Annotated in this window: 148 protein-coding genes, 1 tRNA gene, 1 pseudogene, 1 CRISPR repeat array and 1 riboswitch; of the genes and pseudogenes, 72 read left to right on the top strand and 78 right to left on the bottom strand. The window is 41.3% G+C overall.

Annotated features, from left to right (window positions below; all coding sequences use genetic code 11):
• Positions 1 to 106 precede the first annotated feature (106 nt).
• The 19 genes from FN809_RS13500 (at position 107) to FN809_RS13590 (ending at position 22,442) form a co-directional block, all read left to right on the top strand.
• Positions 107 to 2,188 (top strand): tetratricopeptide repeat protein, encoded by a 2,082-nt coding sequence (locus FN809_RS13500; RefSeq protein ID WP_142534062.1) that lies wholly within the window; start codon positions 107 to 109, stop codon positions 2,186 to 2,188.
• A gap of 53 nt (positions 2,189 to 2,241) precedes the next feature.
• The gene (locus FN809_RS13505; RefSeq protein WP_142534063.1) at positions 2,242 to 3,621 is read left to right on the top strand and encodes a sigma-54-dependent transcriptional regulator; all 1,380 of its coding nucleotides are present in this window, start codon (positions 2,242 to 2,244) and stop codon (positions 3,619 to 3,621) included.
• Between the two features lie 197 nt (positions 3,622 to 3,818).
• On the top strand, positions 3,819 to 4,499 hold the full coding sequence (locus FN809_RS18020) for an energy transducer TonB (RefSeq protein ID WP_142534064.1): 681 nt from the start codon (positions 3,819 to 3,821) through the stop codon (positions 4,497 to 4,499).
• A 51-nt stretch (positions 4,500 to 4,550) separates the two neighbouring features.
• The gene (locus FN809_RS13515) at positions 4,551 to 5,555 is read left to right on the top strand and encodes a DUF4837 family protein (protein WP_142534065.1); all 1,005 of its coding nucleotides are present in this window, start codon (positions 4,551 to 4,553) and stop codon (positions 5,553 to 5,555) included.
• A 104-nt stretch (positions 5,556 to 5,659) separates the two neighbouring features.
• The gene (locus tag FN809_RS13520) at positions 5,660 to 6,694 is read left to right on the top strand and encodes a tetratricopeptide repeat protein (protein ID WP_142534066.1); all 1,035 of its coding nucleotides are present in this window, start codon (positions 5,660 to 5,662) and stop codon (positions 6,692 to 6,694) included.
• A 233-nt stretch (positions 6,695 to 6,927) separates the two neighbouring features.
• The gene (locus FN809_RS13525; RefSeq protein ID WP_142534067.1) at positions 6,928 to 7,122 is read left to right on the top strand and encodes a sporulation protein Cse60; all 195 of its coding nucleotides are present in this window, start codon (positions 6,928 to 6,930) and stop codon (positions 7,120 to 7,122) included.
• 620 nt (positions 7,123 to 7,742) lie between these two features.
• Complete coding sequence (locus FN809_RS13530) at positions 7,743 to 8,891, top strand: COG1470 family protein (protein ID WP_185957557.1); 1,149 nt, start codon at positions 7,743 to 7,745, stop codon at positions 8,889 to 8,891.
• Positions 8,892 to 8,894: 3 nt separating this feature from the next.
• Positions 8,895 to 9,878 (top strand): ABC transporter ATP-binding protein, encoded by a 984-nt coding sequence (locus tag FN809_RS13535; protein ID WP_142534068.1) that lies wholly within the window; start codon positions 8,895 to 8,897, stop codon positions 9,876 to 9,878.
• Between the two features lie 110 nt (positions 9,879 to 9,988).
• On the top strand, positions 9,989 to 10,957 hold the full coding sequence (locus FN809_RS13540) for an ABC transporter permease (protein WP_142534069.1): 969 nt from the start codon (positions 9,989 to 9,991) through the stop codon (positions 10,955 to 10,957).
• Positions 10,958 to 10,980: 23 nt separating this feature from the next.
• Positions 10,981 to 11,931, top strand: coding sequence for an ATP-binding cassette domain-containing protein (locus FN809_RS13545; protein ID WP_142534070.1), 951 nt, complete (start codon positions 10,981 to 10,983; stop codon positions 11,929 to 11,931).
• 6 nt (positions 11,932 to 11,937) lie between these two features.
• A complete protein-coding gene (locus tag FN809_RS13550; RefSeq protein ID WP_142534071.1) occupies positions 11,938 to 12,663 on the top strand; it encodes an ABC transporter permease subunit in 726 nt (241 codons plus the stop codon).
• Positions 12,664 to 12,674: 11 nt separating this feature from the next.
• On the top strand, positions 12,675 to 14,174 hold the full coding sequence (locus tag FN809_RS13555) for a GldG family protein (RefSeq protein ID WP_142534072.1): 1,500 nt from the start codon (positions 12,675 to 12,677) through the stop codon (positions 14,172 to 14,174).
• Entirely contained in the window at positions 14,167 to 15,132 is a 966-nt protein-coding gene (locus FN809_RS13560) for a DUF4340 domain-containing protein (protein ID WP_142534073.1), read from the top strand. Before FN809_RS13555 ends, FN809_RS13560 begins: the two co-directional genes overlap by 8 nt.
• Before the next feature lie 283 nt (positions 15,133 to 15,415).
• On the top strand, positions 15,416 to 17,047 hold the full coding sequence (locus FN809_RS13565; RefSeq protein WP_142534074.1) for a BCCT family transporter: 1,632 nt from the start codon (positions 15,416 to 15,418) through the stop codon (positions 17,045 to 17,047).
• 53 nt (positions 17,048 to 17,100) lie between these two features.
• Positions 17,101 to 18,021, top strand: a complete 921-nt coding sequence (locus FN809_RS13570; RefSeq protein WP_142534075.1) for a universal stress protein — start codon at positions 17,101 to 17,103, stop codon at positions 18,019 to 18,021.
• 24 nt (positions 18,022 to 18,045) lie between these two features.
• Positions 18,046 to 18,933 (top strand): glycine betaine ABC transporter substrate-binding protein, encoded by an 888-nt coding sequence (locus FN809_RS13575; RefSeq protein WP_142534076.1) that lies wholly within the window; start codon positions 18,046 to 18,048, stop codon positions 18,931 to 18,933.
• A 48-nt stretch (positions 18,934 to 18,981) separates the two neighbouring features.
• A riboswitch (cobalamin riboswitch) is annotated at positions 18,982 to 19,184 on the top strand.
• Positions 19,185 to 19,208: 24 nt separating this feature from the next.
• The gene (locus FN809_RS13580) at positions 19,209 to 20,354 is read left to right on the top strand and encodes an ABC transporter substrate-binding protein (RefSeq protein WP_142534077.1); all 1,146 of its coding nucleotides are present in this window, start codon (positions 19,209 to 19,211) and stop codon (positions 20,352 to 20,354) included.
• A 49-nt stretch (positions 20,355 to 20,403) separates the two neighbouring features.
• Positions 20,404 to 21,408: an iron ABC transporter permease gene (locus FN809_RS13585; protein WP_246095605.1), complete on the top strand. Its 1,005-nt coding sequence runs from the start codon at positions 20,404 to 20,406 to the stop codon at positions 21,406 to 21,408.
• Between the two features lie 11 nt (positions 21,409 to 21,419).
• The gene (locus tag FN809_RS13590) at positions 21,420 to 22,442 is read left to right on the top strand and encodes an ABC transporter ATP-binding protein (RefSeq protein ID WP_142534079.1); all 1,023 of its coding nucleotides are present in this window, start codon (positions 21,420 to 21,422) and stop codon (positions 22,440 to 22,442) included.
• Between the two features lie 467 nt (positions 22,443 to 22,909).
• Here the strand turns inward: FN809_RS13590 and FN809_RS13595 are convergent, their stop codons facing one another.
• The 5 genes from FN809_RS13595 to FN809_RS13615 form a co-directional block, all read right to left on the bottom strand.
• Entirely contained in the window at positions 22,910 to 23,956 is a 1,047-nt protein-coding gene (locus FN809_RS13595) for an endonuclease/exonuclease/phosphatase family protein (protein WP_221929428.1), read from the bottom strand.
• A gap of 55 nt (positions 23,957 to 24,011) precedes the next feature.
• Entirely contained in the window at positions 24,012 to 24,707 is a 696-nt protein-coding gene (locus FN809_RS13600) for an FkbM family methyltransferase (protein ID WP_185957558.1), read from the bottom strand.
• Positions 24,708 to 24,902: 195 nt separating this feature from the next.
• Positions 24,903 to 25,274, bottom strand: a complete 372-nt coding sequence (locus tag FN809_RS13605) for a hypothetical protein (protein WP_142534081.1) — start codon at positions 25,272 to 25,274, stop codon at positions 24,903 to 24,905.
• Positions 25,275 to 25,322: 48 nt separating this feature from the next.
• Entirely contained in the window at positions 25,323 to 26,168 is an 846-nt protein-coding gene (gene nadC, locus FN809_RS13610) for a carboxylating nicotinate-nucleotide diphosphorylase (protein WP_142534082.1), read from the bottom strand.
• Positions 26,161 to 26,568 carry a DUF4783 domain-containing protein gene (locus tag FN809_RS13615; protein WP_142534083.1) on the bottom strand — a complete coding sequence of 136 codons (408 nt, stop codon included), beginning with the start codon at positions 26,566 to 26,568 and terminating at the stop codon, positions 26,161 to 26,163. Before FN809_RS13615 ends, nadC begins: the two co-directional genes overlap by 8 nt.
• 140 nt (positions 26,569 to 26,708) lie before the next feature.
• On the opposite strand from FN809_RS13615, the gene rlmH reads away from it, so the two are divergent.
• Both rlmH and FN809_RS13625 read left to right on the top strand, forming a co-directional pair.
• Entirely contained in the window at positions 26,709 to 27,182 is a 474-nt protein-coding gene (rlmH, locus tag FN809_RS13620; RefSeq protein ID WP_142534084.1) for a 23S rRNA (pseudouridine(1915)-N(3))-methyltransferase RlmH, read from the top strand.
• A gap of 202 nt (positions 27,183 to 27,384) precedes the next feature.
• Positions 27,385 to 31,074, top strand: a complete 3,690-nt coding sequence (locus FN809_RS13625) for an ATP-binding protein (protein WP_142534085.1) — start codon at positions 27,385 to 27,387, stop codon at positions 31,072 to 31,074.
• A gap of 422 nt (positions 31,075 to 31,496) precedes the next feature.
• Here the strand turns inward: FN809_RS13625 and FN809_RS13630 are convergent, their stop codons facing one another.
• Positions 31,497 to 33,197, bottom strand: coding sequence for a catalase (locus FN809_RS13630; protein WP_317131257.1), 1,701 nt, complete (start codon positions 33,195 to 33,197; stop codon positions 31,497 to 31,499).
• A gap of 406 nt (positions 33,198 to 33,603) precedes the next feature.
• Between FN809_RS13630 and FN809_RS13635 the strand changes: the two genes are divergently transcribed.
• From FN809_RS13635 to FN809_RS13700, 15 genes are all read left to right on the top strand, one after another.
• A complete protein-coding gene (locus FN809_RS13635; RefSeq protein ID WP_142534086.1) occupies positions 33,604 to 35,571 on the top strand; it encodes a tetratricopeptide repeat-containing sensor histidine kinase in 1,968 nt (655 codons plus the stop codon).
• Between the two features lie 22 nt (positions 35,572 to 35,593).
• Entirely contained in the window at positions 35,594 to 37,507 is a 1,914-nt protein-coding gene (locus tag FN809_RS13640) for a tetratricopeptide repeat-containing sensor histidine kinase (RefSeq protein ID WP_142534087.1), read from the top strand.
• Complete coding sequence (locus FN809_RS13645; RefSeq protein ID WP_142534088.1) at positions 37,500 to 38,249, top strand: LytR/AlgR family response regulator transcription factor; 750 nt, start codon at positions 37,500 to 37,502, stop codon at positions 38,247 to 38,249. Before FN809_RS13640 ends, FN809_RS13645 begins: the two co-directional genes overlap by 8 nt.
• A 295-nt stretch (positions 38,250 to 38,544) precedes the next feature.
• Positions 38,545 to 40,617, top strand: coding sequence for a fibronectin type III domain-containing protein (locus FN809_RS13650; protein WP_142534089.1), 2,073 nt, complete (start codon positions 38,545 to 38,547; stop codon positions 40,615 to 40,617).
• 249 nt (positions 40,618 to 40,866) lie between these two features.
• Positions 40,867 to 41,220, top strand: a complete 354-nt coding sequence (locus tag FN809_RS13655; RefSeq protein WP_142534090.1) for a LytR/AlgR family response regulator transcription factor — start codon at positions 40,867 to 40,869, stop codon at positions 41,218 to 41,220.
• Between the two features lie 79 nt (positions 41,221 to 41,299).
• Positions 41,300 to 42,571, top strand: a complete 1,272-nt coding sequence (locus FN809_RS13660; RefSeq protein WP_142534091.1) for an OmpA family protein — start codon at positions 41,300 to 41,302, stop codon at positions 42,569 to 42,571.
• A gap of 267 nt (positions 42,572 to 42,838) precedes the next feature.
• Positions 42,839 to 43,306 (top strand): hypothetical protein, encoded by a 468-nt coding sequence (locus tag FN809_RS13665; RefSeq protein ID WP_142534092.1) that lies wholly within the window; start codon positions 42,839 to 42,841, stop codon positions 43,304 to 43,306.
• A gap of 44 nt (positions 43,307 to 43,350) precedes the next feature.
• A complete protein-coding gene (locus tag FN809_RS13670; RefSeq protein ID WP_142534093.1) occupies positions 43,351 to 43,914 on the top strand; it encodes a hypothetical protein in 564 nt (187 codons plus the stop codon).
• A gap of 104 nt (positions 43,915 to 44,018) precedes the next feature.
• Positions 44,019 to 44,813 carry a hypothetical protein gene (locus tag FN809_RS13675; protein ID WP_142534094.1) on the top strand — a complete coding sequence of 265 codons (795 nt, stop codon included), beginning with the start codon at positions 44,019 to 44,021 and terminating at the stop codon, positions 44,811 to 44,813.
• Positions 44,814 to 44,818: 5 nt separating this feature from the next.
• On the top strand, positions 44,819 to 45,382 hold the full coding sequence (locus tag FN809_RS13680) for a LemA family protein (RefSeq protein WP_142534095.1): 564 nt from the start codon (positions 44,819 to 44,821) through the stop codon (positions 45,380 to 45,382).
• A 246-nt stretch (positions 45,383 to 45,628) separates the two neighbouring features.
• The gene (locus FN809_RS13685; protein WP_142534096.1) at positions 45,629 to 46,588 is read left to right on the top strand and encodes a DUF3137 domain-containing protein; all 960 of its coding nucleotides are present in this window, start codon (positions 45,629 to 45,631) and stop codon (positions 46,586 to 46,588) included.
• Positions 46,589 to 46,788: 200 nt separating this feature from the next.
• On the top strand, positions 46,789 to 47,046 hold the full coding sequence (locus tag FN809_RS17775; RefSeq protein ID WP_185957559.1) for a hypothetical protein: 258 nt from the start codon (positions 46,789 to 46,791) through the stop codon (positions 47,044 to 47,046).
• Positions 47,043 to 48,101 carry a hypothetical protein gene (locus FN809_RS13690; RefSeq protein WP_142534097.1) on the top strand — a complete coding sequence of 353 codons (1,059 nt, stop codon included), beginning with the start codon at positions 47,043 to 47,045 and terminating at the stop codon, positions 48,099 to 48,101. The genes FN809_RS17775 and FN809_RS13690 overlap by 4 nt, the downstream gene beginning before the upstream one ends.
• Before the next feature lie 171 nt (positions 48,102 to 48,272).
• On the top strand, positions 48,273 to 48,761 hold the full coding sequence (locus FN809_RS13695) for a DUF3592 domain-containing protein (RefSeq protein ID WP_142534098.1): 489 nt from the start codon (positions 48,273 to 48,275) through the stop codon (positions 48,759 to 48,761).
• 166 nt (positions 48,762 to 48,927) lie between these two features.
• Positions 48,928 to 49,695, top strand: coding sequence for a TIGR00266 family protein (locus FN809_RS13700; protein ID WP_142534099.1), 768 nt, complete (start codon positions 48,928 to 48,930; stop codon positions 49,693 to 49,695).
• 437 nt (positions 49,696 to 50,132) lie between these two features.
• On the opposite strand, the gene rprY is transcribed toward FN809_RS13700, so the two are convergent.
• The 5 genes from rprY to FN809_RS13730 all read right to left on the bottom strand — a co-directional run bounded on the left by rprY (position 50,133) and on the right by FN809_RS13730 (position 54,822).
• Positions 50,133 to 50,816, bottom strand: coding sequence for a response regulator transcription factor RprY (rprY, locus tag FN809_RS13710; protein WP_142534101.1), 684 nt, complete (start codon positions 50,814 to 50,816; stop codon positions 50,133 to 50,135).
• A complete protein-coding gene (locus FN809_RS13715; RefSeq protein ID WP_142534102.1) occupies positions 50,789 to 52,402 on the bottom strand; it encodes a sensor histidine kinase in 1,614 nt (537 codons plus the stop codon). The genes rprY and FN809_RS13715 overlap by 28 nt, the downstream gene beginning before the upstream one ends.
• Positions 52,403 to 52,546: 144 nt before the next feature.
• Entirely contained in the window at positions 52,547 to 53,296 is a 750-nt protein-coding gene (gene rnc, locus FN809_RS13720) for a ribonuclease III (protein ID WP_185957560.1), read from the bottom strand.
• Between the two features lie 6 nt (positions 53,297 to 53,302).
• On the bottom strand, positions 53,303 to 54,550 hold the full coding sequence (fabF, locus tag FN809_RS13725) for a beta-ketoacyl-ACP synthase II (protein WP_142534104.1): 1,248 nt from the start codon (positions 54,548 to 54,550) through the stop codon (positions 53,303 to 53,305).
• 35 nt (positions 54,551 to 54,585) lie between these two features.
• Entirely contained in the window at positions 54,586 to 54,822 is a 237-nt protein-coding gene (locus FN809_RS13730) for an acyl carrier protein (RefSeq protein ID WP_027470525.1), read from the bottom strand.
• Positions 54,823 to 54,994: 172 nt separating this feature from the next.
• On the opposite strand from FN809_RS13730, the gene purN reads away from it, so the two are divergent.
• Positions 54,995 to 55,564 carry a phosphoribosylglycinamide formyltransferase gene (gene purN, locus FN809_RS13735; RefSeq protein ID WP_142534105.1) on the top strand — a complete coding sequence of 190 codons (570 nt, stop codon included), beginning with the start codon at positions 54,995 to 54,997 and terminating at the stop codon, positions 55,562 to 55,564.
• A 192-nt stretch (positions 55,565 to 55,756) separates the two neighbouring features.
• Entirely contained in the window at positions 55,757 to 56,608 is an 852-nt protein-coding gene (locus FN809_RS13740; protein ID WP_185957561.1) for a DUF4412 domain-containing protein, read from the top strand.
• Positions 56,609 to 56,646: 38 nt separating this feature from the next.
• Here the strand turns inward: FN809_RS13740 and FN809_RS13745 are convergent, their stop codons facing one another.
• The 11 genes from FN809_RS13745 to msrA form a co-directional block, all read right to left on the bottom strand.
• Complete coding sequence (locus FN809_RS13745; protein ID WP_142534107.1) at positions 56,647 to 57,147, bottom strand: GreA/GreB family elongation factor; 501 nt, start codon at positions 57,145 to 57,147, stop codon at positions 56,647 to 56,649.
• A 260-nt stretch (positions 57,148 to 57,407) separates the two neighbouring features.
• Positions 57,408 to 60,843: direct repeats of the CRISPR family, unit length 30 nt; unit sequence ATTTCAATTCCAGTATGGTGCGGTTGAAGG.
• 227 nt (positions 60,844 to 61,070) lie between these two features.
• Complete coding sequence (cas2, locus tag FN809_RS13750; protein WP_142534108.1) at positions 61,071 to 61,334, bottom strand: CRISPR-associated endonuclease Cas2; 264 nt, start codon at positions 61,332 to 61,334, stop codon at positions 61,071 to 61,073.
• Positions 61,335 to 61,345: 11 nt separating this feature from the next.
• On the bottom strand, positions 61,346 to 62,350 hold the full coding sequence (cas1b, locus tag FN809_RS13755; protein WP_142534109.1) for a type I-B CRISPR-associated endonuclease Cas1b: 1,005 nt from the start codon (positions 62,348 to 62,350) through the stop codon (positions 61,346 to 61,348).
• A gap of 26 nt (positions 62,351 to 62,376) precedes the next feature.
• Positions 62,377 to 62,883 carry a CRISPR-associated protein Cas4 gene (gene cas4, locus FN809_RS13760; protein ID WP_142534197.1) on the bottom strand — a complete coding sequence of 169 codons (507 nt, stop codon included), beginning with the start codon at positions 62,881 to 62,883 and terminating at the stop codon, positions 62,377 to 62,379.
• A gap of 37 nt (positions 62,884 to 62,920) precedes the next feature.
• The gene (gene cas3, locus FN809_RS13765) at positions 62,921 to 65,203 is read right to left on the bottom strand and encodes a CRISPR-associated helicase Cas3' (protein ID WP_142534110.1); all 2,283 of its coding nucleotides are present in this window, start codon (positions 65,201 to 65,203) and stop codon (positions 62,921 to 62,923) included.
• Positions 65,200 to 65,859, bottom strand: a complete 660-nt coding sequence (cas5b, locus tag FN809_RS13770) for a type I-B CRISPR-associated protein Cas5b (RefSeq protein ID WP_142534111.1) — start codon at positions 65,857 to 65,859, stop codon at positions 65,200 to 65,202. Before cas5b ends, cas3 begins: the two co-directional genes overlap by 4 nt.
• Positions 65,859 to 66,956, bottom strand: a complete 1,098-nt coding sequence (gene cas7i / locus FN809_RS13775) for a type I-B CRISPR-associated protein Cas7/Cst2/DevR (protein ID WP_185957562.1) — start codon at positions 66,954 to 66,956, stop codon at positions 65,859 to 65,861. The genes cas5b and cas7i overlap by 1 nt, the downstream gene beginning before the upstream one ends.
• 12 nt (positions 66,957 to 66,968) lie before the next feature.
• On the bottom strand, positions 66,969 to 68,393 hold the full coding sequence (locus FN809_RS13780; protein WP_142534113.1) for a type I-B CRISPR-associated protein Cas8b1/Cst1: 1,425 nt from the start codon (positions 68,391 to 68,393) through the stop codon (positions 66,969 to 66,971).
• Positions 68,394 to 68,446: 53 nt separating this feature from the next.
• Complete coding sequence (locus tag FN809_RS13785) at positions 68,447 to 69,079, bottom strand: hypothetical protein (RefSeq protein ID WP_142534114.1); 633 nt, start codon at positions 69,077 to 69,079, stop codon at positions 68,447 to 68,449.
• 22 nt (positions 69,080 to 69,101) lie between these two features.
• Positions 69,102 to 69,890, bottom strand: a complete 789-nt coding sequence (cas6, locus tag FN809_RS13790; RefSeq protein ID WP_142534115.1) for a CRISPR-associated endoribonuclease Cas6 — start codon at positions 69,888 to 69,890, stop codon at positions 69,102 to 69,104.
• Between the two features lie 644 nt (positions 69,891 to 70,534).
• On the bottom strand, positions 70,535 to 71,128 hold the full coding sequence (msrA, locus tag FN809_RS13795; RefSeq protein WP_221929429.1) for a peptide-methionine (S)-S-oxide reductase MsrA: 594 nt from the start codon (positions 71,126 to 71,128) through the stop codon (positions 70,535 to 70,537).
• A 249-nt stretch (positions 71,129 to 71,377) separates the two neighbouring features.
• Between msrA and FN809_RS13800 the strand changes: the two genes are divergently transcribed.
• Entirely contained in the window at positions 71,378 to 72,652 is a 1,275-nt protein-coding gene (locus FN809_RS13800) for a replication-associated recombination protein A (protein ID WP_142534116.1), read from the top strand.
• Here FN809_RS13800 and FN809_RS13805 read toward each other — a convergent pair.
• Positions 72,623 to 75,325, bottom strand: a complete 2,703-nt coding sequence (locus FN809_RS13805; protein ID WP_142534117.1) for a serine hydrolase domain-containing protein — start codon at positions 75,323 to 75,325, stop codon at positions 72,623 to 72,625. The genes FN809_RS13800 and FN809_RS13805 overlap by 30 nt on opposite strands.
• A 218-nt stretch (positions 75,326 to 75,543) precedes the next feature.
• On the opposite strand from FN809_RS13805, the gene FN809_RS13810 reads away from it, so the two are divergent.
• From FN809_RS13810 to FN809_RS13820, 3 genes are all read left to right on the top strand, one after another.
• Positions 75,544 to 75,945: a response regulator gene (locus FN809_RS13810; RefSeq protein ID WP_246095606.1), complete on the top strand. Its 402-nt coding sequence runs from the start codon at positions 75,544 to 75,546 to the stop codon at positions 75,943 to 75,945.
• A 160-nt stretch (positions 75,946 to 76,105) separates the two neighbouring features.
• A complete protein-coding gene (locus FN809_RS13815; RefSeq protein WP_221929430.1) occupies positions 76,106 to 77,395 on the top strand; it encodes a Gfo/Idh/MocA family oxidoreductase in 1,290 nt (429 codons plus the stop codon).
• 248 nt (positions 77,396 to 77,643) lie between these two features.
• On the top strand, positions 77,644 to 81,015 hold the full coding sequence (locus tag FN809_RS13820) for a family 16 glycoside hydrolase (protein WP_142534119.1): 3,372 nt from the start codon (positions 77,644 to 77,646) through the stop codon (positions 81,013 to 81,015).
• A gap of 92 nt (positions 81,016 to 81,107) precedes the next feature.
• Here the strand turns inward: FN809_RS13820 and FN809_RS13825 are convergent, their stop codons facing one another.
• The 4 genes from FN809_RS13825 to FN809_RS13840 all read right to left on the bottom strand — a co-directional run bounded on the left by FN809_RS13825 (position 81,108) and on the right by FN809_RS13840 (position 85,876).
• Positions 81,108 to 83,318, bottom strand: coding sequence for a beta-N-acetylglucosaminidase (locus FN809_RS13825; protein WP_142534120.1), 2,211 nt, complete (start codon positions 83,316 to 83,318; stop codon positions 81,108 to 81,110).
• Between the two features lie 94 nt (positions 83,319 to 83,412).
• Positions 83,413 to 84,159 (bottom strand): 3-oxoacyl-[acyl-carrier-protein] reductase, encoded by a 747-nt coding sequence (gene fabG, locus FN809_RS13830; protein WP_142534121.1) that lies wholly within the window; start codon positions 84,157 to 84,159, stop codon positions 83,413 to 83,415.
• A gap of 161 nt (positions 84,160 to 84,320) precedes the next feature.
• Entirely contained in the window at positions 84,321 to 85,052 is a 732-nt protein-coding gene (locus tag FN809_RS13835) for an SIR2 family NAD-dependent protein deacylase (protein ID WP_142534122.1), read from the bottom strand.
• A gap of 17 nt (positions 85,053 to 85,069) precedes the next feature.
• Positions 85,070 to 85,876, bottom strand: coding sequence for a sirohydrochlorin cobaltochelatase (locus FN809_RS13840; protein ID WP_142534123.1), 807 nt, complete (start codon positions 85,874 to 85,876; stop codon positions 85,070 to 85,072).
• A 214-nt stretch (positions 85,877 to 86,090) separates the two neighbouring features.
• Between FN809_RS13840 and arfB the strand changes: the two genes are divergently transcribed.
• Positions 86,091 to 86,483 (top strand): alternative ribosome rescue aminoacyl-tRNA hydrolase ArfB, encoded by a 393-nt coding sequence (arfB, locus tag FN809_RS13845; RefSeq protein WP_142534124.1) that lies wholly within the window; start codon positions 86,091 to 86,093, stop codon positions 86,481 to 86,483.
• Positions 86,484 to 86,978: 495 nt separating this feature from the next.
• Here the strand turns inward: arfB and FN809_RS13850 are convergent, their stop codons facing one another.
• Positions 86,979 to 88,799 carry an ABC transporter ATP-binding protein gene (locus FN809_RS13850; protein WP_142534125.1) on the bottom strand — a complete coding sequence of 607 codons (1,821 nt, stop codon included), beginning with the start codon at positions 88,797 to 88,799 and terminating at the stop codon, positions 86,979 to 86,981.
• Positions 88,800 to 88,886: 87 nt separating this feature from the next.
• Entirely contained in the window at positions 88,887 to 90,233 is a 1,347-nt protein-coding gene (gene purB / locus FN809_RS13855) for an adenylosuccinate lyase (RefSeq protein ID WP_142534126.1), read from the bottom strand.
• A gap of 310 nt (positions 90,234 to 90,543) precedes the next feature.
• On the opposite strand from purB, the gene FN809_RS13860 reads away from it, so the two are divergent.
• On the top strand, positions 90,544 to 92,976 hold the full coding sequence (locus tag FN809_RS13860; protein ID WP_142534127.1) for a TonB-dependent receptor: 2,433 nt from the start codon (positions 90,544 to 90,546) through the stop codon (positions 92,974 to 92,976).
• A 113-nt stretch (positions 92,977 to 93,089) separates the two neighbouring features.
• Here the strand turns inward: FN809_RS13860 and xseB are convergent, their stop codons facing one another.
• The 3 genes from xseB to FN809_RS13875 form a co-directional block, all read right to left on the bottom strand.
• On the bottom strand, positions 93,090 to 93,290 hold the full coding sequence (xseB, locus tag FN809_RS13865) for an exodeoxyribonuclease VII small subunit (RefSeq protein WP_142534128.1): 201 nt from the start codon (positions 93,288 to 93,290) through the stop codon (positions 93,090 to 93,092).
• Positions 93,291 to 93,296: 6 nt separating this feature from the next.
• On the bottom strand, positions 93,297 to 94,943 hold the full coding sequence (locus FN809_RS13870; RefSeq protein WP_142534129.1) for a tetratricopeptide repeat-containing sensor histidine kinase: 1,647 nt from the start codon (positions 94,941 to 94,943) through the stop codon (positions 93,297 to 93,299).
• A 107-nt stretch (positions 94,944 to 95,050) separates the two neighbouring features.
• On the bottom strand, positions 95,051 to 95,659 hold the full coding sequence (locus FN809_RS13875) for a tRNA (guanine-N1)-methyltransferase (protein ID WP_142534130.1): 609 nt from the start codon (positions 95,657 to 95,659) through the stop codon (positions 95,051 to 95,053).
• Positions 95,660 to 95,809: 150 nt separating this feature from the next.
• Here FN809_RS13875 and FN809_RS13880 point away from each other — a divergent pair, with 150 nt between their 5' ends.
• The 8 genes from FN809_RS13880 to FN809_RS13915 all read left to right on the top strand — a co-directional run bounded on the left by FN809_RS13880 (position 95,810) and on the right by FN809_RS13915 (position 105,636).
• Positions 95,810 to 96,385, top strand: a complete 576-nt coding sequence (locus FN809_RS13880) for a TetR/AcrR family transcriptional regulator (protein WP_142534131.1) — start codon at positions 95,810 to 95,812, stop codon at positions 96,383 to 96,385.
• A gap of 374 nt (positions 96,386 to 96,759) precedes the next feature.
• Positions 96,760 to 97,524, top strand: coding sequence for an outer membrane lipoprotein-sorting protein (locus FN809_RS13885; protein WP_185957563.1), 765 nt, complete (start codon positions 96,760 to 96,762; stop codon positions 97,522 to 97,524).
• Positions 97,525 to 97,697: 173 nt separating this feature from the next.
• Positions 97,698 to 98,921 carry an ABC transporter permease gene (locus tag FN809_RS13890; RefSeq protein ID WP_142534132.1) on the top strand — a complete coding sequence of 408 codons (1,224 nt, stop codon included), beginning with the start codon at positions 97,698 to 97,700 and terminating at the stop codon, positions 98,919 to 98,921.
• A gap of 24 nt (positions 98,922 to 98,945) precedes the next feature.
• Positions 98,946 to 100,166 carry an ABC transporter permease gene (locus FN809_RS13895; protein WP_142534133.1) on the top strand — a complete coding sequence of 407 codons (1,221 nt, stop codon included), beginning with the start codon at positions 98,946 to 98,948 and terminating at the stop codon, positions 100,164 to 100,166.
• A gap of 12 nt (positions 100,167 to 100,178) precedes the next feature.
• Positions 100,179 to 100,865, top strand: coding sequence for an ABC transporter ATP-binding protein (locus FN809_RS13900; protein WP_142534134.1), 687 nt, complete (start codon positions 100,179 to 100,181; stop codon positions 100,863 to 100,865).
• Positions 100,849 to 102,117, top strand: a complete 1,269-nt coding sequence (locus FN809_RS13905) for a hypothetical protein (RefSeq protein WP_142534135.1) — start codon at positions 100,849 to 100,851, stop codon at positions 102,115 to 102,117. The genes FN809_RS13900 and FN809_RS13905 overlap by 17 nt, the downstream gene beginning before the upstream one ends.
• A 785-nt stretch (positions 102,118 to 102,902) precedes the next feature.
• The gene (locus FN809_RS13910; protein ID WP_142534136.1) at positions 102,903 to 104,138 is read left to right on the top strand and encodes an efflux RND transporter periplasmic adaptor subunit; all 1,236 of its coding nucleotides are present in this window, start codon (positions 102,903 to 102,905) and stop codon (positions 104,136 to 104,138) included.
• 16 nt (positions 104,139 to 104,154) lie between these two features.
• Positions 104,155 to 105,636, top strand: coding sequence for a TolC family protein (locus FN809_RS13915; RefSeq protein WP_185957564.1), 1,482 nt, complete (start codon positions 104,155 to 104,157; stop codon positions 105,634 to 105,636).
• A gap of 120 nt (positions 105,637 to 105,756) precedes the next feature.
• Here the strand turns inward: FN809_RS13915 and mdh are convergent, their stop codons facing one another.
• The 30 genes from mdh to FN809_RS14065 form a co-directional block, all read right to left on the bottom strand.
• On the bottom strand, positions 105,757 to 106,680 hold the full coding sequence (gene mdh, locus FN809_RS13920; RefSeq protein WP_142534138.1) for a malate dehydrogenase: 924 nt from the start codon (positions 106,678 to 106,680) through the stop codon (positions 105,757 to 105,759).
• 327 nt (positions 106,681 to 107,007) lie between these two features.
• Entirely contained in the window at positions 107,008 to 108,258 is a 1,251-nt protein-coding gene (locus FN809_RS13925) for an efflux RND transporter periplasmic adaptor subunit (protein WP_142534139.1), read from the bottom strand.
• 18 nt (positions 108,259 to 108,276) lie between these two features.
• Complete coding sequence (locus tag FN809_RS13930) at positions 108,277 to 109,776, bottom strand: TolC family protein (RefSeq protein WP_142534140.1); 1,500 nt, start codon at positions 109,774 to 109,776, stop codon at positions 108,277 to 108,279.
• 46 nt (positions 109,777 to 109,822) lie between these two features.
• The gene (locus FN809_RS13935; RefSeq protein ID WP_142534141.1) at positions 109,823 to 111,187 is read right to left on the bottom strand and encodes an ABC transporter permease; all 1,365 of its coding nucleotides are present in this window, start codon (positions 111,185 to 111,187) and stop codon (positions 109,823 to 109,825) included.
• Between the two features lie 3 nt (positions 111,188 to 111,190).
• Positions 111,191 to 112,510: an efflux RND transporter periplasmic adaptor subunit gene (locus tag FN809_RS13940; RefSeq protein WP_246095607.1), complete on the bottom strand. Its 1,320-nt coding sequence runs from the start codon at positions 112,508 to 112,510 to the stop codon at positions 111,191 to 111,193.
• 596 nt (positions 112,511 to 113,106) lie between these two features.
• Positions 113,107 to 113,574 carry a hypothetical protein gene (locus tag FN809_RS13945; RefSeq protein ID WP_142534142.1) on the bottom strand — a complete coding sequence of 156 codons (468 nt, stop codon included), beginning with the start codon at positions 113,572 to 113,574 and terminating at the stop codon, positions 113,107 to 113,109.
• Between the two features lie 87 nt (positions 113,575 to 113,661).
• On the bottom strand, positions 113,662 to 114,363 hold the full coding sequence (locus FN809_RS13950) for a hypothetical protein (RefSeq protein ID WP_142534143.1): 702 nt from the start codon (positions 114,361 to 114,363) through the stop codon (positions 113,662 to 113,664).
• Positions 114,364 to 114,366: 3 nt separating this feature from the next.
• Positions 114,367 to 114,708, bottom strand: a complete 342-nt coding sequence (locus FN809_RS13955; RefSeq protein ID WP_142534144.1) for a hypothetical protein — start codon at positions 114,706 to 114,708, stop codon at positions 114,367 to 114,369.
• Between the two features lie 11 nt (positions 114,709 to 114,719).
• On the bottom strand, positions 114,720 to 116,327 hold the full coding sequence (locus FN809_RS13960) for a hypothetical protein (RefSeq protein ID WP_142534145.1): 1,608 nt from the start codon (positions 116,325 to 116,327) through the stop codon (positions 114,720 to 114,722).
• A gap of 76 nt (positions 116,328 to 116,403) precedes the next feature.
• A complete protein-coding gene (locus FN809_RS13965; protein ID WP_142534146.1) occupies positions 116,404 to 116,799 on the bottom strand; it encodes a hypothetical protein in 396 nt (131 codons plus the stop codon).
• 17 nt (positions 116,800 to 116,816) lie between these two features.
• Complete coding sequence (locus tag FN809_RS13970; RefSeq protein WP_142534147.1) at positions 116,817 to 117,476, bottom strand: C40 family peptidase; 660 nt, start codon at positions 117,474 to 117,476, stop codon at positions 116,817 to 116,819.
• Between the two features lie 514 nt (positions 117,477 to 117,990).
• A complete protein-coding gene (gene hutI, locus FN809_RS13975) occupies positions 117,991 to 119,238 on the bottom strand; it encodes an imidazolonepropionase (protein ID WP_246095608.1) in 1,248 nt (415 codons plus the stop codon).
• A gap of 408 nt (positions 119,239 to 119,646) precedes the next feature.
• Positions 119,647 to 120,231, bottom strand: a complete 585-nt coding sequence (locus tag FN809_RS13980; RefSeq protein ID WP_142534148.1) for a hypothetical protein — start codon at positions 120,229 to 120,231, stop codon at positions 119,647 to 119,649.
• Positions 120,232 to 120,287: 56 nt separating this feature from the next.
• On the bottom strand, positions 120,288 to 121,079 hold the full coding sequence (locus tag FN809_RS13985) for an arylamine N-acetyltransferase family protein (RefSeq protein WP_221929431.1): 792 nt from the start codon (positions 121,077 to 121,079) through the stop codon (positions 120,288 to 120,290).
• 293 nt (positions 121,080 to 121,372) lie between these two features.
• Positions 121,373 to 123,664, bottom strand: a complete 2,292-nt coding sequence (locus FN809_RS13990) for a family 20 glycosylhydrolase (protein WP_185957565.1) — start codon at positions 123,662 to 123,664, stop codon at positions 121,373 to 121,375.
• Between the two features lie 164 nt (positions 123,665 to 123,828).
• The gene (locus FN809_RS13995; protein ID WP_185957566.1) at positions 123,829 to 126,117 is read right to left on the bottom strand and encodes a GH92 family glycosyl hydrolase; all 2,289 of its coding nucleotides are present in this window, start codon (positions 126,115 to 126,117) and stop codon (positions 123,829 to 123,831) included.
• A 514-nt stretch (positions 126,118 to 126,631) separates the two neighbouring features.
• Positions 126,632 to 127,273, bottom strand: a complete 642-nt coding sequence (locus FN809_RS14000; RefSeq protein ID WP_221929432.1) for a copper homeostasis protein CutC — start codon at positions 127,271 to 127,273, stop codon at positions 126,632 to 126,634.
• 24 nt (positions 127,274 to 127,297) lie between these two features.
• Entirely contained in the window at positions 127,298 to 128,302 is a 1,005-nt protein-coding gene (locus FN809_RS14005) for an isoaspartyl peptidase/L-asparaginase family protein (protein ID WP_142534151.1), read from the bottom strand.
• A gap of 146 nt (positions 128,303 to 128,448) precedes the next feature.
• Complete coding sequence (locus FN809_RS14010) at positions 128,449 to 131,031, bottom strand: glycoside hydrolase family 2 protein (protein ID WP_142534152.1); 2,583 nt, start codon at positions 131,029 to 131,031, stop codon at positions 128,449 to 128,451.
• A 91-nt stretch (positions 131,032 to 131,122) separates the two neighbouring features.
• The gene (locus tag FN809_RS14015) at positions 131,123 to 132,625 is read right to left on the bottom strand and encodes a sulfatase family protein (protein WP_142534153.1); all 1,503 of its coding nucleotides are present in this window, start codon (positions 132,623 to 132,625) and stop codon (positions 131,123 to 131,125) included.
• A 126-nt stretch (positions 132,626 to 132,751) separates the two neighbouring features.
• Positions 132,752 to 133,204 carry a hypothetical protein gene (locus FN809_RS14020; protein ID WP_142534154.1) on the bottom strand — a complete coding sequence of 151 codons (453 nt, stop codon included), beginning with the start codon at positions 133,202 to 133,204 and terminating at the stop codon, positions 132,752 to 132,754.
• A gap of 410 nt (positions 133,205 to 133,614) precedes the next feature.
• Complete coding sequence (locus tag FN809_RS14025) at positions 133,615 to 135,267, bottom strand: peptide-N-glycosidase F-related protein (RefSeq protein ID WP_142534155.1); 1,653 nt, start codon at positions 135,265 to 135,267, stop codon at positions 133,615 to 133,617.
• A gap of 142 nt (positions 135,268 to 135,409) precedes the next feature.
• A complete protein-coding gene (locus FN809_RS14030; RefSeq protein ID WP_142534156.1) occupies positions 135,410 to 136,756 on the bottom strand; it encodes an alpha-L-fucosidase in 1,347 nt (448 codons plus the stop codon).
• A 457-nt stretch (positions 136,757 to 137,213) separates the two neighbouring features.
• On the bottom strand, positions 137,214 to 137,660 hold the full coding sequence (gene tnpA / locus FN809_RS14035; protein ID WP_142534157.1) for an IS200/IS605 family transposase: 447 nt from the start codon (positions 137,658 to 137,660) through the stop codon (positions 137,214 to 137,216).
• A 1,168-nt stretch (positions 137,661 to 138,828) separates the two neighbouring features.
• Positions 138,829 to 140,799 carry a glycoside hydrolase family 20 protein gene (locus FN809_RS14040; protein ID WP_142534158.1) on the bottom strand — a complete coding sequence of 657 codons (1,971 nt, stop codon included), beginning with the start codon at positions 140,797 to 140,799 and terminating at the stop codon, positions 138,829 to 138,831.
• A 56-nt stretch (positions 140,800 to 140,855) separates the two neighbouring features.
• On the bottom strand, positions 140,856 to 140,999 hold the full coding sequence (locus FN809_RS18090) for a DUF559 domain-containing protein (RefSeq protein WP_142534159.1): 144 nt from the start codon (positions 140,997 to 140,999) through the stop codon (positions 140,856 to 140,858).
• A gap of 384 nt (positions 141,000 to 141,383) precedes the next feature.
• Positions 141,384 to 143,594 carry a beta-N-acetylhexosaminidase gene (locus FN809_RS14050; protein ID WP_142534160.1) on the bottom strand — a complete coding sequence of 737 codons (2,211 nt, stop codon included), beginning with the start codon at positions 143,592 to 143,594 and terminating at the stop codon, positions 141,384 to 141,386.
• A 161-nt stretch (positions 143,595 to 143,755) separates the two neighbouring features.
• Positions 143,756 to 146,137: a family 20 glycosylhydrolase gene (locus tag FN809_RS14055; protein WP_142534161.1), complete on the bottom strand. Its 2,382-nt coding sequence runs from the start codon at positions 146,135 to 146,137 to the stop codon at positions 143,756 to 143,758.
• Between the two features lie 576 nt (positions 146,138 to 146,713).
• Entirely contained in the window at positions 146,714 to 148,183 is a 1,470-nt protein-coding gene (locus FN809_RS14060) for an MDR family MFS transporter (protein WP_142534162.1), read from the bottom strand.
• A gap of 434 nt (positions 148,184 to 148,617) precedes the next feature.
• Positions 148,618 to 151,086 carry an AMP-binding protein gene (locus tag FN809_RS14065; RefSeq protein WP_142534163.1) on the bottom strand — a complete coding sequence of 823 codons (2,469 nt, stop codon included), beginning with the start codon at positions 151,084 to 151,086 and terminating at the stop codon, positions 148,618 to 148,620.
• A gap of 201 nt (positions 151,087 to 151,287) precedes the next feature.
• Here FN809_RS14065 and FN809_RS14070 point away from each other — a divergent pair, with 201 nt between their 5' ends.
• Positions 151,288 to 151,836: a DJ-1 family glyoxalase III gene (locus tag FN809_RS14070; RefSeq protein WP_142534164.1), complete on the top strand. Its 549-nt coding sequence runs from the start codon at positions 151,288 to 151,290 to the stop codon at positions 151,834 to 151,836.
• Between the two features lie 89 nt (positions 151,837 to 151,925).
• Here the strand turns inward: FN809_RS14070 and FN809_RS14075 are convergent, their stop codons facing one another.
• Positions 151,926 to 152,450 (bottom strand): DUF4251 domain-containing protein, encoded by a 525-nt coding sequence (locus FN809_RS14075; protein WP_142534165.1) that lies wholly within the window; start codon positions 152,448 to 152,450, stop codon positions 151,926 to 151,928.
• A gap of 64 nt (positions 152,451 to 152,514) precedes the next feature.
• Here FN809_RS14075 and FN809_RS14080 point away from each other — a divergent pair, with 64 nt between their 5' ends.
• From FN809_RS14080 to FN809_RS14105, 6 genes are all read left to right on the top strand, one after another.
• Positions 152,515 to 152,712 carry a hypothetical protein gene (locus FN809_RS14080; protein WP_142534166.1) on the top strand — a complete coding sequence of 66 codons (198 nt, stop codon included), beginning with the start codon at positions 152,515 to 152,517 and terminating at the stop codon, positions 152,710 to 152,712.
• A 90-nt stretch (positions 152,713 to 152,802) separates the two neighbouring features.
• Complete coding sequence (locus FN809_RS14085; RefSeq protein WP_142534167.1) at positions 152,803 to 154,668, top strand: ABC-F family ATP-binding cassette domain-containing protein; 1,866 nt, start codon at positions 152,803 to 152,805, stop codon at positions 154,666 to 154,668.
• 609 nt (positions 154,669 to 155,277) lie between these two features.
• Positions 155,278 to 156,183 carry a prephenate dehydratase gene (locus tag FN809_RS14090; RefSeq protein ID WP_142534168.1) on the top strand — a complete coding sequence of 302 codons (906 nt, stop codon included), beginning with the start codon at positions 155,278 to 155,280 and terminating at the stop codon, positions 156,181 to 156,183.
• Positions 156,184 to 156,185: 2 nt separating this feature from the next.
• A complete protein-coding gene (locus tag FN809_RS14095) occupies positions 156,186 to 157,343 on the top strand; it encodes a pyridoxal phosphate-dependent aminotransferase (RefSeq protein ID WP_142534169.1) in 1,158 nt (385 codons plus the stop codon).
• 69 nt (positions 157,344 to 157,412) lie between these two features.
• Positions 157,413 to 158,510: a bifunctional 3-deoxy-7-phosphoheptulonate synthase/chorismate mutase type II gene (locus FN809_RS14100; RefSeq protein WP_246095609.1), complete on the top strand. Its 1,098-nt coding sequence runs from the start codon at positions 157,413 to 157,415 to the stop codon at positions 158,508 to 158,510.
• Positions 158,511 to 158,645: 135 nt separating this feature from the next.
• Positions 158,646 to 159,422 (top strand): prephenate dehydrogenase/arogenate dehydrogenase family protein, encoded by a 777-nt coding sequence (locus FN809_RS14105; RefSeq protein WP_142534170.1) that lies wholly within the window; start codon positions 158,646 to 158,648, stop codon positions 159,420 to 159,422.
• Positions 159,423 to 159,743: 321 nt separating this feature from the next.
• On the opposite strand, the gene FN809_RS14110 is transcribed toward FN809_RS14105, so the two are convergent.
• Positions 159,744 to 161,021 carry a KamA family radical SAM protein gene (locus tag FN809_RS14110; protein ID WP_142534171.1) on the bottom strand — a complete coding sequence of 426 codons (1,278 nt, stop codon included), beginning with the start codon at positions 161,019 to 161,021 and terminating at the stop codon, positions 159,744 to 159,746.
• 216 nt (positions 161,022 to 161,237) lie between these two features.
• Between FN809_RS14110 and FN809_RS18095 the strand changes: the two genes are divergently transcribed.
• A complete protein-coding gene (locus FN809_RS18095) occupies positions 161,238 to 161,369 on the top strand; it encodes a hypothetical protein (RefSeq protein WP_262709429.1) in 132 nt (43 codons plus the stop codon).
• A gap of 342 nt (positions 161,370 to 161,711) precedes the next feature.
• Here FN809_RS18095 and FN809_RS14115 read toward each other — a convergent pair whose 3' ends face one another.
• Entirely contained in the window at positions 161,712 to 163,769 is a 2,058-nt protein-coding gene (locus FN809_RS14115) for a helix-turn-helix domain-containing protein (protein WP_142534172.1), read from the bottom strand.
• Between the two features lie 237 nt (positions 163,770 to 164,006).
• Here FN809_RS14115 and FN809_RS14120 point away from each other — a divergent pair, with 237 nt between their 5' ends.
• The 6 genes from FN809_RS14120 to FN809_RS14145 all read left to right on the top strand — a co-directional run bounded on the left by FN809_RS14120 (position 164,007) and on the right by FN809_RS14145 (position 170,124).
• On the top strand, positions 164,007 to 164,600 hold the full coding sequence (locus FN809_RS14120) for an ankyrin repeat domain-containing protein (protein WP_142534173.1): 594 nt from the start codon (positions 164,007 to 164,009) through the stop codon (positions 164,598 to 164,600).
• 202 nt (positions 164,601 to 164,802) lie between these two features.
• Positions 164,803 to 165,897 carry an acyltransferase family protein gene (locus tag FN809_RS14125; RefSeq protein ID WP_142534174.1) on the top strand — a complete coding sequence of 365 codons (1,095 nt, stop codon included), beginning with the start codon at positions 164,803 to 164,805 and terminating at the stop codon, positions 165,895 to 165,897.
• 8 nt (positions 165,898 to 165,905) lie between these two features.
• Positions 165,906 to 166,631 carry an NAD(P)-dependent oxidoreductase gene (locus tag FN809_RS14130; protein WP_142534175.1) on the top strand — a complete coding sequence of 242 codons (726 nt, stop codon included), beginning with the start codon at positions 165,906 to 165,908 and terminating at the stop codon, positions 166,629 to 166,631.
• Between the two features lie 14 nt (positions 166,632 to 166,645).
• On the top strand, positions 166,646 to 167,701 hold the full coding sequence (locus FN809_RS14135) for a serine hydrolase domain-containing protein (RefSeq protein WP_142534176.1): 1,056 nt from the start codon (positions 166,646 to 166,648) through the stop codon (positions 167,699 to 167,701).
• Between the two features lie 79 nt (positions 167,702 to 167,780).
• Positions 167,781 to 168,608, top strand: a complete 828-nt coding sequence (gene ppk2, locus FN809_RS14140) for a polyphosphate kinase 2 (protein WP_221929433.1) — start codon at positions 167,781 to 167,783, stop codon at positions 168,606 to 168,608.
• A complete protein-coding gene (locus FN809_RS14145) occupies positions 168,538 to 170,124 on the top strand; it encodes a beta-N-acetylhexosaminidase (protein ID WP_142534177.1) in 1,587 nt (528 codons plus the stop codon). Before ppk2 ends, FN809_RS14145 begins: the two co-directional genes overlap by 71 nt.
• A 259-nt stretch (positions 170,125 to 170,383) precedes the next feature.
• Here FN809_RS14145 and FN809_RS14150 read toward each other — a convergent pair whose 3' ends face one another.
• Together FN809_RS14150 and FN809_RS14155 are read right to left on the bottom strand one after the other, a co-directional pair.
• Positions 170,384 to 171,106: a LytR/AlgR family response regulator transcription factor gene (locus FN809_RS14150; RefSeq protein WP_142534178.1), complete on the bottom strand. Its 723-nt coding sequence runs from the start codon at positions 171,104 to 171,106 to the stop codon at positions 170,384 to 170,386.
• Positions 171,099 to 172,169: a sensor histidine kinase gene (locus tag FN809_RS14155; RefSeq protein WP_142534179.1), complete on the bottom strand. Its 1,071-nt coding sequence runs from the start codon at positions 172,167 to 172,169 to the stop codon at positions 171,099 to 171,101. Before FN809_RS14155 ends, FN809_RS14150 begins: the two co-directional genes overlap by 8 nt.
• 400 nt (positions 172,170 to 172,569) lie before the next feature.
• On the opposite strand from FN809_RS14155, the gene FN809_RS17780 reads away from it, so the two are divergent.
• From FN809_RS17780 to FN809_RS14165, 3 genes are all read left to right on the top strand, one after another.
• A complete protein-coding gene (locus FN809_RS17780; protein ID WP_185957567.1) occupies positions 172,570 to 172,707 on the top strand; it encodes a hypothetical protein in 138 nt (45 codons plus the stop codon).
• Between the two features lie 20 nt (positions 172,708 to 172,727).
• The gene (locus tag FN809_RS14160) at positions 172,728 to 174,494 is read left to right on the top strand and encodes a serine hydrolase domain-containing protein (RefSeq protein WP_142534180.1); all 1,767 of its coding nucleotides are present in this window, start codon (positions 172,728 to 172,730) and stop codon (positions 174,492 to 174,494) included.
• A 504-nt stretch (positions 174,495 to 174,998) separates the two neighbouring features.
• Entirely contained in the window at positions 174,999 to 175,451 is a 453-nt protein-coding gene (locus tag FN809_RS14165; RefSeq protein WP_142534181.1) for an OsmC family protein, read from the top strand.
• A 157-nt stretch (positions 175,452 to 175,608) separates the two neighbouring features.
• Here the strand turns inward: FN809_RS14165 and FN809_RS14170 are convergent.
• A tRNA-Val gene (locus tag FN809_RS14170) sits at positions 175,609 to 175,683 on the bottom strand.
• A gap of 266 nt (positions 175,684 to 175,949) precedes the next feature.
• Positions 175,950 to 176,858, bottom strand: coding sequence for a sugar phosphate isomerase/epimerase family protein (locus FN809_RS14175; RefSeq protein ID WP_185957568.1), 909 nt, complete (start codon positions 176,856 to 176,858; stop codon positions 175,950 to 175,952).
• Between the two features lie 254 nt (positions 176,859 to 177,112).
• Here FN809_RS14175 and FN809_RS14180 point away from each other — a divergent pair.
• The 3 genes and pseudogenes from FN809_RS14180 to FN809_RS14190 all read left to right on the top strand — a co-directional run.
• Positions 177,113 to 177,277: pseudogene (locus FN809_RS14180) on the top strand (RagB/SusD family nutrient uptake outer membrane protein); the annotation flags it as partial.
• Between the two features lie 159 nt (positions 177,278 to 177,436).
• Positions 177,437 to 179,014 (top strand): M81 family metallopeptidase, encoded by a 1,578-nt coding sequence (locus FN809_RS14185; protein WP_142534184.1) that lies wholly within the window; start codon positions 177,437 to 177,439, stop codon positions 179,012 to 179,014.
• Between the two features lie 254 nt (positions 179,015 to 179,268).
• On the top strand, positions 179,269 to 181,098 hold the full coding sequence (locus FN809_RS14190) for an alpha-L-fucosidase (RefSeq protein ID WP_142534185.1): 1,830 nt from the start codon (positions 179,269 to 179,271) through the stop codon (positions 181,096 to 181,098).
• 394 nt (positions 181,099 to 181,492) lie between these two features.
• Here the strand turns inward: FN809_RS14190 and FN809_RS14195 are convergent, their stop codons facing one another.
• The 9 genes from FN809_RS14195 to FN809_RS14235 all read right to left on the bottom strand — a co-directional run bounded on the left by FN809_RS14195 (position 181,493) and on the right by FN809_RS14235 (position 191,942).
• Positions 181,493 to 181,675, bottom strand: coding sequence for a hypothetical protein (locus FN809_RS14195; RefSeq protein ID WP_142534186.1), 183 nt, complete (start codon positions 181,673 to 181,675; stop codon positions 181,493 to 181,495).
• A gap of 164 nt (positions 181,676 to 181,839) precedes the next feature.
• Entirely contained in the window at positions 181,840 to 182,817 is a 978-nt protein-coding gene (locus FN809_RS14200) for an alpha/beta hydrolase (protein ID WP_221929434.1), read from the bottom strand.
• Between the two features lie 9 nt (positions 182,818 to 182,826).
• A complete protein-coding gene (locus tag FN809_RS14205; protein WP_142534187.1) occupies positions 182,827 to 183,768 on the bottom strand; it encodes a hypothetical protein in 942 nt (313 codons plus the stop codon).
• Complete coding sequence (locus FN809_RS14210) at positions 183,765 to 186,248, bottom strand: TIR domain-containing protein (RefSeq protein WP_142534188.1); 2,484 nt, start codon at positions 186,246 to 186,248, stop codon at positions 183,765 to 183,767. The genes FN809_RS14205 and FN809_RS14210 overlap by 4 nt, the downstream gene beginning before the upstream one ends.
• 33 nt (positions 186,249 to 186,281) lie before the next feature.
• A complete protein-coding gene (locus FN809_RS14215) occupies positions 186,282 to 187,085 on the bottom strand; it encodes a toll/interleukin-1 receptor domain-containing protein (RefSeq protein ID WP_142534189.1) in 804 nt (267 codons plus the stop codon).
• 41 nt (positions 187,086 to 187,126) lie between these two features.
• On the bottom strand, positions 187,127 to 187,966 hold the full coding sequence (locus tag FN809_RS14220; protein WP_142534190.1) for a DUF4231 domain-containing protein: 840 nt from the start codon (positions 187,964 to 187,966) through the stop codon (positions 187,127 to 187,129).
• Between the two features lie 41 nt (positions 187,967 to 188,007).
• Positions 188,008 to 189,078 carry a pentapeptide repeat-containing protein gene (locus tag FN809_RS14225; protein WP_142534191.1) on the bottom strand — a complete coding sequence of 357 codons (1,071 nt, stop codon included), beginning with the start codon at positions 189,076 to 189,078 and terminating at the stop codon, positions 188,008 to 188,010.
• 66 nt (positions 189,079 to 189,144) lie between these two features.
• Positions 189,145 to 190,176, bottom strand: a complete 1,032-nt coding sequence (locus FN809_RS14230; RefSeq protein ID WP_142534192.1) for a M15 family metallopeptidase domain-containing protein — start codon at positions 190,174 to 190,176, stop codon at positions 189,145 to 189,147.
• 5 nt (positions 190,177 to 190,181) lie between these two features.
• Entirely contained in the window at positions 190,182 to 191,942 is a 1,761-nt protein-coding gene (locus FN809_RS14235) for a DUF4398 domain-containing protein (RefSeq protein WP_142534193.1), read from the bottom strand.
• Positions 191,943 to 192,085: the final 143 nt, after the last annotated feature.

Genomic DNA, 192,085 nt, shown 5'->3' on the forward strand with positions numbered 1-192,085 from the left:
ATACCCCCGGGTGGAGAGTGCAACGGTAGAAGTAAAATTAGAAAAGCGAGTTCAATTTACGGGAGAATTATCCTTTGTTTTATCGGGTTCGAACAGGTAACCTGCCATGAAACACATAAGCTTGCCCCTATTGTTAATCTTGCTGTTTGTAGTCCCTAACCTTAGGGGACAGCATACCCCTATCACCGATATTAATGTCCGGCTAAAAAATGCTTCGCCGTCGGAAAAAGTACAATTATACAATCAGCTCTCGTCCTATTATGTTTCATCAGATGCCGAAAAGGCTATTCACTATGCCCATTTAGCCCTTAAACTAGCGCAATCGGTAAACGATCGTGCAGGAAAAGCGAAAGCCTATGGTAACTTAGGTATGGGCTATTATTTTTTTTCGGATTACGACAGTCTGCTCACCTATTATCAAAAATCGCTTAAGGCTTATGACTCCATTGGCGATTATAATAGTGTGACGGGCTTGGCTGCCAGATTTTACCGTTTAGACAAATTTCAAAAAGCACTCGACAACTACAAACGTTCCCTAAAGATATACTTAAGTCAAAACGACTCATTAAGTATAATTAGCACCTACCTAAATATGGGCAATGTTTATAAAGGAATGAATGACTATCAGAACTCGCTCGAGAATTACAATAAGGCATTGGCTTACATTCCCGCAAGAAACAAACACTACCAACAAGAAAAAACAGCACTCTGGGAAAACATAGCCGATGTTTGGTTTACCGAAGGACAATATGATAAGGCATTGATCTTTTACGAATTACTCTACAAACAATATGCGCAACAAAGAGACAGCCTAAGCATAGCATCGGTTTTAAATAATTTGGGCGGTGTGTACTATCAAAAAAACCAATTAGCTGAGTCGCTGCGCAACTACCGTATGGCTTTAGATTTGCAAATTAAACAAAACGACCACTATGGCGCCTCCGTTTCCTTTTTAAATTTAGCTCGCATTTATGGAAAATTAGGTGACTTTACAAACGCTATTGCCCAACATCAAAACAGCATCTTGTTAAGCAAGGTAATAGAAAACAGAAGTATATTGCAGGATAACTACCGTATGCTGGCCTTGATTTACAAACAAAAAAACAACTTTAAAAAGGCCTATGAATATCAAGTGCTGTATTCTAACATATCGGATGTATTGACCAGCGAGAAAAGTGCAGAACAATTTGTGGGCACCCTGATGATGAACGATATTGAAACAAAAAATAAGGAAAACGAAATATTGGAGGCCAAAAACGAAAACTATCGCTTGCGATTACAGAAAGAAAATTTGTCTACCTGGAGGCTCTCGTTCGGCTTTACCCTGTTGTTTGTGCTTATTTTGGTTTTCATCATCTATTATCGTTACTATTTAAAACGTAAAGAAAACGAGAATCTGGAATCCAAGGTGAACAAGGCTTTGCAAAAACAAGAAGAACAACAACAAATCATTTTTCACCAGGCCAGCTTGTCATCACTAGGCGAACTTGCAGCCGGCATAGCCCACGAGATTAACCAGCCCATTCAAAACATATCCCTATCGGCCGAAGAGATTAAATATGAATTAATGGAGCCCAATCCAGCTACTTTATCACTACAAATATCTATTGCCGAAATATTTGAAGATATCGCCCGCGTTCGTGAAATAGTTGACCACATTCGGATATTCTCAAGTGGCCAAAAAGAGGATGTCCACGAGCCGTTCTCCCTATCAGAATGTGTCAACTCAGCCATCTCCATGCTTAGTCGCCAGTATCAGAATCATCATATTCATGTGCAACTTAATTTAGATACCGATATACCTCAAGTGATGGGCAATCCGCACAAAATGGAACAAATAATACATAACCTATTATCCAATTCCCGCGACGCCGTGAATCAGTTGCAAGAAAAAAAACCTGCGTTAAAAAAGGAAATTGTTATTGAAACGGGAAGCGAAACAGGAAATGTATTTGTAAAAGTGAGCGATAACGGAGTGGGAATACCTTATAGTAAACGAACTGATATTTTTTTACCCTTTGTTACTTCTAAACCCTTGGGTAAAGGAACCGGCTTAGGCCTCTCTATTGCCTATCGTCTTGCGCAGGAAATGAAGGGCAGAATAGAAGTACAAAGTCGTGTTATGGATGGAACTATTATGAAGGTAATCTTCCCCATTACAGCAAGTAATGACCACCTTAAACAATAGCTAATTCATGCTTAATTCTCATTTGGATCTTTTAAATTTTAATTCAACACCCCATGGAGAACCTGAAAATACTAATACTGGACGATGAGAAGAGGATAACCGAAAAACTTAAATACCATCTCCAAAAAAGAGAGTTTATCGTATTTACAGCTAACACACCCAACGAAGGTTTTGCTGTATTAAAAACAGAAAAACCAAGTATTTTAATTTTAGACATCATGCTGCCGGGTATAAACGGATTGGATGTGCTGACAAAGGTGAAAGAAGATTTTGCATCTACCGAAGTTATCATGATAAGTGGCTACGGCGATATGGACATGGTGATAGAAGCTATGCGTAAAGGCGCCTCCGATTTTATACGCAAACCCTTTCAGCTGATGGACATCCAGGTAGCTGTAGAACGCACCGGTAAGTTTTTGGCCCTGCAAAAAAAACTCGAAAATGCCGAAAATATAGGTTCCCTGGTGTCGAAGGAGTTGGAAGGGATGATAGAAAAAGATTTTATTGGTGAGAGTACAGCTATAAAAAAAGTGATAAAAATAGCCCTGAAAGCAGCGCAGGACAACGACGTAAACGTACTCGTTACAGGCGAAAACGGAACAGGAAAAGAAATTATATCGCGTATTATACATTACGGCAGCCCACGTATGCAACAGGTATTTGCCCCGGTAAATAGTTCCGCCATACCCGCCACCCTGTTGGAGAGCGAATTTTTTGGCCACGTAAAAGGTGCTTTTACTGATGCGCGTGAAGATAAAAAGGGCTATTTTGAACTGGCCAATAAAGGAACTTTATTTTTAGACGAGATTGCCGACATGCCTTTCTCGCTACAAGCCAAGCTATTGCGCGTAATAGAAGAGAATAAAGTGAAAAAAGTAGGGAGTAACAAAGAATTTTCGGTTGATGTGAGAATCATCTCTGCCACCAATAAAAACATAGAACAGCTCATCCGCGACAACAAATTTCGTATCGACCTTTACCATCGTATCAACACCATTGAAATACACATTCCTCCTTTGCGCGAAAGACCCGAAGACATCCCTCTCCTGTTGCTACATTTTGTGAAATCCTTAGCCCGCAAAAAAAACATTCACCCACCAACTATCAACACGCAATTGCTAAAAAAACTGCAATCCTATCATTTTCCGGGCAACGTACGCGAATTACGAAACATGGTAGAACGAGCCCTTATTTTGCTGGAAGGTGACGAACTAATGCCGGAAGACTTCCCTTTAAAAGCGGATCACAAACAAGAAAAATATTTTTTCGACAGTCTGGATCTCGAAAAAAACGAACGCCAATTAATTGTTGAAGCGCTCAAACGCTGCAACATGAACCAAACACAAGCAGCCGACACCTTAGGCATTTCGCGTGATGCCCTAAAGCGAAAAATAAAGAAATTCGGGATAGAAATAGGTAAAAACATCGTATGATCAATAGGGCTATTTCGCTCATCTGGGCGTTAATGCCCTTTAGCCAGAAAAACAGCACAAGACGCTAAGAGCGGACAAGATGCTACTATTCAGCAGTATACAAAAATTTTACTTTGCTGTTTTATTTTTGGTATGCCAATTGGCTTTAAAGAGTTGTAAGCAAATATTTTGCTTACCTAACTTTTAAAAGCTGTATCATGGAACTTAAAAAAACAAACAAAGCCAATTTAGAGCAAAAACGAAGCATATTTTTGCAAATAGGATTTGTAATAGCCTTGGGTGCTGCCTTAGTGGCCTTTGAATGGAAAACTATTCGTACAAATCCGGGCATGCTAGCCGACAATGCCCTCCACCTAATCGATGAAGAACTGCCCCCGGTTATCCGCATTAAAGAACCGGAACCGGAAAAACCAAAACCAAAACTTATTGTTTTGGAAGAGCTTATTATTGTTGAAGACGAAACAGAGTTGCCCGGCGATGAGCTGGAAATAAATTCGGAATCCTTAGAAGATCTATCCGTAGCTTTACAACAAGTAGAACCGGGAGAAGAAGATGGCGACCCCATTCCATTTATCATGCTCGAAGACAAGCCTGAATTTCCCGGAGGCGAACGAGCCCTTCTTAAGTATTTATCCTCCTCGGTAAAATATCCAATTATAGCCGTTGAAAACGGCATTGAAGGCACTGTTTACCTGAGTTTTATTATTAGTAAAACCGGCAAGGTGGAGCAGGTGCAAGTAATTAGAGGGGTAAACACACTACTGGATCGCGAGGCACTGCGGGTTGTTTCGTCCATGCCCAACTGGAAGCCCGGCAGACAGGGCACCCGCAAGGTAGCTGTTTCGTATCAGGTGCCTATTAAGTTTAAACTGCAATAAATACGCAAACCTTGATTTCCCTACACTTCATCTTCTAAAAATCCAATCGTTATGAAATACAATACGATACTTTCTCATCATCTTACCCATTCGCTCGTCCTCCTCTGTTTTTTATATCTCTCGGCTTGTGTAAATTTAGGCACAGATATAAAGAACCGCGCCATAGGCACACCCGGTGAAGTATTAGTGGTAATGGACAATAACATCCAACAGTCGCAAGTGCAAAAGATAATCCAGGCTTTTGCCAATGCGGAATTCCCTAATCTACCACAATCCGAACCTACATTTAAACTCACTACGGTTATCCCCAAAAATTTTGAAGGCCATTTTAGGGCATATAGAAATATAATAATTATACAGCAATCAATATTGTCCAAAACCGATGTCAGCTTTCAAAGGAATGTTTGGGCTTTACAGCAGCAGGTGGTCGATATAACCCTATCCGATACCAATGATTTTGCAGATTTATTTAAGGCCCACGAAAAGGAGATTTTTGATTTTATTTACCAGGGAGATATCAGCAACATACAAAATGCAAACCTAAAAGTTGCTGACGCGGCAGCACAACGTTTTATTAAACAAAAGCACAACCTTTATTTGGTAATACCACCAGGGTTTCGTTTGGTAAAAGACACGGCCAACTTTTGCTGGTTTCGCTTAGACAGATTAGAAACGGACATGCATTTGGTCATTCAATCCTTTGACATGGATAGTTTACCCGCCATCCATAACAGAGCACTGTTAGCCCTTCTTGATCGTGTGGGTAAAGAATATATACCTGGCCCTTACGCACTTACTTTTAAGCAAACCGAAAAAAACCTCCCCATACTATTTAGTAAGATAAGCATTAACGAGCAGAATGTTACTGAACTTCGTGGCTTATGGAGGGTAGAAGGCTATTTTATGGGAGGACCTTTTGTTACTATTTTTATTAAAGATGATTCTCGAAATAAATTACTCATGCTTGATGGCTTTGTGCATGCAGCTCAAAATCAAAATAAAGCCTATTACGTGCGACAGATAGAAGCCATACTGCATTCTGTTAAAATTTTATAAATAAATGGGCCTTGGTAAAATAGTTTGTGTCGTTTTGCTTTATTGTTTCTATTTTCGATTCGTGCTACTTGCGATATAGGAATTAGCATCTATAACTTTAACACATGAAGATTAACAAGCTATTAACATGCCTCCTTTTCATCAGTTCGTTTGGTCAGCTCTTTTCTCAATCCTCCGACTTTGAAACCATCCTTACACGAGGTATTTCCGATTACGAAACCGGCCGATACGAAAACGCACTTTCATGGTTTACACAGGCATTTAAACTGAAACGCGAATCGAATAAGGCATGCTATTATTTGTCTTTGGCACATCTGGCTCTTGAAAACAATGAAGAGGCTGCCACCTACAGTGCTAAAGTAATAAAGCGTGGGGGCAAATACAGCGAGGATGCCTATTTAGTTAACGCCACGGTCTGGGCTAACCTGGGACGTAATAAAAAAGCCCGGAGAATTTATAACCAAGCCTTAAAGAAATACCCCACAAACTACCTTATTTATTATAATTTGGCGTTTTCGTTGCACAACGATAAAAATTTCGAGAAAGCTCAAGAGTACGCAACAATGTCCATTGAATTACACCCTGCACACGCCAGCAGTCATTTATTACTTGCCTACATTATGTATGCGCAAGGCGAAAGAGTGCAAAGTATGTTACCCTTATACTATTTTCTACTGCTGGAACCCGAAAGCGATAGAAGCAAAGCTGCCTACGAACTGCTGACCAATTTATGGAATCAGGGCATACGACAAAAAGGGCAGCGCGACATTCAGCTTGTGGCAGCAGGTTTCCACTACGACGATTTTGCCCAAACCGAGCTCTCTATAAGCCTGATAAAAGCTGCTAAAAACATCCAAAACGAAAGAAACGAAGCACCCACAAGCCGCAACAATCTTCTGGTAGAATTTGCACAAAACAACAATGCGTTTTTTACAATTTTAGAAGAGGCCTCGGACAATAAGGATGGTTTCTGGTGGGACTTTTATGTAAACTTTTTCAGTAAACTGAAAAAAAATAACCTAAACGAGCCGTTTAGCTACTATATAAGTGCAAGTCGTTATAACGATGATGTGCTGTTATGGATGTCGGCTAACATGGCGCAATTCAAACGATTTACATCCTGGATGGAAAATCAGTAAGCTGCAGCAGATACATACAAGCTTTTATAGAAATCAGTGCACACAAGCTACTCGCTTATTTATCCCCATAATTTGCTTATCTAACTATTTTTGAACATAAAAAACAAGCGTTTATCCCTTCTATCAAGGCACTTGCATAAAGCATCTTTTTTTGTGCCTTATTTTTGAACCCAAACAGCAATTACAACGTATCCTCATTAGGTAAATAAGTATTCATCTAAAATTTTAAAATTATGAGCCAGTTTAAAACAAAGCATTTTCAATATACCGGAGTTGATGATTTTGACACGGCCATTGATTTACAAATCAATGAATTTATCAACGAAAACAATATCGAAGCAGATCACATTGTCGATATTAAATATGCCGCACACTCCAGCCAGGGCGTAAACACCTACTCTGCTTTAATACTGTATAAGGAGGTGTAGATAAAATAAAACCTAAAGTAAAAGGTCATTGCTCATTGCAGTGGCCTTTTTTTTATCCTGACATTTGCATTTAGACTATTACTTTAACTTTTTTTTAACGGAGTTTAACCGCACCTTAACTAATACCTATTTTACCCAGTAATATATTTGCAATACTCAAATCATTTAATAACCTCAAAAAGAATATATAAAATGAAACGGTTTGGATTATTGATACGAACTGCATTTACCTATGTGCACTATCTATTGATACATTCGAGGAGACAATTATTACATTCAACCCAATACTTCAGCACCAATTTGAGGTTTCGCTGAACAGCACCCATCACAAAACTTTCTGGCATACTGTTTTTTACAGCCCTCTATTAGGCCATGTTACTAAACTGTGTATTTCAATAACTAAAGATCGTTCAACGGAAGCTATAGCAGTTTGCACACCCTGAGGTGATAGAAGATGTAATAGATGTAAAGCACTCTTTCTTCCTTTAAAAATATCACTACCGGCACCTGCCACGCTATGCTGTAAATAATTTCACATTAGATCTTTAGAGGTTTTTATGTTTGAATATCAATTATTATGTAGTTTTTTTATATAAAAATCTGTTTTAAAGAGAAATTTTATGAGAAAGATTAATCTTTACATGACGCTTTTATTTATTGCACTAATCAGCATTCAATTTCAGCAGCGTGCGCTGGCATCATCTGCCCAGCTTGAAATTTACACGCCTTATACCAAAGTCTCCGTATCGCCCGGTAGCACGGTTAATTATTCCATTGATATTATCAATAATGGAGACGAAACGCAAAACCAGGATATTTTAATAACAAACCTGCCCCGATCATGGAGCTACACCTTAACAGCCAATGGTTTAAATATAAATAAAGTGGCCGTTTTACCCAAGGAGAAAAAAACATTAAGTTTAAAGGTGGAAGTTCCTTATCAGGTAAAAAAAGGATACTATACCTTTTATGCTAAAACGGGTAATGGCGCCAGCCTTCCCATGACAGTAAATGTAAGTACGGCAGGATCTAATGAAACAGAACTAAGCTGCGACCAAAGGAACATGCAGGGCACTTCAAAATCAAACTTTACATTTAACGCAGTCCTTAAGAATAAAACCCCCAACAAACAACAATATGCCCTCATGGCTTCCCCTCCCAAAGGGTGGATAGTGGCCATTAAACCCAACCACAAACAAGCCACATCAACCGAGGTGGATGCCAATGGAACTAAAAACATCAGCTACGATATAAAAGCACCATCCAATGTAAATGCAGGTAGCTATAAAATACCGGTTAAAGCAGTATCGGGTTCCACATCGGCCGAAATGGAATTGGAGGTAGTAATTACCGGTACCTACAAAATGGTTTTGACCACACCCACCGGACTGCTTAGTGCCCGTATTACCGCCGGTGATGAAAAAAAAGTAGAACTCGCCATTAAAAATACAGGATCCGTTAAGCTAGAAAACATTGAATTATCGGCCTCCAAACCCAAGAATTGGGAAGTGAGTTTTGACAACAAAGAGATTGCAAGCTTGGAGCCCGGAAAAACCACAACCGTGCTTGCAAGCATAAAAGCTGATAAAAAAGCCATCCCGGGCGATTATGTAACAAAAATTACGGCCCGAACACCGGAAACCAACGAACAAATTTCTTTTAGAATTATGGTTAAAACGCCAATGCTAATGGGTTGGTTAGGTGTATTGGTAATATTAGCTGCCATTGGCGGTTTATGGCTTTTAATCAGGAAATTCGGAAGGAGGTAAGCTATGGAGAATCCGGTTATTCAACTCAACGGAGTTTCGAAAAGGTACGATGACTTTATGGCTGTTAACGACCTGAATTTATCCATTAACAAAGGAGAGATATTTGGATTGTTGGGACCCAACGGGGCAGGTAAATCAACCACCATTTTAATGCTGATGGGGCTTACCGAACCAAGTTCGGGTAAAGTGGAAGTCTGCGGCATTAACGCTACCGTAAAACCCATAGAGGTAAAACGAAAGGTGGGTTACCTGCCCGAAGATGTAGGGTTTTACGACGATCGTACGGGCTTAGAAAATCTGATATATACTGCGCAATTAAATGGGATAAGATACCAGGAGGCAAAGCAAAAAGCCGAAGAGCTACTAGCGCGCGTAGGGCTGGCCAATGATAAAAATAAAAAAACAGGTAAATACTCTAAGGGGATGCGCCAACGTTTGGGCTTAGCCGATGTGCTAATAAAAAATCCGGAGGTAATCATATTGGATGAACCTACTTCGGGCATCGACCCTACCGGCGTTCAGGAGTTATTATCCTTAATCGTTGAGCTGAGAAACGAGCGCGATATCACCGTGTTGTTCTCATCACACAACCTGCACCAGGTGCAACAAGTGTGCGACAGGGTTGGCATTTTTGTAAAGGGAAAACTGCTATGCGAAGGTAACATCGAATCATTATCCGAAAAACTATTTACGCATGGAAAGTATTTAATTGAGCTTGGCATCGAAGCGAAGTCTCAGGCTAATAAAGATGCAATTGCTGTTGAAGCCCTTCAAAAGGTATTATCCTCAGTTGAGGATATTCAATCCATACGAAAAGAAAAAGATTATTTCCAAATCGAATGTTCAACCGATAATTCATCCGCCATTGCCAAAGCGGTAATTGATGCCAATTATAATCTTCACTTTTTAAATAAAAAAGAATACGGATTAGACGCTATCTATAATCGCTATTTCGAGGGAGGGGCAAATGATGAAACGAGCCCCTAAATGGTCGGGGCAGGCAATGGGAGTATTCCCTCACATGCTGAGCCATCTAACGAAAGGGAAATTATTATAATCGCGAGTTACATATGGCAAATAAAATCAATTATAAACATATGAATAAATCTACCATAAAACCATTGAATCCGTTTTGGGTTATTGTAGGCAAAGAAATTTCGAGTACTGTTAGAAGCTGGAAATTTTTAATTATGCTGGCACTCGTATTACTAACCTGTATCGGCTCTTTATATGCTGCTTTGGATGATTTTTCTTCGGCTATAAAGGGCGGCAGGGCCGATGACGATTTTTTCTTTTTAAAGTTGTTTTCGCATTCCGATGGCACCTTACCGTCATACATTATTTTCATCAGTTTTTTGGGTCCCCTGCTTGGAATTAGTATGGGATTTGATGCCATCAATTCAGAGCAACACCGTGGCACGCTAAGCCGGGTGCTGGCTCAACCCATATATCGAGACTATATACTCAATGCCAAATTTACCGCTTCGCTTATCCTACTTAGCTCCTTATTTGTTGCGCTGAGTTTTTTGGTGCTTGGCTTTGGGCTCATTTTTATTGGAATCCCTCCAACTGCCGATGAGTTTATGCGCATCATATTACTTTCTGTTGTCACCATTGTATATGTGGCTTTTTGGCTCAATCTGTCCATACTGTTTTCGGTTAAGTTCCGGCAAACGGCAACCTCGGCTCTGGCAGGGATTTCGGTTTGGCTGTTCTTTACTATTTTTTATGGCATGATCGTTAATCTTATTGCGAAAGCGGTGGCTCCGGTACGATTCTTCAGCGAAACTCAGGTGATTAATTTTCAGCGATTTATCCAGAATCTGATGCGTTTCAATCCGGGGCAATTGTTTAACGATGCCACTACAACTTTATTGATGCCATCGGTGCGCAGTTTGGGCCCATTGTCAACAGAGCAAACTATTGGGGCTATTCCCAGTCCATTGCCACTGGGGCAAAGTTTAATGTTGGTATGGCCACAAGTAACGGCTCTCATTGGCGGAACATTGTTGTTTTTTGCCATTGCCTATACCATGTTTATGAGAAGAGAAATCCGATCGCGTTAAAAACTAATTTATAATACAATAAAATGGACATTTGCGTTAATAATATTACCAAAATGTACGGTTCGCAAAAGGCTTTGGACGATTTATCGTTTAAAGTTAAAACCGGAGAGATATTAGGTTTTTTGGGACCCAACGGTGCAGGAAAAACAACTACCATGAAGGCGATTACCTGCTACATTACTCCAAACAAAGGGGACATATTACTTGGCGGAGAATCTGTGAATAAATCTCCGGATAAAGTAAAAAGCAACATTGGCTATTTACCCGAAAATAACCCATTGTACCTGGATATGCCCATCATGGACTATCTGACTTTTATTGGCGAGTTGCAAGGTGTAAGTAAGGCCCATATTCCATCTCAAGTAAAAAAAATGGTTCAAATATGTGGCCTCGATGCCGAGAAACACAAAAAAATAGGCGAACTGTCCAAAGGTTATCGCCAAAGGGTAGGATTGGCTCAAGCACTTATCCACGATCCTGAGGTTTTAATACTGGATGAACCCACAACAGGTCTGGATCCCAACCAAATTATTGAAATCAGAGCGTTGATTAAGGAAATTGGGAAAGAAAAGACCGTTATTTTAAGCTCGCACATTCTGGCTGAAGTAGAAGCCACTTGCGACCGGGTACTAATTATTAACAAGGGTAAGATAGTTGCCGATGGTACGCCTGAGTCTTTACGAAAGAAAGCACAAGGGAAAGAGATATTGCGTGTAGGGGTTAATATCAAAGATCGCAATAAGATTTACAAAGCATTAAGCGAAATAAAAGAAGTGGAAGTGGTTTCTTTTGTAGAGGACAATGATGAGCTGTACGAAGTTGAAAGCCACATCGGAAAATCATCGGCCGAAGCCATTTTTAAAATGTGTGCCAATAAAGGTTGGTACTTAACGCAGCTTACGCCGGTTGAAAAGAACCTCGAAGATGTTTTCCGGGAGCTGACACAAGAAAATAAATCAATATCTGCTAATTAGATTATAATGAAACAAATTTGGATTATTACAAAAAGTGAGTTGAAAGGATACTTCGATTCCTTGATGGCCTATATACTTATAGTGGTTTTTTTAGGCTTAAGTGGTTTTTTTACCTGGCTCTACGGAAACAATGATGTGTTTTACATAAACCAGGCTACGTTGCAACCTTTTTTTGGAGTAGCCTATTGGACCCTCTTTATTTTTATTCCGGCACTTACCATGAAACAAATAGCCGAGGAATACAAAACAGGAACAATAGAGTTGTTATTAACAAAACCTATATCGGATTGGCAAGTGGTTACGGCTAAGTTTTTGGCTACATTTTTACTTATTGCTATTTCATTGGCCTTAACCCTACCCTATTATCTATCTATTGCCTCCATAGGCCCCATCGACCATGGTTCGGTACTGACGGGTTACCTGGGTTTATTGCTCATGAGTGCAGCCTACATTAGTATTGGTATTTTTGCCAGCAGCATTACTTCCAATCAAATTGTAGCCTTTTTGCTGGCCTTAATTATTGGGGTGTTTTTTCAAATATTATTTGGTATTACTTCCACTGCTTTTTCAGGTACTATTGGCGATGTATTGGCTTATATGGATATGCAATACCATTACCGCAGCATCATTCGGGGTGTCATTGACAGTAAAAATATCATTTATTTTGCATCCATCGTATTAGTTGGATTAATGGCGTCTGAACTGTCACTTGTGAAACGTAACATTAACTAATCAGAAAAATCATGATCAATAAACGTCAATTTTATTATTATATCATCTTAGCATCAGGCATCATTGTTTTAATAAATATATTGGCCAATCGATTTTTCTTCCGTATTGATTTTACCGAAGACCAACGATACACGCTAAGCGAAACCACTAAGGATATCCTTAAAGGCATCAATGAACCCATTACTGTTACGGCCTATTTTTCGGAAGGATTACAACCGCAATTTGACCAATTGCGCAAGGATTTTAAGGACTTACTGGCCGAGTACGCAAGCCGCACGAAGCAGCAGTTGGTGTATGAGTTTATCAACCCCAACGAAGATGTGCAAGAGGAACAAAAAGCAGTACAAGCGGGTATTCAAACGCTTATGATTGAAGCCCGGGAGAAAGATCAATCTACTACAAAAAAGGCCTTTATGGGAGCCGTGATACAAATTGGGGAGGAATCGGAAACCATTCCGTTTATACAGCCCGGCGCCCAAATGGAGTACGCGCTAAGCACAGCCATTAAAAAAATGACGATACCCGACAAGGCGGCCATTGGCTTTATTGGCGGGCATGGTGAACCTTCGCTAAACGAATTGCTGCAGGTTGTTCAGGGCTTAGAGGTTTTATATGTCCCCGAAGAAGTGATCTTATCCGACAGTGTAAACTTAAGCAAGTATAAAACCCTGGCCTGGATCAACCCTCAGGATACGATTCCCCCGGCGCATTTTAGCCATGTGGAGGATTACCTGAATCAGGGTGGAAATTTGTTTGTTTCATTTAACAAGGTAGATGCGCAACTCAATCAGGGAATGGGTTTTGCCAAACACACCGGCATGGCGGATTGGTTAAAAAAGAAGGGCATAACGGTTAACGAAGATTTTGTGGTAGATGCCAACTGTGGTTCCATAACCGTGCAGCAACGTCAGGGAATGTTTACGGTTAACCGCCCCATTAACTTCCCTTACTTGCCCATTTTGTCCAATTTTGCCGATCACCCGGTTACCCAGGGCCTAAGCGCCATGGTGATGCAATTTGGCAGTTCCTTGACGTACAGTAACGATTCGCTGAGCACTTTTACGCCTCTGGTTTTTACTTCCGATAAATCGGCCAAACAAGCTGCTCCGGTTTATTTTAACATAGAAAAACAGTGGACAGAAAGTGATTTCACCTCTCCAAAGCTTACTGTTGCCGGTTTGCTCAAAAAAGATATGCAAAAGATTATTGTGATAGCTGATGGAGATTTAGCAGTGAATGGAGCAGGTGAAAATATGCGTCAGGTTCAGCCAGACAATGCCAACTTTGTTGTAAATGCCATTGATTACATGAGTGACGATACGGGCTTAATTCAACTACGAAGCAAACAGGTGAAGGTGCGCATCCTGGATCAATTGGATGATGCGGACAAAAACTTCATTAAAATTGTCAACTTTTCGTTACCTATCATTATCATATTGGCCATAGGTATCTATCGTTATCAAAAAAGGAAACTAATTCGCTTAAAAAGGAAAGGGGAAAGCTATGTTTAGAAAGCTAAATATAAAAACACTCGGGCTCGTATTTATAGGTTTGTTATCATTAACCATTCTAATAAAAGTAATTGATAATACCAAGGGAGTTAATACGCTTAAAGCGGTGCTTTTTGATGTTGATGAGCAGCGCATCACTTCGGTAATTGTTAAGCCCCGGATGTTTCAGGGCCAACATATTGAATCAAAGAAACAGGATGATGGATGGAAAATATTGGCCAATGGAAAATCGTATAATGGCGATGCCAACTTTATTGAGGGCTTAATAGCTCAGGTAAATGGCTTAAAACCCCTGCGCTTGGCAGCGCAGGGTAAAGATAGCTGGGAAAAGTTTGAACTCACAGATTCTTTATCAACCGTTGTCAAATTAATGGGTTCAACAGGAGAATTGGCTCAATTGTACATAGGAAAATTCTCCTACCAACAAGCCAGGCAGAACCCCATGATGCAGCAAAACCCGTATATGCAACAACGGGGTACAATGACTACTTACGTGCGCAGCGGTGATGATGAAGAAGTATATGCCGTGGAGGGCTTCCTGGCCAGTTCTGCTAACCGGGATGTAAACGCATTCAGGGATAAAACCATATTAACAACCAGCAAAACGGGTATCCATAAAATTGCCTTTGCGTATCCTGCCGACAGCTCCTTTACCATGATAAAAAATGAAGGTGTTTGGATGGTTGATGGCATGGCCCTGGATTCTGCCGCTGTAGATGCTTATTTATCTGACATCACCACTTTAAGTGGATCTACTTTTAGCGAGGATGCACCAACATCGCACAGCCATCAGGTTAAAATTCACTTGGAGCATGGGGCAAGCATTGAAGTAAAAGCGAAGCTTGAGGATGAACAAACCTATATTTCATCATCGCAGAATTTAGGTTCGGTTTTCATGGAGAATCTCGATGAAAACTTTGAAAAGCTTTTTATATCAAAAAATAAGTTAATCAAATAAAATTAATGCAGTGGCACTAAAAAGCTCGCAACTAAACGTTTAGTTGCGAGCTTTTTTACAAGCACTTAATATGCAGATGCTATCAAACTATCCGTTTAATAATTTGATTCACATAAAACTTATCTTTACCACATATTGAATATACAACAACGAATAATCTTTGTTTACCTGCCTTTCTAGTTGCCGGATGGCAATAATAATTACAAAAAACTTATTGGATAATTAAATCATTTGCTTAAAATTGTGTATTGTCACTACAAACAATTCATGAAAAAGAGAGCAAATGGCGAGTAATGAACGATTATCCGAAAGTAATTCTGAAGAAAAGAAGAAAAAAATAAAAAAGTATTTTGACGTTGACACCCCTGTATTTTGGCCTTCGGCTATTGTAATAATTCTATTCATTGCAGTAACGCTCATTGTGGGCCAGCCGATGGAAAATATATTTAATGTAATGCAAACCAACATATCAGACTTTGGCGGTTGGTTTTTTATTCTGTCAATTAATCTCTTCCTGTTATTTGTACTTTATATTGCCTTTAGTAAGTACGGAAAAATACGATTGGGAGGTGCTAAGGCAAAGCCTGAATTTTCAAAAGGCGCATGGTTTGCCATGCTTTTTAGTGCCGGAATGGGAATTGGAATTCTTTTTTGGAGTGTTGGTGAACCAATCAGTCACTTTTTTAACTCTCCAACAGTAGAATCCGGTACCGTTGAAGCGGCCGGCGTAGCCATGGAATATACATTTATGCATTGGGGGCTTCATGCCTGGGGGGTGTACGCCCTGGTAGGTATGTCACTCGCATTTTTCACTTTTAACCGTGGACTGCCACTTACCATCAGTTCCGTTTTTTACCCCTTGATAGGGCGCAGGATTCACGGGCCAATCGGAAAAGCGATTAATGTGCTGGCCGTGGTAGCTACCCTGTTCGGAATAGCCACTTCTCTTGGGATGGGTGTTAAACAGGTAAGTGCAGGACTCACCCATCTGTTCGGCGTACCCGATACGGACAATGTGCAGGTAATAATTATTGTAATAATTACATTGGCCGCTACAGCATCCGTTGTTGCCGGATTATCTGCCGGGGTTAAGCGCCTTAGCGAAATAAACATAGTTATTGCCGCCATTTTTCTTGTTTTTATCATTGTAGTAGGACCAACCGTATTTATTGTCGATTCATTTGTGCAAAACACCGGAGCTTATGTTCAAAACTTTTTTCAAATGAGTTTTTGGACAGAAACCTACCGTCAATCGGACTGGCAAAGTAGCTGGACCGTTTTTTATTGGGCCTGGTGGGTTAGCTGGTCGCCCTTTGTGGGGATGTTTATTGCCCGTATATCGCGCGGGCGTACCCTCAAAGAGTTTGTACTGGGCGTATTAATTGTACCTTCGCTAATTACCTTCCTATGGCTTTCGGCTTTTGGTGGCAGCGCAATTTACCTGGAGATAAATGGTATTGCCGATATTGCCTCTGCCGTAAAAGAAAATGTGGCCACCTCGTTGTATGCATTACTCGAAGAGTTCCCGTTTTCGATGGTAACATCTATGGTGGGATTGATATTGGTGGCCAGCTTCTTTGTTACAAGCTCCGACTCCGGCTCCCTGGTGGTGGATAGCTTAACCGCCGGAGGAAAATTGGACGCACCGGTAGCCCAACGCATATTCTGGGCTTTAACCGAAGGTGCCGTTGCTGCAGTATTGCTCCTGGGGGGCGGACTGCAGGCACTGCAAACTGCTTCCATAACAACCGGCTTGCCTTTTGCCATTATTTTACTTATCATGATTTGGAGTTTATTGAAAGGGCTCCGCTCGGAACATGCAGGTATGATGGAACGCACAAAAAAGAGCGAACGGGATGATTACAACAGAATTATTAGCGACATTCTGAAAAGGAAAGAAAAATCAAACAAATAAACAGATACATTTTTGTAAACCCTAATTGATAAGATACTTAAAACCACAATGCCATGGATAAATTTGATAACTTGTTGGTTTGTTTGGATTTGACCGAAATGAATCATTTTCTTATAAAATATGCCAATTTTTTAGTGAGTAAGATATCACCCAAAAAAATATATTTCCTGCATTTGTTGCAGACCTATGATTTACCCGATGATATCCTCGATGATATGCCTGAAATGGAAAAATCACTGGCCGAAATAATTCGCGAAGATTTAGAGGGGAAAATTGAACGTGAATTTGAACCGGTGAACGGTTTGGAAGTTTTTGTTCATGTCGAAGAAGGAATAAAATCCGATACCCTGCTGCAGTTCACGCGCGACAAAAAAATAAACCTGACCATTTTTGGCAAAAAAGTAGGCTACTCCGGAGCCGGTTCGCTGCCGCGCAGAGTGGCCCCCTTAACGCCCTCATCGGTTTTACTGGTTAATACCGCATCGGAACCCAAGCTCGATAATCTTTTGGTTCGGAACGACTTCTCCAAAATGTCAGAAATTGCAATGGAAACAGCCACTATGCTGGCAGCCCAGACTGGTGCTAATGTTTCTTCATTCCACGCTTATAAAATCCCCATCAGTCATTTCCCACAATACTCTGCCGAGGATGAAAAACGCCTGAAAGAAAAAATGACCAAACATGGCATCAAGGAATATGGGAGATTTATGAAGAAGCTAAAACTCAGCACAGACGATATTCCATGTACCTATGTCTATGATAGAAAATATAACGAAGCACATTTGTTGTATCACCACGGCCTGGTCAATAACATTGACTTGATTTTAATCGGGTCGAAAATAAAATCCGAATTAGCCAACATTATTCTTGATCGCACATCCGAAGATCTTGCCGATTCCGAAAAAAACATCAATGTACTCATCGTAAAAGACAGGAAACAGACACTGGGTTTTATGGAAGCATTATTTAAGTAAAAGCGAATAATAAAACTACATGATATGAAGCAAATTAGGAATTACATATTGTTAATGTGCATAAGCGTTGGAGCATTGGGTGCTTGTGACTTTACAAACACTAAAGAGGATGAGGGAAATGCAGTCAAGATGGTTTATACCGAATGGTCAGAATCGGTTGCAATAACCCATTTAGCCAAAGTTTTGCTTCAGGAAAAGCTTGAATACGATGTGACCATAAAACTTGCCAATGTGCATGATGTGTACGAAGACCTGGCCAATGGCCAAGCACATGTGTTTGCCGATGGGTGGCTCCCTGAAACGCATCGCACATATATTGAAAAATACCCATCGGGAGCTTTCGATCAAATTGGCATTATTTATCCCGGTGCCCGTACAGGACTAATCGTACCCGCTTATAGTAAGTATCAGTCAATCGGGGATTTAGCAACAGCATCAAGCTCCGAAATAATAGGAATTGAAGCGGAGGCCGGGGTGATGATGCACGCCAAATCAAGCATTGAAACCTATGGTCTTAAGAATACTAAACTACTTGAAATGGCCGAAGGTAAAATGCTTGTTAAATTTACGGATGCTTATAGTCGACGCAACGAAATTGTAATAACCGGTTGGGAACCACATTGGTTATTCGCACGTTTCGATGTTAGGTTTCTGGATGATCCAAACAATGTTTTTGGAGAAAAAGAAAATATAGTGGCGATGGGTACCAAGGCCTTTGCGGAACTCAGACCCCGGGCATACCGATTTTTTGAACGAATGCAACTATCTGAACAACAATTCAATAGCTTAATGTACTTTGTAAAGCAGTACGAAGATCCCGAAATCGGGGTTCGCGAGTGGATTAAAAAAAACGAGTATGTGGTTAACCAATGGATTAAAGGATTAAAGCCCGAACGTGAAAAAATAATGTAGATAAAGAACAAAAACCCACACCCTCCATTAATATCAAATAATTAATGTAATTTTGCGCAAATTGTTGGTGTTGCATATTGCAACGTAAAAGGGAATCCTGTAATCGGCAAAAACGAGAATCAGGAACTGTACCCGCAGCCGTATTCTACCCCATAAAAAGGGTGAGCAAAAAAATCACTGTCAGTTGAAGAACCGATGGGAAGATGCTCGGGAAAGAAAGTCGGAAAACCTGCCACAAGGATAATTATTCATTTAACTTTCGGGAGAATAAAGTAATGGGATTAACAAACAAAAGTATACTGGCATTTGCCCTACTCGTGATGTTGGCTTTAACGGCCTGCCAACCTAATCAGAACAATTCAAAAACAACGCAAGTTTACGACAAACCATCTTCGTTGTACACACCGGCTTATGCCAATCGATTCAGGATAAAGTATTACTCCGATCACAAACGCATAGAAGTTATCCACCCCTGGGACTCGGCTGCCCCCCCACTGGTTACCTTACTTTCAGGTGATGCCACATTCCTCAAAAACAATCCATCGGCCATAAAAATACCTGTAAAAAGATGGGTATCGGTCGCCTCCACACAAATCAGCTACGCGCATCAATTAAACGTGTTGGACCAATTGGTAGGCATGGCCGAGCCACAATATGTTTCTAACAAAAAGGTTCAAGCGGGCTTGGCCACAGGTAAAGTCAGAGACGTAGGCACCGCCTTTGCCCCCGACATAGAAATTCTGTTGGCCCTCAATCCTGATATGATGATGATATCTCCCTTTAAAGAGGATTTCTACGCTCCCCTGCGCAGTGCAGGCATTAAAATGACCACCAATAGCAGCTATCTCGAAAACACGCCTTTGGGCAGGATGGAATGGCTGGTTTTTGTAGCCGCCTTCTTTAACAAGGAAGGTGAAGCCATTGCCACGGTAAATGAGGTTGCCAATCGATACAATAAGGTAAAACAATTGGCGGCTCATGCCAACAACAAACCATGTGTAATGAGTGGTCAAATATATCAAGGTGTGTGGTACACACCCGCCGCACAAAGTTTCAATGCCAACTTTTTAAAAGATGCCGGCGTGCGCTATATTTTTAACGACAGACCCGGAACCGGATCTTTGAGCTACGATTTTGAAACAGTATATCAGGCAGCCGCCCATTGCGAGTACTGGATGATGATGGTAAACCGGGCCGAGGCATATAGTTATTCGGCCTTAAACGATGAAGACCCCCGATATGCCGATTTTGATGCCTTTAAAAATCGCAAAGTTGTATATTCCAATACACACCACTCCATGCTGTTTGAGAAAGGATTGCTGGAACCTGATGTTGTACTGTCGGATTTGGTACAACTTTTTCATCCTGAAATTAAAACAGGCTCCGCTCCTGTTTACTATCAAAAATTAAGCAAAGAGTAAAATAATTATGCAGGGAGAATTAGCGAAAGGCAGAAAAAACTATGCTTACATGGCTTTACTTGCATTGTTGGTATCGTTGTTTGTGCTCAATATTTCGTTGGGATCGGTTAACATACCGTTTACGGTAGTGCTAAAATGGATGGTGAGTAGGCAAATTGATAACGAGATATATCAGAACATACTCCTCAAATCCCGTCTTCCTCAATCTATCACAGCTGTACTGGCCGGTGCAGGTCTGGCAGCCGGCGGTTTGCAAATGCAAACCTTATTTCGGAATCCACTGGCGGGCCCCTCCATACTGGGCATCAGTTCGGGTGCCGGATTGGGCGTGGCCATTGTGGTGCTGCTGTTGGGTGCCTTACAGGGCATATCCCTGTCTGGCCTCGGTTGGTACGGATCGCTCACCATTACCGCAGCTGCTTTTATTGGGGCGTTTTGGGTTCTACTGGTGATTCTTTTTTTGGCACAAAAACTTAAAAATAATGCGATGCTCCTAATCGTGGGTATTATGGTAGGCTACGCATCCAGTGCCATTGTTGGTCTGTTACAGTTTATCAGCTCAAAGGAAGATGTGCAGTCCTTTGTCCTTTGGGGCTTAGGATCGTTCAATAACCTTTCGTGGGATAAACATGCTATTTTTATCCCCTTGGTGTTAACCGGTTTGCTCGGTTCCTTTTTTTTAATAAAACCCTTGAACATACTTTTGCTCGGCGAAAATTACGCGGCCAACTTAGGCTTAAATATCAAACGATCCAGGTTCAGCATATTGTTGGTAACGGGCTTACTTACAGCTAGTATTACGGCATTTTGCGGACCTATCGCCTTCCTGGGGCTTGCCGTTCCGCATCTTTCAAAAGGAATATTTAAAACTGCCGATCATTCTGTATTAATACCGGCCGTTATATTGTTTGGAGGAGCGCTGGCCTTGCTTTGCCATTTAATTGCACGTCTGCCTGGTTTTGATGGCACCCTGCCTATCAATGCGGTAACTTCGTTAATTGGCGCGCCTATAGTAATATACGTAATATTAAAAAGGCGCAGTTTAACGCAATAACAAACGGAAAGATGCAGCAGACAAAAAAATTATTTTTAAGAACCGACCAACTCACCATAGGGTACGACAAGCAGGCCCTGCCGCTGCACGAAAACATAAATGTAAGCGTTAAGCCCGGGCAGTTTACTTGTTTGTTGGGGCCAAACGGTGCCGGCAAGTCCACCCTCATAAAAACGCTTTGCGGATTTATTAAACCAATGAGCGGTCAAGTATGGTACGGCAACGAAAAAATTGAGCGCATCCCGGAAGCACAACGGGCCAAAAAGATAAGCGTGGTACTCACCGACAGATTAGATGTGCAAAACCTCAGCGTATTTGAATTGGTTGCATTGGGTCGCACACCGTATACCGGTTTTTTTGGAAAGTTATTGCCCCGCGACATCCAATTGGTTTACCATGCCATTGAAGAGGTAGGATTGAAAGGATACACTCAAAAATCTATCGACAAAATGAGCGATGGTGAACGCCAAAAAGCCATGATAGCCAAAGCGCTGGTTCAGGAAACACCCTTTATTATCCTGGATGAGCCTGCTGCCTTTTTGGATCTTCCCGCAAAAATTGAAATCATGCAACTGCTCCGTCGTTTGTCTAAAGAAAAAAACAGGGGAATACTCTTATCTACGCACGATTTGGAGATGGCCTTGCAAACAGCAGATAAAATATGGCTGATGGCTCAGGGAAAGACTTTGCAAGAAGGTATTCCGGAAGATTTAGTACTCAACAACCAATTTAAACACTTCTTCGAGAGGGAGGGTATCCAATTCGATAACTATACCGGTACTTTTAAATACCACAAACAAATACAGCATAAAATAAACCTCAAAGGCGAAGGGAATGCTTGTAATTGGGTGGCTCGGGCATTGCATCGCATCGGTTTTGCAACAGTTGATGAAGGCAGCAAATATACCGTACAAATTTACCACAATGTCCCTTCACAATTTGCCCTATATCATAGCAATAAATTAGTATTGCGTTGTAATACCATAGAAGAATTGATGGAAGGTGTAGTGCGTGCTGTAGCTGCGAAACCCTAAAAAAACCGCATGATAGGCATACAGTACTATGCTTAGTAAGCAAATAGTATCCCGCTTTAAATTATCTTTTTAATTTTATTAGAAACTGCATAGCTCTCAACTTAAAACAATATTACAGGATACGGCGCTTCTACTCTTTTTTCCTGAGAAAAAACGGAAGTGATGGATATTGACAAAGCGAATTATGAACTTTCATCAGCACAAAACGTTCACGGCCACTTCATAGACAATTTCGCACTTCACGCTATCGCTGAATCATTGTCCGACACTTGAAGCCCATACAATGGACTTATAGGGTGCCGCCATTGCATCCACCCCGCCTTTTCCAAGATGGCGAATCCGCAGCGGGATACAGCCTACAAACCATATTTTCTTTCGCTGTATATTGCTTTTTTTGTATAAAATTACAATCCCAAAAAACTCAACTAAAATGCTCCTACGATAGTCTTTTAAACAATAACACCCCCTTAATTTGCCGACACGACCATATATACCGGCAAATGGTCGCTGTAACCGTTTAAGTAATCCTTACCTCCGTAGGTGCGCAATAAGTAACCTTTGTAATTACCCTCTTGCTGAATCAGATAGGGCTTTTTGTAGATATAAGCCGAATCGTAGCCAAATCCTTTTTTACCCCTTAACCACCCTTGCGATATTACTATTTGGTCAAACAAATTCCATTTACCTCTGTAAAACAAAGTTCCTTTTCCCTTACTAAAATTGACTGCCAAAGGGTTGTACAGATCACCTTTTTTAAGTTGATCCCGTTTTGCATGTGCCCTTAAATACCCGGCAATTGACTCATCCGTTGGATCATCGTTCAAATCGCCCATGGTAATTATTTTTGCGTGCTTATTTTCACTTAAAAGCGAATCGATAATATGGCGATTTAACAGGGCTGCTTCCTTACGGAAAGGTATACTGGACTTCCTTCCCCCGTATCTGCTGGGCCAATGATTAACAATTATATGAATTTTATCGCCTTGAAGCCGTCCAGAAACCAGCAATTGATCTCTGGTAAAAATTCGATTCCCTGTTTCCTCATTATAAATTTTCAGTGGATAGGTGTGGGTACTTTTTACTTCAAAAACATCGGGATTATACAGGAGCGCCACATCAATCCCCCGTTTGTCGGGAGAATCCATATGCACCACATTGTAATTCTTATGTGCAAGCCCTTTAGTTTTAATTAAATCCTCCAGTACGTTACGGTTTTCCATTTCACATAAACCTATAATGCTGGGGCCTTCAAAACCCTGATCGGAACCAATATCTGCCATCACTTTGGCCATATTAATTAGCTTACTGTCGTACCGCTCGCTACTCCACTCTTTAGAGCCCGCAGGCGTAAACTCACCATCGCGGATGCCCGGATCGTTAATGGTATCGAATAAATTCTCGAGATTATAAAAAGCTATTACATGAGAACCCTGAAATTGCCCCTGCCTGGCCGATGAACATTTGCATCCAATAAAACAAAGGCTAACAACTACAACTATAAGTACCTGCTTCATATTTTTATCATTGAAATTTAAAAACAGGGAGCAATTTACCTTATTTTTAATAATTTTAAATGGCGTTTTTCCTGATAAACGATATTTCTTCAAATGAATCAGAAACTGCAAATATTGCATAACCATGACTATTTAGTTTCTGAATGGCTTGTTTGGTTCTTAATGCTCCATTTTCAAAAAATCTATCATGAAATTCAATTAAAATCTGCGTAATTGAAACCTTTGATCTTAAAATATTATCAATCACATCATACTCCGCGCCTTCAATATCCATCTTCAACACGTCAATGTGTTTATGATTTAATTCATTCATAATATCTTCTAATGATTTCATTACAACACGGACTTTCCTGTTTGTATCTACATTTGTTGTGTCAAGTAAACTACCTGAAACATATTCAGGATTTTTTGGTAGAAAAAAATCAACAAATCCACTTTTATCACTAATCCCAAACTTATAAAAATGAAATTTTTTATTGGTTTTTTGGCTATATATCCAATCTATTGATTTTGGAGTTGGATCAAAACCAAAAACATGACAAGCATGTTTTTTAATAACTGTATTATCAAAGGACACATCTTCACCTATCCCAAAAGAATAAACAATCGATTTTTCGTCCAATAAATCCGGACAAACATAAAAACCCGCATATTTACCGCCGTACCATAGATGCTTACACCTTTTAGTTATTTTAAAATGTTTTACTTTTCCTGTTGCTTTAAGAAATAATTTTTTGAGTTTTACTTTCACGCCATGCATCATTATGGTATTTGTTTTTTAATTGGATGCTTGCAAAAACATACATAAAATTCGCGGTAAGCAGCCATTACGGGCACACGGATTGCATACTGAAAAAAATGTCGGTGGTAAAAAATTTGATTTATTTGGGAGCAACCCCATTTTGCAGGTAAAAAAAGCCAGCTACACTTTTACACAAAGCATCACCTATACGCCAATTGCTGTTACAATATCACTAATCCGATCTAAATGTAATTGCAGCATTTTTTCATTTTTGCTGCGCAGTTCCAAATGCTCCAGGAAAAAATCGTGTACTTCGGTAATAGGAAAATCCTTGTTATAAAATTTCAGTTCTTGCTCCTTGGTTTTGATGCGGCCCTTAAGTTTCTCGAGTGCCTCCTTATGTACTTCCAGCGCCAGCAATTCAACTGCATTCAGGGATTTATGTTTTTTATCTTCCGGCAAGTGCGTATTTCGGGAAACGATAAGCTCCACCTCACTCGAAAAAAGATCCAAGCGTTTTTTCCATATTTTATACTCAAACTCTAAATCAATTAGTTGAATTACTCCATTTTTCATAGCCTTTTAGTTTTAGTCAGCACCTTAGTTATCACATTTTTATTAATCTCACATCGCTTTCAAACTTAAATCCAGACTTTTAATTTGATGTGTTAAAGCCCCTACCGAAATATAATCCACACCACATTCGGCATAGTCTCTAAGCGTATCCAAAGTGATGCCTCCGGACGATTCCGTTTCAAAACGGCCCTGGATAAGTTCTACAGCTTTGCGTGTGTCGGCAGGGCTAAAGTTGTCGAGCATTATTCTGTTTATCCCTCCCACTTTTAATACTTCTTCCAATTCCATAAAATTACGTACCTCAATTTCAATTTTTAGCTTTTTATTTTTTTCTTTCAGATATTGATGCACCAGCGTCACCGCTTTACCAATACCACCTGCAAAATCAATGTGGTTATCCTTTAGCATAACCATATCATAAAGGCCCATCCTATGATTAACGCCACCCCCCATTTTTACGGCCAGCTTTTCAATTTCCCTTAGGCCGGGTGTAGTTTTACGCGTATCTAAAACACGAGTAGGCAGCCCCTCTAATTTTTTAACATAGGCATTGGTTTGAGTAGCTATTCCACTCATACGCTGCATAATATTTAAAACCAAACGTTCTGCCTTTAACAGGTCCTGTACCTTACCCTCCACAACAAAAGCCACTTCCCCGGGCGAAACTTTGGTTCCATCGGTAATAAACACTTCCATTTGTATTTGTGGATCAAACTTTTCAAAAATTTTTTTCGCAATTTCCACGCCCGCTATTATTCCTGCTTCTTTTACCAGTAACTGTACTTTGCCCACCGCATCATGCGGAATACAGGCCTGCGACGAATGGTCGCCATCGCCTACGTCTTCGGTAATGGCATTATCAATAACACGGTTAAGTACTTGTTCGTTAATCATTTTGTTCTTCTATTCTTAATTGATGGATATAGGTTTTATTATCGGTTTTTTTGGTTAAAAAGTAAAAACGATAGGCCATGGATGATGTTTGATACTTTCCGATGGCAAAAGAGGAATTTTCGCGTACCCCCTGATGGATGATACTAAAATTAACAACCGGATTGTTTTTAAAAAATTCGTTAAGCACCAATTTGGCCTGCGCATCGCTAAACACACCGGATTTTTGAGGGAGTACCAATTCAATTTTATTATTGAAATACTCGGATAAGGCTTCGGCATTTGCATTTTTTGTTGCCTTAACAATGGCCTCCGGAAACTGTGCACTTGCACTTGCCAAAAGGGTAAAAAGTAAGGTAACTACCAGTATCCCCTTAATTGTTGTACATCTTTTTATTTCCATTTGTTTAACTTTTGGTTCAACAAAAATAAAGTATTACAAATACTAAACCAGCTAATGCGCTTGTTTTTGTTTTTTTATTTTTACAACTCACATCATAAGCAATGTATGAATTGTTCGGACTAAAACATATCTTTATACGCATGAAAATAATATTAGTTGTAATAGGCAAAACAGACGAGGCCTACCTAAATACAGGAATTGTTAAATATTACAATCGCATCAAGCATTATATATCGTTTAAAATGACGGTGATACCCGATATTAAGAACACAAAAAACTTATCTGAAGATCAGCAAAAAAATAAAGAAGGTGAACTTATTTTGGCGCAAATTCAGCCCAACGACGAACTTGTTTTATTAGATGAGGGAGGAAAAGTTTTTTCGTCACGAGGATTTGCCGGTTTTATGGAGCAAAAATTGTTACACGGAACAAAACGTTTGGTATTTGTGGTTGGTGGCCCTTATGGTTTCTCCAAGGATGTTTACCAAAGGGCAAGGGTAAAGATATCTTTGTCAAAGATGACCTTTTCGCATCAAATGGTACGCTTAATATTTGCCGAGCAATTATACAGAGCCATGACCATTTTAAAGAATCAGCCCTATCACCACGACTAAATAGCTGGGGACGTAGTTCTTCAGGCAAAAGCACGTGCAGTGCGGAACGCAGAGTGTAGCGTATAAAGAGGAGAGTAAACAGCAGACCGGAAGGTAAAGAGTATACAGCACGGAGCTTAAAGCGTGGAAGGAAAAGCATGAAGTAACTAATGTCTAATATCTAAAAGTTAACGGTTTATTGTTAAGTACAACCTGAGCTACCATGATGCAAAAAATAAAAAATAAGTACTTATTCAGTTGGCAACACCTGCTTTTTTTTGTTTCGGTTTTGTTAAGCTTCTTATTTTCCTGGACCTATTACAACTACAACCACCACTCTTTTAATGCCTTAAGGTTTCAGAATGCACTACAGCAGAAAAGTGAAGAGGCCGACATTTTCGCTCATACATTCATCCAAAAACTGCGCCCTAATCAGGAGTGGTTTGCTGTTGACTCTACCGAAACCATCAAGCCACGAGGTGTTGAACTGTTGGTTTATAAAAATGATTCGCTGTGCGCCTGGACAGGTGAGGTGCTGCCCTTTAAAAACGAAAGCATTTCGCTATTGAGCCGGCGTGTGGCCAAGTTGCTTAACACCTGGTACATCATCAAAAGAATTCCACACGCTCATTGGGATATTTTTACTTTAGTGAGCATAAAAACAAATTATCCTTATAATAATGATTTTTTGAGCGACACCTACGAAACATCGCTTCCCTTTATGGTTTGCCAAAAGGTAAACACCGATAAAAATGCCGATGGTGTCAGAATAAAAGATGTAGAGGGCAACTATTTGTTTACAGCGCAGGAATGTGACACACCGCATACACTGTATGCCAGCTGGTCTGCTTTTTTTATGTTTATGGCTTTGATCCTATACATTCAGCTCATTGTTCACCTCATCAAGCAGCAGCACAGCGTTTTAAAAAACAACCTGGTATTTATACTAAGTGCCTTGGTATCGGCCATTTTTTATTTTGTGCATGTAAATTACTTCTTTCCGAATATATTATTTGCCACTAAATTATTTTCGCCGTTATATTTTGGTGCATCAGATTTATTCCCGAATATGGGCAGCATGCTTGTTTTTGCCATACTGGTATTTGGTCAGGCTTTTATATTTTTTAAGTACGTAAACCCTCCACACTTTATTAAACAACTCCCATCGTCATCTATAAAAAAAATAACTGTAGTTACCTTTTCCATCATAACTGCATTTATATTTTGGCATGTGCAAAACAATATTGTTACGCTATTGGTATCGCACTCGGCTTCGGCACCTATTCTTTTTAAAATCACTGATATTGAAACCTCCGATGTGGTTCGTTTATTTATCATTAGCTTGCTGTGGCTAGCAGCCGTTTTGGTGTTAGAAAAAACCGTTGAAATATTTTTACCCCAACTAAGCAAAAAACAACTTTCGTGGATGGTGGTAGTTTGTATGTTTTCAATGGCTTTGTTTAGTTTTGACGCCATGTACCTTTTATCGGTTTTAGCTTTCCTCATCATTTTTATCATGCTTATATGGGTGGCACGCCGTAAACAACATCATGCCTACAATACTTTTATTTGGTTTGTTTTTGTATTTGCGCTTTATGCCGTGTATAATTTCTACTATCACAATGTACACAATGAGCGATTAGAACGTGAGTTGCTCATAGAAAACCTATCGTTTAAATTATTCCAGGAAGAAGATCCTTTAACAGAGCTCTTACTGAAAGAAGTTGAAGATTTAATCAGTAGCGATTCAATAGTGCTGCACGAACTTGAAAAGGAAAATTGTAATGTAACCAAGCTGGAAAAATATATAGCAAAAAAATATCTGCTAAGGTATTTAAACAGATACGAACTACAGGTGATACCCTGTTGGCCGGGGAGCAATTTAAAACTAAGTGGCGAAGACAAGGTTTATAACTGTTATGATTATTTTAATCGTTTGCTGGAAGAAAACGGCACCCAGGTTATGGGAAGTAAACATTTTTACTTTTTAGAGAATCAACCAACGCAAGTAACCTATTTTGGTGTTTTTACGATACATGAAGGTGTTCCGCAAAAGGAAAGTCGCATGTATTTAGAGTTAGTTTCGAAACCCTTTTTTGAAGGGCCAGGCTACCCGGAGCTGCTGCTTTCGGAACGCGAATCGAAACTGCGCGAGCCACTGGTCAACTACTCGTACGGCAAATATGTTGATGGTCAGCTAATACGTCAGTCGGGTGAATTTTCATACCCTATCCATTTAGAGCGCATAAGCAACGTACATTACGATTTTCAGAATTACGTATCGGAGGGTTTTTCTCACATGACTTTTCATCCTTCAGAAAATGTATGCCTGGTATTATCGTTGCCCGTAGTAGGGCCTTCGATGATACTGGTTGCCTTTTCCATATTTTTTATTTCCTTTTTTATATTTGGTGCCCTGCTAATTATATCTACCCGGGCTCGCAGAGAGCGCTTCAAGTCCGTTTTTTCTATTCAGGAACGCATACAGCTTGCTTTTATAGGATTGATGCTGGCACTACTGGTAATTATTGCCGGTGGTTCAGTATGGCAAACCATTCGTAGTTTCGAAATAAAAAACAACCAAATACTATCGGAAAAAACCAGATCGGTGCTACTGGAACTGGAGCATAAAATAGGCACCGAAGATGCCATTACCCCTGACATGGATGAGTATCTGACCAGCTTATTAAAAAAGTTCTCGAGCGTTTTTTACACCGATATTAACTTGTACGATTTGCAAGGCCGACTGATGGCCACCTCGCGCCCCGAACTTTTTGACAGAGGACTATCAGGCCATTTAATGAATTCGCGTGGCTTTATCGAGTTAAGCGAAAAAGGAGAGCTGGAATTTATACATCACGAATCTATTGGGCAGTTAAAGTATCTATCGGCCTATATGCCGTTTTATAATGTAAACAACGAATTACTGGCCTACTTAAACATGCCCTACTTTGTGGGTACCAGCGAACTCCGCGAAGAAGTTTCGTCTCTGGTAATGGCTATCCTTAATTTTTATCTGATATTTCTGATCGTGGTTATCGGTTTAACTGTAGTAGTATCGCGTCGTATAACTCATCCGCTGTTGGCGCTGCAAAATAAATTGAGCGAGCTTAAATTGGGTGGCCGCAACGAGAAAATCGCCTATAAGGGTAAAGATGAAATAGGGCAATTGGTAGAACAATACAATCGCATGGTAGATGAGATGGCAGCCAGTGCGGAAAAATTGGCCAAATCGGAACGTGAATCGGCTTGGCGCGAGATGGCCCGACAGATAGCCCACGAAATAAAAAACCCGCTTACCCCCATGAAATTGAGCATACAATACCTGGAAATGTCGAGGAAAAATAAGGATGTCGATTTCGATCAGAAGCTTAAAAAGGTGTCTTCTACCTTAATAGACCAAATTGACAAGCTCTCTACCATTGCATCAGAGTTTTCTAATTTTGCTACCATGCCCAGAGCCAAACGAAGAAAAATAAACGTAATAGAAGCACTTAAACAATGCGTTACGCTATACAAGCGCTCTGAAGAAGCCGATGTGGTGATAGGCGACAATGGTGTTACAGAATTTTTTATTTATGCCGATAATGAACAGATGATTAGTGTATTCAACAATCTGCTGCAAAATGCTATTCAGTCTATACCCTCAACAAGGAAAGGATTAATAAAGGTAGCTATTGAAAAAAGCGACCATTCAATTATTATCAAGATAAAAGACAACGGCACAGGCATTTCGCCCGAAGCACAGGAAAAGCTTTATGTACCTAATTTCACTACTAAATCCTCGGGCATGGGATTGGGACTGGCCATTGTTAAAAACATTGTTAAAAATACCAAGGGGAAAATCTGGTTTGAAACGAAAGAGAATGTAGGAACAACTTTTTTTGTGGAGTTTCCCGCTTATGAGGGCTAAGAATGGGGAGTGAGGAACGGAAAGGGTAGCGAGTAAATTAAAGATCGAAGAGGAACAATTCCCTGATTGTGACAGACAAGTATTGCCTAAAGTTTAAATTCCAACCTGGAATCTCGGGGGGAGCGTATTTCTGTAGCTAACCTGCTCCATTCATAATATATACCTATGGGCACCAGAGGCCGGTTTCACAAAGGCAAAACAGAGGCTTACCCCGTTTCAATTTTTCGTGAAGTTTTTTCTGATAAGCATAAGCTACCAGACGCTGTAGTTGTTCTATTTACCAGTTGACAATAAAATACTGTCCGAAAACATCCATTGTTTCGGAGCTGAAGACAGCCCTGAATATTAGAATAGTTTTCAGCTTCAATCAAGATAACGCTTGTGCCTATCTTGATTGAAGCTTTTTTAATTCACTTATGTTTTTACAATAACCATGGATCATTTTCCGGTTCTATATAATCCTTTGTATTGGTATCTATTTCTACTCCGGAATCTACCGGCTCAGTAGGCGTGTTTAATTCCGGGTGTTTATTATTGGCTTTGATTTGATTTTCGTGCGAATCTCTCTTTGGCAAATCCAAATCCACATCATCTATTGAAATATTCATTGCCTTGGCTACGCCCTTTCCGTAATTCGGATCGGCTTGGTAGCAATGGTAAATATGCCGGTGTTTTATTTGTAGGGTTGAATCGCCCATATTTCGGGCAGTGTTGTCGAATAGCACCTGTTGTTGATCTGCTGTCATGGCTCTAAATAAAAGTCCCGGCTGTGTATAATAGTCCGAATCATCTTCCCTAAAGTCATATCTATACACATCTCCTCCTTTTTCCGGTGGCAGGTTGTCTTTTGGGCTATCGGTCCAGTTTCCATAGCTGTTGGGCTCATAATGTAACTCGCTTCCTAAATTTCCATCTACACGCATTTGTCCATCACGGTGAAAACTATGCGGACATTTTACGCCTTTGGGACTATTTACCGGTATTTGATGATGATTTACACCTAAGCGATATCTTTGTGCGTCGCCATAGGAAAACAAACGTCCTTGTAGCATACGATCGGGAGAGAAACTAATTCCCGGAACTGCATTAGCAGGATTAAACGCCGCCTGTTCTATATCGGCAAAATAATTATCCGGATTCCTGTTCAACTCAAATTCACCCACCGGCATAAGCGGAAAATCTTTTTTTAACCACATTTTTGTTAAGTCAAACGGATTGGTTTCCATCGCATCGGCCTGTTCTTCTGTCATAATTTGCACATAAACCTTCCATTTTGGATACATGCCTTTTTCAATAGCTTCGTACAGGTCACGCTGATGAGATTCTCTATCCATCCCAACTACCTTTGCCGCCTCCTGATCCGTTAGGTTTCTTATTCCTTGTTGTGATCTAAAGTGAAACTTAACCCACACCCGTTTATTTTCATCATTAATTAAGCTATAGGCGTGCGAACTAAATCCATGCATATGCCTATACGAAGAAGGCAGTCCCCTATCCCCCATAAGTATTGTTAATTGCAATAGCGCTTCGGGCAGCGACGACCAAAAATCCCAATTGGTATTTGGACTTCTCATATTGGTACGTGGGTCCCTTTTAACAGCATGGTTTAAGTCAATAAACTTCATGGGGTCTCTAAAGAAAAATACGGGCGTATTATTTCCTACTAAATCCCAATTACCTTCTTCGGTATAAAATTTTAAAGCAAAACCACGTATATCTCTTTCTGCATCTGCAGCACCTCTTTCGCCAGCAACAGTGGAAAAACGGGCAACCATTTGGGTCTCTTTTCCTACTTCAGAGAATATAGCTGCTTTTGTATATTTTGTAATATCATGCGTCACTTTAAACGTTCCAAATGCACCGGAACCTTTGGCATGCATTCTACGCTCAGGTATAACTTCCCGATCAAAATGTGCCATTTTTTCTAAAAACCATGTATCTTGTAAGGATACAGGCCCTCTTTTACCGGAGGTCATCGTATCTTGGTTATCTGTTACCGGAGCTCCTGCCGCTGTTCTTATTTCCGGTTGCTTTCCTTTATTTTGATTTCTACTAGGAATTGGATCCCCTAAATTATTTTTATCCATAGGGTTCATACCCATTTTACCTTTTTTCTTATCCATATTATAATCCTTTAAAAATTAATTTTTAAACCGTATGTGTAAAACCTTTTTATTAAAAAGTCCTATGCCGGAATCATACAACCTAAGCCATCACTTTTTTATCCGTATCGACTAAGATAACGAAATTTTCTAATGCAGCTACCATTGATTTAAATATCTACGTAAATTAAACTGGCTTTTTTTAACACAAGATGTACTTGACTTTAGGAGACGCCTTTCATCGTTATTCTTTTCGGTTAACCTGGCCTATTCATAAGTTTTATGAATAGGTCACCGAAAGCCGATTCAGCCTTAGCTGAATTATCCGGCCCATAATATAATTTGTTTCTACGCCAATAAATTTAAATCGTAGAATATTTATATATTGCAGGCAATTGTTTCAAAAAACATTCAACCAAAACAGTCAATGCGTACAGTAGCGATTAAAACTTTATTTATCACCTACTTATGCTTATGCACCCTCCCATCTCTTGTTCTGAGCGGAAATAACCCAGCATCCAATATTGCCAACGAGATACCTGATTCCGCTCAAACAGTGCTTAACCAAAGAATATCGGATGCAAAAAATGACAGCATCAAACGGATGGAAGCTTATTATGATTTTGGCGAATATTTAGAGGAAGTGGGAGAATATGAAAAATCGATCGAACAATTTACTGCTGCACTGCGAATTGCACAAAGCATTCATCGGGATGATAAAGTGGCTACCATGGCCAATTATTTGGCCAATATATATGCCGGCACAGGTGATTTTAAAGCATCTAACGATACCTATTTAGTAGCTTTAAAAAGTGCAGAAAAAATTAAAGACAGTGGCGAAATTGCCAAAATAAGCATGAACCTGGCTAGCAACTACAACTACACAGGTGATTACAATAAAGCCGTTAAATACGGACTTTACGCCCTTAAAACTAAAGAAACCACCAATAACCTCACCCGTATTTGCTACCATTATATTGCTATGGGCAATATTTTCAGGGAAAACAACAACACCGTTAAATGGGAAGAATATGTTGAAAAAGCATATAAAATGAAGGATAGGGAGGGTTGTGCATCGTTTGGTGATTTGGCGAAAATATATAACAGCCTGGGCGGAATTGCTGTTGCTAAAAATGAATTGGAAAAAGGCTTGCTTTACTACGACACACTTTTAACATTGAGCAAAGAAGCCGGGTACTATTTAGGCATTTCGAGCGCATTAAGCAACAGCGCAGGCGTTTACAAACAACTGGGCAACTATGAAAAGGCACTTACCATGGCTACTGAAGCGGAAAACTATTTTAGCGGTAACCCCTATGAAATCCTGTTCAGCAATAATTTTAAAGCCGAACTGTATCAAATAAAAGGACAATTTGCCAAAGGATTGGAACTGGCCAAAGCCAACATCCATATCGAAGACATCAACAATTACTCCACCGAGAAGCTGAAAAGCCTGCAATTATTGTACGAACTCAATTTTAACTTAAAAAACTACGACGCAGCATTTTTTTGGAACGATTCGTTGCGCACGGCCGAGAGCCGTTTGCGCGACGAAGATATCCGCCAATCCTTTGAGGATTTGGAAGCCAAATACGAAACTGAAAAAAAGGAGCAAAAAATAGAACTCCTCTCTGCCGAAAACAAACTAAAAAACCAGCGAATAAATGCAGGATTGGGTGTAGTTGGGGCGCTAATAATTGTAATCTTACTGATTATCTACATTTCCCATATCCACAAAAAACAGGCAGAACTAAAGCAAAACATACTACAGCAGCAAGTCCTCCGCGCACAGATGAACCCTCACTTTATTTTTAACGTGCTGGGGTCTATACAAAATTTCATGCTGCAAAACGACACACGAAAAGCATCCAACTTCCTATCGTTATTTTCTTCGTTGACGCGGGCTACATTAAATAATTCGGCTGCCGAAACCATTTCGCTGTCGAATGAAATAAGTATGCTGAAAAATTACATTGAGCTGGAGCAAATGCGTAAGGGAAATAAATTTGATTATGAAATCAATTTCGACCAGAATTTAGAAACAGATTTCATTCAAATACCACCAATGCTTATTCAGCCTTTCATTGAGAACTCGATTAAACATGGCTTGGAAACCATTGAATATAGAGGGATGCTGCAAGTCCATTTCTATGATGAAAGGAGAAAAATCCGCATCGAAATTACTGATAATGGCATCGGTATAAAAAAAGCTGCCTTACTAAAAAAAGGAGGTCACAACAGCAAGGCTATGCAAATATTTGAAGAACGCAGGAGATTATTTGCCAAAAAAACAAAACAACACATTGACTTTACAATTAACGACCGTTCGGACCAAAACCCCAATGAACAGGGAACCCAAGTAGAGATACAAATACCGATAGACATTAATTATTAATCGGCACAAAAAACCAAATAGAATGAGGGCTATTTTTTTTGTTATACTCAGCTGTTTTCTTGTTATAGCACCCAAGAGTTACAGTAATTCGCTTGATAACTTAAGCGACAGCTTGCATCATGTTATTCAAACACAAACAAGCCATCACCAAATGGATGCTTTGCTCTCTTCCGTACGAAAACATAAAAATAAACTCGGGAAAGATTATATACCACTGTTAATGCAATATGCCCAAAGAGCCCGGCAAATAAAATACAGTAAGGGCGAAATGAAAAGCTATGATTTTATAGGACTCGAATACCGTTACCGCGAAAACTTTGATACGGCTTACCTGTACCATAATAAATCGTTAGAAATGGCCATTAAGCAAAAGGACAGCACCCAATTGTTTTACAACTACAACAATTTAGGGCAGGTGTTTCGCAAGCAAGATATTACTGCGGTAGCCATTGACTATTTTCATAAAGCCCTTGAAATATCAAATGCAGTAGGAAACTTAAGATCATCATCGTACACTATGAATACCCTGGGAACTACGCATATTATGCAAAAGGATTATGATCGCGCCATGAACTACTTTCGGCAATCATCTGAAATTGCCAAACAACGAAACGACATGCGGACACTGGCTTATAATTACGGCTCCATGGGCGAAGTATTTTTGATAGAAGAAGAGGTTGATTCGGCAATGTATTATTTCAAAACCTCGCGCGATTTGTTGATTGAAACTGGCTCTGACAAAGGAATGGGCGTTGCCGAGCATTTGATAGGAAAAGCTTATCTGGTAAAAGAAGATTATAAAAATGCCAAACAACAATTTGAACTGGCTTTGACTTACCACCAACAAGGTGAAGATATCCGCTACCAGGCTTATTGCAATGGTTATTTAGGAAAAATTGCTATTGCCGAAAAAAAATATGAAGCTGCTCATGTATATCTCAATTTAGCCATAACACAAGCTATAAAAGTAAATTCGTTAAGCAATATAATGAAAGCTTATACCTGGTACGCCGAATTGTATAAACGATTAAACAAGTGGGAGGATGCCTACAAAGCCTTGGAAAAAAGCCACATTTATGCCGACAGGATATTAAACGAAAAAAGTAACAAAACAATACAAGCCCTCGAAATTGGATTTGAAACGAAACAAAAGGAACAAAAAATTGAGTTACTGGCAGCCGAAAACCAAATAAAAAATCAGCGTTTGCGAGTGGGATTTATTTTGCTGGCCGTATTGTTGATTTTAATAGTATTGATAACATACATCTCTAACATACTCCGCAAACAAGCCATCTTAAAACAGAACAACCTGCGACAGCAAGTGCTGCGCGTACAAATGAATCCGCACTTTATTTTTAACGTACTGGGCTCCATACAAAATTACATGCTGGGTAATGAGCCACAAAAAGCATCGCACTATTTGTCGCAATTTGCCTCACTTACCAGGGCTACACTCGAATATTCAACCGAGGACACCATCACACTAAGCGACGAAATTAACATGCTCAAAAATTATATGGAACTGGAGCAAATGCGTACTCCCGCCAAATTTAAGTTTGAAATTATTTATGACCAGGACCTGGAAACCGATTTTATACAAGTACCCCCCATGCTGGTGCAACCTTTTATCGAAAATGCCATTAAACATGGTTTTAAGAATATAGATTACACCGGAAAATTAAGTATCACCATTAGCGATAAAGAGGAATTTGTGGAGTTTGTTATAGAAGATAACGGGACCGGTATAAAGGAAAAATCAAACAACAAAAAGAATCATCGCTCCATGGCCATGGAAATTTTTAAAAAGAGAAGAAAATTAATTCAACAAAAACACAAAAAAGATTTTAAATTTGAAGTTTTGAATTTAAACGATATAAATACTACGCTATCGGGCGTAAAAATTTGCATCCATATCCCCATTTTGAACGATGATTAAAGCCGTGATTATTGACGATGAACCTGCCATGCAGGAGGTAAACTCTTGCTTGCTGGCCGAGTATTTTCCCGATATCGCCTTGCTTGGAACCGCCAATTCAATTGAAACCGGACTTGATTTAATTACTTTGGCAAAACCCGATTTGGTTTTGTTAGATATTGAGTTAAGCGATGGGACCGGCTTTCAACTTCTGCAAAAACTGCACCCCTACCAATTTAAGGTAGTTTTTATTACCGGTTACGATTCGTTTGCAATTAAGGCGATAAAGTTCAGCGCACTCGATTACATCATGAAACCCGTAAACGAAACGGAATTTCAACAGGCTATACGGCAGGCAGTGGAGCTGATTGAAAAAAATGAAAATACCGAGTCACAAAACGAAGTATTGATGGACTCCTTCCACAAGGATTTAAAAGCCAAAAAACTAGTTTTGCGCACCTCTGCCTCCATACACATCGTCGATATTGCGGACATCTATTTCTGCATGAGCGACAACAGCTACACCACATTCTACTTCGAGGGCGATGAATCCATATTGGTTTCAAAAAGCTTAAAAGATTATGAAACCCTGCTGGGTGAACATTTTTTTTACCGGGTCCACCAGCGCTTTTTGGTTAACCTGAACCACATAAAAAAAGTGGACAAAACCGACGGCGGTTTTATAATTATGAAAAATAAAAAAGAAATACCCGTTTCGTTGCGACAAATGAAAAAATTAATTTCATTGCTAAACGAGCTCTAACAAATTTTGCAACGCTAAATCTCTTATGAACTGCTTAATATGTTTTGTAGTGGTTTGATTATTATAGTTACCCACAATATTCCATATAGCACCTCATTCTTTGTGTCCTTTGCGCATCCCTTGTGTCCTTTGTGGTTATTTTTTATCACCTGCTCGCTGATTAAGCCTTGGTTCTTATATTCCTTTCAAATCACTTCAATTTCAAACCCAATCACTACGCTTTCAAGTTCTATCCATTCTGTAATTATTTATTGTGCGTAATTGCGTGTAATTAAACTTTTAAAAACACACAATTATGAAAACTTTTACATTAAAAAGAATTACATTGCTATTGGTTTTAACCGCCATGTTAGCAATAACAAATTTTGAGGCAAGCGCAAAACTTGTAACGGAACATTCCAATTTAGCATTGGCAAACGTAAGCAAAAATATTTTGGCTGCCAAGCTTGCAGAGGCAGCCATAACAGCGGTTACCGCCCCCGTTGCCAGCTCTGCCACAAGCATAAGCTCCTCCTCATTTCAGGCCAACTGGAATGTGGTAAATGGAGTAGATGGTTATTTGTTATATGTTTATACAAAGTTTGGCCGACTTGGCCAAAAAATATATCTCACCAACTACAATCCCAAACCAGTACCAGGTGTTAAAACCAATAGTGTTTTGGTAAGCGGTTTGAGTATGAACACAACTTACTATTATGTTGTAAAAGCTGTAATCGGTATGGATGCTTCTCCATTATCCAACGAAATATCAATAAAAACTTTGTTATCCGCCCCTGAGCCACCCGTAGCAACAGCTGCAACCGATGTTACAACCAACTCGTTTAAAATAAATTGGGAAGCTTCGCCGGGTGCTACAGGATATTTCGTAACCCTAGTAAATAATGACGAACAAGGCTATGTGCAAATTGACGGTAATATAGATGGTGGCGATGTGACTAGCTTAAATGTATCAGGACTGACTTCCGAAACATCCTATAACTACAGAGTACAGGCTATTAATTCAGCAGGAACCTCAGGGTTCTCAAATATGGTTAGTGTCAATACTTTTGGCATACCAGCCGCGCCGGTTGCTACGGAAGCAACCAATATTACAACTACCTCGTTTCAGGCAAACTGGGAGTTTGTACCGGGAGCTACCGGGTATGTAGTGACCCTTGCTGACGACGATGGGCGGGTTAATGTTCAAATTGACGGAAGTGTTGACGGTGGTAATGTAACCAGCTTAAATATAACAGAATTAAATTCAGACAACAGGTATAGTTACTTCGTAAAGGCAATTAACCCGGAAGGCACTTCGGCACTTTCAAACAGAATAGAAGTACAAACCTTTGGCATACCTGCCGCTCCGGTAGCTACAGAAGCCACCAATATTACAACCACCTCGTTTCAGGCAAATTGGGAGTTTGTACCGGGAGCTACGGGATATACGGTAACGCTTTTGGACGATGATGAACAGGACTATGTTCAAATTAACGGAGATGTAGATGGTGGTAATGTAACCAGCTTAAATTTAACAGGACTAATTTCTGAAACAAATTATAGCTACTATGTAAAGGCATTCAATGATCAAGGAAGCTCAGAAAATTCAAATAGGGCCAGTGCTCAAACCTTTGGCATACCTGCCGCTCCGGTAGCTACGGAAGCCACCAATATTGCAACTACCTCGTTTCAGGCAAATTGGGAAGTTGTGCCAGAAGCTACGGGGTATCTATTAACCGTAGGGGATGATTTTGAGCATAATTACATTATAGTTGACGAAGCGGTAGCAGGTGCTGATGTGACTAGTTTCGAGGTAACCGGTTTGCAGCCTGATACGCCCTATAGCTACCATATAAAAGCCGTTAATGGGGCAGGAACATCGGATAACTCAAACAGGATTTCCCTGAGAACACTTGCTTATAAATCGCTTATTTTATCTGCGAATATCGCAGAAGGGGGTATTGTTACCGGTGATGGAACATTTGACAAGGGCACGGCTGTAATTGCAACTGCCACGGTAAACAGAGGTTATGAATTTATAAACTGGACCGAAAATGGCGCAGAGGTATCAACAGAGGCGAGTTATTCTTTCGACTTAAATACGGACAGAACACTGGTGGCCAATTTTCAATTAGCTACGGGTGTTGATGATGATTTTAAAAGCCACATCAAGGTTTGGCCAATTCCAATATCTACTTTAGTTCACCTATCCGGGATACCCGCAGGCTCAAGCATCCAAATAACATCAGTGTTAGGCCAGCTCCAATTTCAGAAAACAGATTGCAACGCAATGGAAACATTGAACTTAGCATCATTGAAAGATGGTGTTTATATACTGTTGATTAATACCGAACAGGGCAGATATACGCAGAAAATAATTAAACGATAATTGTCGGGAATATTAAATACCCTGTTTGTGGCCGATAACTTGTTTGCCACAGGCAGGGTATTGTTTGGTTTCAATCATGTATCCGGATGGAGTCCTAAAAGCACTCCAAGGATTTACCTTTTCCTCTATTCCTCTTTTCGTTCAAAATCCTGCGCTTTCAAACCCAAGCAAGGCGCATTCAAATCTCTGCCAATTACAACTCAATAAATCGCTTACTTGATAATAATTTCTATTCCAAAACCGTAAGAAATGAAAAAATCAACAGGAAAACTGGTACTGTCCACCCGCGACCATTATCACTTAATAGAAATCGAGAATATCGTGTATTGCCAAAGTGAAAACACCTATACAACCTTTTATTTGAACGACGGGCAAAAGATAAAGGTTTCGGTGCCTATTAAAACAGTGGAGAACCAATTGCCCACCAAAAGCTTTGTACGGCCTCACCAATCTTACCTTGTTAATGTTCAGCATATTAAGAGCATACATAAATGTGCAGGGGGCAACCTGTTAATGGATAACGGGCAAACCATAAGTATCAGTTCGCGAAAGAAAAGCCAGTTGCTGCACTTTCTGCAAAATATTGCACGGATTCAAGTTTAGGACAGGCAAATTCATGTTTGCCATAAAAAGGCAAATCCATATAGCGTAAATTTGAATTAAACAAATAAACCTCCTCATTATGCAAACACGGACAATAATCAACCTCATCATCATTGCAATGCTCTGCGCCACAAATTCGTTTGGCCAGGTTAAAGTGGATGCGAAGAAAAAAATTAACCACGAAGCCAACCAACGGGCCAACCAGCGGACCGAACAGGCCGTTGACAAAGGCTTTGACAAATTGGAAGAAGGCATAGGCAGCCTTTTTAAAAAGAAGAAAAAGAAAAAAAGGAACGAAGCTCCGGAGGAACAATTTGGGCAAAATAATAATGCTTCCCAACCCACAAATGCAGATACTGAGAAGCAAGTTACCCCAGCTCAACCGAAAGTGGAATGGGCAAAATTTGATTTCGTCCCAGGTGACGAGGTTATTTTTGAAGACGGTCCGAGCTCCGATGAAGAAAATGGAGAGTTCCCCAGCCGCTGGGATTTGGCAGATGGAAATATTGAAATTGCATCGGTTAATAACGAAAATGTTATCTACTATCTCACTGGTGGGGGTATCGTACCATATATGAAAAATTCGAAAGAGGACTATCTACCGGAAATTTTTACCCTTGAGTGCGACATGTATTTCACTCCCGGAGAATCCGCGCGATACTGGATAAAATTGCGTGATGCAAAGAACCAAAGACATATTGGTGATGATATTAAAGTATATGTGAACGGTATTGAATGCGGCAATTCTGAAATGAGATATCCCGGTACAGAAGACAACAATTGGGCATATAATGAAATAGGCGGCTGGAAACATATATCTGTAGCATTTACCAAAGGCAAACTAAAAGCCTATATGGACGATACCCGTTTAATTAACATCCCCCGCTACGAAGGCAACCCTACTGGGATTACAATATCGGCTGAAAGATTTTCAAACTCCAAATACCAACCTTTTTTAAAAAACGTACGCATTGCCAAGGGCGGTGTAAAATACTACGACCGCGTACTATCCGACGGAAAAATTATCGTAAACGGTATCCGTTTCGATGTGAACAAAGCCACCATAAAGCCTGAGAGCAACGGGGCCATAAATAAGATATTTGAGTTGATGCAAAAACAGAGCGACCTGAATTTTAGTGTTGAAGGCCACACCGATAGCGACGGCGACGATGCCTTAAATCAAACACTCTCGGAAAAACGTGCCAAAGCGGTGATGGACAGGTTAATTAGTATGGGTATTTCTTCCAACAGATTAAAATCAGCAGGTTGGGGCGAGAGCAAACCCATTGGCGAAAACGGCACCGCCGAAGGAAAAGCCAATAACCGCAGAGTGGAGTTCGTAAAATTTTAAGGTAGCACAACATTTTTTATTGCCAGAGTTAGCATCACTAACAATGCAGCTTTTATTTACTGACATTATGACAAAATTAACCACAAAGGACACAAAGAATGCACAAAGAATCCTAGTGTGCTTAGTGCCTTCTTTGTGAACATTGCGGTTGAAAATCAAATACAATAAAGGACAAATTATTCATTTCTCGATAGAACGTGAACTGAACATTAAAACAACAAAAACCCGGCGAAAAAGCCACAAACAAATCATTTAAATTTAAACAACATGAAAAAATCTATTTTCAAATTCACAATTCTATTAAGTGCCATCGCAATTATGACCGCATCTTGCGGTAAAGATGACGACAAAAAGCCGGCACAATTAGATGGTAAGTACAAAATAGCCATGAACGGAAAAACAGTGGTCGAAGGAAAAACAGAAGAAGTAGGCATGATGGGAAATGCAATTTCACTTTCATTGGGCGAAGAATTTGGCCTATTAATTTCTGGAGTGCCCGAATCGGTAGGTGGGGAAGCCCAAATTGGAGGAAATAATTCAGAAACCACAGTGGTCATTTCAGGTAAAAATTTATTGAAGACTGGTTCGGACGAAATGTATTTCTCTATTAAAGGAATGGTAAAGAGAAGCTCGGCCAACAAAATTACTTTTGAAGGGACTTGCAGCGAAATGGGTAGCTCAACCGTTCACACTTTTAGTGGAACAGCTGAGTCTGCCGCTTTTAAAACAATATAAAATAACTTTATAATTCTTATATAAATATTTAAAACCCAAACATCATGAAAAGTTTATTTAAAACATTTATTGCCATTGTTCTATTTTGTACAATAACCGAGGCCAGCGCACAAATAAGTGTAGGGCCGGGAATTGTTTACGGAACCGACATTAACAACATTGGTTTAAGTGTAAACGGAAAATACGAACTTAACTCACAGTGGGCAGCGGCACCATCGTTTACCTATTTCTTTAAAAAGGATTACGTAACCTGGTCGTCGTTAGACCTTAACGCCAACTACCAAATTACCGAAATCGATAACCTCGGCGGCCTTTACGGTGTTGGCGGCATAGGCTTTACCTTTTGGGGGTTTGACGGCGAAGGTTTTGGTGAAGATCTTGGCGGGAGCGAGTGGGGAGGAGACTACGGAGAGTATGATGACTATGTGGGACCTCAAATGTCAATGGCGGGCAGCTTGGATACCAATACCACAGAAATTGGCGTAAATCTGGGCCTTGGTGTAAATATTGCAACTAGCGAAAAAATGGCCATTGCACCCGAAATAATGTACACTTTTGGTGGGGTTAACTACCTGCGCATTGGCGTTAAGGTTATGTTCGGTTTGTAAAAGACCTTATTTATAATTTTAGCGAAGAGGCGAACCTGTCTATCCAGGTCGGGTTCGCTTCCTTTTTTCAGCACTATCCTTAGTACAAAAAAATCGACTATAAAATGAAAAAAACAATTTACATCCTACTTCTTGCTACTATACTAATAGCTTGTGGTTCAAACAAAAGCAAAGTAGAAGAGATTCAAGTTGAAATTCCAGCAGCTCTAAATGATAATACAGTTGCCAAAGAGCTTATCGAAGATATGACTGATGCGGTGAATTCGTGTCGCCAGAATATGGCGACAGGTGCAAAATTTGCCATAGAACAAGAAAAAAGCGGTTCAGATAGTCTTACCGTTAGGCAAGGATTTAAAGCTGCAAAGTTTGCTGCTAAAATGATGATTGCTGCCAAAAAAATTGAAAAAGTAAAAGACGAAGCGCTGCAGCTTAAAGAGCAGTTAAACGCCACGGAATGGGCAGCCCTGGAAACCAAACTGGATGAGTTGGAAACACGTGTTGGCGATTTGAATCCGGAAGATTTGGGACTGAGCGAAGAGGAGATAGCCAGATTTAAAGCCGAAGGTGAACTGCACATTGGAAAAGAGGCGATGGCTAAAACAGATGAGCCGGTGACAGAGAAGGAACTTGCAGCAAACCAGGAGGATTTGGAAAATGGGGCAGCACTTCGCGAGTTGGAAGAGTCGGTAGTACAAACCGCCAATGAAAATGACAAAATGCAGCAAGCCGAAAATGACAGTGCCGGCGGTTCTGGCTGGTTTGTTATTCTATTTATCATACTGGTTTTTGTACTGATAATATTTGGTGTAACGCGAAGGGTTAAGTCATACAAGCAAAAATTCAGAAATACCTCTAATACCTTTTCTCAGATACGCAATCAATTTAACAATAAAAATTAGATGCCATGTCAACATTACTAATTATAATTTTAGCAGCAGCAGTAATTCTTGTTTTTGCGGTAGTATCTATGTACAATGGTTTAATTCGCAGGCGCAACGAGGTTGACAATGCCTTTGGGGGAATGGACGTGCAATTGAAAAAACGCTACGATTTAATTCCGAATCTGGTTTCAACCGTAAAACAATACGCTACTCACGAAAAAGACTTGCTTACCAAAGTTACCGAAATGCGCGCACAGGCCACATCGGGCAAATTGAGTAACGATGAAAAAGTGGCACTCGACAACCAGATTTCTGCCGGGATGAAAGGCATAATGGTGGCTGTTGAAAATTATCCAGATTTAAAAGCCAACGAAAATTTCATAAATCTTCAACGTACGCTTAACGAAGTTGAATCGCAAATTTCGGCAGCCCGCCGTACTTTTAATGCTGTAATTACTTTGTATAACAATGGCATTCAAACCTTTCCGCAAAATATAATTGCCGCAAGGATGAACATGCTGCGTAAAGAAGTATTTGTTATTCCCGAAACCGAACGACAAAATGTGGATGTGAAGAGTATGTTTTAAAAAAGCCGGAAGCTAAAAGGCAGAAGTGCGAAGGGCATCGTTGCGACCGGCAGTAAATATTTCCAATTCAGCAATTTATCTATGAGCCTACTCAGTAAAGTAAGAGTTCATTGATTTTCACCATTCTTACCCCTGCCCCCTAAAGGGGAACTTGCTGAAAATCAATACACTTTTACAAGTCCCCTTTAGGGGATTTAGGGGTATTCTACTATCCGGAGCAGATTCATCTATTTCAATCTAAAACAAATGATATCACAAGAAAAAATTAAAAGCCTTTACGAAACTGAACTAAAACCGCAATTAGCCGACATGGAAAAGATGCGGAAGTTTGTAAAAAGGTGGAGAAGATTAGCCATTGGAAGCGGAATTGTGGCCATTCTTTTTTTGTCGAACTGTTCTTCGGCGGTAGAAATTATTGGTGGAATTGTTTTTATCGCCGGAGCAATTTACGGCGGTATTAAAGCATACGGGACTTATACCAAATACAAGAAACAGTTTAAAAACGAGGTGGTTCGCAAAGTAATTTATCTGATAAATCCTGCTTACGAATACAGCCCGGATAAACATATTAACAGTAGCGATTATAATAAAGCCGGCATTTTTAAGCAAAAAGCCGAACGTTATAGTGGCGACGACCTTATTATTGGAAAAATAGACAAAACCCCGTTTAAGTTTTCCGAATTTAAAACGGAATACAAAACCACTAGTACCGATAGTGATGGAAATCGTGAAACAAAGTGGCACACCATTTTTCGAGGACTTTTCTTTTTGGCTGATTTCAATAAAAATATTGAAGGACAAACCTTTGTTTTTCCGGAGAAAGACCGAAAACTAACAAACCTTTTTGGGAAAGAGAAAGCTGAAAGCAAACATTACGGCGAGTTGGTTAAACTCGAAAATCCGGAATTTGAAGAAATCTTTTCGGTGTACGGAAGCAGCCAACAAGAAGCCCGCTACATTTTAACACCGGTACTGATGGAAGCGATGGTAAACATTTATAAAACCTATGGTTTAACCATGTATTTCTCGTTTAAAGGCGCTAACGTGTTTTGTGCCATTCCGTTTAACCGCAACCTGTTTGAGCCGAACATTAAAAAGTCGGGTGTAAATTACAGCGATGTAGAAGAAATGTATGTGTTGTTCAGCCTGATTGAAACCATTGTAAATGAATTGAATTTAAATACCCGGATTTGGACGAAAGATTAAAGTAAAACCATACAATGTAACTAAACCATGAAAAAGCTTTTTATTATAGTAATCGTTTCAAGTACTGCTTTTTGCAGTTTTGCTCAAACCTGTAACAGCAAAGCAAAACTTTTCTAGTCGATAATGAATTTGAAGGCTGGGAATTTTCCGAAAATTTAGAATTAGACAAACAACACTTTAGCGGCTACAGAAGTACCGTTGTGGTTGCCGGTGTTGAAAAGGACTTTAAAGTATACTTGATAGATAATCAGCTTTTCGCTATATCGTGTGTCTTTTCTAAAGAAGGTCTTTCGCACGAAAATGAAATGAACGAATCAGCCGACTTTTGGTATTTCGAGAAAGTAAAAGGAAATCTGCGATTGGTAAAGAAGTTTACTATGGAAGCCTCAAAAGCAACTCAGTTCCTTTTCTCACAAAAACAACAGACAATTATCACTATTAAAAACTTACTAAAATGAAAAACTTATTCATTATTGCCTTAACCATCATTGGATTGAACGTTCAGGCGCAGGAGGCAAAAACCTACCTGATAAAATCAGGATACATTAAGTATCAATTAAGCGGTAGCACAAAAGGAACAAAAGAACTGTGGTGGGACGACTACGGCAGAAAAACCTGCGAAACGGAGAAATCGACAACCACCACAAAAATGTTTGGCATTAAAAATACCGAGGAAAAACACGCCACAACGGTAATTGTTAAAGATAAATTTTGGGTGGCTGATTATATCGACAACATGGGCTCAAAAGGTAGAGTTCCCATGTATCAAGAAGGCCAGGACATAGTGGGCGATATGACGGAAAAAGAACAGCAAGAATTTGCCGATGAAGTGCTTGCCAGCATGGGAGGTAAAAAAATGGGCACCGAAAGTTTAAATGGTTACACCTGCGATATCATAAAATTAATGGGAGTTAAAACGTGGATCCACAAAGGATTGGCACTAAAAACCGAAGGTAAAATATTGGGCATTGAAACCAACGAAATGTTTGTTGAATTTAAACCAAAAATGAGTGTGTCCTCCTCAAAATTCAATCCGCCATCAGGTGTACAATTCGAAGGCTTAGCAGCACAAGCAGACGCCCAGGGTTTTGGTAGCTTATTTGGCGGTATGGAAGATTTGCAAGAGGAAGAAAATGAGGATGAGGAATTTACACCTGTTGATTATCCATTCGATAAGTTTAGCAAAATTGTAAAAGACTGCAATATTGAAGGTTATCGCTGTGTAAATGTGCGAACCATGGACGGAATGCATGTAGCCAGTTTTATGAAAGGACTGAACTCGATTATGGTAATGGCACAATCGGACGAAAATATGGGCGATGATGAGGAAGTTGACTCCTTTGAAACATTTGAGCACAACGGTCGCACTTGTCATTACGGTGACCTGGAAGAAGATAATGGCTCAGCAATAATCGTTGAATATCCATCAGACGATATGATTGTTACATTTATGGCAATACCTAAGAAAAGTAAAAACGACCTTATTAAAATTGTAAATAGGATGCAGTTTTAAGATGATTGTAAAACGGATATATCTCTTGATTAAGCTTGGGGCAGGTTTCGAATAATAAATTTCAATACTTGAGCAATCATAAAACGAGCATGTTCGTTGAACCCAAACACGGATGAAAAGTTCCCTGCCTGCCCAGGCGAGGTATCCGACTCTAAAAAATAAATTATTACCATGAAAAAACGACCATCAATACTTGGAACACTCATTTTTGCAGCCGTATTTTTTATAGCAGGCTTAATGACTTACAAACACATTACAAAACCAATTGCCGAAGAGGCCGAAGCCTCAAAAGATTGGCCAACGGTTCAAGGAACTGTTACACATGCTGAATTAACAAAGTCGCGAGACAACGACGGGAATGATATGTACTCGGCCAACATACGATACAATTATGTGGTTGACGGTAATTCATTCAACAGCTCCAACATAAAAACAGTAGATGGTTCTACCAGTATGAAAAGCAGCGTAAAAAAAACCTTGAAAAAATATGCCAAAGGAACCAAGGTGGCGGTACATTACGATCCTGAATTTCCGAATACCGCCGTACTCGAAACCGGAACCAGTTTTTTATTTGGATTGCTTTTGAAATTGCCACTTTTGTTTTGCGCAGTTTCGGTGCTAATGGTATTTAGCCTGTTTAAACGCTTGCTGTTTGGTTGATAAAAAGCACTTCGCTAAGTGCTTTTAAAACGATTCGTCAGTTGACAAATTTGGGCTACCCGAAATTTTATGATTGAAATTAGTAGGCAACCAACTATCTACCCCTAAAAAACAATTATATTGACAAACTAAATTATATAACGCATTATAATTAAAAACTAAAAAAATGAAATCACACGAAGTAGATTACAGAATCGGAGGCCACGACATCCAGTATGTAGAAATTGAACTCGACCCACAAGAAACCGTTATTGCTGAGGCGGGGGCTATGTTTTACATAAAGGAGGGCATTGAGTTTGTCGCAAAAATGGGCGATGGCTCCGAGCCGGAGAAAGGCCTGTTCGGAAAGTTGATGTCGGCAGCGTCGCGCAAAATTACCGGCGAATCCATTTTTATTACCCACTTTACCCATCATGGTGTGGGCAAAAGCCACGTCGCCTTTGCCGCCCCCTACCCCGGAACCATAGTCCCGGTTGATTTGGCGGCCATGGGGGGCTCTGTAATCGTTCAGCGCGATGCTTTTTTATGCGCTGCCCTGGGCACCAAAATAAGCATGCACTTTAACCAAAGAATAGGCAGCGGTTTTTTTGGCGGCGAGGGTTTTATCCTGCAAAAACTGCAAGGCGACGGCAAAGCCTTTATTCATGCTGGCGGAACACTTGTAGAACATGAACTGAACGGGCAAACGCTACGCGTAGACACAGGTTGTGTAGTGGGATTTCAGGAAGGAGTAAGTTTTGATATTCAGCGTGCCGGTAACCTTAAATCGATGATATTTGGTGGCGAAGGCCTGTTTTTGGCTACCCTCAGTGGAACCGGAAAAGTATGGTTGCAGTCCATGCCTATCAGTAAATTAATCAGCCAGCTCTCCACAGGCAGCCCCAACAAAAACAAAGAGGACAGTGGCGGTTTGTTAAATAATTTGTTTGAGTGATAACATCTTTTTATAAGCTTCGATCGCCAAGCATGCACCCAAGATATGCTGGCGATCGAATGAACAGGAAATATTTAAAACAGTTATCCCATTCTGCCTGTTTACCTATGCCCATCAATGCAATCCCATGAGAAAAATTACTTATTTCATTATTTACTCCTAAGTGCACCCAAGGCCTTTTTAAAAATGAATTATAAGGTAATTTAGATGAAAGTACCGGATAGCGGTATCAATCGTTACCCAACATTCAGGATTAGGTTCCAATCCGATACCCCCCTGATTAAATGCAGTTTCGCTCAAGCACAACTTCATCTGCCCAGCCGAACAGACTTGCTGCACAACCGGACAGGGAACGCAGGTATGCCACTTGATAAATTGGCTTTTACCAATGTAATATTCTGTGTTATCTTGTGGTAATAATAAAAAGCTATACCAACTTACATTACCAACTTATATCCTTTGCCATGTACATTTATAATCTCTACAGCCGGCTCCTCCTTAAGGTGCTTACGCAACTTGGTAATATACACATCCATACTCCTGGCATTAAAGTAGTTGTCGTCAACCCAAATTGTTTTAAGTGCAAAATTACGTTCCAATACTTTGTTGGCATTATTACAAAGCAATTTAAGTAACTCCGATTCCTTGGTTGTCAATTTAACCACCGTTTCGCCATCTATGAGCTGCTGCTTTTGCGTATCGAACTTATATTTACCCAACTGATACACATCTTGCATTGCACTCATCCCTTTGGTTCTGCGAATAATCGCTTCCAGGCGAAACAGCAGCTCTTCCATGCTAAAGGGTTTGGTAATGTAATCATCGGCCCCAATTTTAAAGCCTTTAAAAACATCTTCCTTCATCGATTTTGCCGTAAGGAAAATAATGGGGATGTCTGCATTAAGTAAGCGTATTTCCTTAGCCAGGGTAAATCCGTCTTTTTTGGGCATCATCACATCCAACACACATAAATCGTAGGTATTAGCTGTAAATGCATTATACGCCTCCTCCCCATCCGGGCAAAGATCTGTTTCATATCCTTTAGCTTCAAGGTATTCGCGCAATAGCATACCCAAATTTTCGTCATCTTCTGCTAAAAGAAGTTTGTATTCTTTTTCCATTCTTTTGTACTTTTTATAGGTAAGAATATTTCAAATTTTGTTCCTACATTCAATTCGCTTTCAACACTTATTGTACCTCCATGATCCTCAACAATTTTCTTTACATAGGCCAGCCCTAACCCAAAACCTTTTACATCATGAACATTACCGGTAGGTACACGGTAAAACTTTTCGAAGATGCGATTCTGGTTTTCCTTGGAGATACCCAGCCCATTGTCTTTAACAGATATTATCACACCATTGTTCTTATTCCATGTATTTACATTAAGTATGGGTCGTCCTTTTCTGTATTTATAAGCGTTATCGAATAAGTTAAAAATAACATTGGTAAAGTGCACCTCATCCACGTAAACCGTACTACTTTTTGCTTCGAGGCTTTCAATTATCTTACCCTTTTTGTTTTCTATTTTGAGCTTAAAGTTAGTAGAAACATTGTGAATTAATTGGTTTACATCAATTTTTTTTATTTTGAGGCCGGCCTTACCTTTTTCAAAGATAGCCATTTGCAGCACTTTTTCAACCTGGTAACTAAGTCTTTTGCTTTCATCCTGAATAACACCCGAAATGTGCTGCAAGGTTTTTGGAGTTTTGGCAACCGTACCATCTTTTAACATTTGTGATGCCAACGATATTGTAGAGATGGGTGTTTTAAACTCATGAGTCATATTATTAATAAAATCATTTTTGATTTCATCCAGACGCTTTTGTTTAAATATAATCATGATGGTAATGATAGAGGTAAAAATCATAATTAAAGTAAACACAGCAGAAGGAATAAAAGAGGCCACTGACTCCAACATAAAATTAGGCCTTTCGGTAAAATATAAATTGATATGGTGGGCTTCCGGGTGCGGGTCGTTGGGAAATAGATATTTTTGATAATTTGTTTTTGAAGCGTTAGGCTGATATCCGGTGGTGGCCATAGCCATTTTCCCCTTACCATCGAATACGGCAAACTGGAATTGAAGCGTAATACCCCGATCCTCAAACTGTTTCATCAACAACACATCCACCTTCTCGCGATCTACTCGTTCGGATATGGCCTGTTTAGGAAAAAAAGTATTCAGCACTATTTCAGCTTTATCCTCCACTTTGGACTTTAGCTCATCCTGTATACTCAACAAAGCGTTGGTTAATGGGCCAAATTTGCTGCTACGTGTAGATATGGGTGTACGATTGTCGAGACTAAATATCAATGAATCTTCGCTGTATGTTTGCAAAGTAGTGCTGATGTATTTGTCTTGCAACTGAAACCTGAATGAGATATCCAATATTTCTTCATCGCTTAACATGCCATTGTTCTTAACATTATCGAAGTATTTGGGCGGTCGCTGCAAGTTTTTAGGCAAATGGGCTGATGCCTTTTTATTTCTGAAAAACGTTTGTTTAATCCGCGAAGCTTGCTCTGTAACCTCGTCACGCTCCAACTTGCTAACCACATCACTCATGGCCTGTTTAACCAGTTTATCAAATTCCTCCTCTTTGCGCTGGCTGTCATTTTGCATCCAAACAGTTTGAATATACACTATACCAGCCAAACTGGCGGCAATAATAAAAGACAAAAGATATATGTATTTTTTGCTCATTGTTGCTTTTTAAATCACGGCATAACCGGCACAAGAAAACCTGGTGCAAAATAAAATTTTAATCGTAATTATTTTAATGAAAACCGATTCGCAATATAGCTATTTGCAACCAGATTTGGTAAATATAAAAGGTAAATCGTTATCTTAAAAGGATGGCTGGTCGCTACTATCGGAAGATACCTTATCGAGCGCTTGCATGGCCGCATTTTGTTGCGATTCTTTTTTTGAGCTGCCCTGTCCCCTGCCCAGCACCAAATCTTCCATCTGCACCACCGATACAAAAATCGGGTCGTGTCCGCCGGTCTCGCCTAACTCATCCGTTATAAAGTGTATGTTGCGCTTATATTTTTGTCCCCACTCAATAAGTGCCGACTTATAGTTGTTGTCGTTATGGGTTATTTCGTACAAATCGACATAGGGATTTAATATTTTCTTCAAAATAAATTTGCGGCATCTATTGTAACCTCCATCAATAAATATTGCACCTATAAGTGCTTCTAAGGCATCGCCGGGTATATTGGTTTTTTTTAGCGACATGTAGGATTGCGAGCTGATGAGATTTGAAAGCCCCAATTTATTTGCCGTTTTATTTAAAAACGAGCGGTTAACAATTTTAGATCGGGTTTTGGTAAGGAACCCTTCATTGTGATTAGGGTATTTGTTATATAATTCGTGGGCTACAATTGCGCCCAACATGGCATCGCCCAAATACTCCAATCGCTCGTTGTTGATACTTTCGCCATTTTCCAACACTTTTAAGGCCGACTTATGAATTAGCGACGCTTCGTATAACTTAAGATTTCGGGGATAAAATCCTATTAATTCGCGTAATAACAAATAAAGCTTTCTCCGTTCGGGAGAAAGCTTTATTCTATTCAATACTATTTTAATCACAATGTATTAAATTGCTTTAAATATTACAGACGCATTATGTCCACCAAAACCAAATGTATTAGATAAAGCAACATTTACCTCGCGCTCCTGCGCTTTATGAAAAGTCAAATTAAGCTTTGGATCTATTTCAGGATCGTCCTCAAAATGATTGATCGTAGGAGGTACCAAATTGTTATTGATTGCCAAAATACTTATTATAGCTTCAATAGCTCCTGCCGCACCCAAAAGGTGACCTGTCATTGATTTTGTTGAACTAATGTTCAAGTTATAAGCATGTTCACCAAAAACCTCTTTTATGGCCAATGTTTCGGCAATATCGCCACGTGGCGTTGCCGTGCCATGTACATTGATGTAGTCCACCTGTTCGGGTTTTATGCCATAGTCTTTTAATGCCGCCAACATCACGTTCCTGGCGCCCAGTCCATCCGGATGGGGTGCTGTAAGATGATGGGCATCAGCTGTCATACCCGAGCCAACCACTTCGCAGTATATTTTTGCACCGCGTGCTTTGGCATGCTCGTATTCTTCAAGAATAAGGGAAGCCCCCCCTTCTCCCATCACAAAACCGTCACGATCCTTATCAAAAGGTCGAGACGCTGTAGCCGGATCATCATTTCTTGTTGACAATGCCTGCATAGAGTTGAAACCTCCAATACCTGCTTCGCATATAGCCGCTTCCGACCCACCGGTAACAAACACGTTGGCCTTTCCTAAACGGATAAGGTTAAAAGCATCGCCAATGGCATTTGTGGACGAGGCACATGCAGAAACAACATTAAAGTTGGGTCCCCTAAAACCATACTTCATCGAAATATGACCTGCGGCAATATCCGCGATCATTTTTGGAATAAAGAACGGGTTAAAACGAGGGGTACCGTCGCCGGTAACGTAATTCGTAATCTCTTCTGAAAATGTTTGAATGCCACCAATTCCGGCGCCCCAAATCACACCCACCTCATCATGGTCGATACTTTCTGTGTCAATGCCGGAATCTTGAACAGCCTGCTCAGCTGCAATCATTGCAAACTGAGCAAACATATCAAGCTTTCTAGCCTCTTTTCGATCAAAATAATCGGTAGGGCTGTAGTTTTTTACTTCACAAGCAAATCTTGTCTTGAAATTGGTGGCGTCAAAACGAGTAATGGGCTCGCAGCCGCTCACTCCGTTAGCCAGGTTTTTCCAAAACTCTTCAACCGAGTTACCTAGCGGAGTAATGGCCCCCAGCCCCGTAACTACAACTCTTTTTAACTCCATAACTTCTAATAAAGTGTACTACTTTGTTAATTTACTTACTTAGCGTTTTCCTCTATATAAGAGACGGCATCACCAACTGTGCCAATGTTTTCTGCTTGATCATCGGGAATAGCGATGTTAAATTCCTTTTCAAACTCCATGATCAACTCAACAGTGTCAAGAGAATCAGCTCCTAAATCATTAGTGAAGCTTGCTTCAGTTGTAACTTCAGTTTCGTCAACGCCTAGTTTGTCTACGATGATTGCTTTAACTCTTGATGCAATGTCAGACATAGCTTTTAAATTTAAGTTAATAATTAAAATTTATTGATTAAATATAACAGTGCAAAGGAAAAAAATTAGCCATAATCAGCCAAATATAATTCAAATAAAATCAATAAAGAAAGTTTTTTTCCTATTTTTGACTGTTTAAATTAGATAAGTTTTAATCCTTAAACAGCAGTAAATGAGCAAAGTTGCGATATTCGCCTCAGGTTCCGGAAGTAATGCAGAAAACATCGTAAATCATCTAAAAGGAAGGCTGAAATCGAGCGATTTTCACTTTTTTACCAATAAGCCGGATGCTTATGTAAATGAAAGAGCGCGTAAATTGAACATTCAACTCACTTTATTTTCAAAAAATGAGTTTTACAACAGCGATAAAATTCTGAAAATTTTAATAAACGGAAATTTCGACCTTATTGTTCTGGCGGGCTTTTTATGGCTTATGCCACTAAATATTGTACAAGCCTTTAATGGGCGCATTATAAATATTCACCCTGCCCTTTTACCTAAATATGGCGGTAAAGGAATGTACGGAAAACGCGTTCACGAAGCTGTGGTTGCCAACAATGAAATAGAAAGTGGCATAACCATCCATTTTGTAGACGAAAACTACGACGAAGGAAAAGTCATTAAACAGGAACATTGTGCTGTTTTACCTAGCGATACCGCTGAAGATGTAGAGCGTAAAATACACGATTTAGAATTTAAACACTTCCCCAAGGTGGTGGAGGAGCTACTTTGGCCTCGCTGATTAATGTGGATAATGAACTGCCTATAACTATCTACCGACCGACTTTTTAGTAACTAACCGCTTTGTTAGGTGGTGGGTGCATTTAAGTTGACCAACATTTCGTTTTACTGCGCATATTTACGTAAATTGGTACTTCATTCGCCATATAGCAATATGGCTTATCAATTGATGTATCATCCAAACAACATAGCAATGAAAACATTTATCAACAAAGCCATAATTTATACTTTTCTCACCTTTGGATTTTTGCTTGCTTTTTCTTTAGAAAATAAGGCTCAAATATTAAAAAAATTAAAACAAAAGGCAGAATCGAGGATGGAGAAGTCCACTACGGATAAGAAAACCGATAATGCTGACAAGGAAAACAGCAAAGCTATGCACAAGATGCTGGATCCGGAGATGATGAAGAAGAGCTCTATGGCAATGGGGTTTGAAAGTGGAAACTTAGCTGATGTGCCCGACAGCTACCAATTTGATTGGGTATACGTGATGAGTGTGACCACAGCACGTGCGGAGGATAAGCTACTGATGGAATATTTATTGCGTAGCGATGCAACCTATTGGGGCTTTAAAATGAACCAAGACATGGAGATGACAATTGTATACGATCTGAGCAATAAGCTTACGGTTGTCTTTATGAACAACGAAGGCAAATCACATGTAAGCGTAACAAAAATACATGAAAATATGCTTGATGGCATTGATGAAGAGGATTCTGAATTTGATTATACGATAAATGAAATTTCCGGAAAAGAAATTCTCGGCTATTCATGCAAAGGGTACCTTATTGAAGATGATGAATATAAGCTAACCATGTATGTTGCTCCAGATGCCGAAGTACGCTTGGGTAACATTTATAACAACAACCAACAATTCTCGAACGCAATGCCCACCGATTGGCTTGGAAAGGATATAACGGATGGATTAATGATGGAAATGCATATGGTAGATAAAAAGAAACCCAAAAACAACACGACTATGGAATGCGTTAAGCTGAAGAAACAATATAACGAAGTAAATAAATCAGATTATCAGGGGATGTAATACACCTGGCTCATGTGCACCATGAGTAGTTGGTGAAGTTAATATGCTATTTTTACTATCTCAAAAACCCTTTCGCCGTTAGCCAACTTTAAAATGGCTTTGTCGCCTACCTTTTTATTGAGCAGCACCTTAGCTACGGGCGACACAAAGGATATTTTCTTTTTACTGATATTCGCCTCATCCACCCCCACTATCTGATAACTTTGCAATTCAGCTTTGTTGTCAATACGCAAAGTTACCCATGCCCCAAAGCGTACCTCATCTTTAGGCTGCCGGCTCTGATCAACTATTTTGGCCTCAGCAATCCTGCTGTTAAGCAACCTTAATTTGGCGTTGATATGGTTGAATGAGATACGATATTCTTTTTCGTTGGATTTATCCAAACGGCTTAATTCTGCAATAAGTGCATCTTTTTCGTCTAACAAAGCTTCCATGCCTGCTTGGGTAACATAGTTAATTACACCCCGGGGTAAATCAGCTCGTTCCGGTACAATAGGAGTTTCTTCCTGATCATCCTCTTTTACAAATCCTCTGCTCATCACTTTTTATATTTTATAAAGATGTAACAAACAGAAATACGTTTTGTTATGGGTTTATTTATAAGACCCATTTGCTAAAAATTGATAAAACATAGCTAACAACAAATGTATTCCTAAAAACACGATATATCTGGTAAGATAAAAAAGAATAGAACAATTACAATCCAATTTATTTTTTTAACGATGTAAAAGATCTGAAAACATGCGTAGGTTGTAGCTATCCAAACTCAGCACGAATACGCCCTCTAAAGTGTATTCTACTTTCAATTCCTGCATGCTGCGGTTGAAGGTTTCAGTAAACAGTAAACAGTAAACACACATTTCAATTCCAGTATGGTGCGGTTGAAGGTGCAAACGAATGAAAAGGTAATTGCCGATATGAAATTTCAATTCCAGTATGGTGCGGTTGAAGGTTTAGGCCGGCAGGTGAAAAAGTGTTAATGAATGGAATATTTCAATTCCAGTATGGTGTGGTTGAAGGTGAGAGGATAGGCGCACGTTACTTCGTTTTGCTTAAATTTCAATTCCAGTATGGTGCGGTTGAAGGTTTGAGGATTGGTGGAGTGATTACATGTTTGAACTTATTTCAATTCCAGTATGGTGCGGTTGAAGGTGTCAGAAACTTGCGGTGCATTTACCACCGATTTCGTATTTCAATTCCAGTATGGTGCGGTTGAAGGTGGATCGCAAACCGTCTGCGTTTCGTTATATTCCTATTTCAATTCCAGTATGGTGCGGTTGAAGGTGAATTTTAATGAATTTACCCAATATACGGGTGACAAATTTCAATTCCAGTATGGTGCGGTTGAAGGAATAGGGGAAAAATTAATAATTACATACGATGTAATATTTCAATTCCAGTATGGTGCGGTTGAAGGCACAACCACCCAAGCGGAAACCGAACCCCAAGCACATATTTCAATTCCAGTATGGTGCGGTTGAAGGAACCGCATTATACACAAGTATTTACATTTTTATCAATTTCAATTCCAGTATGGTGCGGTTGAAGGTAATATTTCATTTAGCGCGGTATGAGGGTTTAACGGATTTCAATTCCAGTATGGTGCGGTTGAAGGAAGGGCACAGTTATGAATTGCTGTTTATAAACGAAATTTCAATTCCAGTATGGTGCGGTTGAAGGTTAAGGTTGAGGAAAGTTCAAGTTATGGCCTAATATGATTTCAATTCCAGTATGGTGCGGTTGAAGGTCGTAGGCGGGGCGGGTATTGGTAAATCACCATCCATATTTCAATTCCAGTATGGTGCGGTTGAAGGTCGTTGATGTTTACGCCCGTTTTTTTGATGTATGATTTCAATTCCAGTATGGTGCGGTTGAAGGAATTGCCATTTGCATCCTGTGCGTACATCCTTTGGTTATTTCAATTCCAGTATGGTGCGGTTGAAGGTCGGATGTTAAGCGCACGGGATATGGTTTAGATAGTATTTCAATTCCAGTATGGTGCGGTTGAAGGCTCTCTTAACTCTCGCTTAATCGTGTCTGTATTTATTTCAATTCCAGTATGGTGCGGTTGAAGGCGTTGTAAGGAGTATAGGCGGCTCTGAAACTGCATTTATTTCAATTCCAGTATGGTGCGGTTGAAGGAACCTTTTACGTAATATTTACCGTCAATTTTCAACATTTCAATTCCAGTATGGTGCGGTTGAAGGCGGAAATAAAAACCGAATTGCGAAAATGTAAAAACAATTTCAATTCCAGTATGGTGCGGTTGAAGGGGGATGCGCTCTGTTGTGGATAGGTTCGCTATGCGTATTTCAATTCCAGTATGGTGCGGTTGAAGGCGTTATCAAATACCTGAAAATGTGTTAAATGATGCAATTTCAATTCCAGTATGGTGCGGTTGAAGGCGTGAGCGGTATTTTTGCCGATTATGCCGTCCTCAAATTTCAATTCCAGTATGGTGCGGTTGAAGGATAATAGTATCAGGGTGTCGGTCTTAAACTCTACCATTTCAATTCCAGTATGGTGCGGTTGAAGGGAAAGTAAGATAAATAGGTATGTCTATTTGGGACATTTCAATTCCAGTATGGTGCGGTTGAAGGCTGGCTATTGAAGATGTGGCAACGGTGCGTATAACAAATTTCAATTCCAGTATGGTGCGGTTGAAGGGCGATTATTTGAAGAATTGCAGAACGACGATAAGGCTATTTCAATTCCAGTATGGTGCGGTTGAAGGGGCTTTGATTTTAGAACCTGATACGATTGCTAACATATTTCAATTCCAGTATGGTGCGGTTGAAGGTTATCAGCAGTAATACAATTACGAACAATCTTTCTATTTCAATTCCAGTATGGTGCGGTTGAAGGGTGGGATGGGCCACGTGGTTTAAATGCCCATACGATTATTTCAATTCCAGTATGGTGCGGTTGAAGGTAAATTGCCCAGCTTGGTGATGGCCTCCCTGGGATATTTCAATTCCAGTATGGTGCGGTTGAAGGGTAGAAACAATATTGGTATGGCCGTCGATATTAAAATTTCAATTCCAGTATGGTGCGGTTGAAGGTACCGACGAAGGAAGCAATCCAGTTCAATTTATACATTTCAATTCCAGTATGGTGCGGTTGAAGGAGCCAACCAGGATTTATACAAGGATGTCAAACCCTATTTCAATTCCAGTATGGTGCGGTTGAAGGGACACCATGGAATAAGGGAATGAAAGGGCTATCAATATTTCAATTCCAGTATGGTGCGGTTGAAGGGATAATTATCTGGCCAGTGTGCGGCAGTTTTTTCGAATTTCAATTCCAGTATGGTGCGGTTGAAGGTAGATGAAGCTCCTACGGGCACTGTTCAACTTATATTTCAATTCCAGTATGGTGCGGTTGAAGGCAACAATAGGATTAAACAACCTCGCACATTAATGAATTTCAATTCCAGTATGGTGCGGTTGAAGGTAATTATCTGGCCAGTGTGCGGCAGTTTTTTCGAATTTCAATTCCAGTATGGTGCGGTTGAAGGCAATGGCTATCGTACGGCACTGTACGCAACAGGTATTTCAATTCCAGTATGGTGCGGTTGAAGGAGTATAGCAAGCGCAAGTTCCTGAGCCGCGATATGTATTTCAATTCCAGTATGGTGCGGTTGAAGGATATATCATTATTAATAAATCTTGTGGTATCATGATTTCAATTCCAGTATGGTGCGGTTGAAGGAGCGGTTGGGTGGTGACGGTGGGGGCGGTGACTGTATTTCAATTCCAGTATGGTGCGGTTGAAGGTTTTTTTAGTTATCAGTTCCAGCGTGGTCATGGCCTATTTCAATTCCAGTATGGTGCGGTTGAAGGGGCGGCCTGCTGCTGCCTGCGCTGTATCAACTGTGATTTCAATTCCAGTATGGTGCGGTTGAAGGCATCATTTACCGCTACACCTACCACCATATTGGAGATTTCAATTCCAGTATGGTGCGGTTGAAGGTATAGATCTTGAAACGGCTAAGGCCATTGGCAACATATTTCAATTCCAGTATGGTGCGGTTGAAGGCACAACAATAGGATTAAACAACCTCGCACATTAATGAATTTCAATTCCAGTATGGTGCGGTTGAAGGGGGGCCACAAGGTCCTCAAGGAGTAGCCGGACAGGAATTTCAATTCCAGTATGGTGCGGTTGAAGGTTGCAATTTTGCCCAACCCTACGCACGTTCATACATTTCAATTCCAGTATGGTGCGGTTGAAGGCCGTTGATTTAGCTAAAAAAAACTCCCTAAAAATAGGGGTTTTCAAATCAATTTCGGCCATGATTTCTATATAAAAGTTGTCGAACTATGATTGTACGATTTTACCCGTGGTTCGACAATGTGTTTTAAAAGCTTTATTTACAACATGTCAAAGAACGTTTGTTGTTTACGGCAAAGCAAATGAATCGGTAATTCATGAATTTTTTATGCCATCGACAACTTTTGCATTATAAAAAGTTGTCGATGGAACTCAGTTCCTTTCCTACAATTTCTTTGTCTAACCACTTCTCGTTTCGGCTCTTAAATATAATTAGGCTGTCGTGGTTTTTATCCATAAAACAGGAAGCCTTACTCTTTAGTTCCTCTAACTTCACTTCCGTAATTTCTCCCTCAAAAACAGAATTCTGTATCCAATTTAAGTATTTACGGCATAACTTCAACATTTTACCTACCCTTTTTTCGCCAACGTCGTACATCAATATTACATACATAAACAATAATTTTACCACCACATTTTAAATGGCTTATAAGTTTCTATTTGCATTATATGCTTTACCAATTTATAGCATTCCAATTTTATCAGGTGCTTGTAACTCACCGACCGGTTTAGGGTACGATGCTGGATGGTTTCCGTCAGTCGGTTTTCAAATGCCTGGACAAAGATTTTTTTGGCCCCCTGCTTTAGCACCACTTTATTAATGCTCGTTTCAAAGTCCTTGTCGCCCAGCATTTTTTTGTTCAGCACTTTAAATATCACCCTGTCCACCAATATTGGCTTAAAAATCTCGGCCAGGTCCAGCGACAAGGAAAAGCGCCGTTCGCCGGGTGAATGCAAAAAGGAGATGGTAGGGTTTAGTTGCGTTTGATGTATGGCTCGCAAACATTGGCTGTAGCACATCATGTTACCAAACGAAATAAGGGCGTTGACTTGGTTCAGCGGTGGCCGCATACTCCTGCCGCTCATGCTAAAATCGTTTACAATCAGTTCAAAGCCCTCGTAATATGTTTTTCTGATATTCCCTTCCAAGCCCATCAGCTCGTCAATGGCTTTTGCGTCTTTAAAGCTTGCCCTATAACTTTCCATGGATTCAACGATCGGCAAAAGATCCTTTCCCCGTTTGTCGTAATACATCAAATTTTTAATCATATTATGCACGGCGCCTTCCAAAATAAGGCGGGCCAGCTCAATCCTTTTTTTCGTATCGTCGTGCAATCTGGCTTGGGCCATCAGTACCTTGCCGCTCAAAAGCGATTCGCGCGGCATATACGAACCCGTGTAATTTTCGTAATAATCGAAAAAATGGACGGGCACCTGTTGTTGGCCCAAAAAGTTGTACAAGCTCGAGTTGGCGTCGAGGGCGCCAAAAGCGTATAACTCATCAACATTTTCAACGGGCAGGTACCGTGGTTTTTGCTCCTGCCCCTCCTCGTCCAAAGCAACGAACTTTAAGGTATTGTCTTTTCGCGAAAGCCTGCCCGGGTTAAATAGGTAATATGTTTTCTTCATTGTTAAAGCCAATATTAATGGGTGGTTCAGTCCTCGGTACTGTAACAGAAATCGTAATAGGCACACTTTTTACACTTGGGTGCATCGATGGTTGCAGGGCACAAGTCGGAATCTATAATTTGTTTGATTTCTTCTTTCATTTCAACTATCCTGACCCTATCTGGATCCGAAAGCAGAATTTCTTCTTTTTTTCGCTCCTTGGGATATTCCAGTAAACCCGTGGCATTTTCGACCCCAGCATTTTGAAGCACAAACAAATAATACTTCAACTGCCAAACGTGCGAGGCCTGTTCCTTTCGCGATTTTTTTATTTCGTGTACCACATTGTTGTGATGGTCGAAAAAGTCGATTTTTATGCCATCCAATTCCACTTCCTTGAACTTTTCGGCACGCTGATTATAGGAGGTTTCATGAATGAGCTTACCGGCATAAACCAAATCGCTGCTGTGTTCCATGTTTATACCCTTGGCAAAAAGCCAAAGCTTGCGTTTACAAACAAGGAAATAATTAAAATGAGTTCCGGTTATCTGCATGGGTTGAATGGATGAAATAATGTAATTTCTACTTTTTCTACAGTATATTTTCAAATTCTGCTTTTACTTGAATGTCAAGTTGAAGACCCAATTCATCGTCGTATTTACGATTGATGATATAATAAGCTTGTTCTTTAATTCCTTCCTTTCTAAGGAGTTGAAATGCAGAAACGTCACGATGAATTCCGTCTTGAGAGATCAAAGATGCAAAACGCCGTTTTGAAACGGAAACTTTCAACGATTCGGCCTTGATGAATTGATTTGCTTCCAATAAATCTTGGTATTCTTTATTTAAAATTGCGGGAAGTACTTTCACTCCATCAAACTGTTTTTCAAACTCTTCTTCGCGATGAGGGGAATAGATAAATGGGGCTAGATTTTCCCTGACATCGGCCCTCAAATGCTTATAAACAAGATCAAATTCTTCTTTTTCTTTTTCAGACCAATTGGGATAAACTTGGTCGATATAGAATTGAAGTTCATTCTCGGCAACAAGGCCTGAATTTTCCGATTGAATATTTTTAAGTGCATTCAATGTTCGTGTAATAACATCCTCATTTTTATAGATGAATTTATCCACGTCATTCCGTCCGGAGAAGATGATACAATCGCAAGGCGGGCGATATTGACCATTTACACGGTGCCGGTTTACACGACCAAAACGCTGCAACAAGGCATCGAGTGGTGCCGATTCGGTAAAAATTACATCGTAATCAATGTCTAAACTTACCTCAATGGCTTGCGTACCAACTAATAATTTCACTTCGCCCGACATCAATTTGGCTTCTTTCTTGTTTCGGTCTATACCATTAAAGGCACTGTGTAGCAAAACTTTTTTTGACGCATCTAATCTATTGTAAATCTCTTGGGCTTGTTTCACGGTATTACTCACCACCAAAACTTTTTCTCCTAAATCTAACCTCTGTTGAATTTCATTGATGTGCTCCGAGAGTAATCCATCGGCGACTTTGATGCGGTGGCGTATAAGCGATTGGTACAGCTCGGCGTCGGCACGGATTTCGGAGTGCTCACCAATGGCATTAGTAAACTCCTTTTTCAAAAAAGTTGGCAAAGTTGCTGTCATTAAGCATACTTTCACATTCAGAAATTGGCAAGCAAACTCAATCAACACTTTTATTTGAGCCGTTACCTCAGGATCATAAGCGTGGATTTCGTCGAAGATAAAGTAAGCTCCACTCATTTCGAAGATGCCTTTTTCAAAACCTTTCAATCCAAACATAGACTTCAATAGTTGGAAAGGCGTTGTTACTTTTAGCGGCGGAACCAATGCCCGGAAGTTATCTTTTAATTCATGTTTCAGTTTTTCATTTTGCCAACTGTAATTTTCGTCACCAAACCTGCTTTCGATGTATTCCGAAAGTTTACCATGAATAACGCCCACAATTTCATTATTGCCCTGCATTTTTTCATCAAGCCTTTCGAACATGGCATTGATGGAAGCTGTAAACGGCAAAATGTAGAATGTCCGTCCCTGTCCGTTCCCTTTCATTTGTTTGTGCAACCACATCAATGATGCTTCGGTTTTGCCCGACCCCGTGGGAGCGGTAAGCACAATGTTTCCATTGGTTTCAGCAGCCTTTTTTTGGTGGAAATAAGGAGCCCATTTTTTTTCGTACAAGAAATTGAAATGCCTATCTTCTAACACATTTACTTTGAAAATGCCGGCTGATGCTGAATGGTCGCATTGTTTCAATGCTCCCGCAGCTAAAAGCAGTTCTCTGAAATTGATGCTGGTGGTGTTGACTGGTTTGTGCATATATTCTTTTACCAGTTGCATGGGCAAAGCCAGGGGGCTTGGCTTTAAAGAAATATGGTACTCTTTGAGGAACGATTGGACAAACCCATCATCAATTTTCCGTGTTTCTTCCTCCCAATCGAGTTTCCCATCCTCTGTTAGCGAAAAAATATCTTCGCCCGATTTATATCCATGTTGAATATGCTCAAACAGGAAACTGAAATCTTTGTGATGCCCGGCAACAATCAGTTTCAAAAGCAACCTATCCTCTTCCGGCAAATCCAGCCGATCGATAAAGGGTGTTGAAAACAGTTCATGCCGTTGCTGATACCAGTTTGCCCGCTTTCCTTCAAGCATCCTCTGAAACTCGGAATGCGATTTCCCCAAATCGTGAAAGACGATGCCCAAACGAACAAGCTCCCAGAAATTGTTTAAATCGCTTACAGGCAAACGTTCAAATGCTTTTCTGAGAGATTCGTATACACGGAGGCATTCGCCAACGTGTTGTTTTAGTGAAACAGGAGGTTCTGATTTAGCCAGAACCTCCTTGGTATTGTTTGTCATACTTCAAACGTGTGAAAGTAAATATCGCTATCGAATTCTTCCAGTTCAGACCTGAATCCGGTTAATGGTGAGTTGACCGGATTGTCGTAAGAGATTACAGAGTACGGTTCAGTCCCCACGTTTTTGCGAGGAATGGTATTGCTGAAGTATTTGGGCAACGCCTGAATCTGTCCCGGCAAATAGTTCCCGTTGAAAGGGATAACTTGCCCCGCAAATTGGGCATTGCTTACTTCTTGCAATTCTACTTCCTTGATGCTTTCGATTCCAGCCAAATCGCCGCTTCGTCCCAATAGAAGTTGGTAAGCAGGTTGATAAAAGCTGGAAACCAATTCCTCATCGGTTAAATAAAGGAACAACTGGCAATCATAAAGGAACTCGCGTTGGATTATGTTCGATTTCACCGTGTTGTCTGGGTAATTCTTAGCGTTGGCTTTGATCTGATATATTGTTTCCAAGTCAACAGTCTTTATTTTAAAATCGAAATAGTAGCCCAACTCAATTTGCCAGTTCTTCAAATACTTACCCGATGCAGCATTGATTAAGCCCATAACCGTACTCACTGGAGGTGCTTCAAGCGTAGGTTGAAAACCCGAAATCAGGTTTGGATATCGAAAGCTTGAAGTCCAAGAGTTAATTTTTATACGGAATGCTTTCATTATTCAATTTGTAATTTCATTTGTTTGCAATACTGGTCGATAGCCTCATTTACGGGTAGCACTTTCACCGAAGGAATGTCTGTCATGCCTTCCAACGTTTTCAAATCATCTGCTATCTCATCCATAAAACCGCTTCGATGTCCAATAAAAATGGATCCAGTGAAAGTTTCTTTGTAATCTTTCAACACTTCAAGTAGTCCTTTAAAATTGAATACCACTTCTTCATCGCGTTGACCTTTGTTTCCAACTACATGACTAAACGGATGGTTTCCGCTAGTAGTGGTTGCCAAAATTACAAACTTGGGCGTAACATCCCCCATGTTATTAGTTTGCATGGCACCCCCCGAAATGGTTTTAAGTGCCTGAATTGTATCAACGGCTCTTTTTTGACGGGTGTTCTTGTCAAGGCGTATTAATTGTTTTGGTTTACCTTTAGCGTCAAGTACAAATGGGTCGTCAATTTCGGATGCTCCATTTTCTAGTGCTTCCTCCTGTAACACTCCTGAAAGATTTTTATATCCTGTACGATCATAATTCGAAAAAGTACCAATCATCGATAAATCAAGACTGAACATTCCCTTCATAATCGCGCTGTATTCCTGCTTTTCGTATGGTACAGCATCTCCTTCCTGACGCGCCATACTCGACCAGTTTTCTTCGGGGCGAACACTTGCTGCTGAGATTATGGCGGAATTTTTTAATGGAGATACGCGGGTAACGGTAACATTGGTCATTTTAATGTTTCCTCTTTTATCTTTCTTGGGTTCTCCATTTTCATCAAGTTCAGCATCTTTTGCTGCACGCATATAACCAAAAACATCGTCATCTGCATAACTTATAGGATTTGCATTTGTAAAGGCGATTTTACCATCTCGTGTAATTGGCGATAATGACCAGCCAAGATTCTTCTGCAATGCTTCGCGCCACCAGTAACGCCAAGCCTGCCCCGATACATACACATAACTGCGTCCGTTTTTACGAATTGATTTGGTTGCAATTGCATTGTCGTTATTACTTTGGGTATTTTTTCCGGCATTGTTTAATGCTACAACATCTACGTCAATCAATACGAATCCCTGTGTTTTAATATTTTTCATGATTTATTTGGTTTAATCGTTAATTACTTCTTCTTCAATCTCTGGTTTTAATTCCGCTTTCAACTCCTCTGAGATTAAATCTCGTTCGTGTAGTTCCTGATAAATAGCGATGAGAAGGAGATCTCTGATTTCAGCCCAATAGGCTCCATCGGGAAACAGGTAATTTACATAATCATCGACCGAAACGATCGCTTTTTTGCTCCCTTCCGCGTAATTGGCAACAACCACATCTTTCAGTATAAAACGACGAAGGTGGGATGCATTTTTTGCACCGTCGAGTGCCTTTATTCTTTTCTTGATTCTATCAGCATCTTCTTCCCGCACAAGGAAAGCAGCCAACTCTTTGATTTTGATAATGGTTTCTTTTTTCATGCCTATAATGTTTTGTTGATATATTGATACAATTTCAAAATTGAATGGATGTTTGCGTGACCAACGAAGCATTTCCATCCTTATATTTTCGTTAATCAAAAGCTTATTGTAAATACGGTTAAACCATTGTCTGTATTCTTCCTGTTCAATAACCTCTGTATTTTTTGATTTGATGATTTCAAACTTTTCTGTTTCAATATTGTATCTTGCTCCTTTGTGTTTACCATCGAAATAGTGACATCGAACAAACTTTTGCCAATCATCTTTAAATCGAGGCTGCAAGCAAGTCCGATAAAACAGAAAAACTTTCGCTGGAAGTTGATATAATTGTATTTCAGGGCTTGCCCCAAAATTTGTAAAGTGATACAGAGTAAGAGAAGGCAGAATGTTACTTTCTCTGAATTCAATTAATTTCGATAGTGCAAAGTCCACGAAATCAAAAATTGCATTGGCGGGCTTGTTATAGTTTGATCTTGCAACACCTTCTGAAAGCCCAACTCCAATTTCATGAAGATTTTTTTCAACGGTCAACCTTACGAATAATCTACTTAAAACCTCATTGCTGCTTTGCATCAAGCCTATTTTTCCTTGTAGCTGTTGACAAGCAAATGGCACAAAGTGAATTCTTATCAGAGCTTCCTTTGAAAGTGAAATCCCTTTTTGGAAAAAGTGGTGATAATTGATCAACGTACCTGATCCTGTCATAATTGAATTATCCCTGCCTCCATTAAATATTTTTGTTCTTCTTCCAGTTATTCGACAGTAGCCTTCTTGCGAAGTCTCTTCTTCTTTGACAAGAGCACAAAAATACTTTACAGTTTCTTCAATTTTTCGAGCTCCCTTAAATGCAGGCTGGGTAATTTTCGAATTAAGAAAAAAAGCGTTCAATTTCCCTCCCCATTTTTCAACGTAAATCTTGGTGATGTAGTCAATCAGCTCCAGTATATCCATATTCGGAAATTTTTCCGAAAGATATTCAATGGCAAATCCGCCGGCATCTGCAAAGGGATCGCCTGTTGGCCGAGTCAGCCATTCATAATCAATTGTTTTGTAATTTTGTTTCATGTCGTTTCTCGGTTACTCCTGACATATTTAGAATCCTTTCAGGATTGTTGTTTTTATATTTCAAACCATTTCTCCAATTCTATCACTTCCACTTTTTCATTATGCATTGTTTTAAAGTTCGCCATACCATCAAACCACCCAATAACCGCTTCGCGACGCAGCTTAGTTGGTTTAATGGAAATGCAGCTTAGGTAGCTACTCCAGGGATATTCAATTGGGTGTTGACAAAACCCGTGGTGGACGGGATTATTGTGGATGTATAAAACCAAGTTTTTAAAATAGTTTGCCTGATCAACTCTTTTTCGTTTAAATGGTTTCTCAAACAGACTACCGTGCCGCTTATTCCTTTTATTAAAAGCTTGCGCATAGCTATTGAACAAGTTCGAGAATTGCTGCGTTACATATTTTGTTATTTTTTCTGCATCACAAACCCCGAAAGGGTTTTGAACCCTTTCGGGGTTAATATTTTCAACAATGTCTTCAACATCTTTTATGCGAATTAGTGCATGAAAATGATTTGGCATTAATACCCAGGCAAAAGTGTCGGCAACTTTATAAATGTACTTTTCATACAAACCCATAAAATATTCATAATTATCGCTTCCATTAAACAGATTAGTACCGTTTATGCCACAATTATAAATATGATAGTAATAGCCGGGTTCTATAGTCTGTATTACACGCATCAAACAAGCTTATTATTTTTGTTTAATTATCCATTTGCTTATTGTTCACTTCACACCACCCAAAACCACTGCTGCTCTTCTCGCTAACCCCTGCATTCCAGAGCATTTTTTGTAGTTCGATGGGAGCCTGAAGCTCAAAGTCAAAAATATTTCCAACTACCCTTGTTTCTTTGTTGGTGCCGGACTTAACCAAGAAACCACTTCTTTTAGATGGCCCACAAAGCTTTAACACTATTGGAGTTTCAATGGTACCATCCTTTCGCGTATTTAAAAACTTCTCTTTCAAATGCTTTACCGACAACGTATTAAACATGGGTTCGTTAGGTTTAAGGTATTGAGCGTATTTTCTTCCCTCCGGTTTATAACTTACCACCCATGGGGTTTGCAGACGGTAGTGCATGGTTTCCGAAAATTCAGGTTCGGCCAGGGCTTCTACACTTGTTACTTTAAAATCGATGCCATTAAAACGATCGCCAAGGTAAAACTCCTGACTCATAAACAGCCCCTTAATAAAATGGGTGGCTGCCTCGCTTACATCAAAACTAATTTGCAGGGTGATTTCCTGTTCCTTTATCTCAAACAATTTACGCTCCTTCCACATCTTTGGTTTTCCAAAATCTAATCGCGAAAAACAAAACAGCTTGTAGAGCTTGGTGTCACTCAAACCATAGCCCTTCTCGTGCAGGAAGCTTGCAAAGTCTTTGTCGGCCTGCTTTAACACTTTATATATCCAGGCGCTGATTAAATACTGGTAATCCATGGGCAGCATGCGTTGCCTACTGGTGCGGTTTAATGTTATTTTCAATCTCATTCTTATTCATTATTTTTTAATCCATTGGTTATTAAATGGCCAATAGCTGAATATTTAAGTATATGGTATGTAATTATTGTGTGATTTATAAGGCTTAATCACTTGGGAGTTAAAAGGAGGTGATGATTCATTTGCTTAGGTATTAAGATTTGTTAACTGTAAATCTAATAATTATTTTATTGCGGTCAATGGTGAGAATTTAATATTTCTGTCTTTATTATTTTATTTGACGAACAATTTGCTTAAGCATCATAACAAACCACCTGCGATAGAGGCAATAAGGTGTAAGCTAATAATCCGAAAAAAAAATTCTACACTCCTGCTTCGCTGGGAGTATTTATTTTGGAACACTCCCTTACTCAAAAAATAAATCATTAATATGTTAGACGCAATGTTTAACGCGGGGTAATAGTGAAGAATGCAGTAAACCATATCACGAAAAGGCTGAAGAAAACAGTGCAGCTTACGGCTTTGCTACTTTGACAGGTAAAAATACAGTGGATACAATTGGGATATGAACAGGCAGATCTCTTGTTTAGCGGGTAGCAGAATTTAGGATGCCTTAAATGGATGCCGAAAAGGAAGATAAATGCCGGCAGGAGCTACATACCCTTTAGGGTTACCGAAGACCTGCCACGCGAGCTCTACTTTTTCAACTGATCATTAAACAACTTTCGAAACTTCTCCACTTTAGGCCCCACCACCATGCGACAATAGGGCTGGTTAGGGTTATTGGCAAAGTACTCCTGATGGTAGGCCTCGGCCGGATAGAACTTGGTGAGCGGTGCTACTTCCGTCACGATGGGATCGGTGTAGAGTTTTTGCTCGCCGATTAATTTTATTTGCTCCTGTGCTATGCGTTTTTGCTCCTCGCTATGATAAAAAATGACGGAGCGGTACTGTGTGCCTACATCGGCTCCCTGACGGTTTAAGGTAGTCGGGTCGTGCACCGACCAAAACACGGCCAATATCTCGCCAAAAGATATTTGGTCGGCATCGTAGGTTATTTGGCACACCTCTGCATGACCCGTATTGCCGGAACAAACCTCGTTGTAGGTGGGGGTTTCGTCGTGCCCACCTGCATATCCCGACACAACGGACAATACACCTTGTAATTCATCGTAAACAGCCTCTACGCACCAAAAACATCCGGCACCGAGTGTTGCTTTCTTTTTATTTTTTGCTTCTGAACCCATAAATAAAAATACTGCTGTGGTTATTATAAACAATCGTTTCATCTGTCGCTTTTTCATTCGCTTAACAACAAACCGCTGACAAGAATTACAAATGTAAGCTGTTGCTTGGTATTTTAAAACAACATATGTCCGATTGAGTTCAAAAAATGGGCAGTTTTTAGTTTTGTTTGGATGAGTCACAGTGTTATTTACATTACTTATTTTGGTAGTTTCAATTTTTCAAGAAGACAGGAAATAGAATAGCTAATTCAGCTTGGATTGTTAATTTTGTGCAGCAAACAAAAAACAGATATGAATGCTTATCCCCCACTGGCCGAAAGACAGCGCCCCACCACTTTAGATCAATACATCGGTCAGCACCACTTGGTGGGCAAAGATGCTGTGCTGCGCAAGATGATAGACTCGGGCGTTATCTCGTCCATTATTTTATGGGGGCCTCCGGGGGTAGGTAAAACCACGCTGGCAAAGATTATATCGCAACAACTGGATCGCCCCTTCTACAATCTTTCAGCCATTAATTCGGGTGTAAAGGATGTGAGGGAAGTGATAGAGAAGGCTCGCAAGAGCAAGTTTTTCAGCAGCCCCAACCCTATCCTTTTCATTGATGAGATACACCGGTTCAGCAAATCGCAGCAGGACTCGCTACTGGGTGCCGTGGAACAGGGTGTGTTAACCCTGATAGGAGCCACCACCGAAAACCCCTCGTTCGAAGTGATATCACCCCTGCTTTCGCGCTGTCAGGTGTATGTGCTAAAATCATTGGAAGTGGACGATTTGCGGAAGCTCACAAAAAAGGCCCTAACCACAGACGAAGTACTAAAAAAGAAAGATATCAACATTCAGGAAGAGGAGGCCTTGTTCCGCTTTTCAGGTGGCGATGCACGCAAATTGCTTAACATACTAGAACTGGTGGTCAATGCCCACGACGGCGATACAATTGATGTAACCAACGATAAGGTAACGCAATGTCTTCAATCGGATCCGGCAGCCTACGACAAAAACGGTGAGATGCACTACGACATCATCTCGGCTTTCATTAAGAGCATTAGGGGCAGCGATCCGGATGCAGCGGTTTACTGGCTGGCGCGCATGGTAGAGGGTGGCGAAGATCCAAAGTTCATCGCCCGTCGCCTGGTTATTTCGGCGGCCGAAGATGTGGGCATGGCCAACCCCAACGCATTACTACTGGCCAACCAGTGTTTCGAGGCCATAAAAATGGTTGGATGGCCCGAAGGCAGAATTATCCTGTCGCAGACTACCATATATTTAGCTACCAGCCCCAAAAGCAACTCGGCCTACATGGCCATAAACGAAGCGCAGGCTTTGGTACGCCAAACGGGTAATCTACCCGTACCACTGCACTTGCGCAACGCTCCTACCAAACTAATGAAAGAACTAGGCTATGGTAAGGAATATAAGTACTCGCACGATTACCCGAAAAATTTTGTGGCTCAGGATTTTATGCCCGAGGAGATAAAAAACAACAAACTGTACCGCCCCCAAAACAATCCACAGGAATCAAAAATTTTGGAAAGATTAAAACGCCTCTGGAAAGGCAGGTTCTGAGCTTTTCTTTTCCCAATACTCAGGCAAGGCACGGTAAACTACCGATTGAATTTTTGTGCGTACATTATCAGTAATCAGCTTTTTATTGTACTGGTTGGGGTGTACCCGGTTCGACAAAAAAACATAAATCAAGTCGTATTCAGGATCTACCCAAACCAGTGTTCCGGTAAAACCTGAGTGCCCATAGGATAATGGAGAAGCTTCCGGACAAGCCGGACCCGACAGTTCCGGATCGAGCACTGGTTTGTCAAAGCCCAGCCCTCGCCTGTTGCCTTCTTTTTGAACGGCACTAAAAAGGCTGATGGTAGTAGAATCTATATACCTTTCGCCACCATATGATCCTTTATTAAGGTACATTTGCAACACTTTGGCTAAATCACCAGCCGAGGCAAACACCCCAGCATGACCGCCCACCCCGCCCATCATAGCTGCTCCGGGGTCGTGCACATAACCATGTATAAGCTCCTTACGGAATGCCCTGTCATTCTCGGTAGGTACAATTTCTTTTTTACTAAACCGCCTTAAAGGATTATACAACACACGCGCTGCACCCAAGGGTTTGTAAAACGCATTTTCTGTAAACATATCCAGGGGCATACTGTACGCCTGCTCCACTATTTCTTTAATATAGTAATATCCCAAATCGCTATATAAATATTTTGGCCTGGCCTTTACCTCAGAGGTGTCTATCCCCATTCGCATTGAATCGATAAAAGCATGGTTCATCATCAGGCCTCCACTCACCTCAATATTAAAGTCATCTGCTTTACTACTCCGAAATATATCCGATCTGTAACGGACTGACTTATTGAGATATAATCGGGTATCCAACTTAAGATTATACTGATTAGAATATCGGTATCCGTATACCTCGCCATTTAGTTTGTCGCGATCTATGGCACGGATATAAAAAGGAATCCACGACTTTAATCCCGCTTGATGCAGCATCACATCGTCAATACGAAGGCCGCCTTTATTTGTCCCTTTTAACCTCGGCAACAGATAGGATAAGCTGTCGTCCAGTTTTAACTTTCCTTCATCGTACATCCTCATCAATGCCGGTACAGCAGACACTATTTTGGTAACTGAGGCCACATCATACAAATCGGAGGTAGCTACATGATTTTTTTTGTTGTAGGTATGATAACCAAAAGCCTTGTTATAAATAACATCGCCATCCTTCACCACCAATACGCAACATCCCGGTGTAGCCCTTTCGCGAATGGTTTTATAGGCCAGTTGATCAATTAACCTTAGGGTATCTGTATTGGCCTTTTCGTAGGTGGGCGCATAACCCAATCGGGTTTTCTGAGTAAAAACGCCGGTACCGAAAGTAAATTTATCGTTAATTCTTTTCGCCAGTATGCCCTGTGCGGCCACGCCCCCAAAAATAATTTGGGCTGCAATATCTTGTGCCATATTATTACTATCAAACGATAACAAAACAGCTTTAAAAGGATGGGCATCGGGCAATGCCGCCAGCCTATTACCCGAACCAAAATGCACTAGTATTAAATCGGCCGTAGAAGATATTTGATGCAAAAAAGAGTAAAGTTTGATGTTTACATTTTGCTCGTACCAATCGCCATTCACACCTACAATAATAGTGTTGTAATTTTCCATTTCTTTACGCAGCCTGTTTAATCTTTCCATGTTGGGAATTTGCTCTACCGTAAAATGCTTTATAGCACTATATTCCGACAATGTTTTTTGAAACACAGACTCCTCCTCTACCCCAATATGAATAGATGCGATGTTGCGCTGTACTAGTTTATTCACCGGTATTACCCCTTCATTTTCAAGAAGCACCGCTCCTTTTTTGTACAAGTTGCGGATTACATTCTTTACTTCCTGCTTTAAAGTAAAATATTCCTTGGTGTCCGGCTTATGATTCAATAGTTCATTGATGCGTAATCTTTTCTTACAACTCTTCTCCAATATTTCAACAGGTAAAATGTTATTGCGGAATAATCTTAATAAGGTATTGTAATCATTTTCAACATCATCGCTATAGATGAGCCCGCCGTGCTTCAATAGCATTTCGAGGGTAGGATTTTCATACTCCTTCAACATTTTCTGCATGTTTTTCCAATCCGTACCTTTTAAGTAATTGGAAGTAGCCATTTGCTGCGGCGAAATACCCGACCGACTATCATGCTCAGATAATACCTTTTCCGGTAACTTATAAAGTTTGGTTTTAAAAAATTGCTTTAGTGTATCTTCATCTATAAAAGGCACAACCAACTTTCCTGCGGGTTCCAGAAAAAAATCAACCGGCTTGTTGTCATTATCCTGAAAGAGCAGGGAGTAGGGTGATTGCATAGGAAAATAAACACCATCGGCTTTTTTCCGTAAAAGCACATTAGTCAATTGATTTTGCAACTCATGGTTTTTGCCATTCATAAATGCCGATCGCATTAACATATCCGACACCATAGGCTTATATCCTTCTTCCAGTTTAAAAAGCCTATCCATACTAAGCCAAACAGCTGCCGAATCATTCCTTTTTGAATAATGACGAATGGTGGGCACAATTAAAATCGATTTAACCTTTTGCTCTATACTTAAGTTTAAATAAGCAGCATCTATTTTTGATTCATCCCAAAACCCCTGACTGCGAAGACTCACCTGCCAGGATATAATTATAGCAAATAGAAAAATATACTTTGTCACCCCGATACATGTTTATACGATACGTTTACTAAACGTGATTAAATACTCAAAATTACATGGAATAAAAAGATTTATTAAATAAAAAATTACAATGCTTTGTATTTAATTATTTCAAAATATATCCAACACAATTATTTTTGATTTATTTGGTAAATACCACAACAAAGATTATTTTAGCCGGTATAAAGGCAATAATTATTATCCATTTCTGAGGCATTATGAGCGAAAACATAAGCAGTTCCTTAAACCAAAATTGGGGAGATAAAGTCATCCTGGTTGTTGAGGATGTAGATACCAACAAGATTTTTTTTGATGCAGCACTCAGAAAAACGAATGCTACCATTCTTTGGGCCAAGGACGGTCTGGAAGCAGTTGAAATGTACAAAGAAAATCGCATCGATTTGGTTTTGATGGATTTGCAACTTCCGATAATGGATGGCTATACCGCAACCCGCGAAATAAAAAAAATTGATAGCACCGTACCCATTATTGCACAAACAGCACATGTTATGTCGGGCGAAAGAGAAAAATGCTTAGAAGCCGGATGCAACGATTACCTGGCAAAACCAATCCGACTTCAAACTTTAATGGAAACCTTATCGAAATACCTTAACAACTAAGTAAATAATATAATTATATCAAACAAAGGCTGCGCTTTAAATAGTGCAGCCTTTGTTTGTTGGTAGCAATGCGTACTGAACTTAAAAGGAAAAATGTGGGATACATGAAAATAAATAAAGTCTTGAATTATTAATTTTTTACATAACTTCGGGGTGATAAATGAAAAAATTAAAAAACAAATTGTTTTTGCTCATGAAAACCAACAGACGCAAATTTTTAAAAACGGCAGGGGCGCTTTCCCTGTTCACGGTGGTTCCCCGTCATGTGTTGGGGAGAGGCTTCATCCCACCCAGCGATCAGCTCACCAAAGGCATCATCGGTGTAGGCGGAATGGGACGCAACCACTTTAACTACGATGGTACACGCCTGGTTGCCATCTGCGATGTGGACAGCAAGCACCTGGCCATAGCCGCTAAAAAAGCCAAGGACAAAGTGTCGCAATATGCCGATTTCCGTGAATTGATCATGGACAAGAACGTAGATATCGTACACATTGCCACCCCACCCCATTGGCACGGCATTATGGCTGTGGAGGCCGCCAAGGCCGGAAAAGACATCTTTTGCGAAAAACCCATGACCCGCACCATCGGCGAAGGGGAGAGGGTTAAGGAAGCCATCCGACAACATGGCAATATCTTCCGGCTGAACACCTGGTTCCGTTTTAGGGATAACTTTTATGGCTTGGGCACTCCCGTTAAACCGCTTAAAAAATTGGTGAACAGCGGCATGCTGGGTTGGCCCCTCAAGGTAACCATCAGCAAGCACACCGGTTTCGACTGGAAATTTTATTGGGTGGGCAAAAACCATCTCGAGCCTCAGCCTGTACCCCGCGAGCTCGATTACAACGCCTGGTTAGGGCCGGCACCGCACAAACCGTACAACAGCCATAGAGTTCACAGCACCTTCCGTGGCTATTGGGACTACGATGCGGGCGGACTGGGCGATATGGGCCAACATTATATCGACCCCGTACAATACCTTTTGGGCAAGGACAGCACCAGCCCAGTTAAGGTTGAGGTGGATGCCCCGCAGCAGCACCCCGATGCAGTGGGCACCTGGCGCTCCATCACATACACCTACGACGACGGCTGCCAGATAGTACTTTGGGGCGGCGAGTATGGTACCCCCGATACCCCTTATATTGCAGGGCCAAAAGGAAATGTATATAAAAATTTTGTGTGCGACATACCCAATTGGAAAAAAAAGCTGGCCGACTACCCGGAGCCCGAAACACAGAACACCGATTTTGTAGAATGCATTAAATCACGCCAGAAGTATGCCCTGAACGAGATCAACGGACATGCTTCGGCCACGGTGGTAAATATGGGTGCCATAGCCCTTCGGCTAAACCGGACGCTCCATTTCGATCCCGCAAAACAAACATTCATCGGCGACGATGAAGCCAATCGCTTGGCCAATCCGCCCATGCGTTCACCCTGGCACATCTAATTTTTGCAAGCTTACATCAAATGACTCACGCACTTTTACATGAGTTTTTAGCTAAAAATAATGAAACACTCATATTATTGGGTTAATACACACAATAAACTATGCCGTCCCGTTTAACGGGAATTAAAAGGAAAGCAACTGCGTCTCGGTGTATCTTCCGCATAGGCGGAATATGCTGTTTTAGTAGTCTTTTCCCAGCAAAAATAAATAAAAAGTAACGGAATAGTCTCTTATCTAATATCTATCAGATGAAACAAACATTTATATTAATTCTACTCAGTCTTTTTGTCCTAACGGGGACACAGGCACAGCATGCCAAAAACCGCAGCGTTTCAACGGTGATTGCCGATGCCTTAGCACAGCTACCTGCCGACAAGCAGGATAAATACAAACACACCATTCAGGATCTGATGGCCACCGGCGAAGAGGGTATTCTGAACCTGGTGAGCAGGATGCAGCCTCCGGGAGCGGAGAGCAATGAAGCCATAGAGTTTGCCCTAAGTGGCTGGACCCATAATGCTTCTATGGACGAATCCCAACGATCGCTTACCGAAAAAGCTTATCTCAAAGCCCTGGAAACCACGGATGTACCCGAAACCCTAGCCTTTATTATTCGTCAGCTCGAACGGATAGGACAAGAGGAGAGCATTACTCCTCTCACCGCCTATCTCCAAAACGAAAGCTTGTCCAACCCCGCAGCGCAGGCGCTTGCCGCCATGAGCAATCCCAAAGCCGATGCGGCATTGTTATCCTCTTTACAGAGGACCAAAACTGAAGCCATCCGCATAACCCTGGTCAATACCATCGGCCAAAGAGGGTATAAAAAAGCTGAACCCGTTCTGTTATCTATGCTTAAAGCTGCCCCGTCAATGCAATTAGAAGGCGCGCTATTGATGGCCCTTGGGCAAACCGGTTCAAAAGCCTCGCTTAAAACACTCCGTAAAAACGCCGAGAAGGCTGGCTTCGGTTATGACAAAACGGGCGCTACCAACGCTTATGTGGCCCTGTTGAACAGATTGGCCGGGCAGGGAGAATCAAAAACCGCCGCAAAAGAAGCCGGCAGATTACTTACCAAAGCCACGGCATTGAACAAACAGGAGCTGCGCATCGCCGCGCTGAACATTTTAATGGCCTCGCCCCAATCCAATACAGATGTTCTGCTATCAAAGGCTCTTAACGACGCGCATCTGGATTATGTTACCAAAGCATTGAGCTTTTACATTAACAACGGTGGCCATAACAATCAGCTGATTCTCGACCGGCTCCCTTCCGCCAATCCCATTGCAAAAACCGCCATCCTCTATTGGCTGGGCAACCAACGGTTGGAAGCAGGTATTCCCGCTGTTGTCAATGCGCTCAACAACAATGATAAGAACATCCAAAAAGCAGCCATCAGCTCCGCCGAAAAACTAGGCGGACCCCAAATTCTCGAAGGCCTCACCCAATTACTGCAAAGTAACGATAGGGAAGTTATTTCGCTGGCCAAAGAAGCACTTTCTACCTACAAAGGCAACATGGCTCCATCGTTGGGGAAAGCTTTCCCGCAAGTTGGCCAGGCAGGTAAAGTAGCCATACTCCAGCTGTTGGCCAGTCGCCGCTCGGCCGACCAATACAATCTGGTGCGCAGTCAACTGACGGCAGATGATACTGCACTTAGGTTAGCCGCTTTTGAGGCTTTGCCCTACGTAGTTTCAGCGCAAAATCTGGACGAGCTCTTTGGTATGCTTGAATCATCCGATACCCCAAACAGGGCAGCCATCCAAAAAGCCATCAACATAGCGCTTTCGTCACAAAGCCCGGAAGAGCAGCTTAAAAAGATTCAGGCACAGATGGAAAATAACAGCGAAAAAAAGCACCTCTATTATGCAATGTTGGCTCATACCGGTGCAAAAGGGGCACTGGACTTGTTGATGAACGATTACTCAAGTGCTTCGGGCGAATCCAAGGCCGCGGTTTTTGAGGCTTTTACCCAATGGCCTGACTTTGAGGCAATCCACCCACTGCTCTCCATTGCCCGAAACAGCGATGAATCCACCGAGGTAATAAAAGCAGTAGATGCCATCGTAAACCTGATTTCCCGTTCGCAGCAAACCGGCGAAGTGCGTACTATCTTTTTACGCGAAGCCCTGCAATTGGCCAAAACCGATAGGCAGAAGAAGGAAATTTTAAAGCTATTGGGTAACACAGGTACTTTTCAGGCACTTCTTTCCCTTGAACAATATTTAGACAACACTGATTTAATGGAGACTGCTGCACAAGCTGTTATGAACATTGCTTTAAACAACAAGGCCTACGCCGGAAGTGTAGCTACCCGAATGCTCAACAAAGTTAGCACAGTTTTAAACAACCCCGATGCCGGATACCAGCGCCAAGCCATTAAAAAGTACCTGGACGAAAACCCCAACCAGGGCGGTTACGTTTCCATGTTTAACGGCAAGAACCTGGACGGCTGGCAGGGCTTGGTGGGCAACCCTCTTACACGCGCAAAAATGAGCAAAAAGGAATTGGCGGTCAAGCAAATTATAGCCAACAAAGCAATGACCAAAAACTGGAGCGTTAAAGATGGTACCATCGTATTCGACGGCAAGGGGGCCAACCTGTGTTCGGTAAAAAAATATGGCGACTTTGAGATGCTCGTGGATTGGAGAATTACCAAAGGTGGCGACAGCGGTATTTACCTGCGTGGTTCGCCCCAGGTTCAGATTTGGGACACGGCCCTGGTAGAAGTTGGCGCTCAGGTAGGTTCCGGCGGACTTTACAATAACCAGAAACACCCCAGCATACCGCTGAAGGTAGCCGACAACCGTGTAGGCGAATGGAACAGCTTTTATATTAAAATGATAGGCGAAAAGGTAACTGTAATTCTTAATGGCGAACTGGTGGTGGATAACGTAACGATGGAAAATTACTGGGACCGCAAACAGCCTATCTTCCCCATTGAAGCCATTGAGCTACAGGCACACGGCAACGAATTAGCTTTCCGGGATATTTATGTGCGCGAAATAAACACAGTAACCTACGCCATGACTGAAGAGGAGGAGCAGGAAGGGTTCACGGCTCTCTTCGACGGATCCAATTTAAACCATTGGACCGGGAATACCACTGATTATATTATCGAAGAAGGCAACATCGTTATTCGCCCCAGCAAGGGATCCGGTGGTAATCTTTACACTAAAAAAGAGTACGACGACTTTGTTTTCCGTTTCGAGTTTCAGCTCACACCCGGAGCCAACAACGGCCTGGGCATTCGAACACCCATGGAAGGCGATGCCGCATACGTGGGTATGGAACTTCAGATACTGGACAATACGGCACCCATATATGCCGAGCTGGACGATTTCCAATACCATGCCTCGGTATATGGCATCATCCCGGCCAAACGCGGGTATCTGAAACCAGTTGGCGAATGGAATACTCAGGAGGTGATTGCCAATGGCGACCACATAAAAATCACGCTCAACGGTACAGTTATCTTGAACGGCAACCTTCGCGAAGCCACCAAAAACGGCACTGCCGATGGTAAAGAACATCCCGGCCTTTTCAACAAAAAAGGGCACATCGGATTTTTAGGCCACGGTTCGGTGGTGAAATTCAGGAATATCAGAATAAAGGAGCTATAGAGGTTAAGACAAAATCAAAAAAACCGTTTCTACTAGTAGAAACGGTTTTTTTACTTATTTTTTTTGGCGTGGCCACCTTACAATTATTGACCCTATTTTATTTTTACTTCAAATCGCTTCAGGTAACATTCTTGCTCATTGGCTGAGGTGTTTACCATTCGCACAAAGCGATACAAACCTTCCAGCTTTCCGCCTACCCATTCCTTTCGGCCATTGTATTTACCCTGGTAATCAGTCCAGTTATCACCATCTGCCGAAACCTGAATTTTTGCCCATTCGGGAAATTCATCTAAGCCCATGTTTATTTTGCTGTGTAATACGGTTTGCTCCGGAACTAATTCTATTCCCACATAACCATTTGCCGGAACCTTTAGTACCTCGAGCAATGGTGAGATAGAAATAGTTTTGTGTAAGTAACGAATGGGCAAGTTTTCAACCTGATTTAAATTAGTATAAATAAGGTGCGGTATGTAATTGGCAATGGACGGCAACTCCTCGTTATACCTTTGGGCGTATTGCTTACTCAACTCTGCCAGTGCATTATTAATAAGCGGCTCAATAACCAGGCTACCTGTTTTAACGCCAGGTTGATAAGGGTTTTGGTTCAAAGAATTACTATTTTTAAACATCTCCTCTTTAAGCAGTTTGATATAACTGTACAATTTCTTAAAGTAGGCTTTGTCGTTCTTTTCGAGCGCTACTTGCAAATGGGTAAGCGCCAGTCCGCTCTCGCCCAACAGACGGAACTGCAGCAACCATGGCTCGATTTCATCAATCAATGCTGGATTATCTGTGCTTTGCAGCAGGGTTTTTGCCGACATCATCATCTGAATAAATTCTTGTTGAACATCAGCTATGGTTTCCACCTTCCACTTTCCGGATTTAACCTCGTTCAGATATTTTTCTGCTATCTCTTTAAACTCCCACGATTCGTCCCTGCGATAGCCATGCCCGTTAGGTCCTAGGTCGGCATTGTGGATGGCGAAAACCCGGAACATCTCGCAGTTGTTAGGCATCACGGCTTTCAGGGCTCTCTCCCATGCCTCCATCGATTGGTAAGCTTTTATGTTCCAGGCATAATCGGCCACGCTATAGATGGCCACTTTGGATGCTTCGGCAAACTCCATTGGGTTGCTCATAAATCCCGACATCAAATCGCTGGCACCCGTGTCTAATCCATAAGCCGGCCCCATTAACAGATGATCACGCACATAATCCGACACCGGAAAGTTCCACCAGATATAAGCTTTTCGCTTAATGTGTTGATTAATCCATTCCAAGCCCTGGCGATCGATATCTGATATCACACGGTCACCGGTCCACATCACATGAATTGAAGGATTCAGTTTTTCTCCCAGCGTAGGCAGATACCCTTTCTCGATCTTTGACCAGCTTTTGTTATATTCCGTGGGGCATAAGATTAGGGGCAGCACATTTTTCTTCACCTTCACAAAATTATCATCTAAATAATTAAGAAAATCGGCCTGCTTAGCCGCGTTACTATCCTCCCATGAAATATCGTCGAAGAACACGGCAAAGGCCCTTACACCCAAATCATACATCGCTTCAAATTTGCTAATGGCTGCATCACGATCGGCTGTGTTCCATTTAATATCCATGCCCGGATGGATGGCCCATACAAAATCAACATGATTATGGTTGGCCACCTGAACTAATTCCTTAATGGCTTTTGCTTCTTTGGCAGGATAAGGCTCACGCCAGTTGGGGGATCGGTGATAGGGGTCGTCCTTGGGGCCATAGATGTACGTGTTCAACTTATTGGCACCATAAAATTTAAGCTGACTCACCCTATCCTCGTAGTTCCAGGGTGTTCCGTAAAAACCTTCTACTACTCCACGGGCGGTAATGTCGGGGTAATCCTTAATGTTTAAAAGTGGCAACTTGCCATCGACCAACAGCTGCTTTAAAGTCTGCATTCCATAGTAAGTGCCGCGTTCATCGTTACCTGCAACCACAATTTTGTTCTTCTCTATTGAAAGATAATAACCCTCTGCTTTATTAGGGATTTGAGACTTATATTTACGGATCGCTTTATCCGACTTTTCGCCCAAATAAATAGGAAAGCCTTTTTTACTTTCACTTATTGAAAAAAGTGATTTCAATAATTTTACCGCCTCTTTATCGGCACTATTTGCTCCGATAATCCGCACCTCTTCGGGCTTTAAAATATGGCCGGATGGCTGACTAACTATTTGCGGTGTTGGCTGAATTTGAACCTTTTGCGAAAATAAGGTCTGAAAACCCATAATCGCTATCGATAAAAAGAAAATTCTTAATTGCATGACTTTATATTTTAGATAATTAACAATTAAACATTCTAAAAAAATAAAAAAGGCCATCCACATGGATAGCCTTTAAATATAATAATTAAATAAATTACATATTCATACCACCACAAACATGAATAGTTTGTCCGTTCACGTAGGAAGAAAGATCTGAACCTAGATAAACACAAGTGTTGGCCACATCTTCCGGAGTACCACCCCTTTTCAGAGGTATCTGGCTTTCCCAGGCTTTTTTCACGTCTTCGGGCAACACACCGGTCATTTCGGTAATAATAAAACCCGGTGCAATAGCATTGTGTCTGATTCCTCTGGCACCCATTTCCTTGGCTGCCGATTTGGTAAAACCAATAATGCCTGCCTTTGAAGCAGAATAGTTACACTGGTTGGCATTACCTGAAACACCTACCACAGAGCTCATGTTTATCACACTACCCGCTGCTTGTTTCCACATGATGGGTTGAACTGCTTGTGTAAAGTTAAACACTGATTTAAGGTTAACATTAATAACCAAATCCCATGCCTCTTCGGTCATTCGTTTTAAGGCACCGTCTTTAGTGATACCGGCGTTATTCACCAAAATATCTACACGGCCAAAGTCGGCTACTATTTCACCAACCACTCGTTTTGTATCCTCGTAATTACTAGCATCTGAAGCATAAGCCTTGGCTTTAACACCCATAGCGTTCAATTCTTTCTCGGTTTCCTGAGCGGCCTCATTAATGGCCAAATCGGTAAAAGCAACGTTACAACCATTTTTTGCATAAACAATAGCAATGGCTTTCCCTATTCCGCGCGCAGCACCTGTAATTATAGCAGTTTTGCCTTCTAATAATTTCATTTTCAAAGGTTTTATATTTAAAAATATAGTTTGCGTAAATAAATATACGACAAATGTAATAATTTATATTCAAAGGAGCTATCTCCCATTGGCAGGTAATATACGCTGCTTCGATAGCGGAAAAATAAGACTACTAAGGCTTTGTATTACGGTGTATATCCCTATTGAGCAAATTGCTCTCCTATTAACTCCATTGCCTTGCCTGCACCCATTTTTAAATGAATATCAGTAATTTGGTGCGTAAAATTTGATTCGCCGGGATTAATCTCCACAACGGTAGCCCCCTTTCTTTTTGCTTCGTAGGGTACCTGACATGCAGGCATCACCTCCCCGGTTGAACCTATCACCAGCACAAGGTCGGTATTACGGGCTGCCTCAAAGCTTTTTTGATAAGCCAAAGGTGGGATACCTTCGCCAAAAAATATGAAATCCGGTTTTAAAAGTCCGCCACATTTTACGCAAGCAGGTGGAAGCAGGTTTAAATCTGCCTCGTGCGCATTTACTGTCCACCCACACTTTAAGCACTTGAGTTTTTGCGAATTACCATGAAACTCGTACACCTCTTTGCTGCCCGCTTTAAAATGCAAATCATCAATATTTTGGGTTACTACGGCCTTAAGAATTCCCAACTCTTCGAGCTTTGCCAAAACAACATGGGCCGAATTGGGTTTGGCATCAGTAAAAAAATCATAAAAAATTTCGCGTATGGCTTTCCACGAAGGTTCAGGATTGGCTAAAAAATAGTCCAACTCCAATAGTTGTGGATTATACCTGTTCCAAATACCCTGATCGCCCCTAAACGGAGGCACACCACTCTCCACCGAGATACCTGCGCCAGTAAAAGCAATGGTATATTTTGATTTTTTTAATAACTCAACAACTTTATCAATCATATTTTAATTGTAAAAAATTAACGTAATTTACTGTATGCCACCTTCAAATGCTCCAACCAAATATTTACCACCTCCTGATATTCTGCCAATCCTTTCTGAATAATATCCACTACAAACCCTTCCTTTAATAGTATGGATTTCCACGAATGCTCACCCTTCCCTGCCATATCATTTTTGGCATGGTCGCCGGCAACGGATAAAAACGGAGCAAGCGTTACCTTCTTAATGCCTTTTTTCTTTAAATCCGGCACTATATGTCTCAGTTCCGGATAACCATCAATGGTAGCCATAAAGTAACTATCTGATTTTTTACTAAGGTAGTATTGAAAACCAGGATAAAAAACATTAGAAGCGTGAGAAGTTCCGTGCCCCATCAGTATCAAAACGCTACTGTTATCGGTATATTTGCCAAAGGTTTGGTGGACAATGGCAGCCATTTTTTGAATATCTGTGTGCAAAAATAAAAGTGGCGTGCCCAACTCTACAGCTGCTAAGGCTTTGGGTATTTTTTTAAAGGCTTGAACAGTTAATTTCAGATTATCATATTCCTCACCGGGTACAATGTGTAACGATTGCACCGCAACATGCGTAAATCCCTCGTCCCCCATTTTTGCTAAGGCCTGAGAAGGTGAATTTATGTGTCGCCCTCGGGCACTCAGAATTTTTCGGATTATTTTTGAGGTATAGGCCCAATGCACCTCCGCGTCGGGAAATTCAATCTTCACCCTGTTTTCGATATGCTCAAAAACTATAGCTGCTTCGGAATGGCTGGTTCCGAATGCAACCAACAATATCCCACGTTTTTGTTCTGTTTTTTTTGTCATTGTATTTATTCAATTGCATTACTTGAAAAAGCAATAATAGCTTATATAATGGCAATCCGTTTTATTTTAACTATGCAATAAATAAACATTTTTTTGTACAAGTCCAAATTACTTGGGAATTATGCAAACGGACAACTAAAACCTTAATCTGCCTGCGCCCTTCTATCTTCCATTTCTTTTTTATTATATTGAGGCCAAACAAAGCAAAGACCTGATGAACCTCGAACCTGAAATATCTTTTTCTGCATCGCGTAGTTCCGGCCCGGGCGGGCAAAACGTAAACAAGGTGAACACCCGTATTATTGCACGTTTAGACGTGATGGCTTCGCAAATACTAAGCGAAAAGCAAAAAAGTACCCTAGTGCACAAACTAAAAAATCGTATAAACAAAGAGGGGGAGTTAATTATTGCCTGTGAAGAGACGCGATCGCAGCTCCGAAACAAGGAAATGGCCATTGAGCTGCTCCATCAACTGATTGCCCAGGCATTAAAACCGGCCACAAAACGAAAACCCACCCAACCCACACGCAGCTCAAAGCTTAAACGCTTACAAAACAAAAAAATACGTAGCCAACGAAAAGAAAACCGCCGGAGACCCGATGTATAGTAATCCGTATTCCGTGAACAGCAATCTGTATCCAATAATTTATAAACAGTATTCAATTTATGCGGATATGCAAATAAATTAGTAAGAAAGTACATTCCACCTTATCAAATTAATTTAAATTAAATTTTTAAATTGCAAAATCCGTAATTTTACTGTTAGGTATTTCTTTTATCTTCCGCTTTAACGCTCGCAACCAATACTTTATAAATTTATAGATATACTGCAGTAAACTGTGGGCGCTTTAAAAATTAACCACAAAGGACACAAAGGATGCACACTATACACAAAGAAACCTGGTGTACATCGCGCCTACCTTATGAATATAATTATTAGAAAGGTTGTAATTTGGCGGTTTTGGTTCTGGCTGTCCGGTTTCACTTACTTAGAGCGCAACATGTACAGCTCGCTTATTGTGGTACCCCAAGGCTTAAAATACCGCCCTTCTTCTTCCCTACGTTATTGTTCCTCTCCCCATCGGGGGAGTTAGCGGGGGTTTTATCTCACCTGCAACTCATGCAACTTACTGTATGCTCCTCCTTTTTTCACCAGCTCGTCATGCGTTCCTTGCTCCACTATCTCACCTTCGCTAAACACACAAATCAAATCGGCGTTACGTATGGTTGACAATCTATGGGCAATTACAATAGACGTTCGCGAACTCATCAGGTTTTCAAGCGCTTCCTGCACCATCTGTTCCGATTCGGTATCGAGTGCAGAGGTGGCCTCATCGAGGATAAGTATATCGGGATTTTTAAGCACCGCACGAGCAATGCTTATGCGTTGCCGCTGACCACCGGAGAGTTTTCCTCCCCTATCGCCCACATACGACTGATATCCCTCTTCGGTAGCCATAATAAAATCGTGCGCATTAGCCACTATGGCCGCCTGTTCTACTTCCTGCTGGCTTGCCTTCCCGGCTCCAAAGGCAATGTTGTTAAAGAAGGTATCGTTAAAAAGTATGGCTTCCTGATTCACATTGCCCATCAATCCGCGCAAGTCGTGAACCTTTAAGTCGCGGATGTCGATGCCATCGATACTAATACTACCTTCCTGGATATCGTGGAAACGGGGCAGCAAGTCCACAAAGGTTGTTTTACCCGAACCCGACTGACCTACCAAGGCTACCATTTTTCCTTTCGGGATGGTAAGCGAAATATTTTTTAATACCTGATACTCGTTGTAACCAAAGCTCACATTTTTATATTCAATAGCATTTTGGAAAGAATCGATATGCCGGGCACCGTCTTGTTCCAGGATTTTATTGTCGGCCAAAAGTATTTTATCAATACGTTCCATGGCAGCTAATCCCTTTTGTATATTAAAAAAAGCAGTGGTAAAGCTTTTTGCCGGATTGATTATCTGATAAAAAATACCGATGTAGGCAATAAATGCAGAACCCTTTAACTCCGCACCAGTACCAGTGATCAGGTACACACCAAACCACACCAACACCACCATTACTACCGTACCCAAAAATTCGCTCAAGGGATGAGCCAACACGTAGCGTCGCTGCAACCTATTCATATGCTGTCGATAAGCCTCTATCTCTTTACTAAACCTGTTTTTCATGGTGCCCTCGGCATTAAAAGCCTTGATGATGCGTAATCCACCTAAGGATTCTTCAATAATACCCAGCAGATCGCCCATTTTGCTTTGCGTGAGGCGTGATTTTTGTTTTAAGGTTTTGCCTGTCCTGCCGATAATCCAACCGGCAATAGGCAACATCACAAAAACAAACAGGGTTAGCGGAACACTTATCACCATCATAAAACCAACATAAATAATGATTTGTATGGGATTCTTAAACATCATATCTATCGACGACATTATGGACACCTCCACTTCCACCACATCACCAGTGGCACGCGACATGACATCCCCTTTGCGTTCATCGGAATAAAAAGCCAGCGGTAAAGCCATCAGCTTGTCGAATATTTGTTTCCGGATATCGCGCACAACTCCATTTCGTATGCCAATCATCTGATGAGAGGCTAAATAGGCAAAACCCACCTTAAAAAAAGTGGTTATCAACATAAGCATCCCCACAAAAGGCATAACTACAGCCACACCATATTGCTGCTTAATCAGGGTAACATAGTAATACAAGTTGTTTTGCAAGGCATCCTTTGATAAGTCCCACGCCACCATAGAATGCACTTCCTTGGTTGTTTGAAACAGCACATCCAAAATAGGTATCATAAAAAGCATGGCTATGCCTCCAAAAATGGAATGTAGAATATTAAAACCAATACTGGCTCCCAGATGACGCTTGTAAGGTGGAATAAAACGACCTAAAACTTTAAGAAACTCCTTCATATATGCCTTAAAATAGAATCATAAAAAAAAATCAGCCGCAAAGTAACTTTAAGCCGGCTGATTTCAAAAAATATCATCCCGAAACGTCTATATTCCGGTATAAGATTGCGGCGTTATGCAACGAAGCTCCTCTTTTACCTCCTCCGAAACGTCTAATCCATTAATGAACTCGGCAATAGTTATACCGTTAATTCCTTCGTTGGTACGGGTAAGCGCCTTTAAGGCTTCGTAGGGGTTGGGATAGCCTTCGCGCCTTAAAATAGTTTGAATACCTTCTGCTACCACGGCCCAGTTGTTCTCCAGATCCTCATCAATGGCTTCCCTGTTGAGCAGGAGTTTACCCAGCCCTTTTTGTAAGGACTGAATGGCAATTACGGTATGGGCAATGGGTACCCCAATATTTCGTAATACCGTTGAGTCGGTCAGGTCGCGCTGTAATCTGGAAACCGGCAACTTGGCCGACAGATGTTCAAACAAACTGTTGGCAACACCCAGGTTGCCCTCGGCGTTTTCAAAGTCGATAGGATTCACCTTGTGGGGCATAGCGCTGGAACCTACTTCCCCTTTTTTAATACGCTGTTTAAAATATTCCATCATAATATAAATCCAAAAATCTCTGGAAAGATCCAACATGATGGTGTTCAGGCGTTTTAAATTATCAAAGATGGCGGCCAGATTATCGTAATTTGAAATCTGCGTGGTATATTGTTCACGATCCAGTTTAAGTATGTCGTTTACAAAGTGGTTACCAAAATCTACCCAGTTAATATGCGGATAAGCCACTTTATGTGCATTAAAATTACCTGTAGCTCCCCCAAATTTAGCCGAACAAGGCACTCCTTTCAACAATGACATCTGTGTTTTTAAACGTTCCACAAACACCATCATCTCTTTTCCTAAACGGGTTGGCGATGCAGGTTGCCCATGGGTTTTGGCCAGCATCGAAACATCTTTCCAATCTTCGGCCAGGCCAGCCAATTTGGCTATCAATTCCTCTAATAAAGGGTAGTACATTTCATTAACCGCATCTTTTAGCGACAAAGGAATGGCCGTATTGTTAATATCTTGCGAAGTAAGCCCAAAATGGATAAACTCCTTATATTCCTCCAATTTCAGAGTATCAAATTTTTCCTTGATGAAATACTCAACAGCCTTTACATCGTGGTTAGTTATACTTTCAATTTCTTTGATGCGTTCGGCATCCTCTAACTGAAAATCGGTATAAATATTTCGCAAGGCTTTGTACAAGCTTTTATCAAAGTTGGCTAACTGAGGTAAAGGTTGCTCGCACAGGCTTATAAAATATTCTATCTCAACCAAAACACGGTATTTAATCAGTCCGTATTCCGAAAAATAAAGTGCCAATCCATCCACTTTGTTTCTATAGCGTCCATCAACCGGTGAAATTGCCGTTAATAATTGTATATCCATCATCTATTCATAATTTTTAAAAATACAAAAATAGTAATTTTTGAATAAGGCATGGCCAAAGGAGGTATTTAATCAAACGCATCATTTAATGATATATTAGTGAATAAAAAAAGTGCTGCTGAAGCTAAAGTTAAAACAACACTTGCCTATAAGTTAAAAAGGTCTTAATTTTGTCGTCATTATCTACAATGGGGTGCCCGCATCAAAGCAGGCTGAGATTATACCCTTGGAACCTGGGCAGGTAATGCTGCCAAGGGAAAGAGCTATCTCCAATTTTCCTCATTGCAGTATTTATTAATTTAAAACTGTAATAATGAAAAAATTATTCCTTTCAATTTTAGTATGTATTGCCTCCCTTCAATTGGCCTGGGCACAATACAGTGTTAGCGGTAAAGTAACCGATACACAAAACAATCCATTAATCGGAGCAGCCGTGCTGTTAAACTCCCAAGGCATGGGAACAGTTACCGATGTCAACGGTAACTTTATTATTAACAACCTTAAAGCCGATAATTACGAGCTGCATGTATCCTATCTAGGGTACAAACAAAAAAAACGTCAGCTGGTGGTTGAGCGCGATGTAAAACTGCAAATTGTGCTTATAGAAAAATCTGTACTCACGGGCGAGGTGGTTGTTACCTCCATCAAGGCCGGCAACAAAACGCCGGTGGCTAAAACCAACGTTTCACGGGAGGAGCTGAAAGCCCTCAACGCAGCCGATGATATACCGCTGCTACTGAGTATGACACCCTCGGTAGTTTCCTCAACGGAATCGGGTATCGGCGTAGGCAACAGCAGTTTTAGGATAAGAGGTACCGATGCTACCAGGATAAATATCACGGTCAACGGTATTCCGCTCAACGATTCCGAAAGCCAGGGCGTTTACTGGGTTAACATGCCCGACTTTTCCTCCTCGGTAGGTGAGGTGCAGGTGCAACGTGGCGTGGGAACTTCCACCAACGGGGGCGCAGCCTTTGGTGCCAGCATCAACTTTAACACCACCGGTTACCATGCCGAGCCTTTTACCGAAATAAGCTCTACCGCAGGATCTTTTAACACCTTCAAAAACTCCATCAACGCCAGCACAGGCTTATTAATGGATAAATACTCCTTCGATGTGAGATATAGCGATCTCCAGTCCGATGGCTATGTGGATTATGCTTTTTCCGATCATCAATCGCTATACATGAGCGCCACCATGCACTTGGAAAACAGCTTTATAAAAGCCAACATTATCCATGGCGACCAACGCACCGGCATCAGTTGGTGGGGCATTGACAAGGATATGCTAAAAACGGACAGGACGTACAACCCCGCAGGCCAGTACACCGACGAGTATGGCAACGAACGCTATTACGAGGATCAAACCGACAACTATATACAAACGCACTATCAATTATTTTACAGCCAAAACATTGGCAGTAAATGGCTGGCAAATACCGCCTTACACTACACGGATGGGGAAGGTTTTTATGAGCAATACAAAGAAGATGAAGAATTTGAAGCTTATGGTTGGCAACCTGAAATCCGCCAATCGGGCGATACGATAACATCTAGCGATATGATCCGCCAGAAATGGCTGGCCAGCGATTTTTATGGCTTCACCGCATCTTTGAATTACCACGATGAGAACCTGCAAATGAATTTTGGCGGCGGCTGGAACAAACACGACGGCGACCACTATGGAAAAGTAATCTGGGCACGTTATGGCGGCACCTCGGAAAAAGAGGACGAGTGGTATCGCAACAAGGGCGTAAAAAGGGATTATAACGTATATGCCAAAGTAAATTACCAGATAAGTCCAAAGCTCAATGTTTTTGGCGATTTGCAATACCGTGGGATAGAATATACGATGAGCGGCCTCGACGATGATTTAACCGATCGCAACTTAGCACGGTTAGACCAACACCATCAATACGATTTTTTCAACCCCAAGGCCGGTGTTTTTTATAGCCTAAACCGAAACCATCAGATGTATGCCTCCTATGCGGTAGCCAACCGCGAAGCTGCCCGTGCCGATTTTAAAGAAGCAAGGGGCGATGCCAAGGCTACTCCACAACCCGAAAGGCTGAACGACGTGGAGGTGGGCTATCATTACAAATCGGCCAAGCTGGCAGCCAACATCAATTTTTATTACATGTTTTATAAGGATCAGTTGATACCCACAGGCGAAAAAAGCAGCGTGGGTTATACCATCATGACCAATGTAGAAGATAGCTACCGCACCGGGGTGGAGCTGAATTTGGGTGTACAAATTCTACCCAGGCTTAGATGGGACGGAAACGCTACCTTTAGCAAAAATATTGTAAAGGACTTTGTACATACCTTCGATCCGGATGGGAATCACGAAACCAATAACAATGTGCTTACTTATTATGGCGACACCCAAATAGCCTACTCGCCCGGCGTGATAGCCAATAGCACCTTCAATTTTGACGCCCTTAGCAATACCAATATTAAATTGATAACTAAACATGTGGGCGAACAATATTATGACAATACCGAGACAGCATCGCGCAAGCTAAGCGATTATACCGTTTTTAACGCCATAGCTACACAAGCATTTTATCCAGGCTGGATGAAGAAAGTAGAGCTGCAATTGAGTGTTAACAATCTTTTTAACACCCAATATGTGAGCAATGCTTACGGTGGAAGCTATGCGTATAACGGTGAAGAAATATTCTGGGCGGCTTATTTTCCCCAAGCCGGAACGCACGCCTTTTTAAGAGTCAGGTTGCTGTTTTAAGCATAAAAAAACCGCCTAATGATTACTTGCCTTAGGGCACCTGGTCATTAGGCGGTTTATAAAAAGTTAGCTAATACAATATATCATTTCTTAATAAAACCAACATACCGTCACTACTCTTCAATTTCCTTAAGTATATTCTCAACTTCTATTTCGGTGTTGTGAAGCTTTTCCTTGCAAATTTTCAGCAGAACCGAAACTCTTTTTACTTGCTCGGCCAGCTCATCCACATCCAAACTGTTATCTTCAATTTTTTCCAGTATATTTTCAATTTCCGCTATGGCATCCACATAGCTCACTTTTTTTTTGGTCATTCTACCCTAATTTAAACTATAATTAGCACTAAGTGGTACGGTAAACTTAAAAACACTTCCTTTTTCGAGCTTACTCTCTGCACTAATAACACCTTTATTTATCTCTACAAATTCTTTACACAAGGCCAGTCCCAAACCAGTTCCTTTTTCATTTAAGGTACCTGATGTACTAATAGTGGCATCTACCCTAAAAATTTTGCCCAAGTTGTCGCGGCTAATACCAATGCCACTATCACTAACGGATATTTCTATCTGGTCCTTTTTTCTTTGCGCCGTTACCCTAACTACACTACCCACACGGGAAAATTTTATGGCGTTGCTTACCAAATTACGCAGTACTGCACTAAACAAATCCCTATCGGCCCAGGCAATTAAATTATTTTCAATATCCACAGAAATGAGGATATCTTTTTCTTCTGCATTAATCTTTAATACGGATATAACATTAATCGTAAGCAATTTTACATCTAACTTTTCGGGTTTGTATTCCGTTGTTCCCAACTGAGTACGCGACCATTGCAACAATGTTTCTACTAAGGAATATAATTTACGTGTTGAATTATGGATTGATTTACTGTATGCCATAATTTCCTTAGGGCTTTTACTCTCCACTTGCAAGGTAAGTACTTCTGAAAAACCCATCAATGAATTAAACGGACTTTTTAAATCGTGCGCTATAATAGAAAAAAACTTATCCTTTGTAGCATTCAAATCTTGCAATTCCCTATACTCACGTTTCAGTTTTCTATTTACCCTGACTTTATAGCTAAAAAGGATAAAAACTACTGTTAATAATAACATTAAAATTACAACAAGTACCGAATAGTAGGAAATTCCATACTTATTAAAAAAAACCTCCATACGCGATGTACGAACAGGTGAGGATACTACGCCCAAGGTACCCTTACCTGGTTCCATGGGCTGGGTAGCCCTTGCATACAAAAGTTTTTGCGAATTGTTTCGTACAATTGTATCGTGCAGAGCATCGCTTTTATTTTTATAGTATAAAGCAGCCTGGTAATCTTCCATTTTTTCGTACAGTTCCGAAAAAAACAGAAAGCAGTCTTTTTTGAGTATATCTGCATTTACAGAAACAGCCGCCTCCAATGCTTTACGTCCATAAAAGGTTGCTTTTGAAATCTCACTTAAACCAAGATTAACCCTGGCCATTATAAGAAAAGATTCTGCGTTGAGTTGAGTAGGTGTTTTTTGCGGCAATTGATTCAAAAAACGTAACATTAAGGTATGGGCTGCAGAGTAATTTCCGCTATGAAGGTAGAGTTTTGCAATAGCAACATTCGATTCCAATATACGCGATGAGTCGTCTTTATCTTCATAATATTGCTTACTTTTTGTGAGATAGGAAAGCGCACGTTCAAATTGATTATCCTTTAGCAAAACCTTGCCTATCTCTTGATTCAATATTGCCTGGCAGTCCAGCCCCCGGCAATTATCGAGTTCATTTTGCAGGATTTCAATAGCTTTTTGGTTCAGATTAACGTTAACATAGGAGCTTGCTCTTTGCAGCGCTTTCGAGTCTACAAACCGTGCAATCCTATTATGTTGCTCATCTGAATTTTGATTTGTACCGCATACCCGTATCGGTAGCAAAACCAGGCACACAGCTAATAATCCTTTTAGTAGATAATACATTTGTAAATTAAATCTAGGCGGCAAACGCCAGTAAAGATATAAAAATGATTCAAATACAAAAATATTGCCACCTGATTTTACAAAAACAGCAATCTTACATAAGCCTTTTAATCGAGGCCTTTATATTTTTGCTTTAGCTTATTTAAATCCCGTGCTAATGTCTGCTCACGCTCTAATGCCCACTTTCTATGTGCATCAAACTCCTCTTGCTTATCATGCAGTGATTCCTTTGTTTTAATGGTTATCGCATTACTTCGCTTAAAAAGAAATATGGCCACCAACAATGCTAAAATAAGCACAAATATTATCGTCCAAACCATTGTACTGTATGTACCTTTGGTTAATCGCATACCAATAAAAGCAAAGCTGTCTTTTTCGTTGGTGGCTACTTCTAACTCTTGGTTGGTTTCTTGCAAACTTGATTTGAGTACATTTATTTCTTTTTGTTGTTCCTGAACATTATTTTCCAAACTAATAATGCTATCACTCAGTGCCTTTACCGAATCCAACGTATTGGATTTTATTTTGTATAACCAAGTGCGTCTTACCACCTGAAAGGCTTCATACGAGTTGGACTTTTTAATGATATAATCAAATTGGCTGTCCAATGTCCCTTGATCAAGACCGGATTGCTCATTTTGTTGTGCTTTTGCTTGTGTCGTATGGCCTAAAAAACAGATCAATACCAACAATGCTGATGTAAATAACTTTTTCACTGGAATATTTTTTTGTTGTGTTGAAAATATAACTTACAAATATAACGCAAAAGAAATTAAAAAATTAGACTTATTTTTTTTTCGAGAAAATATTTGCCCATTTTTATAAAATAATTACCTTTGACTGAACGTTCAGTCACTATATAAAACATGTCACCACGCAACGATATACAAAACATAAAGGTTCGGGAGGAAAGAAAACGCCAGATTATGAATGTGGCACTCGAAATTATTGCAGAAAATGGCTTTGCCAATGCTTCCGTAGCCCGCATCGCCCAAAGGGCAAAGATATCCAAAGGTTTGATGTACAATTATTTCGAAAGCAAGGAAGACTTAATCATCAACATTATGCTCGACGGGTTTAATCAATTGACCTTATCCTTTGACACCAACAAGGATGGCGTATTGACCGAGGAGGAACTGCATTACTTTATCGACAGCTCTTTTGAAACGCTGAAGAACAATATTCATTTCTGGCGTATGTATTTCATGGTGCTGCTCCAGCCCCAGGTTTATGAAATCATCACGCCCTATTTGGAAAAAACGCTCCAGCCGTTTTACGAAACTGCCATCAACTATTTTATCGACAAGGGTTACGAGGACCCCATCGCGGAAATGCGTTTTTTTGCGGCCATGATGGATGGTGTGGGCTTGCACTTTATTCTGGATCCCGACAACTTCCCGCTGGATGGCGTGAAAAAGAAAATGCACCGGATGTTCAAATAGGTGATTAGGTCGATAGATTGCTAGGCAGATAGGTGAATTGGCTGATAAGTTAATTGTGTTTGCATTGCCGTTGGGCAACTGATATGGGTCGAAATTCGAGTTCCGGGGTAATTTCGACCCAAACGGGACAATACACAAATCCGGTATATGGTTTCTACCCACATTGAACCCCCTAACGGGATATGGAACCGTAGCACTGTTGATGAACTTTGATTATTAGCCACTGTAAATCATACAGAACCAACGAATATCTGTTTGATTTTTAATTAAAGGATATGAACTACACGATAAATTGCGCGGTGATTACACCGTACATCGAACGGCATATCAGAAGAGTAAAACACTAAAAAACAAAGCAATTAAACCATACTGTCATGACACGAATTGCAAAGCTATTGAAAACAATAATACCGGGAGTATTCATCTTCATGGTCACCGCTGCCGTGGCACAAGATGCCAAAGAAATAGTAAGGAAGGCCGACGAAAAGATGCAGGGCGAAGAATCCAGTATTGCGGTGATGACGATGACCATCAAACGCCCCACCTACCAACGAAACCTGGCCTTTAAAAACTGGACCAAAGGCAGCTCTTATGCCATGACACTGGTAACGGCCCCGGCCCGCGAAAAAGGGCAAACCTTTTTAAAGCGCGACCGCGAAATGTGGAACTGGAACCCGCGTATATCGCGCATGATAAAACTGCCCCCCTCAATGATGTCGCAAGGCTGGATGGGTTCGGATTTTACCAATGACGATGCCTTAAAGAAATCATCCATTGTAGAGGATTACGTGCACACTTTACTCGGCGAGGAAAAAGTGGACAGGCAGTATTGTTATCTTATACGACTCATACCCACCGAAGAAGCCGCCGTGGTATGGGGCAAGGTAATGATGTGGATAACCAAGGACGAATACCTGCAAATGAAAGTGGAATACTATGATGAGGACGGTTATCTGGCAAAAACAGAACTGGCGCATAATATAAGCACCATCGGTGGCCGGGTATTACCTTCGCAATTCGAGATTATACCTGCCGACAAACCCGATCAACGCACCATCGTCAACATTGAAAGCATTGAATTTAACGTGCCCATCGACGATAGCTTTTTTTCGCAGCAGCAGATGAAACGTATTCGCTAACAGGTGGCTGCACGAGAATAGCTATTTTTCCAGTCTTTGATAAGAAGAGGTCAAAGACAAGGCTTTCGAAGTTTTAAAAACAAGGAGTTTACCTTTGTAAATGACTGTTTTTTAAACGAGAGTAACGCAGTAATTGGCCTATTCTTGCAAAGACTAACTTAAAAACCAACATCATGGCAAGCAGCGATCTAAAAATGGCCTGGCGAAACACCTGGCGGAACAAGCGCCGGACATTAATAACCGTGGCATCCATCTTTTTTGGGGTGCTATTGAGCACGCTCATGACTTCCATGCAGAACGGCACCTACGCTAAGATGATAGATAACGTGGTGAGTTTTTATTCCGGCTACCTGCAAATCCATCATCCCGATTATTGGGAGACCAAGTCCATCGATGACTTGCTTGTCCCGAGCGATTCGTTGCTAAACGCTGTTGCCCAAAATAGAAACGTAGAGCGGATTGTTCCACGGATGGAATCTTTTTCACTGATGTCGTTCCAATCCAACACCAAGGGAGGCATGCTTATCGGCATCGAACCCGAAGCGGAAAACGAGCTTACAAAACTAAAGCAGTGGGTAGGCTCCGGGCGTTATCTCGAAAAAGGGGACGACGGCATACTGATGGCCATCAACCTGGCCAAGGCCCTGGATGTGCAGTTGGGCGACACCGTAGCCCTGATTAGTCAGGGTTATCACGGCTATAGTGCCAGCGGACTGTTTCCGGTAGTGGGCATACTGGAATTCCCCTTTTTGGCCATGAACAATTTTGGGACTTATATTTCGCTGGACAGGGCACGCGATTTTTTTTCGGCGCCCGGCATGGTCACCAGCCTGGTGCTGACCGTTGACCATTACGACGACGTTGAATCTGTAAAACACCATTTGGCATCGCAACTGGGAGCCGATTACTCGGTGATGACCTGGGACGAGATGGATCCGGTGACCAAGCAAATGATTGAAGGCGATAAAGGCCAGGGCATCATCATGAAAGGTATTTTGTACATCCTCATCGGCTTCGGGATTTTCTCCACCGTTATAATGATGATTGCCGAACGGCGCAAAGAGCTGGGCGTGATGGTAGCCGTAGGGATGAACAAGCTGAAACTGGCCAAGGTACTCTTTTACGAAACTATGCTGATAGGTGCGGTGGGCGTGGCGTCGGGTTTTGCTGTCAGCGTTCCGGTGGTTTGGTGGATGGTGCGTAACCCGCTCCCCCTGACCGGAGAAATGGCGGATGTTTATGAACAGTTTGGCATGGAGCCGGCCATATATTTCGGTAACGACCCAATGGTGTTCTGGGGGCAGATCCTTATTGTATTCGGCATCACGCTGCTGGTATCCATCTATCCTTTAAGCAAAATATTGCGCTTAAAGGTAACGCGTGCACTATATTCGTAATATTCAGTAAAAAAAGCTATTATCATGATACTCTCAATTGCGTGGCGAAACGTGTGGCGAAGCAAAACCAGGAGCATGGTTATCCTTATTGCCATCGCCCTGGGCATATTTACCGGGGTATTTAATTATGCCTTTTACAACGGAATGGCCCTGCAACGCATTAATTCGGCCATCTCTACCGAAGCCTCCCATATTCAGTTGCACCGAAAAGGCTACCTGGAAGAACCCGATGAAAAAGAATTTGTACCGGATGCCGTTGCCCTGGCCAATAATATTGCCTCGCGCGAAGTGGTAAAAGCCGCCAGCGCCCGGTTTATCGTCCAGGGGATGATACAATCGCCAACCACATCGCGCGGCGTAAAAGTATTGGGCATCGACCCCGAAACGGAGTCGGAGGTCACCAATATCCATGCTAAGATAATCGATGGTGCCTACTTGGAGGGTATCAAGCGAAACCCGGTTGTGATAGGGGAAAAACTGGCCGACAAATTAAAGCTCAAAGTCCGCTCCAAGGTAGTCATCACCTTTGCCGACGCCCAGGGGTACCTATCAGGGGCATCCTTCAGGGTGGCCGGCATATACCGAACATCAAATAACATATACGACAACACCAACGTTTTTGTGCGGGCAGAAGACCTAAGCGGCCTATATGGCGCCAGCCCTAACGACGGGCACGAGATTGCGGTGCTGCTGGGGCAATCGGATGAGGTGCAGCCCGTATTGAGCAGCTTAAAAAAAGAATATGCCCAACTGGATGTGAAAGACTGGCGCGAGCTGATGCCGGAGGTGTCCATGCTGGAATCAAGCCTGGATATATCGATGTACATTTTTATGATCATCATACTGCTTGCCCTCACCTTTGGCATTATAAATACCATGCTGATGGCTGTTTTGGAGCGTACCAAAGAACTGGGCATGCTCATGGCCATAGGGATGAACAAATCCAGAGTATTTACAATGATTATGTTTGAAACGGTGCTCCTTTCAATAATAGGAGGGCTTGTAGGCATTGGAGTCGGAATCCTCGTAACCCTTTTGTTTGCCAATTCGGGCATCGACATATCCATTGTGGCCGAAGGCTTTGGGGCCATGGGATACGATTCGATAGTTTATCCTGTGCTGAGAATAAAGAACGTGATCGACGTGGTGGCCATGGTTTTTGTAACCGGTATGTTGGCCGCCATCTACCCGGCCCTGAAAGCGCTTAAATTGAAGCCAGCCGAAGCGATTAGAATTGATATGTAAAACATCAACATCATGAACGTAATTGAAGTAAAGCAACTGACCAAGACGTATAACGATTCCGAGGTGGAAGTACATGCCGTGCAAAGTATCGACATGGAAATCGTGGAAGGGGAATTTACCGCCATAGTAGGCCCTTCGGGTTGTGGAAAGACCACCTTTCTGAATATGTTAGGTGGGCTCGACCACCCCACAAAAGGAAGCATCCGCATTGGCGACACCATGGTAAACGAACTGAAACCAACGCAGCTCATCGACTTCCGCCTGCACAATATTGGTTTTGTGTTTCAAGCCTACAACCTCATCCCCGTACTAACGGCCAGGGAAAACGTAGAGTTTATCATGCAGCTGCAAGGTCTTAGCAAGGCCGAACGCGAAAAACGGGCCATCGCCCTGTTGACCGAAGTTGGTCTCGGCGAACGCATCGACAGCCGTCCGTCGCGACTATCGGGAGGGGAGCAGCAACGTGTGGCCGTGGCCCGGGCACTGGCCTCGAAGCCCAAATTTGTTTTGGCCGACGAACCCACGGCCAACCTCGACTCAAAATCGACGGAAACCCTGCTGGATATGATGGAGAAACTGAACCGCGAAGAAAATATCACCTTTATATTCAGCACCCACGATGCCCGCGTGGTAAACAAGGCCCGGCGCGTCATCCTGTTGGAAGACGGTAAAATAATCAAAGATGAACACAAAGCATAAGCCTGACGCAATGGTACGTTCCCTGTTTTTCGGTCTCCTTTTTTTATTGCTCTGCACTCCAAGTGCGGTATTGGGGCAATATGGCGATATGGGCAAGAAACTGGTCATAGATGGCTATCTGGTCAATATGCAATCGGTATCTATTTCGGAACGCCCGATAGAACTGCCCGACAGCCTGGGTTTTCTGACCAAAGGCGACAAACACATTTACAATACCAATATCTCTTTTCAGAACCGCCTCAATTTGTTTTGGTACGTCAACGACAAGCTGTCCGTTACAGCGCAGATGCGAAACCGTTTGATTGTTGGGGACCAGGTAAGGATGGATTTTACCGGCCAGCTGGAAGACAGTTATGAAAATACCGACAACTTTTTTAACCCTGCATGGAATGTTGCCGTTGGCAACAGCTACATCCTGAATCTGGCATTCGACCGTATTTATGCCGAATACACTTCGGGCAACCTGGCGATAAGCCTTGGAAAACAACGTATCAATTGGGGAAAGACTTTTGCCTTCAACCCCAACGACATGTTCAACACCTACGCCTATTTTGATTTCGACTACGAAGAGAAACCCGGCACGGACGCCTTTAGGGCCATGTATTATACCGGTGCCGCCTCATCGGTGGAGGTGGCGGCCAATATCGACAGCGCCCGGCAGGTGTCGGCGGCCATAAAATGGAATGCCAATCTAATGAATTACGATTTTCAAGTGCTTGGGGGAATGCTGAAAAGCAAGGACCTGGCATTGGGCTTTGGTTGGTCAGGCTACATCAAAGATGCCAGTTGGCGGGGAGAATTGGCTTGGTACCAACCGTTTGAAAATTTCAGGGACACTTCCGGGCTTGTTATGCTGTCCACCGGAATGGATTATTCTTTCAGCAGCAAATGGACCGTGCAGACCGAGATGATGCTGGCCAAACTGCCCAAAGGAAAGGAAATCGTGTTTTTTGATGCCTACGCCCCGCCCCAATCCGTTAAAGATTTGGCCACTTCCCCTTTCCAACTACTGGCAAGCGCGATGTTCCAGGCCAGTCCGCTATCCTCCTTTTCGCTCACCGGCATCTGGTACCCTCACCCCGATATAAAAGGCGTTTTTATAGGTCCCTCCTGGGCATACAGCCTGGCCGATAATCTTAGTGCATCGCTGTATTGGCAATTCTTCCATGGTAATTTCCCGGATATCCTCACCAACAAAATAAGCCGGCAAAGCATAAACTCGGGTTTTTTACGGTTGAAGTATAGTTTTTGATGTGATGGAGCTTGGGGTTTAAAGTTTCGGGTTGTAACGCAAAGGCTGCAAAGTTTAAGGTTTAAATTGCCACCATGCATCTTATAAGTATCGCTAAGGACACCGCGATGTTTTGCGTTGCAAAACATTCCCTGATTGAAAGCCGGCTTACCACTATTAAAGAGCCCCATCAACCTGCGAATGCACCCGATTTTAACTAAGTTAAAATCCTTTGTGCCCTTTGTGTTTCTTACATGTGCACGGTTGAATAACCCCACTTGATAACTACAAAATGGGCCGCCGTTGAAAAGACAGCTAAAACAAATCTTTGTGTTAAAACCTGTGCACCTCGGTTTGGTGTTTAAAGCTTGGGCTTGTAAGGCTAAGAGCGCTAAAGGAAGAAGTTTGGAATTTATGAAAACAAAACATAGAACACTGCCCTTAAGTAACTCCCCAGTTAATCTTTCCGTAATCACAAAATACTACTATAAGGGCTACATGCTATTGCGCATAGGTGTTATAACTATGGGTGTTTAATCTTTAACCGAACACAAGATTTATAAACTGACAAAGCGTGAATTCGGGTTTATTGAGACTGAAATATGGTTTCTGATTTGATAGATACGGCAATAGGAACTTAACCAAATACCCAAAGTGGATTTTAGTTTTGATGTGTTTATATTTCTTTGTTTTGCCACATAGCCAGCCCCGACCCTTAGGGCTCGTTTCATATAAAAATACTCGGCTTTCTTTTCTTATTTATTTCGCTTTGCGTACTTTTGGGCTTCTACCTGAAAATATACAACATGGATACGACGATTAGTAGCAACAGTAAGTTCCGAAACGTACTTGGGGCTTCTTTTATATTGATTTTTTTTAGCATTTTTGAGGCATGTCAACCACGACAATCGAGTCTTGTTGAAGGTAAATTTGAAAGCTATGTTGTTGACAGGGGCAATATTGAATCCTTTGAGGTGTGCGAGGGCTATGTAGAACCCGCTAACGAAGTCCTCTTATTAAGTCCTGCTTCAAGTATCGTTAAAAAAATAAAAAAGGGAGCCGGTCAGCAGGTTACTGCAGGAGAGGTAATTATTGAACTGGACACCAAACCGGTAACCGACAAGATTGAACAACTCAACGATCAATTAGCCGTTGCTCAAAACAACCTAGAAAAAACAAGGTTAAACGCCAGGAGTACCAAAGCCGACCTGTTGTTTAGCCAGGAGACCAAGAAACTAAAAATAGCCTCTATAAAATCCACCCTCTCTGATCAAAAACAACTCTTGGATGTGGGGGGTATATCTCAGGCCCAGGTAGACAAAACCAATCAAGAATTAATACTGGCCAACAAAGACTTACAACTGGCCGAAGAGAAAAATGCCATCCGATTGGCTCAATTGGCCGCTGAGGAAAAAGGCCTGTTACTCCAGATTGAAATGAGACTGAAAGAACTATCGCAGCAAAGAGCGCTTTTAAAACAAATGCAAGTAAAAGCTTCCGCCGATGGTATTATTTTAAGTGTACATGCCAAAGAAGGGGAAAAAATTCAAGGCGAAAAATTGTTAGTGAGCCTATCGGACCTAAGCCGATTAAAAGTAGAAGCCTCAATTAGCGAGAAACATCGCAGGCTAATTAAAATAGGCCGAAAAGCCTATGTAAAGGATGACAACAAACGGCTTCAAGGCAGAATAAGCTCCATCCTGCCCCGATTGGATAACGGCAACCTAAGATTCTCGGTAGTGCTTACAGAGAGCGACCAATCGAAACTGATACCCAACCAAAAAATAGAATTATATGTTGTTAAAGCCTCCAGGAACAACGTGCTACGAATAAAAAAAGGCGAACTCATAGAATACAAGGATAAACAACGCCTGTACAAGGTAAGCCGCGATAGTGCCATTAAACAGGAAATTACATTTGGGTTGATTACCGATGAATTTGCCGAGATCACGGAAGGTGCTCGTGAGGGATGCGAAATAGTAATTGCTACCTCATCGCCACTGAGCAAGTTAAATGCGATAAAAATAGAAAGACAAAATTAATATGACAGTAAAAAAGATGTTGCTATCAATTGGCTATTCTTGTTTATTTAGTTTTATTTTCGCACAACAGTCGATAAAACCAAAATTAAAGCTCAGCCTGCAAAACGTAGTTGATTTAGCTATTAGTCAGTCCTCATCGATAAAATACGAGCAAAACAGATACGAGAATTATTACTGGCGTTATAAAAACCATCAGGCTCAGTATAGACCACAGCTTGTTTTAACGGGCAACCTACCCAATTTTGAACAATCTACCCGGCCAATAACACAAAACGATGGCAGTGTGCAATTCAGAAAAATAGGTCGTTTCCAGAATAGTGCAGAACTATCGTTGAACCAATCGATACCGCAAACGGGTACAAAGATTTATGCCCAGAGCACCTTGTTCAGAAACGAAGATTTGGAACAGAATTATGTGAACTTTCAGGGTAATCCGTTTGTGATAGGGATAACCCAGCCAATTTTTGCTTATAATTGGATGAAATGGTCGCGAAAAACCGAACCGTTGGTATACACCGAAGCACAGAAAAACTATATTGAGTCCATAGAAGAAATATCGCGAAATGCTACACGTCGTTTTTTCAACTATTTAAGTGTACAGACCAACTACAAATTGGCCGAGAACAACCTAAAAAACAGCAAAGATAATTTGCGTATCGCAGACACAAAATTTAAACTGGGCACTATAAGCGAAAACGATTTTTCGCGCATTAGGTTATCTGTACTTACGGCACAAAAATCATTAAGTCAAGCCACTATGGATCTTAAAAATGCCGATTTTGAGCTAAAGAAATATATAGGCCTGGAACAAAGCTCGAACATTGAATTACTTATGCCGCTAAACATGTTTTTATTTGAAGTGGATGCACAAAAAGCCCTGGAAGAAGCCCTGGCCAACAGAAAAGAAACCACACAGTACGAAAGACGGCTGATTGAAGCGGATAGAAATTTGACTCAGGCCAAAAAAAACAATGGACTGGCCGCCACACTGCGTGCCACCTACGGCACCTCTAATATTTCCGACGATATACCGGGGGTGTACTCCAATACGGCTGATCAAAAATCAGTAAAACTTTCGTTGGCTATACCTATTTTAGATTGGGGTAAATCAAGCTCCAATGTAAAATTAGCAGAAAGCAAACGCGATTTGGTAGTATTTGACGTACAACAAGATCGCGAGAATTTTGAGCGAACCGTAATCGTTCAGGTAGAACAATTTGCGCTTTTAAAGGAACAACTCGACATAGCCGAAGAAGCCGATAAAGTAGCTAGTAATGGATACCTGATAGCGCTTAAAAAATTTCAGAACGGCGAAATCAGCATTACCGATTTAAACATCTCGCTCTCAGAACGTGATAAGGCTACACAAGATTACATCAGGTCGATACAGGCCTATTGGACCGCCTACTACCGATTGCGAGAACTCACTTTGTACGATTTTGAAAAAGATCAGAAAATAGTGTACGACAACCCTCTTTTGAATGGAATCAAAAATTAGCGAATACAAGTTAGGCACATGTTACACCGTTACCGCCATTGCTGTATAAAAATAAAGTATCGAACAACAAAGGCTGCCCAATAACAGAGCAGCCTTTAATATGATAAGATGAGTGGCAGCTTATTTATCCAGTACCGCCATTACTTCCAATACGTGCTTGCGGCTTGTGGCCAGCAATTCTTTTTCGTCCTTATCCAGATCCAGCTCAATTACTTTTTCCACGCCGTTTTTACCAAGTATAACAGGTACACCAAGGTAACAATCGTCGATACCGTATTCGCCTTCGAGCTTGATACAAACGGGGAATACCCTGCGCTGATCCCTAACAATGGCCTCTACCATTTGTGCTGCTGCCGATCCGGGCGCATACCAGGCCGAGGTACCCATCAACTTTACCAACTCGCCACCACCAAATTTGGTGCGCTCTATAATGGCCTCTAATTTTTCAGCATCCACAAGCTCCGTTACCGGAATACCGCCAACGGTAGTATAACGGGGTAGCGGAACCATGGTGTCGCCATGACCACCCATTAAAACAGCCTGAATATCTTTGGGCGATACATTCAGTTCCTCGGCCAAAAAAGCACGATAACGAGCTGTATCCAATATACCGGCCATACCAATTACTCGCGTACGTGGAAACTTTGACGAGATATGTGCCTGGTAAGTCATCACGTCCAATGGGTTGGAAACGATAATAAGAATGGCCTCCGGCGAATGTTTAATTACATTCTCAGTAACGGTTTTAACGATACCGGCATTTGTTGAAATCAAATCATCACGACTCATGCCCGGCTTACGCGGAAGTCCGGAAGTGATAACTACCACATCGGAACCGGCGGTTTTCTCATAATCGTTGGTAGAACCAATGGTGCGCGTATCGTAAAGATTAATTGGCGCCTTTTGCCAAATATCCAATGCTTTGCCTTCGGCAACACCTTCTTTAATATCAAGTAAAACTACTTCGTTGGCTATTTCGCGATATGCCAAAACATCTGCACAGGTAGCACCTACATTCCCTGCTCCTACAACGGTTACTTTCATAATGGTATAAACTTTTAAATGTTGATATATTTTATTGCTGTTTACTTTTAATTAATTGTGTGGCTCCTTATTTTACAGAAATATGCTGGCCAACCTTAATTACTATCCTCGTTTTATCCTATCGCAAATATATACAGTTGATTTGAACTGACTATGATTTATGCCACTAATAAACGCTGTTTAATAACAGCTAATCCATTTTAATACATGGAATAATTACTTTAAACCATTCCACTACCCAATAAACTCCAAACCAGCCCTGAATCACGGGTAAAGTTAGCTATTTAAATTTTTAGCTTTCAAATAGCAAATAAGGGCGTTTATAACTCACGGATTAATGTGCTTGCCTTCGATATATTCATCAGGGCGCGCCATCAACACTTTATCGTTCTGTTGCAATCCGTTTACTATGCGTATGTGGGTTTCGTTTTCTCCTCCTAATTGTACCCGGGTTTTAATTATAGATCCACCCTGTTTTTTAAATACATAATAGGCTGTATCGTTTCCAAAAACAGCTTCACGGGGTACCACAATATCATTACTATAACTGGCAATCGTTATTTTATTGGCAGTTGTCATTCCAGGTAAAACTTTTTTCCCCTTCGTATCAAAGGAAATAACCACTTTAAATCCGTTCATGCTGGTTCCCGGTATGGGTTGTCCTATGTTGGCTACATTCTTTATCTCCCCCTGAAAAATAAATTCAGGAAAAGCATCGATGGTAATTTGTACAGGCTGTCCCACCTTAACCTTGGCAATATCAATTTCTTTAACTATAGCTTCTGAGTACAAGGAACTTAAATCGGGGATAGTAGCTATTATTGGCATCCATGGCCCCACATCATCGTCCACCTTTATTTTTCTACCTCTATAACTCCTTCCGTACACTACTATGCCATTTGAAGGTGAGGTTATGCGTAGCTGTGATTTCAATTTCTCCAATAAGTCTTTCGTCTCAACATCCCTGCTCAAATACTTTTTAATCCGATTTATCTTAATCTTTTGCCTCAAAACCTCCTTATCATAATTTCTGAGCTTAGCATTTATTTCCAATTGTGCCTTCTCCAGGGCAATGCCGGCCTGTCGTTGTGTTGCTTTAGATTCGTACTGTGATTGCTCAACCCTGATTAGGCTTTCTTCCAAATTATCTTTGGCATTAGTTAATTCTTCTCTTTTTTGCATCAATTGGATGGTACTGTCTAATATGGCCGACTCCAATGAATTATTATGTTCTTCTATTCGTTCTTTAATCCTGACCAAACGCTCTTCCACTTCGGAAGGATCGAGAGATGCCACAAAATCTCCTTTTTTCACCTGTGTACCTTCGGTCACCAAATCCGATATTTTCATTCGCCATATACCTACATCGCGCCTGCTCAATATCTCGGGAATGTTGATACTTTCAAATTCCAAGGCCTGGACCTCACCATCGGCGGCAACCTCCATGGCAAAAGGCATAATTTGCGCACGCACCGTTTGGTAATTAACTGAGGCTGGCCAAAAAACAACAATTAAAATCATAAACAACAGCACGGCGGCTCCTGTTAACACATATTTTTTTGGTATTTTATTAAGCATATCTATTAGGGTTTATACTCAATTCTGTAAAAGGTCATCCAATTCTTTTATCAGGGATTGCCCACCCTCAAAATCGAACAAAGTTATTCGTCTGATATTAAAATAATTGGTCCAATAGGTTTGCAAGCTTTGAATGTAACTACGTTTAGCAGCGTCTACCGAATTACGGGCAGAATTTAGTTTTATTACATCTACCTTATCTATTAAAAAACGTTGTTTTGTCACCTCATAACCCAGCTGGGCAATGGTATCGGCTTTGGCAGAAATCTTCACCTGTTCTTCCTGCATATTAAATTCCATTACCTGAAGAAAAACGTTTTGTTCAAAATCAATTTTCGCCTGGCGCACTTCGGCTTCGGTGACCTCTTTGTTGGAACGTGCCATCTGCACCTGTCCGCGCCTCTTGCCCCAATCAATAATAGGCACACCTAGCGTAAGGCTAAGTCTTTGATCTCTTTCGAAGGGAGATGAATAAACTTCGTCGAAATTATCGGTATTTTTGTTGTAACCAAAGTTACCCCTAATACCTATATCAAAGCCATCTGTTCCTTTTGCCTGAGCAATTTCACTATCGGCCTGGATAAGGCGTTGCTCAAAGTTTAAAACGTCAGGATTATTTTCGTAGGCCATTGCCAGGGCCCGATCAAGCTGTATTTTAAATTCCGGTATGCTCGATGGCAATATACATTCTATGTGTACATTTTCGTCGAAACCCAAAAAAGAGTTAATGGTAGAACGCGCTTGCTCTAAATCAACCTTTGCCCTACTCAAATTAATATTGGCGTTCAGGTAACTTAACTCCAAATCGAGCAACTCGTCCTGTGTAACGGTTCCAATCTCAAAACGTCCCTTGCCTATTCGATATAAAGTATCGGCATTGGACAGGTTGGTTTCGGCAATACCCAGATTAATTTCGGCTTTGGCTAAATTAAAAAACACGTTAGTGGTTCTGCCCGAGAGCTCTTGTAAGCCTTGAAGGTATTCCAATTTGGCCTGCTCAAACTTTAGCGGCTCTAACATGGATCGCCATTTAAAACGATTGTACCCACCAATGGGTTGTGATATCCCTACTGAAATTGGGATGGAGGAATAGGAAATATTACCGCTCTCAAGATTTTCGAGACGCCTAAACTCACTAAATACGGATACCCTTGCTCCTGTAGCCGTAATGTTTTGCGATAAATCCAAGGTCGCATTGGAGCTCAGATTTTTTGATGGAACAAGTACGTCCTCGCCATTAATATACCTGGAAGAAATAGTACTCTGATAATTAATAGGCGTTGAGCTCAATCCGAGCAGTGGCAACCTTTCGGCCTTATAGCTCCTGAACTCCCAATATCGGGCCAAATACATGTGCTTTTGTTTAAAGCTCAGTATCGATTGCTCAAAGGCAATCTCGATAGCCTGGTCCAAGGTCATGTTCAGTTTTATTTCTTCTTTTTGGGCTGCGGCTTTGGAGAATATTATTACGTTTATAACTAAAAGAAGTGCTATTCTCTTTAAAAATATTTTTGCCATTTTACGGGAGTCTTTATACTGATACCTAAATACTGATTTTCTAATGCTAATGTCTCAAAGATTCAACCGGGTCCTGATTAGCGGCGCTGCGGGCCGGTATATAGCCGAACACCACCCCTACTGTTGCTGATACGCCAAAGGCTATAAATACGGACCAAAATGAAACGATGGTTTTTATATCTGCAGTTACCTCAATGGTATAAGCCATCAGCACACCGATGATAACACCGATAATTCCTCCCCCTATACTGATTAAAGTCGATTCCGACAGAAATTGCACAATAATATCTTTACGCGAAGCACCAATAGCCTGACGGGTTCCTATTTCGCGGATACGTTCCCACACCGAAGCCAGCATAATATTCATAATGCCTATCCCCCCTACCAGCAACGAAATACCTGCGATAGCACCAAGGACAATGTTAAAAATATCGTTTGTTTTTTGTTGTTGCTTTAGCAGAAGTTCGGGCACGGTAACCTGAAAATCGTACATATTGGAATGCCGCCTCAGCAACATCCGCTTTATAATGTCGGCGGTGGCGCTCAGTTGCTCTGTTTCCTTTACCTGTACCACTATTTTATCTAACTGATTTTCAATCTGAGCATTGCTTACCTGCGTACTTCTGCCGCGACCTCCTCCCCTACTCATACGTTCAAGCTCTACAGGATTAATCCTGGATCGATCTTTATATCTCAGCAACAAAGATTGGGTAGGCACAAAAACTTTATTGTCGGATGAGCTGATCCCCATTTCGTCAGATGCCGAGGTAGTAAAATCCCTTTTTTCGGCCACGCCAACTACTTGCAACCAGTTTTCGCCCACTTTGATATATTTGCCAATGGGGTTATCCTGATTAAAAAATTTGTCTTTGACATTATAACCAATAACACATACAGGCTGGCTCTTTTGGTTCTGTTCCTTGCTAAATGCCTTGCCCTGAACGATACCTATATTTAGTAACGAAAAATAATCGGTTGAAACACCTTCTAATACAATAGGCTGACTTTTGCCTTTGTTTATGGCATAATAATTCATCGAAACCACCGGGCTGACCTTGGCAACCGATGGTATGGTTTTAAGGATGGCATGGGCATCGCTAAGGGTTAGTCCGTTGGATTTTCTTTTTCCTTTTTTCTCCTCCCCTTCTTCATCACTTTGCTGATTGGCATTGCTCACTACCGATTCTTTAACCGGTGTGATGATAATATTATTGACACCCACCAATTTAATTTGCTCCAGCACTTCCTGCTGTGCTCCCTTGCCTATGGCCAACATGCTTATTACTGCGGCTACTCCGAACATTATACCTAACGCGGTTAGCAACGATTTAACAGTATTAGCCATGATAGCTTCAATGGCGATAATAACATTGTGGATATAACGGGTATATAATTGCCTTATTTCGCGCATGATTTATCGGACGTTAAAGGTTAGTGGCTTTTTTTCTGTTTCAATGGTGTCCGCTGAGTCCTGTTTCAATAAATATTCATAAATATCCAAGCCTACATACTCCATCGGCGATTCCGTAACCGGCTCGTTCATTAGTAATGTTTCTCCCTCTTCCACCCCTTGCTTTATTTGAACATAGTTTTCATTTTCGGCTCCAATTTCAACTATTTGCCTTAGGTTAGGCCGATTAGCCAAATATACATACGATAAAGAATCGTTTTCGAAAACGGCTTCGGCTGGCACATACGCCACATCATCCAATACATTGATGGTAATAACATTAACGGTGGTCATGGCCGGGCGTAAGTCCTTGTCGTAGCCGTTAACCTTGATGGATACTTCAAAAACCTTTGCGTCGCCCCCCGGAATTACCTGACCAATGTTGGCCACTTCGGTTACTTCACCATCAAACTCTTTCTCCGGAAAGGCATCTACACCCACCTTAACTTTTTGTCCTACCTTAATTTTGCTGATGTCCACCTCGTTGATAAAAGTTTTTGAAACCATTGACGTTAAATCGGGAAGCTCCGCTATTTTAGGCGACCAACGGCTAATTACGCTCCCGGCCCGTATTTTATTTCCCATACGGTCGTAGCTATAAATTAGCATACCCGGAGCAGGAGCCTTTACATCGATAGCTTCGAACAGCTTTTCAATTTCATTTATTCGGGTGCGCACCCTTTCTATTTCGTTATAGGCTCTGTTTACCTTAAGGGCGTTTTGTTGTTTTTTTAATTCATAGTTCCGCTCCTCTTGATTGAGATTCCTCTTGGCTTTCTGAAAATTTAGTTCTGCTTGTCGTATGGCCGATGGCGATTCGTAAACTGATTGCTTTAGTATGAGTTCCTTTTCTTCCAGATCGATTTTGGCATTTACCAAATTATCGCGCAAATTGCTTAGGTTGATATTGGTATCCAACTTAGCGTCCTCATATTGTTCCAATTCTTCGGTTAGCCTGGTTAAGGCTTCGGTCATTTTCTCTTCCACCGCACTATGGTCAAGGGATGCCACGTAATCACCCGAATCAACTACTGTTCCTTCCTCAATAATCTTGGTCACTTTAATTTCGTAAATATCTATGTAACGTGCCGAGAGTTCGGTTGGAACATTTATGCTTACCGAGTTTTGTGCCTCTAACTGTCCGGTGCTGTATACAAAGGACTCAAATTTACCTTTTACAACTTTTGTTGTAATAGAATTACTACTAAGGACCGTGGTTTTAGTAAAACCGAAGTATACAATACCGGCAAGAAATATCAACGATGCAATTATTAATGCACCCATTTTTTTATTCATCCTCATTATAATAGCGTTTATAGTTCAGGAGAGGTCGCAAATTGCATCAAAAACAGTGCCATTTGCAGCGCACTGCAAACTTAAAAAAATAACCTGCAAATGGAACTGATAAAAAACATATTATGGAGATAATCAGATAATTTTACAAAGTCTCGTTTTACCTCTTTCTTTATATTTCTATACATCGAGCCTCGGGCATTCAGACCTTAGTATATGATTAAAGAATTTACCATCCCAAAGCTTCCAAGGCTGTTTCGGAACAGACACTAACCGAAAAAAGACAAATAAAACTAAGGATAATTTATTTTTACTGCTCGGCTACCCTGTTAGTAAAAGACGAGCTACCCGGAACAGGCCGGAAGCTCGTCATTTTTGGCATCTTCTTATCCGATAAGTTAATCTTTCACCCGTAAATTATTAAGTAATAGCAACGCTTTACTACAGGCATACGGACACACGGCTTCTATTATAGCTACACCTTTTTCAATGATGTTTTTAAAGCTTTGTAGTCTAAAATCAGTCCACCCCCACCGGCTCATTTATTTATCACCAAGGTGCGCACTGCACCCACCGTAGTATCGGCATTAAGGCTTATCATCGGCTTTTCGCCTGCTAAACAAATCTTTATTAAACACTATTCTTTTCCTTATTTTAAAAAAACCTCTATATACAATGTTCATTACACCTTTTGCCAACAACTTACGGCCATACCAGGCTGCTGTACCAATTAAGGCAGGTACTAACAGCGCCACATATCTGTCTGCCTCGGCCCATATTAAACTCATCATTGAAAAACCGAAGAGTCCTGCTGTCACCAATATTTCAATAGTGCGCAGTTGTTGTTTTATTTGCTTCAGAAATACATCCAGTTTCTTAAAATGATCTATATATATCTGCTGATTGTCGGCCAGCCTATTTTCATTAAAATACACCAAAATATCTCCATCTAAATAAAAGATGGTTAAAACCGCGGGACTTTCCACCTTTTCGGGTGTTTGTACCTGATATCTCCCTTTACGGACGAGTGTGAGAATAGATTGATTTAAAAGCATTAGTAGTGCATCTTAGTGCTAAGGTATTTTTGCGTGGCTCACTAAAAACAGCACGCTCCGTGTTAAAAAAGGAATGAGAATTCTCAATTAAGCTTTTCTTTCAAATATCTCTCCCACTATTTTTACGGCGGTACTTATCAGGCTGTTCCAATAGTCAATGGAGAGCTTCGTGTGTTTATCATGAATATCGATGATGAGCTGGCGCGGCTTATTGGCAAAACCCTCCTCAATACGGGAAACGATGTCGCCATCAATGCCCATCCTTGTTTGCATCACAATTTTTTCGATGCCCAAGTCAAAAGACCGTTTTAAATTAGCGAGTTCCTTTGGGGCTACGGGGCCTTTTAAGGTAAACTTATTGTAGTTGCTAAGCTCTACTGTTAAAGCAGTTTTTTCGGGGTTCTCTTTTATTTTATAGGCTTCACTTCGACTCAATGACGCTATAAATTGACAAAACGAAAGCATTCGCAAAAATACCATATAATCAGTATCTTCCATCCAAAGATCGTTTTCGTTCATATAATCCTGCAATTTGGATAGTGTATCTAACAGATTACTGAAGCATATGCAATCACCAAGCACAAAGGTAAAACCCTCAAAATCGTTATCCTTTATAATATCTTTTACCTTACAAACGTAGCGCGCATGAAGCCGAAAGAGCAATTCCTCCACCCTATCGGGGGGATTTGCAGCCGTCATTCCTTTTTTTATAATGGTATCGATTTGAAGATGAGTTAAATCTTCGAGCATGGAAACGATGGCATTTTTTTTATTTGATCCGTTAGCCATTGATTAACCTATTTTATCCTTGAGATCGAAAAGTACATCAATAATGGTTTTCAGGGTTTGAATGTTGTTTTCAATTATCTCACTCCCTCTGGCTTCGCGTGATTGATGAAACTGTACCAACTCGGGGTACTTTTGATAAAACTCCTCCGACAAGTCTGTTTGAATATCTCCATCAACCAAATCGATATGGCTAATCATCCCTTTCACCTCATTGTTGGGCTTAAATGAAACAGTAGTACCATCGTCGTTAGTTACCAAAGTGCCCATTAAGGTCTGGATCTTTAGTGTTGTCAAATCGTCTATCTTATCCGATATGTTCTTAATAATTTGTTCTGCTTTTGACATAACTTCTATTTTTAATTTGTTACGAGTTCTAATTTTTTATACTGCTCCGATACTACCTTAAAACTGTTGACTATGGAAAACAGAGCCAAGGGCCAACTCAATACATTGAGTGCCCGCGATAAGCTTTTAAGCACAAGGCCTGTAACTGCCAAGGAAAACGCAAGTGCGGCCCATCGGTATCTGACCTCTTTGGTATGTTCTTTTATCATGTTGGCACTGGCATCAATGGCAATGGTAGATACATCGGCATCAAGACGGCACCAGGTGCTGATAAAACGGAAGCGGTTACCGGTAAAAATTACTTTTCGCCCAATTAAAAAGCGGATACCATCGATAAAAGCAGCCAATCCGACCTTTAGCCTGTCGAAGAAATTAGCAAAAAATCTTTTTAAAAAGCCCCATACTCTACTGGCTTTGTTCACTACCCATTTGAACATTTTTTTTGCAAAGCGAAAAGCTTTTTTTAATAATTTTTTAATTCCATAGTATAATCGCTTAAGTATTCCTTTTTTTTGCGATATGGAGGATTGTTGTTTCTGTATGCCCACTCTCAGATCCTGCAGGTTATCCTGGAATATCTGTTGCTGCTCCGGCTGTGCGTTTTTAATGTCGCTTGTCAACGAGTCCCAAATCTGCGTTTCATCCACCATGTTTTCTTCTATGGCATATTCAGTCAGGAAAAACAATGCGTTAAACATAAAATAACCATTGCCCAAATAGGTCAGCACCCGGTGTATTTTAACATCCTTTTTATCCGCTTCGTTGTGCGACCGGATGGATTGAAGGATACTATCCAAACTTAGGTCACCTAGATTAGAATCCAGCAAGCCATCGTAAAATCCCTCCTGCCACTGATGCACTTGTATTAATCGCACCAAAAATTGCTTTAAGGGGTTATTACTCTCTCGCCTTAAAAAGACATAATCAATATTATTCTGGTTGTTTTTAAAAATATGCTTTTGCAGTAAATCAATATACGTATTACTATTACCAAAATCATCTTCGAGCTGTGCTCCGAACCGTCGCCTCCTATCCAGCTTCCGTTTGAGCTTTTCAGAAGCTTGTGCTGAATAAAAGCTCAACACAAAATTTTCTTTATCATGCTGCTGTAACAAATGATTGGTAAATTCCTGCACATTGGCTAAATGATTAACCGCTTCCAGGGCATTACACCTGCCAAACCCGGCAATCTGCATAATACTCATCATCGAAGCCATACCGAAAGGTATTTCAATTGGCTGCACCCATAACCCAAATAAATCCAAACGATAATGAATTACCCGGCTTGCTAAGGTGGTTTGTCCGCGCTGGGGTAAGCTTTCAAAGGTTATACCTTCGTCAATGTCGGTGAGTCGGCGTAAAAAATATTTTACATAAGACTCTCTGCCCAGTTTTCTTTGGTGTACAATTTCACTTAAAGTAAAAATACCTGAATCGATAAGATCATATTCAAACTTTTCTATGGCCACATCTTCATGCTTTTGGCTAAAAGTATTGACCAAATGTGCCGGTAGATAACCCAACTCCATCAAATGTTGCGAAATTTCGCTGTCGCTTTTCGGAAAAAGATTTAGTTCTTTTTCGCACTGTTCTAATATGAACTCCTCAGAGCTTAACATAGCGTTGCATTTTGAAGTTATCGTTTAAAAACTGCTACCCCACCAAGTATCTACTTTTTAGTGTATATAAAGGAAGCTATCGAACCAAATCCATAACCAACTTTATAACCGATTCACGCGCCTCTTTAGATGAACTAAGCATATCTTTATGCAATTTAAGCAATTCCTCGTCGGCTGGGGATAAGTCAGATTTTACAATGGTAGATACATCCGAGTCAATCTTAACGTTGGTATAAGCCACCAGATTAAGGTTAGATTGATTATGAACGGTCAGCGATTTAAGTACGTTCTCTATCCTCACCTTGTTCACATCGTTTTTTACCACGTCGGATATTTTGTATTCGAAGTTACCTGTAAAAGTGGTTACTTCGAGTGAAGCCGCATCTTCGATAACCCCACCAATTTTTTTTAGCAAATTTACAAAGCCACCTTTAAGCTTTTCTTTGCCTTCGTTATTTGTTTGTGTAGCCATTATTTAAATGTATTAGCTTAATAAATAGATTGGAATTTTTTTTGGGTATGCTCATCGTACACTCCATTTTTTTCTTTCAGATTTTCGGAAGTTTGAAATGCCGACAGATGTTCTTTGGTTCGGGGACCGAAAATTCCGTCTACTGCCCCACAGTCGTATCCCAAATCAATTAATATTACCTGTAATTTCATTACTTCGTTTCCACGGCTGCCAAGGGTAAGCAACGGTTTAGGTACTTCTAAGCCCTGGCTTGCCATTAAACGTTTAAAAGCCAAAACCCGCGAAGCATCATAAGCTTGAACCGAGACACTGTTTTTTTGGTTTCCACCCAACACAAAAATATGGTTTCGATCTTTGGTATAACCTAAAAATATACCCACATGGCCTTTCCATGAGCTTGGGCTTTCGCGCCAGAGCACTACTATGTCACCTGCATAGGGCTTGTTTATTGTTTTACCTACATACAGCCAGCTTCGGGCATTCATCTTATGCGAACGCTGCAGACCCGCTTGTTCGCAGCACCAGTTAACAAAGATGCTACACCATGCTGTTTCGTCATCGTTTACCTGGGTAAAACCCGACTCATGCGCATATTTAACTATTACAGGATTGTCTGCTTCACCGGCCAATTCCTGCACTCCTATTTGCCCGGCAGCAATTTGCAGTATGTTTTGCATCGGAAATTGTTTTATTTGATAAGAAAAGTGTTGTTTCTGTACAAGTTCCTGAAAAATAAAACAAAAAGCAATAGCTGATAAAAATCAGTTATCTTAAATACTGGGCTAAGTCGCCTGTTATGGTAAGAATTATTTCAACCTCCGGTAACGAAGTTTGACATCAGGAAAGTAAGGAGCAGGCAGGCTGTAGATTTTTAATTCACTAAAGTTTTGTAAAATATTGTTCAACCATGTCACCTGCCTTTAGGTAACCGTTAGGGCTTACCGTACTCGACCAAAGCTCTTTTATTTGGCCAGATATTATAGCGTAGACCCTATAAGCGACATAGCATACGCCAAAAGAATTAGCCCCTAGCGAGAGACTTGCGCAGAAAAATAACCTCAGACGAGCAAGGAGTTAACCCGGATGAAAATCGGTGACGGCAGCAGGATCAACCAAACATCCACCGAGCCTTATTTATAATAGCGAAAATTTATGTCTATTTCAGGTTAAGGGGCTTTTAGATAAAAAAAACTATGCATTTATAATTTTTCCGTTTATAAAAATGGTGTCTACTTTATTTTCGCCATAATAATAGGGGATGTAGGCAATATTTGGGATGGCTTTTGTAAGTATGAGGTTTGCTTTCTTACCAAGCGTTATAGAACCCAGCACCTCTTCTATACCCATAGCATAGGCGCCATTTAGGGTAACGGCATTGATGGCTTCGTTTGGCAACATTTTATACAGTACGCTTGCCATCGAAATGATCCATTGCATATTACCCGATGGAGATGAGCCCGGATTAAAGTCCGTAGCCAAAGCTAAGGGCAAACCGGCTGAAATCATCTGTCGAACGGGCGCATACCTCATGTTCAAAAAAAAGGCTGCCCCGGGTAACACCGTAGGCATTGTATCCGAATTAAGGAGTGCCGCTATTTCTTTTTCGCCTACAAACTCCAAATGATCTACCGAGCGAGCCTTGTGCTTTACCCCTATCTGCACCCCACCCGAGAAGTCAAGCTCATTGGCATGAATTTTAGGCGGCAGGTTATACCTGGCACCGGCTTTTAATATTTTATCCGTTTCATCCACGGTAAAAAAACCTTTGTCGCAGAACACATCAATATAGTCGGCCAGATTTTCGTGCGCGATGGCTGGTAGCATTTCGTCAATGATAAGGCGCAGGTATCCCTCGCGGTTATTCTTATATTCGGCAGGAAGCGCATGTGCACCCAAAAAAGTAGACTTAATGCTTAGTTCGCTTTTTTGTTTTAATCGTTTAATTACACGAAGCATCTTAAGCTCACTATCTAAAGATAGTCCATAACCACTTTTTATCTCTACAGCGCCTGTACCCCAACGCGCGATTTCGTGGAGCCTTTGCCATGCGTCATCAAAAAGTTGCTGCTCCGGCATGTTAACCATCGTCTTCGCCGAATTTAAAATACCTCCGCCCCTGCGGGCTATATCCTCGTACGAGAGTCCTTTTATCTTATCGATATATTCAATTTCGCGGGTAGCGGGAAATACCAGGTGGGTATGCGAATCGCACCAGGCTGGCAATAAGGTTTTGCCACTCGCATCTATCTCCTCATCGAAATGCTGCGGTTTTAGGTCGCACATTGAACCAAATGCTGCAATAACATCGTCTTCGATAATTAAATAAGCATCATCAATACTATTTAAAATGGCCATTTGGCCACCGGCGTGATATTTTGTAGCAGCATCTGTAACAATGCCCGCAAGCTCCTTAATATTCTTAATCAGTGTTGTTTTCAATGGACAGGTTTTTTATCTCGTATGCAATAGGATAAAAATAACAATCTATTTACCCTTTGCCAATGACAACAATCAGCATGTGATAAGTCGGTTATTGTTTTTGGTATGCCATCCGAAATAAATTCAAACTAAAAAATGGTAAAAACGAAAATTAAACTACAAAAAGTATTGACATCAAACAGATATGGTTGTATTTTAGGATTAATAAATTATTCCCTACTACTACAATATTATAGGAACATTCAAAATGTGTGTGAGGTTTAGGTTAGTTTTATTAGAATGTTTCTGTAGGCCTGTCTGTTTTCAGACAGGCTTTTTTATGCACTGTCGTATTTATCATATCTGGCGCTTAATGAAAAATAAATGGTATCCTTGTACAAGGGCAAGTATTCCGGAAAGGACGGAATTTTACCATCGAAAAAAGTAACCCAGGCTAAATAATCCTTTGTGACCCACCCCCAACTGCCCTGTAAGTCCATTGGTTTTGCCCCAGGTAAAGTTTAGCAGTTCGGCATGAAAAAACAAGTTTACATCCGACTCCTTCTCTGTTATAAAATCCACTATATCTTCCCGGTTAGATAAAACCAAAGAAACACCAACTAAACTGCCCAGGCGAAAATTATCTTTTTGTAGGTATTCAAATCCAAATTGAGGGCCAAAGAAAAACAAACTTTCTTTATTGGACTGTTTATAAGATTGGTCGATACAATCATAGGGAGGATTGAGGTTACAATAAATATAGGATTTTGTGCCTGACACCTTCTTTCGCTCATAGCTTGCGTTGAAACCTAATTTCAATCGGGGTTTTAGGTAACGGTTATAATCAATCATAAAAGCACCCGAGTATTTAGGGTCGAGGCCATCGTAATTTGTACCCCATCCGTCCATACGCTGAAGCGATACCGGAGAATACATCACTTTGACTTCGTTTTTTTGAGCGAATGAAGTGATGGATAGCAAGCTCACCAATAGGGGGAAGACAAACTTGTACATAATGATGAATTTTAAAGGTTAAATGTCTGAATAATTTGGGACTTACGATTGCTCTGCTACGGCTGCAGATTAAAATGTTGTTTCAATATGCCCTCATATTCTTCCTCTTCAAACAGGATGCTTTCTGTGCTGCCATCTTCAATCAACTTTAGTGTATTGCCGAACAATACTTTGCGACCATTTGCATTAAATAGGACAACAAAAGGTTTCTGAACAAAAATTGAATCGGGATGGGTTGAATTAAAATAATTGGCAGGTATAAAATCTATCCACTCGTGATGGTGAACCTCAAAAGAATATTGATTTGCCCATTCCTTATTTATTAAGGTTTTAAGTAAATACTCATTCTCTGCTGTTTTTTCTAACATAAAGGCATCCTTGCCTTGTACGATTTCCGTGTTATACGAACTTAATTTTAATGGTTCTCTTATTCCGTAGCTTCCAAATCCCAAGTCGATTAAAAACTCTTCATTTTCAATTGTTGCAATGATAGCCATATGGGTGTTGGGGCGTCTTTCTGGGTACGGCATTGGTCGTGCAGCCACAAAGATATAAGGCACCTTAATTTCTTGAAGTGCTAGCGCAAATAATCCATTGACCTCATAACAATAACCACCACGGTGCTTATTTAAAATTTTATCAACAATATCATTTGGCAACAAGGATACGACCATCCCTTTTTGAACGTCGAGGTTTTCAAAGGGAACCGAACACATTTGGCATTGCATCAGTTTTTTGATGCTGTCGTAATCTGATTTTGGGGTTCCGCTGTACTTAACTCTATACAAGTAACTTTGTAAACTAAAATTATCTGATCGGATATGAGTGGGTTTTGTTTTTTCTCTCATGCAACATTTATTCTTTTTAATTTTTTCATTATAAAAAGCTGAAAGGAACTCTTATGGAGGTTTGCGTGCAACTTAATTATATTAATTTAAATCTTAAAAGTTACCACTCCTTCCGTTCGGTTCCAACCACAAAGTACGCAAAGCCAACACAAGGTTCACAAGGTTATTTTGTGTCCTTTGTGCATCCTTTGTGTCCTTTGTGGTTACATTATTAAAAACCGGGCCCACACAGAACCCGGTATTACATATCCTTTGATTATTGGCTGCTGTTACTTGCCGGGTAATTACATACATTAATACCCAACAGCACTTCCGTCCAGTTCTTTAAAAGCTTCGCCAGGAGCTGCATAGGTCACGTTGAGCTCGCCGCCGCCACCTGCCTGGTGGAAAAAGAGGGTTATGGGGTGCCATCCTTTTTTGAGGGCTACCATACCGGAACGTTTCAGGGCGGCATGGTTACCACCATTGTCCACGATAAGCTTATCGCCAAAATACAGCAGGCTGCCATCGTCGGATGTTACAGCAAACTCGTACATACCATCTTTTTCGGCTTTAAAATAACCCTTAAAAACCATGGAATAAAGACTAAGAGCTGCATGCTCACCCATATCGGGCTTATCTACATGTGTCCATTTTGGCGATGGGGGTAGCTTTACCTCTTCCACCACTTTAAACTTATTTTCCACGAACCAACGCTGCAATCCTTTGTTTTGGGGATCTACGTTCACGGCTTCGCGAAAAGACTGTTTTTCAACTTCGGCCTCGGAAACTTCGCCGGTAATTTTACCGCGGAAGCCACGGGCTTTTATGGTAGCATTTTTACTAATGGCAAACGGCCCTGTGTAAAGAAAATCCTCTTTGGTAGGCTGTGAACCATCGAGTGTGTATCGAATCTCTACGCCTTGGAGGGGCACCTCAAGGGTTACCATGGCACTGTCGATAAAGGCTATTTTTTTGTTTAAGCCCTCAACGGCCGGGATATAGTAATGAATACCCATCACATCCATCCGGTCGTAATGAGGGAGTAAACGTTGCGTGAAGTCCTCAAAGTCCTTTGCTTCCTTTTCTGACCATCCGGTTTCGGCCAAAGCCTGCAGCCGTGGAAATGTTTGGTATTGCAGGCGTGTAAAATTGGGTATCCACTCGGTCCATATATTGGCCTGCACACCCAGGATATGCTTTGCCTGCTCCGGAGTAAAATCCTCAGGGATAGGTTCGTAATCGTAGGTCTTTTGTACGGGTGTGGCCTCGTAGGTAAAATCGAAATAATACTCAAAGTCAGGCGTAATAACAATATCACTACCGTTATCGGCTGCCACATTAAGCATTGTGGGTGCCCAGTTGCGCCACCACATGATGGAGGCATCCGGCGTAAGTCCACCCTCAGCAATCTCGTCCCATCCCATTAAACGTTTTCCTTTGCTGTGCAAAAATGCTTCGATGCGATGGTTAAAGTGCGTTTGCAGTTCGTGCTCCGTTTTTAGGCCTTGCTTTCTCATCTCCCGCTGACATCTGGGACAATCTTCCCACGACTTTGTGTTTACCTCATCGCCACCGATATGGATATATTCATAAGGGAACAGTTCGGCCACCTCGGCCAAAATATTTTCCATAAACTCGTAGGTAGTTTCCTTGCCCACACAGGCCGGCGTAGAGAAAACCTCGCCCCATCCGGCTTCACCGGTACACGATAGGTAAGGGTAATTGTCGATGGCCGATTTAAAGTGTCCGGGCATGTCAATCTCCGGCATTACGGTAATGCAGCGCTCGTCGGCATATTTGATAATCTCCTTGATTTGCTCCTGGGTAAAAAAGCCGCCATACTTGCGCTCACCGTCAATGTTGCGATAATGGCGCTGGTCCATCTTGAATGTCTCATCCGTCTTGGCCAGTCTATTGGCTGTTTTATCGTGGTCATTTTCCTTACGCCAGGCGCCCTTTTCGGTCAAGAGCGGATATTTTTTTATTTCTATCCGCCATCCCTGGTCGTCGGTCAGGTGCATGTGGAAAGTGTTTAGCTTATACAGCGCCATATAATCGAGGAATTCTTTCACCTCGTCCAGGGTAAAAAAGTGACGACTAAAATCCATGTGCATGCCACGCCACTCAAAGCGGGGTTGATCTTCAATAACCACCGAAGGAACAAGCCATTCTGCCTGGAGTACCTGTTTGCTTTCAATTTGAATGGGCAGCAACTGGCGTATCGATTGCACCCCGTAAAAGAAACCAGCCTCGCCGCTTGCCTGCACTAAAATTTGCGATGGGTTTACTTCAAGGCGGTAAGCTTCGGGGGCCATGCCATCTACGGTTTGGAATACAACGCCTTTGCTGCCTTCCCCTTGCTGCACAGCAAGTTCAAAGCCGGCGGCCCTGTCTAACAGAAAATTAAGGTAGTCCGTCGCTTTTCGCTGCTTCTCGTTATCCGTAAAAAGAGGCGTGCTGGCCGAGATACGGAACGATTGCTCATGCAGGGTAAAACTGTCCGGCTTCGGAATCAACGCTACCTGATCGGCCTCAAATGACGGTGTTGCGCATGAAGCCAACAACAAGGCAACAAATAAATTGATAAATAATAAGTGTTTCATTAATTTTAGTATTAAGATAAAAGTATAAAGTATCATGACTGGAGTTACAACCCTTGGAAATATTCCCTCCGACCCCCGCATAAATGCCAGGCTTTAGGATTTATCGATCAGCTCTTATACTTTACATAAAGCATAAACTTTCTTTTTTAATAACTTCTACATATTTATTTAACTAAGTCGGAAACAGGGCTATCCTCCTTGGCACTAGCCCAATTTTTATTGGGCTGACTGCCCATGGTAAAGCTGAGCTTTCCCCCGTTCATAATATCCTGGTGCGATATGTAGCTTTTTGAATATGGCCTGCCATTTAACTCAACAGACTGCACATAAATATTGTCGGCACTTACATTAATGGCTTCCACATTAAAGCTCTTGCCATTTTCGAGATGAATGGAGGCATGCTCGAAGGAGGGGGCGCCTATAATGTAGTTCAGATCGCCGGGACACACGGGGTAAAAACCCAAGGACGAATAGATGTACCATGCCGACATCTGTCCGCAATCGTCGTTATTTGGCATTCCGTCGTTTTCGGCAAAGTACATGGTGTTGGAGATCTCCCTCACTTTTTCCTGTGTCTTCCATGGTTTACCCGCATAATTATACAGATAAGCTATTTGATGGCCCGGCTCATCACCATGACCGTAGTGACCTATAAATCCTGATATGTCCACGTGTTGCTCACCTTCCATATTCATCGGCTCGGCAAACAGATCATCCAGGTTATCGGCAAAAGCATCTTTACCTCCCATTAAATCGATAACTACATTGGTAGCATGAGGGTAAAAATAGGCATAAGCCCAAATATTGCCCGAAACGTAATGAGGCATCAAATCATCCCAGCTGGTCAGCGAGATATTATCTAACCACTTTCCATTGCGATCCTTGGGCCAGAAAAGTTTTTTATCGGGATGATAATGGTTTACAAAGTTCCTGGAGCGCTGATAAAACATATTGGCATCAATGGCCTTACCCAACTTTTCGGCTACCTTGGCTATACACCAATCGTAATATGAATATTCCAGCGTTTTGGCCACTGATTTAGCAATATCGGCAGGCACATAGCCATACTCAATATATTCGTTTAGTCCACTTTCGCCGTCACTACTGGAGTTTTTAGGGAAAAACGCAATGGCTCGCATGGCTTCGTAGGCCTTTTCCGTATCAATGCCGGGAATATCTTTTAAAATGGCATCGGCAATAACCGATACGGCAGGGTAGCCAATCATACAGGTGTTATCGAAACCGCAAAGCTCCCACATGGGCAACTGCCCGCCATTTTCATGTCGGCTAACCAGCGACTTCACAAAATCAACGGTGCGCTTGGTATCTATCATGGTGAGCAATGGATGCACCGCACGATGGGTATCCCAAAGGGAGAAGGTGCTGTAGTTTGTAAAATCCTGTGCATTGAATTTTTTACCATTGGCCACATACCCTCCGTCCACGTCCATCGAAATATTGGGATGTATCATGGCATGGTACAGACCGGTGTAAAATATCTTTTTCTGATCTTCGGAACCGCCTTTCACTTCAATTTTGGCGAGTTCTTTTTGCCAGGCCGCCTTTGTTTTTTCCCATACCCCATCAAAGGTTTTTTCCGAACCTTCCGTTGCCAGATTTTTACGAGCGCCCTGGAGGCTTACGGCAGAAAAAGCCAATCTCATCTCAATCACCTCGCCTTCAGCAGTCTGGAATGATGCAAATGCTTTGGCATCCGCACCTTTGGCTTCCTTTGCGTCCGCTATCACCTTATCATGCAATCCAACTCCGGCCTTTTTAAAAGGTTTGGAAAAGGAAGCTGTAAAATAAATATACCTGTTTCCACCCCATCCGGCACTGTAACAGTAACCTTCTATAGTGCTGTTATCCTTTACAGTAACTTTTGTTTCCATGGTTTTACCAAATATTTTATTGGTAGGATCAATAATTACGTTAGACTGCTCAGCGGCCGGAAAAGTATATCTGTGAAATCCTACTCTGCGAGAGGTAGTGAGCTCGGCATCAATACCATAATCCTGCAATTTAACACGGTAATACCCCGGACTGGCCTCCTCATCGTCGTGACTTATCCGGGAACGGTAGCCTTCATCGGGATTATCTTTAGATCCGGAGTTCAGCTTAATTTCGCCCACTGTAGGCATCACCAAAATATCGCCCAGGTCGGACCATCCGGTACCGCTGAGATGGGTATGACTAAAGCCCTTGATGTTGTCGTCGCTGTAATGATAGCCCGAGCACCAGTTCCATCCTTGGGTGTCGCCATCGGGGCTTAGCTGAACCATCCCAAAAGGATAGGTGGCACCCGGAAAGGTATGCACAATACCGTCGGTACCGATAAAAGGATCGACATATTGCGTGTAATCAACGTCCTCCGTTTTAATTTCGGAAGTACATGCCGCCAACAAGGCGAGCATAAGCAGCGGAAAAATAATTGATAATTGTTTCGTGTTCATATATGTTATTTTATTTTTATTTCTAAACTTTTGCCTAATCCAGTTATTTTTTATCATACGTGTTGTTTTAATGGTCTTTCTCATAAGAGTTTCAGATATAATTCAGTGCCCTACTCCAAGTTACAGCTCAAATTTTTCGGTATCTGTATAATTTGTTCTTCACCGTAAGTAATTTTAACCACAATGTACACAAAGGGAGCGCAATGCTCCCAATGCTTCTCCGTGTCTGTTGTGCATTCATTGTGGTTATTTTTTAAATATCATAACGCGCTAAACCAAAACTTAAAAAAATTAAGACTACCTATATCCTGTCTCCCGAAAAGTGTTCCAAAAAATTGCCGCATACAAGCATCGAATGACAGACAATGAATGTATAAATATATCGGTATATCCTTTCGCTTATTGACAGTTGGTCAATCTTTAAAATTACCCAATTAGATACGCACTGCATAATAATATGACAAATTTAGTGCTGTAAAATTGATTTATATTTTTGGAAAATTCAGCTTATGTATCACTCAAGTTCCCCTACAATCCTGCGCCCATGGTATTCTTTGGCCTTAATCAGTATATTCAGCTCCTCCATATTGCTGTTTAACACTTTGCCCGCCACCACAATTTGCAATCTGTTGTCGGCCACCTTTAGCATCTGGCGCAAGGTTTCCTGCCCTTCCATTGCCGTTGCCTCCCCCCCGGAGGTAAGGATAGCGTCCACACCGGGAATATTGCAAAGCTGCTCTACCGCCTCCAAGATATCCTCCACCTCATCAATTGCTTTGTGGAAACATACATTTAAAGGTTTGGCCAGTTGGGTGAGGCGTTTGGTTGTTTCTATGTCGATGCGATTGTCGGGTGTTAAAAAACCAAACACAACGCCATGCACACCAGCCTCTTTAAAGGCGTCAATAGATTTTTCCATTTCTTTTATTTCAGCCTCATTGTAAACAAAATTGCCCTTTCGTGCACGTACCATCACCTTGGTGGGTATGTTTACATTGGCCAACACTTTGTTTACCAAATCAATCGAAGGGGTTAAGCCTCCATGCTCCAAAGCCGAGCAAAGTTCAAGTCTGTTCGCGCCTCTTTGCTCCGCCAACACACATTCCGCGTAGGTTTCTACGCAAGCTTCTTTATAAATATCCTGTGGTTTATTCATGACATTTCTATTTAATTTCTGGACCTATTTTACTGCACTATCCGAATCTATAGCACGATTATTCCCTTTATCGAACACGGCATAGCTAAATCCTTTGTGGATGCAGTAGCCACCACATTCGCCTTGTTTGTTAAGGGCGATGAAGCCTACCTGCAAATCTTTGTAATCCGGGTTTTTGCTTATCACCCTCTCCACGGCCAGCTCGCAGGCTTTTTGCGGATTGTGGCCTTGCCTCATCAGCTCCACCACCAGATGCGTTCCGGCTACTTTAATCACGGCCTCGCCCAATCCTGTAGCCGTAGCTGCCCCCACCTCGTTATCCACAAACAGCCCGGCGCCAATGATGGGAGAATCCCCTACCCTGCCCCGTATCTTATAGGCTGCACCGCTTGTAGTGCAAGCACCCGACAGGTTACCATGGCTGTCCAGGGCCAACATACCGATGGTATCATGGTTCTCGATGTTGATGACGGGTTTGTATTCCGATTTCTTCAACCACTCCCTCCATTCCTGCTCCGACTTTTCTGTTAACAGGTTTTCTTTTTCAAAGCCATTTTCGAGAGCAAACTGCAGGGCACCTTCCCCGGCTAACATTGCGTGGGGTGTTTTTTCCATCACCATGCGTGCCACGGATATAGGGTGTTTGATGTGCTCGAGAAAGGCCACCGAACCACAATTGCTGTGTTGATCCATGATGCAGGCATCAAGGGATACCTTTCCTTCCCGGTCGGGCCGTCCGCCATAACCCACGCTCCTATCGTCGGGGTCCGCTTCGGGGATTTTAACGCCCGCCTCCACGGCATCGAGGGCACTCCCATTTTTAGCAAGCACCTCCCAGGCTGCCTGGTTGGCAGCCAAATTCCGCCAGGTGGAGATGACAACGGGTTTGTTGACTGTTTTATTAACCGCTGAGTCTGGCGTTGCCTTTTCGCTTTCCCTACTCCTGTTTATGGCAGAGAGCGAAAAGGAACCCCCCAACAAAAAGGTTCCCAGGGCGGTGTTTTTTAAGAATTTGCGTCGGCTTTTCATATACTCTAATAAATAAGTTTGACTTATCAATCCCCATCCCCACACCTGCGGTGCGGTACTTCCTCCCGCAATCCTGCGGTACAGGCTCTTTTTCCCAAATAAAAAGGGGAAGAACCGTCAGAGTGAGAAACACTTCTTTAGAATCATCAATACGTATCCCTTATAGTCCGTATAGTAAGCTTGCTTTCAAATTCCTTGACGGAGGCGTCCGGTGTAAAGGTTATGGTTTTTGTTTCGCCTGGCATCAGATCGAAGTAATTGTCGGAAAAGAAACCGGTACCCTCCTCATAGGCCACAAACACATTTTTGGCCAGCACATCCGTAGTCAGCTCAAGGGTGTACATGTCATCGCCCGCGGCTATGGACACCTTGACATCCGGTGTGGGCAGGTTGAGCCGTTTAACCGGTTCAAAATAATACTTATTTTCCGATAGAACTTTACCCGCTTCGCTTAAGGATGTCTGCAATAACACCTCCTTCGTATTTAAATTTTTCAGGAAAGTTTTCAGCTCTTGCTTAAAGGCACAGTCGCTGCTATTGGCTGCTACCCGAATAGGCAGGTCTTTAGTCCATAGCACCTTCCCGTTAAAGTCGCTTATTTTCAAGTTCAAGTTGGCCTCAAAGTCGCTCAGTCTATCTGAAATCACATGCACTTCCAGGGTATCGTTCATCACGCGGGGAGCCACCAATTCCTGAGCAAAGGCCTTTTTGCTAAAATATTGCATGGCTTTCCAGTTTTGGTAATAATCGGTGCTGGACCAGGAAGCCACCGGCCAGCAGTCGTTCAATTGCCAATACAGGCTGCCCATGTTAAACGGCATGGCAATGCGGTGACCTTCCATTCCCTGCTTCATTCCTTCGGCCTGCAACACCTGGCCTACGTAAATAAAGCTCTCAAAATCTTTTGGTTTACGATAATCGCGCAGCATATACAACTCAATGGTTTCGTTCCCGATGGAAGAACGCTGATGCGATTTCATCACGTCCGAAAAGATATCATAATCCTCGGGCTCGGCATAACGTCGGATGGTGCGCATCTCGGGAAAAGACTGAAAGCCATACTCGCTCATAAAACGCGATATTTTGGTATGGTAATTTTCAAAAGGCTCCTTGCCCCACCAAACGCCCCAATAATGGTCGTCGCCATTTATCAGGTCGGGTCCGATGGTATCGCCCGATTGCGGACTCGATGCCCAGTAAAAACGTTGCGGATCATATTCTGAAACAGCCTTTGGCAACACGTCCAGAAATATGTCCTTATAGGCTTTCCATTGTGCTTTGGCTCCCTCAGGGTCTTCTTTTTCTACTTCCCTTTTCCAACCCCAACGCAACCATGCAATCAGCACTTCGTTGTTGCCGCACCACAATGCCACCGATGGATGGTTTCGGAGCCGCTTAATATTGTACTCGGCTTCGTGACGCACGCTTTCCAGGAATTCGGGGTGACCGGGGTACATGTTACAGGCAAACATAAAATCCTGCCAAACCAACATACCGTGCTTGTCGCACAAATCGTAAAAAATTTCCTTTTCGTAGATACCTCCTCCCCAAACACGCAGCATATTGTGGTTGCTTTCCTTGGCGGTGAGGATCATTTTTTCATATTTTTCCGGGGTCGCCCTATCTAAAAAAGCATCCAAAGGTATGGTATTGGCTCCTTTCATAAAAACGGGATGTCCGTTCAGCTCCACATATAACGAAGTCCCGTGCTCATCTTTCTCGCGTACCACTTCTATCGTCCGCAATCCGGTTTTGTGCATTACCTCATCATAAGCGTTATTCGTAACGAGCTTTCCTGCCACATCATACAGATGCGCCTCGCCCAACCCGTTGCTCCACCAAAGCTCTGGATTGACTATTTCAAAATCTACGGCATAAGTTTTTATTCCTTTTTGCAATTGCACCTGCCTGGCAGCAACCTGATTTCCATCCACATTTATTTGTAAATCGGCCTTGCCTTCTGCTTCTGCTTCCACCTCAAATTCGGCGGTCAGGGTGGCTTTATCTGTAGCAATATTATTTTGTACGATACGTAAATCATTAATCCGTGCCGCATCCCATGCGTTAAGGTAAATAGGCAACCATATGCCGCTTGTTACTAAACGCGGGCCCCAGTCCCAGCCAAAATGGCTTTGTGCTTTACGGATATGCGGGCTCACCCATTTGTTGCCCGGCACCTGGCCTATTTCTGCCAGATCGTTGGGCGATGAATGCACTACATGCGGATAATTGTCGTATTTCTCCAATCCGACTTTTATGGGCGAATGAAAATATATTTTCAATTCATTATCGCCGGGATTCAAGTATTGCTTTACATCCACGGTCCAGCCCCTGAACATATTGTCGGCCACTAGAATCTTTTCTCCGTTCAGATAAACGTCGGCATGGGTATCGAGGCCTTTAAAATCGAGCTCTATGCGATCCTTGCCCAACCATTCCTCCGTAATATTTACCTTGGTTTGATACACCCAGTCTTTTTTATCCACCCATTGCACATCGTGCTCGTTTAGGCGATAAAAGGGATCTTCAATCTTTCCGTTGGCCATCAGATCGGTATGCACACAACCCGGCACCGAGGCGTTCATCCACTCTTCGGCATCGGCCTGGGCAAATTTCCAATTGTCTTTTATTTCCATCGTATGTACCAATGGTTTATCCGTGCTAGTGCTGCACGATATAAGTGCCGTAATAAAGCCGGCAAGCATTAAAGGTGTTAGCTTTTTCATCATAAGTATTATTTTAATTATCTTTGCCAAATTCATAAATTAGCAGCTTACTCACTGCCTCTTATAAGCGTAATGTTACTTCGCAATTTACAATTTAATCCATCATCAAAGGGGTTTCGCCCTCATTTTTCTGGGCACTTCCCGGTGTGCTGCGGCCGTCGCTGATATATTTCTTCATGAGAGCCGTAAGATTTTCTACAATTTGTTGATTTTGCTGTGTCAAATTATTGGTTTCACCGATATCTTCCACTAAATTATACAACTGTATCGGTGGCAGGTTTTCTTGCCTGGCCACCTCAGGCGTAGGTGGGCTCCACCCTCCGGAACCGGGACAGAACTCCAGTTTCCATTTTCCCTGCCGGATGGAAAATGAACCGTTAACCGAATGATGCACCGTTGCTTCGCGTATGGGGTGAGCGATTTTTTCTCCCATCAACACAGGTAACATATTGTAACTGTCCTCCCCTGCATTGTCGGGCAGATCAACTCCCACAATGGCGGCACAAGTGGCCATGAGATCGGTAAGGCAGATAATTTCGTCGGTCTCCGATCCAGCTGTAATCTTCGCTGGCCAACGGGCAATAAAAGGCACGCGATGCCCGCCTTCGAATATATCGGCTTTATGCCCCCTGAATATATAACTCGGATCGTGTCCGAACTCCGCCAGCTCATTATAATCGGCCAGGGGCGAACACCCATTGTCGCTGGTTACAATGATTAAGGTATTGTCCTTTATCCCATTTTGGTCCAGTGCTGCCATCACCTGCCCCACCACATCGTCAACCATCAATACAAAGTCGCCATAGGTATTGGTGCCACTTTTACCCCTAAATTCGTTAGTCGGCAATATGGGCGTATGCGGTGCGGGCAGCGGAAAATAAAGAAAAAATGGTTCTGCCTGCTTCGATTGTGTATTGATAAATCCCACAGCTTTATCTGTCAAGCGGGGCAATACTTCAATATGTTTAAAATCGTCGCCTATAGGGCCTTTCCGCCAAAAGCCTTTGCCCGATGTAGCCTCAACCGTATCAATGTTTACAGTTGTTACCCTGTCGTTTTCGATGTAAAGGTAAGGGGGAATATCGAGCGAGGCGGTTATGCCATAAAAATAATCGAAGCCGTTCGCATTAGGTCCGTTTTTAATGGGACGGGTCAACAGGGTGCGCCCTTCCTCATCTTTTTCCCAATCTAATCCCAAATGCCACTTCCCGATACATGCCGTTCGGTATCTCTTTTTCTTTAAGAGGGAAGCCACGGTCATTCGTTCGGGCGCTATCAAATGCTCATCATAACTCCACAGCACACCATCTTTCAGCCTCGTCCTCCAGGCATATCGCCCGGTTAAAACACCATAACGGGTAGGCGTACACACGGCGGAGTTGCTGTGTGCATCGGTAAAAATCATTCCCTGATCCGCGAGTCTGTCCATATGGGTGGTGTGTATTTGGGAGTTCTCGTTAAAGCACGACACATCGCCATAACCCATATCATCGGCCAGGATATAAACGATATTTGGATGACCGTTGATTTTGCTCGCGCCACCCGAACAAGCACTTAATAGGGGGATAGAGAAGAAGAGTATGAACAGTGTTTTCATGGGTTTTAGTTTTAAAGTTCCCGCCTAAATATATTTCAGGCGGCGGGATGTCGTTTCACTCCATTTGGGTTGATTAAACGGATTAATTGATTATAGAACTATAACCGACCAATTACTAACTGCCGACTATTTTACAATACACTCCATATAAACCATATACCAATCAACGGGACGCGGATTGTTCAATACGGGATCGCCTTTGAGCCAGTTCCAACGCAGCAGCCCTATTTTTATGGCTTTGCGCATATCGCTGCCCGGCTTGCTTTTGTTCCAGGCTTTTTCGAGGGCAAGAAAAGCGATTACCTGCCTATCGAATTCTTCCTGTACTTGCACCGTTGACATAGATGCAGTACGCAAGGCAAACTCGCGCATGGCATTATACGTTTGGGGATATTTTCGTTTGATAAACCGCCCGTTCTTATCAATTTTTAAGTCTTTAATTTCCTGCTTTACTTGCACCATTGGATTGTTCGCGGCGAATACTGTACCTGTACTGGTTAGGTACATTATCGCTATGGCTACAAGTATGAGGTATCGTTTATAAAAGTATCGGGAAAGATGTATAATGTTGTTTTTCATCTCATTATAAATATTTATTCTTATTGGTATTCGATGGAACTCGCCGATAATGTTTTCCCTCCCGCTTGTGCGGGACAGGTTTCCGCTACAGCGGAACAAGTAATGTGAAAGGCTACTCTCATAGCACGCCCCGACCCTTCGGGGGCTCGTTTCATTTAATCATTCTCCTGGTTATTCCAATCAACTACAAACTAACGTTCTCATAAAAATTAGTATCAAGACAAGAGATTTTGAGGTTATAAAACAACAGGTGGTGGATTAACACCATGTTAGCCAACCAACAAACTAATAATCAGTCGCTTCAAACAAAAAACCTAAAGCCAAGCGAGTAAAACCACAAGCTCCAATTCTATCCGGGGGCTTGTGGTTTCAATATACTCATCTGAAAGATTTTAGTTAAGGTTGATATTCTACTTCACCCTAAAACGGAACCTTTCAAATTCAGCAAAATCGTAGTTCAGTTCTTTTATCAGGTTAAAATCGGTATCGTACAATGCCACGCGGCCATTTCGGCCGATGTTATCCGGATTGGAGTTTCTGTTCCACCAATGGCGAATCAGTCCGTCCTCGGCTTTGTCTTTTACTTTAAGCTCGTAACATCCGGGGGGTAGTTGTTCAAAGTGCTCCTGATAAATCTGCTCGTCTTCCAACATCGCGCGCTCATAAAAAATTTCGCCGGCGGCATTGGTCAGCGTATAGGATGTTTCGTGCGCCCTGCCTTTATCGTTGGCTTCTAAGGTAAGATAAAAAGAGGATGGCATCACCGGCGGCAGTTTTACCACCGAGGTCATGATGTTGTTGGCGGCATTGTCGTCGGCCATGCTGTTGGGCTCACTTATCTGCACCACAAAATGGGGGTTCTTTTCGGCCTCTTCCCACGGGATATTGGGCAGGGTCAGGGTTTCCTTGTCTAAGAATTCCAAGTGACCGCTCCAGGTATGTTGGTATTTTGTGCCACCCTCAATTCCGTAAGTTATCAACAGACTGCGCAAGGTGTTTGTACCGGTATTTTGTATAACGATTACAGGATCCGTACAAATAGGATTAATCCGGCTGTATTCGTCTTTTGAGCTGGGCGCGATAATATCGCTGACTGCCGCATCATTTTTAAAGTTTGGCGCCCCATAGGTAAACAATTGATGACTGTGAATGTAGTAACCTCCTTTTTCGCCATTGTCCTTGTACATCTCGATGGCGTAATCCAGGTCAAGACTATCACCGGGCTCCACAAAACGGGTCAACTCAAAATCGTAGGTATCCACAGGTGTACCGGGGCACCATCCGGCACGGTCGAACTGCCAGGTGCCTCCCTGCGGATAAATGGGGTTGTCGCCACAGTTTTTCCATATATTCCATCGAAACAGCACTTTACCATTACCAAAATAAGTATGCGTTTTGCTGTCCCACTCGCAGCAGTTGCGTGGCCCAAAATGACCGTGTCCCGAAATCCGAGCCCTGAGCATGTAGCCTGAAGCATCCGGATCCATCAACAACCCTACCGGCTTCAGTTCTTTTTCGTCGGCCAGGTCTTCGTACGTATAATGCCCCCAGGGGTAAATATTTTGTATTGAAATAACATCGCGCACCGGTTCCCCTTTGATAAAATTAAACTTCAAGTCGATTAATTGGGCGGTGTTACCGGTTGATAAATGCACCTCGCCTTTTAGCAGCGGGGCATAATCGGTAACATCGTACACAAAGGTAAAGCCTTCGGGTCCTAAATCGAGCCGTTTGCCATAGGGCGTCACAAAGTTTTCCAGCTCAAAAATTTCTTCCGTAGTATCGTTAAGCGGAACATACAGATGGGTATGGGTAGAATAATCCCATTCGCCGCAAGGATATTTGTCGAGCGTAGTTTTTTCGTCGCATTTAATGGTGCGTATCATTTCTATCTTGGCATACCTCTCATCGTTATCCGGGAATTGAAAAACCCCTCTGCGTTTGGTTATGTCATCGAAAGTAAATGTTTGCACTACGATGGTATCGTTTTTTTGTTGCTGCCCCAGTATATTGAGCGCTGAGCAAAACAAGAGAATCGTTGTTAGGAAAATAGTTGTTTTCATATTTTTGAGATAAAAAATTAGAGGTTAGAGATTAGAAATTAGAAATTAAGAGATTAGAAATTAAGAGATTAGACCTGCCTATCCGGCAGGCAGGGATTAGGGATGCAACTCGATGAGTTCCATCCCGGATGATATATTCGTATTAATTACTTTCGATGGCCTGGCCTTCTTCGCGATAGAGGTCAACGGGACCATCCAACAGAACGGCTATTACCGTCACTTGCTCGTCCAGCACCTTTTCGGGTACGTCGATATATAGCAAGCCGGGCACGGCGCTCCAGTATTGTTTACCCATTACATTGCTGGCCAGCTTGGTTCCGTTGCCTACCACCCATATCCGGTTTACCTTATTTTTCAGTCCTTTGATTACCAAGGGTCCGTTAGGCTTATTATCGACAAAAAGATATAGCATCGTTTTATCCTTTGACAAAGCCGTGGGGCCATAAAAATGACCATGCGGGATACCTGCTATCGTACCATAGATGGCTTCCTGATGTTTGTTGGTCCACCTGCCCAGCTCCTTGAGAATATTTACCTGTTCATGGGGGATGGTACCATCGGCCTTGGGCCCCACATCCAGCAAGAGATTACCGCCCATGCTGATACAATCTACAAAAATACGGATTATTTGGTTGGGGGTCTTGTAATTGTGGTCGTTGTGCTGAAAGCCCCAGGAATCGTTCATGGTCATACACAGCTCCCAGTAATTGCTTTGGGGCTTTGTTACGGGGAGTCCCTGTTCGGGTGTGGCATAATCGCCATAACCCTGCAAGCGCGAATTCAGTATCACATCGGAATTCCATCCGATAAGGGCATTGCGCAGCTCTCTGGATTTCCATTGTTCGGCGCTCTGCTCCCAGTCGCCATCGAACCAATACAAATCGGGCTTAATGCGTTTTGAGAGTTCCTCCAACTGTCCGAAGTTGAATTTTACAAAACGCTCCCATCGCTCCGGATCGTCGGAATAACGCTTTTCCTTCCTCAAAAAATTGGGGTAATCGGGATGCGACCAATCGAGCAAGGAGTAATACATGCCCACTTTTAATCCCTTTTTGCGCATTGCCTTCGCAAACGGGGTCACCAAGTCGCGTGCTGCGGGTGTTTTTTCCACCACGTTCAAATCGCTCAGTTTGGTATCCCATAGCGCCACGCCATCGTGATGCTTTGAGGTGAGCACGGCATAACGGGCACCGCTCTCCTTAAACAGATCGGCCCAATACGTGGGATCGTAATTCTTTGCGGTAAAGCCGTTGAGCTGTTTCATGTAATCGGGATAAGAAATGTAGCCGTTAAAAAACGACCAGGATTCATCGATACCATCTACGGCATAGATACCCCAATGCACAAATATACCGAGCTTGGCATCTTTAAACCATTGCATCCGCTCCGCTTTGGCTTCGGGGGTTTCCGTTTCTGTAGGCTGTGCTCCCATGTTCATCGCAAAGGCGATTGTCAGGAGGATGGGGATAAGTAAATTTTTTGTTTTCATATATGTTGGATTATTGATTATTCATTTATTCAGTTTTTGTTACACGCAATTGGGCAACTCCTCCGGAGTTGAGATCGTACTGGTTTTGCTACCCCCGGTTACGTAAACTCCACCGGGGGTTATGCAATGGCAACTCCTTCGGAGTGGAATTTACAAGCTGCATTCCTTACGTATCGGTAACGAGACAGCTCCATAAAGTTGTAACCATACTACCCTCAATGCCCCCGGTTACGTAAACTTCAACAGGCGCTATACAAATTTAACTCCGGCCGAGTTAAGTTCATAATGCATTCTGCCTAAAGTTACGCAAGTTTGGGTGGGTTATAGTTCAGACCAAAACTCCGCAGGAGTTCGCTGTGCATAACCCCCGGAATAATCCGGGGGTTGGCAGATCTCAATCCCGAAAACTCCGTAGGAGTTTCCCTTTGCGGGATCGATACTGGAGCTTCCCCATCTTTTAAAACAGATACTTTTCATTCCAATCAATATCATTTTCAACCAATATTGTTTTCAATTCATCTTCAAAATGAATTGTTTTGTGATGTTCTTTTTGATTTTTTATGTAATTAACTATCATATCTTTATCTCGAATGCAATAGGTTAACGAACAAGAACCTTCTGCCCAATGGTCGAAGGACTGGAAATTATCCGAGCTTTTCATCCATCGGTTTGAGGCTGTTTTAATTTCCTTGATATAATCGGACAGGCATACCGAGGGATGAAGATCAGACAGAATATGAATATGGTTTTCCGTTCCATTAATCTGGTAAAGAATCCCTTTCCTTTTCTTTATAATACCCCAAATATATCTGTACAACTCTTGGTGGTGCGCCGTGGGCAAGGTGTTTTTCCTCTTATAAGTACAAAAAACAATATGATAAAATATTTGTCTAAAACTGTTCATATTCTTGTTTTTTTAACTCCTATAGGAGTTAGGTTTTTATTCGCTTAGTGTCATCGGCTAAACACCACTTTGACCAAAAAAGGGCAACTCCTACGGAGTTGAAATCGTACTGGTTTTGCTACCCCCGGTTACGTAAACTCCACCGGGGGTTATGCAATGGCAACTCCTTCGGAGTGGAATTTACAGGCTGCATTCCTTACGTATCGGTAACGAGACAGCTCCATAAAGTTGTCACCATACTACCCTCAATGCCCCCGGTTGCATAAACTTAACTTGAGGTTATGCAAAGATAACTCCTCCAGCATTGAGCTTACAAGCTACACAAACTCAACTGCGACGGCAAAGAGACAACGCCTTCGGAGTTGAGTTCATCCTGCTTCTAACACCCCCGGCTACGTAAACTCCACCGGGGGTTATGCAATGGCAACTCCTTCGGAGTGGAATTTACAAGCTGCATTCCTTAGGTATCGGCAAAGAGACAGCTCCATAAAGTTGTCACCATACTACCCTCAATGCCCCCGGTTGCATAAACCTAACTTGAGGTTATGCAAAGATAACTCCTCCAGCATTGAGCTTACATGCTGCACAAACTCTACTGCGGCGGCAAAGAGACAACGCCTTCGGAGTTGAGTTCATCCTGCTTCTAACACCCCCGGCTACGTAAACTTCACCGGAGGTTATGCAATGGCAACTCCTTCGGAGTGGAATTTACAAGCTGCATTCCTTAGGTATCGGCAAAGAGACAGTTCCCACAAAGTTGTCACCAGACTACCCTTAATGCCCCCGGCTGCATAAACTTAACTTGAGGTTATGCAAAGATAACTCCTCCAGCATTGAGCTTACATGCTGCACAAACTCTACTGCGGCGGCAAAGAGACAGCTCCCATAAAGTTAACACCATACTACCCTCAATGCCCCCGATTGCATAAACTTAACTTGAGGTTATGCAAAGATAAAACTCCGCAGGAGTTCGCTGTGCATAACCCCCGGATTAATCCGGGGGTGGGCAGAACCCAATCCCGAAAACTCCGTAGGAGTTTCCCTTTGCGGGATCGATACTGAAGTTTCCCCATCTTTTAAAACAGATACTTTTCATTCCAGCACAATTTCATATTTTGATTACATCATTTTTAGCTGATAACTTTTAATCACCACTGTCCGAAAAAAATCATTTGATCTTCACTTCTTTGATAATCATCCACCCTTTGTGGTCATCGGTAATTTTTAAGCGAACCGCTTTTATTACCAAACCATCCAGTTGAGCGGTGGCCATGCCGTCTTTAAAATCGGCCACTTTTTTAAAGTTCTTTCCATCTTCCGAAATTTCCAGGATGCCGTGTTCCAGAAAATCCTTGGAATCTCCGGTGATGACTTCTATTTCGTTTACCTTGACCAATTCGCCCAGGGTTATCAAAAGGTATTCGTCTTTTATCGGGGGACGGTTGGTCCAAAAATAGGTATTGGTGCGCCCGTCGAAAACATACTCGGCATAATAGGGTTCATAAATGCCCAGGGTGGTTTCGATAAAGGCATGGCGCACCAGGGCAGGTTTTTCTTTGCCGGGATTAAATTCTTCGGCATCAATTTCGTCTTCGTGATAATAGTTGATGCCCCACTTATCCAAGAGGGGATAATGATTTTGCAGGCGCGAAAGAAAGTCGTCCCAATTGTGATTTTCGGGATTCAGCCATACCACTTCGGCCAAAGCCAGTATCCGGGGAAAGATACGCTCCTCGATGGTTGCCGGGGTAGCCACCCGCTCCGTCCATAAACAGGCCTGTGCACCTTTAATTAACTGCGCCTCCTGCGCACTCGCATCGGGCGGTATGGGGTTCCAATTGTACACCTTTTTTGTGCTGTTACCCGAGTATCCCCAATCGAAATAACATCCGTGCTGCGGGCACATGATGACATTAAGCCCCGATTCAAGTGCTTTCTGCGCCTGGGGAACACCCGTGTCGCGCCATACCATTACCACATCGTTGGACGAGGCAGCTCCCCGGTCGTTTATCTCGTCCCAGCCTATCATCCTTTTGTTGTGACTGGCAATAACTTCGGAGGCAAAGCGGGTATAATGATCCTGAAGCTCCTCTTCGTCCTTGAGGCCTTCTTCCTTTATTTTGGCCTGACAATGCGCACACTCTTTCCAGATATCCTTTCCCACTTCGTCGCCACCGAGGTGGATATAGGGAGATGGGAACAAAGCAGCCACCTCAGCTACCACATCCTCCGTAAACTGGTAGGTCTTGGGGTTGCCGGCACACAACATCACCTCGTACCAACGCTTAACGGTGCCCGAGGGCTGCTCCATGGGATAAACCTCGAACTCGCCACCACGGCACGACAGTTCGGGGTATGCCGCCAAAACAGCACGGCTGTGTCCGGGAAGGTCTATCTCGGGTACGATCATAATATTTTTGTCGGCTGCATATTTGATAAGGGCCCGCATTTGATCCTGCGTGTAAAAATTACCCGACATTTCAGGTAAGTCTTTGTAATGCGTTCCTACGGTGGTCAGTTTCGGATACTTTTTAATTTCCAGTCGCCAGCCCTGATCGTCGGTCAGGTGGAGGTGCAGGCGATTCATTTTCATACGGGCCATCTGATCGATCACCGTTTCCAGCTCCGCAATTGTCCAGAAATGACGGCTGCAATCCAGCATAAAACCACGCCACCCAAAACGGGGCGAGTCTTCTATTTTGTAGGCGGGTATTTTATTTTCATCATTGGCAGCCAACTGTTTAAGCGTTTGGATACCATAAAAAATACCCTTGGTGTTGGATGCCGATAGTTTTATCGTTTTAGGGTTAACGTTTAGGGTATAACCTTCATCGCCCAATTTTTCGAGTGTTTTATCGAGTGTAAGTAGGATAACATTATCATCTTGCCTTTTAAGCTTTTCGATTTGCAATGCCAACTTGCCCTCGCCAGAAATATCGGAGAGCATAATGGCCAAGGGTAATAATTCCTTTTGCTTGCCCTTATAAACAATTTTAGTTTCGAAGTTTATGCTGAAGGCACCTTCTTGTTTGATGATGCTTTGCGGCTTGGGTATTAAAGCCAAACCATTGTCTTGTGCAGAAGTACCTGCCCAGATAACGAGCACAAGGAATACGGTGAATAAAAATTTGATGTTCATTATTTTTTGGTTGATCGATTAGTTATTGTTTTGATATAATGCTTAAATATCGTCTATTATTTGAATGAATGCTGTCTTCTAAATTTTAAGTTGCATATTTTTCTTCCTTTAAGGTAATTCCAAAGCTCACATTCTGCTGGAGTAGAGTTGTTTCTCAAATATTTTCTTTTCTTTATATGCTCTGGTCTGTTACTGTCCATAGTTGTCGTATTTTACAGGACTAAATTTACAAATAAACGTATTTAACCACCTCCCTTCTACTATGTAGATGTACTCCTCCTTTTAAAGGAGGAGAGCTGATTTACAGCTTGGTAATCATTTTGTGCAAAGTTTACTGTTCATCGATATAAAACAATATGACTGAACGCTACGAACACATAATCGGAACCTTAACCTCTTAGCTTGACGGCTATGGCCTAATGCCGGACAGCTTTTGCATGGCGTCCTTTCCCCGGTTACCCGCCTGCCGGAGGGCAGGAAACCCGGGGCTATTCATTTTTTACCCCTCCAGGGTAATTCACAACACAAATAGAGCTGTATATGTCTATCCTTATATCTAGCCCTTGGCTTTCAGCCTCCCTCCTTTACTTGGCCTTGATAAACACGGCGCCGTGACTGTCGTTGCCCAGGTCGCCGCGCACACGGGCTTTAATGGTAAAGGCGGCTCCGGTTTCGTACTCGTCGATATCGAATTTGTAAACGTTGTTTTGCGAAGCACTGCCCGTAAATCCGGAGTGTACGTCCTCGGCTATTTTATTGCCATTTTTAAACACCTCAACCGATTCTATGTCCAAACGATATGCGCCCCCTGTAAATATGAAAGTGATCTCATAGGCTGCATTTTTATTTATCTTACCCGTTGCGTTCATTTCAAAAGAGCCAAAGGTAATACCCCGGATGTCCTTGGGTGTCCACTCGGCCAACAGCTCTCCGTATTTCTCGAAACCTTCGTATTTTTTGGGGAAATATAAAGGTAACGAAAACTGACGACGGTTGACCACCGTGATGGCCTGAAAATCGTGGATATTTTCTACATGTAAAGGCTTTGTGTAAACCGTGCTGTGTACATTGGCCGGCACACCATCTATCGCATAACGCAAGTGCGCGCCCTCTACCCTATTTTCGAGTGTAATTTCAAAGCCACCATTTTTCTCCTCTTTGGAAATTAATTTAGGCTGTGGTATGCGATAACCATATCCGGCCTGGTCGTAGCGTTGGTAATGGGTACGCATATTATCTTCAAACTCCTCCCAACTTCGCAGTTCTTGAGGCGTCCAGCCTACCTCGGCCAGTGCCGCCATGCGCGGGAAGGTCAGGTAATCCATATATTTTTCGGCCCTGTTTTCGTTGATGGCATTGATGCGCGGTAACTTGGGGCCATGGATAAACTGGTCGGACCACAAACAGCCGTTTACACCGAGCACCTGATCCCTGAATCGTGGTTCAAGGCCGGCAATCATAGGATCCCACTCATAGGCTTGTTTCAGGGAGATCGGGGGCAACCAGGTAGCGGCCTGTACCTCGCCCGGGATCGCACTTTCGGGGAAGTCGAAATAGGTATGCCCCGTTAAAGCCATCACCACATCGTGGCCAGCCGCAGTCCCGGCCATGGCCTTACTTTTATCGTGCCATATCATACCCACGGCCTTGTCGGTCAAACCCTCTTCGATGATTTCGTCCCAGCCCACCACGATTTTTCCGTGTCCGGCCAGCATTTTCTGAATACGCTTATTCATATATACCCTCAATTCTTTTTCAGTTTCCAAGCCAAGCTCTTGCTTGCGTTTTTGACAGTGTTCACAAACTTTCCAGCGGTCGTAAACAGCCTCATCACCTCCGATATGTACATATTTCGAAGGAAATAAAGTGACGGCTTCGTCAAATACGTCCTGCAAAAATTCATAGGTAGATTCTTTGCCCGCACAATAGAGATCGCGACTAATAAAATGCTGGGTTGGCACCTCGTGTTGTTTTCCGGTGCATGACAAATGCGGATAGGCCGCTATTGCGGAGAGTACGTGTGCGGGCAACTCAATTTCTGGTATCACCTCCACGTTGCGGGCCGAGGCATAGGCCACAATATCTCTGATATCCTCCTGGGTGTAGTATCCCCCGATACGATCCTTTCCTTCGCCACGCCATGCGCCAACGGAGGTAAGCTTCGGGTATTTTTTAATTTCCAAACGCCATCCCGCATCATCGATTAAATGAAAATGAAGCACGTTGAGTTTATACATGGCCATCATATCGATAAAACGGAGCACATAATCTTTCTCGAAAAAATAACGGCTCACGTCGAGCATCATACCGCGCCATGGATAAGAGGGTGCATCGGATATTTCGACGCCCGGCACATTCCAGGTTACGTTTTTTTGGCGCTGTTTGTTAAATATCTCTACGGGCAATAATTGCAATAGCGTTTGAACCCCATAAAAAGCTCCTGCCCCATCTACGGCTGTGATAACGATATTTTTACCAGTAACGCTCAACTTATAGCCCTCGGATTTTATATCCCCCGTTTTATCGAGCTTTAAGAAAATGACATTGCTTTTAACTTTACCCGCCTCGCTCACCTGCAAATCCCATCCCGCTGCAGGCGAAAGCGCACTCAGGAGCAGTTCAGCCTGCTGTTTTAATCCCGGCGAGTACAGGATGCTTGTACCGCGGGCTAGGTTAAACATCTGTCCGTTTTCCGTCATTTTTACAGGACGGGGAATTACATCTATCGACTTTGCATCCACGGGCAGTAGAACGATGGATAGCAACAAGACACAAAATAAAGTTCGTTTTTTCATTATGTTTTATATTTTAACAATTAGGCATTGTTGTTTTCTATTGAATAATCTTACAATTAATATTTTGGTTACCCGTCTGCTGTCGGACAGGGAACGGATTTGCATGGTGGAATTAGAATACACGGGATGAATCCCGTGCCTAGTTATAAAACACCAATCGTTTAATTTCCATTCTTTACCTTTAATTGGCGCAAGGTTCCCTTGAAACCATCTTGGGCATCCCCGATGGTTCGTAGGGGGAACACAAGCGTTTGCTGAATGTATATTTTATTGATGTCGCCTTTTTCTGTCACGCCTTCTTTCGTTTTTCCCTGCAAGCGTTCTACTTCGTTTCCGTCAATCAACAACGAGGTGCCTTTATGATCGCCGTACACAGCCAGGCTTACCGGCGTGTTGGCATCAATAAGGTGGTCGAAGGAATAATAATAACCGTCGCGTTTAAAACCCAACTGTATTTTACCATCTTTGGGTGATGCCACTACTTGGGCATTAGCCGATGAAAACAGGACGGCCTCGGGTGAAATATCTTTATCAAAAGTAATGTCGAAAGTTACCTGATAGGGATAGCCGATCTCCTCGATGGGCGTGGCCAGGGTGCTGTTGTCTTTAAAGCGATAGCCTTTATTCTTTTTCCATTTGGCTTTTGGGGAGGTGTTGAGGTCATATCCATTGGGTGAAAAATCTTTTTTTGCCGATGTCTCAAAATTATAATGCAGCACTACATCGCCTTGCGATTTTACCTTGGCCATTACATTAACGTACGGGGCCTCGATAAGCTTACCGGCCATTTCCTGAAATTCTGGAAGTTGGAGATTATCGGTTTTGCCCGCCCACATTTTTTGCGCCAGCACCTGCAGCGCCGGGAAAGCGCGGTGGTGCACATCCTTTTCGCTGATACCATTACCCACATGATCGTTCCACACGGCAAACATACCGCCGCTGATGCTGGAATGCCCAAAGGGAAAAACATCGCCCCCGATAAGGTTGGGCTCCCATTGGTTGAACAGGAAATCGAGGTTAAGATAATCGTGATAATAACCAGCAGCCGGTACGATATACAGATGACGGTCGGTGGTAGAAATCAACTCATAGCCTTGATCTATCATATCGTTGGGATCGGCGTAACCGTTGTACCAGGCATTCATAATCACATTGTCCGAGGTAACCGGTGTTTCGCCCTGCGCATGAGTGAGCGCTCCCCAAAGGCGGGCACGCTTGCCGTAGCTTTGCACCAGTTTAAGATAGTGGTCGGTGAACTTGCGGAACTCCTCCGCCTTTTCCTTAGAATACTCATCGGTACCGATATGCACGTCGGGGCCAATAAAAACAGGATTATCGCCCCCGAGATACTCATCAAAGAGGGCATCGAAAAAGGTATAAGTTTCTTTTTTGGTAATATCCAGATGATCCATGCCGTACTCGCGGCTACCCAACGAAGGCTTGTAATGCGTAAAAGCCAGACTGTGTGCCGGGATGTCAATTTCGGGAATCAAATTTATGCCATAACTCATCCCCATTTTCTGGAGGTCGGTAAACTCTTCTTTGGTATAAGAACCGTCCTTGGCCGTGAGTCCGGGATAGGTATCTGACGCTAACCTAAATGCAGAATAAGTTTTGTCCCAATCGTTATTAAAAAACTGCTTAAAGCCGTTGTCGTTGAGATGCACCTGAAACTCGTTCATCTTGTAATACGACATGATCCGAATATAATCTTGGAGGAACTCCATACGGAAAAACTTACGGGCGGCATCCAACATAAAACCGCGACGGGCATATTTCGGGTAGTCGCGCATGATGCCTTTGGGAATCTGGTTGCCATATATATTTATCAATTGCAAAATGCTTCGCGTCCCCATAAAAGCACCCTCAGGCGTGTTGGCCTCCAATACAATATTCTGATCGATGGTAAGGCGGTAACCCTCATCGCCCAATGCTTTGTCGTTGCAATCCAAGCTAACATATATTGCCCCGGATTGCTGCTTGCCCTGATCAAGGGTATAACGCCAATCGCCCAAATAGGTCATATCGTTGGCAAAGATGTCCATACCCTTTTTTAGCACTTGGTAGCTCTCGTTGTCTATAATTATGCGGCCGTTGTTTTTTAGGGTAAAGTATCCAATGTGGCCCAGCCATTCGCGCGGAGTGGGTATAATTTCGGGTCGATCGTTAACCGAATCCCCCACCTTAAACTCACCGGGTATGCTAACCTTTTTGTTGGGAACGTCCGTTTTTTGTCCGCTGGCCTCGTCTATCAGTTGATAATAAACCAGCACATCGACATCCACGAGAGGCCTAAAAATATGGCCTTCCTTATCCACAACCTGCGGCCGGTCGGTGCCTTTCAATTCCAAACGATAACCGGCTGGAGCTGCAGGGGGTTGAATGGACTCATCGCCTTTGGCCACTGCTGGAATTTGCCCGATGCTTTGCACCATCTGTTCCAGGAATGATAACTCCTTACTTTTTTGAGCGGAAACAGATAGGGATAAACCGACAATACAAACAGATAAAATTGAGAACTTGATTGTTTTTAATATGGCCATTTCAATTGTTTTCTAAATATTTTATGCTAAAAGTACCCTTAATATTATAGGGGCGATGTTTGAATTTGTACATATCAGCATTGATTATATACATAAACAGCAATTGCACTTAATAATGAGGTTTATAATTTCATTAGTGCAATCAGATTATATCTTAAATAAAAAATTTCGAACTTCATAAAATAAAAAATTCAAATAAACGGACTATAAGGAGGATTAATAAAAAAAGGAGAAACCGAATGGCACATAGTCCGTTCAATTTCTCCTTTTAAACTTTAATATTTAACCCCCTTATGGTTGCTGTTTTATAGCTGATAAAAATCCGGGCAGAAGCTTTTGTGAACCTATCTTGCTTGGTTTTTAAAGTACACTGCAATAACATGGCAAGCTTGCAACCATCTGCCGATGATGATAGCAGCTACATTTATCATTTTGGTAACTACTATTAAAATCGTATTCTAACAACCTTTACCCTGCCAATTACAGAAACACATAAGGACTAAAACACCCGGATCATATTTGTAAGATTCGCGATAATTGCAGACTACTTTTAGTGCTTTTCAGCAACTTCATTACTCAATCCTCAACCGTTGGAAAACGTGCAGGGGTGAGTAGGAGGATGAATAAGGTAATACAAGCTGTGGCCACCAAACCAATGTACACATTATGCGTGGCATCAAAAAAAACCTCCCGAAGGTAGTTACTAACTCCTGAAACCGAGCCATGCGATTGAAGCAGTTCTACCACCTCATTCACATCGGGTAATTGAGCCTGAAGTTGAGTCGGTGCATTCTCCAGTTTATCGGTAAGTGCCGCATTAAATATGGTAGCGAACAATGCGGCTCCAATACTTTGCCCAAAATAGCGCGAAAACATGGTAGCTCCTGTAACCACGCCACGCTGCCCCCATGCCACCGTAGATTGTACCCCTACTATTAAAGGTGTAGATATTAAACCAAAGCCTGCACCCATTATCAATTGAAAAGCCACCAAGGCCCACACGGGGCCCGGGAATTTCATAAATAAGAATCCGGAAGCACCTATTATAACGATAATAATACCACAGAGGGCGGTGTTCCGAAAGCCTATACGCAGGTATAGTTTCCCTGATAAAGAGGACGAAAGCGGCCAGGTAATACTCATGCTGGCCAATATAAAGCCTGCTGCAATGGCACCCACCCCGGTTACGGATTGGGCAAACACCGGCAAATACATCTGCGGCCCCATGGTAATAACGGCCATACCTATGGTGGCTAAATTGGCACCCAGGAGAACACGCCTTCTCCACACCCATGCAGGCAATATGGGCTCAGCCGATTTGCGTTCGATGCGTACCGTTATAAAAACCATTAGTGCACCAACAGCTATTACACCTAAGGTATTAAATGAAAACCAGGGCCATGCCTGACCACTTTGCAACAAACCGAACATAATAACTGCGCCCGTAAGCAGCATAGCTACTGCACCAGCCCAATCAATATTGGGTTGTTTTTTAGGTTTGTTTTCGTGAAGAAACTTACTGATTAAAATAATAGAAGCAATTCCAAAGGGTATGTTAACAAAAAATATCCATCGCCACGAGGCGTACTGTGCAAAGGCGCCTCCCAGTGCAGGCCCCATAATGGCCGATATGCCCCATACACTCGACAACCAGCCCTGAATTTTAGCACGCTCACGAATAGAGTAAATATCTCCGGCAATGGTGTTTACCGTTGCCATTATAGCACCGGCTCCAATTGCCTGAAGTCCCCTGAAAAAAATTAAGGAATACATGTCCCATGCACCTCCACAAGCCGCAGAGCCAATCAAAAAAACTATTATGCCGGCAATTAAAATTGGTTTCCGTCCGTAAATATCGGCCAGTTTTCCATACACAGGAATAGTAATGGTTTGAATGAGCAAATAAATTGAGAACAACCAGCTGAACAAAGAAAACCCACCCAAATCGCCTACAATTTGCGGAATAGCTGTCGCCACAATTGTTGTATCCATCGCTGCCAACATCATAGTCAGCATTAAGGCAATTAGTATCCAGGTTTTTCGCATTTATTATTAAGTTTGATTTTAAGCTTTAATTTTCATCTAATTTGCAATAAGCTACTTTAGCCTAATTTATTGGCTCCGCAGGCTTTCACGTAAGCTTTAGCGCAGGTGCCTGTTCATTGTTTAAAGTGTTATTTCTGCTTGCAACTGCGGCAGCATACGGTATTCAGAAATCAAAACGGCGACAGGCTGTCGATAATGAATTCTGTAAAAACTTTTATCAAAAGTTTAACTTCTGCTACACGGGCATAACCTTTGGTTGGCCGCATAGGCTCACAGCCTTTAGCCAAAGCCTTACGTTTATGTCAAAGTATTCTCCAACTGCTACAACCTTTGGCGAAGGACTTCATGTGGGAGCTGAGTATAATAGGAACCATAGGCAAATATTTAAACCCATAAATTATCGCCCCTTACCCATTTGACTCCAATAACTGATTTTACTTACCCGGAAGTGTTTGTTGCTGACTTATTTTGCTGTGCACCAAATTCGAGATCGTTTCGTAGGATTCCACGCCCGGCATCACCGGCTCCAGAAATTCCACTATCACCGTTTTAAAAGGTCGGGGGAACCAACTGCCCTTGGGCAGGGCATCAAAGGCTCCATTTATCGATACCGGTACGATAGGCACGTTAAGCTCACGACTTAATATGGCAAAGGTTTTTTTAAAATCGCCCAGGTTGCCTGTTTTAGTACGGGTACCTTCGGGAAAGATGATTAGATTCTTCTTCTTTTTGAGTGCTTCGCCCAGCTTTTGAATGGACTCTTTTAAATCCTTGTTCAAATCCATAATAATAATATGGTTACGATTAGCCAAAAACTTAAGCCAGGCCTGACGTACATGTTTTTCTTTGGCATAGAAGTAGGTGTTTTTAATGGTCTTATTTTTTAAAAACGAAGCCACAAACAAACCGTCGAAATAACTTTGGTGGTTGGGTGCAATGATACAAGGCTCATCCGGAATATTCTTTAATCCTTTACCTCTGAACCTAAAATAAAGCCTAAAAAACGTTTTGGATACCTTTACAAAAAAGCGCCCTGTAAACCATGTTTTGGGCAGCGATAAATTCACCTTCTCTTTTAAAATTTGTGCCCAATCAATTTTCTCGGCTTTCATTCTACTTCTGTTATCCTGGATATACTCACTCAACGCCAGCACACTTTTGAACCTGATTAGTTCATCCGGGGCAATATCCACACCAAAACTCGATTTTAAAAAAACCTGCAGGCTCACCTTATCTAAGGAGTCCAGGCCCAGATCCATTTCTAAATGATACTGGGGAAGTACTCTCTTTCCTTTTTCCTGTTCCAGATAGCTTACAATAATATCAAACTCCCGGCTATCAACCTGCACTTGTGGCAGCTCCTCAATTTTTTCCACACTTTCCAGATCGGCCAATTTAAAACGTTGTATTTTCCCTAAGCGTGTGCGTGGCAGCTCTCCATCAAATACCGTAAAGTCAGTAACTTTTTTATACGAGGCGCAATGCTGGTTGTAATCGTCGAAAACTTTCCATTTTATCTGCTGGTGCAATTCCATCGGATCGGAATATTGCGCCATTAAAGTATCAGAAGGCACCACAATAGCTTTAAACTGATCGCCGGATTGATATACGCCCACTTCATTTACAAAAGCAGCATAATGCTCCAACTTTTGTTCAATTTCTACGGGATTAATATTTTTACCATTCGAGAGAATCATAATCTCTTTTTTACGTCCGGTAATAATCAAATAATCGTCTTTATCAAAGTGTCCCAAATCACCGGTATAAAGCCAACCGTCCTTAAGCACTTCGGCAGTTTCGTTTGGACGGTTATAATAACCTTGCATAATATTATCACCTTTGGCCACAATTTCGCCGTCGCGTATTTCCACTTTACATTGGGGTAACCTAAAACCTGGCGAGCCCACTTTAATATGTCCGGGTCGCGTAAAGGTAATCATGGGTGCCGCTTCGGTCATGCCATACCCTTCGAGCACATCGAAGCCCAGCGTTTTGTAATCGTTACCTACTGCAGTATCCAGGGCGGCACCGCCCGAAACCATAAAACGAATATGCCCCCCAAATTTTCTGTGTACGGTTCCGAATACAAGTTTGGAGAAAGCTTTGGAATTAATTTTTTCGGCCAGGCTAAATAATGCACTTGCCACCTTGCTTTTGTTAATCTTATCCTTAATTCCCTTGCGTATAGCGCTAAACAAACGAGGCACGCCTATTAGCAGAGTCACCTTATTATCCTGCATCGTTTTTATAATATCCTCAGATGCCATGGAAGGCGACATAGCAACTGTAGCACCTGTAAACAGGGGCATAATCATTGTACCTAACAAGGGAAAAATATGATGCAAGGGCAATAGTAACAGAATGGTATCATTGGGTTGGTAAATCTCCACATCCACCGAAACGGCTTTAATATTCGATAACAAGTTGGTAAATGATAACATAACCCCTTTGGGGCTTCCGGTAGTACCAGAAGTATAAATGATAACAGCCGTTTTTTGTTCGTCGGGTTCTATTACAGGGAAAGCATCAAATGCATCGCATGCTGCCTGCTCATAGTCATCAATCAATAGTACTTTGGGTTGATAATTTACCTGAGCCAAGGCCTGTTCCAAATCGTTATTTTTATCCTTGGAAACGAAGATAACCTCGGGTCGACAATCATTTAAAATATACGCCACCTCATTTACCGTGCTCATAAAATCTACGGGTACTACCAGCGCATCATTATTCCAAGCCGAATAAAAGCTATAAATCCAGCCTAGCCGGTTCTCCGAAAAAATGGCCACTTTGTCTACCGAAGTGTATAATGAGGAATATAATTGAATCTTACTTCCTAAGTCCTTATATGGAACTGTTATATTGGCACTTACTATTGCCGGCTTTTCTTTTTTTTGTAAAAACATACTAAATGTATACGTTATTGAACGGTCAAAGATATACAAATTCTATTTTCTATATTATAATCCTATCGGAAAACCAATTAACCCCAATTTAAACTCAAAACAAAAGCTTTTGTTTTAAATACTTAGTCCAAATCTTTGAACCTTACATTTACAATTGGTATTTTTGAATAATTAGCGAAGAAAAACATTAAAACATATATTATGAAACGAGTATTTATTTTTTTAGCCGAAGGCTTTGAAGAAATTGAAGCCATTACACCCATTGATGTTTTGCGCAGAGCCCAAATTGATGTAACCACAGTATCTATTTCCGATAAAAGAGAGGTGCACGGGGCACACAAAATACCTATAGTGGCAGATGTTGTGTTTGCCGATGCCGACTTTTCGGGTGCCGATTTACTGGTACTCCCCGGAGGCCTGCCTGGCAGTACGAATTTAAACGAGCATATAGCTTTAAAAGAATTACTGGTTGATTTTTCGAACAAAGGTAAACTGATTGGCGCCATTTGTGCCGCCCCACTTGTGCTCGGTGGCTTAGGGCTGCTTAAAGACAAAACCGCCACCTGTTATCCGGGAGTTGAAGGTAAACTAACGGGCGCCAAACACACCGGTGCTCCCCTGGAAGTGGACGGCAACATTGTTACTGCCAAGGGTATTGGTGCTGCCATGAAATTTGCCCTACAACTGGTTAGCATGCTTAAAAGTAAGGAAGAAGCCAATAGACTGGCCAAGGAAATGGTAGTGGAATAAAAAAAAACATTCTGCTCCGGCATCTACCGGAGCAGATTATTTTTTATTGAACAGAAACACTAAAGTTTTTATAAGTAGGCAGAAAAAAATTAATCCTCATTTTTCCACTCTTCCACCTTACCATGATACGAAATTGGACTTCGGTTATTGCTACTGATATTTAAGGTGGCATTCTCTTTCCCCGTTATTTCCAAATAAAACTGATATTGATCATTGCTTTCTTTCATCTCAAAAGAAATCCTTATCCTGCGTTTGCGCTCATCTACCTTAACCTTCTTATTTCGCATAAGGCCCTCGAAATGAAAACCTCCTCTTTCACCGGGGGTAACACTGTAAGCTCTTCCAAAATAAGGCATATGAACCAAGGCACTATCTCCCACAATCCTCAGATGATTGGGATTGTTGAATAGATCCATATTTTTAAATCCCATCGGAAAAGCCCTTTCGGCAACAAACTCAATAGGCTTGTCCCTAATCATCACCTTCAGTTGCTCAAAGGCTTGCGTTTTCTTCGTGCTCTTATCCGTTCTGCTTTTGGCTGCATTTTGACCCCATGCATTCGCTATCACAAAGACCAATGCAAGCAGTAAAACTACTTTTATATTTTTAACCATCACCTTATAATAAATAGATTCGTTACTTTTGCACCAATTATGATACCAAAAGATACAAAATCATATGACCATCCGTAAAGAAAAGAGCAATTTTTCGACTAAATGTTTTGTATGTGATAAGAAATTGGAACAGGCGAAATTAAAAAACAAAGTCACCAACCTACCTGTTTGTAATCAATGCAAAGACACAGAGGAGGAAAAGGCCAAGGAAAAAGAAGTCCTCGACTCATTGGCAGATGGCTTTGTATGCGGATGCATTTAACAATTAACATTATACAGTAATCAGTCAACCTCCCTATAAAATAAGACATATTACCTACTGCTTGCTGAAAAATGAAATGAATACTGAAAAATGAATTACCTTTCTGTAGAGAATCTGACCCATCATTGGGGCGACATACAATTATTCGACAACTTAACTTTTGGGGTATCGGAGGGACAAAAAATTGGCCTGATTGCCCGTAACGGAACCGGAAAAACTACCTTACTGAATATCCTTGCCGGTGTGCTGCCTAACGAAAGCGGACAGGTTACCTACCGCAAGGGTGTTTCGGTGGGATACCTGCAGCAGCTCCCTGTTTTAAATAATGACCATACCGTTATGGAAGAAATCTTCGCCTCGGACAATCCGCAGGTAATAGCCATAAAAGCCTACGAAAAAGCACTGAGTGAAGAAAACCACGATGAATTGGGCATACTAATTGAGGAGCTGGACAAGCTAAATGCCTGGGATTACGAATCACAGGTTAAACTTATCCTGTCGCAGCTCAAAATAACCAACTTCAACCAGCAGATAGGCCAACTATCGGGCGGACAAAAAAAGAGGGTGGCCCTGGCCAACCTGCTTATCAACGAGCCGCAATTTTTAATACTGGACGAGCCCACCAACCACCTGGACCTGGAAATGATAGAGTGGTTAGAAGCCTATCTGGAACGATCCAGATGTACCCTGATGATGGTAACCCACGATCGCTACTTTTTAGATCGTGTATGCAACGAGATCATGGAACTGGCCGATCAAACAATTTATAACTACAAGGGGAACTATCAAAATTTTCTGGAAAAACGAGAAGAACGCATACAAACCCAAAACGCACAAGTAGATAAAGCCAAAAACCTGCTTAAGAAAGAACAGGAATGGATGAATCGTATGCCACAGGCACGTGCTACCAAAGCCAAATATCGTATCGATGCCTTTTACGATTTAAAGAAAAAAGCCGACAGCGGCACGACTGAGCAGCATTTAGAGCTAAATATTCAATCGGCGCGTTTGGGTAAAAAAATTATTGAATGCCACCATGTAAACAAAGCTTTTGGCAATTTAAAAATACTAAATGATTTTAGCTACAAATTTGCCCAAGGCGAAAAAGTAGGGATTATCGGTAAAAACGGAACCGGAAAAACTACTTTCCTAAATATAATAACGGGTGCGTTAGAGCCTGACAGTGGCCATCTGGAAAAAGGCGAAACGGTAGTAGTAGGACACTACCGTCAGAGCGGTATGGATATAGATCCTACAAAAAGAGTGCTGGATGTTATTTCGGATATATCGGAGCACATAACATTGGGTTCGGGCAATACCATGAGCCCGGCACAATTTCTGCGTTATTTTCTGTTCCCCAACGAGATGCACCATGTGCTGGTTGAAAAAATTAGTGGCGGGGAAAAAAAACGGCTGTACCTAATGACTGTACTAATGAAAAACCCTAACTTTTTAATTCTGGATGAGCCAACCAACGATTTAGATATATTTACTTTAAGTCTGTTGGAAGAATATCTTTTGAGTTTTAAGGGTTGCGTTATCATCGTATCGCACGACCGATATTTTATGGACAGAATAGTAGATCATCTTTTTGTATTTAAAGGAGAAGGGAAAATAAAAGACTTTCCGGGTAACTACTCTGCTTACCACGAATATAAATTAGGGCAGGAAAAAGAGCAAAAAAAATTAGAAAAAGTCCAAAAGGAACCCGTGAAACCTTTTCCTGTAAAAGAAAAAGTGCGCAAACTTACTTTTAAGGAGAAAAAGGAAATGGAAAAGCTGGAAAAAGAAATAGAACAACTAAATACTGAAAAAGAAACGCTGGAAAACGAGTTGAACTCAGGAAACTTAAATGCCGAGGCCCTTATCGAAAAAGCTAAACGCCTGAGCACCATCATTAAGTTGGTGGACGAAAATGAAATGCGCTGGCTAGAACTAAGCGAGATAGAAGGGTAAGGGATAATACGTCGGGATATTGTTGAGGTCGTATTAGGGAAGATAGGTGATATGCGATTGGCGATATGCAATTTACTAAATATGATTTGCAGCTTGGCCTACCCCAAACCCCTAAAGGGGCTTCGATTTACAGCTTTGCAATGTCATTTAAAAGAATATGAATTCTCATATTTGAAGAGTGTCCAAGTCCCCTTTAGGGGATTTAGGGGTAAAACGGAAGAATTTACGGCTTGGGTATCTGGGAGAAATAATATTTAAATAGATATAGTCAACAATTTACCTACCTCTAAAACTTATCAATTATTACTAAACCAGCTTCATCACTTTCAAAATAACAGCAGGAAAACAGAAAATTAACTATTTTTTACCCAAAAAATTTCCTTACAATTTTTTTTATACTACATTTGCATGCATTAAACAAGATATAATGACCCACATTACTTTTTTTTATAGCTTTTATTTTTACTTTTTTGGATTCTGCAATCAAAAAGAGGTGGGTAAATAGTATATAAATTTTAACAAAAAATTTAAAGTCCCGCCTTACACAGGTGGGACTTTTTTTGTTTTAAGTATGGACTTAGAATCACGGACTGATATTATAATTACATTATGAAACAAACTAAAAAGGCAGCAATACAAGGCGGAGGTGGTTCCAACCACGAAATTGCAGCCAAAGCCTACTTTAACACCGAGGATATAGAAATGGTGGAATGCAACACTTTTGAAGAGATTTTTTCGACCTTAAAGAAAGACAGTTCCGTGTACGGCATTATTGCCATCGAAAACACTTTAGTGGGTAGCATCCTGCAAAACTATACCCTGCTTAAAGATTCAGGCCTGGTAATTATTGGGGAGTACAAACTGCGGATTAAACATCAATTATTGGCTTTACCCGGTCAATCCATCGAGGACATTACCGAGGTTCACTCCCACCCCATGGCGCTGGCTCAATGTGCCGAGTTCTTTAAACAATATCCACACATTAAAATGATATCGCGCGACGATACTGCCTTGAGCGGTAAATGGATCCGCGACAACCAACTGAAAGGCATGGCCGCCATAGCCCCCCAGCTGGCTGCCGAAAAATATGACCTGGAAATAATTGCCAAAGACATTGAGACCAACAAACGTAATTTCACACGTTTTTTAATCATCTCCGACAAGGGAAAAATTGAAGTAGAAGAACTATTGGTTGCTAATAAAGTGAACAAATCATCCTTGGTTTTTTCTCTTCCGCACTCCGAGGGTAGTTTGTCAAAAGTTTTATCGGTACTGGCCTTCTACAACATCAACCTCTCAAAAATACAATCCCTGCCCATTGTTGGCCACGAATGGGAGTATATGTTTTATATCGATTTGGTATTCGACGATTACAACCGCTATCTGCAATCCCTGGATGCCATACGCCCCTTAACCAAAAACCTGAAGAATCTGGGCGAATATCACGTTTGTAAAAGATCCTTTGATACGGTGAGCAACGACAACAGGTCACTTTCTGAACAAAAAACATTTTAATCATGCAAATTCATCCGGCCAATCGCATTAGCGAAGTAAAAGAATACTATTTCTCGAAAAAACTGAGGGAAATAGATCAGATGCGCCAACAGGGTATCGACATTATCAACCTGGGCATTGGGAACCCCGACAGACCTCCACATCCGGAAGTATTAAAAGAACTCTACAATTCTTCATCGGAGCTTGGAAACCATGGTTATCAGAGCTACATCGGTGTACCCGAACTACGCAACGCTTTTGCCCAATGGTACAAAGCGCACTTTAAGGTTACATTAAATCCTGCCAGTGAAATTTTGCCATTAATAGGATCCAAAGAAGGTATTATGCATATTTCGATGGCTTTTTTAAATCCGGGCGATGAGGTTTTAGTTCCCAACCCGGGCTATCCCACCTATGCCTCGGTATCGAATTTGGTAGAGGCTAAAATGATTAGCTACGATTTGGAAGAAGAGCAGGACTGGCAGCCCGACTTTGACAAGCTGGAAGCTATGGATTTGAGTAAGGTGAAGCTGATGTGGGTAAATTACCCCAACATGCCCACAGGAGCCAATGCCACGCCGGAACTCTTGGAGAAACTGGTGCGCTTTGGCAAAAAACACAACATCCTTATTTGTAATGATAACCCCTATAGTTTTATATTAAACGATAATCCACTAAGCATTTTTCGCGTTGAGGGAGCCAAAGAAACCTGCATCGAGTTAAACTCCCTAAGCAAATCGCACAATATGGCGGGCTGGCGTGTAGGCATGGTAGCCGCAGCACCCGAACTTATCCAGTACATAATCCGCGTAAAAAGCAACGTAGACAGTGGTATGTTTAAACCCTTACAATTAGCCGCCGCTAAAGCATTGAGTTTAGATAAAGACTGGTACACAGAGGTGAACCGGGCATATAAGGAACGCCGAGAGCTGGCCTGGAAAATAATGGATATGTTGGGATGCAGCTACAGTAAAAACCAATCGGGTATGTTTATCTGGGCAAAAATACCCGACAGTGCTGAGTCGCCCGAACAACTTACAGATGCAGTATTGAAAAATGCACGCGTTTTTATTACACCGGGCAGCATATTCGGCAAAGGGGGCAATCGGCATATTCGCATCTCGCTTTGCTCCACTACAGCGGTACTAAACGAATCCATACAAAGAATAAGCAATAGCTAGATACTGTTTTTTTGTACCAATACACAATTAAACACTTTTTAATCCGCACAAATAAAAACATATATAACGATGACAAAGAATGCTAAAATGATACAATTAGACCTTGAGAAAATCAGCCTTCCGGGATTAGACCTGGAACGCCCCTGGATGATTGCCGGCCCGTGCAGCGCCGAAACAGAAGAGCAGGTTTTAGAAACTGCCACCCAATTGTCCGAAGCGGGATATAAAATATTTAGAGCCGGTATTTGGAAACCCCGTACACGTCCGGGTGCTTTTGAAGGTGTAGGTACCTTAGGCCTACCCTGGCTAAAAAGAGTAAAAGAAGAAACCGGTATGTTTGTGGGTACCGAAGTGGCCAATGCAAACCATGTTTTTGAAGCGATCAAAGCGGGTATCGACATTCTTTGGATTGGTGCCAGAACCACGGCTAATCCGTTTGCTGTTCAGGAAATTGCCGATGCACTTAAGGGTGTTGACCTTCCTGTTTTGGTAAAAAACCCGGTTAATCCAGATTTAGAATTATGGATTGGCGCACTGGAAAGAGTTAACCAGGCAGGTATCAAAAAGCTGGCAGCCATTCACCGCGGTTTCTCCACCTACGACAAAAGCAAGTATCGTAACCATCCGCAATGGCAAATTCCTATCGAGCTCAAACGACGTATTCCTAATTTGCCCATCATCTGCGACCCTTCGCACATAGGTGGTAAGAGCGAATTGATTTACGAAATTTCACAAGAAGCCATGGATCTTAATTTCGATGGTTTGTTGGTAGAGTCGCACCGCTGCCCCGCAAAAGCATGGAGTGATGCCAGCCAACAGGTAACCCCCACCGAGCTTAAGGAAATTACCGATAAAATAGTGCTTCGTGCCCCTCAAATTGGACAAAAACCCAGGGTTACGCTGGATCAACTACGCCGTGAAATAGATAAGCTGGACGATTCCGTTCTGGAGGTGCTTCAGAAAAGAATGGAGATATCCGAAGCCATCGGTATCTATAAAAAAGAAAACAATATCACCATTTTACAAACCCGACGCTACGATGAAATTATGAACGACCGGAAGGAGCGTGGTGCAAAACTTGGTTTGTCGGAGGAGTTCCTGACTGCCCTGTTTGAAGACATACACCAGGAATCCGTAGCCCGCCAGAATAAGATAATGAATAAATAGCAATTATCAAGATGTGAGCATCAGGTAGTAAGATTATAAAAAGCTGGTACTTTCTTTATCTTGATACCTGATGCTATTTACTTTGTACTTTGTACTTGATACTCTGTATTTAATTCTTGTTACCATAAATAAACTATGAAAATATGCATACTGGGTGCCGGTAAAATGGGCACATGGCTAACCGATGCGCTCTGCCTGAGCCATGATGTTGCTATTTACGATCCAAATTTTGAAAAACTGAAATATATTTTCAATACGCAAAGATTAACCCAGCTGGAAGAAATAAGACAGTTTGAGCCGGAGCTATTGATTAATGCCGTTACGCTAAAATATACCATTGCTGCGTTTGAAGAGGTGATGCCTTATCTGCCCAAAAGTTGTATCATTTCGGATATCTCGTCGGTAAAAACGGGCTTTCAGGAGTATTACGACAAAACCGGTATGCGCTATGTTTCTACCCATCCAATGTTTGGCCCTACTTTTGGTAACCTAAAGGCATTGCGCGAGCACCATGCCATTATCATTTCTCAGGGCGACCATTTAGGCAAGGCTTTTTTTAAAGACTTTTTTGGTAACCTGGGACTTAACATCCATGAGTACACCTTTATTCAACATGACGAAACCATTGCCTATTCTTTGTCCGTTCCTTTTTCATCCACGCTTGTTTTTGCGGCCTGTATGAAAAAGCAGGATGCTCCCGGAACTACTTTCCATAAACACCTGGATATTGCCAAAGGACTGCTTAGTGAAGACGATTATCTGTTATCCGAAATTTTATTTAATCCCTTTACCGCCGGACAAGTAGAGAAGATAAGGCTGAAGCTGAAAGACTTGTTGAATATTATCGAAAATAAGGATTCGGATAAGATGAAAACATTTTTGGCCGAGGTGAGAGGAAATATTCAGGAATAAAGAATATGATGACCAATTGGACTAAACAGCTCACCCTTTTAGGAATGCGAGAATAGCATAAAGGGAAATATGGAAGGTATAAAACGCCTGGCGTAAAAAAGTATATAAAATAAAAAACTCAGCGTTTGAAAGCACTGCCGGTTAATTAACCGGCAGCTGTCTATAATTAATAGCATTTTTATTGCAAGCTTTTAATTTTTCACAATCTTAACTCGCTTAATAACAAGCGAGTTAACTCACAAAACAATGACTGCGAATAAGGAGCATGCGAATCTTACACCCTATGTTGTGCCGCCCCAAATTTAAATACATGTATTTGTCCTACTCAAAAAAGAACTTGGACTTACCATCTATAGGTTTTAAATCATTTAACCAAATCGCATCAGGATTATATTTAGCAAAAAATGGTTGCCCTACCCAATTAGGGTTTCTTCCTTGAGTAAACATCAAGTTAAAAATCTTTTCATTGTTGATTTCGTTGACACCCAATACCTGAACTTTGCCGGGATTAGCCGACATAATTGGCCCTCTTACTGTTCTTGCCAGACCACTCACCTTACTATAAGCTTCTCGGTATACCTTCCAGGCATCCTCTAAGGTAACCGCAAAATATTTTTGCGCACCGGTATCGCGTGCCACAAACATATAATAAGGAATACAACCCAGATTCACTTGTCGTTTCCACATTTCTGCCCATTCATCCGCACTATTATTTATATGATTCATTATTGGGGATTGCGTTCGAATAACTGCCCCTGTGTTCCGTATTCGCTTTATGGCTGTTTCAAGCACTTTGGTTTTTAATTCGTTTGAATGATTAAAATGAGCCATAAAGGCAAGCTGAACACCACTATTTACCACCTTTTCAAATAGCCTGAGCAAATCATCGCTATCCTTATCACTTACAAACCTATAAGGCCAATAGCTTAATGCTTTTGTACCAATTCTAATAGTTTGCAAGTTGGGTAAATCTGCATTTAAAAGGGGATCAATATATTCTTGAAGTTTTTTTGCAGACATCACCAAAGGATCGCCGCCAGTAAAAAGAACGTCCGTTACTTCGGGATGTTGTTGTAAGTACTCCACCAGCAAACTGGTTTCTTGAGCAGCAAATTTTAAATCATCTATCCCAACAAACTGTGGCCACCTGAAACAAAAAGTACAATACGCATGGCATGTTTGACTACTCCTGGGAAAAAACAGGATTGTTTCATTGTACTGGTGCTGCATCCCTGATAACTTGACCTCACCTAAAACAGGAATGTTTTCCATCTGTCCGGAAGAGTTTGGATTTAAATCATACCTTATATTATCAACTATTGATTTAAGCTCCGGTGCCGATAAATTATTTTTTAATGCTTTTTCTATTTCTTGAAAATGCTTGTGTGAAAGCATTTCTTTTTGTGGAAATGTTAAATGGTAAATAGGGTCATTGGATAAATTACCCCAATCTATCAACTCATTTACAACATAATTATTAGCTTTAAAAGGAAGTACGTTTCCAACGACTCGAATCGCCTCAATTTCGGCTGGTGATAATGACGATTGAACTTGTGAAAGTGTTAAATAGTTTTTAAGTGTATACGCTTGATATCTCATTTTTTAATGACCTCAAAATATTAATTTAGATTTAACCTAAGTGCTTCAAAAATTATCTGAATATTGTTGCATTTAACCTAAGGCATTGTAGTATAATTACACCTTCTTCTGTTAACCTCACCTATAGATAATCCCGTCCCACTTTTCAAATATAGAAAATAAACTTAAATGTTCTAATCCTCATCTACAAGCACCCCAACTTTTTATTTATTTTCAATGATACGCTCCATAAGCTACCCGGATGACAATTTAGCTGACCGGCCGGTTGAGGAAACCCTGAAGGATCAGGTTGTGTTTGAGAGTACCTTCAACAAAACCGCTCCCGCCCAAGGGAATGTGGATGACTAATATATGGGGTTCCATCGGATCATTAAAAAACAAAAAATAGACCGATGATAGCGGAATTAGGTAATTTAAATTTTAGACTCATCCTGAGAACAGGATAAACATTTTGAACCAAACAATACGCAAACATGAAAAGATTTTAAAGGATACATTTTCCTAAACTCCCAAAGTGCATTACACCAACAAAAGTACAACCTTAAGCACTTCGTTTGGAATACTCCGCCGTTCTATTTTATCTGCTTGGGAGCGCTCTATGGGTTTATCCCCGGGTTTGCTTATCGGGAAGTAATAGGACTAACTATCGGATAATGGACGGATGCCCAAGCCACAATTTAAAACAAGCTGTTAAATTAATCCTTTCTGATCCAATGTTTTTTTCAGTTGATGATGGCTATCCCAAAAACGATCTTCAATTTTCTGCACAACCTGCTTAAACTCCGGATGATTTCTAAGCCCGTTATAAACCGGATCCATTTCCAAGAATAATATGATCCAGTACTGATAATTGCTTTGTGTTGCAAATTTTTTGAGCTGTTCTATAGCCATCTCATTTTTTCCTTCGTAAGCGTACTTCACTGCTGTGCTGGCACTTTTGTATATCGACTGGTCCTTTTCGCAATATTTGGTATAGTCAGTAATAAAATCAGAAGCCTTTTCATCAAAACCCATCTTCTTGTAAACCATGGCAATTTTAGCATCTTCCTGAGGATATATATTCAAACCATATTCTTCTCTGGCATTTACAAACTTTTCATAATAATAAAAGGCACTATCATATTTTTCCTGATAATAATAAAATTTTGCCACTTCCTGTAAAATATCTAAACGGGTGGTATCCTTGTGCAATTCCTTTATCAATAGCTTTTTAGTGTGCTCTAAATCGCCATCTCTGGCATACATGATAAATACTTTTAAGTAAGGCGAGTAATTATTTTCAGGATTGTAGCTAAGCGACTTGTTGATATAGGTCATTGACTCATTTACAAAGCCGTTTTGGATGAGTGCGTTACTAAGGTGCAGGTAAATGAAGCTTTGGGTGCTGGAGTCATTGGCTGCAATATCGAGCTGAATACCTTTTAAAGCATATTCCAGGTATTTTCCGGTATTAGGAACAACGCGCGCATATATATCGCCAAGCATTTGCACCACCGCCGATGAGTTAGGGTTGTACTCCAGGGCCTTTTCGAGGTGTGGCAAGGCCAATTTATACTCCTCAATTTGCAAGTAATAAAGTGCCTTGGCCATGAGACTTTCAGCCGATTTGGAATCGTAAAGCAATGCCTTGTCTGCAAAGCTGTTAATTTGTTCGGTATAGTTTTTTTGTTTCTGGTACATATCCAGAAAAAAATAGGCTATGGCAACATTCGAATAAGCCAGGGCAAACTGCTTATCATTTTCTATCGCCTTTTCAAATAAAGGAATCGCCTTTTCCAAACCTTCCTTGGTTTCCTCATTCATATGCTCAAGTGCCCGGAGATAATAATCGTAAGCTACTAAATTTTCAGTAGGTATTTTTTCAATTTGTTTTAATTCGGCAGGTGTTACTATTGCTTTAATGGCATCCGCAATTTTCCGGGCCACTTCATTCTGCAAGTCAAATACATCCACCACTTTTTGATTATATTGCTTAACCCAAATGGGCTTATCCGTTGAAGCTTCAACCAATTGGATATTGAGTAACACCTGATTTCCAACACGCTGACCACTGCCCTCCACCAGATAATTTACATTCAGCTCTTCGGCTATCTCCGGAATGCTCTTGTTGGAATGCCTGTACTTCTCTACCGAAGTTCTGCTAACCACCCGTAAATCTTCTATTTTCTGAAGATTATTTAAGGTAGATTCCATCAGCCCATTCACAAAATACAGGTTTGAAGAATCACTGCTTTCATTTTTGAAGGGCAATACCGCTATCGATTTTTCAATTTCTACTGCGATAGCTGTATGTTTTTTACTAAAAATTAAGATGGATATAATCAGTAGTATCAGAAATACAAGCGCAGTAAGTTGTACTTGGTACTTCTTAAAAAAATGAGTTTGTCCACTTTCTTTTTCTTCGTCCAAGGTTCCCTTTCCGAGCTCTCCGGGTGGGTGACCATAATACTCGCGGAAACATTTTATAAAATAGGAGGTACTCCCAAAGCCAACTTGAAAAGAAATCTCAGAAACATTTAAAGAAGTCTGTTTGAGCAACTGCATACTCTTTTTTAAACGTACCTGCCGTATAAATTGGCTTGCCGAGAGCTGGGTGTTCTTTTTTATTTTCCGAAGCAAGTTAGAACGGCTCATATTCATAATTTCGGCCAGTTCAGAAACGCCGAACTGTTCGTTAGAAAGGTTCTCCAGAATAATGGATTCTAACTGATCTGTAAAATCTTTTTCGCTATTTGCTGTGTTTGACATACGGTTTTTTCCTACCCTCCAAAATTAGTTAAATTTATGCACATACATCCAATAGGTGTATCTATACATTGGTGGAATAAGTCCATTTTGCACCATAATTTACATCCCTGCATCATAATTTTTATCGTTTTTTCAAACTTAATATTTTTTGCCGCATAGCTGTTGCATACTGCCTTGTGTTTCGCCCCACCTTTGTATCAACAGAAATTTAAAAATTAAATCTTAAAAATTACAATCATGAAAACATTAAAAATTAATTCAAAGCAAAACTTGTTCATTCTTTCATTCCTTATCCTTTTATTCGCCAATGCTTGTACACATACGGGCAATAAGTCAAAATCCGCGGCAAGCACCCATACCGAAACAACTGTTGCTACACCAAAAACGGATATCTATACGGCCGTATTATCCGACCTTATTGATGTGGTTAAACAGCACATTGCAGCACAAACGGACATTAACGAAAAGGAAGCCATGAGTGGTTCTACCCCTTTGATTACCGCAGCCACATTTGGAAAAAAAGAAATAGCCAAAGTGTTGATAGATGCCGGTGCTGATTTATCTATCCAAAACAATGATGGAGCTACAGCTTTGCATACGGCCGCTTTCTTTTGTCATGTAGAAATTGTACAGATGCTTATTGATGCCAAAGCAGATAAAACAATTAAAAACAACTTTGGTGCAACACCCAGAGAATCTGTAATGGGCCCTTTTGCCGAGATAAAACCGGTATATGTAATGCTCCAACAACAATTGGCGCCGATGGGGCTGCAAATTGATTTGAATGAAATAGAAAAGACGCGCCCTGTTATTGCCATGATGCTGCAGTAAAGAACCAACCACGGATCTATTACATTTTATACTTTAGAAGTACCCCGGTATAAATCCCGGGGTACCAGTTAAGGAAGTTTTAAATAAAACAACTTTCTACTCGCTATAAAACTGATATAATTCAATCATGTTTTTAAAAGCACAATATGATACCTCCCATAAGTTATCTCACCATATACATAGTCCAATAAAATTATTCAAAATGAAAACAGAAAGAAGACACGATATCGATTGGCTACGCGTAATAGCCATTGGCTTATTATTGATTTATCATATAGCCATCATTTTTCAACCGTGGGCCATGTTTATTGGCTTTATAAGAAGTGAAGAAAGCATAGACAATCTATGGAAACCAATGACTATGCTAAACGTATGGCGGATTCCATTCTTATTTTACGTTTCGGGCATGGGCTTATATTTTTCCATGAAAAAACGAAACCTCTGGCAATTGCTTTTCGAACGCACAAAGCGAATCCTCTTACCTTTGATCTTCGGGATTGTGGCCATTGCCCCTCTCCACATTATTATCTTTCAGAAATACTATAACCTGCCCTTAAGCTATTACCCTCATGCGGGTCATTTATGGTTTCTTGGAAATATTTTTATATATGTACTGTTGCTGTCTCCACTTTTCCTTTATTTTATGAAAAAACAAGAAGGAAAATTCAGGAAAGGACTTTCCACCTTTATGAGCAATCCATTAGGCCCCTTGGCCATATCCATCGTATTTGTATTGGAAGTAATTATTGTTAAACCACAGATATTTACAATGTACGCGGAAACACTACATGGTTTTTTCCTTGGCTTGCTGGCCTTCTTTCTTGGCTTTATTGTTGTTTACAGTGGAAAAAAGTTTTGGCAAACGGTTTCGAAATGGAAATGGCTGTATATAGGCTTAGCTACTGTATTATTTATCCTTCGATTACTCGTATTCGAAACAAATTCCCCGGGCTATCTGATAGTCATTGAATCAAATTGTTGGATATTTGGTGTTTTCGGCTTCGGTTACCGATACCTAAACAAGCCTAGTGCTGCGCTAAGCTACTTAAGTCAAGCCGCTTATCCGGTATATATTATTCATATGTTTGCCCTGTATGCCGGCGCTATAGTCATCTTGCCGCTGAAGATATCTCCTATTATGAAATTCGTGCTTATAACAACCTTCACCTTTACCGTTTGTTATATAATTTATGATCTTATCATTAAAAGGATTGGTTTCTTAAGACCTTTGTTTGGATTGAAATGGAAATTTAATAAAGTAGCGCCCCGGCAAATAAGTATTCAAAAAACAAAATAAATAAAATCATGACAGTTTTAGTAGTAGGTGCAAGTGGTGCAACAGGAAGACATTTAGTTGAACAACTTCTTATTAAAAAGCATAAAGTTAAAGCAATTGTACGAGCTCCGGAAAAGTTGCCGGAACTATGGCGAAATAATGACCACCTTCAAATCATCACTGCAAGCATCTCTGCCGTAAGCGAAAAGAAATTGAGCGAATACAGTAGGGATTGCCAGGCCGTTGTATCGTGTCTTGGTCATAATTTAAGCTGGAAAGGTATCTATGGGCAGCCCAGGAAATTGGTTACGGATGCTACGCGCAGACTATGTGATGCCATAAAGGTGAATAAACCAGAGCAAGCCGTACGATTTATTTTGATGAATACTACAGGTAACCGCAATCGCGACTTAAATGAACCGATATCCTTTGCACAAAAATGTGTTATTGCTCTTCTTCGTTTACTTTTACCGCCACATGTAGATAACGAAAAAGCAGCAGATTATTTACGAATTAAAATCGGACAGCACAATAAATATATCGAATGGACTGCCGTTAGACCAGATGGACTAAGCAACGACAATGAAGTTAGCGATTACGAAATACACCCCTCACCTATTAGAAGCGCCATTTTTAATGCCGGTAAAACAAGCCGCATTAATGTAGGGCACTTTATGGCTACTTTAATTAGTGATAATAATTTGTGGCAGAAGTGGAAAGGGAAAATGCCTGTAATCTACAATAAACCGTCTTAATAAAACATGACGCTATGATCAAAAGAAAAATAAAACTACCTGCCCCGTCCTTACGGAGGATACTCAGAATAGCATTTATTATTGCAAGCATTGGCTCCTTATACTTCGTGCCATGGATATTAGTTAAGGCCTGGATATTGCCATTACCCGATACCATTCAAGAACAGCTGGATGAAGCAATTGGCCATGGTTTTGATGGAATGATAGTTTATGTGGATCAAGCAGGTAAAGCACCGGAGTTTTATGCCGCCGGTTGGCACGACCGTAAAAACCATATACCAGCTTACCCGCAGGCCTTATTCAAGATTGCCAGCATTACCAAGCTATATGTGGCTGTGGCTACGGTAAAATTAGTTAAAGCAGGAGATTTATCCCTGGATAAAACACTCGCCGAATACTTTCCGGAACTTGCCGGAAGAATTGAAAATTCAGATGAAATAACCCTGAAAATGATGTTGCAACATCGCAGTGGCATCCCCAATTTTGTTGATCATCCTGACTATTGGAGCAAACCACCAAAAAACAAACAGGAAACACTGGATTACGCACTGGACTTACCGGGTGATTTTGAACCGGGTGAAGGCTATGGCTATTCAAATACAAATTACATGCTGATCTCGGACCTCATTGATAAAACCCTGGGATATCCCCATCAACAATATATCAAGGCCGAAATCCTGAAACCGCTAGGGCTAAAAAACACTTATGGTTCGCTTCATGAAGTAAATATAGATGATGTAATGAGCGGCTATTACGTTGGCATAGAAGACGATATGAAGACTGAATTTACCGGCTTAATGATAGCTACAGCGGAGGATGTGGGCATATTCCTGCGCGCATTAAATGATGGTACAGTATTTAATAAGGGTGAACAGGAGATCTACTCCTCTGTTTACGTGTACGAACATACAGGCCTGCTCGTTGGCTACCAGAGTATTGCAAAATACCACAAAGACATAGATGCAGTTGTTGTTCAATTTAACAATACAACTAACTTTAATGGATATGACTGGAATTTAGCAGAAATTGTATATAATCGTATTGTAAAGATAGTGAAAAGAAAAAAATGAAAGCCTGAGCATAAACAAGGGCGATAAAACAAGGGCGATAAAACATCGAAAACATGTCAAACATTTAACCTGGTTTCTTATGATGCGATACCATTCTATCGAGAACGATCCGGAATACATCAATCTCCAAACCGAACTGATAAAACTGCAATATGATATTATTGAAAAAAAGGAACGTTTGCTCATCATATTCGAAGGTCGCGACAGTGCCGGAAAAGGCGGTGCCATCATGCGTTTTATCCGCTTCCTGAACCCAAGATTTTATAGGGTAGTTGCATTAACAAAACCTACCGATATTGAAAGACGGCAATGGTATTTTCAGCGTTATATTGAAAATCTACCCAATCCGGGCGAGATCGTTTTTTTCGATCGCAGCTGGTACAACCGCGCCGTAGTTGAACCCGTTATGGGTTTTTGTACGCCGGAACAATACAAATTATTCCTTAAACAAGTGGTATCGCTCGAAAACATGCTGGTGGAAGATGGCCTCAAAATCGTGAAACTCTGGTTTTCCATTGACCCCGAAGAGCAAAAACGGCGTCTCGAAGAACGGAAAATAAATCCCCTGATCCAATGGAAGCTGAGCACCGTTGACATGCAGGCTCAACTAAAGTGGGACGATTACACCTATTATAAAAACAAAATGTTTAAACATACCGGCACCCCGGAATCCCCTTGGGTATCTGTTAAAGGCAACAATAAGGATTATGCCCGAAAGGAAGCCATGCGGTATGTTCTAAATTCCATGTCGTACGCAAAAAAAGATAAGATTAGCACAAAAGACTTTATTACTTTGGTTGGCCAAGAATCAAACAACTATATTAACATAACATATTATGAACAAGGAATTAAGATTACTGATTATTGCAGTAGTAACAGGCTTTATAGCGGCATGCACAACCCATAAATGCCCGGAGCAGCCAATAGAGATTATCCCATACCCCAATAAATTGATAACGGGTGATGGCTGTGTGGATTTATCGCGTGGATTTTCGGTTATTGGAGAAACAGCTCATTCGGAATACCTTGCTGCCGAATTAGGCAAACAAGGAATTTCTCCTGGCAAAGGGGGTAAAATTATATTTTCATCTGCCGAGCAGCCAAACAATCTGGGCGACGAAGGATACCGTCTGGTAGCCAAGAAAAAAACAATTACAATTTCGGCCAATGGCGACAATGGCTATTTCTATGGTATCCAAACCTTATTACAAATGGTGAAGGGTACAAGTGTTGCAGCCGCAGAAATTGAAGATATTCCTGCATTTGGATGGCGTGCTTATATGCTCGACGAAGCCCGATATTTCCATGGCCAAGCCTTCGTTAAACAAATACTTGACGAGATGGCAAGGCTCAAAATGAATACCTTGCACTGGCACCTTACCGATGATGCGGGATGGCGGATTGAAATAAAAAAATACCCTAAATTAACCGAAATCGGTTCCGTAAGAAAAGATACAGAAACAGGAACCTGGGGAAGTGGCGAGACTGCCGGCGAAGCGCATAGCGGATTTTATACACAAGAACAAATAAAAGATATTGTTGCTTATGCCGCCGAAAGACATATAACGGTGGTTCCTGAATTTGAAATGCCCGGACATGCCAGCTCGGCCATTGCAGCATACAGCTGGTTAGGAACTGCCGGAAAAAAGATTGACGTACCCGTTACTTTTGGCCGTCATTACGATAATTATGATGTTACCAAACCAGAAGTTATTGAATTTATAAAAGATGTGTTGACAGAGCTATTTGCCTTATTTCCTTCTGAAGTAATTCATATTGGTGGCGATGAAGTGGGCTACAAAGTTTGGGAAGAATCAAAACATGTACAAAAATACATGAAAGAAAATGGAATCAATACACCGGCAGATTTACAGATTGCCTTTACCAATAAAATTTCAAAATTCATCGAAAGTAAGGGAAGAAGAATGATGGGTTGGAATGAAATTATGGGTAAGAATATTCATAAAGATTTTGCAGAAAAAAAACAAGATAAAGAAGCCGAAACAGAATTGGCCAAGAATGTAGTGGTGCATTTCTGGAAAGGCGACATTGAACTGATTACCGAAGCTGCCCAAAAAGGCTACAGCATTGTTAATTCCTTGCACTCAAACACATATTTAGATTATAGCTACAAAAACATTGACTTGAAAAAAGCATACGGATTTAATCCGATCCCTGATAATTTGGATGAAAAATACCATAAAAACATCTTTGGTTTAGGCTGTCAGATGTGGAGTGAGTGGACTCCCACAAACAAGGATGTTGAATACCAGACCTTCCCCCGGATAGCGGCTTACGCTGAAACAGGCTGGACAAGCAAAGACAATAAAGATTATAACAGGTTCCGGAAATCGATGGATAATATCACCCGCATTTGGGATAAGCTAAACATTAATTACGGCCCATTGGATATAAAGGAATAGGACAGATTGCCCTTGGAGAAATCAGTTTGGAACATTAGTGCAATGTGCCCGATTAGAGCCGATGCCTTATGTCCTATAAAAGTAATACTGCCGGTAGGGCCGGTCAAAAGGCGGGCCCTATAGGTAAGTGAACCAACTGATACTGTAACCCTTTATACTTTAATAGATAAGAACACACAATTAACATTGGTAAAAGCTTAATTTACAAAGATTAATGGAAAATCACCTAACCTACCTAACCCCAATCAAATGTGCCCGGTTACTTGTTACCCCTTCCGGTAATCTCTAAAAGCCCTTCCCTGAAGTTTCGGCCTACGGGTATTTTAACATTGCCCATCCGCAACTGGTGGGCCTCAATAACATTGATGTGCCGTATGGCCACAACATACGATTTGTGTACCCTTATAAAGTCCTTCGGATCCAGTATTTCGAATATGTCCTTCATGTTTTGTCGCGACAGAATTTTTTTATCCACGGTATGGAATAAAAGATAGTTCCCATCCTTTTCCAGGTATAATATGTCCTCAACGTTTATCTTGTATAGCTGTGGGCCGCTTTTAATATAAATGGTTTTATTGTTTTGGGCCTCGGTGGGGGTTTTCTTTTTCAGTTCATTTTCGGCATCAATTATTTTTTGAGCTTTGATAACGGCTTTTAAAAAACGTTGAAAGTCTATCGGCTTGAGCAAATAATCAACCGCATCGTAATCATAACTGTTTAACGCAAACTGGGGATAGGCCGTGGTAAATATAATCTTAGGTTTTGCGTTTAAAATGTCCAAAAATTCCAGCCCGCTTAACTTAGGCATATTAATGTCTAAAAGAATAAGGTTAACGGGGCTGTGCTGAATAAATTCGATGGCTTTCACCGGATCCCTAAAAGTCGCCTCCACCTCAATAATTTCCATATCGTCGCAATAGCGTTTTAAAACCTCAATTGCCTTTGGCTCATCGTCAATAATTACTGTTTTAATTTTAGCCATTTGTAGTAATTCTTAATTCAGCGGTAAAGTAACCATCTGTTTCATATATTTTCAGATGGTGTTTGCCGGGATAAATCAAATGTAGCCTCCGTGTAACGTTTTCAAGCCCTATACCGGCATTTTTATCCGAAATGCTATGCTGCTTAAAGGCCTTGTTCCTAATTTTAAAATAAATGCCATCGTGCAAAACTTTCAGCGTAATGTGTATCACGGAGCTTTCGTTTAAGCTGAATCCATGTTTAAAGGCATTCTCGACAAAGGGCAATAGAATCATCGGGGCAATACTGCATGCTCCAAACTCCCCTTTCTTTTCAAAATTAACCATCAACTCATCTTCTTCATCCAACCGTAATTGCTGAATCGCGATAAAGCTCTCGATATAATCCACCTCATTTTGCAGTAGCACAAATTCTGCATTGCTTTCGTACAGCATATACCGCATCAAATTCGACAACTCCTGAATACCCGCTGACAATTCGCTAATTTGATGCTTTTGGGCAATGGAGTACAAATTATTTAAGGTGTTGAACAAGAAATGGGGATTGATTTGAGATTTTAAAAAGCTCAATTCGGAACTGATATTTTCCTTGGCTATCTCATTTTTAAGCTTTTCGCTTTTGTACCACTCAATGGTAAAAGCATAGGCAAATGACAGCGCGATGTAAAAAACAAACAGCCCCATGTGCACCCCCATCGAAGGAAAATATAAGGTCCCATTTTTAATTTGTGGGTAATTCAAATATTTATTGAGCAGGATGTCGGATAAAACAAGCAGAAGAGTAAGTCCCCATATTTTAATGATATAGGGCACCAGCTTTTTATTAATGAAGTAAGTTTTTAAAAACACAAAAATATTGGAATAAAAAACAACTGCACTCAATACTACAGTGACTATGGTGGCTCTGATAAAATTATGCTTATACGTAACAACCACCTCCTCTGCCCCATCGGCCCTCTCGGCATAAACCTCTACGCTAGCTACTCCAAACACTTTGGAGATAACATATAACCCCAGTATCCAGAATAAAATATGACCCGATATGATTAAAACTTTCTTGTACATACCTCTAAATTAGGGACTTTCCTTTGGTATCTTGTCATTTTTTGATAGAATATCAGAGGAAAGAATATTCTCAAATGTAATTATTCAAAGTCAATATTATTGTTTGTTGGTACGAACAACCGAAATATGACATTAAACGTAAAGCCTCGGGTATTCGATTCCGGATTTCATTTTTCTGCATTCTAAATACATATTGGTCTCATACGTTTCATTTCTTTTTAATCAATATACTTTATCGTTAACATTGCTTACGCAGGAGGATGATTGCTTGGAGCGTTCTCCCGAATCGAGTTCAGGACAGCTCCGCCTGCGACAGGCAGCCACACGACCATTGAATTGACCAAAAGGAAATCATAAGCACCTTTAATGTTAGAGATTGGAAAAAAAAAAAAATAATCACATGACACGAGCCCCCGAATGGTCGGGGCGGGCTCCCGATGAAAGATCGGGACAGGTTATGAGAGTATCCTCTCACATTACTTGTCTCGCACAAGCGGAAGGGAAAACATTATTGGCGAGTTCCATCGAATACCAATAAGAACAAATATTTATAATGAGATGAAAAAAGTAAAAATAATTGGGTGTGCACTTTTGATAGCTGTTACCTTACACGCACAACAAGCGATGGAGAACATTGGAAAAAAAGTAGATGACTATTTATCCGGGGCAGAGCTTTATGGTTTTTCGGGTGCTATAATAGTTGCAAAAGACGGTCAAATCCTGCTAAATAAGGGTTATGGATATGCCCACAGGACAACAAAAACAGTGAACACCCCGAGTTCTGTTTTTTCAACCGGTTCTGTAACAAAACAGTTTACGGCCGCCGCTGTCATGAAACTCGAAATGATGGGCAAACTGAACACTGAAGATAAGTTACCCAAGTATTTCGACAACGTACCCGATGACAAAAAAAACATCACCATCCATCATCTGCTCACCCACACTGCTGGGCTGCCACCGGCTGTCGGTAACGATTTCGACCCTATTACCAAAGGTGAATTTATTGAAAAAGTTATGGCCGCAGAAACCAGGTTCCCGCCGGGCGATGACTTCGCATATTCTAATGTAGGCTACAGCCTATTGGCCCTCATCATCGAGAAGCAAAGCAAACTGCGATACGAAGCGTTTTTACGGAAATATCTTTTTGGCCCTGCCGGGATGCAACATACGGGGTACGGCTTGCCCAATTGGGACGACACCGCATTCGCCCATATTTACAATGGTGATAATGACAATGGCTCAACACGTAGATTCACCAAGCCTACCTGGCATTTGATGGGCAATGGCGGTATTTTGTCAACAACCGGGGATATGTATAAATGGGTTGAAGCCTTAAAAAACAATACGGTGTTAAACGAGGAAGCTACGAGGAAAATGTTCGTGCCGTTTAAAAATAATTACGCCTACGGTTGGGACGCTATCGACGGCGGTAACCTGAGGCAACACGACGGCGGCAGCACATTGGGCAACAGCGCCGAGCTAAGGTGGTTTGTAGAGGAAGACTTGCTTACAATGCTTTTTACCAATGCCACCATCAACGGTAATTTAGGCTTTTCGGTTGTCAGGGACGACATTGAAGCCTTGACTTTTGGCATCGAAATTCCTTTACCACCCAAAATACATCCGGTGGCAAGGGATCTTGAACCTTACATCGGGACCTATCAGTTTCCATCCGGCCAAACGTTTAGCATATCGGGCGACGCGCACAGTATATATTTGGAGGTTGACAACCAGGAGCTGTACGACCTGCTGCTCGACCCGGATAACTACAAGCCAGGAGGGGTAAATATAGTGCCAAACAAAAAAATTGAAAAAGCTTTTGAAAGAGCTTTAAGTGATGGCGATTTCCAGGGCTTTGAATTCATAGGGGCCTCGGCAACATTGCAAAAAGAGATTAGCACAGAAATAGAAATGGAAGGGATGACCAAGCCCAACTACAAATTGATAAAAACCGTACCTTCGCAACATGGCGACAATAGGTATATAACCCAGGTAGCGTTGAGCGATGATAAAAACTTTGAGGGCGAAAGTATGATTCTAAGCATTGTTACGGAAAATTTTAAATTTGCAGGCTTGGGGATTGACTTTGGTTCTGTAAGCCCTTTAAAACTGCAATTATATCCCATTGCGGAAAATAAATTTCAAGCATATAGTTTACAATCTAAAATGGGAGCCCGCATAGAAATAGTGGGCAAATCTGACAATAATTATGACTTTACCGTTGGAAACACCACGGTTTCGTACATCAAAAAAAAAAGGGATAAAATAAACTCTTCCTCAGTTACCCCGCCAACGGAAATCATCCACTCCGAATTTCAAAAATAAAAACCGACCTAAATCGAGATATGATTAGAGAATATATCCTTGATTAGAGCTGTTAGGCATGAAAGTAGCCGTTATCGATAATGGTTGGAGTGAACTAAAATTTGTTTACCGGACGAAGGACAGAAAATAAAATGTGGGTTGTACCGGATTGGAACCAGTAACCCCTACCCTTTTGAGATAATACTCGCAGTCTGTCGGCCGGCAAATGTGAACCAACTGAGTTGTCAACCCTTTTCATTCGGTTTACAAAAACAGTAAATTATCACATAACAAACGATATTTTTTAACCTTCACACCAATACAAGTGAACGCTGAATATATGCCCACTTATTTGGCATGACAAATACATATTCTTTTAAATATTCCTTTATAGGTAAGAAACAAAGTCAGGTAGTTTATCCTACCTAACTAGCAGCCTATTTCGACACTCTATTATTTTGAAGCGTTAAAATAAACTCTATATTTACACCGTAACAAAAAAACAAAGCTTAAACAATAATAACTATGTCTGATTTAACATTTAAAATTGAAGGAGCGGCCCAAAGCCCGACAAAATTTATCGCCAATGCAAGGCAATTCAAACTTACACTTGACGAACCACCCGAACTTGGAGGTGAGGATGCAGGCGCCAATCCTGTTGAATACCTTTTGGCCGGTTATGCCGGATGCCTAAACGTGGTAGCTCATCTTACGGCTCGCGAATTGGGTATAAAACTCGAAAAGCTAAAAATTGAGATACAGGGCAATCTGAACCCAGCCCGTTTCTTAGGAGAATCCAATGAAGAAAGAACCGGTTTTAAAAATATCGATGTGCAGTTTTCGCCTGTCACCGATGCGGCACCGGAATTAATAGAAGAATGGATTTCGGCAATCAAAAACCGTTGTCCGGTAAACGATAACCTGGCAAACCCAACTCCTTTATCTTTTAATATTGTACAGGAAGGGGTGCTTGTGTAAGATACTAGATCCCGGCATTTATTTTACTTGGCTAAGCCCATTGATAATTTAATAGTGGCAATTGAATGAATGGCTGGCAGGAAAAAAGCTTGGCTAAAAAAAATGCCGGGGCTATTTGAAGTAAAAGCAACCAAAAAAATTATTAAATCAAAAAAAGTGGGTTGTACTGGATTCGAACCAGTGACCCCTACCCTGTCAAGGTAATGCTCTAAACCAACTGAGCTAACAACCCTTTTTTTTGACCCGAAAAAGTATAATAATCAAGCAAGTAGAATAAAACTTAGCATCATGTATTTCCAGGAATTAGTATTTTATGATAATGTATTCAAGTATTTCATCAATTCAGCTAAATGGGCAATCACTTCAACGACCATACTTTAATCACAATTAACAAAACCCTTACCCCGCATATCATGAGCCGTTAGCTTATGCCCAACTTAACACCAGATTCTACCATGCAAATAAACCACTGCCGCTATAACCATATCAGGCACCGGCTTAGCTTTTTAAAATATGGGTTGTTAAGTTTTTAATACTGGACTCAATACCCTCAAAAGGCCTGCCATTGCCCTGGCTGTCGTCTTCCACAAAAATATATTGGGTGCCCGCCACATCGCGCGCTTCCATAATCCGCTTAAAATCGATTACACCTTCCCCCACGCTGCACATGTCGGTACCTTTTGTTTCGTGCATGGAATCCTCTTGGTTACGCATGTCCTTAATGTGCAACAACTGGAACCTACCTGGATATTTTTCAAATATTTCTACCGGGTCGTGCCCTGCTTTGTGTGCCCAAAAAACATCCAGTTCCATGGTTACTAAATCAGGATCCAGCCTGGGCATAAACAAATCATAATAAGGGACAATACCATCCATGGGCTCAAACTCAAAGTCATGGTTATGGTACCCAAACTGAATACCTACATCCTTCATAATTCCGCCTACTTTGTTCCATTCCTCTATTAAACGTTTATAGGTCTCAACATTACGGTCGGATTGGTTTACCCAGGGCTGAACACAATATTTCACATCCATCCGGGCATGAGCCTCGGCCATCCTTTTAGCATTATCGAGTGTAATACCTTTTGCCTCCACCTGCGTATGGCTACTAATGGTTTCCATGCCCAAATCAGACACCATCTTTTTAAACTCAGCCGGTGCCAAACCATAAAACTTTCCATCCGCGTAATTGGCCAGTTCAAGATATTTATAACCAAGATCCGAGACTTTTTTTAATGAACCTTGCAAATCGGCTTTTATAGCATCGCGGATGGTATAAAGTTGCAGGCCAACACCATAACTCTTACGATCTATTGTTGAGCTTGCGCAGGCCGATAATGGCCCAAGTAATAACATGCTGGCAGAACCTGCTGCTGTAATCTTTAAAAATTCTCTTCTTGTTTTCATGGCAAATCTAATTTGAAAACAATAATACAAAACATTATCGACAAAAAAGTCATTCTCATCCGTGTAGTTTTTTTTACATTTTTCTAAAAGACACATTGCAAATGTTAGAAAATAAACACCAGCTTTGTTAAAACAATATACACTTAGCCTACAAGAAACTACAGGCTAATAAACGCAACACCGAAGTTTTATTAATTTATGCCGAAACGCAAAACGAAAAAGACAAGATGCCTTAGCAGTATGCTTACAATTGTTTAAATTTGATTCGGGAAAGAGCAGGTCTGGAAAATTTACAATCGCTAACAAAGGAAGAGTTTCGTGAGGCAGTATGGAAAGAACGGTATTTTGAATTAGCCTTTAAAAAAAAGAATTGGTTCGACATGGCACGAGCCGTGAGAAGATACCCCATACGAGGATAATTATTATTGCGGCGAGTTCCAATTGACAATTGAAAGAATAATTGAAACATATAAAAATATTGAATACTTTTGATGCGATATTCATTAAAGGCATTTAATATTGATTGCCTGATGCATCAATACAAAATTTCAATAAACACATTAATAATACCTAACGTTATGAAAAAAATAACTCACGGGATAGCATCCCTTATTGTTGCTTCAATTTTATTTTTCGCTTGTACAAGCAAGCAAAAATCAGATAAAGAACTACCTCGTATCGCAATTGCCGGACTGTTAATTGAATCAAGTACATTTTCACCGGCCGTAACGCACGAAGATGCTTTTCGTACATTTACCGGAGACAGTATTTTTAATTTATATTCTTTTTTCTCGCCCGACTCGCTCATTATAAACGAAGCTATTTGGCTACCTACATTGCGGGCCAGTGCCACACCAGGTGGAATCGTTACGCGCGAAGCCTATGAATCCTTAGTACAAAAAACACTAAACCGACTTGAGGACGCACTTCCTTTAGATGGTCTCTTTTTCGACATACATGGCGCTATGAGTGTGCAGGGTTTAGACGATCCCGAAGGGGACTTTATAGTACGTATAAGAGAGGTAATAGGAACAGATGTTGTAATCTCTACTTGTATGGACTTGCACGGAAGTGTTACACCTCGATTGGCACAGAATACTGATTTAATAACATGCTTCCGCCTGGCACCCCACGAAGATGCCCTTGAGTCAAGAAGAAGAGCGGTGACCAACCTACTCTCAAGGCTTAAAAGTGGCAAGGGCAAACCTGCTTACAAAGCATGGGTTCCCGTTCCTATTCTTTTACCCGGCGAAAAAACAAGCACACGGGTAGAGCCGGGAAGAAGTTTGTACGCTGCTATACCATCGGTACTGGACAACAACAATGTGATTGACGCATCCATCTGGATGTCATACCCTTGGGCCGATGAACCACGTAATCACGGCGTGATTGTAACTTATGGCGATGACAAAGAAGCAGTAGGCAAAGCTGCGGAAAAGTTAGCTGAGCATTATTGGAGTGTGAGGCACGATTTTGAATTTGTTGCGCCCACAACCACCTGGGAGGAAGCTTTGCAGAAAGCGATAGCAAGCAATAAGAAACCTTTTATCATTAGTGACATGGGGGACAATCCTACTGCAGGAGGCGCTGGTGATGTAACCTGGACACTTACACGGATATTGGAAAACCCTGAGTTTAAGAAAAGCAATGGAAAATCAATTATTTACGCATCCATACCTGGAGAGGCTTTTGTAAACCGAGCCGTTGAATTAGGTGTAGGTGGACAGATAGACGCAACTGCAGGAGCCGAAGTAGATAACCGATATGCGCCTCCTGTTCGTATAAAGGGAACTATAACCGCAATTGAGCACAAAGAGGGAAGGGATCAAGTGGAAGTAGTAGTTAAAAGTGGCAATGCTTCTGTTATCGTAACTAAGAAACGTACCGCATATCATTACGAAAAAGCTTTTACACGCTTAGGACTTAATCCGCGGGAAACTGATATTGTAGTAGTTAAAATCGGATATTTGGTTCCCGAATTATATAACATGCGTGCCGATTGGATAATGGCTTTAACACCAGGCGGGGTAGATCAGGATTTAATGCGATTAGATTACAAACGCATCAACCGGCCAATGTTTCCGTTGGATAAAGATATGCCTGACCCCGATTTAAGTGCACAATTTATTCCCTTATCAAATAATATTAAAAGATAAACAAGAGAGGGACTGTCTCAAAAGTCAAAAATATTTTGACGTAACTTACAAATTGCAAGTACCATGTAAATGGCTCTTCCCTTTGTTCCTGAGAACAAGGGAAAGTACGCCGACAGAGGCGGTGGGATGGGAATAGCAAGGTGACCTCACCTACAATCTGTAAGTTTAAATGTTAAATAAAACACTTTTGAGACAACCTCATACGCTTGTATTCTATTTCGATATGCTTTTTTAAACCAAATGTGTAATTTATTATGAGCCATAGGAAACCTTTTTTCAAATTTGTTATTTTATTTTTTTATATCGCTTTTGCTTGTAAAGCAGGAGCCCAGGAAAACACCAATCCAAGAGCCGAGTGGTTTACCGATTCCAGATTCGGCATGTTTATCCATTGGGGTATCTACAGTGGCATCGAAGGCATTTGGAAAGGCGAAAAGATACGGCACGACAACGATTATGCAGAATGGATATATTACCGAAATCGTATTGACAAGCAGGAATATGTTAAAATACTGGATCGCTTTAAATGGAACGATATAAATCCTGAAGAGTGGGTTATTTTGGCAAAAAAAGCCGGGATGAAGTACGTCACCTTTACGGCAAAGCACCATGATGGTTTTGCATTATGGGATAGTAAAGTAGGCAATTATGACCTGGGAGACCACAGCAAGCCCAAAAGAGATATCGTAAAAGAACTGGCCGAAGCTTGCGCAAAACACGACATGAAACTAGGTTTATATTACTCGCACTGGGTAGATTGGGAACACCCTCACGGTTGGGATCACTCCAGGGAAATATACGGACTCTCCGAAGATAAATACGATGAATACTGGCAAGACAAAGTTATCCCACAGATGCGCGAGCTCCTGACCAATTATGGCGAGATAAGCCTGATATGGTTTGATATGTGGATTCATCACTCAGAAGCCGTGGTAACAAAAAAACAGCTTTTACAACTTAAAAGCCTTATCCGCGAACTACAGCCCGGGTGCTTAATAAATTCTCGCTTAGGCCTTTCCATCGAAGAAGACAGCGACATAGACTACAAAACGCTACTAGACAACCAATTAGGCGAAAGTAAAGAAAATTTTCCATGGCAAACCCCGGCAACAGTAGCACATTCCTGGGGCTTTCATGCTATGGAAAACCAATGGAAATCAACAAGCACTTTGCTAAATAACCTCATAGGAAATGTTAGTCTTAACGGGAATATGATGCTTAATATAGGCCCCCGCGCCAACGGAGAAGTACCACACGAAATTGCCCAACGCCTTAATGAAATGGGCCAATGGCTTTTGGTTAACGGAAATTCGATATATGGTGCGCAAGCTTTCGATCTGGATAAAAACATGCATGATTGGGGCAATATTACCTGTAAGAAATTGAACGATGGTAAAACGCTTGTTTTTCTCCATGTAAATAATTGGCCGCTCAACAAGCAACTACCGGTTAGCGGCATAAAAACCAAGCCTTCAAAAGTTTATCTTTTGGCCGACAAGCAAAAAACGGCATTAGATTTTAGTTTTAACACGGTGCTAACCAATATAAATCTACCTGAAAAACAACCTGACAATTACATTTCTACCGTAGTTTTAGCGTACGACACTTATCCCATTACGGATGCCAATCTGGTTGCAAAATCTACTTATGGAGGTTATAGTCTTACACCAAAAAATTTGTCCATACCCATTCATGATTCTCTTATCGTAGATGCACAACGTTATGGTACCATCCCAAGCTATGTAGAGATAAATGAGCGTACCGGCTTAAAATGGCGCATTTATGTGGAAAGACCTATGTCCTTTCATGCTGATGTTTCCTACAACTCCCAAAGTAAACAAAACAAAGGCACAATAAGCATCCATGCGGCCAACGACAAAATAAGCGAAAAAATCAGACCGACCGGGAGAGTCGTAGGCGAACCAAATTCCGATTGGCATATTGACAGCTTTAATTCTCACCGGATTGGCCGTATAGATTTTCCCGCATCGGGATATTATGATATTAATATAAACATTGCGCCCACCAATGGACAATCCATCGATTTCCAATGGTTATGGTTAGATGAAATAAAAACAGATTAATATTAGCGAACCGGACTACATTAGAAGCATCTCCATTGAACCATTAAACTCCTTATTTTACCTGTTATAATAAAACCATAGCGCTGCCTGTTCCTTTTCGTAACAACAGGCTGTGCTATGGCAAAATATAAATAAGGGTTCATGTTCATAAATGCTTATTACAATCCTACGAATGATTTAGTAACCATTGGTGCTTTTAAGCACCACGCAGTGGGCAAGCTCCTAAAAATGCTACAATTGGGCGCTGCGGAACTTTCCCAAGTACATGCATGCCGGATATGGAGCCGCAAAGTCCTTATTTTGGATGGAGTATAATACCTGCGTCGTATCAATTATTTCCTTCATTCCTACAAGTGGATGGGCAGTTGATGTAATGCATAAAAACACGCTGTATTTATTGATTTGATGTTGCTTTTGCAATAGTAGTATTTTCCTCCTCCATGGGTACGAAAAAAAAGTCGTTGGCAACTTTAACTTTACTGAGGCGCTGTTTTAGCAGGTCGTCGTTTTTATCTGTCAACCCACGCTCAAACCCTCTGACAACTTCATCGACAAAGTGAGTGGATAATTCGGGCAAATTTTCCTTAAATTTAGCCACAGGTCGAAAAACCCAATTCACGGGCACAATCTCTTCCCTTATTTCAGGCGATTAAAAAGAGCACCTATAAAAATACAGAATCATCCCGTACTAACATATGCTATATATACTGCTTATCAGGCACATGTAAAGGTTGTGCTTACCTATTGGAAATCTGTGATGGCTTCCATCATCTCCATGAATTTTGGATTGGCCATTTCAAGAACAACCGTATTGCCGGCAGAATCTTCTTTTACTTCGATATTATTTTTAAGAACAACACTGGCATGGGATACATCATCGCTCTTAGGGATGATGTATAATATAAATCGATCCGCCGGCGTTTTTGCTTGTAGAGCCCAGATTCCATTTATATCGGCAGTAGTATCACATTCGGAATGGGCTGCGAAAACCCTTACCGGAAAAGGATTATTGGCATCATATTCATCCATCAGATCGTCTGTTTCTTTTATCAACCGTGCCAGTTCCTGCGCACCATCCATATCTATACAGGCATATCGGTAAGGATTTAGACCTACCAAGGGTTTCTTTTCGTTAAACTTATCCAGCACATCTGCTGCATATGTCCGTAGGATTCTCTCCTTCAGCTCACCAAACAAGCCCATTGGTCCTCCGGCTAAATCCAGCGCTGCGGAAAACAAATACAATTGACCATTAATTTTAGGATTTATACAGGCCATGTAAAAACTCAGTGTTCCCCCTGTTGATAAACCTCCAATAGAAATATTTTTTGCTGATGCGGCCGCGGTGTTAATGGCAAACCGTACGTTTGCCTTCCACTCCTTTAATTCAACACCTTCCATACCCATAGGCTTTTTTAGGCCATGAAAATGGAGCAGTGGCAAGTATACATTGTAGCCCAGCTTATAAAAATGATCGGCAATGGCTGTCATAAAGTACGGGGAATCGCTTAATCCGTGAATCAGGACAATGGCCTTATCCGTTGAGTTGTGCTCCATAATCCTTGGAAAACAGCCCGCACGTATTAATTCGGGTGAGAAATAATCAAATTTCTTATAGTAGCCAAACCATTGGTTTGAGCCGTTATTGATGCCGTTCTGACTCATATTGTTACGCATTAAATTGTTTAAACCTACCTGTAAGACTGTATCGTTCTCCATTACTCCGGATTATAAAACAATACCAGAGAACCAATCTTTCCAATTTCGCCGGGTATAGGAGATATAGGCTAATTCTTTTCTTTGTTCTTTATCTTGTTGAGATAAACTTAATCCACGTTTAGATAAAACGAAGTATTTACTTTTTTCCATTATGTCGCAGTTACCCATGGATTTACCCAATGAGATTAAGAATTCTGTCTCCCGTAACCCCACAACCAATCCTGAATCTTTAAGCCATTGCATATATGTTTTTAAACGAGGGAGTAATATATCCGTGATTTTTTCTGTAAGACTACTATTACTTTCGTCATTTAACGTAATATCTCTGTGCCAGTTAAATAAACTGGTGCGTTTTTGAATAGTTGTGTTATCTTTTAAAAACGCGATAATAGCATCCATATGGGGCATTCCGGGTGCAACACATGGAAGAGGCAATAAAAGGCTAAGCACAGTATCCCACCCGGGAGTGAGAACGCTTGTTATATTTTCCCGGTAGAGCTTGGTAACTGCATCTATTTTTTGCTCTTCTATCAACTTGGTAGTATCCCGGGTTTTCTTGTCAATGTCCTGTAGCCACTTGGATACATTGCTATCATTTAGCGGAGGTACAAGTGTACATATTTGAAACAAAGCCGAACCGTATTTTTCAGCTTTATCTTGTCCCCAATTCTTGAATACGTCACCACCTTCTTTAAACGTATTAATTAATTCAGATGAGTCCGGCACGAGAAGCACCTCGGCGGGCGTAACAATTAATCCGGCATCTTTTAATTTTTCAAGTATATCCTGTGGAATAAATTCTTGCGCTTTGTAACCTACATAGCCCGGGGCTAACTCCGGAGGCCGCAAGTAAGCCTCTACAACGGGATACACAATTTTATCGAAATAAAATAAATCTGTTATATCCATCATCCCTGGCCCGTGGACAAGAATTCGTTCTGAGGTATTCATTTGTTATTTTTTGAATGATGGTTTTTAGGAGGTTCCGACATTTTTAAGGAAGGTTTATACACCTCGCCCGGTAAGTATTTTTTCCATTCCCCTTCGGTTAAAATCCTGCTAAGGCGGGATGCGCTAGCTTGAATCAGGTCGCTAGGGTGCCATAGCCAAATACGAGCCGTTAAATCCCAGCTTGAAGTAGCTATATATCTGCCATCCGGGCTAAAGTCGGCATCTGTTATGTTGGGATTATCATGGGTAAGACGTGAAACCTCTTCACCAGTGCTGAGTTCCCAAATTCGTGCTGTATCGTGATCGCTAACGGTCAGTATGTACAGACTATCCGGACTAAAGACCATGCTAAATATCTTTCGATCGTGTTGAAGCAAGGCTACCTCTTCCTCATTGTCATGGGTAAGAATCTGCACTCCACTTTTATGCCTAACAGCAATCAATTTTCCATTTGGGCTTATAACCCGGTTTTTAGACTTTTTTCTATGTTCAACAACAAGATCCTTTGCATAAGTGGCACCATCTATTTCGTTTTCATCAACGGATACCTTTTCAACGAGTTGTTCGGTCGTCCAGTCAATTAGTGCATAACTGCGCTTAAACTGATCCTGTCGGGCTTCTGTAGCTATCAGGTGATTATTATCCGGACTAAAAGCAACGCCAAGTACAGCAACCTGATGACGTAGTAGTCGTGCTTCACGTAAATGTTGAGTTTCCCATAGCGTAAATGTGTTTTTATTGCTAAAAGTAAACACATACCGGCTATCACCGCAAAATTGCACCACTTCAAAAGGTTCCGGGTGAACAAGCCGGGCTTCCTGTTTTCCGTTGCCAACATTCCAAACGTAAACTACATTCGCTTTATCTTTTGTTAATAGATAGTCCCCTTTGGGGCTGAATTCCAGCTCCCCTACTTCCGCATTATGCCTAAGGTTATGAACTACTGATAATTCGGGCAGCTTCCAAATCCGGGCAAAATGTTCAGGCGAAGCAATGGCCACATATTTATGGTCATTACTAAAAGTCAGCTTGGCAGCATTGGTGGCCAAATTAATAGATTCTTGCTTAAAAACATCCCATAGCACGGCAGTGTAGCTCATCGCGCTGCTTATGCCCAGGAACCTGCCGTCGGGGCTGTACTCAACATGGTTACCATTGTTTCCGAAACGTCCGATGACTTTTTGTTTGCGCCAATCCCAGCATTGTGTTTCGCTCATAACCGGCTGGGCAACGAGTATTTCGCCGTTTGGGTCAAATGCCATGGAAACAATTATTTGCGCATGATCCTCATTTCTTAACTCAACTGGTTCTGCATCTGCATTAATATCCCACACAGCAAGGTTAATGCCGAGGGAGGCCGCAAGGTATCTGCCATTTCGGCTAAAACAAATTGTACGAATAGGGGATACGGCAAAGCTGGTCTTCAATGTCCAAACATCATTATTACTTAAATTCTTAAGATGAAGGCAGCCATTCTCACCACCCACAGCCAACCATCTCCCGTCATGGCTGAACTTAAGGCAGCTAACTGCCCCCCACAAAGCAGGATCCTTTTTTACTTTTCCGTCCCGAAGGTCCCATTGGTACAAATGCCCCTTTATATCAGCAAAAGCCAGCGTAAAATATTTTTGACTAACAGAGATAGCTTTACGCTCAACATCATATTTGGCCTTGTAGTTCACCAGGGGTTTTGCCATAATTGACAAGCCCTGCCTAATGGCCTGGTCGGCCTCGAGGGATCTAAGATTAATTTTTTGGAAGCGAGCCATGGATTCCACAGCCAGCAGCAATCCCCGATCGCTTAATGCAGGTGAATCATGCTGTATGATCAGTTGACCCTGGGCGGCTAATTGCCGGGCTATTGATTTGGTATAAAGTTTCTCCCACTTTTCGGCTTCTTTCAGATGGTAGGCTTCGCTCTCATGAATGTACTTTATTTGTAGCTCAGAAGGACCGGGATTCATACCAGCCCCTTTTTCTACCCAGGCGCGGGCAGCCTCCAACTCGGGCCGAGCCAGAAAAATATCCTTTCCTGCTTTCCATTTTTGAGCTCCGCGAAGATATTCGGTTCCCTGCTTGTACCATTTTTGCTCGTTACGGATGGTTGATGCAATTACGTCGAATTTTTTATTGTTATCGAGGGAATCCATTCGCAACCATTGGCGTTCGGACAACGCAGTATTTAATTTTTGATTTTGACGTAATGTTTTAAACAAAATAGGAATAATACGTTTGTTGTTCTTTACGGCCCAGTTAATTTCCAGGTCGCAAAACGCTGAATCAACCGAATGGGGACTTATTATAAAGATAAAATTATCAGAATCAATAATCGCGTCCCGGAGTTCGTTGCGCCATATCTCCGCAGGGGGTAAATCTTTTTGGTCGAGCCAGCAGCTTAGTTCCTTTGTTCCGAGGTATGCCATAAGTTGGTTTACAAACTGACGGTCGTTCCGCGAATAGGATATAAACGCATCATACATGGGGCGATTTTTAAAGTGGAATTTAATATACTGTTACCCGGGAAAATACTCCTTTAATGCTATTAACGGCTTCATTTCAGTGTTAAACAACGCCCCCTTTACATAAGGAAAGGAGAAAACAAGGCCGGTTTTATAAATATGATTCTTAAGATAATCTATGTATTCAGGAAACATGGTAGTTATTTGCAAAGATGGCATAATATCGTTTGGCGAATCGGAATTTAATGCCTCAATTAGGCGGCCGTTATTACCATCAATCACTATATACATCTGCTTATCCGGTAAGGATGCTATAAATTCTTTTTGTACCCACACCGATTGTATCGATTCTTCCGTAACATCTGCCAGAAAACCGGTGCAATTTTTCCTACCCTGGTTCACAGCCATAAAAATATCATCACCGGGCACTATATCTAATTCCGACATCCAAATATTAATCCCTTGACAGTATAGATAATCTCTCATATACAAGGCTCTATCTCTGTTTTTATGGCTATGAGATAAGAATAAGCGCGGATAATTTTCGAGATAAGCCGGAAAGTTTTTATCGGGTTCATCCAGACGCGTATAATCATAAAGCTTTTCTATATCCGGAATATTATTAACATGTGCCCATATCATATCCAGGTTTCGTTTACTTGGATAATGGGAATAACGTATTTTTAGATTTTGCTTATCAACATTTGAGCAGTATTCGAGTAATATTTGTCTTAAATAGCTTTCCTGAACATTGAACTTTTTTGCCAGGACACCTACTGATTTCCATGGTTTATCCGGATTCAGGCTGGCCAGGTCATTGACAACTTTTTTCAGTATGTTTTCTTCAACAGGATTCATTGCGACAATTGTATAGCGCTCATTTAAAATATTATAATAATTTACCCATCGTCTTCGCTATCTTTTTTCCGTCTGGATTCCGCCCACTGTCCGATTTCAGCTTTTAGAATGCGCTCGCAATTATCTAACAATAGGGTAAAGGCCTGTTTGCTATCTACATAAATTCCGGAGCAGGTTTTAAACTGAGCCAAAATGGATTCTAAATCGTGGTAGGTACTTCTATAGCGTATCCAGTTCTCCTGAAACTTGTATAAAGCAAGCAATCCGGCTACTATAGCAGATGTACCACCAAGTATGGCGACCAGCCATTTCAATGGATCAGTATCATCGCTAATAAATCCGCTAAAAACAGGAACTAGTGCGGCAGAAAGAATAGCAATAGCCTGAAAAACATAAAAGCGATTACGATTTTTGTTTGCTTTATTCTTGAAATCATCAATCCGAGGCTGTATGCGATTGTTGATGTAAGATTCCTGTTCCCGGGTAAGCGTCGTTGTGGGGTTTATTTCTTCGTACATACGCTCAAACACCTGTTTTTGAATGGCATATCCATCCCCCCCTTCTTCTCTATCAAAAATAAGGTAATCTCCCGCTTTATAATCGGTAGAACCCTCCAGGGTTTTTATTGATCCATCTTCGGTGGCCACTTCGGCCCATATTTCTCCAATCTTATTGTAAACTCCCGGGCTTACGCGTTGATAATTGTCAATGAAGTATTTTTTATCTACCGTATAAGTGTCTCCACTGTTGTTGATAAGCCAATCGCCCGGTTTGCATTTTTGTTTACCGCCCCACTTTTCATATTCAATCCTCTCGAAGTTTAAATCTAATTGAACAGCCGTTACAAAATATTTTGGACGCTTTTTATATAACTTTCTCATTTTAAAGATGCTATTAACTTATAAATGTCAAAGGTCTTTACCTATATTAATAAGGATGAAATTCCAAGCCCCAACTTACGATCTCTAAGCTCTACTGCTTTATGCTCTGCTTTTTTTACTATCATTTCCAGGTTAGAAATTAAATCATTGATATCGGTGTAAGAAATCGGTTTTAAATAACCCGGGTTTTCATGATGTTTTCTGAGAATAGCAGGCTCAGTTTGTTTAGAGTCAATGATAGGTATCACCGGAAGAGATGGGTTGACCGGTATGATTTCCTGGAGCTCGTTAATCACAATTTTTGCGTCTGAAAGATCTGCAATAACAAATCGCGACATACGTGCCAACAAACCAACGGTTTCTATCATGGAACGTCCATCCGGGAACTCAAAATCAAAAATGATTGCTACAAGATTATGTTTTCGTAATTCATCACGCAATTTATCTAATACTTTTTTTCTGTTTTCGGTAAAGCGCCCAAGAATAAGAACCAACTTCGCTGTTGTAGCATTAATAACATCCCTAACTTTTTCAGGATCTAAAAAAAGATTAATATACTGAGCCGCTTCGAGGTTATCTATAAGAATTGGCGCTTCCCATGTCATGGCCGGATCATTCACGCGTAACATACTTTGCAATGTGTTTGTATTTTTGCTTACATTCCACGCCGATATTCCGTATACCTCGCAGTTTTGTAGAATAGCGTCCTCAATGCACACGTCAACCAGTCGGGAACGGGTTAATCGGGTTTTAATCAGTTTTGCACCTCTCAGATTTGCCTGATACAAGTCAACCTCATATAAATCGGCACCCCTTAGATCTGCTTCTTCAAGGTCAACCCTCCTAAAATTGGCTTTTAAAAGTGAGGCATTTCTAAAATCTGAATATCGCAAGTCAGCATTTTCAAAAGAAACCCCCGACAGATCAGCATCTGCGAAATTTATATATCTTAAATCAGTTTTATGTCCCTTTTTAACAGGTACTTTTTTATCCCGTACAATGCTCTGCAGAATAGCTCGTGAAAGATCAGGTTTTATACCAGGGTTTGAGCTACGCCATTTGTTCCATGCTTTAACTCCTTGTTTTAAAATTTCAATTGCGTGATTATCCATTGCAAAGTTTTTTATAAAAAAACACAATTGCCCTATAAAACATTTGCATCTGCGTTTATGTAAGTTTTAATAAATCCTTGCTGCCTGCACATGCATCCAATCAAAGTTGCGCTGCCTGCCAAGGCTAACCCAGCCTTCTTGTTCCCATATTTGCCACCATTTGTTGTATTCCGGTTTCGCAAATTGAGCGCGGTCGCGTCCCCAGCGTAGTTTATTGTTTGAGGGGTCATAATCCATGGCTATGCCCCAACTATGCATCGATGGTTTACTCCCACCGCGTATGGACCTATCGTTAAAACAGCCACCCCACCTATCAAGTCGCATTTTTTTTATTTCCTCCAAACCATAATGTTCGCGAACCGTAACAAGAATTTTCTCTAAGCTTTCCTTTACCTTTTTGTGGCATTGAATTTTTTTGGCCTGCTGCGCTGTATTCCAGGATAAAAAATGAGGATAAGGCGGAGTTAGGTAGCTAAGATTTTTTCCTTTCTCCCCAAAAAAGGAATAAAATGCCTCCGAATATTGTTTTGGCCAAGATATGGATGGTTGCTCATTAATTTCCTCAGGACGCCAATGCTCTTCTGTTTTTCCTTTGGTTAAAATTTGATAAAGCAACTCTGCTGCATATTCTGTTTGTGGCCCCCAATAACCATCCAACTCCCCGGTTTCGATGTGTTGTTCTTTAGCCTTTAGTTGAATAAAGCCGATGGCCTTTTGTTCTGAAGTCCAGTTTGTTTTTATCCCTTCATATTGGGAAATAACGATCAACGATGATTCTTTTAGGATTCCATCCGGTACACCCGTATACTTCTCATCCATTTTTAATAATTGCTGAATAAGTCTACTTCTCACTTTAACATCGTCAAAATCAATTTCAGGGCTAGGAGGCTCGGGTGTGGTAGGTTGTTGTTTAATGGGCATGTAGTATATCCAGCCTTTTACAAATAACCACCTCGAATCGTTATTTAAAGAAGGGTTAAATTCAATTACCTTACTTTTAAAAGCCGGCCAATCCATAGTATCCTGATAGTACCTTTCCCAAACCTCCCAACGGGAACCACTTAAGTCCGTGCGTTTATCTGTCCAAAATATGCTCATCGTTGTTAACGTTTTTTTCTTCCGAATAATTTGAATATGCCACGAATAATTGTACCTGCAATTTTTGCAGCTCCACCAATTGGAGTATGCCCAAGAATTGTTTCACCAACATCCAGTATTTTTTGGATTTTACTACTTACCGATTTTCCATCCTTATCTTGCTGTGCACCTTTAAATAAGGATTTTAAATCTTCAAAATCAACATCTTCGGGCAAGGCTTGTTTTATTTGATCTCCTAAAACACTATCAATTAATCCCTTTTTTGCGTTATCAATAAACTTATTAAAAGTGCTTTGATCCTCTATTCCATTTTTTTCGAAAATAGATTTAAATAGCAAGCCTTTCTCTTCTTCGGTTCCCAGCAAAAGACTTTCAATTACCTCAGGAGCCTTTATTTTTTCTCTAATGCTATCATTCAGTTTTGCTCCTATTTTAATGGCAGATGTTTCGAATAGTGCTTTGAAAAAGGGTTTATCACCTCTATTGTTTAAATCTTTTACGATATCATTGATGTCACTGTTTTCAATTTCAATACCCAAAAAACGTTTTCGTAAAGCAGGAAGAAGCTTTTCATTTCTGTCCTTTACTTTGGCTTGCATCCTGACTATGGATTCAATTAACCTTTCATTATCGCCCGGAATATCATTTACAAATGAATTATTAAAGGTGGATAGTGCATCTTCTAATTTATCCTCAATGTCATTCTTCTTTTCTTCATCAAATGCAGAGTAAAACCTTTCAGCCTCATCGTATTCCAAGAGTAGGGTATCTATACGCTCCTTTACACGTTCTATTGTTATTAACGCATCTTTGAAGCTACCCGCTTGCGCCTGAGCATCAGCATTGACCATACTATCTTCTAAACCTTTAATTATGTACTCATTGGTTTTAATGGCCTTTAAATCACCAATCCTGCTTTGAATTTCACGGGAGTAGTCATCATATCTTTTTCTGTTTTTATTCGTTTCTTCGTTGGCTTTAATTTGTTTGTTGTCTAACGCCATGCGCTTAGCCTTTCGGGCCAATTCTATTGCCTCGTTATAAAAAGCAATAGCTTCCCCGGTTCTTTGGGCATTCTCTGCTGAGCTAATTTTTTCTTTAGCTTGATCATAGAGCTCAGCGGCATACACATCTGACTTTGCGTTTTTGGCTTCTGACAAAGCAAATTTTGCTTCTTGCTTTTTAACCACTTCTTGCTTTGTTTTACCAAGCATTGCATTAATCACATTTCTTGTTTGATCTTCGCTTTTTGAAAAGTAATAACCAAAAACAAGCGATACAATAATTTTAAAAGCATCCGGAACCTCTTCAAGGGTACCATAATAAAAAACAGATGAAATAAATGTAGTAGCTACGATAATGGCAATAATTCCTCTTAATGATCCTTGAGGAAGCCCTAGGCTTTGACGCATTAAAAAGTCAGTAACTTCCATTATATCACCATCCTTGTCGGCTCTTTCAAGCATCTTGTCTTTGGATTTATTAGCTATAATTAGCAATATTATTAGGAGTGTTATTATAAATAATAATACAATTCCGGCATAATAAATACGGTTCATACTGGATTTATTTTTTTCTAATTCCAGGTCAGTATCTTTCTTTACCAGCTTTTGCTCCAAGTCTTGCTTTTCCTGTGATAATTCAACAATCTTAACACTATCACGAATGTTTCTTTCAATGGATTGTGATGTGGCTTGCGTAAAACTTGAGAAAATCACCAAGGCTGCAATTACCGATATTATAATTTTAATAAAAAAGCTGTGCATGATGCTTTAATTAATGTGATTTAGTATTACTAGAGATGCAGTAAAAATGTAAGCGTCCGAGCAAGTACACCTATTTTATCTGATACATTTTAAGTACCTGTTGCTATTACGCTCTGGGATTCCAGTTTCCCGGCAGTAGCTCA

The organism is Saccharicrinis carchari (assembly GCF_900182605.1).
Taxonomy (GTDB): Bacteria; Bacteroidota; Bacteroidia; order Bacteroidales; family Marinilabiliaceae; genus Saccharicrinis; species Saccharicrinis carchari.

Bases quoted from the DNA above. Each gene is read 5' to 3' on its own strand.
- FN809_RS13665 (WP_142534092.1), top strand. From the start codon at position 42,839: ATGAAAAAATCTATTTTCAAATTCACAATTCTATTAAGTGCCATCGCA.
- fabG (WP_142534121.1), bottom strand. From the start codon at position 84,159: ATGAAATTATTAGAAGGCAAAACTGCTATAATTACAGGTGCTGCGCGC.
- FN809_RS14040 (WP_142534158.1), bottom strand. From the start codon at position 140,799: ATGAACATCAAATTTTTATTCACCGTATTCCTTGTGCTCGTTATCTGG.
- FN809_RS13685 (WP_142534096.1), top strand. From the start codon at position 45,629: ATGATATCACAAGAAAAAATTAAAAGCCTTTACGAAACTGAACTAAAA.
- FN809_RS14210 (WP_142534188.1), bottom strand. From the start codon at position 186,248: ATGTATGATGCGTTTATATCCTATTCGCGGAACGACCGTCAGTTTGTA.
- FN809_RS13530 (WP_185957557.1), top strand. From the start codon at position 7,743: ATGAGAAAGATTAATCTTTACATGACGCTTTTATTTATTGCACTAATC.
- FN809_RS13680 (WP_142534095.1), top strand. From the start codon at position 44,819: ATGTCAACATTACTAATTATAATTTTAGCAGCAGCAGTAATTCTTGTT.
- FN809_RS14220 (WP_142534190.1), bottom strand. From the start codon at position 187,966: ATGAGAAAGTTATATAAAAAGCGTCCAAAATATTTTGTAACGGCTGTT.
- FN809_RS13995 (WP_185957566.1), bottom strand. From the start codon at position 126,117: ATGAACACGAAACAATTATCAATTATTTTTCCGCTGCTTATGCTCGCC.
- FN809_RS13565 (WP_142534074.1), top strand. From the start codon at position 15,416: ATGGCGAGTAATGAACGATTATCCGAAAGTAATTCTGAAGAAAAGAAG.
- rlmH (WP_142534084.1), top strand. From the start codon at position 26,709: ATGAAAATAATATTAGTTGTAATAGGCAAAACAGACGAGGCCTACCTA.
- FN809_RS13960 (WP_142534145.1), bottom strand. From the start codon at position 116,327: ATGTTAAGCTCTGAGGAGTTCATATTAGAACAGTGCGAAAAAGAACTA.
- nadC (WP_142534082.1), bottom strand. From the start codon at position 26,168: ATGATTAACGAACAAGTACTTAACCGTGTTATTGATAATGCCATTACC.
- FN809_RS13985 (WP_221929431.1), bottom strand. From the start codon at position 121,079: ATGAGAGAAAAAACAAAACCCACTCATATCCGATCAGATAATTTTAGT.
- FN809_RS13525 (WP_142534067.1), top strand. From the start codon at position 6,928: ATGAGCCAGTTTAAAACAAAGCATTTTCAATATACCGGAGTTGATGAT.
- FN809_RS14015 (WP_142534153.1), bottom strand. From the start codon at position 132,625: ATGAAAACACTGTTCATACTCTTCTTCTCTATCCCCCTATTAAGTGCT.
- arfB (WP_142534124.1), top strand. From the start codon at position 86,091: ATGAACCTCGAACCTGAAATATCTTTTTCTGCATCGCGTAGTTCCGGC.
- FN809_RS14060 (WP_142534162.1), bottom strand. From the start codon at position 148,183: ATGCGAAAAACCTGGATACTAATTGCCTTAATGCTGACTATGATGTTG.
- FN809_RS13635 (WP_142534086.1), top strand. From the start codon at position 33,604: ATGCGTACAGTAGCGATTAAAACTTTATTTATCACCTACTTATGCTTA.
- FN809_RS13535 (WP_142534068.1), top strand. From the start codon at position 8,895: ATGGAGAATCCGGTTATTCAACTCAACGGAGTTTCGAAAAGGTACGAT.
- FN809_RS14215 (WP_142534189.1), bottom strand. From the start codon at position 187,085: ATGAATCCTGTTGAAGAAAACATACTGAAAAAAGTTGTCAATGACCTG.
- FN809_RS13785 (WP_142534114.1), bottom strand. From the start codon at position 69,079: ATGCGTGTAATACAGACTATAGAACCCGGCTATTACTATCATATTTAT.
- FN809_RS13905 (WP_142534135.1), top strand. From the start codon at position 100,849: ATGAACACAAAGCATAAGCCTGACGCAATGGTACGTTCCCTGTTTTTC.
- FN809_RS13740 (WP_185957561.1), top strand. From the start codon at position 55,757: ATGAAAACATTTATCAACAAAGCCATAATTTATACTTTTCTCACCTTT.
- FN809_RS13640 (WP_142534087.1), top strand. From the start codon at position 35,594: ATGAGGGCTATTTTTTTTGTTATACTCAGCTGTTTTCTTGTTATAGCA.
- FN809_RS13550 (WP_142534071.1), top strand. From the start codon at position 11,938: ATGAAACAAATTTGGATTATTACAAAAAGTGAGTTGAAAGGATACTTC.
- FN809_RS13800 (WP_142534116.1), top strand. From the start codon at position 71,378: ATGAATGCTTATCCCCCACTGGCCGAAAGACAGCGCCCCACCACTTTA.
- FN809_RS13990 (WP_185957565.1), bottom strand. From the start codon at position 123,664: ATGAAACACTTATTATTTATCAATTTATTTGTTGCCTTGTTGTTGGCT.
- FN809_RS14065 (WP_142534163.1), bottom strand. From the start codon at position 151,086: ATGTTTTTACAAAAAAAAGAAAAGCCGGCAATAGTAAGTGCCAATATA.
- FN809_RS14075 (WP_142534165.1), bottom strand. From the start codon at position 152,450: ATGGTTAAAAATATAAAAGTAGTTTTACTGCTTGCATTGGTCTTTGTG.
- FN809_RS13585 (WP_246095605.1), top strand. From the start codon at position 20,404: ATGGCTTTACTTGCATTGTTGGTATCGTTGTTTGTGCTCAATATTTCG.
- FN809_RS18090 (WP_142534159.1), bottom strand. From the start codon at position 140,999: ATGGACAGTAACAGACCAGAGCATATAAAGAAAAGAAAATATTTGAGA.
- FN809_RS14230 (WP_142534192.1), bottom strand. From the start codon at position 190,176: ATGAGCATATTTTGGACAGATAAACGCACGGACTTAAGTGGTTCCCGT.
- FN809_RS13715 (WP_142534102.1), bottom strand. From the start codon at position 52,402: ATGAGCAAAAAATACATATATCTTTTGTCTTTTATTATTGCCGCCAGT.
- FN809_RS14225 (WP_142534191.1), bottom strand. From the start codon at position 189,078: ATGGATAATCACGCAATTGAAATTTTAAAACAAGGAGTTAAAGCATGG.
- FN809_RS13745 (WP_142534107.1), bottom strand. From the start codon at position 57,147: ATGAGCAGAGGATTTGTAAAAGAGGATGATCAGGAAGAAACTCCTATT.
- FN809_RS13820 (WP_142534119.1), top strand. From the start codon at position 77,644: ATGAAACAAACATTTATATTAATTCTACTCAGTCTTTTTGTCCTAACG.
- FN809_RS13545 (WP_142534070.1), top strand. From the start codon at position 10,981: ATGGACATTTGCGTTAATAATATTACCAAAATGTACGGTTCGCAAAAG.
- FN809_RS13615 (WP_142534083.1), bottom strand. From the start codon at position 26,568: ATGGAAATAAAAAGATGTACAACAATTAAGGGGATACTGGTAGTTACC.
- msrA (WP_221929429.1), bottom strand. From the start codon at position 71,128: ATGAAACGATTGTTTATAATAACCACAGCAGTATTTTTATTTATGGGT.
- FN809_RS13500 (WP_142534062.1), top strand. From the start codon at position 107: ATGAAACACATAAGCTTGCCCCTATTGTTAATCTTGCTGTTTGTAGTC.
- FN809_RS13835 (WP_142534122.1), bottom strand. From the start codon at position 85,052: ATGATTGATAAAGTTGTTGAGTTATTAAAAAAATCAAAATATACCATT.
- FN809_RS13965 (WP_142534146.1), bottom strand. From the start codon at position 116,799: ATGGCTACACAAACAAATAACGAAGGCAAAGAAAAGCTTAAAGGTGGC.
- tnpA (WP_142534157.1), bottom strand. From the start codon at position 137,660: ATGAACAGTTTTAGACAAATATTTTATCATATTGTTTTTTGTACTTAT.
- FN809_RS13810 (WP_246095606.1), top strand. From the start codon at position 75,544: ATGAGCGAAAACATAAGCAGTTCCTTAAACCAAAATTGGGGAGATAAA.
- FN809_RS13630 (WP_317131257.1), bottom strand. From the start codon at position 33,197: ATGGATAAGAAAAAAGGTAAAATGGGTATGAACCCTATGGATAAAAAT.
- FN809_RS13815 (WP_221929430.1), top strand. From the start codon at position 76,106: ATGAAAAAATTAAAAAACAAATTGTTTTTGCTCATGAAAACCAACAGA.
- FN809_RS13645 (WP_142534088.1), top strand. From the start codon at position 37,500: ATGATTAAAGCCGTGATTATTGACGATGAACCTGCCATGCAGGAGGTA.
- FN809_RS14190 (WP_142534185.1), top strand. From the start codon at position 179,269: ATGAGCCATAGGAAACCTTTTTTCAAATTTGTTATTTTATTTTTTTAT.
- FN809_RS13940 (WP_246095607.1), bottom strand. From the start codon at position 112,510: ATGGGTGCATTAATAATTGCATCGTTGATATTTCTTGCCGGTATTGTA.
- purB (WP_142534126.1), bottom strand. From the start codon at position 90,233: ATGATGGATATACAATTATTAACGGCAATTTCACCGGTTGATGGACGC.
- FN809_RS13955 (WP_142534144.1), bottom strand. From the start codon at position 114,708: ATGTCAAAAGCAGAACAAATTATTAAGAACATATCGGATAAGATAGAC.
- FN809_RS13730 (WP_027470525.1), bottom strand. From the start codon at position 54,822: ATGTCTGACATTGCATCAAGAGTTAAAGCAATCATCGTAGACAAACTA.
- FN809_RS14070 (WP_142534164.1), top strand. From the start codon at position 151,288: ATGAAACGAGTATTTATTTTTTTAGCCGAAGGCTTTGAAGAAATTGAA.
- FN809_RS13930 (WP_142534140.1), bottom strand. From the start codon at position 109,776: ATGGCAAAAATATTTTTAAAGAGAATAGCACTTCTTTTAGTTATAAAC.
- FN809_RS13520 (WP_142534066.1), top strand. From the start codon at position 5,660: ATGAAGATTAACAAGCTATTAACATGCCTCCTTTTCATCAGTTCGTTT.
- FN809_RS13870 (WP_142534129.1), bottom strand. From the start codon at position 94,943: ATGTATTATCTACTAAAAGGATTATTAGCTGTGTGCCTGGTTTTGCTA.
- FN809_RS14030 (WP_142534156.1), bottom strand. From the start codon at position 136,756: ATGAAAACAAAAAATTTACTTATCCCCATCCTCCTGACAATCGCCTTT.
- FN809_RS14025 (WP_142534155.1), bottom strand. From the start codon at position 135,267: ATGAAAACAACTATTTTCCTAACAACGATTCTCTTGTTTTGCTCAGCG.
- FN809_RS14155 (WP_142534179.1), bottom strand. From the start codon at position 172,169: ATGTACAAGAAAGTTTTAATCATATCGGGTCATATTTTATTCTGGATA.
- FN809_RS13890 (WP_142534132.1), top strand. From the start codon at position 97,698: ATGGCAAGCAGCGATCTAAAAATGGCCTGGCGAAACACCTGGCGGAAC.
- cas6 (WP_142534115.1), bottom strand. From the start codon at position 69,890: ATGAGATTGAAAATAACATTAAACCGCACCAGTAGGCAACGCATGCTG.
- FN809_RS13860 (WP_142534127.1), top strand. From the start codon at position 90,544: ATGAAAAAATTATTCCTTTCAATTTTAGTATGTATTGCCTCCCTTCAA.
- FN809_RS13690 (WP_142534097.1), top strand. From the start codon at position 47,043: ATGAAAAACTTATTCATTATTGCCTTAACCATCATTGGATTGAACGTT.
- FN809_RS13880 (WP_142534131.1), top strand. From the start codon at position 95,810: ATGTCACCACGCAACGATATACAAAACATAAAGGTTCGGGAGGAAAGA.
- ppk2 (WP_221929433.1), top strand. From the start codon at position 167,781: ATGATGCGATACCATTCTATCGAGAACGATCCGGAATACATCAATCTC.
- FN809_RS13675 (WP_142534094.1), top strand. From the start codon at position 44,019: ATGAAAAAAACAATTTACATCCTACTTCTTGCTACTATACTAATAGCT.
- FN809_RS14130 (WP_142534175.1), top strand. From the start codon at position 165,906: ATGACAGTTTTAGTAGTAGGTGCAAGTGGTGCAACAGGAAGACATTTA.
- FN809_RS14200 (WP_221929434.1), bottom strand. From the start codon at position 182,817: ATGGAGAACGATACAGTCTTACAGGTAGGTTTAAACAATTTAATGCGT.
- FN809_RS13555 (WP_142534072.1), top strand. From the start codon at position 12,675: ATGATCAATAAACGTCAATTTTATTATTATATCATCTTAGCATCAGGC.
- FN809_RS13515 (WP_142534065.1), top strand. From the start codon at position 4,551: ATGAAATACAATACGATACTTTCTCATCATCTTACCCATTCGCTCGTC.
- FN809_RS13580 (WP_142534077.1), top strand. From the start codon at position 19,209: ATGGGATTAACAAACAAAAGTATACTGGCATTTGCCCTACTCGTGATG.
- FN809_RS13595 (WP_221929428.1), bottom strand. From the start codon at position 23,956: ATGAAGCAGGTACTTATAGTTGTAGTTGTTAGCCTTTGTTTTATTGGA.
- FN809_RS14050 (WP_142534160.1), bottom strand. From the start codon at position 143,594: ATGAAAAAACGAACTTTATTTTGTGTCTTGTTGCTATCCATCGTTCTA.
- cas5b (WP_142534111.1), bottom strand. From the start codon at position 65,859: ATGAAAGCATTCCGTATAAAAATTAACTCTTGGACTTCAAGCTTTCGA.
- FN809_RS13625 (WP_142534085.1), top strand. From the start codon at position 27,385: ATGATGCAAAAAATAAAAAATAAGTACTTATTCAGTTGGCAACACCTG.
- FN809_RS14135 (WP_142534176.1), top strand. From the start codon at position 166,646: ATGATCAAAAGAAAAATAAAACTACCTGCCCCGTCCTTACGGAGGATA.
- FN809_RS13780 (WP_142534113.1), bottom strand. From the start codon at position 68,393: ATGAAACAAAATTACAAAACAATTGATTATGAATGGCTGACTCGGCCA.
- FN809_RS13590 (WP_142534079.1), top strand. From the start codon at position 21,420: ATGCAGCAGACAAAAAAATTATTTTTAAGAACCGACCAACTCACCATA.
- FN809_RS14085 (WP_142534167.1), top strand. From the start codon at position 152,803: ATGAATTACCTTTCTGTAGAGAATCTGACCCATCATTGGGGCGACATA.
- FN809_RS14115 (WP_142534172.1), bottom strand. From the start codon at position 163,769: ATGTCAAACACAGCAAATAGCGAAAAAGATTTTACAGATCAGTTAGAA.
- FN809_RS17780 (WP_185957567.1), top strand. From the start codon at position 172,570: ATGACACGAGCCCCCGAATGGTCGGGGCGGGCTCCCGATGAAAGATCG.
- cas1b (WP_142534109.1), bottom strand. From the start codon at position 62,350: ATGAAGAAAACATATTACCTATTTAACCCGGGCAGGCTTTCGCGAAAA.
- cas4 (WP_142534197.1), bottom strand. From the start codon at position 62,883: ATGCAGATAACCGGAACTCATTTTAATTATTTCCTTGTTTGTAAACGC.
- FN809_RS13980 (WP_142534148.1), bottom strand. From the start codon at position 120,231: ATGTACAAGTTTGTCTTCCCCCTATTGGTGAGCTTGCTATCCATCACT.
- FN809_RS14205 (WP_142534187.1), bottom strand. From the start codon at position 183,768: ATGAATACCTCAGAACGAATTCTTGTCCACGGGCCAGGGATGATGGAT.
- purN (WP_142534105.1), top strand. From the start codon at position 54,995: ATGAGCAAAGTTGCGATATTCGCCTCAGGTTCCGGAAGTAATGCAGAA.
- FN809_RS14125 (WP_142534174.1), top strand. From the start codon at position 164,803: ATGAAAACAGAAAGAAGACACGATATCGATTGGCTACGCGTAATAGCC.
- FN809_RS14145 (WP_142534177.1), top strand. From the start codon at position 168,538: ATGAACAAGGAATTAAGATTACTGATTATTGCAGTAGTAACAGGCTTT.
- cas3 (WP_142534110.1), bottom strand. From the start codon at position 65,203: ATGACAAACAATACCAAGGAGGTTCTGGCTAAATCAGAACCTCCTGTT.
- FN809_RS13915 (WP_185957564.1), top strand. From the start codon at position 104,155: ATGTTGCTATCAATTGGCTATTCTTGTTTATTTAGTTTTATTTTCGCA.
- FN809_RS14010 (WP_142534152.1), bottom strand. From the start codon at position 131,031: ATGATGAAAAAGCTAACACCTTTAATGCTTGCCGGCTTTATTACGGCA.
- FN809_RS13700 (WP_142534099.1), top strand. From the start codon at position 48,928: ATGAAATCACACGAAGTAGATTACAGAATCGGAGGCCACGACATCCAG.
- FN809_RS13505 (WP_142534063.1), top strand. From the start codon at position 2,242: ATGGAGAACCTGAAAATACTAATACTGGACGATGAGAAGAGGATAACC.
- FN809_RS18020 (WP_142534064.1), top strand. From the start codon at position 3,819: ATGGAACTTAAAAAAACAAACAAAGCCAATTTAGAGCAAAAACGAAGC.
- FN809_RS13945 (WP_142534142.1), bottom strand. From the start codon at position 113,574: ATGCTTTTAAATCAATCTATTCTCACACTCGTCCGTAAAGGGAGATAT.
- FN809_RS13695 (WP_142534098.1), top strand. From the start codon at position 48,273: ATGAAAAAACGACCATCAATACTTGGAACACTCATTTTTGCAGCCGTA.
- FN809_RS13540 (WP_142534069.1), top strand. From the start codon at position 9,989: ATGAATAAATCTACCATAAAACCATTGAATCCGTTTTGGGTTATTGTA.
- FN809_RS13885 (WP_185957563.1), top strand. From the start codon at position 96,760: ATGACACGAATTGCAAAGCTATTGAAAACAATAATACCGGGAGTATTC.
- FN809_RS13900 (WP_142534134.1), top strand. From the start codon at position 100,179: ATGAACGTAATTGAAGTAAAGCAACTGACCAAGACGTATAACGATTCC.
- FN809_RS13895 (WP_142534133.1), top strand. From the start codon at position 98,946: ATGATACTCTCAATTGCGTGGCGAAACGTGTGGCGAAGCAAAACCAGG.
- FN809_RS13925 (WP_142534139.1), bottom strand. From the start codon at position 108,258: ATGCTTAATAAAATACCAAAAAAATATGTGTTAACAGGAGCCGCCGTG.
- FN809_RS14160 (WP_142534180.1), top strand. From the start codon at position 172,728: ATGAAAAAAGTAAAAATAATTGGGTGTGCACTTTTGATAGCTGTTACC.
- FN809_RS14165 (WP_142534181.1), top strand. From the start codon at position 174,999: ATGTCTGATTTAACATTTAAAATTGAAGGAGCGGCCCAAAGCCCGACA.
- rprY (WP_142534101.1), bottom strand. From the start codon at position 50,816: ATGGAAAAAGAATACAAACTTCTTTTAGCAGAAGATGACGAAAATTTG.
- FN809_RS14235 (WP_142534193.1), bottom strand. From the start codon at position 191,942: ATGCACAGCTTTTTTATTAAAATTATAATATCGGTAATTGCAGCCTTG.
- FN809_RS13935 (WP_142534141.1), bottom strand. From the start codon at position 111,187: ATGCGCGAAATAAGGCAATTATATACCCGTTATATCCACAATGTTATT.
- xseB (WP_142534128.1), bottom strand. From the start codon at position 93,290: ATGACCAAAAAAAAAGTGAGCTATGTGGATGCCATAGCGGAAATTGAA.
- fabF (WP_142534104.1), bottom strand. From the start codon at position 54,550: ATGGAGTTAAAAAGAGTTGTAGTTACGGGGCTGGGGGCCATTACTCCG.
- FN809_RS14005 (WP_142534151.1), bottom strand. From the start codon at position 128,302: ATGAAAAGCCGACGCAAATTCTTAAAAAACACCGCCCTGGGAACCTTT.
- FN809_RS14080 (WP_142534166.1), top strand. From the start codon at position 152,515: ATGACCATCCGTAAAGAAAAGAGCAATTTTTCGACTAAATGTTTTGTA.
- FN809_RS13560 (WP_142534073.1), top strand. From the start codon at position 14,167: ATGTTTAGAAAGCTAAATATAAAAACACTCGGGCTCGTATTTATAGGT.
- FN809_RS13825 (WP_142534120.1), bottom strand. From the start codon at position 83,318: ATGCAATTAAGAATTTTCTTTTTATCGATAGCGATTATGGGTTTTCAG.
- FN809_RS14110 (WP_142534171.1), bottom strand. From the start codon at position 161,021: ATGAGATATCAAGCGTATACACTTAAAAACTATTTAACACTTTCACAA.
- FN809_RS13850 (WP_142534125.1), bottom strand. From the start codon at position 88,799: ATGAAGGAGTTTCTTAAAGTTTTAGGTCGTTTTATTCCACCTTACAAG.
- FN809_RS14175 (WP_185957568.1), bottom strand. From the start codon at position 176,858: ATGAAAACAAGAAGAGAATTTTTAAAGATTACAGCAGCAGGTTCTGCC.
- FN809_RS13970 (WP_142534147.1), bottom strand. From the start codon at position 117,476: ATGCAAAACATACTGCAAATTGCTGCCGGGCAAATAGGAGTGCAGGAA.
- FN809_RS14185 (WP_142534184.1), top strand. From the start codon at position 177,437: ATGAAAAAAATAACTCACGGGATAGCATCCCTTATTGTTGCTTCAATT.
- mdh (WP_142534138.1), bottom strand. From the start codon at position 106,680: ATGAAAGTAACCGTTGTAGGAGCAGGGAATGTAGGTGCTACCTGTGCA.
- FN809_RS14100 (WP_246095609.1), top strand. From the start codon at position 157,413: ATGACAAAGAATGCTAAAATGATACAATTAGACCTTGAGAAAATCAGC.
- FN809_RS14000 (WP_221929432.1), bottom strand. From the start codon at position 127,273: ATGAATAAACCACAGGATATTTATAAAGAAGCTTGCGTAGAAACCTAC.
- FN809_RS13670 (WP_142534093.1), top strand. From the start codon at position 43,351: ATGAAAAGTTTATTTAAAACATTTATTGCCATTGTTCTATTTTGTACA.
- FN809_RS18095 (WP_262709429.1), top strand. From the start codon at position 161,238: ATGATACGCTCCATAAGCTACCCGGATGACAATTTAGCTGACCGGCCG.
- FN809_RS14020 (WP_142534154.1), bottom strand. From the start codon at position 133,204: ATGAAAAACAACATTATACATCTTTCCCGATACTTTTATAAACGATAC.
- cas2 (WP_142534108.1), bottom strand. From the start codon at position 61,334: ATGTATGTAATATTGATGTACGACGTTGGCGAAAAAAGGGTAGGTAAA.
- FN809_RS14105 (WP_142534170.1), top strand. From the start codon at position 158,646: ATGAAAATATGCATACTGGGTGCCGGTAAAATGGGCACATGGCTAACC.
- FN809_RS13575 (WP_142534076.1), top strand. From the start codon at position 18,046: ATGAAGCAAATTAGGAATTACATATTGTTAATGTGCATAAGCGTTGGA.
- FN809_RS14120 (WP_142534173.1), top strand. From the start codon at position 164,007: ATGAAAACATTAAAAATTAATTCAAAGCAAAACTTGTTCATTCTTTCA.
- FN809_RS14055 (WP_142534161.1), bottom strand. From the start codon at position 146,137: ATGGCCATATTAAAAACAATCAAGTTCTCAATTTTATCTGTTTGTATT.
- FN809_RS13840 (WP_142534123.1), bottom strand. From the start codon at position 85,876: ATGACAAAAAAAACAGAACAAAAACGTGGGATATTGTTGGTTGCATTC.
- FN809_RS13655 (WP_142534090.1), top strand. From the start codon at position 40,867: ATGAAAAAATCAACAGGAAAACTGGTACTGTCCACCCGCGACCATTAT.
- FN809_RS13570 (WP_142534075.1), top strand. From the start codon at position 17,101: ATGGATAAATTTGATAACTTGTTGGTTTGTTTGGATTTGACCGAAATG.
- cas7i (WP_185957562.1), bottom strand. From the start codon at position 66,956: ATGAAAAATATTAAAACACAGGGATTCGTATTGATTGACGTAGATGTT.
- FN809_RS13650 (WP_142534089.1), top strand. From the start codon at position 38,545: ATGAAAACTTTTACATTAAAAAGAATTACATTGCTATTGGTTTTAACC.
- FN809_RS14150 (WP_142534178.1), bottom strand. From the start codon at position 171,106: ATGGCTAAAATTAAAACAGTAATTATTGACGATGAGCCAAAGGCAATT.
- FN809_RS13660 (WP_142534091.1), top strand. From the start codon at position 41,300: ATGCAAACACGGACAATAATCAACCTCATCATCATTGCAATGCTCTGC.
- FN809_RS14095 (WP_142534169.1), top strand. From the start codon at position 156,186: ATGCAAATTCATCCGGCCAATCGCATTAGCGAAGTAAAAGAATACTAT.
- FN809_RS14090 (WP_142534168.1), top strand. From the start codon at position 155,278: ATGAAACAAACTAAAAAGGCAGCAATACAAGGCGGAGGTGGTTCCAAC.
- FN809_RS13605 (WP_142534081.1), bottom strand. From the start codon at position 25,274: ATGAAAAATGGAGTAATTCAACTAATTGATTTAGAGTTTGAGTATAAA.
- FN809_RS13950 (WP_142534143.1), bottom strand. From the start codon at position 114,363: ATGGCTAACGGATCAAATAAAAAAAATGCCATCGTTTCCATGCTCGAA.
- FN809_RS13910 (WP_142534136.1), top strand. From the start codon at position 102,903: ATGGATACGACGATTAGTAGCAACAGTAAGTTCCGAAACGTACTTGGG.